Origin of the sequence: Cryobacterium sp. TMS1-20-1 (genome assembly GCF_004402355.1) — a bacterium.
GTDB classification, from domain to species: Bacteria; Actinomycetota; Actinomycetes; order Actinomycetales; family Microbacteriaceae; genus Cryobacterium; species Cryobacterium levicorallinum.
In genome coordinates, this window is record NZ_SOGF01000026.1 from 1 (window position 1) to 165,489 (window position 165,489).

The following is a 165,489-nucleotide window of genomic DNA, read 5'->3' on the forward strand; positions in this document are numbered from 1 at the left end:
CCGGTGCCGACCGCTCAGCCGATCTCACAACGCCCCACCCCGGAGCAAAAAAACACTCTAGAGACTCGCCGGGCCGGCTGAACCCATGTTATTCAGCAGCCTCCTAGGCGACGGGCTCGAGGGCCTCAGCGGCGAGGATGGCCGGGAAGATGGGCGCGTGCACGCCGGCCATCTCCTCGAGTACCCGAATCACTTGGCAGCTGTAGCCGAATTCGTTGTCGTACCAGACGTACAGCACGGCCTTCTGCTCGGTGACGATGGTGGCCAGCCCGTCGACGATACCGGCGCGACGCGAGCCGAGAAAGTCGCTGGAGACGACCTCGGGCGAGTCGATGTAGTCGATCTGCCGGTGCAGTGAGGAGTGCAGCGACATGGTGCGCAAGTAGATGTTGAGTTCGTCCTTATCGGTGGCTCCGGCCAGGTTGAGGTTGAGGATGGCCATCGACACGTCGGGCGTGGGCACGCGAATCGCGTTGCCGGTGAGTTTGCCGGCGAGCTCGGGCAGAGCCTTGGCGACGGCCTTCGCCGCACCGGTCTCGGTGATCACCATATTGAGCGCGGCCGAGCGACCACGGCGGTCGCCGGAGTGGAAGTTGTCGATCAGGTTCTGGTCGTTGGTGAAGGAGTGCACCGTTTCGACGTGGCCGTCGATGATGCCGTAGCGGTCATTGATCGCCTTGAGCACCGGGGTGATGGCGTTCGTGGTGCAGGACGCCGCGGTGATGATGCGGTCGCTCGCCAGGATGTCGCCGTGGTTGATGCCGTGTACGATGTTCTTGAGCGCGCCCTTGCCCGGCGCGGTCAACAGCACCCGGGACACTCCGGGGCATTTCAGGTGCTGCGAGAGGCCTTCTTCGTCGCGCCATTTGCCGGTGTTGTCGACGACGACGGCGTCGTGGATGCCATATTGCGTGTAGTCGACGCTGGCCGGGTCGCCGGAGTAGATCACCTGGATGAGCGTGCCGTTGGCGAGGATGGTGTTGTTCTCTTCGTCGATCGTGATCGTGCCCTCGAAGGGGCCGTGTACCGAGTCGCGGCGCAGCAGGCTCGCGCGCTTCACCAGGTCATTGGCGGATCCGCGCCGCACGACGATCGCCCGCAGACGCAGCCCCTGGCCACCACCGGCGTGCTCGATCAGGATGCGCGCGAGCAGTCGGCCGATCCGGCCGAACCCGTAGAGCACCACGTCGGTGCTGGAGCGACCGTCCCGTCCGTGCTGGCCGACCACATCGGCGAGTTCGCCGCGCAGGTATTCCTCGAGGGTGACCCGGTCGTTCTGCTCGCGAAAGCCGAGGGCCAGGCGGGCCAGGTCGACCGAGGCAGCACCGAGACCCAACCCGTCGAGGGCCTGCAGAATCGGCAGCGTCTCGTCGAGCGGCAACTCGACATCCGCTATATGACGCGCGAAGCGGTGCGCCTTGAGCAGGCCAATGACCGACCGGTTGACCAGGCCGCGTCCGTAGACGCTCGTCACCACATTGTTATCGCGGTAGAGGCGCCCGATCAGCGGAATCATCGCCTCGGCGAGAGCCTCGCGGTTGATCCACGTTGCACGGGCACGATCAGCGTCCTGGATCACAGGGTTGCCTTCCTAAACCATCGTTAGTCAGTTAGACGGAGCATGTCCGGCCACCCCGCGGCCCCGGAGTCATTCCTTACTCGTCGAGCGCAAGTTCCTTGGGGAGTTCGAAGTCTTTCGACGCGAGTTCTTCCACGTTGACGTCCTTGAAGGTCAGCACGCGTACCGACTTTACGAACCGGTCGGAGCGGTAAACGTCCCAGACCCAGACGTCCTTCATGGTCAGTTCGAAATAAAAGTCGTGCTCGGTGTCGCGGCGCACCAATTCGACCTCGTTTGCGAGGTAGAAGCGTCGTTCGGTTTCGACAACGTACTGGAACTGGCCAACGACGTCTCGATATTCCCGGTACAGGGCCAACTCGACCTCTCGGTCGTAGTCCTCGATTTCGTCTTCTTCCATGGTGACCTCATCTTACAATGAGATTTTCAGCCACGATTTTCGATGTAAGGGGCTCGGTCCGAGCAGGTCGATCGCGCTCATGTGCGCCGCGCTGCCATAGCCCTTATTCGACGCCCAGCCGTAGCCAGGTTCGTCATCGTGCGCCGCGATCATCAGACGGTCGCGGTGCACCTTCGCAATAACGGATGCCGCCGCGACCGACCCGCAATCCCGGTCGGCTTTGATGCGGGTCACGACGTTGAGCGGGGTGGCCAGAGCCTTATTCAACCAGTCGTCACTGCCGTCGAGCAGCACGATACTGCCGGCCACGTCGACGCCCTGCGCATACAGGTCGGACAGGGCACGCTTACCGGCCAGGCCGAGGCAGGCGATGATGCCGAGTTCGTCGACCTCCGCGGCCGAGGCGAGTCCGACAGCCGAGAACGTCGCCCAGGCCGCGGCGAGCGGCGCAAGACGTTCGCGGCGCGGCTCGCTGAGCATCTTCGAGTCGCGCAGTCCAACCGGCATGGTCAGAACGGATGCGTTCACCGCGGCGAATCCGACGGCCACCGGCCCGGCGAGGGCACCGCGGCCGACCTCGTCGCATCCGATGACGAAGCTCGCGCCGGTGCGCAGGAGGTCGAACTCCACCTCGAGGGTGGGATCAGAAACCGCCACTACTCGGTGCCCTGCTCGGCCTGCTCGACTTCGCGGAACACGTCGGGGTAGTCGTCGAGCCAGGCCCAGTGGGCCAGCGGCCAGCTCACGACCAGAGCCCGCCCGACGACGTTCTCGACGGGCACATAGCCCTGACCGGCGGTCTCGCCGTTGAACCGGGAATCCTTGGAATTGTAGCGGTTGTCCCCCATCATCCAGAGCGAGTCGTCCGGGATGGTCACGTCGAAGTCGATGTCGGAGACTTTGGCCTCGCCGGCCGGCAGCAGCACGTAGGCGGATTCGTCGAGCGGAACGTCGTTCACACTCGTCTGGCCGAGGGCGTTGCAGCAGACGACGTGGTCGCCAGGCAGGCCGATGACCCGTTTGATCAGGTGGTCGTTACTGTCAGGGGCAGACAGGCCCACGACCGAGAGAAGCCAGTCGGCGCCGGCAACAACAGGATTTTGCACGATCTCGGCCTGCGGCAGCAGCCATCCGCCCGGATCTTTGAATACGACGACATCGCCGCGCGTGATCGGGATGAGCTCGGGTTCGAGCTGGTTCACGATAATGCGATCGTCCACCTGCAGGGTGTTCTCCATCGACCCGGACGGGATGTAGAACGACCGAATCAGAAAGGTCTTGATCAAAAACGAGATCAGCAGAGCCACCACGAAAATGATCAACAGGTCGCGAATGAACAGCAAGACGCTGCGCTTCTTGCTGGGCGCCTTCGTACTTCGTGCCATTTTGCTTCGGGACCTCTTCGACTCTGACACCCGATGATCGGACCTGGAGGTGAGCACTTCATCTGTCATTTAACCGCCTGAGCTCCCCATCAGTTTAGGTGATGGGGAGCTCAGTAAGAATCCGGTTGAACCTTGGGTCAGCGCGAAAGTTAGCGCTTTTCCTTGATCTTGGCCTTCTTGCCACGCAGGTCGCGCAGGTAGTACAGCTTCGCGCGACGAACGTCGCCGCGGGTCACGATCTCGATGTGGTCGATGACCGGGGAGTGCACCGGGAAGGTGCGCTCGACGCCGATCTGAAAGCTGACCTTGCGAACGCAGAACGTTTCGCGCACGCCTTCGCCGGAGCGGCCGATGACGACTCCCTGGAAGACCTGGATACGAGAGCGGGTTCCCTCAATGATGTTGACGTGAACCTTGACGGTGTCGCCGGCACGGAAGTCAGGAAGGTCCTTCTTCAGTGATGGGGCGTCTACCGCGTCGAGAATATGCATGTTGTTTCGCTCTCTGTACCCGCCACAGGTCGACTACGCTAGGTGCTTCATTCGAAGCAATCAGTATGAGTTGTGCGCCGCACAAAGCAGGTTCCCCTGTGGCAGAGTCCTGCAGCGGCACAATCGCTTATTCTGCCATGAACGAGGCCCGGCTGCAAAGTCGGGCTCGTTTGAGTTAGATGCGGTCGCGCTTTTCTTCGATGACGATGACCTCGGGGGTGCCCGTACGGCCAAAGCCGGGCGTTGGCCTGGTCGTCTTCGGCGACGCATAGGGCAGTGGATGTCCCGGCGCGGCCGGTGCAGACTGCCCGCGTGCCGTCTGCTCCACCAGGTCGACCATCGCGCGCATTCGACGCTTGGCGGAGTCGAACAGCTCCCAGAGCGCGAACCAGAACACGGCCAGTCCGCCGAGGATGACCAACACGCTGAGCCAGCCGGCGGCATCCGTGGAAAAGGGGATGGCGATGATGAGGGTGTGCCAGAGGCTGAGGACGCCGACATCGGCATAGGAGACGGCGCGGGTTTCGCGCACCTCTTTGCGCGCATAGAAGAGGAGGGCGACGAGGAGAAGCCCGAGGCCGATGAGCACGGCCCCGAAGAAGATGCCCAGAACGGCCCAGGCGCCCGATCCAAAGATCGAGGACCCGACGAGGAGCCAGAGCGGCAGGGCTCCGGCGGCAATGAATTGCCAGTGGTAGAAGGCGCGGCGGATGATCACCGCGTCAGTTTATCGACGGCGGCTGGGGCTTTGCTTGGCGTTCGCTGGGGGCAGAAGATCGGGTGACATCAGGTCGGGGCGCACCCGTTCGGTGCGTTCGATCTGCTGCTGACGGCGCCAGGTGCTGATGGCGCCGTGGTTGCCGCTGAGCAGAACGGGCGGTACGTCGAGGCCGCGCCAGCTGGACGGTTTGGTGTAGCTCGGGTATTCGAGCAGGCCGTCTTCGTGGGATTCCTCGACGAGGCTTTCCGGGTTGCCGACGACGCCGGGGATGAGGCGTCCGATGGCTTCGATCATGGCCATCACGGCAACCTCTCCCCCGTTGAGCACGTAGTCGCCGAGGCTGACCAGGCGCACCCGGCCGCGCTGTGAGTAGTGGTCGACGACGCGCTGGTCGATGCCCTCGTACCGGCCGCAGCCGAAAACGAGGTGCTGCTCGAGCGAGAGTTCGCGGGCCATCGCCTGGGTGAACTGATCGCCGGCCGGGGAGGGAAAGATGAGGATCGGGCCGTCGTCGGCGGCGTTGACGGCGGCGTTGACGGCGGTCGGCGCTTCGGTTTCGGCCTGGTCGGCGGTCGGCGTTTCAGTTGCGGCAGCCTCGGTCGCGTTAGCCTCGGCGTCGGTTGCGGCAGCGTCGGTCGCTACAGCGTCGGTCGCTACGGCCTCGGGAGCGGCGCCGAGGATGGCGTCGAGGGCTGCGCCCCACGGTTCGGCCTTCATGACCATGCCGGCACCGCCGCCATAGGGCGTGTCGTCGACCGAGTGGTGCCGGTCGTGGGTGTGGTCGCGCAGGTTATGCACGCCGAGTTCGATCAGTCCGCTCTGGCGAGCCTTGCCGAGCAGCGACAGATCGAGCACATCGAAGAATTCGGGAAAAATGGTGACAATGTCGATGCGCATGGTCAAATTCTAGAAGAGTCCGGCGTGCGCTTTCGCCTCAAGGTACCGGTCAACGACCAAATCGACCAGCGGAGCGGGGGCTGGTTCGCCCGGCACCAGCAGTGGAGCGGTGACCGACTCGGCACCGGCGCTCTGGGCGCGGGTCAGGTCGAAGAAAAATCCCGGTGCCATCAAGTAGGTACTCACGGTGACGCTGTCGCTGCGGAGGCGGGCCTCGGTGACGGCGCACGCCAGTCGGGGCGAGGCGGCGGACAAAAAACCGACCGTGACGCGCACGCCGAGGCGCTGCGCCAGCATCTCGCCGATTCGGCGGCAGTCCTCGACCGCGCGTGTGTCGCTGGAACCGGCAGCGGCGAGGACGACCTCGCGGCCGGGCTGGGCGGTGAATCCGGCGGCGGCGAGCCGGTGCTCGAGCACATCGATGAGGCGATCATCGGGGCCGAGGGCCCGGGAGACGGTGGTCACGCGGCCGGGCACGCGGGACTCGCGTTGCAGATCGACGTGCACGTGGTAGCCGGCGGATAGCAGCAGGGGTACCACCACTGCGGCGCGTTTCGGGCGCAGCGCGCCGAGGCTGGCCGCGACATCCGGCTGTTGCACGTCAACGAAACCGCCGGTCACGCCCAGATCGGGGCGCGCGAGCGCGACGGCATCGACGAGGGCGGCGATGGCGGCCTGCCCGTCAGCGGAACTCGTGCCGTGCGAGATGGCGACGAGCGCGGCGGGTAGCGCCGTCTGGGGCGCGGCATCCGCTTGATTGCTGCGGGGTCGACCGGCTCGCACCTGATCGGTGCGAGTCTGTGGGGTACGAGCCGGAATGGTTCGCACCTGGTCGGTTCTGAGTCGTTCGCCGAGCAGGGTCATGCGGCACTGAGTAGTTCAGGGGCGTGCCGTTCAGTCTCGACGGCGACCTCGATGAAACCGCCGACCACGCGGGTTTCGTAGGTGTTCAGCACCAGCGTCGGGTTGGTGAAGCATTCTCCGGTGCCGAGGTCATAGACCTCTTTGTGCAGCGGGGAGGCGATGGTGGGGCGGTCGCCCTTGGAGCCGACGATGCCGCGGGCCATGACGTGTGCCTCGGTGTGCGGGTCGCGGTGGTCGACGGCGTAGATCTCGGTGGGCGAGAGCAGAAACAGGGCGATCTGGTTTTCGCGGATGAGGGCCGCTTCGCCCCAGCTGGGTTCCAGATCGGCCACGGCGCAGGCGCGCTCCCAGACCAGGGTGGGGCGGGTCAGTGCAGCGGTAGGGCGGGACTCGGCGGTTGTCATCGTCATGGTGCGCTCCCTGGGTTGTCGCGTTTGTGCGTTGGTCCCACGGTAGGCGGGCCATATTTCGACCAGACGCCCCCTATGTTTCCTCGCCGTGAAACTCGCCTCACAGCGGGGGTGCGCCGCTGTGGGGCTTTCGACCAGCACGGGACACACGAGCGACACGAGGGGGAAACTGCCCCGAACTACGCTCACAATTGCCCCGCTTCGAAAGGATGCTGATGCCAGCTTCGAATGAAACCGCTTCCGCGTATTCTGCCCCAGACCCTGCAACAACCGCTGGGACTGCGACACACGCCGTCACATCGACGAGCAAAGCGGATGCCGCCATTCCCGCTGCCGAGACGCCGCGCCGGGTCATCGTGATCGGCGGCGGACCCGCTGCCCACCGCCTCACCGACGCCCTGCACTCCCGCGACACCGAGCACACCCTGTCGATCGTCGTGCTGGCCGAGGAGAACCACCGCCCCTACGATCGGGTCGCGCTGAGCCAGCGGCTCGCCGGAATGATCGACCTCACCCTGGAGCCCACCGCACCGTGGGACAGCGAACGGATCGCCCTGCGCATCAACGAACGCGCCACCCGCATCGACCGGGTCCACCAGACCGTCACGACGTCCACCGGAGCCGTGCTCGAGTATGACGACCTCGTGCTCGCCACCGGGTCAAGCGCGCCCGTTCCGGAGATGCCCGGTCGCGAGCACATTCGGGTGTACCGCACCGTCGACGACGTCGACGCCCTCGTCGACGAACTCGCCGCACTCACGGCCTCACTCGGCCGCACCCCCAAGGTCGTCGTGGCCGGCGGCGGATTGCTCGGCCTCGAAGCGGCGGGCGGACTGCACAAGCTCGGCGCCGAATCCGCCATCGTACACTCCGGCGGCTGGCTGATGTCGGCCCAGCTCGACGAGGGCGGCGGACAGGCCCTCGGCCGGCTCATCGTGGCCCAGGGCATCGAACTGCACCTCGGCACTCGGGCCCGCACCATTCTCACGAACGATGACAACACCGCAGTGACCGGCCTGCAACTCGGCAACGGCCGTACGATCGCCGCCGATATGGTCGTCTACGCGATCGGCATCTCCCCGCGCGACGAGCTCGCCCGGGACGCCGGACTCGCCGTCGGCACCCGCGGCGGCGTCACGATCGGCAACGACTGCCGCACGAGCGATGCGAATATTTGGGCCATCGGCGAGGTTGCCAGCTGGAACGACCGCTGCGTCGGCCTCGTCGCCCCGGCGAACGCCATGGCCGAGGTCGTGGCCGACCGGCTGCTCGGTGGCAGCGCCGAGTTCACAACCGTCGACGATGCCACCAAGCTCAAGCTCTCCGGCGTCGACGTCGCGAGTTTCGGCGACGCGCTTGCCACCACGGCGGGGTCGCTCGAAATCGTCTACGCCGACCCGGCCCGCGGCCTGTACCAAAAGCTCGTCATGACCGACGACGCCAAGACCCTGCTCGGCGGCATCTTCGTCGGCGACGCCACGCCCTACTCGGCCCTGCGCCCCATGGTCGGCCGCGAGCTCAGCAGCGAACCCGCCGCCTACCTCTCGGCCGCCGGCGCCGAGGGTCCGGCCGGCGACGAACTGCCCGACGACGCGCTGGTCTGTTCCTGCAACATGGTCTCGGCCGGAACGGTGCGGAGCGCCGTGCGCGGCGACGATGTGAACAATGAACACCAAACCGAAGCCTGCACCGAACTCGGCGCGCTCAAGGTGTGCACCCGGGCCGGCACCCAGTGCGGGTCGTGCGTGCCGCTCGTCAAGAAGATCCTCGAGGCCGAGCTGACGGCATCCGGTCAAACCGTGTCGCACGCGCTGTGCGAACACTTCGAGTTGAGCCGGCAGGAACTGTTCGAATCGGTGCGGGTGCTCGGCCTCACGTCAAGCGATGAGATCTTCTCCCGCTTTGGAACCGGCCGCGGCTGCGATGTCTGCAAGCCCGCCGTCGGCTCGATTCTGGCCAGTCAGAACACCGCCTACATTTTGGATGCCGGCCGCGGCACCCTGCAGGACACCAACGACCGCGCCATGGCCAATATGCAAAAGGACGGCACCTACTCCGTCGTTCCGCGCATTCCGGGCGGCGAGATCACTCCGACCAAACTCGCCGTGATCGCGCAGGTCGCTCTCGATTTCGACCTCTACACCAAGATCACCGGAGGCCAGCGAATCGACCTGTTCGGTGCCCGGCTGGAGCAGCTGCCGGACATCTGGCGAATCCTGGTCGACGCCGGATTCGAATCCGGGCAGGCCTACGGCAAGGCGCTGCGCAACGTGAAATCGTGCGTCGGGTCAACCTGGTGCCGATTCGGAGTACAGGATGCCGTCGGCCTCGCGATCCGCCTTGAACTGCGTTACCGCGGGCTGCGCGCGCCGCACAAGTTCAAGTTCGGGGTCTCGGGCTGCGCCCGCGAGTGTGCAGAGGCCCGCGCCAAGGATGTCGGCATCATCGCGAGCGACAACGGCTGGAACATGTATGTCGGCGGCAATGGCGGCTTTCAGCCGGCCCACGGGCAGCTGCTCGCGACCGACCTCGACGAAGAAACCCTGATCAAGTACATCGACCGCTACATGATGTATTACATTCGCACGGCCGATCGGATGCAGCGCACCGCCCGTTGGATGGAAGACCTCGAGGGCGGCCTGGAGCACGTACGCGACGTCGTCATCAACGACTCGCTTGGACTGGCCGAGGAGCTCGAACAGGCCATGCTCGCCCACGTCGACAACTATGAGGACGAGTGGGCGGCGACGCTCGCTGATCCGGAGCGGTTGCGCCGGTTCCGTTCCTTCGTGAACGCGCCGACCGAACCCGACCCGAGCATCGCGCTCGTTACGGAGCGTGACCAAATCCGACCGGCGACCCCGGCCGAGCGAGCCTCGTCGGGTACTGTTCTCCTAAGCGGAAGCCGCATTCCTGTACGAAAAGAGTAAGCAAATGACAGCCCGGAATTCCCGAACGGCTGGGTCAGTCAGCACCGGATCAGTCACACTCGTGGGCGGGGGCCCCGGCGCCGCCGGACTGCTGACCGTCGGAGCAGTGACGGCCATCGCTCAAGCGGATGTCGTGTTGTTCGACCGCCTCGCCCCGAACGACGAACTCGCCCTGCTCGCGCCCCACGCGGTCCTCATCGACGTCGGCAAGCGCGCCGGCAGCCATCCGGTCTCGCAGACCGGCATCGAAGAACTCATTGTCGAACATGCCCTGGCCGGCAAGCGCGTGGTGCGGCTCAAGGGAGGCGACCCCTATGTCTTCGGGCGCGGCAGCGAAGAAGTTCTGGCTTGCCACCGCAACGGCATTCCAGTGACCGTGATTTCCGGCGTCACCAGTGCGATCGCGGTGCCGGCGGCGGCGGGAATCCCGCTCACCCACCGCGGCATCAGCCACGCGTTCACCGTGATCAGCGGCCACGCGCCGCTCACCGACAACGAGCTCGAGGGTCTCACTCTGCTCGGCAGCACCATCGTCGTGCTGATGGGAGTCGGCACGTTGCCGACCCTGAGCCAGGGCCTGCTCCGCCACGGCATGCCAGCTGGTATGCCGGTGGCGATTATCGAGCGCGGCTTCAGTGCCACCCAGCGCACGACCGTGAGCACGCTCGCGACGGTGCTGGCCGATGCGGCCGCGGCCGGCGTACGCAGCCCCGCCGTGCTGGTCGTCGGCGAGGTCGTACGCCTCGCGTTCAGCGGTGACGCGGCCGCGAACGACCTCGTGGCCCGCGCCGCCGAATTTTCGGTGACCGACTGATGGCGGCGACGAACGACGGGGCCGAGGCTGCTTCGGGCGGCGAGCCGGCGGCATCCGCTTCACAGCTGCCGGCACCGGACCGGCAGGCGCACCACGTACGCCTGCCGGGAGCGACCGAGCCCATTGAGGTCGCTGCCCCGTTTCTGCAGCCAAACCAGCTCGAGGGATTTCGCATCGGCGTGACCAGTGATCGCCGCTCGAGCGACCTGATCGACGCCTTCGAACGACGCGGCGCGCGGGTCGTGCACGCACCGACGCTGCGCATCGCCCACTCGCAGCAGGATGGTCCGCTGCTCGACGATACCCGCACCATGATCGCCGCGCGGCCCGATCTACTCCTCGCGACGACCGGCTACGGCGTACGGCGCTGGTTCGAGGTGGCCGAGGCCGACGGAATCGGCTCCGAACTGACCGATGCGCTCGCCGACACCACGATTCTGGTGCGGGGGCCCAAGGCCCGCGGCGGCATTCGCGCAACCGGGCTCAATGACTCTGGAATGAGCGATTCAGAGACGACCGCCTCGCTCGTTGACAAGGTTTTGGCCGAGTATCCGCCGGGGCTGACCATCGGCATTCAGGTGCACGGGGCCACCGATGAGGTGCAACTCGACCGGCTGCGCGCCGTGCATCAGCGTGTGCTCGTCGTGGCGCCGTACCGCTGGATTGCCATGGACGACAGCGACGCGCGCGTCTACAAGCTTGTCGAGGCCATCTGCTCCCGTCAGCTGGACTGCGTCACCTTCACGAGCGCCCCGGCCGTGCACGCCCTGTTCACCGCGGCAGAGGGAATGGATGTCTACCCCGAGCTGATTGCAGCGTTACAGACTCAGGTCTGCGCGGCCGCCGTCGGACCGGTGACCAGTGCGCCGCTGATTGCCGCGGGGATCGCGCCGATTCAACCGACCCGGTTTCGCATGGGCGCGCTGATTCGCCTGGTTTGCGAACACCTGGAACAGAACATGGTCGAGCGCATCGAAACCCAGAACGGACTCGTGCAGTTGCGTGGTTCGATCGTGCAGATCGGCGAGGAGCGCGTGCAGCTTCCCCCGACGGCACTCGCCATTCTGCGCGCCCTCGTGCGGGCGCGCGGAGCGGTCGTCTCCCGCGAAGACCTCGCGCTGGCCGGCTACTCCGACGATCACGCCATGGAGGTATCGCTCAGCCGCCTGCGGCAGACGCTCGCCGTGCCGGGACTGGTTGCGACCGTGGTCAAACGAGGCTACCGGCTCAACGTGTAAGCCGGGCGGTACCACTCGTGACCGGCGCCTCGCCCTGCGCGGGAACTGCGCCAGTACGCGGGAGTTGTGCGCCTCCCGCGCAGCGGCGCAAGTCCCGCGCGCCGTGAAGGGAGTGCGTTACGGGCGGTCGGTCTCGAGAGCGGATGCCGCGGCATCCGTTTCAGAGAGCGGTTCGGCCACGGCGTCGGCTACAGCATCGGCCGGGTCCTCGGGCAGCTCTTCGAGCAGTCCGGGCGGCGGGGTGATGGTGACGATGCCGGCCTTCACATCGACGCTCGGCACGATGGCCTTCACGAAGGGGATCATGACGTCGCCGGTGGGCGTCTTCACGATCAGCAGATCTTGCGCGGGCATGTGCTCGAGGCGACCGATGGTGCCGATGCGCACACCGTCACGCATGACGGCGAGCCCGACGAGCTGGTGGTCGTACCAGGCGTCTTCTTCATCCGACTGCTCGGCGACGTCCGCGTCGATCCAGAGGATCGCCTTGGCGAGCGTTTCTGCCGTGGAGCGGTCGGGAACATCCTTGAAAAAACCAACCGCGTGCTGGTTGTACCAGCGCAGCTCGACGAGTTCAATCGTCTTGCCGTGCCAGGCCGACCCGGTCGGAACCTGCAGGGTGAACACGGCGCCCGGGACGAAACGTCGTCCCGGGTCATCCGTGAACAGTTCGAGCTTGATTGCTCCCTTGAGGCCGTGAGCCTTAGTCAGGCGCCCCACCCGTAATTGCTGGGTGCGGTCCTTCTCGCTATCGTTCACCGTCGTGTCGTTCACTGAACTAGAAATCGGTGTCGACGACGTCGACGCGTACGCGTCGACCATCGGCCAGAGCCGCAACGAGGGTGCGCAGGGCCTTGGCTGTGCGACCGGCACGACCAATGACCCGGCCGAGATCCTCGGGGTTCACACGAACCTCGAGCACCTCGCCTCGGGGCGAGTTCTTTTCTGCAACGTGCACATCATCGGGGTGATCAACGATCCCCTTGACGAGGTGTTCGAGCGCGGGAGCAAGCAACAGTTACGCCTCTTCGGTTGCTTCGGCAGCAACCTCGGGTGCCTTGGCGACCGGCTTCTCGGCCTTGGGCTTGAGAACCGGCTTCTTCTTCTCGTCAGCGACGAAAGCGACCTTCGGTTCCTTCACCTTGACGGTGTTCTTAGCGTTCTTGTCGCCCTTGAAGATGCCCCAGTCGCCCGTGAGCTTGAGGAGTGCAGCAACCTGCTCGGTCGGCTGAGCGCCGACGCTCAGCCAGTACTGCGCACGCTCGGACTTGACCTCGATGACCGAGGGCTCCTCCGTGGGGTGGTAGATGCCGATTTCTTCGATGACACGACCGTCGCGCTTGGTGCGCGCGTCGGCAACGACAATGCGGTAGTACGGTGCACGGATCTTGCCCATGCGCTTCAGACGGATTTTGACAGCCACAATTCTCCAGTGTTAATTCGTTGTTTGGCGAACCTTGGGCCGTGAGCGTGGGGGCACACTCGGCATAAGCTCTATAGGATCACGTTGCACCGAGATAGAGGGTCGGGCACAACGGATCGCGACTAATCATTCTGTCAGAGATTGCGGGCATTGTGATAATCGAACCTCAACGACTTTTACCGGCCCACTCAAGGAGCCCCCGTGCCACTGGAATTCGCCCGATCCGCCCGATCCACCGTGGGCATCGAGTGGGAGGTCGCCCTCGTCGACCGCTCGACCGGCGATTTGGTCAATATCGCCGACGAAGTGCTCGACGCCCTGCGCGGCCCCGACGGCTCCGCCCACCCAACGATCACCGGCGAGCTGCTGCTCAATACGGTCGAGCTGGTTTCGGGCGTGCACACCACCGTAGGCGGTGCGGTAGCGGATGTCGCCGGCCAGCTCGGCGAGGTGCGCCGCGTGCTTTCGGGACGCGAGGTCGACCTGATCTGCAGCGGATCGCATCCGTTTGCGCAGTGGTTCGACCAGACCGTCACCGACAAAGCGCGCTATCACAAGCTCATCGACCGCACCCAGTGGTGGGGCCGCAATATGATGATCTGGGGAATCCACGTGCACGTCGGCATCGAGGACAAGGCCAAGGTCATTCCGATCATGAACGGCCTGCTCACCTACGTGCCACACCTGCAGGCGCTGAGCGCGTCGAGCCCGTTCTGGGCCGGCGTCGACACCGGCTATGCCAGCAACCGTTCGCTCATGTTCCAGCAGCTGCCGACTGCCGGACTGCCCTGGGACCTGCCCGATTGGGAAGCCTGGGAGCGCTACGTCGACGACATGGCCGTGACCGGCATCATCGAGGACGTCACCGAGGTGCGCTGGGATATTCGCCCGTCGCCGCGCTGGGGCACGATCGAGATTCGAGTCTGCGACGGCGTCTCGACGGCCGTGGAGCTCGGCGCGATCGCCGCGTTCATCCAGTGCCTGGTCGAGTGGATGTCCACCCGCCTCGACGCGGGGCAAGACGTTCCGCGCATGCAGCCGTGGTTCGTGCGCGAGAACAAGTGGCGGGCCGCCCGCTATGGGCTGGGCGCCGAGATCATCCTCGATGCTGCGGGCGCCGAGTGTCTGGTAACGGATGATGTGCGTCGCCTCATCGAGATCCTCTCCCCCGTCGCCGAGCGGCTCGGCTGCCTGCCGGAGCTGCTCGGACTGCACCGCATCATCGATGAGGGCGGCAGCTACCAGCGCCAGCTCGCCGTCGCGGCCGCGCATGATGGCAGCCTGCCGGCGGTGGTGGCGGCGCTCAGCCACGAGCTCGCGGAGGGGCTCGGGAGCTAGCGCGTTGGCTGCACGCGCGCCCAAGTCGTGCGGTCGCCAGGCGCCGGTTCGCTGCACGGGCGCCCCTTCGTGGCTCGCGCGCAGCGCACACCAGCAGCGCGAGCCGCACCAGCCGCACCAGCAGCGCGAGCAACGCGAGCCGCACGAGCAGCGCGGGGCCGCGCCAGCAGCATCCGCTCGGGTCAGGCGTTCTTGCTGTCGCGCCAGGCCAGCCAGTCGGCGGCCTGGCCGAGGTCGTAGTCGGGGCCGGAGATTCCTACGGTGAACAGGCGCGTGCCGAGGTCGTAGAGCGCATCGGCGTCGTCCACCGTGCGGCCGCGCAGCTCGGTGGAGATCTCGATCTCACTCAGGTCGCGGCCGACCTCGTCGCACCAGGCGCCGAGCACGCCGAGCTTGTGCTCGAGCACCTCGGGGTTGGAGAACGAGTGCCAGATATCGGCGTGCTGGGCGACGATGCGCAGGGTTTTCTTTTCGCCGCCACCGCCGATGAGCACCGGGATGTCGCGGGTGGGCGGCGGGTTGAGCCTGGCCCAGCGGGCCTCGATGCGGCCGAGGCTGGTATCGAGGGCGTTCAGCCGAGTGCCGGGAGTGCCGAACTCGTAGCCGTATTCCTGATAGTCGCGCTCGAACCAGCCCGCGCCGGTGCCGAAGATGAAGCGACCGCCGCTGATGTGGTCGATCGTGCGCGCCATGTCAGCCTGCAGGTCGGCGTTCCGGTAGCTGTTGCAGTTGACCAGGGCGCCGAACTGAATGGTCGTGGTCTGCTCGGCCCAGGCGGCGAGGATGGTCCACGACTCGAAGTGCAGACCATCGGGCTCGCCCGTGAGCGGAAAGAAGTGGTCCCAGTTGAAGGCGATGTCGGCGCCGAGCGCCTCCACTTCGGTGAGGGTGTCGCGAATCTTGGAGTACTGGGCGTGCTGCGGGGCAATCTGCACACCGATGCGCACGTTGTGGTTCGTCGTCGAAGTCATGCGTCCAGCCTAGGACTGCCCACGGTTCGTGCCCCGGCGCCCAGGCCCCCAGGCCCCCAGGCCCCCAGCGCCGACCGAAGGCCACTGCACGCGCACAACTCCTGCAATTTTTTCGGCGAGCACCGCGGATCCCAGTAATTTGCCGGGAACGGCCTTCTGGCACTCACGATTTGCAGGAGTTGCGCGCGGTCCACGGGCTCAGCGAGAAGATTGGGCCCACGTTCTGCGACCGGGCCCGGGCCCGGAAACTGGGCCCATGATCCATCAAGGGCCCGCTTCCGTAAGGTGGGCCCGGCCCACCAAAGGCTTTCCCCAAACGGATGCTACCGGCCGAGCATTTTCTGCAGCGCGGCCATTTCCTCTTCGGTGGGACCGCCGGCCTTGCCCTTGCCTGGCTGGGCGCCGGAGCCGAGGCCGAAACCGGAGCCGGCGGCATCCGCTTTGGAAGACTCCCCGGCAGGCTTGACGCCCGAGGCAATCGCGGCGTTCTCGGCAGCGCGTTTGGCTGGGTTGCCCGACTTGGAGCCCTTCTTCTTGGCCACCTGCTTGGGCTTGCCGCCGTAGCCGGCACCGGGAATGGGGCCCATGCCGGGGATATTGGGCATGCCACCCTTGGCGACCGTCTTCATCATCTTGGCGGCCTGTTCGAAGCGCTGCACAAGCTGGTTCACCTCGGTGACGGTCATGCCCGAACCCTTCGCGATGCGCATGCGGCGCGATCCGTTGAGCAGTTTCGGGGTGGTGCGTTCAAGCTTGGTCATCGACTGGATGATGGCCTCGGTGCGCACGATCTCGCGCTCGTCGAAGTTCTCGAGCTGCGCCTTCATGGCGCCGGCGCCGGGCAGCATGCTCATCATCTTCTTGATCGAACCCATGTTGCGCAGCTGCTGCATCTGGCCGAGGAAGTCGTCGAGGGTGAAGGAGTCGGTCGCGAACTTCTCGGCGACCTTGCGGGCCTCGTCTTCGTCGAACGCACCCTGCGCCTGCTCGATCAGGGTGAGGATGTCACCAAGGTCGAGGATGCGGCCGGCCATGCGGTCCGGGTGGAACGGTTCGAAGTCGTCGAGTCCTTCACCGGTCGAGGCGAACATGATCGGGCGTCCGGTGAGCGAAGCGACCGACAGGGCGGCGCCACCGCGGGCGTCACCGTCGAGCTTGGTGAGCACGACGCCGGTGAAGTCGACGCCGTCCTGGAAGGCCTTCGCCGTGGCGACGGCATCCTGGCCGATCATGGCGTCGATGACGAAGAGCACCTCGTCTGGATCGATCGCCTTGCGAATGTTGGCGGCCTGCTTCATGAGCTCAGCGTCGACGCCCAGACGTCCGGCGGTGTCCACGATGACGACGTCGTGAACCTTCTGCAGGGCGTACTTCACGCCGTCGCGGGCGACCTTGACCGGGTCGCCGACACCGTTTCCGGGCTCGGGCGCGTAGACGGCGACACCGGCCTGTTTAGCGACGACCTCGAGCTGGGTGACCGCGTTGGGGCGCTGTAGGTCGGCGGCGACGAGCAGCGGGGTGTGGCCGTCTTTGGCCAGCCACTTCGCGAGCTTGCCGGCGAGGGTGGTCTTACCGGCACCCTGCAGGCCCGCGAGCATGATGATGGTCGGCGGCTTCTTGGCGAATTCCAGCCGGCGCTGCTGGCCGCCGAGAATCGTAATGAGCTCGTCGTTGACGATCTGCACAACCTGCTGGGCCGGGTTCAGCGCCTTGCTGACCTCGTCGCCCAGGGCGCGTTCGCGCACCTTGCCGGTGAAATCCTTGACGACCTCGAGGGCGACGTCGGCGTCGAGCAGGGCGCGACGGATCTCACGAACGGTGCCGTCGACATCCGCTGCGCTGAGCTTGCCCTTGGTGCGGAGGTTTTTGAACGTCTCGGCAAGACGTTCTGAGAGGTTTCCAAAAGTTGCCATGATGCGTTTAGTTTAACCGGTGGCCGCTGCTACTTCGAAACGGATGCTGAGGCGCGGTTCCGTCAAATTCGGGCGAGCGTCAGTTCTGCGCCGCCACACTCGGTGCAATCAGCCGCTCGACCGCACGAACGACGTTGGCTCGGCGAACCGCGATTGCCGTCACGTCCGGAGGGCCGCCGTGCGCGAGCGCCGCCCCGGGCTCGTGTACCCAGGCCGAGGCGATGCCGAAGATGAGTGTCATGAGCTGAGCCGGTTGCCAGGAAGCATCGACCCGACCGGCTGTCTGTGCCAGACGGATGCGCCGCACCTGTTCGTCCCGATAGCCCAGCATGACGTCGAGGGCCGGCAGCCAGGTACCGTCGGTCTCGAGGCGGGCCCAGTCGATCATGCGCAGGTGGTCGCCGTGCTCGACGGCGTGGTCGAACAACGCCCCGGCGAAGGCCGGCACATCGTTGTCGGTGAGCACGGCGTCGCTTGCGAACTCGCGCAGGTTGAGCTCCAACACCTCGAGAAATAGCTGCTGCTTGTCGGAGTAGTAGGCGTAGAGGCGTTCCTTGCTCGCCGCGGCGCTCTTGGCGATGCGGTCGATGCGGGCCCCGGCTAGTCCGTAGGCGGCGAATTCGGTGCGCGCCGCCTCGAGAATGCGGGTCTGGGGGTCTGCTCCGTCGCGTGCCATGTTTTGACTCTAGTTCACAAAAACGAACTAGTTCGTTCGGTTTGCACGATAGAGTCACTGTTATGCCCGGTATCAGCACAAATCAGTCCAGTTCTGCCCCGCCCGCGTCGGCGGCCACCGCGCCCCACCCACGAAAGTGGTTGCTGCTGGCCATCGTGGCGCTCGCCCAGCTCACCGTCGTACTCGACGGAACCATCGTGAACATTGCGCTCCCCCAGGCACAGACCGCGCTCGGCATGAGCGACGGCGAGCGCACCTGGGTCGTCACGCTGTACTCGCTTGTCTTCGGCGCGCTGCTACTGCTCGGCGGGCGTATTGCCGACTTCTGGGGCCGCAAACGCTCCTTCATCGTGGGCATGGCCGGGTTCGCCATTGCCTCGGCCCTCGGCGGCGCCGCCCAGAGCACCTGGGAGCTACTCGCCGCCCGCGGCCTGCAGGGCCTGTTCGCCGCGCTCCTCGCGCCAGCCTCGCTCGCCCTGCTCACGGTCAACTTTCCCGGCGGCAAGGACCGCATCAAAGCCTTCGCCGTCTACGGCGCGATCGCCGGCGGCGGCGCGGCGGTCGGCCTCATCCTCGGCGGCGTGCTCACCGAGTATGCGAGCTGGCGTTGGTGCCTCTACGTGAACGTACCGATCGCCATCGTGGCGATTGCGGCCGCCATCCCGGTCGTTCGCGAGAGCAAGGCACACGGAAACACCCGATATGACGTGCCGGGGACTATTCTCGTGGCACTCGGCCTCGGATCCCTGGTATTCGGCTTCGCGCAGGCCGAGAATGGGTGGGCCAGCTGGCCCGTGCTCGTCTGCCTCCCACTCGGACTGGTGTTACTCGTGCTGTTCGTGCTGGTGGAAAAGCGGTCGAATCATCCGCTGCTGCCGTTGCGCATTATGGCCAACAAGGTACGCGGCGGAGCTTTCCTCACGGCGCTGCTGTCGGGCGCTGGACTGCTCGGAGGGCTCCTCTTTCTCACCCTGTACTTTCAAATCGTGCTGGGCTACACCCCGATTCAGTCCGGTCTGGCTTCCCTGCCGATGACCGCGACGATCATGATCGGTGCTGGCGTCCTGTCGAAGTTTCTGGCGCGTACCGGCGTGCAGATTCCGATGACCGTCGGACCGATCGTCGGCGCGGCCGGGCTGCTCTGGATGACTCAGATCACGGTGAGCGGCAACTATGCGCTCGAGGTGCTGCCGGGGCTCATCCTGCTCGGGCTCGGCCTCGCGATGATCTTCGTGCCGCTGCAGAACGTGGCGCTGTCGGGAATCGCCGAGCATGATGCCGGTGCGGCGAGCGCTGCGGTGACGGCGATGCAGCAGATCGGCGGATCGCTTGGAACCGCCCTGTTCACCGCGCTGTACACCGCTGCGGTGAGCTCATACCTGATCGGTAAGGTTCCCGCCGAAGCCGTTCAGTTGGGCGCTCTCGTGAGCGGATACCAGTCCGCCTTCCTGTGGGCGGCCATCATTATCTTCGCGGCGGGGCCCATCGCCTTCTTCCTGGTGCGCCCGCGCAAGGAAGACCTGCTCGGCGCGGGGCAGGCCGCACAACACCTCGGGTAGCCCGGTTCGGGGCTGCCAGCGCTCACCCGGGCCCACCTTAAGGAAGGGGGCCCACGATAGATCATGGGCCCGGTTTCCGGGCCCGGGCCCGGAAAGAAAGAGGGTGCCTGCCTCAGGGCGGTACCCAGGGGCTCCGGACTGCTGCCTGGGCCCACCTTAAGGAAGCGGGCCCACGATACATCATGGGCCCGGTTTCCGGGCCCGGGCCCGGTCGAAGTTAGCTGTCCAGGGCTACCTGGACAGTGTCGCCGTGCACGTCGATTGTCACAACGAGCAGGCCGTCGGTGTCGTCGGGGCTGATGGCGTATTCGAGCACCGCGAAGTGCGCTTCGCTGCCGGCGCGGTGCGGGTGAAAGCCGATGCGCTGCAGGCGCAGCGAACGCAGGAAGTCAATCTGCTGGTCGCCGGAATCCCAGATGATGGCGTTTTCGATCGCTTCCTGGTCCATTTCGTCGAGCTGCTCGGCGATGTATTGGCTGGTCACGGAGACCTCGGCCGACAGATCGGCGACGAGGGATTCCCGCACCTGGGAGTCGAGGTCCTCCATCGACCCGATCATGGCCGCGGCGATATCGAGCGCTTCGGCGGTGACCGAATCTTCGTCGGGCGAGCTGAGGTCGATCTCGACGCTCTGGTCTCCGAGCTCAGCCGACTCCGACCAGTACACCTCGCCCTCGTCTTCGTCGCCGAGAATTCCGAAGAAATCGTGTTCGATGCTCATAGTGCTCCTCTTAAATTCTTCATCAGCCGACGAGTTTTTGTGCGAACACGTGCGGGGTGAAACCGGTGAGGTCGTTGATGCCCTCACCCTGCCCGACCAGCTTGATCGGAATGCCGGTCTTTTCCTGCACGGCGAGCACGAAGCCGCCACGCGCTGAGCCGTCAAGTTTGGTCAGTACGAGACCGGTCACCCCGGCGTGCTCGATGAACGCCTCGGCCTGGGCAAGCCCGTTCTGACCAGTCGTGGCGTCGAGCACGAGCAGCACCTCGGCGATCGGTCCCTGCTTTTCGACGACCCGGCGAATCTTGGTCAGCTCGTCCATCAGTCCGCCCTTGGTCTGCAACCGCCCGGCGGTGTCGATGAGCACGATCTCGATGCCCTCGTTCTTCGCCTTCTCCACGGTCTGAAAGGCGACGGAGGCCGGATCCTGGCCGGTCATCTGCGGCTTCACGATCTGCGCCCCGGCTCGTTCGGCCCAGGTCGCCAGCTGCTCGACCGCCCCCGCTCGAAAAGTGTCGGCCGCACCGATCACGACGCTGCGACCGTAGGTCTGCAGAAACTTGGCGAATTTGCCGATCGTGGTGGTCTTGCCGACGCCATTGACGCCGACGACGAGCACGATGGCCGGCCGTTCGGAGAGGGTCAGGGTGGAGTCGAGAACGGACAGCCGCTCTTCAATTCCCTCGCGCAGCATCCGCTGTAAATCGGCCGGGTCGGTCGTGTTGTACTTGGCGACCTTGGCACGCAGGTCGGCGATGACCGACTCGGTGATATTCGGGCCGAAATCGGCCTGCAGCAGGGCGTCCTCGAGGTCGTCCCAGGTCTGTGCGTCGATGGTCTTCTTCGTGAACATTCCGCGCAGTGCGCCGGAGAGGGACCAGGGGGTGCGTTCAGCCATGTCCCTAGCCTACGGGGGCGCCGCCGCCTTGCGCGCGGCGAGCGGCAACAGCTTGTCCCCGTGGCGGCAATGGCCGGTGAGCGGCACCATCCAAGCGGATGTCCGCGACACCACTCAGGCGCCGCCGGCATCCACTGCCCGGAAGGCGCGCCGAGTACCCGGCGGCCTGTGTGACGCTGCGTGACAGTGTGTGACAGCACGTGACCCTCGGCTGCGACATTGCACCGTGGTCGCAGTAGCGTTGGCGGGGTCGCTCCGATAGAAATCATTGGAGCGGCGCCGCAAACCGAGGGAGCCGACGTGCCGAACGAAACCGAGACGGTGCCCACCGTCACGACGGGGGCCGAGAACGCTCCGGCGGCAGCCACCAAGCTGGCAGCAGCCCGCTCGCCGCGGCCATCCACCCGTCCGAACGGCCAGTGGAAGATCGACGGTACCGAACCGCTCAACGGCAACGAGGTCTGGAAACAGGTCGACAATGGCCTCGCCGTTCGCGGACGCATCGAGCAGATCTATTCCAAGCAGGGGTTCGACTCAATCGACGGCACCGACCTGCACGGCCGTTTTCGCTGGTGGGGCCTCTACACGCAGCGCAAGCCCGGCATCGACGGCGGCAAGACCGCCACTCTGGAGCCGGAAGAGCTCGAAGACCGCTACTTCATGCTTCGGGTGCGCATCGACGGCGGCCAGCTCACGACCGAACAGGCCCGCGTGATCGGTGAGGTGTCCCGCGACTTCGGCCGCGACACCGCCGACCTGACCGACCGCCAGAACATTCAGCTGCACTGGATCCAGATCGAGGACATGCCCGAAATCTGGCGCCGCCTCGAAGCCGTCGGCCTCGAAACCACCCAGGCCTGCGGCGACGTGCCGCGTGTGTTCCTCGGCTCCCCCGTGGCCGGCATCGCCGCCGACGAACTCATCGACCCGACCGAGTCGATCAACGAGCTTGCCCGCAAATATCTCGGCACCGACGAATTCGCCAACCTGCCGCGCAAGTTCAAGACCGCCATCACCGGTCACCCCAGCCAGGACGTCGTGCACGAGATCAACGACATCGGCCTCGTGGCCGTGGAGCACCCCGAACTCGGCATCGGCTACGACCTCTGGGTCGGCGGCGCGCTCAGCACCACCCCGCGTCTGGCCGAACGGCTCGGAGCCTTCGTCGCTCCCGACCAGGTGTCCGAGGTTTGGCGCGGCGTCGTCTCCATCTTTCGGGACTACGGCTACCGCCGCCTGCGCGGCAAGGCCCGCCTCAAGTTTCTGCTCGCCGAGTGGGGCACCGACAAGTTCCGTCGTATTCTCGAAGACGAATATCTCGGTCATACCCTGCCCGACGGCCCCGCCGCACCGCGCCCGAAGACGCAGGGCGACCACATCGGTGTGCACAAGCAGAAGGACGGCCGCTTCTACATCGGGCTGGCCCCCTTCGTCGGTCGTATCTCCGGTCAGACCCTGACCCGGGTCGCCGACCTGCTCGAAGCCCACGGTTCGAGCCGACTGCGCACCACGCCGCACCAGAAGCTCGTCGTGCTCGACATCGCCGAAGAACACGTCGAACCCCTGATCGCGGCCCTCGACGAGATCGGGCTGTCGGCCCGCCCGAGCCTGTTCCGCCGCTCGACCATCGCCTGCACCGGCATTGAATTCTGCAAGCTCGCCATCGTCGAGACCAAGCAGACGGCAACGGATGCCATCCTCGAGCTGGAGAAACGGCTCGCCGGAATCGATGCCCCGCACCCGATCAGCCTGCACGTGAACGGATGCCCCAACTCCTGCGCCCGCATTCAGACTGCGGACATCGGGCTCAAGGGTCAGCTGCTGCCCGACGGCAACGGCGGGTCCACCCCCGGCTTCCAGGTGCACCTCGGCGGCGGCCTGGTCTCCGCCGACCGTGACGAGGCCGGCCTCGGCCGTACCGTGCGCGGCCTCAAGGTAACCGCCGAGAACCTCGCCGATTATGTCGAGAGCCTCGTGCTGCGTTTTCTAGCCGCCCGCACCGACGACGAAACCTTTGCCCAGTGGGCGCACCGCGCCGACGAGGAGGACCTCAAATGAGCGCCATCAATTTGAACGCGGTCAAACAGGCCGCGGCATCCGTTACCCGTGACCTGCCACCGCGCCGACCGGCCGCCGAACTGCAGGCCCTCGCCGAAGCTGGCTCAGCCGAACTGGAAGCGGCCGCAGCAGCCAACGGCCGCGAGGCCACCGCTGCGGAGGTCGTGGCCTGGGTCGCGCGCAACTTCGGCGCCGACAGTGTCGCCGTCGCCTGCTCCATGGCCGACGCGGTGCTCCCCGAGATCGTGTCGAAGCAGCTGCCCGACGTCGACGTACTCTTTCTCGATACCGGCTACCACTTCGCCGAAACCTACGAGACCCGCGACGCCGTCGCCGCCGCCCTTCCGGTAACGGTGGTCGACGTGCTGCCGCTCACGACAGTTCCGGAGCAGGATGCCGCGCACGGCGCCGAACTGTTCGCCCGCGACCCCAACTCCTGCTGCGCCATGCGCAAGGTGGAACCGCTACAGCGTTCGCTCGGCGGCTACGAACTGTGGTTCACCGGTGTGCGCCGCGACGAAGCCCCTACCCGCGCCAACACGCCCCTGGTCACCTGGGACGAACGCAATGGCCTGGTCAAGGTCAACCCGGTCGCCGCCTGGAGCTACGACGAACTGATGGATTACGCCACCGAGAATCACGTGCCGGTGAACGTACTCCTGTCGCGGGGCTACCCCTCCATCGGCTGTGCCCCGTGCACCCAGCCCGTCGCGGCGGGAGCCGATCCCCGTTCCGGCCGTTGGGCCACCCTCGAGAAGACAGAATGCGGGCTCCACCTATGACTACCACGACGGCACACCGCCTTTCCGAACTCGACGTGCTCGAGAGCGAAGCCATCCACATTATTCGTGAGGTCGTCGCCGAGTTCGAGCGGCCCGTGCTCATGTTCAGCGGCGGCAAGGACTCCGTCGTGGTACTGCACCTCGCCGCGAAGGCCTTTTGGCCGGGCAAGATTCCCTTCTCGCTGCTGCACGTGGACACCGGCCACAACTTCCCCGAGGTGCTGGAGTTTCGCGACAAGACCGTCGCCGCGCACGGGGTGCGCCTCACGGTCGCCAAGGTCGAGGATTACGTCGCCGACGGACGTCTCGCCGAACGCGCCGACGGCACCCGCAACCCGCTGCAGACCCTCCCGCTGCTCGACGCGATCGCCGCCGGCCGGCACGACGCTGTCTTCGGTGGCGCCCGCCGCGACGAAGACAAAGCCCGCGCCAAGGAACGCATCCTCTCCCTGCGCGACGAATTCGGCCAGTGGGACCCGCGCAACCAGCGCCCCGAACTGTGGAACCTCTACAACGGCCGCCACACCGTCGGCCAGCACGTGCGCGCCTTCCCGATCAGCAACTGGACCGAACTCAACGTCTGGCGCTACATCGAACGCGAAAACATCGAGCTGCCCCCGCTTTACTACGCCCACGAGCGTGAGGTCTACCGCCGCGACAATATGTGGCGCTCGGTCAGCCCGGTCAGCCTGCCCCGCGCCGACGAAACCGTCGAAACACGCACGGTGCGCTACCGAACGGTGGGTGATATGAGCTGCACCGGTGCGGTCGACTCGACCGCAGCATCCGTCGCCGATGTCGTGCGCGAAGTGGGCGTTTCCACCATCACCGAACGAGGCGCAACCCGCGCCGACGACCGCATTTCAGAGGCCGCCATGGAAGACCGCAAAAAGGAAGGATACTTCTGATGCGCGTCCCCATCTCCGCGGTCGGCGTCGCCCTGGCCGTGACGGTGCTGCTGAGCGGATGCTCCGGCGCGGCCTCCGCCACCGGGCCGGTCCAGGAAATCCGACTTGGCTACTTCGACAACCTCACCCATGCCCCGGCCCTGGTCGGCATCGAGCAGGGATTCTTCGCCGACGCCCTCGGCGAGACGACCCTGACCGCCCAGGCTTTCGGCGCCGGTCCGGCCGCGATCGAGGCGCTCAGCGCCGGTGCTATCGATGCCGCCTACGTCGGTCCGAGCCCGGCCGTCAACACGTTTGTTCAGAGCAAGGGGCAGAGCGCGGTGATCGTGGCGGGTGCCACAATCGGCGGCGCCGCCCTCGTCGTGCGCGACGGCATCGACTCCCCCGCCGACCTCGCCGGCACGACTCTCGCCTCCCCGCAGCTCGGCAACACGCAGGACGTTGCCCTCCGCTCCTGGCTCGAGGACGAGGGTTACGAGACCAGCACGACCGGTGGCGGCGACGTGACGGTCACCCCGACCGACAACGCCCGCGCGCTCACCCTGCTGCAGAGTGGGCAGATCGACGGCGCCTGGCTGCCCGAACCCTGGGTCTCTCGGCTGGTGCTCGAAGCGGATGCTCACGTGCTCGTCGAAGAATCATCCCGGTGGCCGAACGGCGAATTCCCCACGACCGTGCTGCTTGTCGGTGCTGATTTCAATCGCGACCACCCGGAAACGGTGCGGGCGCTGCTCGAGGGACACACGGCATCCATTGCCTGGCTGAACGAGCACCAGGCCGAGGCGGCCGGCGTGATCAACGCGAAGCTGACCGCCGACACCGGCAAGCCGCTCGCCGACGCGGTCATCGAACGCGCATTGGTCGGCCTGCACTTCACCAATGACCCCCTGGCCGGCACTTTTCCGGTCTCGCTGAAACGAGCAGTCTCTGCCGGCCTCGCAAAAGACGGCGACCTCAATGGCTTGTTTGACCTGACCCAGCTCAACGGCATTCTCGCCGCAGCGCAAGGCGCGCCTGTTTCAGCCGCCGGACTCGGAACGGAGTAATCGCATGACCCTCATCATTGATACCCAGGACCTCACCACGGAAGCCGCCGTCGCCGCCCCCGAAGGCACCCTATTCCGCTTCGCGACGGCCGGTTCGGTCGACGACGGCAAGTCCACCCTCGTGGGCCGGCTGCTGCACGACTCGAAGGCGATCCTCGCCGACCAGCTCGAAGCCGTCACCCGCACGTCCACCGAGCGTGGCTTCGGCGGCGAGAACGGTGGCATCGACTTCGCCCTGCTGACCGACGGCCTGCGCGCCGAACGCGAACAGGGCATCACCATCGACGTGGCCTACCGCTACTTCGCGACTCCCGCCCGCTCGTTCATTCTCGCCGACTGCCCCGGCCACGTGCAGTACACCCGCAACATGGTCACTGGCGCCACCACAGCGGATGCCGTCATCATGCTCATCGACGCCCGCAAGGGCGTGCTCGAGCAGACCCGCCGGCACCTCAGCGTCGTCGCCCTGCTGCGCGTGCCGCACGTAATCGTCGCGGTCAACAAGATCGACCTCCTCGATTACAACGAGGCCTCCTTCCGTGAGGTGGAGGCGAGCGTTCGCCTGGTCACCGCCGAACTCGGCCTCGGTTCTGACTCGCGTGCGGAGGTCCATGTCATTCCCGTGTCGGCCTTGGTCGGCGACAACGTCGTCGACCGCTCCGAGCGCACCCCCTGGTATACCGGTCCGAGCCTGCTCGAACTGCTAGAAACCCTCACCGTGATCGACGACCTCGACGACAGTGGGCGCGCCACCGAGGCGTTCCGCCTGCCGGTTCAGCTCGTGCTGCGGCCGCAGGGCGCGGTCGTCGTCTCCCCGGAACTGGCCGATTCCTACCGCGACTACCGGGCCTACGCCGGGCAGGTCGCGAGCGGCAGCATCAAGGTCGGCGACATGGTGAGCGTCGAGCCCGGCGGCGGCACCAGCACCGTCACCGGTATCGACTTCGCCGGAGTGCAGCTCGACGAGGCTTTCGCGCCCCAGTCGATCGCGCTGCGCCTGGCCGACGACCTCGACATCGCCCGCGGCGCCGTCATCGCGGCCGCAGGTACCCTTCCCCCGATCACCCGCGCCCTCGAAGCCGATTTGTTCTGGCTCGACCCGCGTCCGCTCGCACCGGGGGCCCGCGTGCTCCTGAAGTTCGGCACGACCGTCGTGCAGGCCCTGATTCGCGAGGTCACCGGCCGCCTCGACCTCACGACCCTCGGCGTCGAACCCGCCACCAGCCTGGCCGTGAACGATATCGGGCAGGCCAACATCCGTTTGTCGCGCGATTTGCCGGTGGAACGCTATGCGCAGAATCGTCGCTCCGGGGCGTTCCTGGTCATTCACCCGCAGGACGGCGCAACCCTGGCCGCCGGTATCGTCACCGCGCCGGGCGAGCCCACCCGCGCCGGCGACGGCTCGGGTGCCGGGTCGGACGTGTCGCCGTGACCTCCCTGACCAGCGTGTCTGTCGCCCCGGCCCCGACCGCGCTCGAACCCGTCGCGATCACGATCGATGGCCTCGGTAAGCGCTACGGCACCGGTCCGCTCGTGCTCGATGACATCAACCTGTCGATCGAAGCAGGCCAGTTCGTCTGCCTGCTCGGGGCAAGCGGATGCGGAAAGTCCACGCTGCTCAACATCATTGCCGGCCTGGAGAAACCCACCGAGGGCGCCGTCACCGTGGCGAGCGGCAAGGCCGCCGTCATGTTCCAGGACGCAGCGCTGTTTCCGTGGCTGACGGCCCGCCGCAACGTGGAGCTGGCCCTGAAACTGCGCGGGGTTCCGCGCAAGGACCGCCGTGCGGATGCCCTCGAACTGCTCGACCTGGTCAACCTCGCCGATGCCGCCGACAAACGCCCGCACGAACTCTCCGGGGGTATGCGGCAGCGGGTCGCCCTGGCCCGCTCGCTCGCGCAGGACCGCAAGGTGCTGCTGATGGACGAACCCTTCGCCGCGCTCGACGCCATCACCCGCGACCTGCTGCACGAAGAACTCGAACGGGTCTGGCGCCAGACCGGCCGCACGATCGTGTTCGTCACCCACAACGTGCGCGAGGCCGCACGGCTGGGACAGCGCATTCTGCTGATGTCCTCACGCCCAGGCCGCATCGTCAACGAATGGACCATCACCGACACCGGCTCCCGCCGGATCGAGTCCCCCGAGGTCGCCCGCCTCGGTGACGAAATCACTGACCAGCTGCGCGAGGAGATCCGCCGTAATGCCGCTTGATGCTCGCACCGACACCATTCGTGGCGGAGCGACCAACGACCCGAGCCACGACGAACTGCGCCGCCTCGAAGCCGGTTTGGATTCGCTGCAGGCCGTTCCCGAAACGCCCCGCGGCGCCTTTCGCCGCACCCTCGACGGTGTCCTTCCCCCGATTCTGCTGCTCATCGCGCTGGTCGCGGCCTGGCAGGTTTACATTCTCACCGTCAAACCCCGGCCCGACCTCACTCCCGGCCCCTTAGACGTATTCGATTCCCTCGTGAGTGCCTGGTCGAGCGACCGCCTGCAACTCGCGGTATCGACGAGCCTCGAGCGCGGCGGTCTCGGCTTTCTCATCGCCATCGCCATCGGCACCCCGATCGGGCTGCTGCTCGCGGAGTGCCGCCCGGTGCGGCGTGCGCTCGGACCGCTGCTCTCCGGCTTGCAGGTGCTCCCCTCGGTCGCCTGGGTTCCCGCCGCGATCATGTGGTTCGGCCTCACCGACGCCACGGTGTACTTCGTCATTCTGATGGGTGCTGTGCCCTCGATTGCCAATGGGCTCGTCTCGGGCGTCGACCAGATTCCACCGCAGTTGCGCCGCGTCGGCACGGTACTCGGCGCCTCGCACCTGCAGATGGCGACCCTCGTGGTGTTGCCCGCCGCCCTGCCCGGCTATTTCTCCGGTCTCAAGCAGGGCTGGGCCTTCGCCTGGCGCTCACTCATGGCCGCCGAGATCATCACCATGGGCGGCACGATCGGCTTCGGTCTCGGTTCGATGCTGCACCAAAGCCGCGAGCTCGCCGACCTGTCCGGGGTCCTCGCCACGATCCTGGTGATTCTGTTCGTCGGAATCCTGGTGGAACTCGTGATCTTCGCCCCGATCGAGCGTCGCCTGCTGCGCCGCCGCGGACTGATGGCCGCTGGCCTGCGCTGACCCGCCCGCATCCACTCTTCTTCCCGTTGTTTGAAAGGCTCCTTATGACCCCCGCTCCCTCTGCACTGCGCGTTGCCATTATCGGCGCCGGCCCGGCCGGAATCTACGCCGGCAATATTCTCAACCGGCTCGTGCTGGAGGCCGGTCACACCGTGGCCATCGACCTGTTCGATGCGCTGCCGGCCCCCTACGGCCTGATTCGCTACGGCGTCGCCCCCGACCACCCGCGCATCAAGGGCATCGTCAAGTCGTTGCAGGAGATGCTCGACGCAGGCATCATTCGTTTCATCGGCAACGTCACCTACGGCACCGACCTGACCCTGGCTGATCTGCGCGAGCACTACCACGCGGTCATCTTCGCCACCGGAGCCATTCTCGACGCCCCGCTCGTCATTCCCGGCATCGATCTGCCCGGCTCGTTCGGCGCCGCCGACTTCGTCTCCTGGTACGACGGCCACCCCGATGTGCCGCTGGAATGGCCGCTCGACGCGACCGACGTGGCCGTCATCGGAAACGGCAACGTCGCCCTCGACGTGGCCCGCATCCTGGCCAAGCACGCCGACGATCTGCTCAGCACCGACATTCCCGCCTCGGTCTACGCCGGGCTCGCCGGATCCCCGGTGACCGACGTGCACGTGTTCGGCCGCCGCGGGCCGTCACAGGTGAAATTCACCCCGATCGAACTGCGCGAGCTCGCCGACATTCCCGACGTCGACCTCGTCGTCTACGCCGAAGATTTCACTCCCGATTCGCACAGCGAACAGCTCGTCGCCAGCAACAATCAGGTCAAGATCATGACCCGCACGCTGAACGGATGGCTCACCAAGGCTCCGCTCGGCGCCTCACGTCGCCTGCACCTCCACTTTCTGCACTCGCCGGTCGAGGTGTACGGGGATGGTCGGGTGGAAGGCATCCGCTTTGAACGTACCGAACACACCGGAGACGGCGGCGTGCGGTCAACCGGCCAGATCGTCGACTACCCGGTGCAGGCCGTGTATCGCGCGATCGGCTACCGGGGCAGCGCTCTGACCGAGGTACCGTTCGACGCCGTGCGCGGCGTCATTCCGAACGACGGCGGGCGGGTGCTTGATGCCGCCGGCGAGCCTCTTGCCGGGCTGTACGCCACCGGGTGGATCAAGCGCGGCCCGGTCGGCCTGATCGGCCACACTAAGGGCGACGCCCTCGAGACGGTGACCCGGCTCGTGGCCGACCTGCCCGCGCTCGTCGCCGGCGAAACGGCTGACGAATCAGCGGAGGCGATTCTGGCCCTGCTGGCGGAGCGTAACGTCGAGTTCACGACCTGGGCGGGCTGGCGCACCCTGGACGCGCACGAGCAGCTGCTCGGCGCGCAGGACCTGGCCACTCCCGGTCGGGAGCGAGTCAAAGTCGTCTCTCGGGCCGAACAGGTTGCGATCTCTCGCACGGAAGCGTTGCTGACACTGTGACCTATGTGATTGCGCTGCCCTGCGTCGACGTCAAAGATCGTGCCTGCATCGACGAATGCCCGGTGGACTGCATCTATGAAGGCGAACGCTCCCTCTATATTCACCCCGATGAGTGCGTCGACTGCGGCGCCTGCGAGCCGGTCTGCCCGGTCGAGGCCATCTACTACGAAGACGACCTGCCCGAACAGTGGGCCGACTACTACAAGGCCAACGTCGAATTCTTCGACGACCTCGGCTCCCCGGGCGGCGCGGCCAAGGTCGGCGTGCTCGCCAAGGACCACNCGCCAAGGACCACGCGGTGATCAGCGCGCTGCCGCCGCAGGCGTAACGGCGCGACTGCTATTCTGCACGCAATGGATAAGGCTCGGGCTTGAGGCCGGCACTGTGGGTAGCACTGCTCATTGCAGGAGCACTGCTCATCGCGCTGGTGATTCTGTATGCCGCAGGCTTGCTCGGCAACGAAGCGGTGGCGAACGCCGCAACAGCATCCGCTTAGGTCGGAACCGCTTCCAGGGTGATGACGGCGAGGAATCCCCGTCCGAGCACCTCCGGGGCTGGATCGTCGCCGCGCACGGTATCGAGGGCACCCAGCTTGGCCTCCTCGCCGCCGGCGGTCACGACGGCGTTCCCCTTCAGCAGTAGGGCGAATTGGTCGTCGAACACCGGGTGGGCGCGTTTCTTCGACAGCTCGACGATCGACAGAAAGCCCTTGAACGCTCCGCGCCTCGTCATCACATTCAGGTCTCTGGTATCGCCGACCGGCAGGGCGCAGCTCGTCGCGCTGTCACCGGAAAACCGGAATGGCCGGTACTGCTCCATGGCGTGCTCTTCACCATCGACGATCACGACCATAAGCTCGCCCTCGATCACCGTGAGGATGCGGTCGACCCCTGGAAAACTCGAGAAATCACCGGCCGCGGTCACGTCGGCGATGCTGATGCGCCAGTCGAAGTCCACCGCGCCGGCGGGGGAGGACGCCACCTCGCGGGTGGTACCGCCGCCGTTACGCCAGGGGGCGGGTCGAAGAGAGTCAAATCGAATAATGTGCATGATTTCAGGCTTAGGTTAGCAGACGGCAGACGCCGAGCGGTCAGGACGCCGCCGGTTCCCGGTCGCGCTCTCGTTGGTCAGCACGAGTCCCCACGCGCTGGCCGACGACGGCGCTGACTCCGTCTTGCCGCATACTGACGCCGTAGAGGGCATCCGCTATTTCCATGGTGCGTTTCTGGTGCGTGATGACGATGAGCTGGCTGGTTTCGCGCAGATCTTCGAAGATGGTCAGCAGCCGGCCGAGATTGGCGTCGTCGAGGGCCGCTTCCACTTCGTCCATAATGTAGAACGGGCTGGGGCGGGCCTTGAAGATGGCGATCAGCAGAGCGACCGCGGCGAGGGAACGTTCACCGCCCGAGAGCAGCGACAGCCGTTCGATCTTCTTGCCGGCCGGTTTCACCGACACCTCGATGCCGGTCGTCAGCAGATCATCGGGGTCGGTGAGCCAGATACTGCCGCTGCCGCCGGGAAACAGCACCGGGAACACCTCGGCGAAGGCCGCCTGGGTGTCGTCGAAGGCGTCGGAGAAGATGGCCTGCATCTTCTCGTCGATGTCGGCGATGATGGTGAGCAGGTCGCTGCGAGTTTCGGTCAGGTCGGTGAGCTGTTCGGTGAGAAATCGGTGCCGCTGCTCGAGCGCGGCGAATTCTTCGAGCGCGAGCGGGTTGACCCTGCCCAACTGACCGAGCTTGCGTTCGGCGGCCGCGAACCGCTTCTGCTGTTCAGCCCGATTAAAGCGGATGCCGTCGGCTCTGCGGCCCGCGATGTCGCGATCGCTCCCGGTGCGGTCGTCGCTGTCGCGCTCACCGGCAGCGCGTTCACTGGCCCCACTGGCCTGCGGGGTGCTGTCGGCGCCGGATTCGGCGCCGGATTCGTTAGAGACGATCATGCCGTCGGGTGGGATCAGCTGGTCGGGCCCGTACTCGGCCACAAGCACGTCTTCGGTCAGGCCCAGTTCGCTGCCGGCCCGTTCGAGCAGAGCCGAGAGGTGCAGCTTCTTCTCGTAGATCTCGAGTTCGAGACCGTGCACGTTCTCGGTGATCGCGGCCAGCCGCTCACGCAAGGCGCTCTCGTCGAGGCGAAGCTGCTGCAGTTCGGTGTTCTGGCTGGTGCGTTCGGCCTCGGCGCTGGCCAGACGCAGCCGGGCCTCGGCGACCGAGCGGTCGGCCGCGGCGAGCACGGCCGGGAGCGCCTCGGCGACGCGGGAAGCGGCATCCACTTGGCGGCGGCGAATGACGGCGCGCCGGGCCGCGGCCTCGGCGGCCGTATGCTCGGCCGCGAGCTGCTCGGTCAGGGCAACGACGTGTGCCTCACCGGCCCGCACCCGTTCGCGGGCCGTTTCAACCTGGAGGCGAGCTTCCACCTCACGATCCCGGGCGACCTCCAGCTCACGGTAGAGCGCATCGCGCACGGTCGCATCGAGGATGGGTCGTGGCCGGGACTGGGCAGTGACCAGCGTGGCGGACGCCTCGGCGACGACGGCTTCGACCTCTTCGACGGCGCGGGTCGCGAGCGTCAGGGCGGCGCTGACCCGGGCGAGGTCGGCGGTCGCGGCGTCGGCCTGCACGGTGAGGCGACCGCGGCGTTCCGTCTGAGTGGCGAGCTGGGTTTCGAGGGCGCGCACGGCCGCCCGCGCGCTGACCGACTGCTCCTTGTGCGCGTGCAGCAGGGTACGCTGCTCGGCGAGGTCGAAGCGCACCCGCTCGATCAGCTCTGTGACCGTCGTCAGCTTTTCGGCGGCGGTGTCGCGTTCGGCGACGAGTTCGAGTTTGCTCGGCCGGGCGCCGGATCCGCCGCGCACGACCCACGGGCCCAGCACCTCACCGACGAGTGTGATGATCGTCACGGTGTCGGTCAGCTGGGCGGCGCGGGCTACGGCGAGATCGTCGGCGATCACGGTCTGGGCGAGCAGAGCACGCACTCCGACTGGCCCGTCGACGACCGACGTCGCCCAACGGATGCCCGCGCCCAGATCAACGCTGGAATCAACGCCCGGAGCCAGGGTGTCGGCACCGTCCGCGATGAGGAGTTCGACCCGGCCGAGATCGTCGGTGTGGGCGTGGCCGATGGCTTCCAGGGCTGCCTCGCGGTTGTCGGCCAGCACCGCGTCGGCGAGAGACCCGAGCGCGGCGGCGATCGCCGCCTCGAACCCGGGCTGCACGCGCACCCGGTCGGCCACCAGGCCACGGATACCGGGGAGCTGCGCGCCGAGGAGTGCGGAGGAACCGTCTTTCTGGTCGAGTGCGAGGGAAAATGCACCCTGCCGGGCCGCCTGGGCGTCGCGTTCGCGTTCGTGCTGGTGCAGCTCATCGCGCAGTCGCTCCACCTCGGCCTCGACGCGTTGCACTGCGGTCTGCGCCAGTGCGAGTGCCTCGGACAGGTCGTCGGAGTCTGGTTCTTCGGCGGCCTCGGTCACGGCCGTTTCGAGCTCGGCCAGCTGGGCTTGTGCCTTCTCGCTGCGATCGAACGCAGCGTCGAGGGCGTTCTGCTGCCGTAGTTGTTCGCCGCGTACAGCGGCCAGCCGCGACCGGGCCGTCTCGGACTGGCCGGTCAGCTGCGAGATTTCGAGATCATGCCGGGTGACGAGCACAGCCTGAGCGGCGATGTCGTCGTCGACGGCATCCAGCTGCAACCGTGCCGCCGCGCTCTGCTCCCGGGCGGTGCCCCAGGCCGTCTCGGCCGTCCCGATGCTTGCGCGCAGTTGTTCAACCTCGGCAGCAGCATCCGTCAGAATGGCGGGCGTGACGCTGAAGGCCGGACCGGTCGGCTCAGCCTGCGAACCGAGCAGGGCCAGTCGCTGGTTGGCGAGAGTGAACAGGCCGCGCAGGCGTTCCTGCACCGACTCCAGGCCAAAACTGGTGCGGCGGGCCAGATCGACGGCGTCGCCGACCTGGGCCAGTTCGAGCCGCTGCACCCGACCCTGCTTCTGCGCGAGCTGCTCCTGCAGCACGACCCGTTCGGTGTGCCGTTCGCTCTCGGTGTGATTGTGGGCGTCGAGCGCGGTGCGCAGCAGCACAACGTCGTCAGCGAGCAAGCGCGCGCGGGCATCGCGCACCACGGCGGCGATGGTCTGCGCCTCGCGGGCGATGTCGGCCTGACGGCCGAGCGGTTTGAGCTGGCGGCGAATCTCTCCGGCGAGGTCGCTCAGCCGGGTGAGGTTGGTCTGCATGGCGTCGAGCTTGCGCAGCGTTTTCTCTTTGCGACGTCGGTGTTTGAGAATGCCCGCGGCTTCTTCGATGAAGCCGCGACGCTCTTCGGGGGTCGCACGCAGCACGGCGTCGAGCTGACCCTGACCGACGATGACGTGCATCTCCCGGCCGAGACCGGAATCGCTGAGCAGCTCTTGCACATCGAGCAGCCGACAGGTGCGCCCGTTGATGGCGTATTCACTCGCGCCATTGCGAAACAGCGTGCGGGAGATGGTGACCTCGGAGTATTCGATCGGCAGGGCGCCGTCGGAGTTGTCGATGGTGAGGATGACTTCGGCCCGACCGAGCGGCCCGCGCGTTGATGTGCCGGCGAAGATGACGTCTTCCATCTTGCCGCCGCGCAGGGTTTTCACACCCTGCTCCCCCATCACCCAGGCGAGCGCGTCGACCACGTTGGACTTGCCCGACCCGTTCGGGCCGACCACACAGGTGACGCCGGGCTCGAAGGCGAACGTCGTCGGCTGCGCGAACGATTTGAACCCCTTGAGGGTGAGGCTCTTCAGATACAACGGGCACCCTTTCGGTCGGTCGGCCGCGAGTCCTGGTCTCGGGGCTGGTTCAACGGTACCCTGCGCCACCGACAGCGGCCGGGACATCCGCTTGTTGGGAAGAGTTGCGTGCAGAACCGCGGAGACGTTTCGGCGGCCTCGGCACTCCGATCGGGGCTGCGGGCGAAATTATCCGCGGTTCTGTACGGGGCTGGGAACCGGACTTGTGCTGCTCCGACTACGCTGGCGCAGCATGAGCGACTTCTCAATCGACGAACTCGTCATTCCCGCTACACCGCACGCGCCCAGCTGGCCCGACTTCGTGGCGGTGGCCGAGCTGCGAAACCTCGTCGAGGCTGAGGGGTTTGGTACGAACGAACTCAACTATTCGGCTGCCGAACTGCTGCCCGGGTGGCTCAACACGAAATACAACCCTAAGAGCATGTTCGTTGCTCGGGTTGAGGGCACGGTGGCGGCCCGCGCCACCTATGAAACCCTGCTCGACGCAAACGACGACCATGCCTGGCTGGGCGTGAAGGTGCTGCCAGCCTGGCGCAGGTGCGACCTCGGCATGCCACTGAAGACGGCGAATCTGGAGTATCTTGCGCAGGAAAGCCCGGGGCATCCGTCGGTGACGACCTTCAACGCCGAAGAGAACCGGCACATGCTCGTGGTCAACGAGGCGCTCGGCTTCGTGCCGATGGGCTCCGAGGGTGCCTGGAAACGGGTCGTTCCGGCCGAAAAATGATCCGGAAAACCGAGGGCTCCGACCAGCAGTCAGCGCAGGCGCTGGCAGCGCGGGCAGAAGTGCGAGCCGCGGTTCATGAACTGCTCGCGCACGATCAGGGTCCCGCAACGGGAGCACGGCGTGCCCTGCCGACCGTAGGCCTCGAGGCTGTGCGCGAAGTAGCCGGACTGCCCGTTCACGTTGACGTACTGGGCGTCGAAGCTGGTGCCGCCCTCGGCGAGGGCACGCTGCAGAATGGTGCGCACGGCCGCGAGCAACGTTCTGGCCTTCGCCGCCGACAACGATGCTGCGGGCTGCTCGTAGTGGATCCGCGCGGCAAAGAGCGCCTCGTCCGCGTAAATATTGCCGATGCCGCTGATCAGGTTCTGGTCGAGCAGCGCCCGCTTGATGCCGGTGTTCTTGCGCGCGAGAGCGGCGAAGAAGGCGCTCGAAGCAAACGAGGGATCGATCGGGTCGCGAGCAATGTGCGCTACCTGCGAGGGAATGCGGTTCTGCCAGGCGGCATCCGCTTGGAGCTGACCCGAATATCCGCCCGGCAGGCTGTCACGGGTCGGGCCCATCGCGTCGACGGCCATGCTGCCGAAGATGCGCTGGTCGACGAAATTGACCCACAGCTCGCCGTGGGCCGGGTGTTCCAGCGTCAAGCGGATGCGCAACATGCGATCCTCCGCGGCACCCGGTGTGCGCAGCAGCACCTGGCCGCTCATACCGAGGTGAACGACCAGGGCTCGATCGCTGTCGAGGGGCAACCAGAGGAATTTGCCGCGACGCACGGCGGCGAGAATTCGCCGCCCCGTGAGCTGCTCGGCGAAGGATCCGGCCGCCGGAGCGTGCCGACGCAGGGAGCGCTCGTCGAAGATTTCAACCCCGGTGACGAGAGCGCCGGTGACGGCCGGCTCGAGACCGGCACGCACGACCTCAACCTCGGGAAGCTCCGGCATAGAAGTTAGAGAGCGTTGAGCTGGTCGATTGCGTCACGAGCCGCAGCCATTTCGGCGAACTTCTTGCTGGGGCCGACGCCCTCGGCCGTCACGGCCGAGCCGATGACGACCGTCGCGACGAACACCCTGGAGTGATCGGGGCCGCTGCCTTCGAGCGTGTAAACCGGGACGCCGACGCCCAGGCTCGCGGCGAGCTCCTGCAAGCTCGTTTTCGGGTCCATTGACACACCGAAGTGGCCAGGTTCAGCGAGCAGTGGCTCGATCAGACGCAGCACGAACGCGGTGGCAACTTCGCCACCGGCATCCAAAAACGTGGCGCCGATGAGCGCCTCAACAGTGTCGGCCAAAATGGACGCCTTGTCGCGGCCGCCGGTGAGGATTTCGCCGCGACCGAGCAGAATGTAGTCGCCCAGGCCGAGGCCGCGGGCAATCTGCGCGAGAGCGGCCGTGGACACCAGGCTGGCCCGACGCTTGGCGAGGTGACCCTCGTCGAGGTTCGGGTAGCTGCGGTAGAGCATGACCGTGACGGCTTGCCCCAAAATCGAGTCGCCCAGAAATTCCAGGCGTTCATTGGTGGGAATACCGCCGTTTTCGTACGCAAAAGACCGGTGGGTCAGAGCTAGCTCCAGAATCACCGGTTCAATCTGCACGCCGAGGGTCGCCAACAGGGGCGACCGCTCGGTATTAACTCTTTTCATCGACCGAGTTCCGGTCTGGAGAGAAGAGGCGACTTAAATGTCGGCGACTTTACGGCCCTTGTATTCCATGAACAACGGAGTGCCGGTGGAGTCGGTGACAACCTTGGCGCGGTGCGGCAGGCTGTAGACAACCTTGCCGCCCTCCATGGTCTTGACGAGGGTGGGAGGCGTGGCCTTCCACTGCGCGCGACGCGAGTGGGTGTTGGAACGCGACATCTTGCGCTTCGGTACTGCCATGACTACTTCTCTTCTCTGTCTGAAACATGGATGTCCGCACCCATGCCTGTGTTTGTGCCTATGCCCGTGTCTGTGGAAGCCGTAAACCCCGCAAGCGCTGACCACCGGGGATCGTAGCTCTCGTCGGAAACGAGTTCGGGCAGTTCGGCAAGTGGCTGCCCGGTCTCACTGTCAAGACCAGGGCAATCACGCCGACATACCGGCTGGAACGGAAGTGATAACACTACCGCGTCCCGGATCAAAGATTCTAAATCGACATGGTCGTCCAAAATCTCAAACTCGAATGCTTCCTCCTGAGGATAACCGAAAAGCTCGGCAAAATGAACTCGGACCGGCAGGTCGATGTCTTTCAGACATCGACCGCACTCACCGAGCGCCCGCGCATAGACCTCGACGCTCACCAGAATTCCCTCGTGCATCGCCTCGAGGCGCAGCTCGGTCGACAGGGTGGACCCGGCTTTCACCGCCACGAGGCCAGCGCCGAGGTCGTCGGGTACGTCAATGTCGAGGTGGCGTTCGTGCATGGTGCCCGGGCGGTTAATGAGGTCACGCACGTCGACCGTGTACGGCGTCTTCTTGAACTTAGTCACGGTCGTAAATTCTACGCTTTCTGCGTGGGTACTCCGTTCAGGGGGCGATCGGGGCAGCTCGACGATCCCCGCGCAGCACCGCTCCCAGCACGGTGAACAGCGATCGCGGCGCAAACAGGGCTCGCAAACGGATGCCGACACTCGCGCCGACGTGCAGCCCGCGCACCACCAGGGCCAGATCGTCGACGAGGGTCTCCGCTTGGCCCGACGATCGGTCAAACCGGGACCGTTCCACCGCCAGCAGCACTCGTTCGAGCGCTGCCGCCGACGCCGGGTCGAGGGGGCCGAGCCGCTCCAGGCGCACGGCGAACGCGCGCGGAGTCTCGGTGACGCGCACAGGCACCCCGAGATCGAGACTGGTGTGCTGCACTTCTAGCCAGGCGAGGCTCGCGCCGGCATTTTTGGAGCGGATGCGGCGCACCCGCCAGCGCCGCAGCATCCGTCTCGCCGCACTCGGAACCAGAAGCAGGAGCAGACCCAGTGCGCTGAATCCGACGATGCCGAGCCGGTTACCGGCGTCGGCGGTTTGCGCCGACGCGCCGCGTTCCAGGGCGGAATCGTCGGCGAGCCGATCGGGGCTCAGGCCTGGGGCGTTCGTGGAGCCGGGCGCACCGGGCGCGGTCGACGGCGTGCCGGCATCCTCGGCCTGCTCGTAGTTGGGCACGATGCCCCGGCCAGGCGTCGGCTCGAATTTCACCCAGCCGATGCCGACGAAGTACAGTTCCGGCCAGGCGTGCAGGTCGTGCGAATCAACGTTGTAGCGGCCCAGCCCCTGTTCGAGATCCTGCGACTTGACGCCGGGCAGATAGCCGAGCGACACCCGCGAGGGAATGCCGAGGGTGCGGGCCATCGCGGCCATGGTGGCGGCGAAGTGCACGCAGTAGCCGCGCTTGGCTTCTAGAAACTGCCCGATCACGTCGACGCCGCCGCCGTCGTAGCCGTCCTCGACCGGGGCATCGGTGTCGTAGGCGAAGACGCTGCTGCGCAGGTACTTTTGCACGGCGACCGCCGCGTCATAGTTCGACGTGGTGTCGGCTGTGACTCGCCGGGCCGTCTCCTCGATGATGGGCGGCGGTTCCACCGGCAGTTGCAGGTTGCCCTGCACGCTCGCCGGAAAGTTCGTGCTCGAACTGCGCAGTTGCACGGCCGTTGGCTTGAGCTCCAACGCCGACACCGTGTATTCCTGGCCGAGGGTGTTCGAGGAACGACTGGTAATCGCCCGGGTGCGGCTATCCCAGTACCATCGGCCGCTCAGCCCGTCGATGCTCGTGGCGCGAGCCGGCGCTGGCAGCCATTGGCTGGTGACGCCGTCGATGACGACCGAGGTCGATGCCGGGGCGGTCTCCACGTTGGCGTCGAGACCGAAGGGTCGGGGAATGCGATCGACGGTGTTTTGCACGTCGGCTGCGTCGATGCGCGCCGTCCAATTCAGGCCGATCACTTCGTCGAGGGTCAGCAGAGTGAAATAGGGCTGCTCGGTGCCGGTCGAGGTGTAATGGAAGGCCGGACCGGCCTTGGGCCGACGCAGATCCTGCCCCAGGTTGATCATCGGGCTAACCCCGCTGCCGAACAGCAAACCGCCGGACCGGGAGGCGACCAGTCCCCCGACAGTGAAGGCCGGGGCGACCGTGCTCAGAATCAGGGCGCCCACAATGGTCAACGATGCCACCACGATGGAGCCGCCCATCGGTCCGGGCCCGCGTGGCCGATCCGACCGAAAGGCGCGGGGCGCGTGCGGTCCGGCCGGTGAATGCCGGGCTTCGTGCACGCGGCCAACGTAGACGTCCACCCGGAGCAGCAGCAGAAAGGCGGCGGCCGCCGCCACGAGTGCGGCGAGATCGGCACCATCCTCAATGATGAAGCCCGGAATCAGCAGCGGCACGAGCGCCACAGCCGCGCCGACGGCCGGCAGGCGCAGGGTCACGGCGAGCAGGTCCATCAGAATAGCGATCAGTCCCGTTCCACCGGCGAGCAGAAAGAGGATGCCGACGGTCACCGCCGCCGGCGTGCTCTGCTGGGCAACTGACTCTCCCCCTGCGGCAATCAACCCGCTGAACGTGCCCACCGTTTGTGGTGTCGGAATGAGCCAGAACAGGCCGGATCCGCCGCCGAACAGCAGCGTCAGAGCGCCCAGCAACACCGCCGTGTTCGCCAACGGAACGACGGCCCGCGGCAGGCCGAGACGGCGGAATACGGAAGAACCCAGCAGCACGGCGCTGGCGACCACTGCACAGACCCACCACCAGGCGGTACCCCGCAGCAGGGGGCCCAGTGCCGCACAGCACACGAGCACCAGCAACAGCTGGGTCAGGGCCAGCGGCCAGCGGGCGGCACCCCGACCGCCCCGCCGGGCACGCGGTCGGGGTTGGGCCGGGGTGACTCCGCGCAGAGCGACCGGCTTCGTCGCCAGGCTAGTCATGAACGGGGCCTCGCTCCCGATTCACGTCGTTCCACACGGTTTCGAGGTCATCGATGCTCGCGACCTCCAGGCAGCGCCAGCCGGCTTCCTGCAGCCGTTCGCGGGCGACAGCGACGACGGTACGTTGCACGAACGCAATGGCGGGATCGCAGTGACGGGCGAGGGCGACGAGGTCGTCGACATCCGCTTCAGACAGGCTGACCAACAGTGCAAAGGTCGGCAGCGATAACTCTGCGCCGCGCAGGGCCGCACGTACCGGCACTCGTCGTGACGCCGCCAGGCGTGCGCTGCGACTTGGCCACGGCACCGGAACGACGCTCGCTAGGCCCTCCAACAGGGCTCGATCGCCGCCGGGGGCACGATAACTGGCCGGCACGTCGCCGTGCAGCCCACCGAGCGTCTGTTCACCGCCCGGCACCAGCTGGCTCGCGCCGAGTTCGATGACTTCGAGCCGGTAGCCTGCGTCTATCAGGTGCACCCCAACGGATGCCGCCAGCTCGACCTCGAGTTCGAATGCGGCCACAAGATGCTGCGGCACCCGACCGGGCCCCAGGCCGGCTGCACCGGCCAGGGTGGTATCGAGCACAATGCGGGCCTCCGAATTGCTGCGCTGTTCCTCCTGCCGCACCATGATTTCGCCGTGCCGCGCTGTGGCCGGCCAGTTCACGCGGCGCAGAGCATCCCCGGGCCGGTACTCACGAGCGATGAGTTCGTCGGAGGTTTGGATGGCCTGGCGCAGCAGCTCCCGAATCGAACCGTCATTGCTGGTCTGGGCCAGTCTCCCGCCGGGAAGGAGCATGACCCGCGGTGTGACGATCAGGTCATGCGGCTCACCGAACAGACGTAGGCCGTGCGCAAAGCCGAACGGGTCGTGGCGGGACACCCCGAGGGGTCCCACCGCGTAGACACCGCGCTGACGCGGTGAGAGTGCGTATTCCAGCCGCACGCTGTCACCGGGCGCGCCTCGCCGACTCACCAGCGGCAGGATGGCGCCGGGCGGCGTATTGATACCGGGCGATGGGGTATCGGCCCAGCGGGCGCCGCTCAACGGCCGCGCCGAGAGGTTGCGCAGATGCAGCGACACAACGCTCTCGCCGCCGGCCGACAGGATCGACGGCCGGAAGGTGCGGGTCACTTCCACCCGCGCCGGTCGCACGGACACATAGCCGACCGCGATGAGCGGCGCCACGATGAGCATGCTGGCCACGAACAACAGATCCCGGCTGTTCACGACGACCGCGTTGGCGAAGATCACGGCTCCGACCATCAGACAGACACCGCCGCGCAGGGTGAGCCGGGAGGTCAACCCAGCGGTGAGCCGCTGCAGCCAAGCCGACCGCTCCGAACCACCTGCCCCGCGCGCGGCCATGAGCTAGGGCTGTCCGGTGGAACCGACCGGTCTGGCCGGAATTCCGCGTACGGCCGGCAGCACCGGCCCTGACCGCCCCGATGTCGGCACGGCCGTTTTGGGTACAGCGGATGCCGGGACAGCGAACGCTGCTGCTCCCACCGGAACGGGAGTGTCGCCCAGGATTCGGCGCACGATGTCGTCGATGACGGGGCCGCTGTCCTGGTGGTGGTGGCCGAGGGCGCGGCTGGTCGGAACCAGCCAATGGCCGAGCACCGCCACGGCCAGGGAGTCGATGTCGTCGGGCAGCACGTAGTCTCGTCCGTTCAGGGCGGCCTGTGCCTTGGCCGCGCGAATGAGCTGCAGGGTCGCCCGAGGGCTGGCCCCGAGGCGCAGGTCCCGATCATCGCGCGTGGCGCGCACCAGATTGACGGCATATTCCTTCACGGCGCCGGAGGCGAATACTGCTCGGGCGGTGTGCATCATGTCGCGCAGGATCTGCCCCGAAACAACGGCAGAGATCAGCGCGAGCGGGCTGTTGGTATCCCGCGAGTCGAGCATGGCGAGCTCGGACCCGATGTCGGGGTACCCCATGGAGATGCGCGCCATGAATCGGTCCCGCTGAGCCTCCGGGAGGGCATAGGTGCCCTCCATCTCGATCGGATTCTGGGTGGCGATCACGGTGAACGGCAGCGCGAGCGGGTAGGTGACGCCGTCGACGGTGACCTGGCGTTCCTCCATCGATTCGAGCAGCGCCGACTGAGTCTTTGGGCTCGCCCGGTTGATTTCATCACCGATGACGATGTTGGCGAACACCGGCCCTGGCTTGAACTCGAAGCGACGTTCGGCCTGGTTGAACACCGAGACGCCGGTCACGTCGGAGGGCAGCAGGTCGGGCGTGAATTGGATTCGCCCGACCGTGCAGTCCACGGAACGAGCCAGCGCCTTGGCGAGCATGGTCTTGCCCACACCGGGAACGTCCTCGATCAGCAGGTGTCCCTCGGCCAGCAGCACGGTCAGGGCAATCTGCACGGCATCGTGCTTGCCGTCGATGACCGTCTCGACGTTGCGCATGATCGCGCGCCCGGCGGCCTGAAGCTCGCTGAGGTCAACGCCCGACTCGGTGGTGAACGGCGCAGTCCGGAGCTGCGCGGTGTCGGCTGGTGGAACCGACGCTAAGTCCTCAGAGGAGCGAGCCGGCTGGCGGTTCATACCCGCGACCGCTCCAGATACTGTGCCACGGCCCGCGGCACATACGGCGAGACGTCGCCGCCGAGGCCGGCCACCTGACGGACCAGCGAGCTGGAGACGTGGGCGTTGGCCGGATCCGGCAAGAGGAAGACCGTCTCCACGGCGGCCAGGTTGCGATTGACAATCGCCATCGGCGTCTCATAAGCCACGTCCACCTGAGAGCGGATGCCTTTCACCAGCACGCTGGCACCGACATCCATGCAGTAGTCGACGAGCAAGCCCATACTCCAGCTGGCGACCACGATGTTGGTGGGGAGTCCGGCTTCTTTGATGGCCTGTTCCAGCAGCGACACGCGCTGACTGATCGGCAACAGGGCCGATTTGTCGGGGTTGTGCACCACAAGCACATGCAGCTCGTCAAACAGGCCGGCCGCGCGATTGATCACGTCCAAGTGGCCCAGTGTGACGGGGTCAAATGATCCAGGGACAACGGCGATCCTGCGCATGCTCACACCCTACTGCCAGAGACTGACGGTGCGCTGCCTGGTCGTGCGCTTCTAGTGGGCATATTCAGCCTTTCACGAGCCAGGTGCGCTCGGATTCGTTCAGTCGACGGGCAATCGCCTCGCGCAGGGCCGGGTAGGTGCGGATGCCCGGATCCCCCGAAACGAGATGGAAGGCGGCTTGTCGCGCCTCGGCAATCAGGTCGCCGTCCTCGGCCACCCGAAGAAAACGCAGGGACGTTCCCTCGCCGGATTGCATATCGCCGAGCACATTACCTTCCCGGCGGAGCGCCAAATCGAGTTCGGCGAGTCGAAAACCGTCGAGGGTCGCGGCGACATCACCGATGCGCTGGCGGGAGGGCGAGCCGGTGCGGGAGTTGGTGACCAACAGGCACAGCCCGGGCACACCGCCACGTCCGACCCGACCGCGCAGCTGGTGCAGTTGGGAGACGCCGAAGCGTTCAGCGTCGAGCACGACCATGGCCGAAGCGTTGGGCACGTCAACGCCCACCTCGATGACGGTCGTCGCGACGAGAACGTCGATCTCACCGGCGGCAAAGGATTGCATGATGCGATCCTTTTCCTCGCTCGTCATGCGCCCGTGCAGGGCCTCGATGCGGTACCCGGCCAGGGGCGCGAATCCACGCAGCCTCTCGTGCACGGTCTCAACGTTGGCGAGCGGAGTCTTCTTGTCGTCCTCAGACGCGGGTGCCAGTTCGGCGTCTTCTTCAACCTCGGCGGGCGAAATTGCCGGGCAGACCACGAATCCCTGTCGCCCTAGAGCGAGCTCTTCGGCGAGCTTGGTCCAGATGCGCTGGAACCAGTCTGGGTGATCGGCCAGCGGCACGACGATGCTCGTGATGCCCTGGCGCCCGGCCGGCAAAATGCGGATGGTACTCACGTCGAGGTCGCCGAACACCGTCATGGCAATGGTGCGGGGAATCGGAGTGGCCGTCATGACGAGAACGTGCGGTGGCTCGGCGCCCTTCAACCGCAGGGTTTCCCGCTGCTCGACGCCGAATCGGTGCTGTTCGTCAATCACGATCAGCCCAAGGTCGAAAAACGTCACGGTGTCGCTGAGTAGCGCGTGGGTGCCGATCACGATGCGGGACTGGCCGGACACTGTGCGCAACAGGGCCTTGCGCTTCTGCGCGACTGGAAGTTTGCCGGTGAGCAGGGTCGGCATGAGTTCGGCCGCGAGATCGGGGCCGAGCAGGGTCGTAATCGACCGCAGATGTTGCCCGGCCAGCACCTCGGTCGGGGCCAACAGAGCCGTTTGGCCACCGCTGTCGGCCACGGCGAGCATTGCCCGAAGCGCGACCACGGTCTTGCCCGAACCGACCTCGCCCTGCAGCAGGCGGTTCATCGGGCCGGACTGGGACATGTCGCCTGCGATCTCGACCGCGCAGATCTCTTGGTCGACCGTGAGCACGAACGGCAGCGCGGCGTCAAAACGTTCGAGGTACCCACCCGGCGTTGGTACCCGCGGGCGGGTGCGACGCTCCCTGGCCAGGCTGTGCCGCTGCATCAGGGCGCACTGCAGCACCCAGGCCTCGGTGAACCGAAGGGTGTTTTGGGCGGCCATCCATTCGGCCGGATTGTCGGGGCTGTGGATCCAGCGGATGGCCTCGGTGTGGGTCAGCAGGCCGTGTTCGGCCCGCAGATCGTCGGGAACAGGGTCCGGCAAAGTGTCCATGCGCCGCAGGACAAGATCGATCATGGTCTGCAGACTCCAGCTGGTCTCCGAGGCCGTTGCCGCGTAGATCGGAATGAGCGGCTTGCGCCTCAGCCGAACGGACGGATCGTCACGGGCCTCTTCTTCTTCACTCTCAAAGGTCTTGTACGCCGGGTTCGCCAGCTGGCTCTGGCCCTGATACCTACCCACCTTGCCCGAGAAACTGCCACGCAGACCGGGACGCAATTGGTCAAGCCGCCACTGTTGGCTCTTCTTACCGAAAAAAGTGAGGGTGAACTCGCCCCCGCCGTCAGAAATTACCACCTCAACGATCGTGCCCGGCTTCGACGACATGCGACGTTCTCGAACCGAAACGATATCGGCGATGACGGTGATGTTGGCTCCGGGCGTGACCTGATTCAGGGGCCGGAGCACCTCGCGGTCGGCGTAGTCGCGCGGGTAATGGCTCAGCAGGTCACCGACGGTCTCCATGGCGAAGGCCTTGCGCAGCGCGGTTGCCCTGGCCGGGCCGAGGGCGATCTTGAGGGTGGTGTCGAGGGTGAGCGGTTCGAGCTCGGGCGCCGGCAGAGAAGCACCATCGAATTCGGGGCCATGGGCAGCACTCGAACCGGTCATGGATCCATGGTAAACCGGGCCTCCGACATTGCGTCGTGTGCGGCCACCCGGGAGCGGCTGCGGCTAGGCTCGGGAGGGTTATGACGCGAATTATTTCCGGGTTTGCCGGCTCTTTGACCCTGGCCGTTCCCAAGTCGGGCACCCGGCCCACGAGTGATCGCGTACGGGAAGCTATTTTCTCGGCCCTCGACTCGCGGGACGCCGTCGACGGCATGCGTGTGCTGGATTTGTACGCTGGGTCGGGCGCCCTGGGCCTCGAGGCTGCCAGTCGCGGAGCGCGCGTAGTGACGCTGGTCGAGAACAGCTACGGCGCGGCGGCCATGTGTCGCAAAAACGGCGAGGCCGTACAGCGGTCTGCCCCGAAGGGCACCGACCTGAAGATTGCGGTCTCCTCGCAGGCGGTCCAGTCGTTCTTAGCCGCTACGAAAGAGGGCTTCGACGTCGTATTCATCGACCCTCCGTATGACCTCAGTGAGATTGAGCTGGGCCACAATTTGAGCGCGCTCGCCCCGTTGTTGGCCGACGACGCGCTCGTGGTACTCGAGCGCAGCTCACGCTCGCCCGAGCCGGAATGGGGTACGGGACTCAAGCTTGAACGCCGCAAGGACTATGGCGATACGACCGTCTGGTACGCGTCGCCCGTCGAGCAGCCTGCGCCGTAGTTCGAGCGACGGCCAGCACGATTCTCGTACCGGGCGCCGTCACAGTCGCTCTAGCCGGCGGAACCGTCCCAGCCGCGATAAGGGTCCCAGCCACCCTGGTCGTGCGGCGCCCCGTCGACGGTGATCGAGCCGGCCGGGAGTGCAACGGAGGCCGCGGTGACGATTCCGAGGCGGCGAAAACCGCGCGGCAGTGCCGTGTCTGGCCCGAAGGTAGCCAGCAATCCGTGGTCTTCGCCGCCGCCGAGAGCGACCTCGATGCGATCGCCGAGGCAGGCGGAATCGAAGTCGATGGCCACACCACTGGCCCGGGCGATGCGTCCGGCGTCGATGGCGAGGCCGTCAGAGACATCGAGCATGGCGGTGGCGCCAGCCACGGCAGCGACCGGACCGCTCGTAATGGGCGGCACGGGAGTCAGCTGGGCGGCGACCTCGGCCGGGTGCGTGAGCTTGAGCGCATTGGCGCGAGCGAGGTTGGGCACTCCGTCGTCGTCGACGCCGAGGCGGAACAGCAGCTCGAGGCCAATGCCGGCGTCGCCAAGCCGCCCGGAGAGCGCCACGGTGTCGCCGGGGCGCGCGCCCGAGCGCACGACGGGCGCGCGCCCTTCGAGGTCGCCGAACGCCGTCACAGCGAGGGTCAGCGCGTCGGACGCCGACAGGTCGCCGCCGACCACCCCACAGCCGGGGGCGAGCGCCTCGCAGCAGTCTCGCAGCCCGTCAGCGATGCCCTCGAGCACCGACACCGGTGTCGATGGCGGAGCCGCGATCGCAACGACCAGGGCGGTCGGGCGAGCGCCCATGGCGGCAACATCGGAAAGATTGGTCGCTGCAGCTTTCCAACCGAGGTCGTGCGGTGTCGACCAGGCCAGGCGAAAGTCGGGACCCTGAATCATCATGTCGGTGGTGACGACGAATCGTCCGTCGGGCGCCGAGATGACCGCCGCGTCGTCGCCGGGGCCGAGCAGTTCGGCTGCCGCGGTCGGCAGCCGGGGAAAGATTCGTGCGAGCACGGCGCCTTCGCTGAGATCGGCGAGCGTTTCCGAAGCGGATGCCATCGGCTCGGGCCCCCGCGACGGGTTGACCGCTGCAGACGCAGCCGACTCCGGCACGGAAATTTTGGGCCATTGCGAGGCTGAAACTGGCGCTGCCGAGGCCAGTCGGGATGGCGTCGCAGGGGCGGGACGCGGGGCATCCGCAGAAGTCGTCATGTAAGAAACGGTAGCCTTAATGCGATGTCTCACCCATTCCTGCTCCTGCGCTCAGTTCCTGTACGTTCCGTCGCCGTCTTCAGCGTGCTCGCGAGCTCGCTGCTGCTGGCCGGTTGCGCCACTGTCGTGCCGTTGACGCCGGCCCCCGACGCCACCAACGTGGCCTGTGCCGACGTCATCGTGCACCTGCCATCCAGCGTCGCCGATGAGGCGGCCCGCGAAACGAATGCGCAGGCGACCGGCGCCTGGGGTGACCCGGCCGCGGTGCTGCTGCACTGTGGCGTTACGGTGCCGGAACCCACGACGCTGCCGTGCCTGAACATCAACGGCATCGATTGGATCGAAGACGACTCCGACGCCCCGACCTACCGCTACACGACGTATGGTCGCGATCCGGCCATCGAAATCGTGATCGACTCTGAGCGGGTGAGCGGGTCGACGACGCTCATCGACGTGTCCAACGCGGTCGGATACGTGCCGGCGACTGGAGCGTGTGTCGGCGCGGAAGATCTGGATCTCCCGACTGATGGAGCCACGAGCGCACCCTAGGTCGATCGCTCCTTCATCGCGCCTCGATCAGCAATAGGTCAGGAGCCGTGGCGGGCGTGGGCTATGGCCACAGCGATGAGTTCGTCGATCAGCTTGGGATAGGTGTAGCCGCTGGCCAGCCAGCAGCTCGGGAACATCGAGATGCTCGTGAACCCGGGCATGGTATTGATCTCGTTGATCACCCAGCCGGTCGCGGTGAGAAAGAAGTCCACGCGGGCCAGGCCGGCACCGCCGATCGCCTCGAACGCGGCAATGGCCAGCCGCTGCACCTCGGCCAGTTCCTCGGGTGCCAGCGGCGCCGGGCAGACCAGGTCGACGCCGGGCGCGTCGAGATACTTCGCGGCGAAATCGTAGAAGTCCCGGCCGGTCACCACTACTTCACCGGCCATGGAGGTGCGGGTCGGCTCCCCCGGGCGCCCCTGCAGCACCGCAATCTCGAGCTCCCGGCCGACCAGCCCGGATTCAATCAGCACCTTGTTGTCTTCGGCGAGCCCGACCGTCATGGCCTCGGCCAGTTGGTCCGGGGTCGACACCCGGCTGACGCCGACGCTCGATCCGGCCCGCGCCGGCTTCACAAACGCGGGCAGGCCGAGCTGTTCCAGGGCCGCATAGGCCAAACCGGGAGCCGTTACCCACTCATCCGCTTTGATGGTGCGCCACGGCGCAACGGGCAGGGCAGCCTGTTGAAAAACGGTCTTGGCGAAGTGTTTGTCCATGCCCAAAGCGGATGCGAGAACTCCCGACCCGACGTAGGGCAGGCCGAGCAGATCGAGCATGCCCTGGATGGTGCCGTCCTCACCGAACGGTCCATGCAAAATCGGGAATATAAGGTCGACCGGGCCAAGCGTTCGCTCACCGGACGCGTCGACGACGGTCAATTCCCGGCTGGACGCGCTCTCCGGCCACCGCACGCGGGTGCCGTTGTCCGCAACGACCGGCAGTGCTGAGGCGTTGAGGGCAAACTTGGCGGGGTCGTTTTCTTCGAGCACAAAGGCACCGTCCCGGGTGATTCCGACAGGGATGACGGTGTACGCATCAGGGTCGAGGGCTGCCAGCACCCCGCCCGCCGTGGCGCAGCTGATCGAGTGTTCGCTGGAACGCCCCCCAAAGAGAAGCACCACCGTGAGCTTGTCCATCGTCAAGTGTCCTTTCGCCCTGCGGTTCGCCGGAGTCAGTTGTGAGGTGCGGCGCAATGTCGCGGGGATTGAGCGTGCCGTCGAGTACCTGACGTACCTGTTCGACGATGGGCATCTCGACGCCCTTGGCGCGTGCGAGTGCCAGAATCGGCTTGACCGAGGCGAGGCCTTCGGTGGTCTGCTGCATCTGCTTGACGACGTCGTTAATGCTGTACCCCTGGCCGAGCAGCCGGCCCGCTGTGTTGTTGCGCGACAGCGGCGACTGACACGTGGCTATGAGGTCACCGAGGCCGGCCAGTCCGGCCAGAGTCTCGGGCTGAGCGCCGTAGGCGACCGCAAAGTCGGTCATTTCGACCAGACCACGCGTGATGATCGAGGCCTTGGTGTTCTCGCCGTAGCCGACGCCGTCGACGATGCCGATGGCGACCGCGATGAGGTTTTTCAGCACGCCGCCGAACTCGGTGCCGATGACGTCGGTGTTGACGTAGGAGCGGAAGTAGCGGTTGGTCGCCAGTTTGGCCACGGCCTGCGCCGTTTCCAGGCTCGCCGAGGAGACGACCGCGCCGGTCGGCTGTTCCTTGGCGATTTCCAGCGCGAGGTTCGGACCACTGATCGCCGCGATGCGATCGGGGTCGATGCGGAGCACCTCTTCGATCACCGAACTCATGCGCATGCCGGTTGCGCGTTCGACACCCTTCATCAGCGAGATGATGATCGCGTTCTCGGCCAAATACGGTTCAACCTGCTTCAGGTTTTCGCGCAGCGACTGGCTGGGCACCGAGACGAACACCATTTCCGCTCCGGCCAGCGCCAGCTCGAGCCGGCTCGTGGCGCGCAACCCGACGGGCAGGTTTACCCCGGGCAGGTAGTCGCTGTTGCGGCGCGCTTCGGAGATTTCCCGGGCCAACTCGGGGCGGCGAGCCCACAGAACGACATCGGCACCGCTATCCGTCAGAATTTTGGCGAAGGTCGTTCCCCAACTGCCCGCGCCGAGCACGGCCACCCGGGTGCCTGGTTGACTCTTCGGCAGCTGGGGGGTTCTAGGCTTCAAAACGACCGGTCTCTTTCTGGTTGTGCTCCGCCGGATTCCATCGTTTGACCGGGGCTTTCTCGCCGCGCAAGTCTTCCAGCAACGCAGTGATGGCGAGCATCACGACGGCGGTCGCCTCGTTGAGCGTCGCCGTGTCGAGGCTGCGTCCCCGAAACTGCGCGAGGTCGATCGGGTCGCCGATCTTCACTGTGATGGTCTTGCGCGGAAACAGGTGCACCTTCTTGGAATACCGTTCCATCAGGTGCTGCGTGCCCCAGTGCGCGGCCGGCACGATCGGAATCCCCTGTTCCAGCGCGATGCGCACGGCGCCGGTCTTGCCGCGCATCGGCCACAGGTCGGGGTCACGGGTGAGTGACCCTTCCGGGTACACCACGACAATCTGGCCCTTATCGACCAGACGCTGGGCAGCCTTGACCGGCTCACTCCCGCGCACCGATCCGCCGCGCTGCACCGGAATCTGCCCCGACTTGGTCAGCACCCAGCCGATGACCGGGATCTTGAAAACGGATGCCTTCGCCAGAAACCGAGGCAGCCGCCCCAGCTTCCAGGCCACGACCCCCATGACCACGGGGTCGATCTCGCTGTAGTGGTTCGGCGAAAACACGAACGCGCCGCTCCGCGGAAACTTGTGGGCATCGAGAATCTCGTAGCGGGCGGCGAGGTTCATCACCGGCAGAATCAACCCGGCGAGAATCCAGAATGCCGAAGGGCGGCTCTTCTCCGAACGAATTTTGGTAGTCGACTCGGGAGTTGCGGGCACGTCGTTATTTTCAGGCACGCGCCTATTATCCTTCGAGATCGAAGTCCGCCCCCAAAAGCCGCAGCTTGCCGATGAAGTTTTCGTAACCTCGGCTGATGATTCCCACGTTGCTGACCGTGGACGTGCCGTCGGCCGAGAGCGCCGCGATCAGGTGGCTGAAGCCGCCGCGCAGGTCGGGTACGACGATATCGGCGCCGTGCAGCTTGGTCGGGCCGGTGATGACGGCGGAATGGTTGAAATTGCGCTGACCGAACCGGCACGGATGGCCGCCGAGGCATTCCTTGTGAATCTGAATGGTCGCGCCCATTTCGACGAGGGCGTCGACGAAGCCGAAGCGCTGCTCGTACACGGTTTCATGCACGATCGACGTGCCGTGAGCCTTGGTCAGCGCGATGACAAGCGGCTGCTGCCAGTCCGTCATGAAGCCGGGGTGGACATCCGTTTCAATAATGACGGGCTTCAAATCGCCGCCGGGGTGATAGAAACGGATGCCGTCGTCACAGATATCGAAAGCGCCGCCGACCTTGCGGAACACGTTGAGGAAAGTGATCATTTCGGGCTGACGCGCGCCGCCGACGAAGATGTCTCCGTCGGTGGCGAGGGCCGCTGCAGCCCAGCTGGCGGCCTCGTTGCGGTCGAACAGCGCGCGGTGGTTGTAGCCGAGCAGGCGTTCGACGCCCTCGATGCGAATCACCCGGTCGGTGTCGACCGTGATGATGGCGCCCATCTTTTGCAGAATGTTGATGAGATCCATGATCTCGGGCTCGATCGCCGCGCCCTTGAGCTCGGTGATGCCGTCGGCCCGCACCGCGGTGAGCAGCACCTGCTCGGTGGCTCCGACGCTCGGGTAGGGCAGTTCGAGCTTGGCGCCCTTGAGTCCGTTCGGCGCCGACATGCGGATGCCGTTGGGCTGCTTCTCGACGACGGCACCGAACTTACGCAGCACCTCGAGGTGAAAGTCGATCGGGCGGTCGCCGATGCGGCAGCCGCCGAGATCGGGGATGAACGCTTCACCGAGGCGATGCAGCAGCGGGCCGCAGAACAGGATCGGGATGCGCGAGGAACCGGCATGGGCGTCGATCGCGGCGAAGTGCGCGCTCTCCACGTCAACCGGGTCGAGGACCAGGGTTCCGGGTGCGTCGCCCTCGGTGACCTTGACGCCGTGCACCTCGAGCAGCCCGCGAACGATCCGAACATCGCTGATATTCGGAACGTCCTTGAGCACGCTCGGGGTCTCACCGAGGAGGGCGGCGACCATGGCCTTGGTGACGAGGTTCTTCGCCCCCTTCACCTCGATGCGGCCGACCAGGGGAATTCCTCCTCGAATGGTGATCTTGTCAGCGGTCAGGCCGACAGATGCTCCGTGGTTCGCAGCGCTCCCCCGCTCATTCGCGTCGTCGTGGTTTCGAGCGTCGTTCAACTTCTTCGCCTCGTCGGTTTCGCTACGATCTGTTTCGCGCAGAGTGCTCACAAGTTACCTGTCCTGGTGCAAATTAGTGCAAATGCAAATTACATCAAATTAATTCTGGAAGATTCGGGGGAAAGGGCGGGAAGGGTGCGGGGCAACCAGGATTCGCGTTTGGTTTCAAATTCACTGATTCGCGCTTCGTCACGCAGGGTCAGCCCGATGTCATCCAGACCTTCGAGCAGCCGCCATCTAGTGTAATCATCGATTTCAAAATTCACCGTCAGATCGCCGACACGCGCGGTTTTACTGACCAGATCCACGGTCAACTCCACGCCCGGATCGCACTCGACCAGGTTCCACAGGGTTTCAGCATCCGCTTCGCTGATCTGGCCGGCGAGCAAGCCCTGCTTGCCCGAGTTGCCGCGAAAGATGTCGCCGAAGCGGGGGCTGAGGACTACGTCGAAGCCGTAATCGCGCAGCGCCCAGACGGCGTGCTCCCGCGAGGAACCGATGCCGAAGTCGGCGCCGGCGATGAGTATCCGACCGCCCTGGTACTCCTTCTTATTGATCACGAATTCGGGGTCGAGGCGCCAGGCTGCAAACAGGGCGTCTTCGAAGCCGGTGCGCGTGACACGCTTGAGGTGCACGGCCGGGATGATCTGGTCAGTGTCCACGTTGGATCGGCGCAGCGGAACCGCGATGCCGGTGACGGTGGTGAATTTCTGCATGTTACTTAGTCTCCATCCTGAACGAGGTCCCACGGGCTTGAGAGCGTGCCGCGAATGGCCGTGGCGGCCGCGACGAGCGGCGACACCAGGTGGGTACGCCCGCCCTTGCCCTGTCGTCCTTCAAAGTTGCGGTTACTGGTCGACGCGCAGCGTTCGCCAGGTTCGAGCTGATCGGGGTTCATGCCGAGGCACATCGAGCAGCCAGCGAAACGCCATTCGGCGCCGAAATCGAGGAAGATCTGATCAAGCCCCTCGGCTTCGGCCTCGATGCGTACCCGGGCCGAGCCAGGAACGACCATCATGCGCAGTCCCTCCGCCTTGGTCTTGCCCTTGATGACCTCGGCGGCGGCCCGCAGGTCTTCGATCCGGCTGTTGGTGCAGGAGCCGAGGAAGACGGTATCGACCCGAATCTGCTTCATCAGCGTTCCGGCCGTCAGGTCCATGTATTCCAGGGCCCGCTCGGCCGCCGAGCGCTCATTGGCGTCGACGATTTCGGCGGGGTTCGGCACCGATCCGCTCAGCGAGACGCCCTGGCCGGGGTTGGTGCCCCAGGTCACGAAGGGTTCGAGCTCGTTGGCGTCGATGATGACCTCGGCGTCGAAGCTGGCACCCTCGTCGGTGGCCAGGGTCTGCCAGTACGCGACGGCCGCGTCCCAGTCGGCGCCGCGCGGTGCGTGGGCGCGACCCTTGAGGTAGTCATAGGTGACCTGGTCTGGCGCGACCATGCCGGCGCGGGCGCCGGCCTCGATCGACATGTTACAGATGGTCATGCGGCCATCCATGGAGAGAGCGCGAATGGCCTCGCCACGGTATTCGAGCACGTAGCCGGCTCCGCCGCCGGTGCCGATCCTGGCGATCACGGCGAGGATGATGTCCTTCGCGGTGACCCCGGTGCGCAGTGCGCCGTTGACGGTGATCGCCATGGTCTTGAACGGGTTCAGCGGCAGCGTCTGGGTCGCCATGACGTGCTCGACCTCGCTCGTGCCGATGCCGAGCGCCATCGCTCCAAAGGCTCCGTGGGTGGAGGTGTGCGAATCGCCGCAAACCACGGTGATGCCGGGCTGGGTCAGGCCGAGCTGCGGGCCGACGACGTGCACGATGCCCTGCTCGATGTCACCGAGCGAGTGCAGCCGTACCCCGTATTCGGCGCAGTTTCGGCGCAGCGTCTCGATCTGGGTGCGGCTGGTCGGGTCGGCGATGGGCTTGTCGATCGCGAGGGTCGGCGTGTTGTGGTCTTCAGTCGCGATGGTCAGATCCGGCCGGCGCAGCGGCCGGTTGGCCAGGCGCAGTCCGTCGAAGGCCTGCGGGCTGGTCACCTCGTGCAGCAGGTGCAGGTCGATGTAGATCAGGTCGGGGGTGCCGTCTTCACCCTTGGTGACGAGGTGCTTGTCCCAGACCTTCTCAGCGAGCGTGCGCAGGCCGACGTCGGAACTCATGGTCGAAGTGGGTATTACGTTGGTCATTTTGAGCGTCTTCCTCACGAATCGATGGCAGCCACGCCGAACGCCGCGACGAGGGAGGCCTCAGTACAGGGACTCGTCGCGGCAGATAAGAAGTCGGTTCAGCACCACGGATTCAGGGTAACACCTCCCCCGCAGGCCCGGTTCGCGCTGCTCAGCTGACCGTCGACTCCACAAAGACGACGCTCACGTTGTCACGTCCACCGTGTTCGATCGCAGCATCGACGAGAATCTCGGCCCTGCTGCGCCCGTCAACAGCCGAGTGGATGTCCGTGGCCAGCAACCGCGCAATCGTCACGTCGTCGAGTTCCTTGGTCAGCCCGTCGGAGCAGATCAGGAACGCTTGCTCCCCCGAAGCGGGCAGCAGCCAGACATCCGCGTCGACGAATTCGTCGGCGCCGATGGCCCGAGTGATGACATTGCGTTCCGGGTGCTTCTCGGCATCCGCTCGAGAAATCAGGCCGGCATCGACCATCTCCTGCACTGCGGAGTGGTCGATCGACAACTGGGTCAAAACGCCATCGGACCAGGTGTAAACCCGGGAATCCCCGACGTTGAAGGCCATCCAGTGATAACCGACCTCGTCGCCGGCATCGACCAGCGCGATCCCGGCCAGGGTCGTTCCCGACACAGCGGTGCCCGAGTCGCCTTCAGCGCTGAGATCACGCACGGCATCGTTCGACGAGTGGATGGCATCCAGAATGCGCTCCGGGGTGGACGGCAGGTCGCGGGCGATGTGCTCGTCAAACACGCCCAGCACGGTCTGACTGGCGACGTCACCCTGGGCGTGTCCGCCCATGCCGTCGGCCACCAGAAAGACCGGAGACTGCGCGAGAACGCTGTCTTCATTGACCTTGCGTACGTTGCCCACCTCGCTGCGCACGCTGAACACGAGACGGGCGGTGCTGCTGGAAAATTCGATGGTGCTCTGTTGATTCAGAGTCATGAATCCTCCGTTCGCCGCCACCTGGCCTCGTTCAATCATTCCCCAGCGTTGACCGAAATCTCTTCGGCGAGCGTGTGCCCACGCTTGAGGGCATCGTGACGGGCCTTGATCAGGCTCGCTATCGTTGCCACGGCCATGCTACCGATGATCACGCCGAGCGAAGTCCAGGTGTCGATCTCGGGTGCCCACAACATGGGGTCGCCGCCGTTGATGAAGAACACCTCGTTGGTGTGCATCGCGTGCAGCACGAGCTTGACGCCGATGAAGCCGAGGATGACGGCGATACCGTACTTGAGGTATTCGAGGCGTTCGAGCAGTCCGCCGAGCAAAAAGTACAGCTGCCGCAGGCCCATCAGGGCGAAGAGATTGGCCGTGAAGACGATGAACGGGCTTTGGGTGATGCCGAAGATCGCCGGAATGGAGTCGAGCGCGAAGATGAGGTCGGTCGTACCGATCGCGATGAACACGATCAGCATCGGGGTGAAGACCTTCTTGCCGTCGATCAGCGTGCGCACCTTGGAACCGTCGAATTCCGAGGACATGCTAATGCGCCGACGGAGCAAACGGATGACGCCGTTTTCTTTCTCTTCGGTTTCTTCCTCCGACGAGAACGCCTGCTTCACCGCGGTGTAGAACAGGAACGCGCCGAAGATGTAGAAGATCCAGGCGTAACTCTCGATCAGCTGGGCACCGAGCAGAATGAAGATTCCACGCAGCACGAGGGCGATGATAATGCCCACCATCAGCACTTCCTGCTGGTACTTTCTCGGCACCGAGAACCGGGCCATGATGATCACGAAGACGAACAGGTTGTCGATCGACAGGCTGTACTCGGTAAGCCAGCCGGCCAGGAATTGGCCGGCGTGTTCGGCGTCGCCCAGCACCAGCATCAGGAGCGCGAAGATCAGCGCGAGTCCCACATAGAAACCAACCCACAGGCCGGCCTCTCGCATGCTCGGAACGTGCGGGCGCTTGTAGACGATGAGCAGGTCGGCGACCAAAATCAGGGTCAGAACGACGAGGGATCCGGCTTCGAACCAGAGAGGGAGAGCGAGTTCCACGGGGGCCTTTCAAGAAATGACGGGAGTCAGGTGTTACAGAACCCGAAAGTCTCTCCCGCACCGAAAGCATCCGTTGGGAGCCCATCGATACCACCGCGACCGGGGCCCCGCCAGTGCGGCCCGTATTGACGATCGCGACATAGGGCCCGATCGGGCCCAGAGGGATACTCCCCTTCGCTTGCAGAATTCTAACAGTGCGCTGGTCGCGCCCAGCACTCGACCCCGGTCGCCGCGGCGCCACCTATAGTTGGACCTTATGACTATGGACCGGGTTCGATGACGGCCGCTGGCCCCCCACGCGAGTATCTCGACTGGTCCGAAAACGGAGTGTCGGCCTCCGCACTCTGGCGATCAGCCAACGGCGCCCCGGCCCCGAAACGTGTCGTGCCGGTTGACGACACCATCACAGCGGATGCCGCCTACCGGCTGGCCTCACAGGGTGTCGCCCTGCTCTGGACCGGCGATTTTCAGAACGCCCGCCAGATTCTGACCGCTCTGGAACACCGCACCCGGCCCCGCCCCGACAAAACCCCGCGCACCACCGCCGAACTGTTCTACCGCTACCGGCAGAACCGGTCGCACCGGGCGCGCATTCTCAGCCTGCTGCTGGTTCCGCTGGAGAGCGGCAACATCATCGGACTGCGCCGGGCACCCGACGTGGTCGCCGCCACAGTGGATGCCTATGGGAGCATCGCGGAGGCATCCGTTGTGTCGCTGCACGAGGTGCTCGGCACGATCGGTGCACACCAGTGGCGCACCAAGGGCATTCGCGTCGCCGCGCTGAACGCCTCGATCCACCCGCACTACGGCACCTTCTTTCCGGTGCGCAGCGAATACGTCGATCTCGTGGCGACGGCTCCGCTGGCCGCGCCGCGGGTGGCCTTCGACATCGGCACCGGCACCGGAGTGCTCGCGGCGGTGCTGGCGACGCGGGGCGTACCACGGGTGATCGCGACCGATCTCGAACCGCGCGCCGTGGCATCCGCTCGAGAAACGGTGTCCCGCCTGGGGCTCTCCGGGCGCATCGAGGTGCAGCTGACCGACCTGTTTCCCGAGGGGCGTGCCGATCTGATCGTCTGCAACCCGCCGTGGATTCCGGCGACCGCGCATTCCCTGCTCGACGCTGCCGTCTACGACCCCGGCTCGCGCATGCTCAAGGGCTTCCTGGCCGGCGTGATCGACCATCTGGAGCCGAACGGTGAGGTCTGGCTGGTGCTCTCCGACTTTGCCGAACTGGTCGGGCTGCGCACTCGCGCTGACCTCATGACCGTGATCGACACCGCCGGCCTGCGGGTGATCGGTGCGCTCGAAGCGGCCGCCGTGCACTCCCGGGCGACCGACACGAGCGACCCGCTGCACGCCGTGCGCCAGAGCGAGGTCACCTCGCTGTGGCGTCTTCGTACCAAATAGCACCGGTTAAACAGAAACGCCCGGCCCCTTCAAGAGAAGGAAGCCGGGCAATTGTGACCCCAGCGGGATTCGAACTCGCCTAGCGGCCTTGCTATGACACGGATAATGAAAAACACCCCCGAAATATCAAGGGTTTTGAGGCCTCTACGATTCCCGGGGGCCGTTTGAATTGTGGGGGGTTGTGTGGTTTGTGTGGGGTTTTGGTGTGGGGCCGCTCCTGCGCTCGGCCATCCAGACGTCGAGCATGACCTGGTCGTAACGCACTAGGCGGCCGACCTTGTAGAAGGCCGGGCCCTCGCCGAGGCCACGCCAGTTCGCGAGCGTCTGGGTAGCGAGGCCAGTCTTCTCTGCGACCTCGGCCGGCGTGAGCGACCTCGGACCGGTGTACGTGCGCACCTGCGGCCCCGGGGTGGCCGTCGCCGCGGGCTCGACCTCAGCGAGCACGGCCAGGACCTCCTCGCGAATGATCTGCCGGAGTGCGGCCTCGAGCATCGTCGCGCCCGTGCGTGGTGTAGTCGTCATGCCGACACCGTACGGGTGCGAAGGGCGTCCACAGCATGGACACCCTTTGATGATTGCGCGGCTCCGCGAACTCGTCGGGATGACAGGGGTACGCACTCAGCGCGTACCCCTGGCGGGTCGTTCCGGTCTTGTTAGGGACTCGCCTAAATTGATCTGCTGACCATTTCGGCGAAGCCACCAATATGGTCAGTGGACCATTTTGTCGACTCCAACAAAATGGTGCTCGGATCTGCGCGAGCTCACGAACATGACGCTGGACCATTTTCGTGACCTCACGAAGAAGGTGTCGACCATGTGCCCGGGGTCGGGTAAATGGTTCGGCGCCGCAAGGGTTTCCGCAAAGTGGTAACCCTTCAGGGGCTGCGAACTTTGCATGTCCCTTGGCATGGGGTCGGTTGAACCGACATCACCCAAGGGGGTCGGCGTTACCGAGACCCTTAGAAGGGCGACGCTCGAGACGCCCTCGGCGGGCAAGGGTACGTAAATCGGCGTACCCTTCAGGACGGAATCGACGGGCGTGATGATTTGGCCCTATCGACCAATCACGGGGCGGGTACTCAGGCGTGAGTACCCGGTAAGCCTTCTTCGGCCCGCATCTGGATGATTCTGCGCTCCAGCTCGTCCACCGATGGGCCACCAGCATAATGTGCGGCGACGGCCTGCGCGTGAGGTGACAGCTTGCGACTTTCATGGACGCCGGCCCAGAAAATTCGGGCGGTATCGTCGAGACACACCTGCCGAGCCCTCGCCTCTTCTTCGCTGGGGACATCGGGGGGCGGATCTGGACTGATCACCGGGATTCTCTGGGCACCGTTGCAGCATATCGGTGCAGTTCGCCACAGAGATGGGATGGCGGCAGCTCGACTGACATCCCTTGGGGATAACCCGTTTCTGAGTACCCCCGCGGCGCGCCGCTGACCTTGCAGCACGCCAAGGAACGGATCACAGTGGACGGAGACGCACTCACCTGAGCGCGCAAAAAGAGGAGCCCCGTGAGCAACATAACCGCCCGTCTTGATCCAGCCTGGAACACCCCGTGCGAGTTCGCCGACTGCACCCGTCGGTACCATGACCCTCACGACGTCCGTACGAATTGGCGTCACGAGGTCTTCGTCGCAGAGGGCTTCGATGAAGACACGGTCCAAGCCGAGCTGTCGGTGTACTCCGATGGCCGCCCGCCTATTGGCAGCATCGACTACATGGGCAACGGCGACCTGCAGACCGCGGCCGACTACCGCCGCGAGGCCGACATCTTCGAGGCTTTCCCCGCATGGCTCCGTAGCCTGGCAGACCGGTTGGACAGGCTGGACGAGCAGCCACAACCGGCCTCGACATAGTCGCGGCCTAGCTGCTTGGGCCGGAGAAGCCCCTAGAGGCGGCGGTTCCGACCGAACCCATGACAGCACAACGAAGCCCCGTCCCTCTCACGAGGGCGAGGCTCCTCTGTCGTCGACAGGCCAGGTCACCAGCCGGGGAATGGGATCACGCTGGCTTCCTGCTCGCGGAGCAGCCTGAACCGCTCTATTCCGGCGACGACATCCGGATCGTCAACAGGGAGCGGGCCATCTGGCATGGGTGGGAAGCCATCATCGAGCGTCGTAGGGTGAGCGTAGATCAGGCTGCGAGCAGCACCCCTCCCCCTTTCGGGGACGCGATTACTGACCGTCAGCGCAACGCCAAACCCTCGAATACCACAAAGCCCCGACCGTCTCGCGAGACGGTCGGGGCTTTGTCGTTCAGCTGTCCCTAGAACCGGCTACAGCATCCCGCGCAGAGCCTGGTTCTGGGCGGCGGTGGACGCCTGTGTCGCTGCAGCCACGGTCGCCGCTTGCGTAGCTGCTGCCTGACGCTGCAGTCTGCCATCTACGAGCATGTTGAACAACGACTCCGCCTCAGCAGCGAGCTCATCGACCGACTTTGCGGGTGGTGCAACCCGGAGGGTGACCGCGTCGATCTTGCCCCGCTCGAATGCGGCGACCGCATCTATGTATTTCGTGAACAAGCTCATGGATCTCCTTCATTGGGAGGCGCTCAGATCCCCGGATGGTTCGCGCCCCCCGCAGAACTCTCCGCACCTCTCCCAGTGGAGAGGAAGTCACAGTTGCCGAAGCGAACTATCGGACCGGCCGCCAGCGCAGGCCCTCGAGCAGAAGCCAGAGCAACATTCCGCCCGCGCCAACGGGGAACAGGACGCCGGCGAACGCGATCATCCCGAGACCGTCGAGGCCTTGACTCTGCCCACCGACAAGGAATACCAGCGCGAGCGCGAGACCGCCGCCACCGATCGCGAGGAGAGCCGTCGCGTAAGGGTTCGCCTTGACCTTCACCGCCGGCGGTGCAGTCTCGAAGAATGGTGCCTGTTCGGTCATGGTGTCCCCCTGGTGGTTGTTGCCCCGAGCTTATCGCTGGGGCTGGCCGCTGAATCGACGACGCACAACGCAGCGCCCACCACGACGGGCGGTGCCGAGTGTATGTCTACCTGTCGGCGGGGCGGAGGCGCGCTACACGCTTTGCGGCGATACGCACCAACAATTCCTCATACGTCGGCCCACCAGGGCGCACTGCGCGCCGCGCTGCTTCTTCGATCGGATACGTATAGAGGACCCGGTAGCAGTTCGCCAAGGAGACCGCGGCCGCCTTGATGCACTCCTCGCGGGTGGCCACTCTGACCGCCGGGCTAACAGGTGCAGGCGTCACCTCCTGGAAAGCCTCATTGCCCTTGGTAGACCCCTCATCGCCGCTCACGCCAGCAAAAGTACTTTAAATTTGGCATGACGGGGAGAATTCAGACACTCCGCTGCGCTCGGCCTGCGAGGGATGCAAGGCGTCCTTGCGAATCGACCACCTATAGCAGAGCCTCAGCGGGGTCGTGAGCGGCTTGTGCGGCGTTGGCGGCCAGCACGCGTGCGCTCGCGCCCTGAATGTGCGCTGACGGCCTCACTGTGACCCGGGAGTATGGCCTACGCATCACGGCGGTCATAGACTGCGATCAATTTAGAGGTGCCCCGTGTCTCCGCGTAGGACCAGAACTATTGCTTGCAGAATGATCACCTATTGCCAAGGTCTATTTCACGTGAGATCGTCAGACGACGCGTACACGTGTCGTATTCCGATCAGGAGCACCCATGCCCAAGCCCGTTCCCATCCCCATCGACATGCGTCGCCGCATCGCCGGCCGCATAGGCATGGGCGCCGGCCGCAACCAGATCGCCCGCGAGTTCGGTATCTCGACAGGGGTCGTGTCCAAAATCGCGCGTGAATACAGGCTCTACTTCGAGAACACCGGAGCCGCCTCCGTGGCCACTCAAGCACGACAGATCGACCAGTGGGCCGTGCGCGTCGACCGTGAAGACGAACTCCTTCAGGCCTATCTCGCGCTCACCAGAACGCAGAGACCAAACGGCCAAATGACACGAACCGAGAAGCGCCTCTCGTACGCCATCTACAACGTCAACCGGCATCACAAGGGGCAATACCGCTGAGGATCGAGTGCGACCGGTCACGCCTACGCGCCCGCGGGCGAGGCGTACGCGTGTGCGTCACTCTGGGCACCCGTGGTCGCAGGGCCGGCGTCGCCGATCTGACGGTCGGCAACACTCGTTAGGCTCGGTTCATGCCCACCTTCAGCGACTACGTGATCTATGTTGACGAGAGCGGCGACCACAGCCTGGACAACATCAACCCCGAGTATCCGGTGTTCGTCCTTGCCTTCTGCGTGTTCAAAGTCAGTGATTACGTGGACAGGATCGTTCCGGCCGTGGAACAGTTCAAGTTCGATTTCTTCGGCCACGACATGGTCATCCTGCACGAGACTGAGATGCGCAAGAGCGTCCCCCCGTTCCATATTCTTCGCGACGCTACCGTTCGAGAGCCGTTCTTCACCCGCCTGAATGACATCATGCGTGACTCGAGTTTCACGGTGGTCGGCAGCGCAATCGACAAAGTCCCGTTCCGTGCACGCCGCGGGAATGGTACCAATCCCTACCATGTGGCACTCCGATATGGGCTTGAACGGGTCTTCATGCACCTGCAGGAACGGCAGCAGCGAGGACGGCGGACTCATGTCATCTTCGAAAGCCGAGGCCGAAAAGAAGATGCCGAACTGGAGCTTGAGTTCCGGCGGATCATGGACGATACCAAGATGGTCGGCATGCCCGAGACGCTGGAATTTCTGTGTGTCAGCAAGAAATCCAATAGCTCGGGGCTGCAGCTCGCAGACATGGTCGCGCGCCCAATCGGGCTCAAGATCTTCCGGCCGGCACAGCAGAATCGAGCATGGGACATCATCGAGCCGAAGATGCGAAAGTCGCCCCAGGGGGTAATTAACGGCTGGGGCTTGAAGGTCTATCCGTGAAAAGCGAAAGGCCCTCGGTAGTCCGAGGGCCCAGCGCCGATCGGGTATGCCCAATCCACTTATGAAACTATTATTGCACGAGCGGCATTCCTGTGCCAGCTAGTTATCCACAGTTCGCCGGCACCGTCCGGGGCTGCTGATATCGCATATTGGATCATGATGTCTTTGCGCACGAGTCGCTCGCTGCGGGGCTTGAATCCGTATTTGTAGCGGAGGTTGGTCTGGTCGAGTTTTCGCTGTCTCAGGCGGTTCGTGAGGGCAGCCATACGCGCCGCCGTGTACTCGGTGTACGGCAGGTTGCGTTCGACCAAGAGTTTGACCGTTGCCGCCCACCGAAGGCTTTCGTCGAGGTCGATCTGCTGGGACTCCAGCTGCAGGGCTAGGTTCGCCAGCGTCTCCCATCCCTCGGCGTTGTCGTGCGCCGGCCAGCTACTCCGCGCGCGCTGCACGTGCTCGATCCTTGTCTTCGAGGATCTCCCTCTCGATGAGCTTGGCGACTGTGTTCTGTGACTTCGCGCGACTCTCCCCGGCCTTGTGACGCTTGGCCATCTCTGCGTTGAGTCCATGTTTCGCTGCTTCGAGTGCATGGCCTTCAAGTCCGAGGTCGGCAATCTTCGCGAGTTCCTGTGTGCGCCATTTGTACAGTTCACTCGTGGCCGCGAGTGCAGCCTGCCGTGTCTCGCGCTTCGAACGTTTGAAGATGTCGTCGATCATGTCGTGCTCCAAATTCTGGTGTGGTCGTGAGCTGTGTGGTGCGGGTGCCGACCAGGAGCCGGCACCCGCGGCCGTCGCATCCCCCGCGCCCTGCAGTGCGGTCAGGGATGGGACACGACGGCGGTTCATGGGGAGACTACTGGCGGCGGTACTTGAGCCGGAGAGCGTCGATCGACTGCTCGAGGTCGTAGGCGGCGGCACGGTCGGCGTCGGTCGTTGCTGCGCGGTCGGCCGCTCGCTCTCGTGCACGCCCACTCTTGGCCTGCACGTCGGCTGCGCGCTCCTCAGGCGACATCTGGACAGCCACGGCTAGTGAGCGTGGTTCTTGAGGGCACCGGGGCGGCTACCCCGAACCAGCTCGGCGAGGTCGGAGCTTTGCGGAAGACTGAGCCCCCCGTGCTGCTGCGCCACGTCCTGCACAGCCGCTCGCACCCACAGGGAGGCGTTCTCGCTGGTGTACGCGACACCTCCGAGAGTCACGTAGGCGACGTCATCACCCTGGCCGACCGACGCGAAGTTCGCACGGTCAATGTCCTCAGGCATTGCGGCCCAGTTCGCGAACCGGGTTACGCCGCCAAGGGAGAGGGCGCGGGAGGCTTCCGCGATTAGCGTGTTGTTGCGCTTGACGACGTCGGCGAGACGGCTCAATGCGGCCACGGCCTCGTCATAAGCCACGAGCGGGTCGACGTAGTCCCCCGCGGTGAACATCAGGCCGACGTCGACCTTCGTCTTAGCCTGCAGTGCGAGGGCGTCCTTCTTGCGCTTCTGCTCGAGGCGCATGGTGACGCCCTTCGCGGCGAGCTTGAACAGACTGATCTTCTCGCGGGCCTCCGCCATCTGCGTGGGCGTCACGGCCTCGCCGTCCATGGCGGCCTGCTCGAGCGCGGCGAGTTCTTCTTCGGGGGTGAATGTTGATTCGGTCATGGTGTTACTCGATTCTGCTTGATGGAACGGGGTGGTCATGGGGGTCATTGTGAAAGTCAGAGGCCGCGCTTCGCCTCGGTGGCGACCTTGGCAAGGAGTTCGTCCTTGTTCTGCAAGGCCGGGTCGGACAGGTAATGCGACTTGCGGCCACCCTGAAAGTTCGCGTTGCCGAGGTAGTGACGACCGAGGTTGTCGACGAGTTCGCCGTCCTCATGCCACCGAGCTGCGTACACCTCGTCATAAACAACGAGCGTTTCATCACCGAGATTCTCAGCGTGGACGACTGTCCCTTTTTCGGCGAGAGTTCCAACCGCCTCAGGGACTTCTGCAGCCGACAGCGCGAGCAGCCGTTCGCCAGCGAGGTTCTGCCCCTTGATCGCGCCCAGCAGGATGTTTGTGACCATGCCGTCGAGGTTGTTGGTGAACGTGACAGCGGCGCGGATTCCGGCCATGGTGTCTCCTTGGGTTGTGCCGACGGGTGCCAGCGGTTGGGTACGGGCTGGCGCGGTGGCGGCCAGCCCGAGTTGGTGGGTGGTTAGACAGCTGTACCGGTGGAGCGCATGAGCTGCCCTGTCACCGGATCGATGTAAACGTTCGGAGCTTTGCTCGTGGTCTGCGCGATGTTCTGAATGAACTGCGGGCCGGTGCGGTACGTGCCTGTTGGCAGGACCTGCGTGCCGTTTGTGCCGTAGGCCACCAGCGCCCGGTCAGACTGCACGGCGACTGCAGCAGAGCCCGCAGCGTTCGTCATCGCGAGCTGGTTGCTACCGCCCGTGAGCCTGCCCGCCGACGTTTCAATGCCCGGGAAGCCGTTGCCGGTGACGCCGACTGTGACCGGGGATGATCCGGCGACCAGGATCTTGCCGCCTGCCGTGACGTTTAGGTCGTTCTCGAGGGTGGTCGCCCCTCTCAGTCGAGTCTCGGCGGTCACGTCCAGTGTCGCTGAGAAGGTGGCCGGCCCGCCCACATCCAACGTTCCGAGACCGAGGACCTTGATGGACCCTCGCCAGATGATCGCCCCGACACCTTCGAGACTGCCGGAGATGCTCAACAGGCCGGACACTAGCTGCGAGCCGATGACGATCAGCGACTCCAGCCCGATAAACCTGGTGCGGCCATTGCTCACGGAGGTGGACGCGAGCGGGGTGGCGACGGCGCTGTGCTTCACGCGGAGCCCAAGGTCTTTCGCTGCGCCCCGTCCGAGGATGTCTCTTCTGACCATGGTTATTTCTCCTTCGTGTTGGGAATCTCTTGGGCCAAGGTGTCGAGCACCTCGGCATGGTTGCTGAGTGTTGCTGTGGCGACTGAGGCTGCTCCCCGGTCGTCGAGTCCGATCCCGGCGAGGTCGCGTTCGCAGCTGTCGCAGAGAAGCGGATTCCTCGAAAGAAGTGGGTAGTTCGGGTGGAGGTCGCACTCACTTCCCGGGATGTACCCGGTCCGACCGATGACGGCGCCGAGGCGCGCAGTCTCCTGGCGGTCGATTGCGTCGCCGCCCGCGACGGAACTATCGCAGTCGACGCAGCGAGTCTGGAACGCGTCTCCGGCGTCGTGGTTGCTGCAGCGTTCAAGGGTGCTAGAAGGGGACATTGTCGTCGTCCTCGTCGTAGTAGATCGGGTCCCACGTCGCGATGGGCTCGGCAGCGAGCGACAGCTGGGCAGGTACCGACTCCTGAGGCTGGAAGTTCCCGTCGTAGTCGGTCGGGACATCCGCGGCCAGGCGCAGCTGGTCGTAACGCTTCCTGAACGTCGGCATCGACAGGATGTTCTTCAGCCAGAAGTCGTCTTCCTGGCACCAGCGCATGATGTACTCCGCTGCGCCCAACTCTCGACCATCGTTCACGAGCATCAGCCGAGCCGAGGTCTTCCATCCCTCGGTGATCATCGGCCGCTTCGAGCCGTTTCCCACGATCAGATCAACGAGCAAGTCACAGAGGTACTGGACATCGTCGCGAACATCGTTCGATGACGTTGAGAGGTGTGTGGAGTCAGGAGTTAGGAGTAAGGAGTTAGGAGTAAGGAGTGAGGCATCAACTTCGGAACCCTTTACGGAACCCTTCGCTGAACCCTTCCCTGAACCCTTCGCGGTGCTGCTCGGATAGGTCAGACCCACCGGATCGATCGCCGTCCTGGTCAGCAGAGCTTGCACGCTGTCGACGTCGAACGCCTTCCACTCCGGGTGACTGGCGTACAGCTTGACGAGCTCGTGCACGATCACGCCGCGCAGCACGGGCGACACCGTCTTGGCGAACGCCGACACCATTGCCTTCGCTACGTTCGGCTTCTGCAGCAGGCCATCGTGCTTGAGGAACGATCGAACGAGGATCTCCTCAGTCTCTTCATCACGGATCACGAACAGGGCGCCTGCGAGCTCGTCGGCGGCCTTGACGACGTCGGCAACAGTCGTGCCCGCCGAGTGCCCCGCGATCCGCGCCGGCCGCCAGTCGGCCACACCGGCATAAGAGAGGTTCGGAGCCGACAGCAGGTGCATGTAGAGATATTGCGCAGGGACGCTCAGGGCGCGCCAGTCGTCATCACTCCACATGTCCAGCCTGATCGCTGCGTGCTCGCGAGCCACTAGCGCGGCCTCCTCTGGGTTGATACGGTCATCGACTTACAGGCCCCCCGCGGGCTCGGTGTCGCGCTCGCGAACACCGTCACCGGCAAGCTGGAAGGCGTCAGCCGCTCGGAACGCGACGTTCCCGCTCTCGTGCTCCACCACGACCCGACGAGCGACAGCAGCCAGGCTCACACCCGTAGAGATCATGAAGCGCCCGCGTTCGATGTCGTTCGCGCCATCACCATTCGCGAGACTCTTCATTAGCAAGCTGTCGGGCTGGACAACGAAGCCGGCAGCGGTCGCGACCGTCGCATTCCTGCGCAGCTCTGCGCGCGTCTCCTGTGCGATCTTGTGCATCTCGAAGAAGCGGTCGAAGATGATCGTCCAAACGGGCTCGCGGTTGCCGCGAACGACGCTCGAAACTTTTTCGTGCTCGATGTTCGGGCGGGCGTCGAACCACGCCTGAGCCTCGGCCTCGTCGATCGCGCGCTGGTCGGTCTCGGTGGTCAAACCCTTTGCCGTTCCGGTGGTCGTAGCGGTAGAATTCACGGACTGGTTCCTTACTTTGCGGTTCGAAAATCGGTTACTGCCCTCGTCGCACTGCAATGCGTCGGGGGCTTTTTCGTGCTGAGTCACGCTGCACCGAGTGCCGTGCCGAATCGGGCGCTGCCTTCGAGCCACGCAATAACTTCCGACTCGAGGTACACGACGGTCTTCGGCAGGGGCTTCCGGTATCGCGGGCCGATGCCGTTGAAACGCATCTGCGCGAGGGAGCCCTTGGTCACGCCGGGGATGAGCTGGCATACCTGCTCGGGGGAAAGATACTTGTTCACGATCACTCCTTATGTGTCAAATCATCACGATATATGGGTTATCTGTGCTGATCACAACGCTAGCATACGCAGCGCTACGATTTGCTAGGGCATCACACGATTATGCGATACTGTGATGAAATGACAACGTTTGACGGCCCCACTATAGGAAAGCGCGTTGCGCGATATCGGCAGATGAACGGGCAAAGCGCGGAGGAACTAGCCACCCGATCAGGCAAGGGATTCTCTCGGCCCGTCATTGCCAACATCGAAACGGGCCGCAAGAAGGAACTGACCGTCTCACAGCTGATCGGGCTGTCCATCGGCCTGGGCGTCTCGCCTGCTGCGCTCCTGTTCGATATCCACGAGCCCATGAGTGAAAGCGGACTGCCGATGCGAGGGCCTGCAGTGGAACAACCGCAGGGAAACATCCCAGTTATCGAAGCGGTGGAGTGGATGTCGTCACGGGATCCAGGGTCAACCTCGCGTGACAGCCTACTGTCGGCGGAGGAGCATACGCGTGCCGTAATCAACGGCTTCCAGGCACTCGACGAGCAATACGCCGAGAGAAGCAAGACACGACAGCAGATCGAAGACTTGCGCACCCAGTCTGACGGTGAGGAATTCACCGATAGGAATCTCCGCTGGGAGGACTATCTGCGCGATTCGTTGCAGAAACAGGATGCCCGAATAGCCGAGCTCTTGGTCCGTCTCGCGTCTCTTGGAGTGAATACGAGCTGGGGCGCGTAGGGCATGGCCGTGTCACACCGCTCACGGCCGTGGCCGTGCGATGCGCGCCGTGCTCTCCACCCACGCCACTACTTCAGACTCGACGTACAGCACGGTCTTCGGTGTCGGCTTCCGATAACTGGGCCCTTTGCCTGTGAAACGGAGTTGCGCGAGCTGGCCGCGGGAAAGTCCCGGGAGCATCAGGACCACCTGGTCGGGAGTGAGGTATACGGGCATGGTGTTCTTTCGGTCGGATTTCCGGGGGATGACCGTCAAGCCGTCCGCCGGAGAGACCAATGGATGGTCTCACTACTAACCCCTGCGGCGGGAAGTCTGGCCTCACAAAAAACTTCTGATCACCGCCACTCTGAGGCACCACCGCAATACCCGCCGCATGGTACTGGGTAACGGTCAACCGGTCGCCACAAACAACGGAGCACAACATGGGCAGCATCACCTCGTACAGCACAGAGGACGGCAAGCGATACCGCGTTAGGTACCGCGACCCCGACCGCAATTCTCGCGAGAAGGCTGGCTTCAGCCGCAAGAAGGACGCCGAGGACTACCTCGCGAACATCACCGTCTCGGCCCTGCGCGGCGAGTACGTCAACCCGAAGACGGCGAAGTCAACGATCGCGGACCTTGGCGACGAGTGGATCAGCAACCAGACACACCTGAAGCCATCCTCCTACGCGGCACAGGAGAGCGCCTGGCGGATCCACGTCAAACCTATGTGGGGGGCACGTCGCGTCGGTGAAATCACGCACTCCGACGTCAAGAACTGGGTCACCAAGATCACCCCCGGCCGATCGGCGACCGTTGTCATCCGCGCGTACGGCGTCCTCGCCGCCATCCTCGACGTCGCCGTGCTGGACCGCCGTCTGACGACGAATCCGGCCCGCGGTGTCAAGCTCCCCCGCAAAGCGAAGAAGAAGCGCAACTACCTCACGGCCGCCCAGGTGGAACTGCTCGCCGCGAACTCCGGTAAGAATGCAACGCTCGTCTACACGCTGGCGTACACGGGCCTGCGCTGGGGCGAGGCGACAGGTATCCGCATCCGCTCGCTCGACACCCTGCGTCGTCGGATCTTCGTCGCCGAGAATGCGGTGTGGCTCGGGGCTAGGGTCGTCGTCGGGACACCCAAGACTCACGAGGCTCGCAGCGTGCCCTATCCGAAGTTCCTCTCAGAACCGATCGCCCTCCAGTGCGAGGGCAAGGGTCGCGAGGGCCTGCTGTTCGGGGACGGAGTCAACCACCAGAGGCAGTCGGCCGGCCACGGCGGATGGTTCGAGAATGCGGTCAAGAGGTGCCAGAACGTCGACCCGAACTTCCCGAAGATCACGCCGCACGACCTTCGCCACACGGCGGCCAGTCTCGCCATCAGCGCCGGCGCCAACGTGAAAGCGGTTCAGCGGATGCTCGGCCACGCCTCCGCCGCGATGACGCTAGACACCTACGCGGACCTCTTCGAGGACGACTTGGACGACGTTTCAGACCGTCTGGATGCCGCACGAGCCGAATCAGTTGTGGGGTTTTCGTGGGGTTTGACCGCATCTGGGGAGCAAAAAACCCCGTAGACACTGGTATCTACGGGGTTTTGCATTGTGACCCCAGCGGGATTCGAACCCGCGTTACCGCCGTGAGAGGGCGATGTCCTAGGCCGCTAAACGATGGGGCCGTTTTTGCAACTTACCGAGTATGCCACACGGACCAGCGCAGTTCCAAACTGAGCGCACACGGCGCGTCGCGACAGCGGCAAAACAGCAATCACGACAGCGGATGCTGTTGCGCCACGACTCGAATCGCGGTTAGCTCGGGGACATGAAACTGACCAAGCTGGAGCATGCCGCCCTGATCCTCGAGCTCTCGGGCAAGAAGCTCTACATCGACCCCGGTTCGTTCACCACGGCGCTCACCGGCACGGCGGGCGCCGTAGCCGTCGTTATCACCCACGAACACGCCGACCATTGGACCCCGGAACAGCTGGGCCGGATCGTCGAAATGAACTCCGACCTGCGCATCTTCGCGCCGGCCGGAGTCGCTCGGGCGATCGCCGCCTTCAATGCCGATCTCGAGGTGACGACGGTGCAGGCCGGGGACGAGATCGAGGTCGCCCCGTTCAGCCTGCGCTTCTTCGGGGCGACGCACGCGATCATTCACGAGTCGATTCCGGTCATTGACAACGTTGGGGTGCTGGTCAATGACGAGTTCTACTACGCCGGTGACGCCTTCACGGTTCCCGAGGGCGTCACGGTCGGCACACTCGCCGTTCCGGCCGCGGCGCCCTGGATGAAAATCAGTGAGGCGATGGACTACGTTTTGGCCGTCCAGCCGAAGCGCAGCTTCACGACCCATGAGATGCTGCTATCCCGGGCCGGGAAAGACCTGTCTAACGCACGAATCCAAGGTGTCACCGAGCAGGGTGGCGGCGAATTCTTCGCCTTGGAACCGGGAGACAGCCTCGATCTATAGCTGCGACAGCGCACTCCCCCTCAGCAAATTTGCAGCAACTGCAAATTAGAGTGCAGTTACTGCATTTTGTAGTATCTAGCACCGAACTGAGGGACGCCCGATGGACTCCGAGTGGGTAATTGATGCGCAAGGCCTGGAGAAATCCTACGGCTCTGGCACGAGCCGGTTCGACGCGCTGAAGGGCGTATCCGTGCAGATCGCGCCGGGCGAGACCGTGGCGATCGTCGGCAAAAGCGGGTCGGGCAAGTCCACCCTCATGCACCTGCTCGCGCTGCTCGACGAACCCGACAAGGGAACACTGCAGGTCGCCGGTCAGGACGCCAAGTTGCTGTCCAAGCGCGCCGTCAACGAACTGCGCAATAAGGAATTCGGCTTCGTCTTTCAGCAGTTCTTTCTCACCCCCAACGTGAGCGTGCTCGACAACGTCATCCTCCCGCTCAAGATCGCCGGTATGGGCGGCAAGGAACGCCGCCGCATCGGCATGCAGGTTCTTACGCAGCTCGAGCTCGCCGACAAGGCCGGCAACAAGGCCACGACCCTCTCGGGCGGGCAGAAGCAGCGCGTCGTCATCGGACGAGCCCTGGTCAATTCGCCGCGCGTGATCTTCGCCGACGAACCAACCGGCAACCTCGACACCGCCACCGGCGCCGTCGTCGAAGACATCCTGTTCGAGCTGAACCGCAGCCAGGGCATCACCGTCGTCATCGTCACCCACGACGAGGATCTCGCCGCCCGCTGCGACCGCCAGATCTACATTCGCGACGGACTCATCGTCTCCCAGCTCGCCACCCACGCCCCCGCAGCACACAGCACTGCAGCAATGAACACCGCCGGAGGCGCAGTATGAGAACCAAAGACCTCGTCGCCACCGCGATCTCCAATACCTTTCGCAGCAAGCTCCGCACCACGCTGACCGTGCTCGCCATCTTCGTCGGCGCCTTCACCCTCACCCTGACCAACGCGGTCGGCGCCGGCGTCAGCCAGTACGTCGACGCCCAGGTCGGCGCCCTCGGCTCGCCCGACGTGTTCATCATCACCCAGGCCAGCGATGCGACCGCCGCCGGCGACGGCCCGGTCGAATATGACGCCGAGAGTTCCGCGTCGGTCTCCAGTCGGCAAGGTCCCCCCGGCACCACGACCAAGGCTCTGACGGATGCCGACCTCCGGGCGATCGCCGAAACGTCCGGCATCGAATCGGTCGACCCGATCCGTTCGGTGCAGCCCGACTACGTCGAATACGACTCGGGCACACGGTACGAGTTCAGCATCAACGCTACCTCGGCGGTGACCACGGCCGACCTCACGGCGGGCGCGCAGCTCGACGGCAGTGCCGAGGAGGCGCAGCTGGTGCTGCAGGACACCTTTGTGACTCCGCTCGGCTTCGCCTCCGCGGATGACGCGGTGGGGGCATCCGTTTCTATTGGGATCACCGACATTCTCGGCGAGAAGCACGTGGTCGACGCCACCGTCGTCGGCGTCTCGCTCGAGAGCCTGCTCGCTGCCGGTGCCGGGGCCAACGATGCCCTGATCGCTGAACTGGCCGACGCGCAGTCCGGCGGCATCGACACCGCCGTCACGAGCTACGGCGTGGCCGTCGCCCACTTCGATACCGCGCTCTCTGCCGAGGGCATCAGCGCGCTCAAGGCCGACCTCGCGACCGAGGGCTATTCCGCCAGCACCATCGAGGACCAGCTCGGCGCTGTGCAGACCGTGATCAATGGCATCGTCGGTGTGCTCAACGCCTTCGCCGTGATCGCCCTGATCGCCGCGGCATTCGGCATCATCAATACCCTGCTGATGAGCGTGCAGGAACGCACCCGCGAGATCGGTTTAATGAAGGCCATGGGTATGAGCGGTGGCAAGGTTTACACCCTGTTCAGCCTCGAAGCCATTTTTATCGGGTTCCTCGGCAGCGCCATCGGGGCCGGTGTGGCCATCGGCCTCGGCTCTGCGCTGAGCGCCGTGCTGTCGCAGGGCTTCCTCTCCGGATTGCCCGGGCTGAATATTCTATTGTTCGAACCGATGTCGGTGGCCTTCGTCATTCTGCTGGTCATGCTGATCGCGTTCCTCTCGGGAACCCTTCCGGCCCAGCGAGCCGCCAAGCAGAACCCGATCGAGTCGCTGCGCTACGAGTAGCGCCGGCAATCCGATAAAGCACACCGATGAACCAGGACGAGTCATGATCGACACCCCCACCATCTCCACTCGCCCGCGCTCCCGCGAGGACAAGCACCACGCGACGAGCTTGCGCGTGGAACGGAGCGCGGTCAGCCTCGTCCTGGAACACGGTTTCGACAAGGTCACGGTGGATATGATCTGCACCGCGAGCGGCATCTCGCAGCGCACCTTCTTCAACTACTTCAAGACGAAGACGGCCGCCATTATCGGTGCCGAACCGCCGACCATTGACGAGGCAAGCGCTCGCGAGTTCATCGCCGCGCCGGGAGACGACCTGTTGCCGGACGCGCTCGCGCTGATGAGCGCGATGGGGCCGCCGGACGGCATCGACGAGCAGCTCTTCACCGACCGAATTCAGATCTTCGGCCTGCATCCGCAGCTCCTGCAGGAGCAGATGGAACGGATGACCAGGGTCACCGATGAGGTCGCTGAGCTCGTCTACCTGCGACTAGCCCGAGGGGTCGACACAGACACAGAAACCGACGCTGACCGAGTCTTTCGACACGGCCAAGCCGAGCTGATCACGCACGCCTTGCTGGGCGTGCTGCGGTTCATGGCGCTGCAGTGGATTCCCTGCCCCCAGTTCGGAGCGACGGCCGACACGAGCCAGGAGGATGGTCGGGAACGCCCCACCCGGCTAACCCTGGCCGAGGCGCTGGACCGCACGGTCACTCTCCTCCGGCAGACGCTGAGCATCCCGGGTCTATAGGAGCTGACCCTGCTCGGTGTCGGATTCGACCGGTAGCCACTTAACGAGAGCCGCGCGCAATTTGGCCAGGTGCAGCGGCCGCATGAGGTACTCATTCATGCCGACCAAGCGCGAATGGTCAGCATCGCTGGCGCGCACCGCGCTCGCGGTCATGGCCAGAATCGGCATCCGCGTACCGGGCGGCTCGGCCGCCCGGATGGCCGAGGCCAGCTCGTAACCGTTCATCTTTGGCATGTGCAGGTCGGTGATCACCAGGTCGTAGTCGCCGCTCGTCCATCGCGCGAACGCGAGCGCACCGTTGTCGGTCACATCGGCTTCGTAGCCCAGCAGGTGCAGCTGCCACAGGATGAGCTTCTGGTTGGTCAGGTTGTCCTCGGCCACGAGGATGCGGGTCGCGCCCGGTGCGCGAACCGCAGCCCGGCTTTCCGGGGAGGGCGAGGCATCCGCTTCTGTGCTGGCCTGCTCGAACTCGTTCCCGCGGTCGAGAACATCCCGGGTGAGCGATCCCGCTTCGTGCGACGCAACCTCATCGTCTACCCGCGGCATGAGCCAGTTGATTGCGTCCTGAAGCTCCTTATAGTGCAGGGGCTTGGTGATGTAGGCGTCGCAGCCAGCGGTGCGGGCTTTTTCCTGGTCTCGGCTCATGGCCATGGCGGTCAGCGCAATCACCGGGATGTCGGCGGTCACCGGGTCGTTCTTCAACGCGGTGGTGGCGGCGAAGCCATCCATTCCCGGCAACTGGATGTCCATGAGAACCAAGTCGGGAACTTCGACCCGGGCCAGCAACAATCCACTCTCGGCATCGACCGCTTCCAGTGTCGAATACCCGGCCCGTCGCACCAACAGCTTGGCCAGTTTCATATTGATCGGGTTGTCTTCAATAATCAGTATCCTGGCCACTATTCATCACCCAGATCCAGGCCCGAATTTAGCGCTCGCTTCACCTCGGCTATGAACGCCGTTCGATTGAAATTCTCGGTTCCCAGCACGCGCACGGGCTGGGTCGGGTCGCTGTCGACGGCGGCCAGCTCCTGCTTGGTGAGCCGCTTACCGGTGACCACGAGCACGGGAATGTGTTCGGTATTCGGGTCACTCTGCAGGGCCAGGACCACCTGATAACCGCTAAACCCTTCCATCATCAGGTTGAGCAGCACCAGGTCAGGATGCAGACGCTGCGCCATCTCGATCGCATCATTCTTGGTGAACGCGCGTTCCACGGCGTACTCCGGGCGAGTCAGGAACCGGGCAATCACATCAACGGTTTCGGGGTCGTCATCGGCCACCAGAACCCGCCGCGTGCGGAGCGCGTCCGGGCCGAGACCCAGCACGTTCAACGATTTCTGCAGAGCTGCCCGACTGATCGGTTTCTCCAACACGGCCGCCGCACCGTGGGTCAGGGCCAGGGCCACATCGGTATCCCCGGCAATGATCACGATGGGAACCGCCGCCAGATCCGCGAACTCGTGCAGCCGAATCAAGAATCCCCACCCGTCCATTCCCGGCAAGCGGATGTCCAGGGTGATCAGGCTGAGTTGTTGGTGCGGAGCGAGGGCGAGGCCTTCCTCGCCGCTGGGGGCGACGATGACGCGAAACCCCTCAGCCTCGAGCAGCAGCCGCAGTACCTCTGCGCTCTTGGCGTCATCCTCGATGACGAGGGCAACGTGTTTCTCCGACTTCGCTTCATGTTCCTGCTGCGCCTGCGACCTGGCGTCCGGCTGGCCGGTCGCGGTCGAGTACACCTCTTTGTCGGGTTCGACCGGCGCTTCTACTTCTGGCTCGGCTGACTTTGACTCGACGGCAGCCGGTGCCGGGTGAAACGGATGCGGCTTGGGCCGGTCGGTTGCGCCCGCCACCTTGCTCGCTGGTGCCGACTCGCGATCGGTAGTCCCCGTCAATTCATCTCCCGGCGCCGACCAGGCCGGTGCGACCTGATCGGTGACTCCCAGCGGCAGCCACACGACAAAGGTCGAGCCCTCGCCCTCGGCGCTGGCCACGGCCACCGTTCCGCCCTGAATCCCCACCATCTCTTTGACCGTGGCCAGACCGAGGCCGGTGCCCTCGAACCGTCGGGCCAGGGTGCTGTCGATCTGGCTGAAGGCGAGAAAAAGTTTCGACATATTCTCGGAGGAAATGCCCATGCCAGTGTCGTCGACGCGAATTTCGAGGAAGTCCAAGACTGTGCTGGCGGGCAGCGGAAAATCGTGCACGGGCCACGAACCGGCAATTTTTCCGACGGCGCTCCGCGGCACCCGTTTGGCCATCAGGGTGACATTCCCATGGTCGGGCGTGAATTTGACCGCGTTCGACAGCAGGTTATAGACGATTTGCTTGGTTTTGCGCATATCGAGAAGCGGCACGCCGAGGTCTTCTGCACCCTCGAAGCGCAACTGGATATCGTGGGCGGCCGCTCCGTCGCGCACAATCAGCAGGCTCTGCTCGAGCAACAAGCGCACATCAACGGGTTCCAGCTCGATATCCATCATTCCAGCCTCGACCTTGGACAGGTCGAGAATGTCATTGATCAGATCGAGCAGGTGATGTCCACTGGTGAAGATATCTCCGATATAGTCCCGCTGAGAATCGCTCATATCACCCATGAGCCCGTCTTTGAGCGCCTCGGAGAACCCGATGATCGCATTCAGGGGCGTGCGCAATTCGTGCGACATCGTCGCGAGAAACTCCGTCTTCATCCGGCTGGCGTGTTCCAACTCGATGTTGGTCTCCTTCAGCGCCCGTTCGAACCGCTTCCGTTCGGTCACATCCCGGGCAGATGCGAACACGCCCTGAACGACCCGGTCGCGATCGTAGAACGTTGCCGCGTTGTAGGAGACATCCGTTTCATCGCCGTTGAGCGCTTGCACCGTGAGCTCGTAGTCATTGACCCGGCTCTCGGTGAGGGCCCGCTGAATTGCCGTGTCGGCCCGAGCCGGGTCAGTGAAGAAATTGCGGCAGGGCGCGCCAATGAGTTCGTCCCGCGTTCGGCCGGTCAGTTCAATCATCTGCTGATTGACGTCGGAAATGATTCCCAGGGTGTCGGTCATCATGAGCGCGTCGATATTCGACTCGATCAGTGAGCGCGTATAGAACTGCTGGTCGCGCAACCGCTGGTCCAGCACGGATTGGGCGACCTCCACCTGCTTACGCGACGTGTTGTCGGTAGCGATGAGCAGGTAGCCGATAATGGCGGCGTCTTCATCACGCAGCGCGGTGACCGAGACGATGGCCGGAAACCGGCTGCCATTCTTGCGAATCTTGGTGATTTCATAGATGTCTTCAATACCGCGACTCGCCTTATAGACGAGTGCTTCGAATCCGGGCTGGATCGTGGTGCCGAACTCCAGGCTCAGCTGGGCCGCCCGCATAATAATCTCGTCCGGATCGTGAATCTCGGCCGGAGTGATCTTGTTCACCACTTCCTCCGCCGTATAGCCGAGCATCCGCTCCGCACCGACGTTGAAGATTTGGATGACGCCTTGGGCGTCGGTGGCGATGCTGGAGAAGTTCGCGCTGTTGAAGATCGCGTCCTGCAAACTCACCGTCTGCTGCAGCAAATTCTTCGCCAGAAGCGCCTCTTGCGCTACCGCGCTGTCTCCACCGGGAAGGTTCGCCTTGACCGTTGCTGTGGAATCAGCGGCGGCGGACGGCCGGGAATGATTCTTGCGGTTGTGGGGGGTCATAGTCATCACGCCTTCCGTGATCTCTAGAGTGCGCTGTGAGCGTGCGGTGCTGGAACGCTTCACGGTATAGCAGAACAGGCTCGCGGTCGGCAACCTCGCCTCGCTGGATTGCCGCGAGTCGACCGGGGGAATTTCCCTCACTTAAATCTATATCACGAATCGACAAAATGACCCCCCATCGGGGGTAGTTAAGCTGGTCGGGTCGCGCCAGGTGTTGTGCCGGGACGAAGGCGAAATTGACGCGTACTGGGCCAACCTCTCCCACGTGCCCGATTCTGAGCAGTGCGGCTGGTGCAAAGACCGATTCGGTATCAGCTGGCAGATCATCCCCGAGAATATGGCCGATCTGACTCGCCGACCCGAGCAGATCGGCGTGATGATGGGCCAGAAGAAGATTGTGATCGAGGAACTCGAGAACGCCTGAGCATTTCGTTCCCCGGTACTCATCGATCAGATCCAGAGCGGATGCTTCGGCGGCGAGAGTCGCGCCGGCGATGTCGCCGTCAGCCGGCGAGCGAAATACCTTCTTGGGTTCGGTCCAGCATGTGTTCAGGGCTCAAGATTGCGGAACTGGAATTGCAGCCGAACCGAGCCATCGAGCGGCAGCACGAGAGTTGTGTTGTGGTTGTCCCAGGCGTTGGGGATGAGAAACATGCGATCCCCTCCGACAATGAGGAGTCGCAGCCCCCAATAGCGGAACCGAAACGTCTCGTCGGCCGACGCGGGCAGCAGGGTTTCGTTCACCCGCGCCTCATCCGGGAGAAAGAGCCGCTCCTCGGTGTCGACAATGACGCTGGGAAGGTTGTCAGGGCGCCGCGCCTGTTGTTGGGCGAGACCCAGGCCCGACCACTGCGCGACCGTGGCCGTCGCCCAGAACACGCAGGCGGCGACCGCAGCCCAGAGCAGCACGACGACGCCCGTCGGCGGGCGGTGACTCGCACCGGCTGTGCGGGCCAGGAACCGCACGGTAGCCAGGCAATACGCTGCGATCGCGCCGCCCAACGCCAGGACGAGCGGGGTGACGAGCGGGTAGTAGCCCCATCCGGCGAGGATCGGATAGGCGAGGAGCAGGACGACCCCTACTCCCAGGATGACCAGGCCGACGACGACGCCCCGCCTCACCGCAGCCGCGAAGCCGGCTCGGCTCGAGCGACGTCGGATCTGCGCGTGCCAGGCGATCAGGGCTGCGCCGACCAGCGCGAACACGAGAAGCGGCACCAAGAGCGGCTGTGGGCTGCGCATCACGTAGTCTTGCGTGCTCAGGCCGATGACGTCGACGTCAATGCCGAAGTAGTCGTACTGGGCCCGAGACGAAACGTAGCCGAAATAGAAAAGCAGGGCGCCCAGAAGCGTCGCCGGAGCGATGATGCTGCCGAGAACGTTCAACCCGCGTTCGAACTGTTCACCACCCTCCTTCTCCCCCGGTTCGGGCATCAGGCGGGTCCGCTCATAGTCGCTCCCAAGCTCTCATCCGCGGGAGGTGCATCGGCGACGGGAGGCGTGTCAAGCGGGATGCTGAGGTTGCTCTCGGTGTCTAACGCGGATAGGAATTTCGCGCACTCAAAGGTCTCACCTTCAGTGCAGGTGACCTCGCCGGCGATGCTGACTGCCAGCGGCGCATCCGGCGAACTCGGCTGCTTGCCGGTCGGCGCGATCGCCAGATCGCAGGTCTGGTTGGCGACGTCGAAGATGAACCCGATGCACGGCGGATTCTCGCCGCTGCATCCAGAATCGGCGAGCGCGTAGACGTCGTCCGTGAAGGTGGCACCGCTGATCCAGATCTGCACATTCTCCGGAATCCTGGAGTTATCCTGTTCGACGATCCAGTTCACCGTTACGCAATTGTCGGCAAACGTATTTTCGTCAAAACTCACACTGCCGCCGATTGGGAGTTGCGCGAACTCGAGGGATATTTTGCTTCCGCCGGTGTCGGGAGGCGGCGCCGGCGGCGACGACGTGCTGGGAGCTGACGAGCTGGGGGCGTTCGGGGTGACCTCGGGCTGCTGGGGCCGGGCGACGGCGCACCCCGTCAGGGTCGCCCCCGCGAGGGCGATCTCGACGAGAACGACGCCGATGACTGAAAATGTCCGTCGTGCATCCATGACAACCTCCCGTTGGAGGGTGACGACGAAGCGAAGCGGATGCCGGTCGCGCTCACTCCGGAACGCCACTGATACTGTGAGTATCCCCCCAGACTGGCTTGCGGGCAACGCCTGCACGACCCGAGGGTGACCAGGTCTCAAGGCTGGGGCGTCCGTTCACGTTGCTCAGGATTCGCCTCCGGAGACTTGGCCGCCTTCGATCCTCAACGCTGCCAGGTTAGGACCTGCGCAAACGTCCATGCTTGACTCCGTACCGCAGGTATCTCACGCGACGACGCATATGCGCCGATATGGCGGTCCCGAGCGAGTCTGCCGCCACTCCTCGAGCGTGCGGTGTCTGGAAACAGGAAAAGCCCCTGGTTTCCGCGGAAACGCATGGGCTAGTGCTGGGGTACCTGGACTCGAACCAAGAACAAATGATAGGCGTCGGGGTGGTGGTGCGCACCTGCATATGGGGCAGACTTCCGCGGAATTCCGCGGTTCTCATGGGGTTTAGTGTACGCGTTGTACGGCGAGATACGGCCTGAATCTGGTCAGATTTTGGGGTTTATGGTGCGTTTATGGTCACGTCAGTACCGAGCGACGCGGCGCGACTCGCCGTCTGGCTCGGCTGAAACATCGAACACGCTCCGATCCATGCCCGGGACTTGAACCCGGGACCGACGGTTTGCGCCGAACTTTTTTCGAGCTGGAAGAGGATGCGTCAACACCTCGTCTAATCTCGCCCTGACAAGGACTTCTTCGGTCTAACCACCTCCGTTCTCTCGAAACATCTGGACCCATTTCGTCCCGTTTCGAGGCGATAAACGTTGAATAAACGTGCGCGCATCAAATCTCTAGGCGAAGGTCCGATGCCGCATCACGCCTTTCCCAGATTGAGCATGAGCAAAAATCGTAAAAGAAGGCACGGATCTACCCGTTGCTATCCCCGGGGGTGCCCGTAGCGTGTGGGTTCTTTTCGACGTCGCCCGATTCGCTCTTGAGCTCCGTCCTGAAAATCTTCATGGACTGACCAAGACTGCGTGCCAGCGCTGGAAGCTTGGGGGCGCCGAAGAAGAGTAGAACAACAAAGAGGATGATGACGAAATGCCATCCGGAGAGGTTGCTGAGCATTGAGGGCGCCTTTGCTAAGGATTGAATGAGCTGTCTGATGCCGGTTCGGGCTGTCGGTCGTCTCTAGTTGGGCCTGCCCGCGCCGCCGGTCGGACTCTTTGCGATGATCAGCTCGACCGCCGCAGCGCGAAGCGCCTGTCTGATATCTGCCGGTGGCGGAGCATCCGTGACCAAGATGTCGACGGACGAAAAGTCCATTAGTCGAACGAGCGCGGAACGATTTATCTTGTCGTGGGTAGCAACGACCACGACCTGTTCAGCGGCTTCCATGAGGGCGAGTTTGGTGGGGCGTTCGACATCGCGCTCGATGTAGAAGGAGTTCTCATGCACCCCACTGACGCCGATGAAGGCGATTTGCGCTCGCAAGCCTTCAACAGCGGCTCTCGTCATAGGTCCGGTAAATGCTTGGCTGTCCAGGAGCAATTCCCCACCCAAGCAGATTGTGCGCGCCTTCGTCATTTGGAGGCAGCGCTGAATCGCCGGCGCGGAGTTTGTGATCACGGTCCCCTCGAAGGCGATCGGCATTTCATTGATGATTTGGAACGTCGTTGTTCCAGCATCGATGATGATCGCGTCGCGGCTTCCGACCAAGCCAAGGCAGGCCAACGCCACAGAGTGTTTGGCCTCGGCTTCGATTCGCGCGCGTGCTGCAAAATCGGCGTTGTGCCCCGCTGGGTTTACGAGACTCACTCCACCGTGAACAACCCGTACCAAGCCACCGCTCGCAAGCTGGCGCGTATCCCGGCGGATTGTCATTTCCGAAACGGAGAAGGATTCGGCCAACTCGGAGGTGGAAACGAATCCGCTCTTCTGCAACAGGTTCATTATCGAAACCTGGCGACTCGTCATCGAATCAAGTCCGGTGCTCACGATTCTCCCTCGTTATCCCGGCGGGTCCCAGGAGCTTGTGGCCTTTGGTGCGTCTCCGCCGGGAGCCTTGCTCGTTCAACATAGTCATACACTTCCACAACAACTACCTAGCAGCGGGGACCGAGCGAGAGGAGATTTCGACAACCCGGCCTTCCCGGATCGACTGCTCGGCGGCGATGCCTATGCGCACCGCCTGGAGCCCGTCCGCGACGGTCACCTCCACCGGGCCTTCGCCCAGTATGACCCGACGAAACCCCAGATGTTCGAAGTAGGTCGATCCGTGATGGGCGCCCGCTGCCAACAGCGCCTCGTCCACGACTACGGTGTGGCGGCGGGGTGCCTGCGGGGTGCGGGGGCTGAACTCAACCTCAGCTTCGCGTAGATCTCCCTGGGGCCAGTGGCCCTGTGCCACCGGCACGTAGCACTCGGTCTTGGCCAGATCGCCGACGATAGCGATGTGTTCCTGAAACAGGGAACCCTCGGCGAACATACACAGTTCGAGCATGGCTCGTGCGCCGCCGGCGAAATCGACGACCACGTAGGCATTGTCGAGGATGTCCGGGGTGCGGCCCTCGTAGAGTTCATCAGCGTGGTTGACGTCGCGCGCACCCGACGCATATACGCGCACCGGCTCGTCCTGCAGGATCAGACGCATCAGGTCGAAGAAATGGCAGCATTTCTCCACGAGAGTCCCACCGGTGCGCTCAGAGAACCTATTCCAGTCGCCGACCTTGTCCAGGAACGGGAAGCGGTGCTCCGTGATGGAGAGCATCCGGAGCCCGCCGAGGTCGCCGTTCTGGGCTGTGCGCAGAATCTCCTGGACCGGGGGCATATACCGATATTCCATAGCCACCCAGATGGGCGCCTGGTATTCCTGCGCGAGCGCCTCCAGCTCGTCAGCATCGGTGAGTGTCGTGCATATTGGCTTCTCCACCAGAACCGGATAGGCCTTGCCTGACGCGAAAATGTCTTTAAGGATCGTGTGGTGAGTGTCATTTGGGCTTGCGATGATGATGGCATCAACAAGGTTGGACGTAAGAAGCTCACGATAGTCGGCGAACGTTTGGACGTCGCCGGCGATTCCCGCAGAAGTCTCGTCACGGCTCGCCTCGACTGGATCTGCGATTGCGGTTACAACACTGCCTGGAATCAAGGCCAGATTTCGAATATGTTCTCTGGCCATGTGACCGGCACCAATAATGCCATATCGAATCCTCGGCTGACTCGAATCGGTTGCTGACGTTGTGCTCACGATGTCTCCGTTCTCTCCTCGTTGAGAAGAATCCTCGGCCGGCCGCGACGATGCGCCCTGCCTTCACACCACCATATAGATTGAATGTTGTATTTCCAACATTGAATGTGTATATTCAATCAAACGTGGTCCTTGAATCACGCTACAGAGAGGTAGAGAACGTGTCGCACATGGATCAATCCGCAATTCTCCTCTTCGTCGGTTACGCCACACTTGACTCGATAGCCTCAGTCGGCGATTTCCCGTCGGCAGACAGTCGCACCATAGCCGGGGAGTTCATCACCGCGGGTGGCGGCCCGGCGGCAACCGCAGCAGTCACCGCCGCTCGGCTGGGCGCACGCACTGCATTCGCCGGTGTCATTGGGCGCGACGACGAAGGCGATCGTATCCTCTCCGGACTGGAAATCGAAGGCGTTGATACCTCGGCTGTGGTTCGGTCAGATACTCATCCTTCCGGGGCGAGTCTCATAATTGTCAGCCACGGCGGTGAGAATCGGGCCATCGTGACGCGTCCCGTACCGCCCCTCGAATTCCCATCCCACGGAGCATTTCGGGCGGCCGCTGAATCCGCAGCATGGGTGCACGCCGACCATCTCGGGTGGTCCGCGGTGAAGCGGCTCGGACCGGGCATTCGGCTCAGCGTCGACGCCGGGAACCCGATACCCGATTTTGACCCCGCCGACATCGACCTCTATGTCCCCACCATCGAGCGACTCCGAGCGGAGTTCGAGCCGCGGCTCAGTGAGCCGGAGCGCCTTCAAGCCGCCATCGACCGCGGAGCTCGAGCGGTCGTCGCCACAGACGGCGCGCACGGGGTCTGGGTGCACAGCGGCTCGGGCTCGGTGGTGCATGTCCCCGCCGTTCCGACACGCATCGTCTCCACCTTGGGTGCCGGCGACGTCTTTCACGGCGCTCTCCTCGCGGCAGTCGCTGCGGGCTGGGACCTCGTGGACGCCGCCGCCCTCGCAAACGAGGTTGCAGCTGAATCCTGCACCGGCCTCGACGGGCGCTCGAGAATTCCCCGCCACAGTCTTACCGTCAACCATGCCGTACCTGCCCAGTCTCCATCGAACCAAGGAAAAGTTGATCATGTCTCCCGTTGATTTGTCCGTACTCCAGCGCCCGTCCGGGGCATTCGCCATGCTCGCCGTCGATCAACGCGAAGCCATGCGCAACATGTTGGCAGAACACCAGAACGCACTCGTGTCCGACGACACCGTGCGCGCGTTTAAATTGGATGCTGCCCGAATTCTGAGCCCGTACGCGTCCGGGGTTTTGATCGACAAGCAGTTCGCCCTGGACCAAGCCATTGCGGCAGATGTTGTGGCTGACGGATGCGGACTGATCGCTGCCGCCGACCATTTTGAATCAGCACACGGAGAACTCGTCGGCGAGGTCACAATCGACCGCTCCGTCGACCCAGCGAAATACGCGGCATTGGGCGTGCGCGCACTCAAGCTGCTCGTACTGTATCGCCCCGATGAAGCCCCCGAAAAGCGCATCGACATGGTCCGCGAATTTGTCGAGAGTTGCCGCCTAAACGGTCTGATCAGCATCATCGAACCCTTGTCGCGCAAACCGCTCAACGGTGAAGATTTCGACTGGAACGCGGGGATTCAGGCAGCAGCAGCTGAGCTGGGCTCGTTAGGAGCCGATCTCTACAAAGCTGAAGTGCCTTTCCACGGACAGGCCCCCGAAGAAGCCGTACGCCGCGCCTGCGCCCAGCTCACAACGTCCATTACCGGCCCCTGGGTCGTGCTTTCCTCAGGCGTACCAGAAGATATCTTCCCGGACGCAGTCAAATGGGCCTGCCTTGAAGGCGCTTCCGGCTTTCTCGCCGGCCGCGCCGTGTGGGCATCATGCATTGGGACACCAGACGTGATCGGGGCCATAGAAACCGATGCGGTCGACCGCCTCAAGCGTCTCTGCGACGTCGTGGACGGGATCGTCTCATGACGACTGCGGCCACCCGTCCGCGCGTGCTGATGATCGCGACGGCTCGGCCGACCTTCGTCATTGAGGTCGCGGAGACCCGAGCGAGTGCAGCACGCGCACTCCTCGAGTCTCTCGGGGCGGAGGTCCACGGCCCACAGGGACTTATTATGACCCCGGACGACCTCGAAGCCGCTCGCGCCTACATCGACCACGACTACGACCTCATCATTAACGTATGTGCAAGTTTCTCGGATGCGACGCCGGCGCTCGCACTTTACTCCGGGCTCGCGCAGCCCGTACTTTTGTGGTCATTCCGTGAGCCCGGACCCGTGGGCGACCGGTTGTGGCTAAATTCTTTGTGCGGGTCGAATCTCTACGCGCACGCTTTGGTTCGCGCTGGCGGATCCGTTCGACTCGTGTACGGCGATCCCGACGAGGCCGCTGTCGCAGATGCGCTCAGTCTCGCCCTCTCTGGCGACCTCCCCTCGGCGAAAACCTTGCCGCCCATGGTTCGGGAGCGAGCCGAAGCACAGCCGGTTCGTGAAGCACTCAACTCTCTACGCGGGAAGACTTTAGGCCTCGTCTCCGAGGCGCCCCCGGGGTTCACCCCGAGCGAATTCGATGGTGATCTCCTGCAGTCTCTCTTTGGACTGACCGTGCACAAACTGAGTATGGATGAGATGTTCTCTCGCATTGACGACGTCAGCGCTGAAGCATGCAACTCTGAGGAGGTCGCGGTTCGAACGGCCAGACCGAGCCTTGCCGCTCTGGACCCGGACGAAGTCTCCCGTCATGCGGCTGTGACCGTTGCCCTGCGTGACTGGACTGCAGCCAAGGCGCTCTCCGCCCTGGCCATCCGGTGCTGGCCAGAATTCCCGGCCCAGCGCGGCGTGTGCCCGTGTTCATCTCTATCCAGAATTGCTGACGAGGCGACACCGACGGCGTGCGAACGTGACGTCTACGGTTCGGTCACCATGCTCTTACTGGAAGCACTCGGATCAGGAACGACGTACCTGGTAGACACTGTGGATCTGGATGTGTCCAACAACAGCGTTCGGCTATGGCATTGCGGAGCAGCGGCAACATCGCTGGCCGCCGACCCCGCGGAAGCCACTCAGTTTGTGCACTGCAATCGGAAAATCGGTGTGGCCGGCAACTTTCCACTGCGCACCGGTCCCGTCATCATGGCGCGCCTGACCGAAAACATTACGGACAAGGGCGTGGACGGGCTAAGACTTCTCATCGCGGTGGGCGAATCCATCCCCGCGCCCAACCGGTTCCAAGGGAATACCGCGGAAGTTCGCCTCGAAGTCGATGCGAGCGCGTTCGTGAACTCACTGGTGGTCGGTGGATTCCCTCATCACACCGTTCTCGCATGGAACGACGTGCGCCCCCAGCTTCGGGCAGCCGCTGACCTTCTCGGGATCCCCATCACCGAATGGTGACTCAATACAGACCACGCACGTAGGCAACTGAAACTCAACGAAGAGGAAATCACTATGAGCACCAATTTTTCACGACGTCAGGCCCTGGGTATTTTCGGAGCAATCGGTATCGGAGCCGCGCTCACAGCATGCGCAGGCCCCGGAGGAACAGCCCAGACCGTCTCCCCACTCGGCGTTCCCAAGACGGGCGCTATCGAAGGAGAGGTGTCCTTCGCACATTGGCGCGCCGAGGATAAGGACGCCTTTGACGGACTCATCAAGAAGTTCGTCGCCGCCAATCCCGCCGCGAGCGTGGCGCAATCCATCTCAACGTCGAACGACTACAACGCACAGGCGCTCCAGAAACTCCGAGGCGGCACCACCGGTGACGCCTTTGCGACCTTCCGAGGCGCCCAATTCACAAACTTCAGCACCGCGAAAATATACACGGACCTCACCGACACCGATGCCGTCAAGAACTACGACCCAGGGCTGCTTTCTGCCGGGCAATCACAAGGCCGTCAACTGGGACTGCCCTACCAGGTCGTCTTCCCCATGCCACTGGCGAATCTCGATCTCTTCGACAAGGCCGGTGCGGACCCGTCCCCCAAGGACTGGGCCGGATTCCTGGGCACCTGCGAGGCTCTGAAAAGTTCAGGTGTGTCACCCATGGCCTGGCCAGCCGGCGACGTGGGCAATGCCGGTCAACTCTTCAACTGCATGATCGTGAACAATGCACCCGCCGACGACATGTGCAGCCAGATTGAAAAAGGGACCCTCGCCTGCACCGACGACTGGTTCATTGCGATGCTCAAGCAATACATGGAATTGCTTCCATACTTCCAACCCAACTCGACGGGTACCGCCGTTGAACCCGCGGAAGCGCTCTTCGCACAGCAGAAAGCCGCAATGCTCGTCACCGGGTCGTACCATCTGGCTGCAGTACGTGCTCTTGGCGCGGAATTCCCGATGGACCTCATCTTCCCGAACACATCGGCCACGGGAACATCGAAGTACGAAGGCGTCTACAACGCGACGTTCATTCTCGGCGTCAACTCTGCCAGCGAAAACCAGCCTGCGGCGATGGCCTGGGTCGACTTCCTGTCCCAGCCAGAGAACGCCGCGAACTACGCAAATCTCACTGCCCAGCATGTCGCTGTCACCGGCGTTGAATACACCAACGGCGATCTCCAAACCACGAGCCCGTGGCTGAGCAAAAAAACAGCTCTGGCGGCCCGCTTCCAATTCGACAATCTGGACGTACGCAACGCCGTGGAAGCGAGTTGTATCGCTGTCGTTTCAGGCACAGATCCCGAAAAGGCCGCAGCAGATGCGCAGACGATCGTGGATCAGAACAAGAAATGACCTCCCAAACCGAAACTTTCGGGCCGCCACACGCTCCCCCACAGTCGCCCCCGCGCACTCCCCTCAAGAATCTTCGGAAACGGCGGCCGAATCGTATCGCGCCCACTCTTTATCTGTTCCCTCTGCCTGCCGTAGCCCTGCTCGCCATTTTCTTCGCAGTTCCACTGCTGCAGGCATTTCAATATGCCGTTACGGACTGGGACGGCTTTTCTCCGACCTTCAACTATGTCGGACTCGACAACTTCACACGGGCCCTCACCAACGACGCACTCTTCACCAACGCGCTCACGAACAACGTCAAGTTCATGCTGGTCGTGGTGGTCTTTCAAACCGCTTTCTCACTCCTTCTCGCAGTTTTGCTGACGAAGAATTCACGACCAAATATCGTTCTGAGAGCTCTGTTCTTCTTCCCGACCATCCTTTCTTCGGTTTCGGTGGCCTTCATCTGGAAGTTCATCTACGACCCGAACTTTGGGCTCGCAAACTCCGTTCTCGGGGCAGTGGGTTTGGAGGGCCTCCAGAGCGCCTACCTAGGCGACGATCAGCTGGCTTTGTACTGGGTCGCGGTTACCCAAGTCTGGTTCCACGCCGGCCAAATGATGGTGGTCTTCATCGCCGGGCTGCAGGGCATCCCGCAAGAACTCTACGAGGCAGCTGAAGTCGACGGCGCAAGCCGCTGGCAGCGGTTCCGGGCCATCACCTGGCCCATGATTGCACCGGCCATGACCATCGTTGTCGCCTACACCACGGTGCAGTCTTTCAAGGCCTTTGACTTGATTCTGGGCATCGCCGGTAACCCACCCAAGGCATCCTTGGACATACTTTCCACCCGCATCTACAGCACGTTCGCCAACACAGAATACGGCTATGCCGCAGCCGAATCAGTGCTCTTCATGGCCATGATCGTTCTCGTGACCGTGTTGCAACGCCGGGTTCTCAAGTTGACCCAGAAGTCGGAGTAAGTCGTGGTTCATTCACTCGCCCGCCGTGGAATCTTGTTGATCTACGCGGTCATTATTATTGTCCCTCTCACGATCGTGATCTTCGGAAGTTTCAAAACCACAGGCGAGCTTTTCAGCAGTCCGTTCGGCCTACCGGGGTCCTTCGCGCCCGACAATTACACCGAAGTCCTCGGCGCCCAGAACCTCGATGTTCCGTTTATGAACAGCGCCATCGTGACCGTATTCTCCGTTGTCATCACGCTTTTCCTCGGCAGCCTCGCCGCCTACGGCGTGGCCCGTATCCCGGGCTGGCCCGGCTGGCTCATCTTCGGATTTCTCGTGCTCGGCATGGCCGTGCCGGCCCAAACCAGCATGATTCCGCTGTACGTCCTGTTTGAACGTATGGGACTGCTCGACACGCTCCTTGGATTGGTGATTGCCAACGTGGTCGCCACAATGCCCATCGCAGTCTTCATACTCGGGGGCTTCATGCGTACCTTGCCCCGTGAACTCTACGAGGCTTCATCGCTCGACGGCTCGGGCCACTGGCGCACCTATCGTTCGATTGTCATGCCGTTGTCGACTCCGTCGCTCGCCGCAACCGGGATCTTCCTGTTTGTCATCCACTGGAACGAGCTCTTGTGGCCGCTGCTGTTCATTCAGTCTCCCGAGAAGAGGACGCTGCCGCTCGCGCTGCTGAGCTTCCAGGGCGAGTTCCAGACAAATTACCCACTGCTGTTCTCCGGTGTCGTTCTGGCCTCTCTTCCTGTTGTGATCGCCTACGTGTTCCTGCAGCGCTACTTTGTGGCCGGTATTACTGCAGGGGCGAGTAAGGGATGAGCGCCCGCATAACCGCCCTACCCCGCGCCGCGTGGCATGAGCAGCTCTCGGGGTTGCACACACTGGCACATACGCTGGGCGTTGACACGGTCGTGCTCAGCAACCCCCTGAACCTTTCCTGGTTCACTGGGGCGCGATGGCATGTTCCCCAAACGCTCTCACCCGCGTGCTTCGACGTGGTTGTCTCAGGTCTGGGCTCGCAATCCTCCCCCTCGGTTCGAATCGTCACTAACTCGATCGAAGCGCCCAGGCTCCGAGACACGGAATTCATCTATCGAGACGTGGCCTTCGAAACCGTTCCGTGGGACCAAGACCGAAGCAAGTTACTCCCTCAAGGCGCCAACATCGCGTCTGACGGCGCTAGTCCAGGGCGACTCGACGCCAGCGCCGAAATCACCACGCTGAGACGCGTCCTCACGACCGAACAGGCTTCACTGCTTCGCGAACTCAGCCTCGACACAGCGCGCATCACCGGTGCGGTCGCTGCCACAGCCCGTCCGGGCGAAACCGAACAGCACGTTGCCGGCCGATTGATCGCCGCCTTGCTCGACGAAAGTATCGAATGCGTAGCCATATTTGTCGGTAGTGACGAGCGAATTGGTGAGCACCGACATCCGTTGGCGACTGCCAAGGTAATCCAGGACCAAATGATGGTGGCCTGTTGCGGTCGCCGATTCGGCCTCGTAGCCAGCGTGACCCGCATGGTCGCATTTTCACCCCTTGGCCAGCATGCAGAGACCTACCGCAACCTTCTCGAGGTGGAGCGGCGATTCCTCGACGCTAGTGTTCCGGGAGCAGACCTCGCGGAAGTCTTCGCTGCAGGGATCGCCGGCTATGCCGACTGTGGTTTCGGCCGGGACGAGTGGCGACGCCACCATCAAGGAGGGATCACTGGTTTTAATCCGCGTGAGCTCATAGCCAACTCGCGCAGTGAACTCACTCTGCGAAGCGGTATGGCCTTGGGATGGAATCCATCCGCAGCGGGTTTCAAAGTCGAGGATACGACTCTCGTCTCCCCCCTGGGTGCTGAGCCTCTCGGCATAGACCCGGCGTGGCCCTCCATCCTCACAGGCGGCCGGATTCGCCCCGCTGTCCTCGAAATGCCTTGAATACCAACCAAAGGATCGAACATGATTGAAGCCGAACAGCTCATCAACGGCGTGTGGGATTCCGTCGCTCAGACAAAGGCCGTGACAAATCCGGCCGACGGGTCCGTCGTAGGTCACGTCGCTTGGGGCTCAGCCGGCGATGCGACACGAGCGGCGGATTCGGCGGCAGGTGCATTTGACACTTGGTCTCAAACCACGGGGCGGATGCGGGCCGACTTACTGCATACTGCGGCCGACCTTCTCATGGAGCGTCGAGTTGAAATAGCCATCCTGCTTGCCCGAGAAGCAGGCAAGCGGCTACCCGAGGCTCAGGGCGAAGTCGACTTCTCGGTCGAGTACTTTCGATGGTTCGCCGAGGAAGCACGGCGCCCGGCCGGCACTCTAATCTCTCCCGAATCACCTGGCCGCCGCCATTTCTCTTCCCAGCACCCGCTCGGCGTGGCCGTGAGCCTGACGCCGTGGAATTTTCCCGTTTCCATCCAATCGCGCAAAATCGCGGCGATGCTCGCGGCCGGGTGCACGGTCGTCGGCCGCGTGGCCGAGAAAGCCCCGCTCGCCGCGACGGCGCTGTTCCAGGTGCTGCACGACGCAGGGTTCCCGGCCGGTGTTGTCAACATCGTTCACGGGCCGTCACGTGAGCTGACCGGCGCTCTTCTTGAGCACCCGGCCGTACGCGCGGTCAGCTTCACTGGGTCTACGCGAGTGGGCAGCCAGATCATGGCACTGGCTTCTCGCCGCATTGTTCGCCCACTACTAGAACTCGGGGGCAACGCCCCCTTCATCGTCTGCGCCGACGCTGACCTCGACGACGCAATCGAAGGTGCGCTCCTGGGGCGCCTCCGAAACACGGGTCAGTCCTGTGTGGCCGCCAACAGGTTCCTGGTGCATGAATCGGTCATCGACGAGTTCGGCAGCCGACTTGCCGCGCGGTTTGACGCCCTCAGCATCGGCCCGGGCGTACCCGTCGACGGAGATCCGGTACCCGATCTCGGTCCCCTGATCGATCAGGAACGGGTCGACGCCGTGCGCACCATGATTGACGACGCGGTTGATCGGGGCGGCCGGCTCTTGACGACCCGAACTGAGGTTCCTGCGGGTGGTACGTTCCTAGCTCCAGCGCTCGTGCGCGACGCCCCCGCAGACTCCGCCCTCGCCTGTGAGGAGGTTTTCGGACCCGCCGCTGCCATCACCACATTTGTCGATGATGAGCAGGCTCTTAGGCAGGCGAATTCCACGGAGATGGGCCTTGCTGCCTACGTCTGGACGACGGACGCCGCACGGGCGTGGACATACTCGGATCGGCTTGAAGCCGGCATCGTGGGCATCAACGATCCGCTTCCCTCCGTGGCCTTCGCGCCCATGGGTGGCATTAAACAATCCGGTCTCGGCCGCGAGGGTGCGAGTGCCGGCATGCAGGAATTCCAGGAGACGCGGTACGTGGCCTGGAAGGCCTAAATGTGGTCGACCGTTCTTGTAATCCTCGCGGTGTTGGTCGGCTCGAGCATGCAGCGCGTTACCGGGATGGGGTTCGCCTTGGTGGCGGCCCCCTTCCTGGTTCTCCTCTTGGGCCCTATTGACGGAGTCATCCTTGTCAACGGATGCGGCGCGCTTACCGCCGCCATTATTCTCGGCCGCGTGGTGCGGTACGTTGATTGGCGGCGGGCCGGATGGCTCGCCGCGTTTGCACTCGTCGGCATTATTCCCGGCGCACTCGTCTTGCGTCACGTCCCCGGCGCATTGCTGGAAATTTCCATCGGCATTCTCCTCGCTGCCGGACTAACCGTTTCGGTGAATCTAGGGCGCGTCGACATTCACGACGGGTTCCGCCTGCGTGCCGTGACGGGTGCTGCGAGTGGATTCATGAATGCCACAGCCGGAATTGGCGGTCCAGCCGTCAGTATCTACGCTCTCGCCACCAACTGGCCGCACCGATCCTTTGTGGCTACCGTGCAGCCCTACTTCCTTATCGTTGGCCTCGCATCGCTCGGAGCCAAGTTCGCATCCGGCTCGACGATTCCTGCCTTACCCGGCTGGGTCTGGATCCTGGTCGCAGTCGCCCTCGTTGCCGGACTCTTCCTCGGCGAGGTCCTCGTCACCATCGTGAAACCGCACGTCGCGCGGCGGTTGCTCGTGGTCGTGGCCTACGTCGGAGCAGGCGCGACGATTACGCGCGGGATCGCACAGCTCATGGGATGAGGTCAATCGCTCACCGCCATGCATTCATGTCCATCCCGGGCCGCGCCCTTTTGCTCACAAGGGAACACCCATCCGCGTGTAAATCAAAAATCAAGGCATAACAGAGGAAACACCATGAATGCTTATGTCACGCAGTCGGCTGCCGAGCGAAAAAATGAAACGGGCACATACATCAGCCTGGCCTCATCCACAGAACTCGAGCCGGGCGGGTACGTCAGTCGCGTGGGTAACTGCTCCATCATCGGCCAGTACATCGATTGCGACGCCCGCGGTCTATCGGAGGAGCAAGAAGTAAGCCAAGTCGAACACATGGCATGGTCTCGATGAACGCTTTACAACTGACATGACGTGGAGCAAGCCACCGGCGCCCTATTCGATGGGCCGTCGGTGGATCCGATCTTCGACCGTCTCCGGACGCGCCAAGACAGCCGTCACGATATGAAGACTCGCGACGCGGGCAGCCTTCCGAGCATTCGCGATCGTAAGGTGGCTCGTGGGTACTCGCTCGACGACTCCCTGCATCGCGAGCTGGACAATCAGTGACTCCACTGCTGCACGCGGCCTTCCTTTACTCGCCCTCGCCTGGTTCTCCATCGCCGCTTCGACGCCATACCGCGCACTATTGCGGTGCACCTGCACCACGACCGTCCTTACGAGTCGTTCAAACTGCTGCCGCCGCTCTTCCCGCAAAACTTCGGCCTTCGTACTGCGCACAGCCGCGGCGACGTCGCGGCCGGTCAGCAGATCGACCCGGCGCATCCGCTCTGCAACGACCTCAACGGCCCGGGCATACACGATGTCCTCCGCCGACACTGGTGGGAGCCCCATGCGCACCCTTGACGATACGTACGCCACGGTAAACTCCCGCATGCGGGCGCCGTTCTTGAGCATGTGCTCGGTCAGCGACTCGGCGAACACCGTGAACTGCCGCAGGTGCTCGGGCCGCGTTGGGTCATTGAAATAGGCGTCGGCTTCGCGCTCGTTGGCCCGACGCTCGGCCGCAGTCGCCACGTTAATGCGCTTCGGCGGGAGACCGGCCCGACTCAGGCTGCGCTTCAGTCGTCGCGCCGCAGCGTTCGCCTCCAGCTCGGACTGGTAAAGCTCGGGATCGCTGCGCCGGTTGCGCTGCAACTCAGCCCGGCGTTCCTTGTTGCGCTCAGCCCACACACGCGTGATCGGCTTCGTCCGCTCCGGGTCCGCATCCCGCCTGGCCGCGGCCCGGGCGCTCACCTCGTCGCGGTGGGCCTCGTAGTAGCGGTTGTAGTACTCGCGCACCGTCTCGCGATTCTCCGCCACCCACCGCTGCTAATACGCCCGCCGGCGCTCCGGATGCTCCATCCGCCACCGCTTCGCTCGCTCTCTCCCCCGCGCCCGCACCTCCGCCTCCCGATACCGGCGAGCCGCGGCCCGACGCATCGAGTCCCGATTCAGCTCCCGAGCCCGGTCGAGGTGTTCCGAGCGCCAGAGGCGATTCAGCTCGCGAATCCGGTCGCGATTCGCCGCCACATACTCACGCCGCTTCTCCGAAGCATCATCGCCAGACGGAGGCTCGCCCAGCGTCTTCGGCGCTCCGGCGGCTTCCTCAGATGGGTCGTTCATGATCGGCGTTACTCGGCAGGCGGCGGAGCCAGCTCGATGGCCAGAGCAAGGAGTCCAGAGCGATGTGCCGTCGGATTCGTGATCACACGCCCGATCGCGACCCGGAGCCGTTCGGCGTCCTCGTCCGCGATCCCGGCGATGGGCTCCAGGCAGTACGCAATGTCGTTCTGCAAGTTGGGCACGTCATCGTCGACAGCGACCTCCGGATAGTAGAACAGCGCCGCCAGCGCCGTACGGGTGAGCAGGTCGTCGAACTGCTCCTGCGGAATCGTCATTGTCGAACCTACTGTGGGCGGACCTGTGTGTGAGCCAATCTTGCCGCTATCAACAGGTACGCCGACCGTGACGTGCTGTCAGTGTCGACTTGTCGCGAGCACCGGCCAGTCAACGCTCCCCCGCTGTCAGCGAGTCGCGCTCGCGTCGTGCGACGGCGCTCGCCCGTTCTCGGACTGCTGGCTCCACGAGATTTTCAACGCGCCCACTCTTGCCATCGCTGACGAGAAAAACGTTTCATGCTAGGTCGGGCGGTGGGGCCAGATGAGAATGCAAAAACCTTCACGAGTGGTGGCCAATGAGTGTCGGCTCTCGCGTCAGATTTCGACCGGACCAGGAGACGGGGGAACCGGTGTTGGTTCGCCGCTGAGGATTGCCGTCACGATCATCTCTGCCCGTGGCACGAGAAGGTCGCCCGGATAGAACTCCTCGTAGAACTGCTCCGCGCGCTCGAGCGTGGAGATATTACACAGAGCGAGCAGGAGGCGGATGTCGCGGGTATCGCGCCCGGGCCGGTTTGCTCGGAGTTTCATGGCCAGCATCGCCTCTTTTGATGCCACCTCAATGACGATGCCGCCCTGATCGTAAATCGTCTCCCATTCGACGGCGCGGCCGAGAGTGGGGATGGCGTCGGCGTTCGTGACCTCGAAGTTCAGCCAGTGCGCATCCCACCCGTGCCGCCAGGCGACCCGCCCCGCCGCGGCTGCGACGGACTCGTCCGAGCCGGGATGAACATGAAGGACATCTAAGTCCTGCGTGGTGCCCCGGTCGAAGTAGCGCAGGGCGAGTGCGGCTCCGCCGACGAGCCGAATCCCAGCCACCTCGCCCGCATCACGAAGTTCGGCAACAAGCTCACGCAGACCGATAATGATGTCGCCACGGTCGAGGGCAGTACCTGACATCAAACGCTCGCGAAGGTGTCGGCCCACGCCAGGATGCCACGTTCGGCGAATTCGTTGGGCACGTCACCGGGTTCGGGCGCGGGGTCGGCCGGGTCGACGCGGAAGACGACAGGTTTGGCCAGTGTGCGATCGGGGTTGTTCACCCATCCAGGGAGCGGGACCTGTTCCTCATTGAGCCGCCACGCCACGAGAGCCGCGATGGCGGCATCCCATACGGGATCTCCGGTCGGTTCGGGCTCCGTCAGCCCAAGAATTCCTCGAACGAGTCCGTGTTCGGCGGTGAGGTTATCGTTGAGCTGGATGAGCGCCCGGAGCGCCCGGTCGGCGTCGTCGACCCGAAGGTATTCACGAATGGCTTCTGCCGCGCTGGCCGCGTCGTCTCGACGTGTGGGAGCGGCATAGAGGCGGTGCCCGGCGCCGGCGAGCAGCCGATCAACGGTGCTGTATGCCGCGTCTCGTCCGCGCTCGTGATGGGAGACGCTGGCCTGATCGATGCCAGTGAGCTCTGCCAGCTTCGCCTGCGTGAGATGTTTGCTCCGACGAGCGGCCCGCACGAGAGTGGATGAAACGGCCATGAGAACCTCACCTCCAAATATGACTGCTAAATCATATTCTAGGGCAAGTCAGGCCTGGTTGTCAGCCTGCGAGCATCCGCTCACCGAGAGGCTCAACGCCCTCGGCGAGCAGCGTCCTGGTCGTGCGACGGCGTGCCCCTGCTTCGCGAACGCGTACCGCGATCAACTTCAGCAGGCTGATCGGCCCGATCAAAAGAAGCTTCAAGGTATCCCAAAGACACAAAATCACGAGCAGGTTCAGCCAACCGGAACCACCGTCATCTACCTGAGCTCGGCAATAGATTGCAGCGAACGCATACGGGAACGCTAGCAGCATCGCAGGCACGCCCCACTTCAGCCCACGCCGCGTATTGATGGCGTCGATCACGATGGCGGTCGGCATGAACCGGCGCAGGAAGAAGTAACTGCGGGCGGTGGCGGCCAGAATGAGTTCGAACATGGCGCGGCCTTTCAGATGTTCGGCAACAAGAACCTGAAGGACTGAAAGTCATTCCATCGCAACGAGCGACAGCGCGTTATAGAGGTTGCCGACCATCACTGTAGAACCGGATACTTATGGAGGAAAGCCCCCAGACACGGATCGCCCGCCCTCAGCACCGACACTCATCAGTCGGGCTGCGTGGCCGCCGTGCGGCCCCAGGCGGCCTGCTCGCCCGCGATCGTCTGCTGCCGCCAGCCCGCATATGCCAAGGCAGAATTTGCGTGCCGTCTCCTGCCCCACCGGGCCTCGGGCGGGCAACATTAGGCTGGTCTCGGCTTTTCACCCACATTTCGGACGCCGATGGTGACAGGCGTTCCTTCCGCGTGTGTTCGCTCGGTCGCGGACGGCTGTAAGGGTTCAGACGTGCCTGATGGGCGCATCGAAGCCCTCGATGCGCCCAAGGTCTAGTTTGCGGCTCCAAACGGGTCAGCGATACCCACATAGCGTGTTTCCAGGTATTCTTCGATGCCCTCGAAACCACCCTCCCTGCCCAGCCCCGACTGCTTGACTCCACCAAAGGGTGCGGCCGGATTCGAGACAATGCCCGTATTCACACCGAGCATGCCTACCTCCAGCTCTTCCGACAATCGCAGGGCCCGATTGAGATCGAGAGTGAAGACGTACCCGACCAGACCGAACTCGGTGTCGTTGGCCAACGCGATCGCCTCCGCTTCGGTCTTGAAGGTGATGATCGGCGCGACGGGACCGAAGACCTCTTCGCGCATGATGCGTGCGGAGGCGGGGACATCCGTCAGCACGGTCGCCTCGTAGAAATACCCGGGGCCGTCGATGTAAGCGCCGCCCAGTGCGAGAGCCGCCCCCTCGCTTTGGGCGTCGGTCACGAGCTCGTGCACCTTGGCACGGGTGGCCTCGTCGACGAGCGGTCCGAGCAGCGTGGCGGGCTCGGTGCCGCGGCCGACGGTGTGGGCGCGCATCCGCTCTACCAAGCGTTGTGTGAACTCCCCCGCGATGGATTCCTGCACCAGTAGGCGGTTCGCCGCGGTACAAGCCTCACCGCCATTACGCAGTTTCGCAACCATCGCGCCGTCGACGGCGGCATCGAGATCAGCATCCTCGAAGACAATGAACGGAGCGTTACCGCCAAGCTCCATGGACACCCGCAGCACCTGGTCAGCTGCAGCTTTCAACAGGTTGATCCCCACCGGGGTAGATCCGGTGAACGACAGTTTGCGCAGCCGGGCGTCCGTGATCAGCGGCCCAGTTACGGCACCGGCGCTCGTGGTCTGCACCACGTTGAGCACCCCGGACGGCAGCCCGCACTCCTGCAGCACCTGGGCAAAGAGCAGCGCGCTAAGAGGCGTGAGCGCGGCGGGTTTCAGCACCATCGTGCAGCCCGCCGCAATCGCCGGGGCGATCTTGCGCGTGGCCATGGCCAGCGGAAAATTCCATGGCGTGATGAACAGGCACGGCCCGACCGCGCGCCTGGTCACCATCAGGCGGCTTCGACCGTCGGGCGCGACCGCGAACCGGCCCGAAATGCGGGCAGTCTCCTCCGAGAACCAGCGCAGAAATTCGGCGCCGTAGCTCACCTCACCGCGGGCCTCAGCGAGCGGCTTGCCCATCTCGAGCGTCATCAGCAGGGCAAAGTCGTCGGCCCGAGCGGTTACCGCTTCGAATGCAGCGCGCAATATCTCGGCGCGCACACGCGGCGCAGTCTTTGCCCACCCCTTCTGGGCAGCGGATGCCGCCGCCAGCGCCGCGAGGCCGTCTTGCGGCGTCGCATCCGCTACCTGAACCAGAACGTCACCGGTCGAGGGGTCGCAAACGTCGAAGGTGCCTCCATCACTCGCAGCTCGCCACTCCCCGCCGATGAACAGGCCGGTGGGCAGGCTCGCGAGGAGCGCCAGTTCGTCGGCGCGGGTTACACCGGCGCGTTGCGGGGTTTCGGTCGTGGTGGTCACAGGGATTCCTTCAGAATGCGCACCACGTCATCGACGGTGGGCTGGATGGGATTGTTAACGGTGACACTGTCGGCGAGGGTGTCGGCGGCGAGCGATGCCAGATCACCGTCGGTGACTCCGAATTTCGAGAGCGGGCCGGTCATGCCGACCCTCACGGCCAGCGCGGCGATGGCCTCGATGGCGCGCTGCGCGTTCTCGGCCTCGGACACGTCGGTGCGTCCGACGCCGAGCGCGAAAGCCACCCGAGCGATTCGGGCCGCGCGCGCGACGAGGTTGAAACGCAGCACACCCTCGATCACGATGCAGAGCGCGAGTCCGTGCGGAATATTGAACTGTCCGCCAAGCGGATGCGCGATGCCGTGCACGAGTCCGAGCCCCGTGTGCGAGAAACCCACTCCGGCCACGTGGCTGGCGAGCAGCAGCTCCGCGCGGGCCTCGATGTCGGTTCCGTCGTCGACGGCGCGGGGCAGAAACTCGGCGACGGTGGCGATGACCTGTAGGGCGATGCCGTCGCTATACGGGTTGGCGCGCACGGACAGGTAGGACTCGAGCGCGTGGGTGAGGGCGTCCATGCCGGTGGCGGCGGTCGCGCCGGCCGGCAGGCCGACGGTGAGGTCGGGGTCGAGTACGGCCGCCCGGGCGAGCGCACTGTCGTGACCCACGTAGAACTTGCGGTGACTGGCGACATCGGTGATCACGCCGAAGGCGTTCACCTCGGCGCCGGTGCCCGCGGTGGTGGGCACCGCGACGATCGGCAGTGCCGGGTGGGCGAATGTGCTGGTGTAGTCGAGGCCGATGCCGCGCTGCGGGTTGCGGGCACCAAGGGCGATGCCCTTGGCGGCGTCCATCGACGATCCTCCGCCCACGGCGACGATTCCATCAGCTCCAGCGGATGCCGCGAGATCACTGCCTTCGTCGACGCACGTCGTCGTCGGGTTCGGGGTGACCCCGCCGTACACGGTGACGGTGAGCCCCGCTGATTCGAGGGCCTCCCGCACAGCTGCGACAACAGGGCTGGTGGCGAGAAACGGGTCTGTGACGACAAGCGCGTGCGTCACCCCGCTGGCCGCAGTGATACGGCCGACCTCGGTGACGGTGCCACGGCCGAAGTGCGCGATCGGCTTCGGGTCGAGCACGAGCGAGATGTCGCTCAGCGGCCGGGGCAGCGGGGCGAGTCCGGTCGCGGACATGGCTGCATCCGTCGGGCGGGTGGCGCTCATGCGGAGGCCAGATCGGCGTTGACGGATGACGCCACGGCCGATGCGGCAGCGGATGCCGCCACCGACGCGGCGACGGCGGCATTCGCGGACACTTCGGCAGCTTCCTCGGCCGCTGCGACGGCAGCGACTACGTCGGCGGGGCTCGACGGGGTGGAATCGTTCAGGCGCAGGTTGATTCCGCTGAGGTCTTCATAGAGTCGCACTGGGCTCATCTCCCCTGCGGAGTCACCGTATTGGGCGCGGGCACGGCGGTAGATCTGTTCCACGAGGCCGCTGAGTTCGGCGGGTACTCCCACTGAGCGGGCCAGGTCGATAGAGAGCCCGAGGTCTTTGCAGGCGAGGGCGATGGAGAAGCCCTCGTCGTAGTCGCCGTCGCCGAGGATTGACAGTACGTCGTGCTGCACGAAGTTGCTGTTGGCGGGGCTCGCGATGAGCGAGGCGCGCAGAACGCCGAGGTCGACTCCGGCTTTGACGCCGATGCTGAGCACCTCCGCCGTGGCGACAAGGTGCGAGAACCACAGCTGGTTGATCATGAGTTTCACGGCGTAGCCGGTTCCGGCGGCACCAACGTGCAAGATTCGCTCCGGATCTCCCATCGCCTTAAAGATCGGCAGCAACTCCTCGAAGTCGTCCGAGGAACCGCCAACAAAAATCTGCAACATGCCCGAGGCAGCACCGACCGACATTCCGCTGACCGGGGCGTCCAAGATACGCAGTCCGCGGTCCGCGTGGTCAAAGCGCACCCCGTTGGCCACGTCGGGAACGGAGGTTGACATGTCGATCCAGCAGCCGCCATCCGCTATGCCGGCGAGGATGCCGTTCTTGCCGTTGACGACGGTGTCGACGTGCCGCGGAGTGGGCAGCATCGTGATCACGACGTCGGACTGCGCGGCCACCTCCGCGGGGGTGTCAGCCCAGATGGCGCCGTTTTCGAGCAGCGCGGCAGCTGATTCACGACGAATGTCGTTCACGACCAGTGCGTAGCCCGCCTTTTGGAGGTTGTGGGTCATGCCGGAGCCCATGTTGCCGAGGCCAATGAAGCCGACTCGCGTCGACGGAGTAGCGGTCATAACAGTTCTCTCAATTCAATCTGTGGTGGTCGGGTTAGTCGGTGGGGAGGGTGGATTCACCCAGATTGATCCAGGTGGTTTTGAGCGCGGTGTAGGCGTCGAAGGCGTGCAGCGACCGGTCGCGCCCGCTGCCCGAGTTCTTGAAACCGCCGAACGGCGTGATGATGTCGGAGGCGTCGAAGGTGTTCACCCAAACGGTGCCGGCGCGCAGTTCGCGGGCGGCGGCGTGGGCGGTGGTAATGTTGCTGGTCCAGACGCTCGCGGCGAGCCCGTAGGGGCTGTCGTTGGCCACGCGCACGGCCTCGGCTGCGCCGCGCACCGTCGTAACTGCTAGCGCCGGGCCGAAAATCTCTTCCTGACCGATGCGACCGGTATTGTCGACGCCGTCGAAGACGGTGGGCTCCACGTAGTAGCCGTCGGTGAGTCCTTCGGGCCGCACCCTTCCGCCGCCGTGCACGTCGGCGCCCTCGGCGCGCGCGATGTCGGTGTAGCCGAGCACGCGTTCAAGCTGTTTCGCGCTCGCGATCGTGCCGATCTGTGTGGCCTCGTCAAGCGGATCCCCCAGCACAAGCGTGCGCCCCACCGCGACCACCCGATCGACGAGTTCGTCGTGCACACGTTCGTCCACGATGAGGCGGCTACCGCCGTGGCAAGTTTGCCCGGCGTTGTAGAAGATTCCCCACGCGACCGATTCGGCGCATGCGGCGAGGTTCTCAGTGTCGGCGAGCACGACCTGGGCCGACTTACCGCCGAGCTCGAGGGCCACCTGCTTGCCGTTCGATTCACCGGAGTAGGTGAGAAAACCACGTCCGACGGCAGGTGAGCCGGTGAAGGTGATCTTGTCCACAAGCGGATGCCGCCCGAGGGCCTGCCCGGCCACCGGACCGAGCCCGGGAACAACGTTGAAAACACCGGCGGGGATTCCCGCTTCGGCCGCGAGCTCGGCGAGTTTCAGCGCCGACAGGCTCGTCAGTTCGGCCGGTTTCAGTACGACCGAGTTGCCGGCTGCAAGCGCCGGCGCGATCTTCCACGCTGTGATGATGAGGGGGTAGTTCCACGGCACCACCGCGCCAACCACGCCGAGCGGTTCCCTCGTGATGAGGGCTAGAGCCGACTGGGGTGTGGGAGCTATTTCGTCGTAGATCTTGTCGATCGCCTCCGCGTACCAGCGCACTGTGCGGGCGGCCTGGGGCACATCGACCCGGCGGGCGTCCCCGATGGGATGCCCGGAATCGATGGATTCGAGCAGGGCGAGTTCGTCGAGGTTCTCGAGCATCAGATCACTGAGGCGGGTGAGCACCCGGGCCCGCTCGCGTCGGTCGGCTCGGCTCCAGACGCCGCGCTCGAAAGCGCTGGCCGCGGCGCGAACCGCGTCGTCGACATCCGCAACGCCTGCAGCACTGACCGTGCAGAGCAGGCGGCCGTCGCGCGGGGAGAAGCTGTCGAAGGTGGCGCCGTCGTGGGCGGGCCGAAACGCGCCGTCGATGAACAGCCGGGTCTCGGGTTTCAGTGCCGCGGCCCGGGAGACCCAGACCCCCTTGGAGATCGAATCGGCGGCGCCCAAGACTGTGGTCATACGGTGTACCTCTTTACTGCGTCCCGGTCGATCTGCGCGCCCAGCCCGGGCAGGGATGGCACGACCAGTTCGCCGGATGCGTTGATGTCGAGCGGGATCATAAAGAAGTCGCGGCGTGCGGGCGTCCAGCCGGGCGGGTCGTAAGGAAACTCCAGGTACGGCCCGGCATCTACTCCGGCGGCGACGTGCAGGTTGGCGAGCAGTCCCAGACCGTTGCTCCAGGTGTGCGGCGTGAACATGCGGTGCCGGAGGTTGGCAGATTCGGCAACCTGCCTCGCCCGGTACATGCCCACAGAGAGGGCGACGTCGGGCTGGTAGATGTCGTAGGCATCCGCTTCGATGAGGGCGTTCATCTCCCCCATGCTGCGCACCATTTCGCCCGCAGCGATCTGAATACCGGTTTCCGAACGGATGCGCCGGGCACCGACGACGTCGGCCTGCGGCAGCGGTTCCTCGAGCCAGAGCACACCGAGCTCCTGCAGCTCGGCGGCGATGCGACGTACCCGGGCCAGCGGCAGGGCTGCCTCGATATCGCCACTCATACGCCACATCTGGTTGAGGTCGACCATGATGTCGAAGTCGGGGCCAACCGCTTCGCGCGTGGCCCGCACTGCGGCGATGCCCTCGGTGATGCTGTCGCGGGCAATGCGAATCTTCATCGCCTTGAAGCCGCGTTCCCGGGCCGCGAGCGCCGATTCGGCTCGGGCGCCGGGCGGTTTCAGCTCGCCGCATGATGCATACGCGGTGAGTCGGTCCCGCGCCCCGCCAAAGAGCACGCTGACCGGTAACCCGGCGACCTGCCCGATGATGTCCCACAGCGCAGCTTCGAGCGGCCAATAGCGGCCGCCGTGAAAGTTGATCGTCTCGATGCGGCGCACCTGATTGAGGATCTGTAGTGGGTCGGTTCCGATGAAAAGGTCTTCGTAGGCTTCGAAACCGTCCATGGTGTCGCCGGAGCCGACGCCGATCAGTCCGGCATCCGTTTCGACCTGCACGAGGGTGGCGGGAAAGTCGCGCCGCGGAACGGGGTCCCAGGCCGCCGAGAATGGCGGATCGAGTGGCAGATTCAAGCGGACGAGACGGATAGCCGTGATCTTCATGTGGACGCTCCCGAGAGGGTTGGTGCCGGAGCCGCGGCGTTCGCGGGCGTGAAGAACGGGTTTGACGGGCTGTCGCGGGCTGCGATCACGGCGTCCGTGCTCGGCAGGCCGGCCGCACCGTTGACGAGCGCGGTGTGCACGGAGAGGCGGTTGTGGGCGTAGACGGCTTCGGCGTCGTCGGCGCCCGGGTTCACCCACACGGCGGCAATGATCACGTGGCTGTCGGCCTGTTGCCGCGAGATGGTGCCGTCAGCCAGGGCTTCGGCGACCCCGGCCGCGATGCCGGCCTGCGCCGGTCCCCAGATCAGCAGGCCGTGGGCATCCGTTGCCGGAGCGGCCTTGGTCACGAACAGGGTGAGCGGTTTGACCGGCAGGGAAGGGCGCAGCACGGTGACGAAGGGAACGTGCCCCGCGCTCGGGGTGGCAAGGGCGGTTGCCCAGGCCACCCCCGCCGGACCTTCGCGGGGACCGAAGACCGTGTTGACGTGGGCGGCGTTCACTCCTTCGCCGATGAAGCTCTCGCCGATCTGGAGGGCCTGCGTCATCAGATCAGGCCCTGTTCGGTCAGCCAGTCGTTGGCGATGTCTTCGGGGTCTTCGCCGTCAACGTCGGCCAGCGCGTTGAGCTTCTGCATTTCTTCGGTCGTGAGTTTGTCGCTCATCAGAGCCATGACCTCGGCGACGCCGGGGTATTCATCGAGGGTGCTCTGCTTGAGTGTGAACGCGCCCTGGTAGACCGGGAAGAACTCGAGGTCGTCTCCGAGCACCACCAGGTCGAGTGCGGTGATGCGGCCGTCGGTCTGGAACACCTCGCCGAAGTTGCAGTCGTCGCCCTTTTCGGTGGCCGTATAGATGACGCCGGTGTCGAGCAAAGCCACATTGGAGTCCGGCACGTCGAGGCCGTAGGCGGTCTTGAGCCCGGGCCATCCGTCGTCCCGGGTGGAGAATTCGCTCTCGATGCAGAACGTCTGCTCGTCGATGGGCAGATCGGCGATGTCGCTGAGGGTCTTCACTCCGAGTTCATCGGCCTTGTCGGCGCGAATCGCGAAAGCGTAGGTGTTGTTGAGGGGGGCCGGGTCAAGCCAAGCGATGCCGTTGGCCGCGTCGGCCTCCTTGGTCGCTTCGAACTGCGCTTCCTCGCCTTTAACCGGGGCGGTGTTGTTGTTGTAGGTGATCCAGGAGGTGCCGGTGTACTCCCAGTAGCCCATGAAGTCATCGCTTTCGAGGGCCGCGCGCACGTTGGCCGAACCGACGACCTGGGTGTTGGCATCCGTGTCCGCGCCGTGGGCGTTGAGCAGCGCGCTCGTGAGGTGGGCGAGGATGTACTGCTCCGAAAAGTCCTTAGCACCGACGGACCCGGTGAGGCCGGCGACTTCGTCACCCTTTCCGTCAGCTGCGACGCCGCCTCCGGAGGAGCAGCCGGCGAGCGCGAGGGCTCCAACGGCGGTTAGGGCGAGGAATGACAGGATGGTGGGTTTCTTCATGGTGACTCCTTGGTGTCGGGGTGCGTGTCTGGAATGGGTATGGAGGGATGATCGGGGTTGCTGTGAAAGAAATTCTGAAAGTCAGGTGCCGCGGGGGCGCAGCACGTCCTCGGCGGTGGCGGCTACCCAGTCGATGAGCAGCGCGATGCAAGCCACGAGAACGGCTCCGGTAACCAGCACCGGGTAGCGCTGGAGCTTGAGGCCATTCACGATCATGTCGCCGAGTCCGCCGGCATTGATGAAGGTCGCGATAGTTGCCACGCCCACACAGAACACGAGGGAGGTGCGCAGTCCCGCGAGGATCACGGGCACCGCCAGGGGCAGTTCGATGCGGAACAGCACCTGGTTCTGGGTCATGCCCATGCCGAACGCGGACTCTCGCACGTTTTCGTCGACCTGCTGCAGGCCGATCATGGTGTTGCGCAGCACCGGCAGGAACGAATAGACGACGAGCCCGACGAGGGCCGTGAGATACCCGGTCTGCCAGATGATGGCCAGCAGAATGATGACACCGACCGCCGGGGTGGCCTGGCCCACGTTGGCGATGCCGAGCACGGTCGCCTTGAGCACACGCGAGCGGGTGCGGCTCAGCAAGATACCCGTGGGGATGGCCAGCACGGCTACGAGAGCGGATGCAACCACCGTGAGCCCGAGATGTTCGCGCACCCGGGCGACGATGTAATCCAGGTTGAGGGTGCGCAACTCGATCGAGTCGAGCGTCAGGCTCGACAGCCAGAGAAAGAGCACGACGAGCACGAGCAGCACCAAAGTAGGGGTAAGGAACCGCTTGGTAGACCAGATTCCATCGCTGCGCCTGGCCTTGCGGCGCAGCACTGTCGGGACCGCGCTCGTGGCGGTCGGGAAGACCACGTCACACCTCCGCAGCGGGACTGAGAACGGGCACCTCGGCGCCGAGCACGCCAGAAATCTGGTCAACACTGATCGAACCGACTGCTTTGTTCAGCTCATCGACTACGGCCAGTGCCGGAAGTCCCGACAGCACGAGGGAATCCAGGGCATCGCGCAGGGAATCGGTCGTACGGACCGTGGGCCCTCCACCGGCCGCGGCGTTTGCGGGACCGAGTCGAGCTGCGGTCACGGGGATGAGGACGAGACGTTTAATCGCAGCGCCCAAGCCGATAAACGAAGAAACGTAGTCGTTGGCGGGGTTCGAGAGAATGTTCGCCGGGGTATCGAATTGTTCAATCTGACTGCGGTTGCTGAGCACGGCAATGCGGTCGCCGAGACGCACGGCCTCGTCGAAGTCGTGCGTGACGAAGATGATCGTCTTGCCGATCGAAGCTTGCAGGCGCAGAAACTCGGCCTGTAGCTTCTCCCGGGTGATCGGGTCGGTCGCGCCGAACGGTTCGTCCATAAGCATCACCGGCGGGTCGGCGGCCAAGGCACGAGCCACGCCCACGCGCTGCTGCTGTCCGCCGGAGAGCTGCTTGGGGTAGCGGTGCGCGAAGTCGCCGGGTTCGAGGCCGACCGTACTGAGCAGTTCGTCCACCCTGCTGCTGGTCTTCTCTTTGCTCCAGTTGAGGAGCTTGGGCACAACGCCGATGTTCTCGGCGATGGTCATGTGCGGAAACAGCCCGATCTGCTGGATGACATAGCCGATGTGGCGGCGAAGTTCACTTGGGTCAAGGGAGAGCACATCACGGCCGTCAATCGAGATGGAGCCGCTGGTGGGTTCGATGATGCGGTTGACCATCTTCATGGTGGTGGTTTTGCCGCATCCGCTCGGCCCCACGAACATGATCAGTTCGCCGGGCTGCGCGGTCATCGAGAAGTTCTGAACTGCGGCGACAGGCTGGTTGGCGTACTGCTTGGTGACATTGTTGAGTTCGATGAGCGCACCACTAGTTTTGCCGGCAATCTGCAGCAGGGCGGTGTTGGGTTGTTTAGGCACGGAGTCCCCTTGAGGTGGTTGAACGGGTGATGGCCACGAAGGCGGCATCGACGACGAGGGCGAGAAGCACCACACCGAGTGTTCCGGTGAGAGCGAAGTTGAGGGCGTTCTTGGAACCGAGCGAGCTGAGGCCCTGAAAGATGAATTGGCCTAGGCCGGGGCCGGCTACGTAGGCCGCAATTGCAGCGACGCCGATCGTGAGTTGGGCGGCCACGCGCACCCCGGTGAGAATGATTGGCCATGCCATCGGAAGCTGCACGCGGACCAGCACCGTGAATGGCGTCATACCCATGCCCAGGGCGGATTCCATAATCGCTGGAGAAACCTCGCGAAGGCCCACGACCGTATTGCGCACGATGGGCAGCAGCGAGTACATAACGAGGGCGATCACGGTCGGCGTCCAGCCCAGGCCAACTGCGGGAATCAGCAGGGCAAGCAGCGCGAGCGACGGGATGGTGAGGGCCACGCCGGCAGCGGTGATGACGGCGGAGCGAGGTAGGGGCTTATCCCACACCAACATCCCCACTCCGACACCGATCACCATGGCGATCACGAGGGCCACGGCCACAACGGCAAGGTGTTCGCCGAGCAACTCCAGGATGTCGTCCCATCGGCGTGCCCAGAACGTCAACAGTCCGTTCAGGTCTAAAGTCACGGGCGCGTCCTCCTTCACTCAACTCTGCGTGAACCGCGATTCAACTGAATCGCGGTGGAATAAAGCGAGACTACGAGATCGTGCCCTTTTGCACAACCGTTGTTGTGCATATGGCAACTATGAACTAGTCTGCAACCATGATGACCACGTTCAGCGGCTCGGATCCTGGCACACCCAAAGCAGCCCTACGGCGGAATTCCGCTGGATTACGTCGGGATCTCGAGCTTCTAGAGATTCTCGGTTCTCCAGAAGCTGACTCCTCTGGTGGGCTTGGAGTTCTTCGTGTGGCCCAGTTGGCCGGACGCGACAAGGGACTCGTGTCGCGCACTTTGGCGACTCTTGCCGAGGTCGGTTTGGTCTCCCGCGACGAAGTCACGCAAAACTACCGTCTGGGTTACCAGCTCTACGCGCTTGCAGCGCGCACGTTAGAGTCTCGGCTCGTGCGGGCATCCGTGCCGTACCTTCGACGGATGGTCACGGCGACTCATGAGACCACCCACCTGTGTGTCTTGCGCGGGGGGAGCGTGCTGACGTTGGCGAGTGAACTCAGCGAGTATGCCTTTCGCGGACTCGGCTGGGAGGGTGTCAGTACGGCCGCCTGGCGCACGTCGTCAGGACGAGTGCTCGTAAGCGATTGGGCCGAGGACGATCTTCGGCGCTGGTATGAAGCGCACGGACATGATGAACCGGTGTTGGGGCCAGTCACACCGCTGCTGATGTACAGCGACACAGCCGAAGCGACATCACGCGAATCACAGGGCGTACCCCTCGTCACCGATTTTGAGAGTTTGAAGCGCGAAGTGGCGCACATCCGTCAACGTGGCTACGCCACCGTCGACGAGGAATTTGAGAAGGGCGTCGTGGGGGTCTCGGCACCGGTCTTCGATTTTCGACGCAATATCATTGCCGCTATCAACGTCAGCGCTCCCAAGACGAGACTGGGAACTCACCTCAATGAGGCTGGAGTACTGGCTGCCCGCGTCGCGGCGGAGCTCTCGGTGCAGCTTGGAGCGCCCGCCAAGACCTAATCGGAAGAACGACGGCGCTGAGACCGCGAGCACCTCGTAAGTCATTGCCAAGCCAGAGTTGATGCGCTCGGCGCGACGTCGGGTGAGTGCATCATCACGTGGTTTCGAAACTGTCGGCCACTGTCTGGTGAGCTACCGTGCAAGGCGCGGAACGACAGCTGATCGGGGCGCAACGTAAGCGTGATCTTCCGCCAGCCGCTGCGCCGCGACGAGCGCAGCATGGGCACGAGCCGCATCGAGCTTCTGGGCCGTCGACTGTGGTGCGGCGCCGAGCGGCTTCGCATCGATGATGGCGTAGCGGTCTCGGTAGGCCGCGACGGCGCATCCGTTTTGGTGCCACGCGGTGGCGGCAGACCCTCGCGGCGCAGCACCGAGCGCTCGAGTCCACGGCTCCCCCGCCAGCAGCGCCTGGTCAAGCACAGCGGCCGCACGCGCCTCGATCAGGTCGACGCGCTCGACCAGTGCCTGGTGCATGGCAGCATCCATCGGCCCGAGCGCACGCGGAATCAACCCGGCGAGGAGCCGCGGCGTTCGGCGCGTGCGACCTGCACCGGAATCCCGCGACACGACCGCCGCGACCCGGGCCCGCAGCACAGCCGCGATGTCCCGCGCATCTTCGAACCCACGCGCCGCAACGACCCGCGGCAACAGAGTCGCCACGTCGACGTAGTGAGCCTCGGCTCGCCGCAGCTCCGCGGTCAACGGGCCGAACGCATCCGAATTGACCACGTCCGAGGCTTGTCCAGGCGAGAGACCGCTCGCTCGCACGAGAGAAGCCCACCGGTCGTGCTGCGCGGCCGCCGCGAGGGTCTCGTACTCCGCTGCGAGTTGCGCCACCGATCCCCAGGCATCCTGCTCAGCCGCCAGCGTCTCGTGCGCGGACAGCTCGGCGCCGACGTGCTGCAAAATGCCACAGAGGATGCTGCGCGCCGTCGCGCCCGCAGCGTCACCCGGCCGCAGCCCCACGTGGGCGACGTCGGGCCGGTCGACGGCGACGTAGGCGGTATTCGCCTCGCGTCCCCGCGTCATCGCGACGTAGAGGTTCTCGCGCGGCATGCTCGGCGCGACGACGACGTGCGCGGTGTCGGTCGTGATCCCCTGCGCCCTGTGAGACGTGATCGCATAGCCCAGCTCGACATGCTGAGCGACGTACGACGCGGGCAGCAGCACCGTGCTCCCCCACCGCCGACTCTGCCGCCGCACCTCGACGGGACCGTTTCGACCACGGCCGATCACGGCCCACCGGTCGCCATTGCGCACCCAGCTTCGGGACGCATACAGCCGCCGATCGTTGCGGCGGGTGATGACCGTGTCACCGACGGCGGCGCGGGTTCCGTCGTGCAGGGCGACCTCGTGCAGCGCATCGACACGGCCCTCCAGGAGCAGTTTCGTGCGAGCGCGCACGTTGAGCGCTGCGACCGTCTCGTTCGAGTCGCTGATCAGCACGGTCGACCTGCCCGAGCGGATGTCCGTACGCCACGCCTCGAAGGCGGCATTCGCCAGGCGAGAACCTCGCGGCGCATATATCTCACATGACGGCCCATGCCTCGATACGGCGGTCCGGTGCGAGTCTGACGCCACTCCTCGAGCGTGCGGGGCGAGACCTGCAACAGGTAGGCAACCTGTTGCCCGGTCATGATTTCTGCTTCGTCATCGGTCATGCCATTAAGCTGCGATACGGCATTCCGACTTCGTACGAAGCGACACGTAGGTGGCCGGGCTAGTCGCAATCGCTGCCGCCAAAACGGCGTCTGGAAGTCGTTTTTGGCACCCAAAGGCACTTTGGGGCGTGAACGTTGTGTCTGGAAACAAGAAATGCCCCTGGTTTCCGCGGAAACTCAGGGGCTAGTGCTGGGGTACCTGGACTCGAACCAAGAACAAATGAACCAGAATCATCCGTGTTGCCAATTACACCATACCCCAATGCCTAATCCGAAGATCGGGCCGAGTAGTAGCCTAGCCCACTTGGGCTGGAGAGGCCAAACCGAGGTGTCCCCCGGCGAGTCGAAGCCCCTCCGGCCCCGCGGTCAGGCGGCCGTCACTACCGCCAGCGCCCGATCGAGGCGATCCAGAGTTTCAGCCTGCCCGAGAATTTCCATCGACTCGAACAGCGGCGGGGAGATCTTGCGACCCGACAGTGCGACGCGCAGCGGTCCGAAAGCAACACGCGGCTTGAGTCCCAGGCCCTCGATGAGGATCTCGGCGAGCAGCGTGTGCACCCGGTCGGTGGTCCATTCCGCTGCAGGAATATCTTCCAGGGCGGTACGACTTGCGCCGAGAATGTCGGCGGCGTTCTGCGGGAGGGAGGCGAGGGCATCCGCTTGGAGAATGAGGTCGGCGCTGCTTACGAAGAGAAAACCGAGCATGGCGGGCGCTTCGCCGAGCAGGGCGATGCGTTCCTGGATGAGTGGTGCGCCCTGGGCGAGCAGGGCCAGGTCGGCGGCGCTCGGGGTCTCGCCGAGCACGCCGGCGGTCACCAGATAGGGAACCAGGCGGGCGGCGAAGTCGTTCGCTTCGAGCTGGCGAATTTGGTCGCCGTTGATGGATTCGGCCTTCTTGAGGTCGAACCGGGCCGGGTTCGGGTTGACGTTGACGACGTCGAACGCGGCCGTGAACTCGTCGATCGTGAACACGTCGCGGTCGTGCGAGAGCGACCAGCCGAGCAGGGCGAGGTAGTTGAGCAGTCCTTCGGGGATGAATCCACGGTCGCGGTGCAGAAACAGGTTCGCTTCTGCGTCGCGCTTGCTGAGCTTCTTGTTCTTCTCGCCCATGACGTAGGGCAGGTGACCGAAGCGCGGCACGAAGGTGGTCACGCCAATGTCGATGAGCGCGTGGTAGAGCGCGATCTGGCGCGGGGTGCTCGAGAGCAGGTCCTCGCCGCGCAGAACGTGCGTGACGCCCATGAGCGCGTCGTCGACCGGGTTGACGAAGGGGTACAGCGGATGCCCGTTCGGCCGCACGACCACGAAGTCGCTAAACGAGCCGGCCGGGAAGGTGATCTCGCCACGCACGAGGTCATCGAAGGAGAGCTCGGTGTCCGGCACCCGCAGGCGGAGTGCCGGGGAGCGGCCCTCCGCCCGGTAGGCGGCCTTCTGCTCCTCGGTGAGATCGCGCTCGAAGTTGTCGTAGCCCATTTTCGGGTCACGGCCGAGGTCGCGGTTACGCTTCTCGATCTCTTCGCCGGTGACGAAACTCTCGTAGATATGGCCGCTCGCCTTGAGCTGCTCGATGACTCCGCGGTAGATGTCGTAGCGCTCGGACTGGCGGTACGGCGCCTGGGGGCCGCCGACATCCACGCCTTCGTCCCAGTCGAGCCCGAGCCAGCGCATCGCCTCGACGAGCTGGAGAAAACTTTCCTCGCTGTCGCGGGCGGCGTCGGTGTCCTCGATGCGGAAGATCATCGTGCCGCCGGTGTGCCGGGCGTAAGCCCAGTTGAACATGGCGGTGCGGACGAGGCCGACGTGCGGCGTTCCAGTCGGCGAGGGGCAGAACCGCACGCGAACGTCGGTTCCGGTGGCGGTAGAAAACGGGTGTGCAGTGGTGTCAGACATTACTCATGATTCTAGTTGGGCAAGCCCGGACCTACTTCTGTCCGGGCCCGGGCCCGGACAGCGGGCCCATGATCGAGCATGGGCCCGCTTTCGTAAGGTGGGCCCGGCGCACGCGGCCTAGACGACCGACGAGATTGCGACCAGCGCGCGCAGCGCAGCGGCCAGGGCTGGTACACGCTCGGCTCCGGCAGCTGTCACGGCGTGCAGGGTGCGATGGTCCTGCCCGGATGTGGCCCGGATAGAGGCGCCCGCGCGCCGGCCGACCGACTCGATCGCGAGGGCAGGAAGCAGCGCGACCCCGATGCCGGCCTCGACCAGGCCGAACACGGCGGCGGCGTTGTCAGTCTCATAGGTGATGCGCGGGGCGAATCCGCGGCGATCGCACAGGTCGAGCAGGTGGCCGCGGCAGCGCGGGCACCCGGCCACCCAGTTCTCGTCGGCGAGGTCGCCGAGGTCGATCGGTGCGGCAGCACCGGCCAGCGGATGCCCGGCCGGCAGCACCAGCATCATCTCGTCTCGCCGCAGGGTCGCCACCCGCAGCCCCTGGGCGCTCTCCCGGTGCGGATCCACGCGGTCGCCCGGGTAGCTGAACGTGATGGCCAGGTCGGCCCGATTCTCGCGCACGGCGGCGACGGCCTCCGGCGGTTCGGCCTCGAGATAGGTGATGCTGATCTGGGCATGCTGCTGCTTCATGCGCGCCAGCAGGCTCGGCACGAGGGTAGCGGATGCCGACGGGAAGGCCACGAGACGCACCAGCCCGGTGCGCAGCCCCTGCAGCTCGGCAATCTCCCCCGCGGCTGCATCGAGCGCTGTGGCCACGGTCACGGCGTGCCGCGCCAATACGAGGCCGGCCTCGGTCAGTCGCACTCCACGGCCGACACGTTCGACCACGGCGAGCCCGAGCCGCTTCTCGAGCCGTTTGAGCTGCTGGCTCACTGCCGGCTGGCTGTAGCCGAGGGCGGCGGCCGCGGCGGTGATGGACCTGAATTCGTGCACCGCCCCCACGACCCTCAGTGCGTTGGCGCCGATGTCGGGGCTCTCGCCGGGCAAATGGATCATGTACTCAATCATAATTCTTGGTTATGCAATACATCGGATACTGGCCGTTGTCGCATGAATTCTCGATGGTCACACTAGAAACATGAGCCCCGCAGCAACGAGCACCAGCAGCCCCACCGCCAAACCGGCCACCAACCCGGGCGCCGGCAAGACCGCTGACACGAGCACGAGCACGGTAACCCTCATCGAAGCCCGCGCCCGCTACACCTCGGGCCGCGGCTACCTCGCCGCCTGCACCCTCGGACTGCCCACGATCGACACGATCGCCGCGATGCGCGCCGATACCGAGGCCTGGGCCGGCGGCCAGGCCTGCGCCTCCCGCTACGGTGAGGTCGTCGAGCGCGTACGCGTCGGGTACGCCGATCTGGTGAACGTCACACCCCACAGGGTGGCGATCGGCTCGCAGACCTCAGTCATGGCCGGCCTGATCGCCGCGAGCCTGCCCGACGGCGCCGAAGTGGTGCTGCCCCTCGGTGACTTCAGCTCGATGGTGTTCCCGTTTCTGGCCCAGGCGCACCGCGGAGTGACAGTGCGGCAGGTCCCCCTCGCCGATCTGGCCTCAAGTCTCACCGCGAACACATGGCTGGTCGCGTTCTCGCTCGTGCAGTCCGCCACCGGAACTGTCGCCGACAGCGACGCCATCCGGGCCGCCGCACGTGTAACAGGTACCTTCACACTCTGCGACACCACCCAGGCCGCCGGGTGGATGCCGGTCGACGCCTCCCAGTTCGACGCCACCATCTGCCACAGCTACAAGTGGCTCTGCGCCCCGCGCGGCGTTGCGTTCTTCACGGTCGCCGAGACTTTCGCCGCACAACTGCACCCGATCAATGCCGGATGGTATGCGGGAGACGACCTGTGGGCATCCTGCTACGGTCCGGCGATGGCGCTTGCTGCCGAGGCCCGCCGGTTCGACGTATCGCCGGCCTGGCCAGCCTGGGTCGGTGCCGAACCGGCCATCGACCTGTTCCGCCGTCTGGATATGACCGAAGTGCGCGCCCACGCTGCGGGGCTCGGTGACGCCCTGAGTGACGGTCTCGGCTTACCTCGGCTTGATCAGGCCATCGTCAGCTGGCCGGATGCCGGTGGCCGCGACCTCGCTGGCCTCGCCGCCGCCGGAATCACCGCCTCTGGCCGCGCCGGTCGAGCCCGCGTGGCGTTCCATCTCTGGAATGATCGGGACGACGTGGACGACGTGCTGGACGCGCTGCGCCGCGGCTAGGTACCGCCAGGCAACGCTGGGCGTACGTTCGCTGTCGGCGACGTCGAGCCCCTGGGCCCGACGTCGCCCGCCGTTATGCTTTCTCGGCGACGGCCGCAATAATCGCCTCGGCGAGGGCGCCCGATGAGGCCGGGTTCTGACCGGTGTAGAGGTTGCGGTCGATCTCCATGTGCGGAGCGAATGATTCGCCGGCGATGAAGTCGGCGCCCAGTTCGACCAGGCGGCTCTGCACCAGCCACGGAGCCTTCGGAGCCAGTCCGCCGAGAACCTCTTCGGCGTCGGTGAAGCCGGTCATCCGGTAGCCGGTGAACGGCCAGCTGTCGTCGGCACGCTGAGCAGCGAGCAGGGCGGCCGGGGCGTGGCAGAGCACGCCGAGGATGCGGCCGGTGTCGAGAGATTCGGTGAGGATGCGCCCAGAGTCGGCGTCCACAGCGAGGTCTTCCATCGGGCCGTGACCGCCCGGGTAGAACACCACGTCGTAGTCGGCCACGGTGATGTCGTCGAGGCTGAGCGGTTCATCGAGCTGGCTGGAGATGGTTCCGATGTAGTCGATGATCTGTGCTGCACGGTTCTCTCCCCCGGCCGCATCGGCACGGAGGCTGACCGCATCGATTGTCGGAGCCACGCCGCCCGGTGTGGCGATGCTGATCTGCCAGCCGGCCGCAGTGAACAGGCGGTGCGGCTCAGCGAGCTCCTCTGCCCAGTATCCGGTGGGGTGCTGGCTGCCGTCGTTGAGTGTCCAGTGGTCAGCGGCGCTGACGACGAAAAGTACGTGGGTCATAGTGTCTCCGTTTTCAGTGAAGTCGTTCGTGGAATTGTGCGGGGTGATTCGAATCATAGGGTCGGGATGAGCCCTCCCGTGCGAACGACCATTTTGCCGGTGTTCTCGCCGCGCATGAGGCCGAGGAACGCGTCGACACTGTTCTCGACGCCGTCGACGACGGTCTCGTCGAAGACGATCTCACCGGAGTCCAGCCAGGCGGTCATCTCGGCGGAGAATGCCGGGAGGTGGGCCCAGTAGTTGCCGATGGTGAATCCCCTGAGGGTCAGGCCGCGGGTGACGATGTTGGACAGGTTGTTCGGGCCGGCCGGGGCATCCGTGCTGTTGTACAAGGAAATAGCGCCGCACAAGGCCGCGCGGCCGCCGTCGTTGAAGGAGGCCAGGGCTGCCTCGAGGTGCTCACCGCCGACGTTGTCGAAGTACACGTCGATGCCGTCTGGCGCTGCGACGGCGAGCTGGTCCGTGATCGAACCGTCCTTGTAGTTGAACGCGGCGTCGAAGCCGTACTTGCTGGTGAGCAGCGCGACCTTCTCGGGCGATCCGGCGGAGCCGATGACGCGCTTGGCGCCCTTGAGTCGGGCGATCTGGCCGACCATGCTGCCGACCGCGCCAGCTGCGCCGGAGACGAACACGGTGTCGCCTTCTTGGAGCCCCGCGATTTCGAGCAGGCCGACGTAGGCGGTCAGGGCGGTCATGCCGAGCACGCCGAGGTAAGCGGAGGCCGGAACGCCGGGGAGCTCGGAAACGACCCTGAAGCCGGCGGCGTCCTCCTGCACCAGGTCACGCCAGCCGTACTGATGGGTGACGACGTCGCCGATGGCGAACGCCTCGTTTGCGGAGGCGATGACGCGGCCGACAGCCGCGCCGGTCATGGTCTCACCGAGCACGAACGGCGGTATGTAGCGCTTCACATCGTTCATCCGGCCACGCATGTACGGGTCGACGGAGATGAATTCATTCGCGACTCGAATCTGGCCGGCCGCAAGCTCCGGCAGGTCGACGGTCACGGTGCGGAAGTCCGCATCCGTCGGCCAGCCGACGGGACGGTTCACGAGCTGGATCTGGGTACTGACGGTATTTGACGCCATGGTCGGCTCCTCTGCTAGTTCTAGAACGATCGTTTTACTATATAGTAGACTCATCGGTGCACAAAATTGTCCGATCGTCGGACAGGATTCAAGGAGCGAACATGGGGCGGCTGCAGACCTTTGACAGCGGAGTGGTCGTGCAGGCTGCGCGAAACCTGTTCTGGGACAAGGGGTTCGACGGCGCATCCCTGGCCGAGCTGGAGGCGGCCACGGGCGTCGGGCGGTCCAGCCTGTACCACGCGTTCGGGAGCAAACGCGGGCTCTTCGACGCCGCGGTCACCGACTATCTGGAGACCGTTATCCGGCCGCGGCTGGCCGGATTGCGAGCGGGCCCCCGCGATTCCTCAGCCCTGCTCGAGTACTTCGCCGGCCTCGCCCGCGCAACGGTCACGCAGGCCCCCGACTCAGCGCAGACCGGATGCCTTCTGGTCAATTGCGCCGCCGGCCTCGCCGCGCACGACGAGCCGACTCGCGCCGTCGTGGAGGGATACCGCATCGAGTTGACCGATGCGCTCAGGCACGCACTCGAATCGGCCGCGGCACCGTCAGCGTCAGCGTCGGAAGCCGTCGACGAGCGCGTGCGCACCCTGGCCTCCCTGTCCCTGAGCGCAATGCTCGTCGCCCGGGTGAACCGGGATGAGGCGATCGCCCTGCTGAACACGGCGTCGAACCAGGTCAGGATCTGGTTCCCCGACGCCACCGACTGAGTCCGGCGCCCGGATCCGGGCCTTTGCCTGGATCTTGGTGCCCGCTCACGGGTCAGGCCGGGCGCACCACCGGGTTCACCAGCGAGCCGATGCCCGCGATCGCCATCGTGATCGTGTCGCCATCGACGACGGCCGCGGGCGTGTCCAGGCGTCCGGGCAGGATCACATCACCGGGCAACAGCGTGAACACGCTCGAGGCGAACGCGACCAGGGCAGAAACCGTGTCCTCGGTCATGCGGTCGTCATCGTCGAGCGCGACCGCCTGAAATTCCTCGTCGTTGATAAGCCCGCGCAGCGCTGATGACGCCTCATCGAATTCAGTCTCGATGACCGGACCGAGCGGCAAAAACGTGTCGAAGGCGCCCGCTACACCCGAAGCGAGGCTGGCCGCGGTGACGACCGTCGCGACGGTGTAGCCGAAGACGCGGCTCAAAGCATCCGCTGGCGAAACGTTCTTGGCGATCTTGCCGATGATGATGGCGAGCTGGCCGTCGGCCTCGATCTGCTCCGACGCGGCCGGCAGCACGATGGCGTCGCCGGGGCCGACGACGGCGGTGTTCGGCCGCACCACGAACGCCTCGGCCGAGACCATCGCAACGATCTTCGACCGCGGAATCACCGGCGCGAGCATCTTCACGTCGGCGAGGGCGACCCGGTCGCCGGTCGTGTCGAATCCGGCGAACATCGGGTCACTGGTAAGCACGACCAGTTCGTGCTCGTCAACGATGCCGAACGCGATGGCGCCCTGGTAGCTGTAGCGTGCGATCTTCACGTGTCTCATTCCCGCCCGCAAAGGCCCAAAGGTTCAGCTTAGCCGGGTGAGCCAGCCGTGACGGTCGGGCAGGCGCCCATACTGAATGTCGGTGAGTTCCTGGCGCAGCGACAGGGTGATCTCGCCGGCGGGGGCATCCGCGTCACCGATCGTGAAGTCGCGCGCCTTGAGCTGGCCGATCGGGGTGACGACGGCGGCGGTTCCGCAGGCAAAGACCTCGGTGATGGCACCGGATGCGACACCCTCGCGCCACTCCCCCAGCGTCACCTCGCGTTCCTCCACCGTCATACCTCGATCGCGGGCGAGCTGCATGATGCTGTCGCGGGTGACGCCTTCCAGAATGGATCCGGTCAGGCGCGGCGTGACGAGCGTGTCGGTGCCGTGCACGAAGAACACGTTCATACCGCCGAGCTCGTCGATGTGACTGCCGGTCTCGCCGTCGAGAAAGAGCACCTGGGCACAGCCGTTTTCGTAGGCTTCCATCTGGGGCAGCAGCGACGCGGCGTAGTTGCCGCCGCACTTGGCGGCGCCGGTACCGCCGCGACCGGCGCGGGAGTATTCGGTCGACAGCCAGATCTTCACCGGGGCAACGCCGTCGGCAAAGTAGGCGCCGGCCGGGCTGGCGATGACGTAGAAGCTCACCTGATGGGCGGCGCGCACGCCGAGAAAGCTCTCGTTGGCGATCATGAACGGGCGCAAGTAGAGGCTCGTCTCCGGCGCTGACGGAACCCAGTCGCCGTCGATCGCGATCATCTGCCTGATCGACTCGATGAAGTCGTCGACGGACAGCTCGGGCAAAGCCAGCCGGTGCGCGGAACGCTGCAGGCGCTGGGCGTTCTTCTCGGGCCGGAAGGTCCAGATCGAGTTGTCGGCGTGCCGGTACGCTTTGAGACCCTCGAAGATCTCCTGGCCGTAGTGCAGCACCGACGAGGCTGGGTCGAGCAGCAGCGGTCCGTAGGGCGTGACGCGGGCGTCGTGCCAGCCGGCATCGACCGACCAGTCAATGGTGACCATGTGGTCGGTGAAGTGCTTGCCGAATCCCGGGTCGGCGAGAATTTCGGCGCGTTCGGCTTCGGCGCGGGCCTCGGTCGACGGGGTGACGGTGAAGTTCAGGGGAAACGTTGTGGTCTTGCTCATTTGAGTACCTTGTCTGTCAAAAGCGTCACGATGGCGTCTCCCACCTCAGCCGTGCTGCGTCGCACCGAAGCGGAGCGGCGCGCCAGGTCGTCGGCAACCGCGTCATTGACGCGAGCCGCGGCATCCGTCAGCCCGAGATGATCGAGCAGCAGCGCCACCGAGAGGATGGCCGCGGTCGGGTCGGCGAGTTGCTGGCCGGCGATATCGGGGGCCGAGCCGTGCACCGGCTCGAACATGCTGGGAAAGCGGCCCGTCGGGTTGATATTGCCGGAGGCTGCCAGGCCGATGCCGCCGCTGATTGCCGCTGCCAGGTCGGTGAGAATATCGCCAAAGAGGTTGTCCGTGACGAGTACATCGAATCTACCCGGATTCGTGACGAAGAAAATGGTCGCCGCGTCGACGTGCAGGTAATCCACCGCAACCTGGGGGTACTCCAGCGCCACCTCGTTCACGATGCGCTGCCACAGGCTGCCGGCGAAGACCAGCACGTTGGTCTTGTGCACGAGGGTGAGGCGCTTGCGCTCACGCCCCTGGGCGACCTCGAAGGCGTAGCGCACGACGCGTTCCACGCCGTAGGCGGTGTTGACCGAGACCTCGTTGGCGACCTCCTGCGGGGTGCCACGGCGAATGGCGCCGCCGTTGCCGACGTAGGGACCTTCGGTTCCCTCACGCACGACGACGAAGTCAACCACGCCGGGGGCGGCGAGCGGGCTCGTCACTCCGGGGTAGATCGTGCAGGGCCGCAGGTTCACGTAGTGGTCGAGGGCGAAGCGCAGGCCGAGCAGCAAGCCCCGCTCAATATTGGCGTCTTTCAGCCGGGGGTCGCCGGGAACGCCGCCGACGGCGCCGAGCAGAATCGCATCGTGCTGCTGGATCGACGCGAGGTCGGCGTCGGTGAGCACATCACCGGTTTCAAGGAACCGCGCGGCGCCCAGCTGAAAGGTGCTCGTCTCAATCGTGACGTCATCACGCGCGGTGACAGCGCCGAGTACCTTCACGGCCTCAGCGACAACTTCCGGTCCAATCCCGTCTCCGGGAATGACAGCGAGTTTGATAGTACGAGACATGTGGCTCCGAAACAGTCAACGAACACCTGAATTGCGTATAGTCAAACCTTACCTTTGTCGCCGGAGTGCCTAGGATTGTCCCCAGGGCACCACCAATGGAGAGCGGGAAATCATGAGTATCGGACTAGGAATCTTTCTGCTCGTCGTGGGCGCCATTTTGGTCTGGGCCCTCGACGTGACCGTCACCGGCGTCGACCTGACGCTCGTCGGCTATATTCTGCTCGCGGCCGGAGCGCTCGTGACAATCCTCGGCATTGTGCTGATGACGCGGCGTCGTAACAGCGTGAGCACCACCCGCACGATCGCCGACCCGGCAAACGGCGAGCAGGTCACCCGTCGCGAGAACTCGATCGACGACCTCTAACCCACAGCTCGCGAAAGCGGGTGCAGTGTTGCTTCAGCACTCGCGAAGCAACGCGTCACCCGCTTTCGCGGGCTTTAGCGGGCCCGGCGCAGCGACAGCAGCGCCACGACGGCCGCTCCGAGCACCAGCGCGACGCCGATCCAGGCGGTCAGACCCACACCGCTGTCGAAGGCGTGTCGGGCCGACTCGAGCAGCTGCTCCCCGGCCGCGGGCGAAAGATGGCCGGCCACGGACACCGCCCCGCCGAGAGTCTCCCCCGCCGCCAGCCGGTCGGCCGCGCTCAGGCCGTCCGGCAACAGTACCGCCGCCCGGTAGGACACGGTGAGGATGGTGCCGAGTACGGCCGTTCCGAGCACCGCTCCCAGTTCGTAGGCTGTTTCAGACACAGCGGATGCTGCCCCTGCCTTGTCGGCCGGCGCGGTCGCCACGATGAGCTCGTTCGAGACGGTTTCGGCCGCGCCGATTCCGATGCCGAGCAGCACGAAGGCGACGCCGATCCAGAACGCATCGATTGCACCGCCGCGCAGCGCGATCGACGCGAATCCAGCCACCGACACCAGCAGCGCCACGGGCACCACCCGCGACGGCCGTACCCGGCGTGCAATCGGCACGATCAGCAGTCCGGCCACGATCATCGCGGCCAGGCCGGGAACGAGCACCAGCCCAGCGTTCAACGGCGACAGCCCGAGCACGAGCTGCAGGTGCTGCGAGATGAAGAACAGGCAGCCGACCAGCGCCGTGACACTGAGCAGGTTGACGCCGACCGCGCCGCTGAAAGCGCCGCGTCGAAACAGCCCCATGTCGAGCATGGGGTTCGGCACATGCAGCTGTCGACGCACGAACCAGACGCCGAGCCCCAGTCCGAGCGCGATCGGGGCGACCGTGATCCAGGTCACGCCGTGCTCGGCGATGCTCTTGATGCCGTAAACGATCGGCAGCATGGTGCCGAGTGAGAGGGCAATACTGAGCAGGTCGATGCGCCCCGGGTGCGGATCCCGCGATTCGGTCACCAGAATTGGCGCCAGCACGAGCAGCGGCAGCAGAACGGGAACGGCGATCAGAAAGACCGAGCCCCAGGCGAAGTGCTCGAGCAGAATGCCGCCGACCACCGGGCCAAGGGCGCTGCCAGCCGCAAAGCCGGTGGCCCAAATCGCGATAGCGAGGCGACGCTGGTCGCGGTCGACGAAGGTGGAACGCAGCAGCGACAGAGTCGACGGCATGAGCATGGCGCCGAAGAATCCGAGGGCGGCGCGGGCGATGATGAGCCCCTCGATGCTCGGGGCGAAGGCCGCGAACACCGACACCACTCCGAAACCGGTCGAACCGATCATCAGCAGGCGGCGACGTCCAATGCGGTCGCCAAGGCTGCCCATGGCCACGAGCAGGCCGGCGAGCACGAGCGGGTAGATGTCGACCATCCAGAGCAGCTGCACCCCGGTCGGCCGAGTCGCCTCCGAGATGGCGGGGAGCGCAAAGTTGAGCACGGTGTTGTCGATCGACACCAGCAGCACCGGAAGCATCAGCACCGCGAGCGCCCACCATCGTCGGCGATCGTGCACGACTGTCAGAGCGGACACGGCGCCGCGCGCCTGCGGGGTAGCGCTGCTCAGGGCGGTGCTGGTCAGGTCAGGGGGCTTGGTGGGAACAACAGGGGCAGACACGATCTCAACACTCTCTGGGTAGTTTCTGCGACCGCTCCTTCAGCGGCACAAGGTTTACTGTACCGGCTGGACGGTATAGTTGTCCAGCGTGAAGCCCGCCCATTTCGGTACCATGGGCCAATGTCGAAAAATGTGCCAGCATCATCCGTTCCTACCCGGGATCGTCTGCTCGATGCCTTCGAGGAGTTGCTGGTCGAGGGCGGAGAGCGCTCGGCGACGCTGGATGCCGTCGCGGCGGCCGCTGCGGTCTCCAAGGGCGGACTGCTTTATCACTTCAGCTCAAAAGGCGCCCTGATCGAGGGCATGCTGGCCCGTCTCGATGCGCTCGCGAACGAGGATGCCGAGAACATCCGCACGGCCCCGGCCGGCCCGGTCGACTACCTCATTCGAACCTCGGTGCACACCGGCAGCCCGCTCGACCGCGCCTACATCGCTGGCTCCCGCCTCGCCCAGGGTCGCGATCCACGAGCCATGCAGGTGCTCGGCGATATTCGGCGCCGCTGGCTCTCGGTCATCGAAGACGCTGTCCACGACCCGGATACCGCCGAGGCGATCATGCTCATTAGCGACGGACTCTACGTCAACAGTTCGCTGGCCGAACACGAACTGGCGCCACAGGACCACACCGCCGAGTCCATGACCCGGCTGATCACCCTGATCGGCCGGCTCCTGCCGCAGACCTGAACCGGATATCCCGCTGCCCACGCCGCGCGGGATCGTAAAACGTCCTAAAACCAACCCCGGCAGTACGATTTGCGACCCTTCGGACTCACTTCGCGCGTCGGAGTCGTTTAACAGCGGATGCGAGTGGGCGCCGGCCTGGCCTCTGCCCACTCGCATCCGTTTTGAAGAGAGCTAGTCGGTGAGGGCGATCTCCACCATGATCTCGGCTTCGATGGCCGCGCGAACAGAGGCGAGCAGACCGGCTGGAACCTCGGAGTCGACGGTCAGAACGCTGAGAGCCTTGCCGCCGGCCACGTGGCGGGCGATCTGCATGCCGGCGATGTTAATGTTGGCGTTACCGAATTCGCGGCCATACACGGCGACGATTCCGGGGCGGTCGGTGTAAAGCATGACGATAAGGTTCTTGGCGAACGGAACCTCGACGTCGTAACCGTTGATCTCGACGATCTTCTCGATCTGCTTGGTGCCGGTGAGGGTACCCGAGACGGAGACCTGCGAACCATCGGCGAGGGCTCCGCGCAGGGTGATCACGTTGCGGTACTCGGGCGACTCGGCGTCGGTGAGCATGCGCACGGTGACACCGCGCTGCTCGGCCAGCAACGGCGCGTTGACGTAGGAGACGGTTTCGCTGACCACATTGGTGAAGATGCCCTTGAGCGCGGCGAGCTTGAGCACGCTGACGTCGTACGCGACGAGTTCGCCGCGCACCTCGATGTCGACGCTCGTGAGCGGGCTGTGGGCGGCGAGGCCGGAGAAGACCTGGCCGAGCTTTTCGACCAGCGGGATGCCGGGGCGCACATAGGGGTCAATGACTCCGCCGGCGACGTTGACCGCGTCGGGCACGAGCTCGCCCGACAGTGCGAGGCGCACGGACTTGGCGACGGAGACGCCGGCCTTCTCCTGCGCCTCGTCGGTCGACGCACCGAGGTGCGGCGTGGTGATGATGTTGTCGAGGCCGAGCAGCGGCGAGCCGGTCGGCGGTTCACTGACAAACACGTCGAGGCCGGCGCCGGCGATGGTGCCGGCGACGAGGGCTTCGTGCAGTGCGTCTTCGTCGATGAGGCCGCCGCGGGCGACGTTCACGACGAACGCGGTCGGCTTCATGAGCTTGAGCTGGGCTGCACCGATCATTCCGGTGGTCTCCGGCGTCTTCGGCATGTGGATCGTGACGAAGTCGGACTGCGCGAGCAGTTCATCGAGGGTGACCGGGGTCACGCCGAGCTGCTGGGCGCGCGCCGAGGTGATGTAGGGGTCGTAGGCGATGACGTTGGTGCCGAAGGCCTGCATGCGCGCGGTGATCAGGGCGCCGATGCGGCCGAGACCGATGATGCCGATGGTCTTTTCGTACAGCTCGGTGCCGGTGTACTTGGAGCGCTTCCACTGACCGTCGGCGAGAGCGCCGGAGGCGGCGGGGATGTGACGGGCGAGGCTCAGGATGTGCCCGACGGTCAGCTCAGCGGCCGAGATGATATTGGAGGTGGGAGCGTTGACGACCATGACGCCGGCCGCGGTGGCGGCCTTAATGTCAACGTTGTCCAGGCCGACGCCCGCACGAGCGATGACCTTCAGGAACGGAGCGGCCTGAATCGCTTCGGCATCCATTTTGGTGGCGGAGCGCACCAGAACGGCCTGCGCGGTGGCGAGCTCGGCGAACAGCGCGGAGCGATCCGTGCCGTCTACCTGGTGAATGTCAAAGTCGGGCCCGAGAGCATCGACGGTGGCGGGGGAAAGTTCTTCGGCGATCAGGACGACGGGCTTCGACAATAAAATCGGATCCTTAGATTGCGGGTGTTGGTGGCAGGGCAATAGGCGCCACTCTTTTTCCACCCTACCGGCTGCACAATAGAGCCATGAGCAGCGACGTAATAGACGGACTCCAACTGGCCCTGCGGGTTATTCTCGCGGTGGTCTTCATCGGCGCCGGGATCATCCATTTTCTGCCCTCGGTGCAGCGCACCATGGCGGCGATGATTCCGCCGCGACTGCGCACGGCGGGCTGGGCCAACCCGACCAACCTCGTACTGTTCACTGGGCTGTGCGAGCTGGCCGGCGGCTTCGGGTTGCTGTATCCCCCGACTATGCTGCTAGCCGCTGGGGCTCTCGTGCTGTTTCTGGCGGCGGTGTTTCCGGCTAACGCCTACGCCGCCCGGCACAAGAAACGATTCGGGCGGATCGCGATTCCGTTCGTTCCCCGACTCATCGCCCAACTGGTGCTGATGGCTCTGATCGTGGTCGCCGTGATCTAGTCAGGCGATCAGCCGACCGAGGCCGAACACCGTGGCGATGTCGAGCGACAGGGCAGCAACCGCACAGAGTCCGACGAGCAGGGTCAGCGCCTGCACTCCGAAGGCCCGGTTGCGGCCGAGCCAGAAGGCGAGGGCGTAGACCATCACCGGCAGGAGTACCGCAAAGATCAGCACGGCCCAACCGAAGCCGCTCAGCTGGGTGTCGAGGGACTGCGCCTGCAGGTTCAGACCGACCAGGTTGCCGATGGCTTCCCAGACGTCGTAGGCGTAGAACAGTCCGATGAACAGTGCGATGGTCAGCAGGATCCAGCGCGGCGGGCGGCGACGGTGCACGGTATTCGTACCAACGGTGCCGGTGGGCTCGAGGTCGCTCATCCGGGGATCCCCGATCCGAGCAGGAAGGGCACGGGAATCAAAACGACCGCGCCGATCAGCAACCAGACCCAGCGTGCGCGCGGCCGGCTCAGGGTGAGCCAGAAGGTCGCCCCAAACCAGATCACGGGTGCCGCCACGGCCAGCCAACCGCCGAGGGAAGTCATAAAATCGGCGACGGGATCGCCCGAAGTGAGAACCGTCGAACGCGCGAGACGGGACACGCCAATGAACCAGCCGATCGAGTAGAGCAGGTACATTCCGGCGAGGATACCCATGCCCACCAGGGCGGCCGAGCTCGCGGCCGCGCCATCCGATTCGGTCTTCTCGGCATCCGCTGCGGTGTCGGTGGGGGCAGCATCCGCTGCGGTGTCGGTGGGGGCAGCATCCGTTTTGGGGGTGGTCCACCCCTCCGGCAGGCTGGTCGTCTCGGGCGCGGCCCGACCGGTTCCCCCGGGAGCCAGCGTCGGGTCGTCGTCACCGGCCCAGTTCAGCGCATCGTCGTCGCGTGTGGCATTCATTTTTCCAGAGTATCCGGTTGCCGCCGAAGCTACCCGAACAGCGGCTTCAGAGCGGTGACCAGTTGTTGCACGCCCAACACGATGAAGAGCAGCGCGCAGATGCCCAGCGCACCGTTGGTGAACCACTTATTGCGCCATTCCCGCGGGATGCGCTTGCCGTTCAACAGTCCCAGCAAGGTGATGGCGAGAAACGGCATGAATAGTGAGCCGAGTACGCCGTAGGCCAGAATGAGGCCGATCGGTGAGCCGAGCAAAAACAGGATCATGGGCGGAAAGGTGAGCCATAACAGGTAGAACTTGAAGTATTTGCCACCGACGAGGGTGTCGGGGTGGCCGGACTTCTTACCGCGCATATTGCCCCAGAAGTCGGCGAACATGAGGCTCACGCCGTTCCACACACCGATGATCGATGAGAACGATGCCGCCCAGAAGCCCACCAGAAATCCGGTACCGACGACGACGCCGTACTTCTCGTTGAGCACCGTGGAGAGGTCGAGCAATCCCTTGTCCCCCGCGCTCAGGGTGATACCGGCAGCGGCGACCACCTCGGCGCCGACGATGAGCATGGCGACGACGAAGATGCCGGTCATGACGTAGGCCATGCGGTTGTCGATGCGCATGACTTTCATCCAGCGCGGAGTGGACCAACCCTTTTCGCGTAGCCAGTAGCCGTAAGCGGCGAGGGTGATGGTGCCGCCGACACCGCCGGCCAAAGCGAGCGTGTAGAGCACTCCCCCCTCAGGGATGATCGGCACGAGGCCGGCGAGCATGGCCGGAAAGTCGGGCACGGCGATGACGGCGAGGCCGACGACGGTGATGAACATGATGCCGACGAGCACTGCTGTGACCTTCTCAAAGAAGGCGTAGCGGCCGAACCAGACCATGGTGAGACCGGCGAGACCCATGAGAACGGCCCAGACCGGCAGCGGAAAGACCGGGAACAGTGCGGCGAGGGGCAGGGCAGCCGAGGACATGGCGGTGGCCCCGTAGACGAAGCCCCACAGCATGATGTACGGACCGAAGTACCAGGTGGTCCATTTACCGAGGGACCGCCAGCCCTCGAAGATGGTCATGCCGGTAGCGAGGGTGTACCGGCCGGCGCCCTCGACCAGCACGATCTTGAGGATCACACCGAGAATGACCGCCCAGAGCAGGGCGTACCCGTATCGGGATCCGGCGACGAGGGTGGCGACCATGTCGGCGGCTCCGACGCCGGTCGCGGCCACGACCAGTCCGGGGCCAACGATCTTCCATTTGGGAAGCGGACCGTCGTCGAGGGGGGCAGGGGCGACCAGCTTGACGTCGCCGGTGTTGTTGCCTGAGGTCATGGTGGTACCGGCCTTACACGAGTGGAACGAAGGCCCCACAGGCCCCCGTTTTGCAGGACTTGCGGCGAAGCGGTGCGTCGGTGCACAGGACCAGCGGAACCGGCCATGCGACCGGTGCGTTCCTCGACTCTACCTATATTGGGGTAATCACCGGGTTTTCACACGGAGGTGAAGGCCACCGCCCGGTCGACTCCGTCATAGCCACCGGCCGGCGCTGCGAGACCGAACAAAGCCGCCACCGTCGGTGCTACGTCCATCGTGCGCGCCGAGTCCGACAGGGTGATTCCGGTGCGCACGCGCGGGCTTCCACCGGAGATGAAGAACGGAATCGGCTCCGTCGTCGGATGCCCGTGATTGCCCGGAATCGGATTCGACAGCACGGCTGGATCAGAAAAGCGCCAGCCCGCCCGGCAGTAGGCCACGAGGTCACCGGCGTTTGCACCCAGTCGCAGCTCTGCCGGTTCATGCACCGCGAGCACCCCCTCGTGGGCCGTGACCAAAGCACGGACTTCGGCGAGTCCGGCAGCACGGCCGGCGTCGCTGTCCACCCAGTACACCAGGTCGGCGCCGCCGTTCTGACCGATGACGGCCTGCTCGCGCAGTGCCGGGTGATCCTGCAAAATCAGATCAATCGAGATCACGTTCGAGGGGATCGACCAATCCATCGAGTGGTCGGCGAGCACCATGATGACACTGCTCTCCCAGAGCCCGACAGCGACCAGGTGATCGACGAAACGACCGATCTGAGAGTCGCTCCGGGCCAGAGCCGCGGTGCGGGCGATCTTGACCGAAGAGCCGGTTTCGTCAGAGTGCCCGAACCGGTCGATGTCGCCGAAGTTGGCGAAGACCAGGTCGGGGTCGGACGCCGTGACCATGGCGATGAGGGCGTCCATCGTGAACTGGTCGGGCGCGTGGCCGCTCACCGGTACGAGCGGCGCCGGCTCCCACCGGTAGGTCGCGCGTTCGCCGAATATTCCGAACAGGTACTCCTTGCTGAGCACCGATCCGGTGGTCAGGCCCCCGGTTCGCAGCCGCTCCAGCACGGTCGGAAACCGCAAATCGCTCGGTCGGTCCAGGTTGCGCACAACACCTTCAGCACGGTCGTAAACGGCATTCGCCGGAACACCGGAGCGGTCCGGCCGGACGCCGGTCATCATCATGACGTGATTGGGGATGGTCTCCATAATGGGGAGCGACCGGGCCGCCGGAAAATTGACGCCCTGTGTACGCAGCGCGTGCAGGCGGGGTGTGAGCTCAGGCGTGATCTCGTCGGGGCGGCATCCGTCAATGACCAGCACGTACACCCGGGTACGGGCGGCGGGGGCTCTTGGGTCTGCAGCAGCGGATGCCGCGGCCCAGGCCGCTCCCGGCGCTGCGGACAGCACGACGGCAGCTCCGGCGCCCACGGCGATCTTGAGAAATGTCCGACGGTTGGCGATGCCGTCTGCTTGGCTCACCGCTGTCAGCGAATCGAGGCCGCTCACAACGCGGCCGTCACCGTCTGCGTACCGGCCGCGACCCGGAACGACGTCGACAGTGAGCTCGTGGACGCCGGGCTGGTGCGCTCCGACAGCACGTACCAGTCCATCCGCACCGCTGCCGGTGTCACCTCGAGCACGGAGAAGCCGTGCGAGTCGAAGTCGAGGTATTTGACGTGCGGGTTCGCGGTCCGGAACGCGGTTTCAACGGCGAGGGACGCGGTGCGCGGCGGCACCCCGAGAATGTCGTCGAGATTGTCGCTGGTCACCGAGGTGCAGACCAGTTCGGTGGCGACGGAGGTGCCGGTTGTCGGGTAGGTCAGCGGGTCGGCCGGAATGTCGCAGGCCCAGCCGGAGTGGATGTCCCCGGTGAGGAAGACGGTATCCGTGACGCCGTGGTCGCGCAGGTGACTGATCACACGACTGCGATCGGCGGCGTAGCCGTCCCACTGGTCGACGTTGTACGGCACGCCGTCGATCATCGTGGTACCGAGGAGGGCCTGCACTCCCCCGATCTCGGCGGTGGACAACGTCGACGGAAAGCGCACCGGCGCGATCATTACCGGGTTCCCCACCAGTTTCCACTGCGTGTCGGTTTGCGTGAACCCGTCGAGGAGCCAGTCCATTTGTGCGGTGCCGGTGATGGTGCGGTCGGGGCTGGAGATGTCGGCGCTGACGATGTTTGCGGCCTGCTCGCTGCGGTAGCTGCGCAGGTCGAGCATCGACACACTCGCCAGGTCGCCGAAGCCGAAGCGACGATAGAGCTGGCCGCCCACGTCGTAGCGCACCGGCATCCACTCGGCATAAGCCTGCTGGGATGCCTCCCGCCGCGCCTTCCATGTGCCCTCGTTGCCCTCGGTGTGGTTTTCGGCGCCCTCCGACCAGGCATCGTTGGCGGATTCGTGGTCGTCCCAGGTGACGATGAAGGGCACCGCGGCGTGCAGCGACTGCAGATCGAGGTCGGATTTGTACTGCGCGTGCCGACGACGGTAGTGCTCGAGGGTGATCATTTCGGTCGTGGGGTCGTGTGGCCGCACGACCACGTCACGGGCCTGGTACTCACCGACGCCGTATTCGTAGAGGTAGTCCCCGAGGTGCAGCACGACGTCGAGGTCGCCGCGATCGGCGAGGTGACGGTACGCGGTGAAGAAGCCCGCCTGCAGGTTGGCGCAGGACACGACACCGAGGCGCAGGCGATCGATGGCGACACCGGCGGCCGGGGCTGTCTTGGTGCGACCGACCGGGGAAACGACTCCGCCGGAACTGAAGCGAAACCAGTAGCTGGTGGACGGCCGCAGCCCGGTCGGTGTCGCCTTCACCGTGTGATCCCGGGCTGCACCGGTTATGGTCGTGCCCCTCGCTGCGACCCGCAAAAAGCCCGAGTCCTCGGCCACCTCCCAGGTCACCGAGACGTCGGGGCCCAGGCCCGATCCGGGTGCGGCTTCGGTCATCGGAGTGACCCGAGTCCAGAGCAGGATGCCGTCGGGCAGCGGGTCTCCGGAGGCAACCCCGTGGTCGAATCGGGTGCCGGCAGACAGGACGGCGGCGTTCGAGCTCGCTGACTGGCCGCCCACGGTCGCTGCTGCGGCGCCGGCAACAACGAAAACACCGGCCGAGAAGAGATCACGTCGAGAGAGAGTAGACATCACCCCAGTTTGGGGGCGACTGCCGAATACTTGGCAGTGAGATCATTCTGTTCACCGAGTGTTCAGCGCGGGCCGGCTGGTGTAAGTCAGGCCAGTCGACGGATTCCGGCGCTCACGCACCACGTCCATCCCAGAATACCCACGAGGGCCAGGCGCTCCGCGAGCCCGATCACACCGGGCGCCCAGGCACTGGCGGCGACGACTGCGAGCAGACCGGTAAGGGTGAGCGCCGCGAAAACTATCGCCCATGGCTGCACCCGCGGCATAACCCGGCGGATGCGCAACCAGGCCGTGAGTAGCAGGATGGCGATCAGGGCCGCGACGAAGCCGAAGGACGCTACGGCCAGGTGGATGGCGCCGACGGTGGTCGACGTCTGCAGGGTGCTCTCGTGGGACGCGCTGACATCGGTCGGAAAGAAAGCGAGCACGGCCGAGCTGGCTCCCCCGACAAGAAACAGCCCGAGGCCGGCGCCGAGCAACAGGTCCCGACGCCGTGGGACCAGCAGCCTGGCCGCCAGCGCGATCGCCACGACGGCGGCGACGCAGAACACCGCTCGCCCGAGAAAATTGAGGTTCATGATCCAGCCGAACGGCCCGACCGCGAGGTTGCTCTCGGCGTCGCTGATCGGGCTGTAGTGCGGCGGCAGAAATTGCAGCACCACGTCGATGAACACGTAGAGGCACACGCCGAGCATGGCCAGGGCCGACATACGGTTGCGCCACACCGTTTGATTTTCGGTGCCCACGGCATCCGTTGTCATTCGTTTGCCCTTTCGACGCTCGTGCCGGGGAACGAAGAAGGGGCTCTCGCGAACGAGAACCCCTTCCTCAATCTAAGCGGATGCTTAGCGCGACACCGAACCGTCGGTGTAGTCGTCGTCGTTCGAGGCATTCCACGCGAAGAGCTTGCGCAGGCTGCGGCCGGTGGCCTCGATCGGGTGCTCTTCGCCCTTCTTGCGCAGGGCGAGGAACTCGACTCCGCCGTTGTCCTGGTCGGCGATGAAGCGCTCGGCGAATGCGCCGCTCTGGATGTCGGCGAGAACGGCCTTCATGTTCTCCTTGACGCTCGGGTCGATGACGCGCGGGCCGGAGACGTAGTCGCCGTACTCGGCGGTGTCGGAGACGCTCCAACGCTGCTTGGCGATGCCACCCTCCCACATGAGGTCGACGATGAGCTTGAGCTCGTGCAGCACCTCAAAGTACGCAACCTGCGGCTGGTAGCCGGCCTCGGTGAGAACCTCGAAGCCGTACTGGATCAGCTGTGAGGTACCGCCGCAGAGCACTGCCTGCTCGCCGAACAGGTCGGTTTCGGTTTCTTCGGTGAAGGTGGTCTTGATGCCGGCGGCGCGCAGGCCACCGATCGCCTTGGCGTAGCTGAGGGTGAGCGGCCAGGCGTTGCCCGAGGCGTCCTTCTCGACGGCGACGATCACGGGAACGCCGCGACCGGCTTCGAACTCGCGGCGCACGGTGTGGCCCGGACCCTTCGGGGCGACCATGACGACGTCAACGCCGTCGGGCGCCGTGATGTACCCGAAGCGGATGTTGAATCCGTGTCCGAAGACGAGGGCCTTACCGGCAGCCAGGTTCGGCAGCACGTCGTCCTTGTACAGGTGACGCTGCACCTGGTCGGGCGCGAGGATGACGATGACGTCGGCCCAGGCCGCGGCATCCGCTGTGGACAGCACGGTGAAGCCGGCTTCTTCGGCCTTGGCCTTGCTCTTGGAGCCGTCCTTCAGGCCGATCTTGACCTCGACGCCGGAGTCGCGCAGGTTCTGCGCGTGGGCGTGACCCTGCGAGCCGTAGCCGATGACGGCCACCTTCTTGCCCTGAATGATCGACAGGTCGGCGTCTTTGTCGTAGAAAATCTCAGACAATGTGTATTTCTCCTCGTGAATTGATTAGTAGAAAAAGTTGAAACCGTTAGTTTTTGAAGACGCGTTCGGTAATCGATTTGGAACCGCGGCCGATGGCGAGCATGCCCGACTGCGCAAGTTCGCGAATTCCGAACGGCTCGAGAATGCGCAAGAACGCCTGGGTCTTGCCGGTGTCACCGGTGACCTCGATGACGAGGGCGTCGGCGGCGACGTCGACGACCCGGGCTCGGAACAGGGTGACCGCTTCGAGCACCTGCGACCGGGTCGTGTTGTCCACCTTGACCTTGATCAGGAGGTGTTCGCGCTGCACCGACTGGGTGGGGTCGAGTTCGACGATCTTGATCACATTGATCAGCTTGTTGAGCTGCTTCGTCACCTGCTCGAGCGGGATGTCCTCGACGTCAACCAGAATCGTGATGCGGGACAGCCCGGCGATCTCGCTGTGCCCCACGGCGAGGCTCTCAATATTGAAGCCGCGACGCGCGAACAGGCCGGCGACGCGCGTGAGCAGGCCGGGCTTGTCCTCGACGAGCAGGCTCAGAACGTGGCTCGTCACGGTTACTCGTCTCCCCAGGTGGGTGCATGGTCTTTGGCGTACTGAACGAAACTGTTGCTGACTCCCTGCGGAACCATCGGCCACACCATGGCGCCGGGGCTCACAATGAAGTCGATGACGACGGGGCGGTCATTGGTGGCGAGGGCCAGTTTGATGGCGTCATCGACCTGGTCCTTGCTGGTGACCCGAATTCCGAGCGCACCATAGGCATCCGCCATCTTGATGAAGTCCGGAACCATGGCGGTGCCGTGACCGGTGTTCAGGTCGGTGAAGGAGTGCCGCCCGTCGTAAAACAGCGACTGCCACTGGCGCACCATGCCGAGGGAGGAGTTGTTGATGATCGCGACCTTGATCGGGATCTTGTTGATCGTGCAGGTGGCGAGTTCCTGGTTGGTCATCTGAAAGCAGCCGTCGCCGTCGATCGACCAGACCACGCGGTCCGGCTCGGCGACCTTGGCGCCCATCGCCGCGGGAACCGAGTACCCCATAGTGCCGGCTCCACCCGAGTTGAGCCAGGAATTGGGACGCTCGTACTTGATGTACTGCGCCGCCCACATCTGGTGCTGGCCAACGCCGGCCGCGTAGACCGCTTCCGGGCCGGTGAGCTCGCCGATTCGCTGGATCACGTACTGCGGGGCCAACAGGCCGTCGGTGGGCTCGGTGAAGCCGAGCGGGAACTCGTCTTTCAAGCCACGCAGGTAGGTCCACCACTCAGCGGTGTCGGGAACACCGGCGTCGGGGGCGGCGGCCTGAACCGCCTCCTGCCAGGCAACGATGAGATCGGCGATGACATCTTTGGCATCACCGACGATGGGTACATCGGCCAGACGGATCTTGGAGATCTCGGCCGGGTCGACGTCAACGTGCACGATCTTCGCATTCGGGGCGAATTCGCTGATCTTTCCGGTCACCCGGTCGTCGAAGCGTGCTCCGAACGAAATGATGAGGTCGCTCTCCTGCAGCGCGAGCACGGCGGGAACGGTGCCGTGCATGCCCGGCATTCCGAGGTGCTGCGGGTGCGAGTCGGGGAAGGCGCCACGTGCCATCAGGGTGGTCACGACCGGTGCGCCGGTCGTCTCGGCGAGCACGAGGAGCTCGGGTGAGGCCTTGGCCCGGATCACACCGCCGCCCACGTAGAGCACCGGCTTCTTGGCATTGAGCAGCAACTGGGCCGCAACCTGCACCTGCTTGCCGTGGGCCTTGACGATCGGCCGGTAACCAGGAAGGTCGAGCTTCGGCGGCCAGATGAACGGTGCCAAGTTCTGCTGCGCGTCCTTGGTGATGTCGACGAGCACCGGGCCGGGGCGTCCGGTCGAGGCGATGTGGTACGCCGAGGCGATGGCCGCCGGAATCTCCTCTGCCCGGCGAGCCAGGAAGGAGTGCTTGGTGATCGGCATCGTGATGCCGATGATGTCGGCCTCCTGGAAGGCATCCGTTCCCATGGACGTCGAGAAGACCTGGCCGGTGATCGCGAGCAGCGGGACCGAGTCCATGTAGGCGTCTGCAATGGCCGTGACCAGGTTGGTGGCACCCGGTCCGCTCGTGGCGATCGCCACGCCGACCCGGCCGGTTGCGGAGGCATAACCCTCGGCGGCATGACCGGCACCCTGTTCGTGGCGCACCAGAATGTGGCGGATCTTGGTTTGCGTCATCAGCTCGTCGTACAGCGGGATGACGGCGCCGCCGGGGATACCGAAAACGTCGGTAACACCGAGCAGCTCCAGGGTGCGAATGATCGCCCCCGAACCGGTGAGCATTTCCGGCTCCGCGGACGCGGGGGCCGAGGGCACAGGCGTGGTTTCCGTGGTCATGATCGTAGAATCCCTACTTTGAAATCGGTCTTGCGACATCTATCAGCGTGTCCCCACGGGGTGTGCCGGTGAGCCGGTGCGCAGCGTCAGCCGGTGATGGCGCCTTCGGCGGCGGAATGCACGAGCTTTGCGTACTTTGCCAGCACGCCCCGGGTATAGCGCGGGGGAAGAGGTGCCCAGCCGACTTGCCGGGCGGCCAGCTCAGCAGGTGCGACCAGTAGGTCAAGCGTGCGAGCTGCGATATCGACCCGTATCAGATCACCATCGCGCACGAAGGCGATTGGACCTGCGTCCACCGCTTCGGGTGCTATGTGGCCGATGCACAGTCCGGTTGTGCCGCCTGAGAATCGACCGTCCGTTAATAGTAGTACATCGGAGCCGAGCCCAGCGCCCTTGATGGCGGCGGTGATCGAGAGCATCTCGCGCATTCCCGGCCCGCCCTTCGGGCCTTCGTAGCGGATGATGACGACGTCACCCTTGTAGATTTTCCCCTCGGTCAAGGCGTCCATCGCCGCGCGCTCCCGCTCGAACACCCGGGCGGGGCCTTCGAAGACGGCGGCGTCGAAGCCGGCGGTCTTCACCACAGCACCTTCGGGCGCGAAGCTGCCCTTGAGGATGGTGATGCCACCGCTCTTGTGGATCGGGTTGTCCAGGGTGCGCAGCACCTCGCCGTCGAGGTCGGGTGGGTCGATCTCGGCAAGGTTCTCGGCGACGGTCTTGCCGGTCACGGTGAGGGCGTCGCCGTGGATCAGGCCGGCTTCGAGCAGCGCGCGCATGACGACGGGCACGCCGCCCTGGCGGTCCACGTCGTTCATGACGTACTTGCCGAACGGCTTGAGGTCGCCGATGTGCGGAACCTTGTCGCCGATGCGGTTGAAGTCGTCGAGGGTCAGCTCGACCTCGGCCTCGCGGGCGATGGCGAGCAGGTGCAGCACGACGTTGGTGGAGCCGCCGAAGGCCATGGCCACGGCGATGGCGTTCTCGAATGCCTTGCGGGTGAGGATGTCGCGGGCGGTGATACCGAGGCGCAGCATGTTGACCACGGCCTCGCCCGAGCGGTGGGCGAAATAGTCACGGCGACGGTCAGCGGATGCCGGGCTCGCCGAGCCGGGCAGACTCATTCCGAGGGCTTCCGCGACACTGGCCATGGTGTTCGCGGTGTACATACCGCCGCAGGCGCCCTCGCCCGGAGCGAACGCGCACTCGATGCGCTTCGCATCCGCTTCACTCATGCGGCCGGCCTTGACCGCGCCAACGGCCTCGAACGCGTCGATGATGGTGATGTCTTTTTCGGTGCCGTCGGAAAGTTTGACCCAGCCCGGGGCGATCGATCCGGCGTAGAGGAACACGCTGGCGAGGTCGAGGCGGGCGGCGGCCATGAGCATGCCGGGTAGGGATTTGTCGCAACCGGCCAGCAGCACGCTACCGTCGAGGCGTTCGGCCTGCATGACGACCTCGACCGAGTCAGCGATGACCTCACGCGAGACGAGCGAGAAGTGCATGCCCTCGTGGCCCATCGAAATGCCGTCGCTGACCGAGATGGTGCCGAACTGCAGCGGGTAGCCGCCACCGGAGTGCACGCCTTCTTTGGCGGCCTGGGCGAGGCGGTCGAGCGAGAGGTTGCACGGCGTGATCTCGTTCCACGAACTCGCAATGCCGATCTGGGGCTTGTCCCAGTCGGCGTCGCCCATGCCGACGGCGCGAAGCATTCCACGGGATGTGGTGGCCTCGATTCCATCCGTGACGGCGCGGCTACGGGGTTTCACATCGATCTCAGACATGCCTCCGAGTCTAGAACCTCAGGGCGCCCTCTATTTTCAATGGGTCCTCAAAGCGCAAGGCCAGCACGGAGTGCGGCGATGCGCACGAGGACCTGAGTGACTTCCTTGGGGCTGCGCACCCGGTAGCCGGCGAGAGTTGCGCCCTGGCCGATCTTGAGGCCGAGATCGTCGTCACGCAATGCCGCGAAAGCGTCTTCATCGGTCACATCGTCGCCGGCGTAGAACACCCGGTCGGCCCCGGTGTACTCGCGCAGCTTCTCGAGGGCATCGCCCTTGGTGCTGGAGCGTACCGAGAATTCCAGCACGTTCTTACCTTCGCGAACGGTAAGTCCGGGCAGCTGATCGGTGAGTTGTTCCCTTGCCTCGCGCTGGGCAGTTTGGCCGTCTTTCTCGGTCGCGAGCCGGGTGTGCAGGGCCAGACCGGCGGGCTTGCGCTCGATGGTGGTCCCGGCAATCGATCCGGAGATGCTGGTGAGCACCCGGGCAAGGGTGTCGAGCTGTTCGAGCTCAGAGGAGACCAGGTTGAGTTCAATCTCGGGGGTGTCCAGCTGAACCTCGATGCCGTGCGAGCCGGTGAGCAACACCGAACTCTGCGGCTGGGCAACGTGCTGCAGACTCACCAGGGCGCGCCCCGAGACGAAGGCTACGCGCACCCCGGGCAGGTCGAGCAGGGCTTGAACGGCTTCCCGGGTGCCGGTGATTGCACGGGCGTCTTCGGGGTGGTCAACGTGCGGGGCCAGCGTTCCGTCGAAGTCGAGGGCGATGAGCACGTTCTCGGCACCGGCAAGATTCTGCAAGGCCAGGTCGAGATCGTCGGGGATTCCGGCCGCCACGGCAGCGCCGCCGGTGAGGGCCCGCAGGAACGAGGCCGACCAGGCGGCAACATCGTTCTCCGCGACCTTGCGGCGCAGCGATCGCATACGCCTGGCGCGTTCCCGCCGCGGCATCTCGACCGCGCGCACGATGGCGTCCTTGGTGCCGTCGATGTCGTGCGGATTGATCAGGATGGCCTGTTTGAGTTCATCGGCGGCGCCGGCGAACTCGCTCAGCACGAGCACCCCGTCGGCATCGAAGCGCACGGCCACGTATTCCTTGGCGACGAGGTTCATGCCATCACGCAGCGCGGTAACGAGCATGACGTCAGCGGCGAGATACATCGCGACCATTTCTTCACGCGGGTAGCTGTGGTGGTGATAGCTGATGGCGGTGTGGCTGATCGTGGAGAAGTCACCGTTGAGTCGACCGACGGCGAGTTCAATCTCGTCGCGCAGGGCCATATAGGTGCTGACCCGTTCGCGGGACGGGCTCGCGATCTGCACCAGGGTGACGTCTTCGACACTCAGGCGTCCGTCGGCGAGCAGTTCCCCGAAGGCCTTGATGCGGTGGCCGATGCCCTTGGTGTAGTCGAGCCGGTCGACGCCCAGCATGAGCGTTTTCGGGTTGCCGAGGTCCTCCCGAATCTGACGTGCGCGGGCCTGGATATCGGGGCGTCTGGCCAGTTCTTCGTAGGCGGCCGCGTCGATCGAGATGGGAAAGTGCTTGGCGATGACACGACGAGTCTCTCCAGTCTGCCCGCTCTGGCCGGTCTGCCCGCTCTGGCCGTTGTCGCCGGTGGGCACGTCGATAACGACGCCGCGGGTGGCATAGCCATAGAGGCGACGCACCGCTTGGGAGAAATTGCCGGCATCCGCTACCCGTTGAAAGCCGATAACGTCGGCGCCGAGCAGGCCGTGCAGAATCTGTTTACGCCAGGGCAGCTGCGCATAAATGCCATATGGCGGAAATGGAATGTGATTGAAGAAGCCGATGACGAGGTCGGGGCGGGCCTCCCGCAGCAGGCGCGGAACAAGCTGCAGCTGGTAGTCGTGCACCCAGACCGTGGCTCCGGGGGCGGCGACCGCTGCTGCGGCGGCAGCGAATCGACGGTTCACCCTGACGTAGGCGTCCCAGGTTTCGCGGTGATAGCTCGGCGGCGCAATAACGTCGTGGTAGAGCGGCCAGAGGGTGTCGTTGGAGAAGCCCTCGTAGTAGTCCTCAATGTCTTCTTCGTTGAGCCGCACGGGCACGAGCGAGATGCCGTCATTATCGAACGGCGCAAAGGAGCGATCAGCGACGCCGGGCCAGCCGACCCAGGCGCCGTTTGACGCACGCATGAGCGGTTCGAGTGCGGTGACCAGGCCGCCGGGTGAAGTGCGCCAGGTGGCGGCACCGTCGTCGCCTTCCTCGAAATCGACCGGCAGCCGGTTGGAGACGACGACGAGCGTGTAGGCACCGGTTGCGGTGTCATCGGGCGCAGCGTCAGCCCCCGAATCGTCGAGTGCGGTCTGGTCGCGGTCGAACCGCGTGGAGTCGGCTGAATAAGTAATGGATCATCCGTTCCGGGCACACCCGCGGTGCACGCCTGTGTTGCCCTCCCAAGGATACCAGTCGCCCCCCAATCTCATGGGGGGCACCGCGCCCTACGCCCTGGCCAGCCCCAGCCCGAACGAGCGGGCTCCGCGCGCCCGGGCCACACTCCAGAACGAGAGCAGCACGCTACCGATCGCGAACAGGAGCAGTATTGCGGCGGCGGCGGCAACATCCGCTCCCCCGCTTTCACTGACAATCGCCTGCAGGCCGTTCATGGCCCAGGTCAGCGGCAGAAAGGGGCTCAACGCCTGGAACGGGGCGGCAACGAGTTCGATCGGGTACAGCCCACTCGCCGCGGCGAGTTGCAGGGCGAGCAGCACGAGCGAGATGACGATGCCGACCCGACCGAACGCGACGCTCAGCCAGTGCTGCACGGCCACGAACACGAAGGCCAGCAGCAGGGCGAAGCCGAGGGTGGCCGGCAGCAGCGTCCACGCCACATCGAGGGCGGTATGCAGCAGCACGGTGACCAGAACGGCCTGGCCGGCAACGATGGCGAAGGCCCGGCCGAGGCCGCGACGCAGCAACCGGCCGGTGCTCGTCGTCGAAGCCAGGGCGGATGCTGTGAGCGGTGTGAACAGCAGAAAGACGACGAGGGCGCCGATCCACAGGCCGACCGGCACGAAAATCATACCGATGATCGGGCCGGCCGAGTCGATCGCGTGGTCGCGCTCGGTCGTGACACTGACCGGCTCGGAGACGACCGCGGCGGTGGTCGCGGCATCGGTCTCGGTGAAAACGGATGCCCCCGCCGCGCCGTCCGCCAGCCCGGTCGCGAGCTCGGCGGCCCCGGCTTCCAGTGCGTGCGTCCCGGCCTGGGCCGACTCGGTGCCGGAAGAGAGGGTACCGAGCCCGGCGGAAATTCCTTGCACACCGGTCGCGAGATCGCTTGCACCGCTCGACAGGGCTGGGCCGCCGGCCGCTAGCGTAAGCGCACCGTTCGCACTCGACGAGATGCCGTCCAGCACCGACCCAATTCCGGTGCCGGCTGCCCCGATGCCCGAGCTTTGGGCGCCGAGTGCGGTGAGGCCGCCCTGAATTTGCGCGAGCGCGCCGGCGTAGGCTGCGACATTCGGGTCGGCCTGCATCTGCGCGTTGAGGGCCGTGAACGCTGCCGCCGTTCCCTGCACTCCAGAGGCGTAGGCCGGGAGCCCGGTTTCGAGCGGAGCCAGCGCGCCGGCGCCGGACTTCAGCTCGGTCAGCCCCGCGCTCAGCCCGGTGACGCCGTCGGTATAGGAGGCCACGCCCGAGGCATAACTCGTCGCTCCGCTGGCAGCGGATGCCGCCCCGGTAGCGGCGGTCGCCGTGCCGGCCGCAAGGGAATCGAGGCCGGCCTTGACCCCGCTCACCCCGGTGGAGAGCGCGGCCGCGCCGTCGGCGGCATCGGTGAGGGACGAGCCAAGCAGGGCGAGATTCGTGTACAGGCCTTCGAGATACTGCGCGGTGATCGCCTGGCCGAAGGCGCCCGTCATGGCCGAGCCGACCGATTGGGCCAGCGAGCCGGCGAGGTAGGAATGGGCGTCATCGGTGCGAATATCGAGGTCGGCCTGCACCGGGGTGCTGCCTGAGAGCGAGGTGATCGAGGCGGAGAAATCGCTGGGGATGGTCAGAATCGCGTAGGCGTCTCCGGCGGCGAGCGCCGCTTGCGCGTCGGCCGTGTTGGAGATGGTCCAGTCGAATCCGGCCGTGCTGGCATCGCTGGCGCTGGGCGCGGTCAGTTCGGTCACGAGCAATCGACCGGCTAGAACCTGTTGTTCGGTGCCGTCCGGCAGGGTGGTCGTGACGAATTCGTCGTTGTTCACGACGATCGCGGGAATGGTGTCGACCCGGTCATCGGCCGAGACGAGAGCCACCGTGAACAGTCCGGCCACGGCGAGCGGCACGGCGACCACGACGGCCACGAGAGCGGCGACGGTCAGCCGCCGCCGCCGCGGGGTACGGCTGAACAGTTTGTCGAGTGCGGTGCTCATCGCTGCAGGGCCTTTCCATCGAGGGAATCCATCATCAGGTCGACGTCAACTGGCGCGTCGAGATCGATCTGCTGCCACGGTCGATCGTGCGCCGATTCCGGGCCATCGATGTCGAAGCGTGCAGCGCCGAGCACCAGCGTGGTTGTCGGGGGTGCCAGCATGGCCAGTACCGTCGCCAGGTCCCGGCCCAGGAAAGGCTCGGGGAGGCCCTCGCCGAGGTCGACGAAGACCACACCGGGGCGTTCGGTGAGCGCCGCCGCGAACAGCACGGTCGCCCGACCGTGGGCCGGTAGCGCCGAAATCGTCGTGGCGGCCGTCACCGGCTGACCGGCACCCAGGGCCCGGTTAATACTGCTGATCCAGTCGGCGCGACGGCTGGCGACCGAGGCAGTCCGGTACCAGGGCAGGGTGAGCCGCAGCCGTTCGGCGAGCAGTTCTCCGACGGTGATCTCGGTGTCCCGATGCTCACCGATATCGGCGAGGGCAACCCGGCGCAGGGCCTGCTGCCGGTCGGATGGCAGCGGGTAGCCGAGCACCTGCAGTCGTCCGCTGACTGGATCGAGTCGCCCGGCCAGGGTGGCCGCGACGACCCGGCGGTGGCCGGCCGTGCCGGTGAGCCGCACGAGCGAACCAGCCGGAATACTCAGGCTGAGCGGACCGATCGGCGCGGTCTCGAGGCCGAAGACGACTTCATCGGCCGTGATCGCATCGGTCTGCTCCGCCGCCCACGCGCTGTCGTGCAGGTGCTGGCGCAGTCCCTCCCCCTCGATGTCGACGTTCGGCAGCAGCCGCCCGAGCCAGCGTGGCAGCCACCAGGCGGCGTTTCCGGCGAGTGCCATCGCGGCCGGAACGAGCGTCATGCGCACCAGGAAGGCGTCGAGCATGACACCGATAGCCAGAGCGAAGGCGATGCCTTTGATGGCGCCGGTGCCGTCGGGGACGAACGCGAAGAAGACGAAGAACATGATCAGGGCCGCGGCGGTGACAACCCGGCCGGCATGGGCGAAGCCGTGGATGATCGATTGCCGGGCGTTGCCGGTGCGCATGAATTCCTCGCGCATTCCCGAGACGAGGAACACCTCGTAGTCCATCGCGAGGCCGAACAAGACCGCCATGAGCAGAATTGGCAGAAAGCTGAGGATGGGGCCGGGGTTTTCTACGCCGAACAGGTCGGGAAACCAGCCCCACTGAAAGATCGCCACGGTGGCGCCGATGGCGGCGAACACCGACAGTAAAAAGCCGAGCGCGGCCTTGATCGGCACGAAGACGGAGCGAAACACCATCATGAGCAGAATGATCGAGAGCCCAACCACGATGAGCGCGAAGGGAATGAGCGCGTCGGTCAGCCGGTTGGAGATGTCTATGCCGACGGCCGTCGCGCCGGTGACGGCGATCGGGGTGCCGAGGCTCGCGGTGATGCCCGGGCCGAGGTCTCGAATCATTTGCACGAGGTCTTTCGTGGCCGCGGCATCCGGTGCGCTGTCGGGCATCACCTGAATGATGGCCGTGTCGACGGTGGGGTTTGGGGTACCCGTGCCCACGTAGGCGACGCCCGGCAGGTCGCGAATCTGGGCGCCGATGGTGTCGAGGTCGCCGAAGATGTCGGTGGTCTGGGTGATGTCGACGACGACGATGAGCGGGCCGTTGTAGCCGGGGCCGAAGCCGTCCTTGATGAGCTGGTAGGCCTCCCGCTGGGTGGAGCCGGCCGGTTCGGAGCCGCCGTCCGGCAGGTTGAGGTCGAGGCTGAGTGCGGGAATGGCGAGGGTTCCCAGCACGCCGACCACCACGATGACGGCGACGATCGGGGCTTTGAGTACCAGTCCGACCCAGCGCCGGCCCAGGGTCGGTCTTCCATCGTCGGGGGTGGTCGCCCGGCGGTGGGTCCGTCCGCCGACCTTGGGGATGAGTTTGCCCTTGACCACGCCGAGCACGGCGGGCAGCAGGGTCACGGCCACGCCGATCGAGACCAGCACGGCGAATGCGGCGCCGAGTCCCATCACGCTCAAGAAGGGGATGCCGACCACGAGTAGTCCGAGCAGGGCGATGATCACGGTGATGCCGGCAAAGACCACGGCGCCACCGGCGGTGGCGACGGCCGTCGCGGCCGATTCGTGCGGTTTCATGCCGGTAGCCAGCTGGGATCGATGCCGCGACAAAATGAACAGCGAGTAGTCGATGCCGACCGCGAGCCCGAGCATGAGCGCGAGCATGGGGGCGGTGCTCGAGACCGAGACGAAGGCGCTCACCGCGGTGATGCCGCCGATGGCGACGCCGACGCCGATCATGGCCATGAGCAGCGGCATGCCGGCGGCGAGCAGGGAACCGAAGGTAATGAGCAGCACGACGCCGGCGAAGAGCACGCCGAGCACCTCGGTGACGGTGATACCGAAGGTGTTGTCCTGAAAGACCTGGCCGCCGAACGCGACCTGCAAGCCGGCGTCCTCCCCGATCGACCGAGTGGCCACGAGGGCGTCGAGGGTGTCCGTGGACACGTCGGTGGATTGCCCAGTGAGCGCCACCTGGCTGAAGGCGGTCTCGGAGTCGCTCGAGACGGCATCCGCTGCGTAGTCGCTGAACGGGGTGATCACGGTGTCGACGCCGTCGATGGCGCCGATCTCTGTGGCCATGCTTTCGATGGCGGCCCGGTACGGCGCATCATCAATGGATGCCCCGCTCGGCACGTGATAGACGACCTGCACCTGCGCGCCGGCCGCCGAGGGGAACACCGCGGCGAGCGAGTCGATGGCATCCTGCGACTCGGTGCCGGGGATCGCGTAGGACTCCTGCGTCTGGCCGTTGAGGGCTACGCCGCCGCCGAAGATGCCGGCGAGCAGCAGCACCCAGATACCGATGACGAGCCAGGCCCGCCGGTAGGCGAAGTGGCCGAGACGATACAGAACGGTTGCCATGAAAACTACTTTCGGACGGCGCAGAAATTCAGGAGTGAGCGGGGCGCGGGTGCACGGAGACGGGGGCGAGCAGTTCGGTCATCACGGTGCGCAGCGCCGGACGCAGGTCGTCGTCGGGCAGGGTAGCCTCGCCCAGAAAGGTCATGCCGGCCACGAGCGAGTAGGCGGCACCGCCGAGGGCGAAGCCGAACCGCAGGCGGTCTTCATTGCTCGCGTCGTCGTGGCAGATACTCGCGGCGAGACGAACGATGAGCAGTCCGGCCCGGTCGATGATGGCGATGCCGCGCAGCGACTGGGCCTGGTTGATGAAGGTGTGCAGTTCCAGCCGAAACTCGAGCAGAAAGTCGATGAAGTCGTCGACGAACCGCTCACGGGTGGCAATGCTCTCGGGCGCGGTCACGAAGCGGTCGAGAACAACCTCGAGCTGGTCGATGGCCGGCGTGAGCACCTGCTCGAGCAGCACCTCTTTGGAGGCGAAGTGGTAGAGCACACTGGATTTGGAGAAGCCCGCGATGTCGGCAATATTCTGCAGCGAGGTTGCCGCAAATCCCACCGAGGCGAACTGGGTCAGCGCGACCTGGCGCAGATCGGCGCCGGTTTGTGAGCGGATGCCGCCGGCCGGCGGTGCAGCGGATGTCGCAGGAAGAATGGGCACGACCACAGGCTAGTTGACCGATCGGTCAGATCCTGTCCGATCGGTCAGTTCAGGGGTTTTTCTCAGCCTATTCGGGTTTGCCCCGGTCGGGGAGGCTCCGGGTAACCTTAGGCCGGAGGTTCACATGCGAAAGTTCATATTCAGCAGTGCCATGATCGGCGTCATCGCCGGCGGATGGAACACCGTGCAGGCCACCAGGCACGGACCGCGCGACTGGCGTCTGGTGATGTTGTGGCTGGGGTGGGCACTGAGCGCCGCTGTGGCCATCGGCACGGTCATCGAAGACGCCAATAAACGCGAAATCGACAGCTGAGTTCGGCTGCCGGTCGGCGCGCCGTCCGGCGAGTCGCGGTTTGGTGACCGAAACTGGAGGCACTAGCTGATTGTCGGCTGCATCTGAAAGGGGCTCGTCATGTTTGGTCGTCGACGCCGACGTTTGGCCGCGAGCGCGGCGATGAGCGTGGCCGCAGCCCCGGTCCTTGGCGACGAACAGATTTTTGAGCTGCTGCACAACAAACTCGGGGAACTCATCGGCGAAACCGGTGTCTGGACGCTCTCGCCCCGGACCCCCGGCGATACCGACGTCATTTTTCACGGGCTCAAGGCCCGGGAGATCGCGGTCGAACTGACCGAGACCATCCTCACCGAGCAGGCGACGCTGCGCGGCGAAAGCAGCGGCGAACCGACGGCGTTGTCCTGGACCCCGGCCCCGATTGTCACCTGGAACGAACCCGTCTCGATCACCGCGCAGCCGATCGACGCAGCCCCGATCCACACCCAGCTGATCAACACCGCCCCCATTGCAACCGTGGCCAGCGCGGACGACGACCTCGCCGCGGCATCCGCTGCCTGGATCGATAAGGCATCGGCCACCCTCGCCTCCGCTCGCCTCGTAGCCTAAGCAGATCGTCAGCGCACTCTCACCCTCCTGCTGACAGGATGGCCTGATGGCACTCCCTATTGAGGACTACGCACTGATCAGCGACTGCCACTCGGCGGCACTGGTCGGACTCAATGGCAGCATCGACTGGCTCTGCCTGCCCCGCTACGACTCCGCGTCAATGTTCGGTGCGCTGCTCGGCGATGAAAACCATGGCCGCTGGCTGCTCGCGCCCGCCGACCCAAACGCCATCGCCACCCGCCGCTACGACGGCGACACCTTCGTGCTATCGACACTGTGGACCACCAGCACCGGTCAGGTCGAGGTGCTCGACTTCATGCCGCACGGTGATGGCCGGGCCGACCTGGTGCGCCGGGTGCGCGGCATCACCGGCACGATGGCGATGACGCAGGATCTGCGCATCCGCTTTGGCTATGCGACGACGATTCCGTGGGTGCGCCAGCTGAAGGGCGAGTCGGTGCGCGGCCTGGTCGCGATCGCCGGACCCGACGCCATCGTCGTGCGCGGCCCGGCCCTGCACGCGTCAGACCACCGGCACGAATCGCACTTCGATGTCATCGCCGGCGAAACCGTCGATGCCCAAATGACCTGGTATCGCTCGCACCGGGAGATTCCACCGGCCATCGACATCGATGCGGCCTACCGCTCGACCCGCGCCTGGTGGCAGAGCTGGGCATCCCGTTGCAGCCACGAAGGCCCCCTGCGCGCCCAGGTGGTGCGTTCGCTGCTGGTGCTGCGCGCCCTGACGCACGAACGAACCGGCGGCATCGTGGCCGCAGCGACCACGTCACTCCCCGAGCAGGACGGGGGCACCCGCAACTGGGATTACCGCTACGTCTGGCTGCGGGACGCCTCGCTCACGCTCGAGGTGCTGCTCAGCCACGGCTACGAGGTGGAAGCCGGCGACTGGCGGGCCTGGCTGCTGCGCGCCATTGCCGGGGATCCGAGCGACGTGCAGATCATGTATGGGCTCTCCGGCGAGCGCTACCTCCCCGAACGCGAGCTGAGCAGCCTGCCCGGCTACAACGGCTCCTCCCCCGTGCGGGTGGGCAACGACGCGGTCAACCAGTTCCAGTCCGACGTCATCGGCGAGGTCATGGTCGCCCTGCACGCCGCACGCGCTGCCGGGGTGCGCGAAACCGAATTCTCCTGGCCGCTGCAACGCGCGCTCATGAGCTTTCTCGAGAAGAACTGGCGCCGGGCCGACCAGGGCATCTGGGAGGTGCGCGGGCAGGCCCGCGAATTCACGCACTCCCGCGTCATGGTCTGGGCCGCCTTCGACCGTGCCGTGCGCGGCATCCAGGAGTGCGGCCTCGACGGTCCGCTCGAACGCTGGAAGACGCTGCGCGACGAGGTGCGCGCCGACATCGAAACCCGCGGTTTCAACGAAAACCTCGGCAGCTATGTGCAGTACTACGGCAGTACAGAAGTGGATGCTTCCCTCCTCGTCCTCCCGCAGGTCGGCTTCTGCGCACCGACCGATCCCCGCATGCTCGGCACCGTGGCCGCGATCGAGGCGGACCTCTGCCGTGATGGCCTGCTCCTGCGCTACCGCACGGCTGCCGGGGTTGACGGATTGCCGCCGGGTGAGAATCCGTTTCTGGCCTGCTCGTTCTGGCTGGTCGAGCAGTACGCCACCTCCGGTCGCATCGACGATGCCAACACGCTGATGAACCGCCTGCTCGGCTTCGTGAACGATGTCGGCCTACTCTCGGAGGAGTACGACGTGGCGGGCGGGCACCAGGCCGGCAACACCCCGCAGGCGCTCTCCCACCTGGCCCTGGTTCGGGCAGCGGATGCGATCGTCGCCGGCGTGGCCTCCCCCATTCGAGTGCTGGCGGGCTGACGGGCCGGCGGAAGAAATCACAACCTCTACAGTTCGGCGCTTTTTATTGTAGGTATTCTTCAGCGCCGGGTACCTGCCGAAATCTAAATTGAAAACATGACCGACACCATCCGCTCGAGCGCTCCGGCTCGCCGCATTCTGCCCGCCCGTGATCTTGCCCAGATCGCTATTTTCGCCGCCCTCATCGCCGCGCTCGGCCTGCCGGGACCGCTCAATATCGGCCCGGTGCCGATCACGATGCAGACCCTCGGCGTGATGCTCGCCGGCGCCATTCTCGGCCCGCGCAAGGGAACCCTCGCCGTGCTGTTGTTCCTCGTGCTGACCGCGGTCGGGCTGCCCCTGCTCGCCGGCGCCCGCGGTGGAATCGGCGTCTTCACCGTCAGCCCGTCTGCCGGGTACCTGTACGGCTGGCTGCTCGGTGCTTTCGTCACCGGCTACCTCACCGCCCGGCTGCTGCCGAAGTACCCGTTCTGGGCGGCCCTCGGTGCCACCATTCTCGGCGGCATCGTCGCCGTCTATCTCCTGGGCATTCCGGTCATGGCCATCAATCTCGGGCTGCCGCTCTGGACTGCGATCGGAATGAACGTCGCCTTCCTTCCCGGCGACCTGATCAAGGTCATCGTGACCGTGCTGGTCGCCCGCCAGGTACACAAGGCCTACCCCGGCCTGATCGCGCTGCCGAAGGGGCGCCAGGGCCGCGCGTGAGCAGCATCCGCTTCGAGCAGGTTTCGCATGCGTTCGGCGCCCGCTCGGTGCTGCGTGATGTGAACCTGCACTTGACCGAGCAGCGCATCGGTATCGTCGGCGCGAACGGCTCGGGCAAGTCCACGCTGGTGCGCCTGATCAACGGGCTCGTCACCCCGCAGATCGGCACCGTGACAGTCGACGGGCAGTCTGTGGGCCGGCACGCCCGCGACGTGCGGCGCAAGATCGGGTTCATCTTCACCAACCCCGACAACCAGATCGTGATGCCCACGGTGCGGGAAGACGTCGCCTTCACGCTGCGACGCCGCGGCCTCGATAAGGGGCAGATCGACGAGCGAACGACGGCCGCGCTCGCTCAGTTCGGGCTGAGCGAGCACGCCGATCATCCGGCGCATCGCCTGTCCGGCGGGCAGAAACAGTTGCTGGCTCTCGCCGCCGTGCTGGTCGCCGAGCCGGCGACGATTGTCGCCGATGAACCGACCACTCTGCTCGACGCCCGCAATGTGCGGCGCATCAGCGAACTGTTGCAGACGCTCCCCCAGCAGGTCATCGTGGTCACCCATCACCTGCACCTGGTCGAAGAATTCGACCGGGTGATCGTGATTGAGGAGGGCGAAGTCGTGGCCGACGGCACGCCGGAACGGTCGCTCGCGGCCTATCGCGCCCTGCTCGCATGATCGGGCTGTACAGCCCCGGCAGCTCGTTCATTCACCGCGCGCCGACGTTGCTCAAGCTGTTTCTGCTCTCGCTCTGTGTCGTCGTGATCGGAACCTCGCCCGACCTCCGCATTGTCGGCGGGGCTGCGGCCGGGGTCGTGCTGCTGTTTGTGATCGCCCGCGTTCCGGTGCGAGCCGCCGTGGGGCAGATCATTCCGATTCTGTTCATTTTGCTAATCGCCGTGCCGATCCAGGGGCTGCTCTCCGGCTGGCTCGTCGCTGCCCTCATGGCTGGCCGGTTGCTGGTTGCCGTCGCCCTCGCCGCCCTGTTCACCATGACCACAACGGTCACGGCGGTGCTCGAAGCGTTCCAGACGCTGCTGCGCCCTTTTCGACGGTTCGTCGACCCCGACAGGGTAGGACTGCTCGTGGCCCTCACCATTCGCTGTATTCCGCTAGTCAGTGACATCGTGCGGGAGGTACTCGAGGCGCGCACCGCGCGCGGTACGCAGTGGTCGCTCATGTCGATCGCAGTACCGGTGGTGGTGCGATCACTTTATGCAGCGGATGCCCTCGGCGAGGCGCTGATCGCGCGCGGTCTCGACGACTGAATCGCGCCACCGCGCGCCATTCAGCCCGCTCATAGGCGAGGCGTGGCAGAGTAGGCACTTGGCCGTTCGCGCCAACCGAACAATTGCCTGCCAACTTGCTACGTTCTCGAAAGAGGCCCCGTGTCGAAAATCCCCGCCCTGCTGACCATTGTGGGCCTGACGCTCGCGCTCACCGCCTGCGGAAGCAGCGACACGACCAAAGCAACGGATGCCGCTGCCGCAAGCTCCCCCTCGGCTGACTGCACCGAGTCGGGCAAGCTCTCCGATAGCGTCAAGGTCACCGGTGACTTCGGCGCTCCGCTCGACATCTCGATCGATGCACCACTGGAGCCGACGGCTTCGCAGCGCACGGTCGCCATCGAGGGCACCGGAACCGACACCGCCAAGACGGACTCGATCGTCGAGGTGGCGATCACCCTGTACAACGCCAAGACCGAAGAGGTCATCCAGCCGACGACCTACAACACCGACGGTGCCAGTCTCGTGATTCCGATCAATGACACGAGCTTTCTGCCGGGCCTGGTGCGTTCGGCCAATTGCGCTGTCGAGGGTGAACGCATTGTCACCGTGAGCCCGGCCGCGGATGCCTTCGCCGACCAGGGCACGACCGGCGTCGCCGCCGGCGAGCCGGTCATCTTCGTGATGGACGTCATCAGCGTGATCGAGGATGTCCCGACGCAGGCCTCCGGCGAGGACCAGCCCGTCGAAGACGGCTTCCCCACCGTGGCCCTCGCCGATGACGGCGCACCGACCATCACCATCCCCGCCACCGACGCTCCCACCGACCTGAAGATCACGAACCTGAAGACCGGTGACGGAGAAGTCGTGACCGATGGCGCGAGCGTGGCCGTCGCCTACACCGGTGCCCTCTGGGCCACCGGCGAAACCTTCGATTCCTCCTGGGGCCGGGCCGACTACAGCCTGTTCCCGACCAACGGCGTGATCGCCGGCTTCACCGAAGCTCTGGTCGGTCAGACCGTCGGTTCCCAGGTCCTGGCCGTGATTCCGCCGGAATTCGGCTACGGCGAGGAGGGTACCCAGGGCATCTCCGGTACCGACACCCTGGTGTTCGTCATTGACATCCTCGCCGTTGCCGGTGGTCCGGCGGCCTAGAACCTCACGTTTCATCGGGCGCCGCCCGTCGACCACCCGGTCGGCGGGCGGCGCTTTTTTCCTGTGCCTGGAAGCGCTGTTCCTGAGTGTCCGCCCAGCCTCGAACGCGAATTCCGTGAGAGTGTGGAAGCAGTAATGAACCTGTCCGGCACCTCGCCGGGCCTGAACTCCAGCATCGAAAGAGGCTATTCACCTGACATCCACGCTCACCTCCGCCCCCACCGAATTCCACGTCGACGCCCCGGCTATCGCCACTGTCGCAGCCGCTGCCAAGCCGACGACCATCGCCGAGTACGTGGCCGTGCCGGCCGAGCCGCTCGCGACCGTCGTCGGCCTGCTCCGGGACAAGTTCGACCTGGCCCTGCCGGAGACCTCGACGGAACTGTGGCACGGACATCCGGTCTGGCTCGACGATGACCTACCGGTCGCCGGATTCAAGGCGTACCCCACCTTCGTCACCGTGTTGTTCTGGCGCGGACAGGCCATCACCGATGACTCGGGCAAGCTCAATGCGAGCGGGTCGGCCGAAATGAGCGAGTACAAGCTCAAGAGCGTCGACGACTTCGACAGCGACCTGTTCGACGTCTGGCTGCAGCAGGTGCGCGAGCTCGAAGCCGCGTAGCACCAGGCACAGGCAGAATCGCTCAGTCGACCGCGTCGACCGCGAAGAGTGCGGCCTGCTCCGGGGCAAGCAGCGGCGCGGTCAGCCCGACGAGGGCGAGCACCGCTCCGGTCAGCGTCACCGAACTTCCGACGCTGCCACTCGCAGCGTCGTCGACGGTAGTTGAAGCTGCGTTTGAGCCTCCACCCGCGGCATTCCACGCCGACGGTGCGTCCTGAATTGTGCGCGGGGCGCCTCCGAGCAGCAGAGGCGCCACCCGGTAGCGCCGCGCGGGCGCGAGCCCGGGAAACCGCATCCGTTCGGGCAGCGCCGAACGCGGGGCGGTGAGGGCCACCTGGGCGAAGAGGGCCGTGCACTGGTCGGGCGAGACGACGCCGTGCAATTCGAGGGCCGGGTCGCTGGGGTCGGCCCGCACAACGACGCCGGAGTGCAATAGGAGGCGCAAGCGCTTATAGTGCGTGATCCACTCAGCGATCTGCCCGAGCTCCTCGGCGCTGGCGCTGGTGAGGTCCCACTCGATGCCGGCGCTGCCGAACAGGGCAGTCGCCAGTCGGAAGCTGAGCTCGGAGGTGCGTCCAGTGGTGTGCGCCGTGGCCGCACCGAGATGCCCGCCGAGGTATTCCGGCGGCACGAGCACGCCCGTATAGCGCTGGATCTGCTGTCGCTCGAGCGGGTCGTTGGTATCGCTGGTCCAGACCCGGTCGACGCGCTCGAGGATACCCAGGTCGATCCGGGCTCCCCCTGACGCACAGGACTCGATCTCGACGCCCGGATGCGCCGCGCGTACCGCATCGATGAGCCGGTACAGCGCCGCCGTCTGCCGGTGCGCGGAACCGGCCAGCAGATCGCGGTTGTGGTCCCACTTCAGGTAGGCGATCGGGTACTCCGTGAGCAGGGCGGTGAGCCGTGCCAAGACCCACGCAAAGGCCTCCGGATGGCCAAGGTCGAGCACGCGCTGGAATCGCCAGGTCAGCGCCGGTGTTTCGTCGGCGGCGGGTTCGGAGACGCCGCCGAGCACCCACTCCGGGTGCGCACGGGCCACCTCCGAATCGAGACTCACCATCTCCGGTTCGACCCAGAGGCCAAAATCCAGGCCGGCCGCGTGCACATGTTCGATCAGCGGATGCAGGCCATGGGGCCAGGTCACGGGGTCGACGAACCAGTCGCCGAGGGCACGGCGATCATCCCGACGACCGGTGAACCAGCCGTCGTCGAGGACGAAGCGTTCCACGCCGGCCTGCGCCCCGGCATCCGCAAGTCGAGCCAGAGTAGGCAGGTCATGCTCGAAGTAGACGGCCTCCCACGTGTTCAGCACGACCGGGCGCGGCGTCCTAATAGTTGACCACGATCGGATCCACGGATGCAGCCGCGCCGACAGGCCGTCGAGCCCAGCCTCCGAGTATGCGGCAACGGTCCACGGGGTGCTGTAGCTCTCACCGGCGGCCACACCCAGCTCGCCGGGAGCGAGCAGTTCACCGCTTCCGAGCACCGAAAAGCCCAAGGGGCTGTTCTCCGCCCAGGCGCGCTTGTCACCGCTCCAGGCGAGGTGGGTGCACCACACTTCACCGGAACGAAAACCGAATCCAGGCGTTCCGGCCACCATGAGAAAGGAGTCGTCATGCCCGGGGCGGCCGTGTCGGGACTCCCGGCTCCACACGCCGTGGCCAAGGATGCTGCGTTGCGGCCGGCGCTCGTGAGTCCACAGCCCGGTGAAGTCAAGCAGTTCGCCAGCCCGACCGGGAATTGGCAGGATGACGTCGAGCGAACCGAGTTCGAATGCTGCGTCGCCGGCGGCGGTACTCGTGTTGGTCACGGTGTGGCGCAGCCGAAGCACCCCCTGAACCGAGAGTTCAAGGTCGGTGCGCACGGATATCTGGGCGGCGGCATCGGCCAGCAAGAGTGTCAGGGTCTGGGTACCGGGCAATGCGGCGCGCCCCGCTGGGCGCTCACCGGCCCGAACGCCGACCAGGCTAAGGTCGATGGCCGGGCTGCCCAGGCCCGGCCGAAAACCGCTGATTCCCGGGCGTCCGCTCCACCCCTGCGCGAGGGTGGGCAGCAGGGTGAGCCGCAGAGGCACGTCGATCGAGCTTGGCGCGATCGCCGGCACGGATGCGTCGGCCAACGTCGTCAGCATAGCGGCGCTCAAATCGCCCAGGTCGGCACCCCAGTGCACGATAACGGGCACCCCCGTGCCGCGGGCGTCCAGCACCAGGCTGGTGCCCGCGGCACGGAGGTAGGAAATGGGCACAGTAGAACTGATGCTACTTGTTGACCGGGATCGACTGAGCCTCGAGAGCGTTGATCGTGCTCTGCTGAGCGCTCGTGAGAGCCTCCGTCAGGGTGCCATTACCCGTGACAGCGCCCTTGAAGCCGTCCGAGGTGTCGTTGTACACCTGCGTCATGGTTGGGCCCCAGACGAAGTCGGGCGATACCTGAGCTGACGCCTCAGCGAACACGTCATAGATGGGCTGGCCACCGTAGAACTCAACGCCTTCCTTGAGGGCCGGCAGTTCCAGGCCGCTCTTGGCGGCCGGGTACAGGTTGGCCGACTCGTTCAGCATCGTGAGCGCCTCGTCAGAGGTGTTCAGCCACAGCGCGAACTGGGCGGCCTCGTACGGGTGCTTCGAGCCCTTGAAGACCGCGGTCGACGAGCCACCCCAGTTGCCGGCGGCGTTGTCGCCGGAAGCCCACTGCGGTGAGAGGGCGACGGACCAGTTGCCGGCGGTGTCCGGAGCGCCGCTGGCAATGGAGTTCGCACCCCAGGCTGCGGAGTTCCAGGTCCAGTTGGAGCCGGTGTTGTAGGCGTTGTTCCACTCGTCGGTCCACGGCGGGTTGGTCGAGACGAGGTCGCGGTCGATCAGGTCCTGCCAATAGTCGGCAACCTTGACGGACTCCGGGCTGGTCAGGTCGATGGTCCAGTTATCACCATCGTTCTCGAACCAGCTTCCGCCGGCCTGCCAGACGAATCCGGCGAACTGGTTGATGTCGCTCTGCGAGAAGTTGGTGATGTATCCGCCGGTGGCGCGCACGGCCTCCGCGGCAACGGCGAACTCTTCCCAGGTGGTGGGGATCGCAATGTTGTTGGCCGCGAAGAGATCTGCGCGGTAGAACATGGCCATGGGCCCGGCATCCTGCGGCACCGCGTAAACGGCGTCTGCTTCACCGAAGTTGACCTGACCCCAGGTCCAATCCACGAAGTTGTCCTGAGCATCGAGCACACCCTCGCAGGCAGCGAGGTTGGTCAGTCCGTCCTGCACGCGAAAGTTGGGGAGGGCATCGTATTCGATCTGGCCGAGGTCAGGCGCGTTGCCGGCCTTGAGCTGGTTAAAGAAGTTCTGGTACGTGCCGCCGTTGCCGTTCGGGCCGGTCTGCACCTTCACCTGAACGTCGGGGTTGTCCTCATTCCAGATCTTGACGACATCCTCGATCCCAGGGATCCAGGTCGTAAAGGTCAGATCAACCTTGCCGTCCGAGGGTGCACAGGCTGCGGCGTCGCTGCCGTCCTGCGTGGTCGAGCCGGACGCGCAGCCGGCCAGCACGACCGTGGCTGCGGTGAGCAAAGCGACGGTGGCTGCTCTCTTCTTGATCTGCATTATTCTTCTTTTCTCTTGGGGGTGGGGGTGGTGCAGCTGGGGGGGGGAAAAGCGAGGGGGTGAAGCTGGCTACTTCACCGAACCGGCGCTGAGGCCGTTTCGCCAGAAGCGCTGGAGCAGCAGGAAGATAATGATCAGCGGGATGATCGACAGCAGAGCGCCGATCAGAACGTAATCGCGCAGCACGGGGATCTGGTTGACCTGCGAGTTCCAGGCGTAGAGGCCGAGCGTGACCGGGAACAGGGTCTCGTCGCGCAGCATGATCAGCGGCAGGAAGAAATTGTTCCAGATGGCGACGAACTGGAAGAGGAAGACGGTGACCAGGGCCGGCACCATCATCCGCACCGAGACAGTGAAGAAGGTGCGCAGTTCGCCGGCACCGTCGAGGCGGGCGGCCTCGATCAGTTCGTCGGGAACGCTGGCCGACGCGTAGATGCGGGAGAGGTAGACCCCGAACGGGCTGACCAGGCTGGGCAGGAACACCGACCAGAACGTGTTGGTCAGGCTGATCTGGCTGAAGATCAGGAACAGCGGCAGTGCCAGAGCCGTGGCGGGCACGAGCACCCCGCCGAGCACGACGTTGAAGATCAGTTCGCGTCCCGGGAAGTTGTACTTGGCCAGTGCGTACCCGCACATTCCGGCGATGAGCGTGCCGACGAGGGCGCCGCCACCGGCGTACAGCGCGCTGTTGAGCATCCACTTGAGGTAGACGCCGTCGCGGTAGGCCACCAGGTTTGCCATGTTCTCGAACAGGGAGAAGTCAGCGAACCAGAGCGGGTTCGTGCTGTTGAACTCGGAGCGGTTCTTCGAGGCCGCGACAAGCAGCCACCAGATCGGCACCAGGAAATAGAGCGTGAAGACGCCCATGACAATCATGGCGCTGACCCGGGCGAACGGGCTCTCTCGCTGCGCGCGCGGCGTCTTGCCCTCGAAGGAACGGATTCCGCGTGCTGGCTTGGTAGGGGTCAGGGTGCTCACTTGCTTTCCTTCCGCTGCGTGAACTTCAGGAACGTGAAGGAGAGGATGAACGTGGCCAGGGCCAGCACCACGGAGAACGCGGCGGCCAGGTTGAAGTTCGGGATCGATGAGGTGGAGTACACCGTCAGGTTCGGAGTGAACGTGCTGGTCACGGCCGAGCTGAAGCTGCGGAACACCTGCGGTTCGGCGAGCAGCTGCAGGGTGCCGATGATCGAGAAGATCGCGGTCAGGACGATCGCCGGCATGATCAGCGGGATCTTGACCGACCAGGCGATGCGCAGCTGCCCGGCCCCGTCGAGGCGGGCGGCCTCGTAGAGCTCGGCCGGGATCGCCAACAACGCCGAGTAGATAATGAGCATGTTGTATCCCACGAAGACCCAGGTGACGACGTTGGCGATGGCCCAGAGAACGAGGTCCGCCGAGAGGAAATTGATGTTCTCGGTGACGGCACTGAACGGTGACAGGTTGGGCGAGTAGAGGTAGCCCCACATGATCGCGGCGATGACGCCGGGCACCGCGTAGGGAACAAAGAACGCCAGCCGAAAGAACTTTTTTCCGCGCACGAGCGGCGAGTCCAGCAGCAGGGCGAATAGCAGTGCGAGGCCGAGCATGATCGGCACCTGCACGATGCCGAAGGCGAGCACCCGGCCGATCGACTCCCAGAAGGGCCCGTTCTGGAAGACCAGGATGTACTGGGTGAGTCCGCCGAAGACCTGAGTCGCTTGACCGAAAGTGCCCTCGCGCTCGATCACGAGCAGCGATTGGTAGATCGCATAGCCGATCGGCAGGAGGTAGAACAGGGCGAACAGTGCACCGAACGGGATCACGAACGCGAGGATCGCTCCCTTGTGCTGCACGCGCGGCTTTGCTCCTGGCGGCTTGGCGGCGCGGGGCCCCTTCCCGGCGGCGGCGCCCGGGGCATCCGTTATAGGAACGGCAGGTGCGCTCATGATGCGGGGTCCTCTCTGATCACGCGGACGGCGCCGGCCGGCACGCGCACGGTTCGACCGATGGGCTCTCCGACGACAAGTTCATGGCCGGAGGCCGGAAGCTCAACGTCATCGTGACCGTGGTTGATGATGAACAGGTAGCTGCCGGTGGCGTTCACTCGGCGAACGACTTCGATGGTTCCCGCGCTCTCCGGGCCAACCGCGGTAACGCGTGCTTCCTCAGCAATCGTGCGCATGAGGTTCCTCAATGCTCCGGGCTCCAGCGCGGTCGCAACGTACCAGGCGGTCCCGCTTCCGTGACCGTTGCGAGTGATGGCGGGGATTCCGGGTAGTGGCCCGTCAAGGTAGTTCGCCACCACCTCGGCGGTGTCCACCCGCAGGCGTTCGCTCCACAGGCTCGCGGCGGCGCCAGAGTCGAGGGTGAGAACGTGTCCGGGCAGCAGCGGGGAGAATTCTTCCACAGTGATTCCGAGGAGCTCGCGGAACGCGCCAGGGTAGCCACCGGAGCGCACCCGGTCGTCTTCGTCGACGATGCCGCTGAAAAAAGTGATCAGGGCGTGGCCGCCGGCCGCAACATAGGAACCCAGGTTCCGGGCCTGCTCGTCAGAGATCAGGTAGAGGCACGGGGCGACAACGAGGCGGTAGGCCGAGAAATCAGCGTCGGGCGAGACGATGTCGACCGTGACGCCGAGCTGGTGCAGAGCCGTGTAGGCGGCGTGCACCTGGTCGAGATAGCGCACCGCATGGGAGGGGCGAGACTCTCCGTCGCCGGCCCACCAGGCCTCCCAGCTGAAGATGATCGCAGCATCCGCGACGACCCGGCTGCCGGCGACCTCGACGAGGCGATCAAGGGTCGCGCCCAGGGCCACGACCTCGCGCCAGAGCACGGTGTCGGTGCCAGCGTGGGGTACCAGGGCGGAGTGGAACTTCTCTGACCCTTGTAGGGAGGCGCGCCACTGGAAGAAGCAGATGCCATCGGCACCGCGGGCGACGTGGGCGAGGGAATTGCGAGTCATCTCGCCGGGCACCTTGGCCAGGTTGTGCGGCTGCCAGTTGACGGCGCCAGTGGCCTGTTCCATGAGCAGCCAGGGCTCCCCCTGGGCGAGCCCACGAGTGAGGTCAGCGGCGAAAGCGAGTTCGATGGCTGGGTCGGCGAGGCGATGGTCGAGGTAGTGGTCGTTGGCGATGATGTCCATATCGCCGGCCCAAGACCAGTAGTCGAGGTTACGGATGTGCGCGGTGACCATGAAATTGGTGGTCACGGCCACGTTCGAGTGGCGGCGCAGCACCGCGGCCTCGAGGCGGTAGTAGTCGAGCAGTTCGGCCGAGCTGAATCGGTGGAAGTCGAGCACCTGGCCGGGGTTCCGGCTGGACAGCGTGAGCCGCGGGGTAAGGATCTCGGCCCACTCGCCGTAGCGCTGGCTCCAGAACGAAGTACCCCAGGCGGCGTTGAGAGCGTCAATCGTGCCGTAGCGCGCCTGCAGCCAGAGGCGAAACGCAGCCGCGGTGTCATCGCAGTAGCACAGCGCGTTGTGGCAGCCCAGTTCGTTGGACACGTGCCAGAGGGCGACGGCCGGGTGGCGGCCGTACCGCTCGGCGACCTTCTCCACCAGGGCGAGCGCGTGCTCACGGAACACGGCCGAACTCGGACACCAGGCCTGGCGGCCGCCCGGGAAGCGGGTGGTGCCTTCGGCGGTGACCGGGAGCATCTCGGGGTGGAGCGTGGTCAGCCACGGCGGCGGCGAGGAGGTGCCGGTGCCGAGATTGACCCGGATGCCATTGGCGTGCAAGAGCTCGATAATCGTGTCGAGGGTGGCAAAGTCGTATTCGCCCGCCCGCGGTTCGAGGTGGGACCAGCCAAAGATATTGATGGCGACGAGGTCAACGCCGGCCTCGCGCATCAGGCGCACGTCGTCGGTCCACGTCTCGGGCCCCCACTGCTCGGGATTGTAATCACAGCCGTAGGCGATGCCCTCGTGCACGAACGGAGTGGCCGTGGCCGTCTCGTTCAAAGTGGCTGCTCGCGAGTTCATGCGCTCCCTGACTGTGGCGTGCAAGCCGTATTGGCGACACACTGTTGACGGCTCTGTGAACGTACACAGAATCAAGAAAAAAACTCTCCATTGGGTTTTCTGTGAACGTACACAGACTAGGTATCTGCCGGCGGTCGTGTCAAGTGCGGCGGTTGTTCGTGAGCGTTACAGTTATCAAATGGTGATAATTCCGTCTCGACGCAAACGCGCGACGATTCACGACGTCGCTGTGGAGGCTGGCGTGTCCCGCGGCACGGTCAGTCGGGTCGTGAACGACGAACCCTACGTCTCGGCGTCAGCCCGCATCGCAATCGAAGCCGCCATCGAGAAGGTCGGTTATGTACCGAACAACGCAGCGCGCAGTCTGGTCATGCAGCGCTCAGAAGCGGTCGGCTTCATTGTGCACGAGCCACACTCGCTATTTCTGGATGACCCGAACATCGGCGGAATCCTGCTCGGAGCCAACACCGTGCTTTCCCACTCGGACTACCAGATGGTCAGTCTCGTCATCGACTCCCAGCGCGACACCGACCGCGTCGCCCGCTACCTCAGCGGCGGTTTCGTCGACGGGGTAATCATCGTCTCCGCCCGCCGCGAAGACCCAATCACCCGAGTCATCGAGAAGCTGCGTCTTCCGGCGGCTTTCGTTGGACATCCGCCAGAGCAGAGCCCGCTGCCATTCGTAGGAATCGACAACCGGGCATCAGCGCGCGCGATTACCGAACGCCTCATGCAGACCGGACGCAAGCGCATCGGCATGATTGCAGCCGCACTCGATCGCGATTCCGGCGCCGACCGACTCGCCGGCTTCACGGATGCCCTGGGCGACCGCTTCGACCCTGCTCTCGTCGCCCAAGTACCGCTCTACACCTTCACCGACGGGATTGAAGGCATGTGCACGCTGCTTGAACGCGACCCACTGATTGACGGCGTGTTCGCGGCTTCTGACGCCGTAGCAGCGGGAGCACTCGAAGCGCTCCGCCATGCCGGGCGCAGCGTGCCCGGTGACGTCGGCATCGTCGGATTCGACGACAGTTCCTGGGCGCTGCGCACCCAGCCACACCTGTCGACCGTGCACCAGCCGGCCTTCGGTCTGGGTGAGCGAGCAGCGGAGTGCGTGCTCGGCCAGCTGCGCGGCGAAGAGCAACCCGCCGACGGCATCCTTCTTCAGACACCTATCGTCTGGCGCGAATCCGCTTAAGCGACAAACGTTGGGGATTCCACACCCGGCGTGGCGTACACCCGTGGCGGACACCACCTCCGCTGTACCGAGATTCGCGCCGGCAACTCCATGAACAGCTGATGGCTGACCACGGCGACGTGATGAAAAAATCATGTATCTATCGACAAGTTCTACTCCGCGACAATAAACAGAACGGCCCACGTCCGAGGACGCGGGCCGTTCTTCGTTCAGAATCCGTGACTAGCTGGTGAGGCCGTCCACGTACTCCTGGTTGTCTTCGATCCACTGAGCGACGATCGGAGCGTAGTCCGAGCCGTCGTAGTCGACGAACATGGCCTCTTCGAGGGTGTACAGAGTCTCGAGGTCCATCTCGAAGCCTTCGATCCAGCCGCTGGCTTTGGGGAACTTCTCCGAGAAGTCGGCGCTGCCGAAGGAGTGCAGGCTCTCGACGGACTCGAGGGTACCCTCGGGGTCTTCGAGGTTCTTGATCGGGAACGAACCGTAAGCCCAGTGCGGCTCCCAGAGGGTCACGACGACGTTCTCGCCGGCATCCGTGGCTGCCTTGAGTTCGGTCAGCATGGCCGCCGTCGACGACGTGGTGAATTCCATGCCCTCGAGGCCGTAAGACGGAATGACGCGGTCTTCGGTCGCAGCGGTCAGGCCGGCGCCGGCTTCGATGCCCACAATCTGGTTGCCGAACAGGTCAGCGTTCTCGGCCAGTTCGGCGAGCGAGTCGATCGGGGCGTCCGCGTTCACCGCGATGGTGAGCTTGGACTCGTTGTTCCAGGCGCCCAGGTCGGTGATCTCGTCGCCGTAGGTCTCGAGGTACTCGCCGTGGGTGTCGGGCAGCCAGATGTCCATGGTGAGGTCGTAGTCGCCAGTCGAGAGGCCCTCGTAGACGGGGGCGACGTCGGCGTACTCGAGCTCGACGTTGTAACCCTTCTCGTCGAGAATGGCTTTCCACAGCTCGGAGACCGCGACGCCTTCATCCCAGCCGTTGAACACGGCGAGGGTGACGTTCTTCTGGTCGTCGTTGCCGTTTCCGACCGTGTCGACCTCGGTTTCGGCGGCACAGCCCGCTAGGGCGAGGAGCGAAACCGCTCCAAGGGCGATAAGGGGTGTTGAACGAATTTTCATGCGTCTTCCTTTCGTGCCACCCGCTGCGGGCGACTGGGGATTGACTCGTGGTGCGTGCGCCAGCTCCCGTGGAGCCTGCGCACATGGAACGGATGCGGGGCATCCGTTGGGAGGAGGGACTCGGAATGACCAGGTCAGACGAGAGCCGATGCTGGCACGTTTGCCGGCTGTGCTGCAGAGTTCGCAGCCACGCGATTGGCCTTACGGGCAGCGAGCATACGTCCGAGCGGAGTGCTTCCATTGCCGAGCGCGGCGGTGACACGGTCGAGGAAGATCGCCAAGATGACCACGGCGAGACCGGCCTCGAAACCGAGGGCGACGTCGAGACGCGACAGCGCCGCCACAATCTCACCGCCGAGAGCGCCGGCACCGACCATGCCGGCGATGACGACCATCGAGAGCGACAGCATGATGACCTGGTTGATGCCGGCCATGATCGTCGGCGTTGCCAGCGGCAGCTGAATCTGCCTGAGGATACGCCACGGGCTCGCGCCGAAGGCCTGGCCGGCCTCGACGACCTCCTTGTCGACCCCGCGGATGCCGAGTTCGGTGAGCCGCACACCGGGTGCCATGGCAAAGATGATGGTCGCCACGATGCCGGGAACCTCACCGACCCGAAACAGAATGAGGGCCGGAACCAGGTAGACGAAGGCCGGCATAGTCTGCAGAAAGTCCAGCATCGGCCGGATGGCACTCGAGGCGACCGAAGATTTGGCCGCGAGAATACCGAGCGGAACACTCAGCCCGATGGCGATGATGCTCGCCACGAGAACCAGGGCGAGGGTCAACATCGCGTTTTCCCACTGATTGACACCGAGAATGAGGCCGAGACCGATCACTGTTCCCACGGCGAACTTCCAGCCACGGACGGCGAAGCCGATGGCCGCTGCGATCGCGATGATGACGTAAAACGGCGGCGCGACGAGCACGAAGGCTACGCCTCCGAAGGCACCGTCAACAATCAGGCGAATGAAAGCAAAAACAAACCCGAAGGTAACCGTGATCCATTCGATAAAGGATTCGATCAAGGTGCCGAGGGGAATACGGAAGTCGTTCACGCTTCGGCTCCATCCAGCGCGGTGTCGCGCAAAATATCGGTAATAACGTTGACCGGAATAGTCGCCGGCGGGTGGATCACCGGCAGTTCACCGGTGCTCGTGGTGACGTTGCCAATTGCAGCGAGCAGGGTGACGCGCGGAATGACTCCGAGCAAGCGATTCTTCGAGTCGACGACGGCGATGGGCAGGTCGCTGCCGACGGAAGGCTCGACGAGATCGACAAGGGCAGTATCGGGCGCAACTGTGGTGGCATCGTCTCGAATGATTGTTCGGAGGTCGGCGTCCCCGGCCTTGACCATTTTGAGCACGTCGCGGTCGCGCACGATTCCGGCGAAACTGCGGTCGCGGTTGAGCACGAAAACAACGGATGTCTGGAGGTCTCGCATCGTGCGGAGCGCGGCTCGCGGGCCAGCCGTTTTGGTGACGACAGCCCGAACCGGTTCCATGACGGTCGTCGCGGTGAGCACGCGCGCCCGGTCGACGTCCTGCACGAACTGGGCGACGTAGTCGTTGGCCGGGTCGGTCAGGATCTCTTCCGGCGTGCCGATCTGCACGATGCGGCCGTCACGCATGACGGCGATTCGGTCGCCCAGGAACATGGCCTCGTTGAGGTCGTGGGTGATGAAAATGATGGTCTTGCCGAGCGCTGCCTGCAGCTCGATGAGCTGCTCCTGCATTTCCCGGCGAATGAGCGGGTCGAGGGCCGAGAAGGCTTCGTCCATGAGCAGCACGTCGGTGTCGGCGGCGAGGGCTCGTCCGAGGCCCACTCGCTGCTGCATTCCGCCCGACAACTCCGACGGCAGGTTGTCGGCCCAGCCAGCGAGACCGACGAGGTCGATGATCGTCTGGGCCTTGGCGAGGCGTTCTGCTCGCCCCATGCCCTGAATCTCCAGGCCGTAGGCCACGTTGTCGATCACGGTGCGGTGTGGCAGCAGGGCGAAGTGCTGGAAGACCATGGAAATGCTCTTGCGGCGCACGTCGCGCAATTCCTTGGCCGACACGTCGGTGATGTCCGTGCCGCCAACGGTTACGGTGCCGGAGGTCGTCTCCCACAGGCCGTTGAGCATGCGGATGAGAGTTGATTTTCCCGAGCCGGACAGGCCCATGACGACGAAGATCTCGCCCCTCTTGACCTCGAAGGAAGCGTCGATGACGGCGGCCACCCCGAGGGAAGAGATTTCGGCGCGGCTCTTGCCGGCCTTGAGCTTCTTGGCGATTTCATGCGGACGACGTCCGAATGCTTTGTAGAGGTGATCTGCCTTGACGGCTATGGTTTCTGAACTCTCGGTCACGCGTTCTCCGGTGCACGCCGAACGTAGCCGATTTCACGGCTGACACTGGGGCGTGCTCTCTTGTCGGACGGGTTGGCGCCAAGCGGCCCAAACGCGACAATCAACGCGGGCTGGAGCAATCATGGGATCGCATCCGTCGGTGCCGCACCATACGAAGGCGGCCGTTCCATCTCAAATGGTGGCTACGTCTGCGCGTCCTGGTGAAGGGTTGTAAGACCGTCAACAATCCTAACACACCCCGGTTTCGGTTGCCCGAAAGGGCAGAAAAAAAGGGGTGCCGCCCGGGAGGATTCCTCCGGACGACACCCTTAGCGCGAGTCTAATACTCGCCTTTTCGACTCAAATGCGTTCCAATACCCGGGATTGTGCGGCCTTCTCTTCGGTGCGCTGGGTGTCGGCGACGCTGACGTGACCGTGGGTGAGCATGGTGCGTTCGTCAAACGGTTCGAGCTTGTCCAGCACGCGGTCAACCTGCACCCGGTCGAGTTCCTTGGTCCAGGAGCCAATCATGACGGTTGCCACGGCGTTGCCGGTGAAGTTGGTCAGCGCGCGAGCTTCAGACATGAAACGGTCGATGCCGACGATGAAGCCGACGCCGCCGACGAGTTGCGGGGCGTGGGCCTGCAGGCCCGCGGCCAGTGTTGCGAGGCCGGCGCCGGAGACCCCGGCGGCGCCCTTGCTGGCGATAATCATGAAGACGAGCAGCCCGATCTGTTCGCCGAGGGCCAGCGGCTGACCGAGCGCGTTGGCGATGAACAGCGAGGCCATGGTGAGGTAGATCGCGGTACCGTCGAGGTTGAACGAGTAGCCGGTGGGCACGGTGACTCCAACGACGGGCTTGGAGACGCCGAGGTGTTCCATCTTGGCGATCAGTCGCGGCAGCGCGGCTTCGGACGACGACGTCGACACGATGAGCAGGTATTCCCGGCCGAGGTAGCGCATGAGCTTGAACAGGTTCACACCCGTGACCAGCTTGAGGAGGCCGCCAAGGATGACCACGATGAAGAGGATGCAGGTGATGTAGAAGGCTGCCATGAGCGTGAACAAACTGATTACGGCCTGAATGCCGGTGGCACCGACGACCGCCGCGATCGCACCGAATGCACCGATCGGGGCGAGCCACATGACCATGATCAGAATGCGAAAGACCAGGGCCTGCACGTGGGCTAGCCCATCGAGAATCGGCTTGCCGGCCGGGCCCATGCGCTGCAGCGCGAAGCCGGCGATGAGAGCCACGAGCAGCGTCTGCAGAATGTTCCCGCTGGTCAGCGACGAGAACAGGGTGGTGGGAACGATCCCGAGCAGGAACGATTTGGTGTCGGCCGATTCCGTGGCGGCGAAGGTGGCATCCGACAAGTTGATGCCCTCGCCCGGGTGGATCATGTTGCCCACGACCAGTCCGATGCCGAGCGCGAAGGTCGACATGACCAGGAAGTAGCCGAGGGCGAGGCCACCGATCTTGCCGACGGTGGCTGCCTTGGCGATGGAGCCGATACCGAGGATGATCGTGCAGAAGATGATCGGGGCGATCATCATCTTGATCAGGGCGATGAACAGGTCACCAAGCGGCTTGAGCGAGACCGCGAAACCCTCGGGTCCGCCCCAGACCAAGCCGACGACGACGCCGAGCACGACCGCGACGATGACGGCCATGTAGAGGTAGTGCGACGAGTCGATTCTCTTCTTAGGCTTGCCGGGTTTGTTGAGTTTGGTACGGGTTGATGGCGTCGATGCCATGTCAGACTCCTATGTCTAGGCTTAACCCAATACCGTTCAGTTAAGCATCTCCGTGTTACGTTGTGGGTATGGCGCGTACAGGGTGGGTGAAGCCGGTCTCTGACCGTCGGTTGTCGGATTTGGTGTCGGTCGGT

Annotated in this window: 162 protein-coding genes, 2 tRNA genes and 1 pseudogene; 55 read left to right on the forward strand and 110 right to left on the reverse strand. The window is 64.9% G+C overall.

Annotated elements, in window-relative coordinates; genetic code table 11:
- Window positions 1-103: 103 nt before the first annotated feature.
- The 9 genes from E3O45_RS05630 to nirD all read right to left on the reverse strand — a co-directional run bounded on the left by E3O45_RS05630 (window position 104) and on the right by nirD (window position 6,747).
- A complete protein-coding gene (locus E3O45_RS05630; RefSeq protein WP_134442425.1) occupies window positions 104-1,579 on the reverse strand; it encodes a glyceraldehyde-3-phosphate dehydrogenase in 1,476 nt (491 codons plus the stop codon).
- Between the two features lie 76 nt (window positions 1,580-1,655).
- The gene (locus tag E3O45_RS05635) at window positions 1,656-1,979 is read right to left on the reverse strand and encodes a DUF2469 family protein (protein ID WP_092449218.1); all 324 of its coding nucleotides are present in this window, start codon (window positions 1,977-1,979) and stop codon (window positions 1,656-1,658) included.
- A 12-nt stretch (window positions 1,980-1,991) separates the two neighbouring features.
- Window positions 1,992-2,636 carry a ribonuclease HII gene (locus E3O45_RS05640; RefSeq protein ID WP_134442426.1) on the reverse strand — a complete coding sequence of 215 codons (645 nt, stop codon included), beginning with the start codon at window positions 2,634-2,636 and terminating at the stop codon, window positions 1,992-1,994.
- Window positions 2,636-3,364: a signal peptidase I gene (gene lepB / locus E3O45_RS05645; protein ID WP_134442428.1), complete on the reverse strand. Its 729-nt coding sequence runs from the start codon at window positions 3,362-3,364 to the stop codon at window positions 2,636-2,638. The genes E3O45_RS05640 and lepB overlap by 1 nt, the downstream gene beginning before the upstream one ends.
- Before the next feature lie 149 nt (window positions 3,365-3,513).
- On the reverse strand, window positions 3,514-3,855 hold the full coding sequence (gene rplS, locus E3O45_RS05650; protein ID WP_092108884.1) for a 50S ribosomal protein L19: 342 nt from the start codon (window positions 3,853-3,855) through the stop codon (window positions 3,514-3,516).
- Window positions 3,856-4,030: 175 nt separating this feature from the next.
- Window positions 4,031-4,573 carry an MFS transporter gene (locus tag E3O45_RS05655; RefSeq protein WP_134442430.1) on the reverse strand — a complete coding sequence of 181 codons (543 nt, stop codon included), beginning with the start codon at window positions 4,571-4,573 and terminating at the stop codon, window positions 4,031-4,033.
- A gap of 9 nt (window positions 4,574-4,582) precedes the next feature.
- Entirely contained in the window at window positions 4,583-5,473 is an 891-nt protein-coding gene (gene trmD, locus E3O45_RS05660) for a tRNA (guanosine(37)-N1)-methyltransferase TrmD (RefSeq protein ID WP_134442432.1), read from the reverse strand.
- 9 nt (window positions 5,474-5,482) lie between these two features.
- Window positions 5,483-6,337 carry a sirohydrochlorin chelatase gene (locus E3O45_RS05665; protein ID WP_134442433.1) on the reverse strand — a complete coding sequence of 285 codons (855 nt, stop codon included), beginning with the start codon at window positions 6,335-6,337 and terminating at the stop codon, window positions 5,483-5,485.
- Entirely contained in the window at window positions 6,334-6,747 is a 414-nt protein-coding gene (gene nirD, locus E3O45_RS05670; protein ID WP_370449856.1) for a nitrite reductase small subunit NirD, read from the reverse strand. Before nirD ends, E3O45_RS05665 begins: the two co-directional genes overlap by 4 nt.
- Window positions 6,748-6,962: 215 nt before the next feature.
- On the opposite strand from nirD, the gene nirB reads away from it, so the two are divergent.
- The 3 genes from nirB to E3O45_RS05685 are packed head-to-tail and all read left to right on the forward strand — an operon-like array spanning window position 6,963 to window position 11,729.
- Entirely contained in the window at window positions 6,963-9,677 is a 2,715-nt protein-coding gene (gene nirB / locus E3O45_RS05675) for a nitrite reductase large subunit NirB (protein WP_134442435.1), read from the forward strand.
- A 4-nt stretch (window positions 9,678-9,681) separates the two neighbouring features.
- A complete protein-coding gene (cobA, locus tag E3O45_RS05680) occupies window positions 9,682-10,491 on the forward strand; it encodes a uroporphyrinogen-III C-methyltransferase (protein WP_134442437.1) in 810 nt (269 codons plus the stop codon).
- Window positions 10,491-11,729: a uroporphyrinogen-III synthase gene (locus E3O45_RS05685; protein WP_134442439.1), complete on the forward strand. Its 1,239-nt coding sequence runs from the start codon at window positions 10,491-10,493 to the stop codon at window positions 11,727-11,729. The genes cobA and E3O45_RS05685 overlap by 1 nt, the downstream gene beginning before the upstream one ends.
- 117 nt (window positions 11,730-11,846) lie before the next feature.
- Here the strand turns inward: E3O45_RS05685 and rimM are convergent, their stop codons facing one another.
- The 3 genes from rimM to rpsP are packed head-to-tail and all read right to left on the reverse strand — an operon-like array spanning window position 11,847 to window position 13,152.
- Window positions 11,847-12,503 carry a ribosome maturation factor RimM gene (rimM, locus tag E3O45_RS05690; RefSeq protein WP_241978762.1) on the reverse strand — a complete coding sequence of 219 codons (657 nt, stop codon included), beginning with the start codon at window positions 12,501-12,503 and terminating at the stop codon, window positions 11,847-11,849.
- A 4-nt stretch (window positions 12,504-12,507) separates the two neighbouring features.
- A complete protein-coding gene (locus E3O45_RS05695; RefSeq protein ID WP_035879344.1) occupies window positions 12,508-12,744 on the reverse strand; it encodes an RNA-binding protein in 237 nt (78 codons plus the stop codon).
- A 3-nt stretch (window positions 12,745-12,747) separates the two neighbouring features.
- On the reverse strand, window positions 12,748-13,152 hold the full coding sequence (gene rpsP / locus E3O45_RS05700) for a 30S ribosomal protein S16 (protein ID WP_134442443.1): 405 nt from the start codon (window positions 13,150-13,152) through the stop codon (window positions 12,748-12,750).
- A 201-nt stretch (window positions 13,153-13,353) separates the two neighbouring features.
- Between rpsP and E3O45_RS05705 the strand changes: the two genes are divergently transcribed.
- The gene (locus E3O45_RS05705) at window positions 13,354-14,490 is read left to right on the forward strand and encodes a glutamate--cysteine ligase (RefSeq protein ID WP_134442445.1); all 1,137 of its coding nucleotides are present in this window, start codon (window positions 13,354-13,356) and stop codon (window positions 14,488-14,490) included.
- Between the two features lie 182 nt (window positions 14,491-14,672).
- Here the strand turns inward: E3O45_RS05705 and E3O45_RS05710 are convergent, their stop codons facing one another.
- From E3O45_RS05710 to E3O45_RS05720, 3 genes are all read right to left on the reverse strand, one after another.
- On the reverse strand, window positions 14,673-15,461 hold the full coding sequence (locus tag E3O45_RS05710; RefSeq protein ID WP_134442447.1) for an LLM class F420-dependent oxidoreductase: 789 nt from the start codon (window positions 15,459-15,461) through the stop codon (window positions 14,673-14,675).
- Window positions 15,462-15,784: 323 nt separating this feature from the next.
- A complete protein-coding gene (gene ffh, locus E3O45_RS05715; protein WP_134442449.1) occupies window positions 15,785-17,374 on the reverse strand; it encodes a signal recognition particle protein in 1,590 nt (529 codons plus the stop codon).
- Window positions 17,375-17,453: 79 nt separating this feature from the next.
- Window positions 17,454-18,050 (reverse strand): TetR family transcriptional regulator, encoded by a 597-nt coding sequence (locus tag E3O45_RS05720; RefSeq protein ID WP_134442451.1) that lies wholly within the window; start codon window positions 18,048-18,050, stop codon window positions 17,454-17,456.
- A 62-nt stretch (window positions 18,051-18,112) separates the two neighbouring features.
- Here E3O45_RS05720 and E3O45_RS05725 point away from each other — a divergent pair, with 62 nt between their 5' ends.
- Complete coding sequence (locus tag E3O45_RS05725) at window positions 18,113-19,609, forward strand: MFS transporter (RefSeq protein ID WP_134442453.1); 1,497 nt, start codon at window positions 18,113-18,115, stop codon at window positions 19,607-19,609.
- Window positions 19,610-19,826: 217 nt separating this feature from the next.
- Here the strand turns inward: E3O45_RS05725 and E3O45_RS05730 are convergent, their stop codons facing one another.
- Together E3O45_RS05730 and ftsY are read right to left on the reverse strand one after the other, a co-directional pair.
- A complete protein-coding gene (locus tag E3O45_RS05730) occupies window positions 19,827-20,330 on the reverse strand; it encodes a DUF2004 domain-containing protein (protein WP_134442455.1) in 504 nt (167 codons plus the stop codon).
- A 22-nt stretch (window positions 20,331-20,352) separates the two neighbouring features.
- On the reverse strand, window positions 20,353-21,228 hold the full coding sequence (ftsY, locus tag E3O45_RS05735; protein ID WP_104132582.1) for a signal recognition particle-docking protein FtsY: 876 nt from the start codon (window positions 21,226-21,228) through the stop codon (window positions 20,353-20,355).
- Between ftsY and E3O45_RS05740 the strand changes: the two genes are divergently transcribed.
- The 11 genes from E3O45_RS05740 (at window position 21,227) to E3O45_RS18200 (ending at window position 31,087) form a co-directional block, all read left to right on the forward strand.
- Window positions 21,227-21,412: a hypothetical protein gene (locus E3O45_RS05740; RefSeq protein ID WP_134442457.1), complete on the forward strand. Its 186-nt coding sequence runs from the start codon at window positions 21,227-21,229 to the stop codon at window positions 21,410-21,412. The genes ftsY and E3O45_RS05740 overlap by 2 nt on opposite strands.
- A gap of 137 nt (window positions 21,413-21,549) precedes the next feature.
- Window positions 21,550-23,286 carry a nitrite/sulfite reductase gene (locus E3O45_RS05745; protein ID WP_134442637.1) on the forward strand — a complete coding sequence of 579 codons (1,737 nt, stop codon included), beginning with the start codon at window positions 21,550-21,552 and terminating at the stop codon, window positions 23,284-23,286.
- On the forward strand, window positions 23,283-24,068 hold the full coding sequence (locus tag E3O45_RS05750) for a phosphoadenylyl-sulfate reductase (protein WP_134442459.1): 786 nt from the start codon (window positions 23,283-23,285) through the stop codon (window positions 24,066-24,068). Before E3O45_RS05745 ends, E3O45_RS05750 begins: the two co-directional genes overlap by 4 nt.
- On the forward strand, window positions 24,065-24,976 hold the full coding sequence (gene cysD / locus E3O45_RS05755) for a sulfate adenylyltransferase subunit CysD (RefSeq protein ID WP_233195300.1): 912 nt from the start codon (window positions 24,065-24,067) through the stop codon (window positions 24,974-24,976). Before E3O45_RS05750 ends, cysD begins: the two co-directional genes overlap by 4 nt.
- Complete coding sequence (locus E3O45_RS05760; protein WP_134442461.1) at window positions 24,976-26,022, forward strand: ABC transporter substrate-binding protein; 1,047 nt, start codon at window positions 24,976-24,978, stop codon at window positions 26,020-26,022. The genes cysD and E3O45_RS05760 overlap by 1 nt, the downstream gene beginning before the upstream one ends.
- 4 nt (window positions 26,023-26,026) lie before the next feature.
- Window positions 26,027-27,454: a sulfate adenylyltransferase subunit 1 gene (locus E3O45_RS05765; protein ID WP_134442463.1), complete on the forward strand. Its 1,428-nt coding sequence runs from the start codon at window positions 26,027-26,029 to the stop codon at window positions 27,452-27,454.
- Window positions 27,451-28,236, forward strand: coding sequence for an ABC transporter ATP-binding protein (locus E3O45_RS05770; RefSeq protein ID WP_134442465.1), 786 nt, complete (start codon window positions 27,451-27,453; stop codon window positions 28,234-28,236). Before E3O45_RS05765 ends, E3O45_RS05770 begins: the two co-directional genes overlap by 4 nt.
- Window positions 28,226-29,146 (forward strand): ABC transporter permease, encoded by a 921-nt coding sequence (locus tag E3O45_RS05775; RefSeq protein ID WP_134442467.1) that lies wholly within the window; start codon window positions 28,226-28,228, stop codon window positions 29,144-29,146. Before E3O45_RS05770 ends, E3O45_RS05775 begins: the two co-directional genes overlap by 11 nt.
- A 44-nt stretch (window positions 29,147-29,190) precedes the next feature.
- A complete protein-coding gene (locus E3O45_RS05780; protein ID WP_134442469.1) occupies window positions 29,191-30,591 on the forward strand; it encodes an FAD-dependent oxidoreductase in 1,401 nt (466 codons plus the stop codon).
- Window positions 30,588-30,893, forward strand: a complete 306-nt coding sequence (fdxA, locus tag E3O45_RS05785; RefSeq protein WP_370450315.1) for a ferredoxin — start codon at window positions 30,588-30,590, stop codon at window positions 30,891-30,893. The genes E3O45_RS05780 and fdxA overlap by 4 nt, the downstream gene beginning before the upstream one ends.
- Before the next feature lie 68 nt (window positions 30,894-30,961).
- On the forward strand, window positions 30,962-31,087 hold the full coding sequence (locus E3O45_RS18200) for a hypothetical protein (RefSeq protein ID WP_255452959.1): 126 nt from the start codon (window positions 30,962-30,964) through the stop codon (window positions 31,085-31,087).
- On the opposite strand, the gene E3O45_RS05790 is transcribed toward E3O45_RS18200, so the two are convergent.
- Window positions 31,084-31,641: a HutD family protein gene (locus tag E3O45_RS05790; protein ID WP_134442471.1), complete on the reverse strand. Its 558-nt coding sequence runs from the start codon at window positions 31,639-31,641 to the stop codon at window positions 31,084-31,086. The genes E3O45_RS18200 and E3O45_RS05790 overlap by 4 nt on opposite strands.
- Before the next feature lie 40 nt (window positions 31,642-31,681).
- A complete protein-coding gene (smc, locus tag E3O45_RS05795) occupies window positions 31,682-35,359 on the reverse strand; it encodes a chromosome segregation protein SMC (RefSeq protein WP_134442473.1) in 3,678 nt (1,225 codons plus the stop codon).
- 232 nt (window positions 35,360-35,591) lie between these two features.
- On the opposite strand from smc, the gene E3O45_RS05800 reads away from it, so the two are divergent.
- A complete protein-coding gene (locus E3O45_RS05800) occupies window positions 35,592-36,086 on the forward strand; it encodes a hypothetical protein (protein ID WP_134442475.1) in 495 nt (164 codons plus the stop codon).
- A 29-nt stretch (window positions 36,087-36,115) separates the two neighbouring features.
- Here the strand turns inward: E3O45_RS05800 and mutM are convergent, their stop codons facing one another.
- The 9 genes from mutM to E3O45_RS05845 all read right to left on the reverse strand — a co-directional run bounded on the left by mutM (window position 36,116) and on the right by E3O45_RS05845 (window position 46,324).
- Entirely contained in the window at window positions 36,116-37,027 is a 912-nt protein-coding gene (gene mutM, locus E3O45_RS05805) for a bifunctional DNA-formamidopyrimidine glycosylase/DNA-(apurinic or apyrimidinic site) lyase (RefSeq protein ID WP_134442477.1), read from the reverse strand.
- A gap of 5 nt (window positions 37,028-37,032) precedes the next feature.
- Window positions 37,033-37,725 carry a ribonuclease III gene (gene rnc / locus E3O45_RS05810; protein WP_134442479.1) on the reverse strand — a complete coding sequence of 231 codons (693 nt, stop codon included), beginning with the start codon at window positions 37,723-37,725 and terminating at the stop codon, window positions 37,033-37,035.
- A gap of 33 nt (window positions 37,726-37,758) precedes the next feature.
- The gene (gene rpmF / locus E3O45_RS05815; protein ID WP_092108959.1) at window positions 37,759-37,962 is read right to left on the reverse strand and encodes a 50S ribosomal protein L32; all 204 of its coding nucleotides are present in this window, start codon (window positions 37,960-37,962) and stop codon (window positions 37,759-37,761) included.
- Window positions 37,963-37,964: 2 nt separating this feature from the next.
- Window positions 37,965-38,552, reverse strand: a complete 588-nt coding sequence (locus E3O45_RS05820; RefSeq protein ID WP_241985240.1) for a DUF177 domain-containing protein — start codon at window positions 38,550-38,552, stop codon at window positions 37,965-37,967.
- 37 nt (window positions 38,553-38,589) lie between these two features.
- A complete protein-coding gene (locus tag E3O45_RS05825) occupies window positions 38,590-40,971 on the reverse strand; it encodes a DUF3488 and transglutaminase-like domain-containing protein (RefSeq protein ID WP_134442481.1) in 2,382 nt (793 codons plus the stop codon).
- Complete coding sequence (locus E3O45_RS05830) at window positions 40,964-42,340, reverse strand: DUF58 domain-containing protein (protein ID WP_134442483.1); 1,377 nt, start codon at window positions 42,338-42,340, stop codon at window positions 40,964-40,966. Before E3O45_RS05830 ends, E3O45_RS05825 begins: the two co-directional genes overlap by 8 nt.
- 3 nt (window positions 42,341-42,343) lie before the next feature.
- Complete coding sequence (locus tag E3O45_RS05835) at window positions 42,344-43,393, reverse strand: MoxR family ATPase (protein WP_134442639.1); 1,050 nt, start codon at window positions 43,391-43,393, stop codon at window positions 42,344-42,346.
- 134 nt (window positions 43,394-43,527) lie between these two features.
- The gene (gene coaD / locus E3O45_RS05840) at window positions 43,528-44,016 is read right to left on the reverse strand and encodes a pantetheine-phosphate adenylyltransferase (protein WP_092449249.1); all 489 of its coding nucleotides are present in this window, start codon (window positions 44,014-44,016) and stop codon (window positions 43,528-43,530) included.
- 64 nt (window positions 44,017-44,080) lie between these two features.
- Window positions 44,081-46,324 (reverse strand): ATP-dependent DNA helicase RecG, encoded by a 2,244-nt coding sequence (locus E3O45_RS05845; RefSeq protein WP_134442484.1) that lies wholly within the window; start codon window positions 46,322-46,324, stop codon window positions 44,081-44,083.
- Window positions 46,325-46,404: 80 nt separating this feature from the next.
- On the opposite strand from E3O45_RS05845, the gene rsmD reads away from it, so the two are divergent.
- Window positions 46,405-46,986, forward strand: coding sequence for a 16S rRNA (guanine(966)-N(2))-methyltransferase RsmD (rsmD, locus tag E3O45_RS05850; protein WP_134442486.1), 582 nt, complete (start codon window positions 46,405-46,407; stop codon window positions 46,984-46,986).
- 50 nt (window positions 46,987-47,036) lie between these two features.
- Here rsmD and thiL read toward each other — a convergent pair whose 3' ends face one another.
- Complete coding sequence (gene thiL, locus E3O45_RS05855) at window positions 47,037-48,038, reverse strand: thiamine-phosphate kinase (RefSeq protein ID WP_134442640.1); 1,002 nt, start codon at window positions 48,036-48,038, stop codon at window positions 47,037-47,039.
- 177 nt (window positions 48,039-48,215) lie between these two features.
- Between thiL and E3O45_RS05860 the strand changes: the two genes are divergently transcribed.
- On the forward strand, window positions 48,216-48,740 hold the full coding sequence (locus E3O45_RS05860) for a DUF3515 family protein (RefSeq protein ID WP_134442488.1): 525 nt from the start codon (window positions 48,216-48,218) through the stop codon (window positions 48,738-48,740).
- 38 nt (window positions 48,741-48,778) lie between these two features.
- Here the strand turns inward: E3O45_RS05860 and E3O45_RS05865 are convergent, their stop codons facing one another.
- From E3O45_RS05865 to E3O45_RS05900, 8 genes are all read right to left on the reverse strand, one after another.
- On the reverse strand, window positions 48,779-49,876 hold the full coding sequence (locus E3O45_RS05865; protein WP_134442490.1) for a D-alanine--D-alanine ligase family protein: 1,098 nt from the start codon (window positions 49,874-49,876) through the stop codon (window positions 48,779-48,781).
- Window positions 49,776-50,927 (reverse strand): NAD(P)H-dependent glycerol-3-phosphate dehydrogenase, encoded by a 1,152-nt coding sequence (locus tag E3O45_RS05870; protein WP_241978759.1) that lies wholly within the window; start codon window positions 50,925-50,927, stop codon window positions 49,776-49,778. Before E3O45_RS05870 ends, E3O45_RS05865 begins: the two co-directional genes overlap by 101 nt.
- Window positions 50,917-51,657 carry a 1-acyl-sn-glycerol-3-phosphate acyltransferase gene (locus tag E3O45_RS05875; protein ID WP_241985247.1) on the reverse strand — a complete coding sequence of 247 codons (741 nt, stop codon included), beginning with the start codon at window positions 51,655-51,657 and terminating at the stop codon, window positions 50,917-50,919. The genes E3O45_RS05870 and E3O45_RS05875 overlap by 11 nt, the downstream gene beginning before the upstream one ends.
- Before the next feature lie 55 nt (window positions 51,658-51,712).
- Window positions 51,713-53,035, reverse strand: coding sequence for a UDP-N-acetylglucosamine 1-carboxyvinyltransferase (gene murA / locus E3O45_RS05880; protein ID WP_241985248.1), 1,323 nt, complete (start codon window positions 53,033-53,035; stop codon window positions 51,713-51,715).
- 161 nt (window positions 53,036-53,196) lie between these two features.
- A complete protein-coding gene (gene leuD, locus E3O45_RS05885) occupies window positions 53,197-53,823 on the reverse strand; it encodes a 3-isopropylmalate dehydratase small subunit (protein WP_134442494.1) in 627 nt (208 codons plus the stop codon).
- A 5-nt stretch (window positions 53,824-53,828) separates the two neighbouring features.
- Entirely contained in the window at window positions 53,829-55,259 is a 1,431-nt protein-coding gene (gene leuC, locus E3O45_RS05890; RefSeq protein WP_134442496.1) for a 3-isopropylmalate dehydratase large subunit, read from the reverse strand.
- Window positions 55,260-55,437: 178 nt separating this feature from the next.
- Entirely contained in the window at window positions 55,438-56,229 is a 792-nt protein-coding gene (locus E3O45_RS05895; RefSeq protein ID WP_134442498.1) for a PP2C family serine/threonine-protein phosphatase, read from the reverse strand.
- A 35-nt stretch (window positions 56,230-56,264) separates the two neighbouring features.
- Window positions 56,265-57,290 (reverse strand): TerC/Alx family metal homeostasis membrane protein, encoded by a 1,026-nt coding sequence (locus tag E3O45_RS05900; protein ID WP_092449257.1) that lies wholly within the window; start codon window positions 57,288-57,290, stop codon window positions 56,265-56,267.
- Between the two features lie 276 nt (window positions 57,291-57,566).
- On the opposite strand from E3O45_RS05900, the gene E3O45_RS05905 reads away from it, so the two are divergent.
- On the forward strand, window positions 57,567-58,700 hold the full coding sequence (locus E3O45_RS05905) for a class I SAM-dependent methyltransferase (RefSeq protein ID WP_134442500.1): 1,134 nt from the start codon (window positions 57,567-57,569) through the stop codon (window positions 58,698-58,700).
- A 144-nt stretch (window positions 58,701-58,844) separates the two neighbouring features.
- Here E3O45_RS05905 and E3O45_RS17675 read toward each other — a convergent pair whose 3' ends face one another.
- The gene (locus tag E3O45_RS17675; protein WP_174843057.1) at window positions 58,845-59,222 is read right to left on the reverse strand and encodes an AlpA family transcriptional regulator; all 378 of its coding nucleotides are present in this window, start codon (window positions 59,220-59,222) and stop codon (window positions 58,845-58,847) included.
- Window positions 59,223-60,214: 992 nt separating this feature from the next.
- Between E3O45_RS17675 and E3O45_RS05915 the strand changes: the two genes are divergently transcribed.
- Window positions 60,215-60,559, forward strand: a complete 345-nt coding sequence (locus E3O45_RS05915; RefSeq protein WP_134442502.1) for a hypothetical protein — start codon at window positions 60,215-60,217, stop codon at window positions 60,557-60,559.
- Between the two features lie 419 nt (window positions 60,560-60,978).
- On the opposite strand, the gene E3O45_RS05920 is transcribed toward E3O45_RS05915, so the two are convergent.
- Complete coding sequence (locus E3O45_RS05920) at window positions 60,979-61,230, reverse strand: hypothetical protein (protein WP_134442503.1); 252 nt, start codon at window positions 61,228-61,230, stop codon at window positions 60,979-60,981.
- A 106-nt stretch (window positions 61,231-61,336) separates the two neighbouring features.
- Window positions 61,337-61,591 (reverse strand): hypothetical protein, encoded by a 255-nt coding sequence (locus tag E3O45_RS05925; protein ID WP_134442505.1) that lies wholly within the window; start codon window positions 61,589-61,591, stop codon window positions 61,337-61,339.
- Window positions 61,592-62,347: 756 nt separating this feature from the next.
- Between E3O45_RS05925 and E3O45_RS05930 the strand changes: the two genes are divergently transcribed.
- Together E3O45_RS05930 and E3O45_RS05935 are read left to right on the forward strand one after the other, a co-directional pair.
- Window positions 62,348-62,704, forward strand: a complete 357-nt coding sequence (locus E3O45_RS05930; protein ID WP_134442507.1) for a hypothetical protein — start codon at window positions 62,348-62,350, stop codon at window positions 62,702-62,704.
- A gap of 131 nt (window positions 62,705-62,835) precedes the next feature.
- Window positions 62,836-63,576 (forward strand): DUF3800 domain-containing protein, encoded by a 741-nt coding sequence (locus tag E3O45_RS05935; protein ID WP_134442509.1) that lies wholly within the window; start codon window positions 62,836-62,838, stop codon window positions 63,574-63,576.
- 59 nt (window positions 63,577-63,635) lie between these two features.
- Here E3O45_RS05935 and E3O45_RS05940 read toward each other — a convergent pair whose 3' ends face one another.
- The 10 genes from E3O45_RS05940 to E3O45_RS05980 all read right to left on the reverse strand — a co-directional run bounded on the left by E3O45_RS05940 (window position 63,636) and on the right by E3O45_RS05980 (window position 68,604).
- Complete coding sequence (locus tag E3O45_RS05940) at window positions 63,636-64,025, reverse strand: hypothetical protein (protein WP_134442511.1); 390 nt, start codon at window positions 64,023-64,025, stop codon at window positions 63,636-63,638.
- Window positions 64,006-64,290 (reverse strand): hypothetical protein, encoded by a 285-nt coding sequence (locus E3O45_RS05945; protein ID WP_134442512.1) that lies wholly within the window; start codon window positions 64,288-64,290, stop codon window positions 64,006-64,008. The genes E3O45_RS05940 and E3O45_RS05945 overlap by 20 nt, the downstream gene beginning before the upstream one ends.
- Before the next feature lie 136 nt (window positions 64,291-64,426).
- Complete coding sequence (locus tag E3O45_RS17485) at window positions 64,427-64,585, reverse strand: hypothetical protein (RefSeq protein ID WP_166789411.1); 159 nt, start codon at window positions 64,583-64,585, stop codon at window positions 64,427-64,429.
- A 14-nt stretch (window positions 64,586-64,599) separates the two neighbouring features.
- The gene (locus E3O45_RS05950; protein WP_134442514.1) at window positions 64,600-65,214 is read right to left on the reverse strand and encodes a hypothetical protein; all 615 of its coding nucleotides are present in this window, start codon (window positions 65,212-65,214) and stop codon (window positions 64,600-64,602) included.
- Window positions 65,215-65,270: 56 nt separating this feature from the next.
- Window positions 65,271-65,666, reverse strand: coding sequence for a hypothetical protein (locus E3O45_RS05955; RefSeq protein ID WP_134442516.1), 396 nt, complete (start codon window positions 65,664-65,666; stop codon window positions 65,271-65,273).
- Window positions 65,667-65,749: 83 nt separating this feature from the next.
- A complete protein-coding gene (locus E3O45_RS05960; RefSeq protein ID WP_134442518.1) occupies window positions 65,750-66,436 on the reverse strand; it encodes a hypothetical protein in 687 nt (228 codons plus the stop codon).
- 2 nt (window positions 66,437-66,438) lie between these two features.
- Window positions 66,439-66,801, reverse strand: coding sequence for a hypothetical protein (locus E3O45_RS05965; protein ID WP_134442520.1), 363 nt, complete (start codon window positions 66,799-66,801; stop codon window positions 66,439-66,441).
- Entirely contained in the window at window positions 66,788-67,789 is a 1,002-nt protein-coding gene (locus E3O45_RS05970) for a hypothetical protein (protein WP_134442522.1), read from the reverse strand. Before E3O45_RS05970 ends, E3O45_RS05965 begins: the two co-directional genes overlap by 14 nt.
- 36 nt (window positions 67,790-67,825) lie before the next feature.
- Window positions 67,826-68,281, reverse strand: coding sequence for a hypothetical protein (locus E3O45_RS05975; protein WP_134442524.1), 456 nt, complete (start codon window positions 68,279-68,281; stop codon window positions 67,826-67,828).
- A gap of 122 nt (window positions 68,282-68,403) precedes the next feature.
- Complete coding sequence (locus tag E3O45_RS05980) at window positions 68,404-68,604, reverse strand: AlpA family transcriptional regulator (protein WP_134442526.1); 201 nt, start codon at window positions 68,602-68,604, stop codon at window positions 68,404-68,406.
- Window positions 68,605-68,724: 120 nt separating this feature from the next.
- Between E3O45_RS05980 and E3O45_RS05985 the strand changes: the two genes are divergently transcribed.
- Together E3O45_RS05985 and E3O45_RS05995 are read left to right on the forward strand one after the other, a co-directional pair.
- Window positions 68,725-69,333 (forward strand): helix-turn-helix domain-containing protein, encoded by a 609-nt coding sequence (locus E3O45_RS05985; protein WP_166789412.1) that lies wholly within the window; start codon window positions 68,725-68,727, stop codon window positions 69,331-69,333.
- A gap of 422 nt (window positions 69,334-69,755) precedes the next feature.
- Window positions 69,756-70,889 (forward strand): site-specific integrase, encoded by a 1,134-nt coding sequence (locus tag E3O45_RS05995; RefSeq protein WP_134442531.1) that lies wholly within the window; start codon window positions 69,756-69,758, stop codon window positions 70,887-70,889.
- Between the two features lie 28 nt (window positions 70,890-70,917).
- Here the strand turns inward: E3O45_RS05995 and E3O45_RS06000 are convergent.
- Window positions 70,918-70,990: transfer RNA gene (locus E3O45_RS06000), tRNA-Glu, on the reverse strand.
- Between the two features lie 143 nt (window positions 70,991-71,133).
- On the opposite strand from E3O45_RS06000, the gene E3O45_RS06005 reads away from it, so the two are divergent.
- The 4 genes from E3O45_RS06005 to E3O45_RS06020 all read left to right on the forward strand — a co-directional run bounded on the left by E3O45_RS06005 (window position 71,134) and on the right by E3O45_RS06020 (window position 74,671).
- Window positions 71,134-71,784, forward strand: a complete 651-nt coding sequence (locus E3O45_RS06005; protein WP_134442533.1) for an MBL fold metallo-hydrolase — start codon at window positions 71,134-71,136, stop codon at window positions 71,782-71,784.
- A gap of 100 nt (window positions 71,785-71,884) precedes the next feature.
- Window positions 71,885-72,631, forward strand: coding sequence for an ABC transporter ATP-binding protein (locus E3O45_RS06010; RefSeq protein ID WP_134442535.1), 747 nt, complete (start codon window positions 71,885-71,887; stop codon window positions 72,629-72,631).
- A complete protein-coding gene (locus E3O45_RS06015) occupies window positions 72,628-73,920 on the forward strand; it encodes an ABC transporter permease (RefSeq protein ID WP_134442536.1) in 1,293 nt (430 codons plus the stop codon). Before E3O45_RS06010 ends, E3O45_RS06015 begins: the two co-directional genes overlap by 4 nt.
- 43 nt (window positions 73,921-73,963) lie before the next feature.
- A complete protein-coding gene (locus tag E3O45_RS06020; protein WP_134442538.1) occupies window positions 73,964-74,671 on the forward strand; it encodes a TetR/AcrR family transcriptional regulator in 708 nt (235 codons plus the stop codon).
- Here the strand turns inward: E3O45_RS06020 and E3O45_RS06025 are convergent.
- A complete protein-coding gene (locus E3O45_RS06025; protein ID WP_134442540.1) occupies window positions 74,666-75,571 on the reverse strand; it encodes a response regulator in 906 nt (301 codons plus the stop codon). The genes E3O45_RS06020 and E3O45_RS06025 overlap by 6 nt on opposite strands.
- Complete coding sequence (locus E3O45_RS06030; protein WP_134442542.1) at window positions 75,571-78,354, reverse strand: response regulator; 2,784 nt, start codon at window positions 78,352-78,354, stop codon at window positions 75,571-75,573. Before E3O45_RS06030 ends, E3O45_RS06025 begins: the two co-directional genes overlap by 1 nt.
- 205 nt (window positions 78,355-78,559) lie before the next feature.
- On the opposite strand from E3O45_RS06030, the gene E3O45_RS06035 reads away from it, so the two are divergent.
- Complete coding sequence (locus E3O45_RS06035) at window positions 78,560-78,772, forward strand: VOC family protein (protein ID WP_241985241.1); 213 nt, start codon at window positions 78,560-78,562, stop codon at window positions 78,770-78,772.
- Between the two features lie 125 nt (window positions 78,773-78,897).
- Here the strand turns inward: E3O45_RS06035 and E3O45_RS06045 are convergent, their stop codons facing one another.
- From E3O45_RS06045 to E3O45_RS06065, 5 genes are all read right to left on the reverse strand, one after another.
- The gene (locus tag E3O45_RS06045; protein WP_198418225.1) at window positions 78,898-79,782 is read right to left on the reverse strand and encodes a hypothetical protein; all 885 of its coding nucleotides are present in this window, start codon (window positions 79,780-79,782) and stop codon (window positions 78,898-78,900) included.
- Window positions 79,782-80,519: a hypothetical protein gene (locus E3O45_RS06050; RefSeq protein ID WP_134442545.1), complete on the reverse strand. Its 738-nt coding sequence runs from the start codon at window positions 80,517-80,519 to the stop codon at window positions 79,782-79,784. Before E3O45_RS06050 ends, E3O45_RS06045 begins: the two co-directional genes overlap by 1 nt.
- Window positions 80,520-81,362: 843 nt before the next feature.
- Entirely contained in the window at window positions 81,363-81,563 is a 201-nt protein-coding gene (gene tatA, locus E3O45_RS17935) for a twin-arginine translocase TatA/TatE family subunit (RefSeq protein WP_134442547.1), read from the reverse strand.
- Between the two features lie 63 nt (window positions 81,564-81,626).
- Entirely contained in the window at window positions 81,627-82,433 is an 807-nt protein-coding gene (locus E3O45_RS06060) for a DeoR/GlpR family DNA-binding transcription regulator (RefSeq protein WP_370450318.1), read from the reverse strand.
- Between the two features lie 103 nt (window positions 82,434-82,536).
- Window positions 82,537-83,685 (reverse strand): Gfo/Idh/MocA family protein, encoded by a 1,149-nt coding sequence (locus tag E3O45_RS06065; RefSeq protein WP_255452960.1) that lies wholly within the window; start codon window positions 83,683-83,685, stop codon window positions 82,537-82,539.
- Between the two features lie 170 nt (window positions 83,686-83,855).
- Between E3O45_RS06065 and E3O45_RS06070 the strand changes: the two genes are divergently transcribed.
- From E3O45_RS06070 to E3O45_RS06115, 10 genes are all read left to right on the forward strand, one after another.
- Window positions 83,856-84,788 (forward strand): carbohydrate kinase family protein, encoded by a 933-nt coding sequence (locus E3O45_RS06070; protein ID WP_134442549.1) that lies wholly within the window; start codon window positions 83,856-83,858, stop codon window positions 84,786-84,788.
- Entirely contained in the window at window positions 84,775-85,641 is an 867-nt protein-coding gene (locus E3O45_RS06075) for an aldolase (protein WP_134442551.1), read from the forward strand. The genes E3O45_RS06070 and E3O45_RS06075 overlap by 14 nt, the downstream gene beginning before the upstream one ends.
- Before the next feature lie 146 nt (window positions 85,642-85,787).
- Window positions 85,788-87,065 carry a hypothetical protein gene (locus E3O45_RS06080; protein WP_198418227.1) on the forward strand — a complete coding sequence of 426 codons (1,278 nt, stop codon included), beginning with the start codon at window positions 85,788-85,790 and terminating at the stop codon, window positions 87,063-87,065.
- A 54-nt stretch (window positions 87,066-87,119) separates the two neighbouring features.
- Entirely contained in the window at window positions 87,120-88,409 is a 1,290-nt protein-coding gene (locus tag E3O45_RS06085; RefSeq protein WP_134442555.1) for an ABC transporter substrate-binding protein, read from the forward strand.
- Window positions 88,406-89,371, forward strand: coding sequence for a carbohydrate ABC transporter permease (locus tag E3O45_RS06090; protein WP_134442557.1), 966 nt, complete (start codon window positions 88,406-88,408; stop codon window positions 89,369-89,371). The genes E3O45_RS06085 and E3O45_RS06090 overlap by 4 nt, the downstream gene beginning before the upstream one ends.
- Window positions 89,372-89,374: 3 nt before the next feature.
- A complete protein-coding gene (locus E3O45_RS06095) occupies window positions 89,375-90,190 on the forward strand; it encodes a carbohydrate ABC transporter permease (RefSeq protein WP_134442559.1) in 816 nt (271 codons plus the stop codon).
- On the forward strand, window positions 90,187-91,299 hold the full coding sequence (locus E3O45_RS18365; RefSeq protein WP_134442561.1) for a Xaa-Pro peptidase family protein: 1,113 nt from the start codon (window positions 90,187-90,189) through the stop codon (window positions 91,297-91,299). Before E3O45_RS06095 ends, E3O45_RS18365 begins: the two co-directional genes overlap by 4 nt.
- A 21-nt stretch (window positions 91,300-91,320) precedes the next feature.
- Window positions 91,321-92,754 carry an NAD-dependent succinate-semialdehyde dehydrogenase gene (locus E3O45_RS06105; RefSeq protein ID WP_134442563.1) on the forward strand — a complete coding sequence of 478 codons (1,434 nt, stop codon included), beginning with the start codon at window positions 91,321-91,323 and terminating at the stop codon, window positions 92,752-92,754.
- Window positions 92,755-93,495: a sulfite exporter TauE/SafE family protein gene (locus tag E3O45_RS06110; protein ID WP_134442564.1), complete on the forward strand. Its 741-nt coding sequence runs from the start codon at window positions 92,755-92,757 to the stop codon at window positions 93,493-93,495. It abuts the gene before it with no gap.
- A gap of 114 nt (window positions 93,496-93,609) precedes the next feature.
- Window positions 93,610-93,822 carry a hypothetical protein gene (locus E3O45_RS06115; RefSeq protein ID WP_134442566.1) on the forward strand — a complete coding sequence of 71 codons (213 nt, stop codon included), beginning with the start codon at window positions 93,610-93,612 and terminating at the stop codon, window positions 93,820-93,822.
- 42 nt (window positions 93,823-93,864) lie between these two features.
- On the opposite strand, the gene E3O45_RS06120 is transcribed toward E3O45_RS06115, so the two are convergent.
- The 16 genes from E3O45_RS06120 to E3O45_RS06195 all read right to left on the reverse strand — a co-directional run bounded on the left by E3O45_RS06120 (window position 93,865) and on the right by E3O45_RS06195 (window position 108,242).
- On the reverse strand, window positions 93,865-94,791 hold the full coding sequence (locus E3O45_RS06120) for a hypothetical protein (protein ID WP_134442568.1): 927 nt from the start codon (window positions 94,789-94,791) through the stop codon (window positions 93,865-93,867).
- 9 nt (window positions 94,792-94,800) lie between these two features.
- Complete coding sequence (locus tag E3O45_RS06125; protein WP_134442570.1) at window positions 94,801-95,094, reverse strand: hypothetical protein; 294 nt, start codon at window positions 95,092-95,094, stop codon at window positions 94,801-94,803.
- An 8-nt stretch (window positions 95,095-95,102) separates the two neighbouring features.
- A complete protein-coding gene (locus tag E3O45_RS06130; protein WP_134442572.1) occupies window positions 95,103-95,369 on the reverse strand; it encodes a hypothetical protein in 267 nt (88 codons plus the stop codon).
- Between the two features lie 315 nt (window positions 95,370-95,684).
- Window positions 95,685-96,269, reverse strand: coding sequence for a hypothetical protein (locus E3O45_RS06135; RefSeq protein WP_134442574.1), 585 nt, complete (start codon window positions 96,267-96,269; stop codon window positions 95,685-95,687).
- Window positions 96,269-96,844 (reverse strand): helix-turn-helix domain-containing protein, encoded by a 576-nt coding sequence (locus E3O45_RS06140; RefSeq protein ID WP_134442576.1) that lies wholly within the window; start codon window positions 96,842-96,844, stop codon window positions 96,269-96,271. The genes E3O45_RS06135 and E3O45_RS06140 overlap by 1 nt, the downstream gene beginning before the upstream one ends.
- Before the next feature lie 61 nt (window positions 96,845-96,905).
- The gene (locus E3O45_RS06145) at window positions 96,906-97,283 is read right to left on the reverse strand and encodes a sulfate permease (protein WP_174843058.1); all 378 of its coding nucleotides are present in this window, start codon (window positions 97,281-97,283) and stop codon (window positions 96,906-96,908) included.
- Between the two features lie 446 nt (window positions 97,284-97,729).
- Entirely contained in the window at window positions 97,730-99,247 is a 1,518-nt protein-coding gene (locus tag E3O45_RS06150) for an NAD-dependent succinate-semialdehyde dehydrogenase (RefSeq protein WP_174843059.1), read from the reverse strand.
- A complete protein-coding gene (locus tag E3O45_RS06155; RefSeq protein ID WP_241985243.1) occupies window positions 99,244-100,467 on the reverse strand; it encodes an iron-containing alcohol dehydrogenase family protein in 1,224 nt (407 codons plus the stop codon). The genes E3O45_RS06150 and E3O45_RS06155 overlap by 4 nt, the downstream gene beginning before the upstream one ends.
- Window positions 100,464-101,537, reverse strand: a complete 1,074-nt coding sequence (locus E3O45_RS06160) for an NAD(P)-dependent oxidoreductase (RefSeq protein ID WP_134442578.1) — start codon at window positions 101,535-101,537, stop codon at window positions 100,464-100,466. Before E3O45_RS06160 ends, E3O45_RS06155 begins: the two co-directional genes overlap by 4 nt.
- Before the next feature lie 34 nt (window positions 101,538-101,571).
- A complete protein-coding gene (locus E3O45_RS06165) occupies window positions 101,572-103,113 on the reverse strand; it encodes an aldehyde dehydrogenase (protein WP_134442579.1) in 1,542 nt (513 codons plus the stop codon).
- Window positions 103,110-104,213, reverse strand: coding sequence for a mandelate racemase/muconate lactonizing enzyme family protein (locus E3O45_RS06170; protein WP_134442580.1), 1,104 nt, complete (start codon window positions 104,211-104,213; stop codon window positions 103,110-103,112). The genes E3O45_RS06165 and E3O45_RS06170 overlap by 4 nt, the downstream gene beginning before the upstream one ends.
- Window positions 104,210-104,758, reverse strand: coding sequence for a formaldehyde-activating enzyme (fae, locus tag E3O45_RS06175; protein WP_134442582.1), 549 nt, complete (start codon window positions 104,756-104,758; stop codon window positions 104,210-104,212). Before fae ends, E3O45_RS06170 begins: the two co-directional genes overlap by 4 nt.
- Window positions 104,758-105,696, reverse strand: coding sequence for a glycine betaine ABC transporter substrate-binding protein (locus E3O45_RS06180; RefSeq protein ID WP_134442584.1), 939 nt, complete (start codon window positions 105,694-105,696; stop codon window positions 104,758-104,760). Before E3O45_RS06180 ends, fae begins: the two co-directional genes overlap by 1 nt.
- 81 nt (window positions 105,697-105,777) lie before the next feature.
- Window positions 105,778-106,566, reverse strand: coding sequence for an ABC transporter permease (locus tag E3O45_RS06185; protein ID WP_198418228.1), 789 nt, complete (start codon window positions 106,564-106,566; stop codon window positions 105,778-105,780).
- Between the two features lies 1 nt (window position 106,567).
- On the reverse strand, window positions 106,568-107,608 hold the full coding sequence (locus E3O45_RS06190; protein WP_370450319.1) for an ABC transporter ATP-binding protein: 1,041 nt from the start codon (window positions 107,606-107,608) through the stop codon (window positions 106,568-106,570).
- Window positions 107,601-108,242 carry an ABC transporter permease gene (locus E3O45_RS06195; RefSeq protein ID WP_241985251.1) on the reverse strand — a complete coding sequence of 214 codons (642 nt, stop codon included), beginning with the start codon at window positions 108,240-108,242 and terminating at the stop codon, window positions 107,601-107,603. The genes E3O45_RS06190 and E3O45_RS06195 overlap by 8 nt, the downstream gene beginning before the upstream one ends.
- Window positions 108,243-108,547: 305 nt before the next feature.
- On the opposite strand from E3O45_RS06195, the gene E3O45_RS06200 reads away from it, so the two are divergent.
- A complete protein-coding gene (locus E3O45_RS06200; protein WP_241985244.1) occupies window positions 108,548-109,291 on the forward strand; it encodes an IclR family transcriptional regulator in 744 nt (247 codons plus the stop codon).
- A 132-nt stretch (window positions 109,292-109,423) separates the two neighbouring features.
- On the opposite strand, the gene E3O45_RS06205 is transcribed toward E3O45_RS06200, so the two are convergent.
- From E3O45_RS06205 to E3O45_RS06225, 5 genes are all read right to left on the reverse strand, one after another.
- Window positions 109,424-110,737 carry a TrwC relaxase gene (locus E3O45_RS06205; protein ID WP_134442588.1) on the reverse strand — a complete coding sequence of 438 codons (1,314 nt, stop codon included), beginning with the start codon at window positions 110,735-110,737 and terminating at the stop codon, window positions 109,424-109,426.
- A complete protein-coding gene (locus tag E3O45_RS06210; RefSeq protein ID WP_134442590.1) occupies window positions 110,731-110,952 on the reverse strand; it encodes an AlpA family transcriptional regulator in 222 nt (73 codons plus the stop codon). The genes E3O45_RS06205 and E3O45_RS06210 overlap by 7 nt, the downstream gene beginning before the upstream one ends.
- Window positions 110,953-111,142: 190 nt before the next feature.
- A tRNA-Gln gene (locus E3O45_RS06215) sits at window positions 111,143-111,214 on the reverse strand.
- Window positions 111,215-111,318: 104 nt separating this feature from the next.
- Complete coding sequence (gltX, locus tag E3O45_RS06220; protein WP_134442592.1) at window positions 111,319-112,842, reverse strand: glutamate--tRNA ligase; 1,524 nt, start codon at window positions 112,840-112,842, stop codon at window positions 111,319-111,321.
- A gap of 117 nt (window positions 112,843-112,959) precedes the next feature.
- Window positions 112,960-113,901, reverse strand: a complete 942-nt coding sequence (locus E3O45_RS06225; protein WP_166789414.1) for a LysR family transcriptional regulator — start codon at window positions 113,899-113,901, stop codon at window positions 112,960-112,962.
- Between the two features lie 82 nt (window positions 113,902-113,983).
- On the opposite strand from E3O45_RS06225, the gene E3O45_RS06230 reads away from it, so the two are divergent.
- The gene (locus E3O45_RS06230) at window positions 113,984-115,123 is read left to right on the forward strand and encodes an aminotransferase class V-fold PLP-dependent enzyme (protein ID WP_134442596.1); all 1,140 of its coding nucleotides are present in this window, start codon (window positions 113,984-113,986) and stop codon (window positions 115,121-115,123) included.
- 73 nt (window positions 115,124-115,196) lie between these two features.
- Here the strand turns inward: E3O45_RS06230 and E3O45_RS06235 are convergent, their stop codons facing one another.
- Both E3O45_RS06235 and E3O45_RS06240 read right to left on the reverse strand, forming a co-directional pair.
- Complete coding sequence (locus tag E3O45_RS06235; protein ID WP_134442598.1) at window positions 115,197-115,904, reverse strand: type 1 glutamine amidotransferase domain-containing protein; 708 nt, start codon at window positions 115,902-115,904, stop codon at window positions 115,197-115,199.
- A gap of 53 nt (window positions 115,905-115,957) precedes the next feature.
- Window positions 115,958-116,992 (reverse strand): NADP-dependent oxidoreductase, encoded by a 1,035-nt coding sequence (locus E3O45_RS06240; RefSeq protein ID WP_134442599.1) that lies wholly within the window; start codon window positions 116,990-116,992, stop codon window positions 115,958-115,960.
- A gap of 101 nt (window positions 116,993-117,093) precedes the next feature.
- On the opposite strand from E3O45_RS06240, the gene E3O45_RS06245 reads away from it, so the two are divergent.
- Window positions 117,094-117,699 carry a TetR/AcrR family transcriptional regulator gene (locus E3O45_RS06245; protein ID WP_134442601.1) on the forward strand — a complete coding sequence of 202 codons (606 nt, stop codon included), beginning with the start codon at window positions 117,094-117,096 and terminating at the stop codon, window positions 117,697-117,699.
- A 52-nt stretch (window positions 117,700-117,751) separates the two neighbouring features.
- On the opposite strand, the gene E3O45_RS06250 is transcribed toward E3O45_RS06245, so the two are convergent.
- The 3 genes from E3O45_RS06250 to E3O45_RS06260 are packed head-to-tail and all read right to left on the reverse strand — an operon-like array spanning window position 117,752 to window position 120,675.
- A complete protein-coding gene (locus E3O45_RS06250) occupies window positions 117,752-118,471 on the reverse strand; it encodes a fumarylacetoacetate hydrolase family protein (RefSeq protein WP_134442603.1) in 720 nt (239 codons plus the stop codon).
- 33 nt (window positions 118,472-118,504) lie between these two features.
- The gene (locus tag E3O45_RS06255) at window positions 118,505-119,608 is read right to left on the reverse strand and encodes a branched-chain amino acid aminotransferase (protein WP_134442605.1); all 1,104 of its coding nucleotides are present in this window, start codon (window positions 119,606-119,608) and stop codon (window positions 118,505-118,507) included.
- On the reverse strand, window positions 119,605-120,675 hold the full coding sequence (locus E3O45_RS06260) for a 3-isopropylmalate dehydrogenase (RefSeq protein ID WP_134442606.1): 1,071 nt from the start codon (window positions 120,673-120,675) through the stop codon (window positions 119,605-119,607). Before E3O45_RS06260 ends, E3O45_RS06255 begins: the two co-directional genes overlap by 4 nt.
- Before the next feature lie 112 nt (window positions 120,676-120,787).
- Here E3O45_RS06260 and E3O45_RS06265 point away from each other — a divergent pair, with 112 nt between their 5' ends.
- Complete coding sequence (locus E3O45_RS06265) at window positions 120,788-121,039, forward strand: DUF6458 family protein (protein ID WP_134442607.1); 252 nt, start codon at window positions 120,788-120,790, stop codon at window positions 121,037-121,039.
- A 74-nt stretch (window positions 121,040-121,113) separates the two neighbouring features.
- Here the strand turns inward: E3O45_RS06265 and E3O45_RS06270 are convergent, their stop codons facing one another.
- Complete coding sequence (locus tag E3O45_RS06270; RefSeq protein WP_241985252.1) at window positions 121,114-122,616, reverse strand: MFS transporter; 1,503 nt, start codon at window positions 122,614-122,616, stop codon at window positions 121,114-121,116.
- Between the two features lie 204 nt (window positions 122,617-122,820).
- On the opposite strand from E3O45_RS06270, the gene E3O45_RS18205 reads away from it, so the two are divergent.
- Window positions 122,821-123,384 (forward strand): TetR/AcrR family transcriptional regulator, encoded by a 564-nt coding sequence (locus E3O45_RS18205; RefSeq protein WP_134442608.1) that lies wholly within the window; start codon window positions 122,821-122,823, stop codon window positions 123,382-123,384.
- 171 nt (window positions 123,385-123,555) lie between these two features.
- Here the strand turns inward: E3O45_RS18205 and serA are convergent, their stop codons facing one another.
- The gene (gene serA, locus E3O45_RS06280) at window positions 123,556-125,148 is read right to left on the reverse strand and encodes a phosphoglycerate dehydrogenase (protein WP_134442609.1); all 1,593 of its coding nucleotides are present in this window, start codon (window positions 125,146-125,148) and stop codon (window positions 123,556-123,558) included.
- An 86-nt stretch (window positions 125,149-125,234) separates the two neighbouring features.
- Between serA and E3O45_RS06285 the strand changes: the two genes are divergently transcribed.
- Window positions 125,235-125,630: a DoxX family protein gene (locus tag E3O45_RS06285; RefSeq protein WP_134442610.1), complete on the forward strand. Its 396-nt coding sequence runs from the start codon at window positions 125,235-125,237 to the stop codon at window positions 125,628-125,630.
- Here the strand turns inward: E3O45_RS06285 and E3O45_RS06290 are convergent, their stop codons facing one another.
- The 15 genes and pseudogenes from E3O45_RS06290 to E3O45_RS06355 all read right to left on the reverse strand — a co-directional run bounded on the left by E3O45_RS06290 (window position 125,631) and on the right by E3O45_RS06355 (window position 144,940).
- Window positions 125,631-126,005, reverse strand: coding sequence for a hypothetical protein (locus E3O45_RS06290; protein ID WP_134442611.1), 375 nt, complete (start codon window positions 126,003-126,005; stop codon window positions 125,631-125,633).
- Entirely contained in the window at window positions 126,002-126,523 is a 522-nt protein-coding gene (locus E3O45_RS06295; protein WP_134442612.1) for a DNA polymerase III subunit gamma/tau, read from the reverse strand. Before E3O45_RS06295 ends, E3O45_RS06290 begins: the two co-directional genes overlap by 4 nt.
- Before the next feature lie 29 nt (window positions 126,524-126,552).
- Window positions 126,553-127,851, reverse strand: coding sequence for an Nramp family divalent metal transporter (locus tag E3O45_RS06300; RefSeq protein ID WP_134442613.1), 1,299 nt, complete (start codon window positions 127,849-127,851; stop codon window positions 126,553-126,555).
- A gap of 158 nt (window positions 127,852-128,009) precedes the next feature.
- Window positions 128,010-129,308, reverse strand: coding sequence for an alkaline phosphatase family protein (locus tag E3O45_RS06305; RefSeq protein ID WP_134442614.1), 1,299 nt, complete (start codon window positions 129,306-129,308; stop codon window positions 128,010-128,012).
- A gap of 23 nt (window positions 129,309-129,331) precedes the next feature.
- Window positions 129,332-130,975 (reverse strand): alkaline phosphatase, encoded by a 1,644-nt coding sequence (locus E3O45_RS06310; RefSeq protein WP_134442615.1) that lies wholly within the window; start codon window positions 130,973-130,975, stop codon window positions 129,332-129,334.
- Between the two features lie 86 nt (window positions 130,976-131,061).
- The gene (locus E3O45_RS06315) at window positions 131,062-131,736 is read right to left on the reverse strand and encodes a DUF998 domain-containing protein (protein ID WP_134442616.1); all 675 of its coding nucleotides are present in this window, start codon (window positions 131,734-131,736) and stop codon (window positions 131,062-131,064) included.
- An 84-nt stretch (window positions 131,737-131,820) separates the two neighbouring features.
- Window positions 131,821-132,849 (reverse strand): ketol-acid reductoisomerase, encoded by a 1,029-nt coding sequence (gene ilvC / locus E3O45_RS06320; protein WP_092449282.1) that lies wholly within the window; start codon window positions 132,847-132,849, stop codon window positions 131,821-131,823.
- 46 nt (window positions 132,850-132,895) lie between these two features.
- The gene (gene ilvN, locus E3O45_RS06325) at window positions 132,896-133,405 is read right to left on the reverse strand and encodes an acetolactate synthase small subunit (RefSeq protein ID WP_092449283.1); all 510 of its coding nucleotides are present in this window, start codon (window positions 133,403-133,405) and stop codon (window positions 132,896-132,898) included.
- 2 nt (window positions 133,406-133,407) lie between these two features.
- On the reverse strand, window positions 133,408-135,216 hold the full coding sequence (locus E3O45_RS06330) for an acetolactate synthase large subunit (RefSeq protein WP_092449284.1): 1,809 nt from the start codon (window positions 135,214-135,216) through the stop codon (window positions 133,408-133,410).
- Window positions 135,217-135,302: 86 nt separating this feature from the next.
- Entirely contained in the window at window positions 135,303-136,997 is a 1,695-nt protein-coding gene (gene ilvD, locus E3O45_RS06335) for a dihydroxy-acid dehydratase (RefSeq protein ID WP_104132618.1), read from the reverse strand.
- A 47-nt stretch (window positions 136,998-137,044) separates the two neighbouring features.
- On the reverse strand, window positions 137,045-139,363 hold the full coding sequence (locus E3O45_RS06340) for a bifunctional alpha,alpha-trehalose-phosphate synthase (UDP-forming)/trehalose-phosphatase (RefSeq protein WP_134442617.1): 2,319 nt from the start codon (window positions 139,361-139,363) through the stop codon (window positions 137,045-137,047).
- 93 nt (window positions 139,364-139,456) lie between these two features.
- Entirely contained in the window at window positions 139,457-141,376 is a 1,920-nt protein-coding gene (locus E3O45_RS06345; RefSeq protein WP_134442618.1) for a YhgE/Pip family protein, read from the reverse strand.
- Entirely contained in the window at window positions 141,373-143,163 is a 1,791-nt protein-coding gene (locus tag E3O45_RS18370; protein WP_370450320.1) for an MMPL family transporter, read from the reverse strand. The genes E3O45_RS06345 and E3O45_RS18370 overlap by 4 nt, the downstream gene beginning before the upstream one ends.
- A gap of 36 nt (window positions 143,164-143,199) precedes the next feature.
- A pseudogene (locus E3O45_RS18375) lies at window positions 143,200-144,285 on the reverse strand (MMPL family transporter); the annotation flags it as partial.
- Window positions 144,286-144,313: 28 nt separating this feature from the next.
- Window positions 144,314-144,940: a TetR/AcrR family transcriptional regulator gene (locus E3O45_RS06355; protein WP_241978934.1), complete on the reverse strand. Its 627-nt coding sequence runs from the start codon at window positions 144,938-144,940 to the stop codon at window positions 144,314-144,316.
- A 124-nt stretch (window positions 144,941-145,064) separates the two neighbouring features.
- On the opposite strand from E3O45_RS06355, the gene E3O45_RS06360 reads away from it, so the two are divergent.
- From E3O45_RS06360 to E3O45_RS06395, 8 genes are all read left to right on the forward strand, one after another.
- Window positions 145,065-145,253: a hypothetical protein gene (locus E3O45_RS06360; protein ID WP_092449289.1), complete on the forward strand. Its 189-nt coding sequence runs from the start codon at window positions 145,065-145,067 to the stop codon at window positions 145,251-145,253.
- Window positions 145,254-145,352: 99 nt separating this feature from the next.
- The gene (locus E3O45_RS06365) at window positions 145,353-145,841 is read left to right on the forward strand and encodes a hypothetical protein (RefSeq protein ID WP_134442620.1); all 489 of its coding nucleotides are present in this window, start codon (window positions 145,353-145,355) and stop codon (window positions 145,839-145,841) included.
- Window positions 145,842-145,887: 46 nt separating this feature from the next.
- Window positions 145,888-147,687 carry a glycoside hydrolase family 15 protein gene (locus E3O45_RS06370; protein WP_134442621.1) on the forward strand — a complete coding sequence of 600 codons (1,800 nt, stop codon included), beginning with the start codon at window positions 145,888-145,890 and terminating at the stop codon, window positions 147,685-147,687.
- Between the two features lie 96 nt (window positions 147,688-147,783).
- Window positions 147,784-148,392, forward strand: a complete 609-nt coding sequence (locus tag E3O45_RS06375) for a biotin transporter BioY (RefSeq protein ID WP_134442622.1) — start codon at window positions 147,784-147,786, stop codon at window positions 148,390-148,392.
- Window positions 148,389-149,069, forward strand: coding sequence for an energy-coupling factor ABC transporter ATP-binding protein (locus tag E3O45_RS06380; RefSeq protein WP_134442623.1), 681 nt, complete (start codon window positions 148,389-148,391; stop codon window positions 149,067-149,069). Before E3O45_RS06375 ends, E3O45_RS06380 begins: the two co-directional genes overlap by 4 nt.
- Window positions 149,066-149,659: an energy-coupling factor transporter transmembrane protein EcfT gene (locus E3O45_RS06385; protein ID WP_134442624.1), complete on the forward strand. Its 594-nt coding sequence runs from the start codon at window positions 149,066-149,068 to the stop codon at window positions 149,657-149,659. Before E3O45_RS06380 ends, E3O45_RS06385 begins: the two co-directional genes overlap by 4 nt.
- A 120-nt stretch (window positions 149,660-149,779) precedes the next feature.
- Window positions 149,780-150,772 carry an FKBP-type peptidyl-prolyl cis-trans isomerase gene (locus E3O45_RS06390; protein ID WP_134442625.1) on the forward strand — a complete coding sequence of 331 codons (993 nt, stop codon included), beginning with the start codon at window positions 149,780-149,782 and terminating at the stop codon, window positions 150,770-150,772.
- A gap of 295 nt (window positions 150,773-151,067) precedes the next feature.
- Window positions 151,068-151,394: a DUF1801 domain-containing protein gene (locus E3O45_RS06395; protein WP_166788548.1), complete on the forward strand. Its 327-nt coding sequence runs from the start codon at window positions 151,068-151,070 to the stop codon at window positions 151,392-151,394.
- 22 nt (window positions 151,395-151,416) lie between these two features.
- On the opposite strand, the gene E3O45_RS06400 is transcribed toward E3O45_RS06395, so the two are convergent.
- The 5 genes from E3O45_RS06400 to E3O45_RS06420 form a co-directional block, all read right to left on the reverse strand.
- On the reverse strand, window positions 151,417-153,642 hold the full coding sequence (locus E3O45_RS06400) for an alpha-galactosidase (protein ID WP_134442627.1): 2,226 nt from the start codon (window positions 153,640-153,642) through the stop codon (window positions 151,417-151,419).
- A gap of 13 nt (window positions 153,643-153,655) precedes the next feature.
- Window positions 153,656-154,987: an extracellular solute-binding protein gene (locus tag E3O45_RS06405; RefSeq protein ID WP_134442628.1), complete on the reverse strand. Its 1,332-nt coding sequence runs from the start codon at window positions 154,985-154,987 to the stop codon at window positions 153,656-153,658.
- A gap of 69 nt (window positions 154,988-155,056) precedes the next feature.
- The gene (locus tag E3O45_RS06410; protein WP_134470540.1) at window positions 155,057-155,965 is read right to left on the reverse strand and encodes a carbohydrate ABC transporter permease; all 909 of its coding nucleotides are present in this window, start codon (window positions 155,963-155,965) and stop codon (window positions 155,057-155,059) included.
- Window positions 155,962-156,915 (reverse strand): carbohydrate ABC transporter permease, encoded by a 954-nt coding sequence (locus tag E3O45_RS06415; RefSeq protein ID WP_134442629.1) that lies wholly within the window; start codon window positions 156,913-156,915, stop codon window positions 155,962-155,964. Before E3O45_RS06415 ends, E3O45_RS06410 begins: the two co-directional genes overlap by 4 nt.
- Window positions 156,912-158,948, reverse strand: coding sequence for a beta-galactosidase (locus E3O45_RS06420; protein WP_134442630.1), 2,037 nt, complete (start codon window positions 158,946-158,948; stop codon window positions 156,912-156,914). The genes E3O45_RS06415 and E3O45_RS06420 overlap by 4 nt, the downstream gene beginning before the upstream one ends.
- Window positions 158,949-159,126: 178 nt before the next feature.
- Here E3O45_RS06420 and E3O45_RS06425 point away from each other — a divergent pair, with 178 nt between their 5' ends.
- On the forward strand, window positions 159,127-160,149 hold the full coding sequence (locus E3O45_RS06425; RefSeq protein WP_134442631.1) for a LacI family DNA-binding transcriptional regulator: 1,023 nt from the start codon (window positions 159,127-159,129) through the stop codon (window positions 160,147-160,149).
- Window positions 160,150-160,371: 222 nt separating this feature from the next.
- On the opposite strand, the gene E3O45_RS06430 is transcribed toward E3O45_RS06425, so the two are convergent.
- The 4 genes from E3O45_RS06430 to E3O45_RS06445 form a co-directional block, all read right to left on the reverse strand.
- Window positions 160,372-161,268, reverse strand: a complete 897-nt coding sequence (locus tag E3O45_RS06430; RefSeq protein WP_134442632.1) for a glycine betaine ABC transporter substrate-binding protein — start codon at window positions 161,266-161,268, stop codon at window positions 160,372-160,374.
- A 134-nt stretch (window positions 161,269-161,402) separates the two neighbouring features.
- Window positions 161,403-162,326 (reverse strand): proline/glycine betaine ABC transporter permease, encoded by a 924-nt coding sequence (locus E3O45_RS06435; RefSeq protein WP_134442633.1) that lies wholly within the window; start codon window positions 162,324-162,326, stop codon window positions 161,403-161,405.
- On the reverse strand, window positions 162,323-163,618 hold the full coding sequence (locus E3O45_RS06440; RefSeq protein ID WP_134442634.1) for a glycine betaine/L-proline ABC transporter ATP-binding protein: 1,296 nt from the start codon (window positions 163,616-163,618) through the stop codon (window positions 162,323-162,325). The genes E3O45_RS06435 and E3O45_RS06440 overlap by 4 nt, the downstream gene beginning before the upstream one ends.
- 339 nt (window positions 163,619-163,957) lie before the next feature.
- Window positions 163,958-165,355 carry a cation:dicarboxylate symporter family transporter gene (locus E3O45_RS06445; RefSeq protein ID WP_134442635.1) on the reverse strand — a complete coding sequence of 466 codons (1,398 nt, stop codon included), beginning with the start codon at window positions 165,353-165,355 and terminating at the stop codon, window positions 163,958-163,960.
- Window positions 165,356-165,489: the final 134 nt, after the last annotated feature.

Bases quoted from the DNA above. Each gene is read 5' to 3' on its own strand.
- gltX (WP_134442592.1), bottom strand. From the start codon at position 112,842: ATGTCTGACACCACTGCACACCCGTTTTCTACCGCCACCGGAACCGAC.
- E3O45_RS06015 (WP_134442536.1), top strand. From the start codon at position 72,628: ATGAGAACCAAAGACCTCGTCGCCACCGCGATCTCCAATACCTTTCGC.
- fae (WP_134442582.1), bottom strand. From the start codon at position 104,758: ATGACGCAGGCCCTCCAGATCGGCGAGAGCTTCATCGGCGAAGGAGTG.
- trmD (WP_134442432.1), bottom strand. From the start codon at position 5,473: ATGCGCATCGACATTGTCACCATTTTTCCCGAATTCTTCGATGTGCTC.
- E3O45_RS06285 (WP_134442610.1), top strand. From the start codon at position 125,235: ATGAGCAGCGACGTAATAGACGGACTCCAACTGGCCCTGCGGGTTATT.
- E3O45_RS06295 (WP_134442612.1), bottom strand. From the start codon at position 126,523: ATGAATGCCACACGCGACGACGATGCGCTGAACTGGGCCGGTGACGAC.
- E3O45_RS05780 (WP_134442469.1), top strand. From the start codon at position 29,191: ATGACCCCCGCTCCCTCTGCACTGCGCGTTGCCATTATCGGCGCCGGC.
- E3O45_RS06130 (WP_134442572.1), bottom strand. From the start codon at position 95,369: ATGACGATTCCGCAGGAGCAGTTCGACGACCTGCTCACCCGTACGGCG.
- E3O45_RS05720 (WP_134442451.1), bottom strand. From the start codon at position 18,050: ATGGCACGCGACGGAGCAGACCCCCAGACCCGCATTCTCGAGGCGGCG.
- E3O45_RS05830 (WP_134442483.1), bottom strand. From the start codon at position 42,340: ATGGCCGCGCGCGGGGCAGGTGGTTCGGAGCGGTCGGCTTGGCTGCAG.
- leuD (WP_134442494.1), bottom strand. From the start codon at position 53,823: ATGCAGAAATTCACCACCGTCACCGGCATCGCGGTTCCGCTGCGCCGA.
- E3O45_RS06345 (WP_134442618.1), bottom strand. From the start codon at position 141,376: ATGAGCACCGCACTCGACAAACTGTTCAGCCGTACCCCGCGGCGGCGG.
- E3O45_RS05750 (WP_134442459.1), top strand. From the start codon at position 23,283: ATGAGCGCCATCAATTTGAACGCGGTCAAACAGGCCGCGGCATCCGTT.
- E3O45_RS05985 (WP_166789412.1), top strand. From the start codon at position 68,725: ATGACAACGTTTGACGGCCCCACTATAGGAAAGCGCGTTGCGCGATAT.
- E3O45_RS05835 (WP_134442639.1), bottom strand. From the start codon at position 43,393: ATGCGCAACGTCGAGACGGTCATCGACGGCAAGCACGATGCCGTGCAG.
- E3O45_RS05920 (WP_134442503.1), bottom strand. From the start codon at position 61,230: ATGAGCTTGTTCACGAAATACATAGATGCGGTCGCCGCATTCGAGCGG.
- E3O45_RS05845 (WP_134442484.1), bottom strand. From the start codon at position 46,324: ATGACCGGTTCGAGTGCTGCCCATGGCCCCGAATTCGATGGTGCTTCT.
- E3O45_RS06135 (WP_134442574.1), bottom strand. From the start codon at position 96,269: ATGTCAGGTACTGCCCTCGACCGTGGCGACATCATTATCGGTCTGCGT.
- E3O45_RS05950 (WP_134442514.1), bottom strand. From the start codon at position 65,214: ATGACCGAATCAACATTCACCCCCGAAGAAGAACTCGCCGCGCTCGAG.
- E3O45_RS05775 (WP_134442467.1), top strand. From the start codon at position 28,226: ATGCCGCTTGATGCTCGCACCGACACCATTCGTGGCGGAGCGACCAAC.
- E3O45_RS06020 (WP_134442538.1), top strand. From the start codon at position 73,964: ATGATCGACACCCCCACCATCTCCACTCGCCCGCGCTCCCGCGAGGAC.
- mutM (WP_134442477.1), bottom strand. From the start codon at position 37,027: ATGCCGGAGCTTCCCGAGGTTGAGGTCGTGCGTGCCGGTCTCGAGCCG.
- E3O45_RS05935 (WP_134442509.1), top strand. From the start codon at position 62,836: ATGCCCACCTTCAGCGACTACGTGATCTATGTTGACGAGAGCGGCGAC.
- ftsY (WP_104132582.1), bottom strand. From the start codon at position 21,228: ATGGCTGAACGCACCCCCTGGTCCCTCTCCGGCGCACTGCGCGGAATG.
- E3O45_RS06225 (WP_166789414.1), bottom strand. From the start codon at position 113,901: ATGATCCATTTGCCCGGCGAGAGCCCCGACATCGGCGCCAACGCACTG.
- E3O45_RS05905 (WP_134442500.1), top strand. From the start codon at position 57,567: ATGACGGCCGCTGGCCCCCCACGCGAGTATCTCGACTGGTCCGAAAAC.
- E3O45_RS06115 (WP_134442566.1), top strand. From the start codon at position 93,610: ATGAATGCTTATGTCACGCAGTCGGCTGCCGAGCGAAAAAATGAAACG.
- E3O45_RS05995 (WP_134442531.1), top strand. From the start codon at position 69,756: ATGGGCAGCATCACCTCGTACAGCACAGAGGACGGCAAGCGATACCGC.
- E3O45_RS06405 (WP_134442628.1), bottom strand. From the start codon at position 154,987: ATGCAGATCAAGAAGAGAGCAGCCACCGTCGCTTTGCTCACCGCAGCC.
- E3O45_RS05930 (WP_134442507.1), top strand. From the start codon at position 62,348: ATGCCCAAGCCCGTTCCCATCCCCATCGACATGCGTCGCCGCATCGCC.
- rplS (WP_092108884.1), bottom strand. From the start codon at position 3,855: ATGCATATTCTCGACGCGGTAGACGCCCCATCACTGAAGAAGGACCTT.
- E3O45_RS06085 (WP_134442555.1), top strand. From the start codon at position 87,120: ATGAGCACCAATTTTTCACGACGTCAGGCCCTGGGTATTTTCGGAGCA.
- E3O45_RS18205 (WP_134442608.1), top strand. From the start codon at position 122,821: ATGTCGAAAAATGTGCCAGCATCATCCGTTCCTACCCGGGATCGTCTG.
- E3O45_RS05765 (WP_134442463.1), top strand. From the start codon at position 26,027: ATGACCCTCATCATTGATACCCAGGACCTCACCACGGAAGCCGCCGTC.
- E3O45_RS06165 (WP_134442579.1), bottom strand. From the start codon at position 103,113: ATGACCACAGTCTTGGGCGCCGCCGATTCGATCTCCAAGGGGGTCTGG.
- E3O45_RS17675 (WP_174843057.1), bottom strand. From the start codon at position 59,222: ATGACGACTACACCACGCACGGGCGCGACGATGCTCGAGGCCGCACTC.
- E3O45_RS06240 (WP_134442599.1), bottom strand. From the start codon at position 116,992: ATGGCGTCAAATACCGTCAGTACCCAGATCCAGCTCGTGAACCGTCCC.
- E3O45_RS05945 (WP_134442512.1), bottom strand. From the start codon at position 64,290: ATGATCGACGACATCTTCAAACGTTCGAAGCGCGAGACACGGCAGGCT.
- E3O45_RS06005 (WP_134442533.1), top strand. From the start codon at position 71,134: ATGAAACTGACCAAGCTGGAGCATGCCGCCCTGATCCTCGAGCTCTCG.
- E3O45_RS05825 (WP_134442481.1), bottom strand. From the start codon at position 40,971: ATGACTAGCCTGGCGACGAAGCCGGTCGCTCTGCGCGGAGTCACCCCG.
- E3O45_RS06330 (WP_092449284.1), bottom strand. From the start codon at position 135,216: ATGACCACGGAAACCACGCCTGTGCCCTCGGCCCCCGCGTCCGCGGAG.
- nirB (WP_134442435.1), top strand. From the start codon at position 6,963: ATGCCAGCTTCGAATGAAACCGCTTCCGCGTATTCTGCCCCAGACCCT.
- ffh (WP_134442449.1), bottom strand. From the start codon at position 17,374: ATGGCAACTTTTGGAAACCTCTCAGAACGTCTTGCCGAGACGTTCAAA.
- E3O45_RS05685 (WP_134442439.1), top strand. From the start codon at position 10,491: ATGGCGGCGACGAACGACGGGGCCGAGGCTGCTTCGGGCGGCGAGCCG.
- E3O45_RS05730 (WP_134442455.1), bottom strand. From the start codon at position 20,330: ATGAGCATCGAACACGATTTCTTCGGAATTCTCGGCGACGAAGACGAG.
- E3O45_RS18365 (WP_134442561.1), top strand. From the start codon at position 90,187: ATGAGCGCCCGCATAACCGCCCTACCCCGCGCCGCGTGGCATGAGCAG.
- E3O45_RS05725 (WP_134442453.1), top strand. From the start codon at position 18,113: ATGCCCGGTATCAGCACAAATCAGTCCAGTTCTGCCCCGCCCGCGTCG.
- E3O45_RS06255 (WP_134442605.1), bottom strand. From the start codon at position 119,608: ATGAGCAAGACCACAACGTTTCCCCTGAACTTCACCGTCACCCCGTCG.
- E3O45_RS06090 (WP_134442557.1), top strand. From the start codon at position 88,406: ATGACCTCCCAAACCGAAACTTTCGGGCCGCCACACGCTCCCCCACAG.
- E3O45_RS06235 (WP_134442598.1), bottom strand. From the start codon at position 115,904: ATGACCCACGTACTTTTCGTCGTCAGCGCCGCTGACCACTGGACACTC.
- E3O45_RS06180 (WP_134442584.1), bottom strand. From the start codon at position 105,696: ATGAAGAAACCCACCATCCTGTCATTCCTCGCCCTAACCGCCGTTGGA.
- E3O45_RS06245 (WP_134442601.1), top strand. From the start codon at position 117,094: ATGGGGCGGCTGCAGACCTTTGACAGCGGAGTGGTCGTGCAGGCTGCG.
- E3O45_RS06010 (WP_134442535.1), top strand. From the start codon at position 71,885: ATGGACTCCGAGTGGGTAATTGATGCGCAAGGCCTGGAGAAATCCTAC.
- rnc (WP_134442479.1), bottom strand. From the start codon at position 37,725: ATGAAAAGAGTTAATACCGAGCGGTCGCCCCTGTTGGCGACCCTCGGC.
- rpmF (WP_092108959.1), bottom strand. From the start codon at position 37,962: ATGGCAGTACCGAAGCGCAAGATGTCGCGTTCCAACACCCACTCGCGT.
- E3O45_RS06360 (WP_092449289.1), top strand. From the start codon at position 145,065: ATGCGAAAGTTCATATTCAGCAGTGCCATGATCGGCGTCATCGCCGGC.
- rsmD (WP_134442486.1), top strand. From the start codon at position 46,405: ATGACGCGAATTATTTCCGGGTTTGCCGGCTCTTTGACCCTGGCCGTT.
- E3O45_RS06045 (WP_198418225.1), bottom strand. From the start codon at position 79,782: ATGCCCGAACCGGGGGAGAAGGAGGGTGGTGAACAGTTCGAACGCGGG.
- E3O45_RS05800 (WP_134442475.1), top strand. From the start codon at position 35,592: ATGAGCGACTTCTCAATCGACGAACTCGTCATTCCCGCTACACCGCAC.
- E3O45_RS06155 (WP_241985243.1), bottom strand. From the start codon at position 100,467: ATGAGCGCCACCCGCCCGACGGATGCAGCCATGTCCGCGACCGGACTC.
- E3O45_RS05710 (WP_134442447.1), bottom strand. From the start codon at position 15,461: ATGACTTCGACGACGAACCACAACGTGCGCATCGGTGTGCAGATTGCC.
- E3O45_RS06315 (WP_134442616.1), bottom strand. From the start codon at position 131,736: ATGACAACGGATGCCGTGGGCACCGAAAATCAAACGGTGTGGCGCAAC.
- cysD (WP_233195300.1), top strand. From the start codon at position 24,065: ATGACTACCACGACGGCACACCGCCTTTCCGAACTCGACGTGCTCGAG.
- E3O45_RS06385 (WP_134442624.1), top strand. From the start codon at position 149,066: ATGATCGGGCTGTACAGCCCCGGCAGCTCGTTCATTCACCGCGCGCCG.
- leuC (WP_134442496.1), bottom strand. From the start codon at position 55,259: ATGAGTTCCGACGTCGGCCTGCGCACGCTCGCTGAGAAGGTCTGGGAC.
- E3O45_RS06145 (WP_174843058.1), bottom strand. From the start codon at position 97,283: ATGTTCGAACTCATTCTGGCCGCCACCGCCCGCAGTTACTTCTTCCTG.
- E3O45_RS06445 (WP_134442635.1), bottom strand. From the start codon at position 165,355: ATGGCATCGACGCCATCAACCCGTACCAAACTCAACAAACCCGGCAAG.
- E3O45_RS06080 (WP_198418227.1), top strand. From the start codon at position 85,788: ATGACCCCGGACGACCTCGAAGCCGCTCGCGCCTACATCGACCACGAC.
- E3O45_RS06365 (WP_134442620.1), top strand. From the start codon at position 145,353: ATGTTTGGTCGTCGACGCCGACGTTTGGCCGCGAGCGCGGCGATGAGC.
- E3O45_RS06375 (WP_134442622.1), top strand. From the start codon at position 147,784: ATGACCGACACCATCCGCTCGAGCGCTCCGGCTCGCCGCATTCTGCCC.
- E3O45_RS05790 (WP_134442471.1), bottom strand. From the start codon at position 31,641: ATGCACATTATTCGATTTGACTCTCTTCGACCCGCCCCCTGGCGTAAC.
- E3O45_RS05760 (WP_134442461.1), top strand. From the start codon at position 24,976: ATGCGCGTCCCCATCTCCGCGGTCGGCGTCGCCCTGGCCGTGACGGTG.
- E3O45_RS06310 (WP_134442615.1), bottom strand. From the start codon at position 130,975: ATGTCTACTCTCTCTCGACGTGATCTCTTCTCGGCCGGTGTTTTCGTT.
- E3O45_RS06070 (WP_134442549.1), top strand. From the start codon at position 83,856: ATGGATCAATCCGCAATTCTCCTCTTCGTCGGTTACGCCACACTTGAC.
- E3O45_RS05865 (WP_134442490.1), bottom strand. From the start codon at position 49,876: ATGGACAAGCTCACGGTGGTGCTTCTCTTTGGGGGGCGTTCCAGCGAA.
- E3O45_RS06075 (WP_134442551.1), top strand. From the start codon at position 84,775: ATGTCTCCCGTTGATTTGTCCGTACTCCAGCGCCCGTCCGGGGCATTC.
- E3O45_RS06210 (WP_134442590.1), bottom strand. From the start codon at position 110,952: ATGACCGATGACGAAGCAGAAATCATGACCGGGCAACAGGTTGCCTAC.
- cobA (WP_134442437.1), top strand. From the start codon at position 9,682: ATGACAGCCCGGAATTCCCGAACGGCTGGGTCAGTCAGCACCGGATCA.
- coaD (WP_092449249.1), bottom strand. From the start codon at position 44,016: ATGCGCAGGATCGCCGTTGTCCCTGGATCATTTGACCCCGTCACACTG.
- E3O45_RS05965 (WP_134442520.1), bottom strand. From the start codon at position 66,801: ATGTCCCCTTCTAGCACCCTTGAACGCTGCAGCAACCACGACGCCGGA.
- E3O45_RS06420 (WP_134442630.1), bottom strand. From the start codon at position 158,948: ATGAACTCGCGAGCAGCCACTTTGAACGAGACGGCCACGGCCACTCCG.
- E3O45_RS06140 (WP_134442576.1), bottom strand. From the start codon at position 96,844: ATGGCCGTTTCATCCACTCTCGTGCGGGCCGCTCGTCGGAGCAAACAT.
- E3O45_RS06260 (WP_134442606.1), bottom strand. From the start codon at position 120,675: ATGTCTCGTACTATCAAACTCGCTGTCATTCCCGGAGACGGGATTGGA.
- E3O45_RS05895 (WP_134442498.1), bottom strand. From the start codon at position 56,229: ATGACTCTGAATCAACAGAGCACCATCGAATTTTCCAGCAGCACCGCC.
- E3O45_RS06415 (WP_134442629.1), bottom strand. From the start codon at position 156,915: ATGAGCGCACCTGCCGTTCCTATAACGGATGCCCCGGGCGCCGCCGCC.
- nirD (WP_370449856.1), bottom strand. From the start codon at position 6,747: ATGACGATGACAACCGCCGAGTCCCGCCCTACCGCTGCACTGACCCGC.
- E3O45_RS06230 (WP_134442596.1), top strand. From the start codon at position 113,984: ATGAGCCCCGCAGCAACGAGCACCAGCAGCCCCACCGCCAAACCGGCC.
- E3O45_RS06425 (WP_134442631.1), top strand. From the start codon at position 159,127: ATGGTGATAATTCCGTCTCGACGCAAACGCGCGACGATTCACGACGTC.
- E3O45_RS06160 (WP_134442578.1), bottom strand. From the start codon at position 101,537: ATGACCGCTACTCCGTCGACGCGAGTCGGCTTCATTGGCCTCGGCAAC.
- E3O45_RS06105 (WP_134442563.1), top strand. From the start codon at position 91,321: ATGATTGAAGCCGAACAGCTCATCAACGGCGTGTGGGATTCCGTCGCT.
- lepB (WP_134442428.1), bottom strand. From the start codon at position 3,364: ATGGCACGAAGTACGAAGGCGCCCAGCAAGAAGCGCAGCGTCTTGCTG.
- E3O45_RS05925 (WP_134442505.1), bottom strand. From the start codon at position 61,591: ATGACCGAACAGGCACCATTCTTCGAGACTGCACCGCCGGCGGTGAAG.
- E3O45_RS06290 (WP_134442611.1), bottom strand. From the start codon at position 126,005: ATGAGCGACCTCGAGCCCACCGGCACCGTTGGTACGAATACCGTGCAC.
- E3O45_RS05860 (WP_134442488.1), top strand. From the start codon at position 48,216: ATGTCTCACCCATTCCTGCTCCTGCGCTCAGTTCCTGTACGTTCCGTC.
- E3O45_RS06370 (WP_134442621.1), top strand. From the start codon at position 145,888: ATGGCACTCCCTATTGAGGACTACGCACTGATCAGCGACTGCCACTCG.
- E3O45_RS05635 (WP_092449218.1), bottom strand. From the start codon at position 1,979: ATGGAAGAAGACGAAATCGAGGACTACGACCGAGAGGTCGAGTTGGCC.
- E3O45_RS05960 (WP_134442518.1), bottom strand. From the start codon at position 66,436: ATGGTCAGAAGAGACATCCTCGGACGGGGCGCAGCGAAAGACCTTGGG.
- E3O45_RS06125 (WP_134442570.1), bottom strand. From the start codon at position 95,094: ATGAACGACCCATCTGAGGAAGCCGCCGGAGCGCCGAAGACGCTGGGC.
- E3O45_RS05740 (WP_134442457.1), top strand. From the start codon at position 21,227: ATGTCCCTAGCCTACGGGGGCGCCGCCGCCTTGCGCGCGGCGAGCGGC.
- E3O45_RS06265 (WP_134442607.1), top strand. From the start codon at position 120,788: ATGAGTATCGGACTAGGAATCTTTCTGCTCGTCGTGGGCGCCATTTTG.
- E3O45_RS05665 (WP_134442433.1), bottom strand. From the start codon at position 6,337: ATGACCCTGCTCGGCGAACGACTCAGAACCGACCAGGTGCGAACCATT.
- E3O45_RS06430 (WP_134442632.1), bottom strand. From the start codon at position 161,268: ATGAAAATTCGTTCAACACCCCTTATCGCCCTTGGAGCGGTTTCGCTC.
- thiL (WP_134442640.1), bottom strand. From the start codon at position 48,038: ATGGCATCCGCTTCGGAAACGCTCGCCGATCTCAGCGAAGGCGCCGTG.
- E3O45_RS06110 (WP_134442564.1), top strand. From the start codon at position 92,755: ATGTGGTCGACCGTTCTTGTAATCCTCGCGGTGTTGGTCGGCTCGAGC.
- E3O45_RS17485 (WP_166789411.1), bottom strand. From the start codon at position 64,585: ATGTCGCCTGAGGAGCGCGCAGCCGACGTGCAGGCCAAGAGTGGGCGT.
- ilvD (WP_104132618.1), bottom strand. From the start codon at position 136,997: ATGTCTGAGATCGATGTGAAACCCCGTAGCCGCGCCGTCACGGATGGA.
- E3O45_RS06030 (WP_134442542.1), bottom strand. From the start codon at position 78,354: ATGACTATGACCCCCCACAACCGCAAGAATCATTCCCGGCCGTCCGCC.
- E3O45_RS05955 (WP_134442516.1), bottom strand. From the start codon at position 65,666: ATGGCCGGAATCCGCGCCGCTGTCACGTTCACCAACAACCTCGACGGC.
- E3O45_RS06170 (WP_134442580.1), bottom strand. From the start codon at position 104,213: ATGAAGATCACGGCTATCCGTCTCGTCCGCTTGAATCTGCCACTCGAT.
- tatA (WP_134442547.1), bottom strand. From the start codon at position 81,563: ATGCTCAGCAACCTCTCCGGATGGCATTTCGTCATCATCCTCTTTGTT.
- E3O45_RS06300 (WP_134442613.1), bottom strand. From the start codon at position 127,851: ATGACCTCAGGCAACAACACCGGCGACGTCAAGCTGGTCGCCCCTGCC.